142 protein-coding genes and 2 pseudogenes are annotated in these 181,694 nt (G+C 49.4%); 96 read left to right on the top strand and 48 right to left on the bottom strand.

Going from position 1 to position 181,694, the window contains the following annotated elements:
- The first annotated feature begins 107 nt into the window (after positions 1-107).
- From CSR04_RS11405 to CSR04_RS11290, 24 genes are all read left to right on the top strand, one after another.
- Positions 108-836 carry a transposase gene (locus CSR04_RS11405; RefSeq protein ID WP_102796422.1) on the top strand — a complete coding sequence of 243 codons (729 nt, stop codon included), beginning with the start codon at positions 108-110 and terminating at the stop codon, positions 834-836.
- A gap of 263 nt (positions 837-1,099) precedes the next feature.
- Positions 1,100-2,101 (top strand): type IV toxin-antitoxin system AbiEi family antitoxin, encoded by a 1,002-nt coding sequence (locus CSR04_RS11400; protein ID WP_102796546.1) that lies wholly within the window; start codon positions 1,100-1,102, stop codon positions 2,099-2,101.
- Positions 2,061-2,330 carry a hypothetical protein gene (locus tag CSR04_RS11395; protein WP_146027162.1) on the top strand — a complete coding sequence of 90 codons (270 nt, stop codon included), beginning with the start codon at positions 2,061-2,063 and terminating at the stop codon, positions 2,328-2,330. Before CSR04_RS11400 ends, CSR04_RS11395 begins: the two co-directional genes overlap by 41 nt.
- Before the next feature lie 304 nt (positions 2,331-2,634).
- Positions 2,635-2,955 (top strand): hypothetical protein, encoded by a 321-nt coding sequence (locus tag CSR04_RS11390; RefSeq protein WP_102796420.1) that lies wholly within the window; start codon positions 2,635-2,637, stop codon positions 2,953-2,955.
- 80 nt (positions 2,956-3,035) lie between these two features.
- On the top strand, positions 3,036-3,374 hold the full coding sequence (locus CSR04_RS11385) for a hypothetical protein (RefSeq protein WP_102796419.1): 339 nt from the start codon (positions 3,036-3,038) through the stop codon (positions 3,372-3,374).
- Positions 3,375-3,814: 440 nt separating this feature from the next.
- Positions 3,815-10,651, top strand: coding sequence for an RHS repeat-associated core domain-containing protein (locus CSR04_RS11380; RefSeq protein WP_172449331.1), 6,837 nt, complete (start codon positions 3,815-3,817; stop codon positions 10,649-10,651).
- A 10-nt stretch (positions 10,652-10,661) separates the two neighbouring features.
- Positions 10,662-11,048: a hypothetical protein gene (locus CSR04_RS11375; protein ID WP_102796417.1), complete on the top strand. Its 387-nt coding sequence runs from the start codon at positions 10,662-10,664 to the stop codon at positions 11,046-11,048.
- Positions 11,036-11,479: a riboflavin biosynthesis intermediates N-glycosidase gene (locus tag CSR04_RS11370; protein ID WP_245921557.1), complete on the top strand. Its 444-nt coding sequence runs from the start codon at positions 11,036-11,038 to the stop codon at positions 11,477-11,479. The genes CSR04_RS11375 and CSR04_RS11370 overlap by 13 nt, the downstream gene beginning before the upstream one ends.
- A 140-nt stretch (positions 11,480-11,619) precedes the next feature.
- Positions 11,620-11,862, top strand: coding sequence for a hypothetical protein (locus tag CSR04_RS24740; RefSeq protein ID WP_146027161.1), 243 nt, complete (start codon positions 11,620-11,622; stop codon positions 11,860-11,862).
- A complete protein-coding gene (locus CSR04_RS11360) occupies positions 11,852-12,226 on the top strand; it encodes a hypothetical protein (protein WP_146027160.1) in 375 nt (124 codons plus the stop codon). Before CSR04_RS24740 ends, CSR04_RS11360 begins: the two co-directional genes overlap by 11 nt.
- Before the next feature lie 92 nt (positions 12,227-12,318).
- On the top strand, positions 12,319-12,780 hold the full coding sequence (locus CSR04_RS11355; protein WP_245921555.1) for a hypothetical protein: 462 nt from the start codon (positions 12,319-12,321) through the stop codon (positions 12,778-12,780).
- Between the two features lie 499 nt (positions 12,781-13,279).
- Positions 13,280-13,666 carry a hypothetical protein gene (locus tag CSR04_RS24735; protein ID WP_146027159.1) on the top strand — a complete coding sequence of 129 codons (387 nt, stop codon included), beginning with the start codon at positions 13,280-13,282 and terminating at the stop codon, positions 13,664-13,666.
- A 97-nt stretch (positions 13,667-13,763) separates the two neighbouring features.
- A complete protein-coding gene (locus CSR04_RS11345; protein ID WP_102796413.1) occupies positions 13,764-14,102 on the top strand; it encodes a hypothetical protein in 339 nt (112 codons plus the stop codon).
- A 63-nt stretch (positions 14,103-14,165) separates the two neighbouring features.
- Positions 14,166-14,498 carry a hypothetical protein gene (locus CSR04_RS11340; protein ID WP_102796412.1) on the top strand — a complete coding sequence of 111 codons (333 nt, stop codon included), beginning with the start codon at positions 14,166-14,168 and terminating at the stop codon, positions 14,496-14,498.
- Positions 14,499-14,520: 22 nt separating this feature from the next.
- The gene (locus tag CSR04_RS11335; protein WP_102796411.1) at positions 14,521-14,760 is read left to right on the top strand and encodes a hypothetical protein; all 240 of its coding nucleotides are present in this window, start codon (positions 14,521-14,523) and stop codon (positions 14,758-14,760) included.
- Positions 14,757-15,125, top strand: coding sequence for a hypothetical protein (locus tag CSR04_RS11330; RefSeq protein ID WP_216362552.1), 369 nt, complete (start codon positions 14,757-14,759; stop codon positions 15,123-15,125). The genes CSR04_RS11335 and CSR04_RS11330 overlap by 4 nt, the downstream gene beginning before the upstream one ends.
- Positions 15,126-15,193: 68 nt before the next feature.
- Entirely contained in the window at positions 15,194-15,523 is a 330-nt protein-coding gene (locus CSR04_RS11325) for a hypothetical protein (protein WP_146027158.1), read from the top strand.
- A gap of 243 nt (positions 15,524-15,766) precedes the next feature.
- Positions 15,767-16,603, top strand: a complete 837-nt coding sequence (locus CSR04_RS11320; RefSeq protein ID WP_102796409.1) for a hypothetical protein — start codon at positions 15,767-15,769, stop codon at positions 16,601-16,603.
- Between the two features lie 50 nt (positions 16,604-16,653).
- Positions 16,654-17,388: a hypothetical protein gene (locus tag CSR04_RS11315; protein WP_102796408.1), complete on the top strand. Its 735-nt coding sequence runs from the start codon at positions 16,654-16,656 to the stop codon at positions 17,386-17,388.
- A 23-nt stretch (positions 17,389-17,411) separates the two neighbouring features.
- Complete coding sequence (locus CSR04_RS11310; protein ID WP_102796407.1) at positions 17,412-17,801, top strand: hypothetical protein; 390 nt, start codon at positions 17,412-17,414, stop codon at positions 17,799-17,801.
- A gap of 48 nt (positions 17,802-17,849) precedes the next feature.
- Complete coding sequence (locus CSR04_RS11305; protein ID WP_146027157.1) at positions 17,850-20,195, top strand: hypothetical protein; 2,346 nt, start codon at positions 17,850-17,852, stop codon at positions 20,193-20,195.
- A gap of 72 nt (positions 20,196-20,267) precedes the next feature.
- Entirely contained in the window at positions 20,268-24,671 is a 4,404-nt protein-coding gene (locus CSR04_RS11300) for an Ig-like domain-containing protein (RefSeq protein WP_102796405.1), read from the top strand.
- Positions 24,672-24,698: 27 nt separating this feature from the next.
- Entirely contained in the window at positions 24,699-25,028 is a 330-nt protein-coding gene (locus CSR04_RS11295; RefSeq protein ID WP_102796404.1) for a hypothetical protein, read from the top strand.
- A gap of 28 nt (positions 25,029-25,056) precedes the next feature.
- Positions 25,057-25,452, top strand: coding sequence for a hypothetical protein (locus CSR04_RS11290; RefSeq protein WP_102796403.1), 396 nt, complete (start codon positions 25,057-25,059; stop codon positions 25,450-25,452).
- 185 nt (positions 25,453-25,637) lie between these two features.
- Here the strand turns inward: CSR04_RS11290 and CSR04_RS11285 are convergent, their stop codons facing one another.
- From CSR04_RS11285 to CSR04_RS11260, 6 genes are all read right to left on the bottom strand, one after another.
- Complete coding sequence (locus CSR04_RS11285) at positions 25,638-25,994, bottom strand: hypothetical protein (RefSeq protein ID WP_102796402.1); 357 nt, start codon at positions 25,992-25,994, stop codon at positions 25,638-25,640.
- A 13-nt stretch (positions 25,995-26,007) separates the two neighbouring features.
- Positions 26,008-27,411, bottom strand: a complete 1,404-nt coding sequence (locus tag CSR04_RS11280; protein ID WP_102796401.1) for a hypothetical protein — start codon at positions 27,409-27,411, stop codon at positions 26,008-26,010.
- Positions 27,408-27,725: a hypothetical protein gene (locus CSR04_RS11275; RefSeq protein ID WP_102796400.1), complete on the bottom strand. Its 318-nt coding sequence runs from the start codon at positions 27,723-27,725 to the stop codon at positions 27,408-27,410. The genes CSR04_RS11280 and CSR04_RS11275 overlap by 4 nt, the downstream gene beginning before the upstream one ends.
- A gap of 46 nt (positions 27,726-27,771) precedes the next feature.
- Complete coding sequence (locus tag CSR04_RS11270) at positions 27,772-28,389, bottom strand: hypothetical protein (RefSeq protein ID WP_102796399.1); 618 nt, start codon at positions 28,387-28,389, stop codon at positions 27,772-27,774.
- A gap of 66 nt (positions 28,390-28,455) precedes the next feature.
- Positions 28,456-28,794 carry a hypothetical protein gene (locus CSR04_RS11265; RefSeq protein WP_102796398.1) on the bottom strand — a complete coding sequence of 113 codons (339 nt, stop codon included), beginning with the start codon at positions 28,792-28,794 and terminating at the stop codon, positions 28,456-28,458.
- 31 nt (positions 28,795-28,825) lie between these two features.
- Positions 28,826-30,262, bottom strand: a complete 1,437-nt coding sequence (locus tag CSR04_RS11260; RefSeq protein ID WP_102796397.1) for an Ig-like domain-containing protein — start codon at positions 30,260-30,262, stop codon at positions 28,826-28,828.
- Between the two features lie 181 nt (positions 30,263-30,443).
- Here CSR04_RS11260 and CSR04_RS11255 point away from each other — a divergent pair, with 181 nt between their 5' ends.
- Together CSR04_RS11255 and CSR04_RS11250 are read left to right on the top strand one after the other, a co-directional pair.
- Positions 30,444-30,761 carry a hypothetical protein gene (locus tag CSR04_RS11255; protein WP_102796396.1) on the top strand — a complete coding sequence of 106 codons (318 nt, stop codon included), beginning with the start codon at positions 30,444-30,446 and terminating at the stop codon, positions 30,759-30,761.
- Positions 30,762-31,216: 455 nt separating this feature from the next.
- Entirely contained in the window at positions 31,217-33,094 is a 1,878-nt protein-coding gene (locus tag CSR04_RS11250) for a hypothetical protein (RefSeq protein WP_146027156.1), read from the top strand.
- A gap of 191 nt (positions 33,095-33,285) precedes the next feature.
- On the opposite strand, the gene CSR04_RS11245 is transcribed toward CSR04_RS11250, so the two are convergent.
- Positions 33,286-34,488 (bottom strand): anhydro-N-acetylmuramic acid kinase, encoded by a 1,203-nt coding sequence (locus CSR04_RS11245; protein ID WP_102796394.1) that lies wholly within the window; start codon positions 34,486-34,488, stop codon positions 33,286-33,288.
- 229 nt (positions 34,489-34,717) lie between these two features.
- On the opposite strand from CSR04_RS11245, the gene CSR04_RS11240 reads away from it, so the two are divergent.
- The gene (locus CSR04_RS11240; protein WP_172449330.1) at positions 34,718-37,441 is read left to right on the top strand and encodes a TonB-dependent receptor domain-containing protein; all 2,724 of its coding nucleotides are present in this window, start codon (positions 34,718-34,720) and stop codon (positions 37,439-37,441) included.
- Between the two features lie 155 nt (positions 37,442-37,596).
- A complete protein-coding gene (locus tag CSR04_RS11235; RefSeq protein WP_102796393.1) occupies positions 37,597-38,340 on the top strand; it encodes a GntR family transcriptional regulator in 744 nt (247 codons plus the stop codon).
- A 3-nt stretch (positions 38,341-38,343) separates the two neighbouring features.
- Here the strand turns inward: CSR04_RS11235 and CSR04_RS11230 are convergent, their stop codons facing one another.
- From CSR04_RS11230 to CSR04_RS11200, 7 genes are all read right to left on the bottom strand, one after another.
- On the bottom strand, positions 38,344-39,174 hold the full coding sequence (locus CSR04_RS11230) for an endonuclease/exonuclease/phosphatase family protein (RefSeq protein WP_102796392.1): 831 nt from the start codon (positions 39,172-39,174) through the stop codon (positions 38,344-38,346).
- Positions 39,175-39,272: 98 nt separating this feature from the next.
- Positions 39,273-41,495: a GH92 family glycosyl hydrolase gene (locus CSR04_RS11225; RefSeq protein ID WP_102796391.1), complete on the bottom strand. Its 2,223-nt coding sequence runs from the start codon at positions 41,493-41,495 to the stop codon at positions 39,273-39,275.
- Positions 41,492-43,705, bottom strand: a complete 2,214-nt coding sequence (locus tag CSR04_RS11220) for a GH92 family glycosyl hydrolase (RefSeq protein ID WP_102796390.1) — start codon at positions 43,703-43,705, stop codon at positions 41,492-41,494. The genes CSR04_RS11225 and CSR04_RS11220 overlap by 4 nt, the downstream gene beginning before the upstream one ends.
- A 78-nt stretch (positions 43,706-43,783) precedes the next feature.
- Positions 43,784-44,971 carry an AGE family epimerase/isomerase gene (locus CSR04_RS11215; RefSeq protein ID WP_102796389.1) on the bottom strand — a complete coding sequence of 396 codons (1,188 nt, stop codon included), beginning with the start codon at positions 44,969-44,971 and terminating at the stop codon, positions 43,784-43,786.
- Positions 44,968-45,981 carry a carbohydrate kinase family protein gene (locus tag CSR04_RS11210; protein WP_102796388.1) on the bottom strand — a complete coding sequence of 338 codons (1,014 nt, stop codon included), beginning with the start codon at positions 45,979-45,981 and terminating at the stop codon, positions 44,968-44,970. Before CSR04_RS11210 ends, CSR04_RS11215 begins: the two co-directional genes overlap by 4 nt.
- Before the next feature lie 2 nt (positions 45,982-45,983).
- Entirely contained in the window at positions 45,984-47,228 is a 1,245-nt protein-coding gene (locus CSR04_RS11205) for a sugar MFS transporter (RefSeq protein ID WP_172449329.1), read from the bottom strand.
- Between the two features lie 39 nt (positions 47,229-47,267).
- Positions 47,268-49,601: a GH92 family glycosyl hydrolase gene (locus CSR04_RS11200; RefSeq protein ID WP_102796387.1), complete on the bottom strand. Its 2,334-nt coding sequence runs from the start codon at positions 49,599-49,601 to the stop codon at positions 47,268-47,270.
- A 324-nt stretch (positions 49,602-49,925) separates the two neighbouring features.
- Here CSR04_RS11200 and CSR04_RS11195 point away from each other — a divergent pair, with 324 nt between their 5' ends.
- The 10 genes from CSR04_RS11195 (at position 49,926) to CSR04_RS11150 (ending at position 68,146) form a co-directional block, all read left to right on the top strand.
- The gene (locus tag CSR04_RS11195; RefSeq protein WP_102796386.1) at positions 49,926-50,933 is read left to right on the top strand and encodes a LacI family DNA-binding transcriptional regulator; all 1,008 of its coding nucleotides are present in this window, start codon (positions 49,926-49,928) and stop codon (positions 50,931-50,933) included.
- A 341-nt stretch (positions 50,934-51,274) separates the two neighbouring features.
- Complete coding sequence (locus CSR04_RS11190) at positions 51,275-54,175, top strand: TonB-dependent receptor (protein WP_102796385.1); 2,901 nt, start codon at positions 51,275-51,277, stop codon at positions 54,173-54,175.
- 50 nt (positions 54,176-54,225) lie between these two features.
- A complete protein-coding gene (locus CSR04_RS11185) occupies positions 54,226-57,114 on the top strand; it encodes a discoidin domain-containing protein (RefSeq protein WP_102796384.1) in 2,889 nt (962 codons plus the stop codon).
- A gap of 133 nt (positions 57,115-57,247) precedes the next feature.
- The gene (locus CSR04_RS11180; protein WP_102796383.1) at positions 57,248-58,168 is read left to right on the top strand and encodes a glucosamine kinase nucleotide-binding domain-containing protein; all 921 of its coding nucleotides are present in this window, start codon (positions 57,248-57,250) and stop codon (positions 58,166-58,168) included.
- On the top strand, positions 58,165-59,133 hold the full coding sequence (locus tag CSR04_RS11175; RefSeq protein ID WP_102796382.1) for a glycosylasparaginase: 969 nt from the start codon (positions 58,165-58,167) through the stop codon (positions 59,131-59,133). The genes CSR04_RS11180 and CSR04_RS11175 overlap by 4 nt, the downstream gene beginning before the upstream one ends.
- Positions 59,130-60,857 carry an endo-beta-N-acetylglucosaminidase gene (locus tag CSR04_RS11170; RefSeq protein ID WP_245921553.1) on the top strand — a complete coding sequence of 576 codons (1,728 nt, stop codon included), beginning with the start codon at positions 59,130-59,132 and terminating at the stop codon, positions 60,855-60,857. Before CSR04_RS11175 ends, CSR04_RS11170 begins: the two co-directional genes overlap by 4 nt.
- Positions 60,854-61,585 (top strand): copper homeostasis protein CutC, encoded by a 732-nt coding sequence (locus CSR04_RS11165; RefSeq protein ID WP_102796381.1) that lies wholly within the window; start codon positions 60,854-60,856, stop codon positions 61,583-61,585. Before CSR04_RS11170 ends, CSR04_RS11165 begins: the two co-directional genes overlap by 4 nt.
- Before the next feature lie 44 nt (positions 61,586-61,629).
- The gene (locus CSR04_RS11160; RefSeq protein ID WP_102796380.1) at positions 61,630-64,149 is read left to right on the top strand and encodes a beta-mannosidase; all 2,520 of its coding nucleotides are present in this window, start codon (positions 61,630-61,632) and stop codon (positions 64,147-64,149) included.
- Positions 64,146-65,936, top strand: coding sequence for a sodium:solute symporter family protein (locus tag CSR04_RS11155; protein ID WP_102796379.1), 1,791 nt, complete (start codon positions 64,146-64,148; stop codon positions 65,934-65,936). The genes CSR04_RS11160 and CSR04_RS11155 overlap by 4 nt, the downstream gene beginning before the upstream one ends.
- A complete protein-coding gene (locus CSR04_RS11150) occupies positions 65,936-68,146 on the top strand; it encodes a GH92 family glycosyl hydrolase (protein WP_102796378.1) in 2,211 nt (736 codons plus the stop codon). Before CSR04_RS11155 ends, CSR04_RS11150 begins: the two co-directional genes overlap by 1 nt.
- 125 nt (positions 68,147-68,271) lie before the next feature.
- Here CSR04_RS11150 and CSR04_RS11145 read toward each other — a convergent pair whose 3' ends face one another.
- Positions 68,272-69,162, bottom strand: coding sequence for a hypothetical protein (locus tag CSR04_RS11145; protein WP_102796377.1), 891 nt, complete (start codon positions 69,160-69,162; stop codon positions 68,272-68,274).
- 197 nt (positions 69,163-69,359) lie between these two features.
- Here CSR04_RS11145 and CSR04_RS11140 point away from each other — a divergent pair, with 197 nt between their 5' ends.
- Positions 69,360-71,711: a DNA polymerase II gene (locus CSR04_RS11140; RefSeq protein WP_102796376.1), complete on the top strand. Its 2,352-nt coding sequence runs from the start codon at positions 69,360-69,362 to the stop codon at positions 71,709-71,711.
- A gap of 45 nt (positions 71,712-71,756) precedes the next feature.
- Here the strand turns inward: CSR04_RS11140 and CSR04_RS11135 are convergent, their stop codons facing one another.
- Complete coding sequence (locus CSR04_RS11135; RefSeq protein ID WP_102796375.1) at positions 71,757-72,059, bottom strand: DUF6482 family protein; 303 nt, start codon at positions 72,057-72,059, stop codon at positions 71,757-71,759.
- Positions 72,060-72,083: 24 nt separating this feature from the next.
- Complete coding sequence (locus CSR04_RS11130; protein WP_172449328.1) at positions 72,084-72,272, bottom strand: acetolactate decarboxylase; 189 nt, start codon at positions 72,270-72,272, stop codon at positions 72,084-72,086.
- A gap of 64 nt (positions 72,273-72,336) precedes the next feature.
- Between CSR04_RS11130 and CSR04_RS11125 the strand changes: the two genes are divergently transcribed.
- Positions 72,337-72,741: a VOC family protein gene (locus CSR04_RS11125; RefSeq protein ID WP_102796373.1), complete on the top strand. Its 405-nt coding sequence runs from the start codon at positions 72,337-72,339 to the stop codon at positions 72,739-72,741.
- Between the two features lie 12 nt (positions 72,742-72,753).
- On the opposite strand, the gene CSR04_RS11120 is transcribed toward CSR04_RS11125, so the two are convergent.
- On the bottom strand, positions 72,754-73,500 hold the full coding sequence (locus tag CSR04_RS11120) for a ParA family protein (RefSeq protein ID WP_102796372.1): 747 nt from the start codon (positions 73,498-73,500) through the stop codon (positions 72,754-72,756).
- Positions 73,497-75,089: a CHAD domain-containing protein gene (locus CSR04_RS11115; protein WP_146027155.1), complete on the bottom strand. Its 1,593-nt coding sequence runs from the start codon at positions 75,087-75,089 to the stop codon at positions 73,497-73,499. The genes CSR04_RS11120 and CSR04_RS11115 overlap by 4 nt, the downstream gene beginning before the upstream one ends.
- 235 nt (positions 75,090-75,324) lie before the next feature.
- Here CSR04_RS11115 and CSR04_RS11110 point away from each other — a divergent pair, with 235 nt between their 5' ends.
- From CSR04_RS11110 to CSR04_RS11080, 7 genes are read left to right on the top strand one after another with little or no spacing between them, the layout of a single operon-like run.
- Positions 75,325-76,581 (top strand): hypothetical protein, encoded by a 1,257-nt coding sequence (locus CSR04_RS11110; protein ID WP_146027154.1) that lies wholly within the window; start codon positions 75,325-75,327, stop codon positions 76,579-76,581.
- The gene (locus tag CSR04_RS11105) at positions 76,578-77,477 is read left to right on the top strand and encodes a glycosyltransferase family 2 protein (protein WP_102796369.1); all 900 of its coding nucleotides are present in this window, start codon (positions 76,578-76,580) and stop codon (positions 77,475-77,477) included. The genes CSR04_RS11110 and CSR04_RS11105 overlap by 4 nt, the downstream gene beginning before the upstream one ends.
- Positions 77,477-78,571, top strand: coding sequence for a glycosyltransferase family 4 protein (locus CSR04_RS11100; protein ID WP_172449327.1), 1,095 nt, complete (start codon positions 77,477-77,479; stop codon positions 78,569-78,571). Before CSR04_RS11105 ends, CSR04_RS11100 begins: the two co-directional genes overlap by 1 nt.
- Entirely contained in the window at positions 78,568-79,710 is a 1,143-nt protein-coding gene (locus CSR04_RS11095) for a glycosyltransferase family 4 protein (RefSeq protein WP_102796367.1), read from the top strand. Before CSR04_RS11100 ends, CSR04_RS11095 begins: the two co-directional genes overlap by 4 nt.
- A gap of 3 nt (positions 79,711-79,713) precedes the next feature.
- Complete coding sequence (locus CSR04_RS11090; RefSeq protein WP_102796366.1) at positions 79,714-80,493, top strand: WecB/TagA/CpsF family glycosyltransferase; 780 nt, start codon at positions 79,714-79,716, stop codon at positions 80,491-80,493.
- The gene (gene gmd, locus CSR04_RS11085) at positions 80,490-81,590 is read left to right on the top strand and encodes a GDP-mannose 4,6-dehydratase (RefSeq protein ID WP_102796365.1); all 1,101 of its coding nucleotides are present in this window, start codon (positions 80,490-80,492) and stop codon (positions 81,588-81,590) included. Before CSR04_RS11090 ends, gmd begins: the two co-directional genes overlap by 4 nt.
- 10 nt (positions 81,591-81,600) lie before the next feature.
- Positions 81,601-82,548: a GDP-L-fucose synthase family protein gene (locus CSR04_RS11080; RefSeq protein ID WP_102796539.1), complete on the top strand. Its 948-nt coding sequence runs from the start codon at positions 81,601-81,603 to the stop codon at positions 82,546-82,548.
- A gap of 584 nt (positions 82,549-83,132) precedes the next feature.
- On the opposite strand, the gene CSR04_RS11075 is transcribed toward CSR04_RS11080, so the two are convergent.
- Entirely contained in the window at positions 83,133-83,921 is a 789-nt protein-coding gene (locus CSR04_RS11075) for a PEP-CTERM sorting domain-containing protein (protein ID WP_102796364.1), read from the bottom strand.
- Positions 83,922-84,237: 316 nt separating this feature from the next.
- Here CSR04_RS11075 and CSR04_RS11070 point away from each other — a divergent pair, with 316 nt between their 5' ends.
- From CSR04_RS11070 to CSR04_RS11040, 7 genes are all read left to right on the top strand, one after another.
- Positions 84,238-84,654 carry a VanZ family protein gene (locus tag CSR04_RS11070; RefSeq protein ID WP_102796363.1) on the top strand — a complete coding sequence of 139 codons (417 nt, stop codon included), beginning with the start codon at positions 84,238-84,240 and terminating at the stop codon, positions 84,652-84,654.
- Between the two features lie 144 nt (positions 84,655-84,798).
- Entirely contained in the window at positions 84,799-86,196 is a 1,398-nt protein-coding gene (locus CSR04_RS11065; protein ID WP_102796362.1) for an undecaprenyl-phosphate glucose phosphotransferase, read from the top strand.
- 10 nt (positions 86,197-86,206) lie between these two features.
- A complete protein-coding gene (locus CSR04_RS11060) occupies positions 86,207-87,400 on the top strand; it encodes an outer membrane beta-barrel protein (RefSeq protein ID WP_172449325.1) in 1,194 nt (397 codons plus the stop codon).
- 8 nt (positions 87,401-87,408) lie between these two features.
- Entirely contained in the window at positions 87,409-87,924 is a 516-nt protein-coding gene (locus CSR04_RS11055) for a polysaccharide biosynthesis/export family protein (protein WP_102796360.1), read from the top strand.
- An 11-nt stretch (positions 87,925-87,935) separates the two neighbouring features.
- Complete coding sequence (locus tag CSR04_RS11050; RefSeq protein ID WP_172449324.1) at positions 87,936-90,134, top strand: GumC family protein; 2,199 nt, start codon at positions 87,936-87,938, stop codon at positions 90,132-90,134.
- A complete protein-coding gene (locus tag CSR04_RS11045) occupies positions 90,131-90,856 on the top strand; it encodes a tyrosine-protein phosphatase (protein ID WP_102796358.1) in 726 nt (241 codons plus the stop codon). The genes CSR04_RS11050 and CSR04_RS11045 overlap by 4 nt, the downstream gene beginning before the upstream one ends.
- 32 nt (positions 90,857-90,888) lie before the next feature.
- The gene (locus CSR04_RS11040) at positions 90,889-91,557 is read left to right on the top strand and encodes a hypothetical protein (protein WP_102796357.1); all 669 of its coding nucleotides are present in this window, start codon (positions 90,889-90,891) and stop codon (positions 91,555-91,557) included.
- Here the strand turns inward: CSR04_RS11040 and CSR04_RS11035 are convergent.
- The 4 genes from CSR04_RS11035 to CSR04_RS11020 all read right to left on the bottom strand — a co-directional run bounded on the left by CSR04_RS11035 (position 91,514) and on the right by CSR04_RS11020 (position 96,232).
- Complete coding sequence (locus tag CSR04_RS11035) at positions 91,514-92,857, bottom strand: O-antigen ligase family protein (protein WP_102796356.1); 1,344 nt, start codon at positions 92,855-92,857, stop codon at positions 91,514-91,516. The two genes, CSR04_RS11040 and CSR04_RS11035, sit on opposite strands and share 44 nt — an antisense overlap.
- Positions 92,858-92,919: 62 nt before the next feature.
- Positions 92,920-93,390, bottom strand: coding sequence for a hypothetical protein (locus CSR04_RS11030; RefSeq protein WP_102796355.1), 471 nt, complete (start codon positions 93,388-93,390; stop codon positions 92,920-92,922).
- A 16-nt stretch (positions 93,391-93,406) separates the two neighbouring features.
- Positions 93,407-95,491: an EAL domain-containing protein gene (locus CSR04_RS11025; RefSeq protein ID WP_102796354.1), complete on the bottom strand. Its 2,085-nt coding sequence runs from the start codon at positions 95,489-95,491 to the stop codon at positions 93,407-93,409.
- 54 nt (positions 95,492-95,545) lie between these two features.
- On the bottom strand, positions 95,546-96,232 hold the full coding sequence (locus CSR04_RS11020; RefSeq protein WP_102796353.1) for a transglutaminase-like cysteine peptidase: 687 nt from the start codon (positions 96,230-96,232) through the stop codon (positions 95,546-95,548).
- Positions 96,233-96,748: 516 nt separating this feature from the next.
- Here CSR04_RS11020 and galU point away from each other — a divergent pair.
- From galU to CSR04_RS25505, 12 genes and pseudogenes are all read left to right on the top strand, one after another.
- Positions 96,749-97,714, top strand: coding sequence for a UTP--glucose-1-phosphate uridylyltransferase GalU (gene galU, locus CSR04_RS11015; protein ID WP_102796352.1), 966 nt, complete (start codon positions 96,749-96,751; stop codon positions 97,712-97,714).
- Positions 97,715-97,752: 38 nt separating this feature from the next.
- Positions 97,753-99,093 carry a UDP-glucose dehydrogenase family protein gene (locus CSR04_RS11010; RefSeq protein ID WP_102796351.1) on the top strand — a complete coding sequence of 447 codons (1,341 nt, stop codon included), beginning with the start codon at positions 97,753-97,755 and terminating at the stop codon, positions 99,091-99,093.
- A gap of 59 nt (positions 99,094-99,152) precedes the next feature.
- Complete coding sequence (locus CSR04_RS11005) at positions 99,153-100,145, top strand: NAD-dependent epimerase (protein ID WP_102796350.1); 993 nt, start codon at positions 99,153-99,155, stop codon at positions 100,143-100,145.
- A gap of 53 nt (positions 100,146-100,198) precedes the next feature.
- On the top strand, positions 100,199-101,323 hold the full coding sequence (gene wecB, locus CSR04_RS11000; RefSeq protein ID WP_102796349.1) for a non-hydrolyzing UDP-N-acetylglucosamine 2-epimerase: 1,125 nt from the start codon (positions 100,199-100,201) through the stop codon (positions 101,321-101,323).
- A gap of 27 nt (positions 101,324-101,350) precedes the next feature.
- Positions 101,351-102,592, top strand: coding sequence for a UDP-N-acetyl-D-mannosamine dehydrogenase (gene wecC, locus CSR04_RS10995; protein ID WP_102796348.1), 1,242 nt, complete (start codon positions 101,351-101,353; stop codon positions 102,590-102,592).
- Position 102,593: 1 nt separating this feature from the next.
- Positions 102,594-103,739 carry a glycosyltransferase gene (locus tag CSR04_RS10990; RefSeq protein WP_172449323.1) on the top strand — a complete coding sequence of 382 codons (1,146 nt, stop codon included), beginning with the start codon at positions 102,594-102,596 and terminating at the stop codon, positions 103,737-103,739.
- A 2-nt stretch (positions 103,740-103,741) separates the two neighbouring features.
- Positions 103,742-104,893 carry a hypothetical protein gene (locus CSR04_RS10985; RefSeq protein ID WP_102796346.1) on the top strand — a complete coding sequence of 384 codons (1,152 nt, stop codon included), beginning with the start codon at positions 103,742-103,744 and terminating at the stop codon, positions 104,891-104,893.
- Positions 104,890-106,110: an O-antigen ligase family protein gene (locus CSR04_RS10980; protein WP_102796345.1), complete on the top strand. Its 1,221-nt coding sequence runs from the start codon at positions 104,890-104,892 to the stop codon at positions 106,108-106,110. The genes CSR04_RS10985 and CSR04_RS10980 overlap by 4 nt, the downstream gene beginning before the upstream one ends.
- Positions 106,107-106,862 carry a WecB/TagA/CpsF family glycosyltransferase gene (locus tag CSR04_RS10975; RefSeq protein WP_102796538.1) on the top strand — a complete coding sequence of 252 codons (756 nt, stop codon included), beginning with the start codon at positions 106,107-106,109 and terminating at the stop codon, positions 106,860-106,862. Before CSR04_RS10980 ends, CSR04_RS10975 begins: the two co-directional genes overlap by 4 nt.
- A 4-nt stretch (positions 106,863-106,866) precedes the next feature.
- Positions 106,867-108,126 (top strand): Vi polysaccharide biosynthesis UDP-N-acetylglucosamine C-6 dehydrogenase TviB, encoded by a 1,260-nt coding sequence (tviB, locus tag CSR04_RS10970; protein ID WP_102796344.1) that lies wholly within the window; start codon positions 106,867-106,869, stop codon positions 108,124-108,126.
- A gap of 6 nt (positions 108,127-108,132) precedes the next feature.
- On the top strand, positions 108,133-108,948 hold the full coding sequence (locus tag CSR04_RS10965) for a heparin lyase I family protein (RefSeq protein WP_102796343.1): 816 nt from the start codon (positions 108,133-108,135) through the stop codon (positions 108,946-108,948).
- 269 nt (positions 108,949-109,217) lie between these two features.
- Positions 109,218-109,361, top strand: a pseudogene (locus tag CSR04_RS25505) (hypothetical protein); the annotation flags it as partial.
- Between the two features lie 3 nt (positions 109,362-109,364).
- Here CSR04_RS25505 and CSR04_RS10960 read toward each other — a convergent pair.
- Complete coding sequence (locus CSR04_RS10960; protein WP_102796342.1) at positions 109,365-110,042, bottom strand: TorF family putative porin; 678 nt, start codon at positions 110,040-110,042, stop codon at positions 109,365-109,367.
- 435 nt (positions 110,043-110,477) lie between these two features.
- On the opposite strand from CSR04_RS10960, the gene CSR04_RS10955 reads away from it, so the two are divergent.
- Positions 110,478-112,097 carry a methyl-accepting chemotaxis protein gene (locus CSR04_RS10955; RefSeq protein WP_102796341.1) on the top strand — a complete coding sequence of 540 codons (1,620 nt, stop codon included), beginning with the start codon at positions 110,478-110,480 and terminating at the stop codon, positions 112,095-112,097.
- Between the two features lie 56 nt (positions 112,098-112,153).
- Here the strand turns inward: CSR04_RS10955 and CSR04_RS10950 are convergent, their stop codons facing one another.
- The 4 genes from CSR04_RS10950 to CSR04_RS10935 all read right to left on the bottom strand — a co-directional run bounded on the left by CSR04_RS10950 (position 112,154) and on the right by CSR04_RS10935 (position 116,458).
- Positions 112,154-112,948, bottom strand: a complete 795-nt coding sequence (locus CSR04_RS10950) for a delta-class carbonic anhydrase (protein ID WP_172449322.1) — start codon at positions 112,946-112,948, stop codon at positions 112,154-112,156.
- An 80-nt stretch (positions 112,949-113,028) separates the two neighbouring features.
- Positions 113,029-113,709: a response regulator transcription factor gene (locus CSR04_RS10945; protein ID WP_102796340.1), complete on the bottom strand. Its 681-nt coding sequence runs from the start codon at positions 113,707-113,709 to the stop codon at positions 113,029-113,031.
- Entirely contained in the window at positions 113,697-115,259 is a 1,563-nt protein-coding gene (locus tag CSR04_RS10940) for a sensor histidine kinase (protein WP_102796339.1), read from the bottom strand. Before CSR04_RS10940 ends, CSR04_RS10945 begins: the two co-directional genes overlap by 13 nt.
- Positions 115,260-115,423: 164 nt before the next feature.
- Positions 115,424-116,458 (bottom strand): acyltransferase, encoded by a 1,035-nt coding sequence (locus CSR04_RS10935; protein WP_102796338.1) that lies wholly within the window; start codon positions 116,456-116,458, stop codon positions 115,424-115,426.
- A gap of 591 nt (positions 116,459-117,049) precedes the next feature.
- Between CSR04_RS10935 and CSR04_RS25500 the strand changes: the two are divergent.
- Positions 117,050-117,187 (top strand): annotated as a pseudogene (locus CSR04_RS25500) (DapH/DapD/GlmU-related protein); the annotation flags it as partial.
- Positions 117,188-117,194: 7 nt separating this feature from the next.
- On the opposite strand, the gene CSR04_RS10925 reads toward CSR04_RS25500, so the two are convergent.
- The 10 genes from CSR04_RS10925 to CSR04_RS10880 all read right to left on the bottom strand — a co-directional run bounded on the left by CSR04_RS10925 (position 117,195) and on the right by CSR04_RS10880 (position 126,784).
- Entirely contained in the window at positions 117,195-118,103 is a 909-nt protein-coding gene (locus CSR04_RS10925; RefSeq protein ID WP_172449320.1) for a LysR family transcriptional regulator, read from the bottom strand.
- 180 nt (positions 118,104-118,283) lie between these two features.
- On the bottom strand, positions 118,284-119,126 hold the full coding sequence (locus tag CSR04_RS10920) for a glutamate cyclase domain-containing protein (RefSeq protein WP_102796335.1): 843 nt from the start codon (positions 119,124-119,126) through the stop codon (positions 118,284-118,286).
- Entirely contained in the window at positions 119,119-120,063 is a 945-nt protein-coding gene (locus CSR04_RS10915; protein WP_102796334.1) for a 5-oxoprolinase subunit C family protein, read from the bottom strand. Before CSR04_RS10915 ends, CSR04_RS10920 begins: the two co-directional genes overlap by 8 nt.
- Positions 120,063-120,776, bottom strand: coding sequence for a 5-oxoprolinase subunit PxpB (pxpB, locus tag CSR04_RS10910; RefSeq protein ID WP_102796333.1), 714 nt, complete (start codon positions 120,774-120,776; stop codon positions 120,063-120,065). The genes CSR04_RS10915 and pxpB overlap by 1 nt, the downstream gene beginning before the upstream one ends.
- Positions 120,773-121,492: a 5-oxoprolinase subunit PxpA gene (locus CSR04_RS10905; RefSeq protein WP_102796332.1), complete on the bottom strand. Its 720-nt coding sequence runs from the start codon at positions 121,490-121,492 to the stop codon at positions 120,773-120,775. Before CSR04_RS10905 ends, pxpB begins: the two co-directional genes overlap by 4 nt.
- An 8-nt stretch (positions 121,493-121,500) precedes the next feature.
- Complete coding sequence (locus CSR04_RS10900) at positions 121,501-122,301, bottom strand: putative hydro-lyase (RefSeq protein ID WP_102796331.1); 801 nt, start codon at positions 122,299-122,301, stop codon at positions 121,501-121,503.
- Between the two features lie 588 nt (positions 122,302-122,889).
- Positions 122,890-123,156: a DUF6980 family protein gene (locus CSR04_RS25495; RefSeq protein ID WP_425427688.1), complete on the bottom strand. Its 267-nt coding sequence runs from the start codon at positions 123,154-123,156 to the stop codon at positions 122,890-122,892.
- A 20-nt stretch (positions 123,157-123,176) separates the two neighbouring features.
- Positions 123,177-123,608 carry a hypothetical protein gene (locus CSR04_RS10890; protein ID WP_102796329.1) on the bottom strand — a complete coding sequence of 144 codons (432 nt, stop codon included), beginning with the start codon at positions 123,606-123,608 and terminating at the stop codon, positions 123,177-123,179.
- Positions 123,609-123,635: 27 nt separating this feature from the next.
- Entirely contained in the window at positions 123,636-124,829 is a 1,194-nt protein-coding gene (locus CSR04_RS10885) for an acyltransferase family protein (RefSeq protein ID WP_102796328.1), read from the bottom strand.
- A gap of 62 nt (positions 124,830-124,891) precedes the next feature.
- The gene (locus CSR04_RS10880; RefSeq protein WP_425427687.1) at positions 124,892-126,784 is read right to left on the bottom strand and encodes a glycoside hydrolase family 3 protein; all 1,893 of its coding nucleotides are present in this window, start codon (positions 126,782-126,784) and stop codon (positions 124,892-124,894) included.
- A gap of 244 nt (positions 126,785-127,028) precedes the next feature.
- On the opposite strand from CSR04_RS10880, the gene CSR04_RS10875 reads away from it, so the two are divergent.
- Genes CSR04_RS10875 through CSR04_RS10860 form a run of 4 tightly spaced genes read left to right on the top strand, consistent with a single transcriptional unit; the run spans position 127,029 to position 131,619 of the window.
- Positions 127,029-128,594: a sodium:solute symporter gene (locus CSR04_RS10875; protein WP_102796327.1), complete on the top strand. Its 1,566-nt coding sequence runs from the start codon at positions 127,029-127,031 to the stop codon at positions 128,592-128,594.
- A complete protein-coding gene (locus CSR04_RS10870; protein WP_102796326.1) occupies positions 128,594-129,490 on the top strand; it encodes a glucosamine kinase nucleotide-binding domain-containing protein in 897 nt (298 codons plus the stop codon). Before CSR04_RS10875 ends, CSR04_RS10870 begins: the two co-directional genes overlap by 1 nt.
- Positions 129,491-130,444, top strand: coding sequence for an N-acetylmuramic acid 6-phosphate etherase (murQ, locus tag CSR04_RS10865; RefSeq protein ID WP_102796325.1), 954 nt, complete (start codon positions 129,491-129,493; stop codon positions 130,442-130,444). It begins immediately after the preceding gene.
- Entirely contained in the window at positions 130,444-131,619 is a 1,176-nt protein-coding gene (locus tag CSR04_RS10860) for an exo-beta-N-acetylmuramidase NamZ family protein (protein WP_102796324.1), read from the top strand. The genes murQ and CSR04_RS10860 overlap by 1 nt, the downstream gene beginning before the upstream one ends.
- A gap of 5 nt (positions 131,620-131,624) precedes the next feature.
- Here the strand turns inward: CSR04_RS10860 and CSR04_RS10855 are convergent, their stop codons facing one another.
- A complete protein-coding gene (locus tag CSR04_RS10855; protein WP_102796323.1) occupies positions 131,625-132,482 on the bottom strand; it encodes a MurR/RpiR family transcriptional regulator in 858 nt (285 codons plus the stop codon).
- A gap of 48 nt (positions 132,483-132,530) precedes the next feature.
- On the opposite strand from CSR04_RS10855, the gene CSR04_RS10850 reads away from it, so the two are divergent.
- A complete protein-coding gene (locus CSR04_RS10850) occupies positions 132,531-135,410 on the top strand; it encodes an FAD-binding and (Fe-S)-binding domain-containing protein (RefSeq protein ID WP_245921551.1) in 2,880 nt (959 codons plus the stop codon).
- Positions 135,411-135,451: 41 nt separating this feature from the next.
- Positions 135,452-135,892, top strand: a complete 441-nt coding sequence (gene msrB / locus CSR04_RS10845) for a peptide-methionine (R)-S-oxide reductase MsrB (RefSeq protein WP_102796322.1) — start codon at positions 135,452-135,454, stop codon at positions 135,890-135,892.
- A 94-nt stretch (positions 135,893-135,986) separates the two neighbouring features.
- Here the strand turns inward: msrB and CSR04_RS10840 are convergent, their stop codons facing one another.
- Entirely contained in the window at positions 135,987-136,526 is a 540-nt protein-coding gene (locus CSR04_RS10840; RefSeq protein WP_102796321.1) for a PEP-CTERM sorting domain-containing protein, read from the bottom strand.
- A 694-nt stretch (positions 136,527-137,220) separates the two neighbouring features.
- On the opposite strand from CSR04_RS10840, the gene CSR04_RS10835 reads away from it, so the two are divergent.
- Together CSR04_RS10835 and CSR04_RS10830 are read left to right on the top strand one after the other, a co-directional pair.
- Complete coding sequence (locus CSR04_RS10835; RefSeq protein WP_172449318.1) at positions 137,221-140,370, top strand: S8 family serine peptidase; 3,150 nt, start codon at positions 137,221-137,223, stop codon at positions 140,368-140,370.
- Positions 140,371-140,624: 254 nt separating this feature from the next.
- Positions 140,625-141,395 (top strand): peptidylprolyl isomerase, encoded by a 771-nt coding sequence (locus tag CSR04_RS10830; protein ID WP_102796319.1) that lies wholly within the window; start codon positions 140,625-140,627, stop codon positions 141,393-141,395.
- Here CSR04_RS10830 and CSR04_RS10825 read toward each other — a convergent pair.
- Positions 141,348-142,091 (bottom strand): hypothetical protein, encoded by a 744-nt coding sequence (locus CSR04_RS10825; RefSeq protein ID WP_146027152.1) that lies wholly within the window; start codon positions 142,089-142,091, stop codon positions 141,348-141,350. The two genes, CSR04_RS10830 and CSR04_RS10825, sit on opposite strands and share 48 nt — an antisense overlap.
- A 400-nt stretch (positions 142,092-142,491) precedes the next feature.
- Here CSR04_RS10825 and CSR04_RS10820 point away from each other — a divergent pair, with 400 nt between their 5' ends.
- The 3 genes from CSR04_RS10820 to CSR04_RS10810 all read left to right on the top strand — a co-directional run bounded on the left by CSR04_RS10820 (position 142,492) and on the right by CSR04_RS10810 (position 146,349).
- The gene (locus tag CSR04_RS10820) at positions 142,492-144,939 is read left to right on the top strand and encodes a M1 family metallopeptidase (RefSeq protein WP_102796317.1); all 2,448 of its coding nucleotides are present in this window, start codon (positions 142,492-142,494) and stop codon (positions 144,937-144,939) included.
- A complete protein-coding gene (locus CSR04_RS10815) occupies positions 144,939-145,451 on the top strand; it encodes a DUF6702 family protein (protein ID WP_102796316.1) in 513 nt (170 codons plus the stop codon). Before CSR04_RS10820 ends, CSR04_RS10815 begins: the two co-directional genes overlap by 1 nt.
- Positions 145,452-145,677: 226 nt before the next feature.
- On the top strand, positions 145,678-146,349 hold the full coding sequence (locus tag CSR04_RS10810; protein WP_102796315.1) for a hypothetical protein: 672 nt from the start codon (positions 145,678-145,680) through the stop codon (positions 146,347-146,349).
- A 33-nt stretch (positions 146,350-146,382) separates the two neighbouring features.
- On the opposite strand, the gene CSR04_RS10805 is transcribed toward CSR04_RS10810, so the two are convergent.
- Positions 146,383-147,462, bottom strand: a complete 1,080-nt coding sequence (locus tag CSR04_RS10805; RefSeq protein WP_102796314.1) for a porin — start codon at positions 147,460-147,462, stop codon at positions 146,383-146,385.
- Positions 147,463-147,743: 281 nt separating this feature from the next.
- Here CSR04_RS10805 and lysC point away from each other — a divergent pair, with 281 nt between their 5' ends.
- The 6 genes from lysC to CSR04_RS10775 all read left to right on the top strand — a co-directional run bounded on the left by lysC (position 147,744) and on the right by CSR04_RS10775 (position 156,376).
- A complete protein-coding gene (gene lysC, locus CSR04_RS10800; RefSeq protein WP_102796313.1) occupies positions 147,744-149,090 on the top strand; it encodes a lysine-sensitive aspartokinase 3 in 1,347 nt (448 codons plus the stop codon).
- A gap of 245 nt (positions 149,091-149,335) precedes the next feature.
- Positions 149,336-150,328: a hypothetical protein gene (locus CSR04_RS10795; RefSeq protein ID WP_102796312.1), complete on the top strand. Its 993-nt coding sequence runs from the start codon at positions 149,336-149,338 to the stop codon at positions 150,326-150,328.
- 305 nt (positions 150,329-150,633) lie between these two features.
- Positions 150,634-153,627 carry a TonB-dependent receptor gene (locus CSR04_RS10790; RefSeq protein ID WP_102796311.1) on the top strand — a complete coding sequence of 998 codons (2,994 nt, stop codon included), beginning with the start codon at positions 150,634-150,636 and terminating at the stop codon, positions 153,625-153,627.
- Positions 153,628-153,787: 160 nt separating this feature from the next.
- Positions 153,788-154,501, top strand: coding sequence for a LytR/AlgR family response regulator transcription factor (locus tag CSR04_RS10785; protein WP_102796310.1), 714 nt, complete (start codon positions 153,788-153,790; stop codon positions 154,499-154,501).
- Positions 154,494-155,609, top strand: coding sequence for a sensor histidine kinase (locus tag CSR04_RS10780; protein ID WP_245921548.1), 1,116 nt, complete (start codon positions 154,494-154,496; stop codon positions 155,607-155,609). The genes CSR04_RS10785 and CSR04_RS10780 overlap by 8 nt, the downstream gene beginning before the upstream one ends.
- Positions 155,609-156,376 carry a LytR/AlgR family response regulator transcription factor gene (locus CSR04_RS10775; protein WP_102796309.1) on the top strand — a complete coding sequence of 256 codons (768 nt, stop codon included), beginning with the start codon at positions 155,609-155,611 and terminating at the stop codon, positions 156,374-156,376. Before CSR04_RS10780 ends, CSR04_RS10775 begins: the two co-directional genes overlap by 1 nt.
- 52 nt (positions 156,377-156,428) lie before the next feature.
- Here the strand turns inward: CSR04_RS10775 and CSR04_RS10770 are convergent, their stop codons facing one another.
- Entirely contained in the window at positions 156,429-157,091 is a 663-nt protein-coding gene (locus CSR04_RS10770) for a carbonic anhydrase (RefSeq protein WP_245921545.1), read from the bottom strand.
- Between the two features lie 119 nt (positions 157,092-157,210).
- On the opposite strand from CSR04_RS10770, the gene CSR04_RS10765 reads away from it, so the two are divergent.
- The 7 genes from CSR04_RS10765 to CSR04_RS10735 all read left to right on the top strand — a co-directional run bounded on the left by CSR04_RS10765 (position 157,211) and on the right by CSR04_RS10735 (position 166,865).
- Positions 157,211-157,840 (top strand): YiaD family glycine zipper/OmpA-like lipoprotein, encoded by a 630-nt coding sequence (locus CSR04_RS10765; RefSeq protein ID WP_102796308.1) that lies wholly within the window; start codon positions 157,211-157,213, stop codon positions 157,838-157,840.
- A 165-nt stretch (positions 157,841-158,005) separates the two neighbouring features.
- Positions 158,006-160,930: a TonB-dependent receptor gene (locus CSR04_RS10760; protein ID WP_102796307.1), complete on the top strand. Its 2,925-nt coding sequence runs from the start codon at positions 158,006-158,008 to the stop codon at positions 160,928-160,930.
- Positions 160,931-161,063: 133 nt separating this feature from the next.
- The gene (locus tag CSR04_RS10755; protein WP_102796306.1) at positions 161,064-161,957 is read left to right on the top strand and encodes an MBL fold metallo-hydrolase; all 894 of its coding nucleotides are present in this window, start codon (positions 161,064-161,066) and stop codon (positions 161,955-161,957) included.
- A 104-nt stretch (positions 161,958-162,061) separates the two neighbouring features.
- Positions 162,062-162,769 (top strand): LytR/AlgR family response regulator transcription factor, encoded by a 708-nt coding sequence (locus CSR04_RS10750; RefSeq protein ID WP_102796305.1) that lies wholly within the window; start codon positions 162,062-162,064, stop codon positions 162,767-162,769.
- Positions 162,762-163,877: a sensor histidine kinase gene (locus tag CSR04_RS10745; RefSeq protein WP_102796304.1), complete on the top strand. Its 1,116-nt coding sequence runs from the start codon at positions 162,762-162,764 to the stop codon at positions 163,875-163,877. Before CSR04_RS10750 ends, CSR04_RS10745 begins: the two co-directional genes overlap by 8 nt.
- Positions 163,853-164,674 (top strand): LytR/AlgR family response regulator transcription factor, encoded by an 822-nt coding sequence (locus tag CSR04_RS10740; protein WP_102796303.1) that lies wholly within the window; start codon positions 163,853-163,855, stop codon positions 164,672-164,674. Before CSR04_RS10745 ends, CSR04_RS10740 begins: the two co-directional genes overlap by 25 nt.
- A 133-nt stretch (positions 164,675-164,807) precedes the next feature.
- Complete coding sequence (locus tag CSR04_RS10735; RefSeq protein WP_102796302.1) at positions 164,808-166,865, top strand: tetratricopeptide repeat protein; 2,058 nt, start codon at positions 164,808-164,810, stop codon at positions 166,863-166,865.
- On the opposite strand, the gene CSR04_RS10730 is transcribed toward CSR04_RS10735, so the two are convergent.
- The 3 genes from CSR04_RS10730 to CSR04_RS10720 all read right to left on the bottom strand — a co-directional run bounded on the left by CSR04_RS10730 (position 166,862) and on the right by CSR04_RS10720 (position 171,353).
- The gene (locus tag CSR04_RS10730; protein ID WP_102796301.1) at positions 166,862-167,215 is read right to left on the bottom strand and encodes a hypothetical protein; all 354 of its coding nucleotides are present in this window, start codon (positions 167,213-167,215) and stop codon (positions 166,862-166,864) included. The two genes, CSR04_RS10735 and CSR04_RS10730, sit on opposite strands and share 4 nt — an antisense overlap.
- 68 nt (positions 167,216-167,283) lie before the next feature.
- Complete coding sequence (locus tag CSR04_RS10725; RefSeq protein WP_102796300.1) at positions 167,284-167,859, bottom strand: hypothetical protein; 576 nt, start codon at positions 167,857-167,859, stop codon at positions 167,284-167,286.
- Positions 167,860-167,906: 47 nt separating this feature from the next.
- Entirely contained in the window at positions 167,907-171,353 is a 3,447-nt protein-coding gene (locus tag CSR04_RS10720; protein WP_172449317.1) for a PKD domain-containing protein, read from the bottom strand.
- A 463-nt stretch (positions 171,354-171,816) separates the two neighbouring features.
- On the opposite strand from CSR04_RS10720, the gene CSR04_RS10715 reads away from it, so the two are divergent.
- From CSR04_RS10715 to CSR04_RS10700, 4 genes are all read left to right on the top strand, one after another.
- A complete protein-coding gene (locus CSR04_RS10715) occupies positions 171,817-172,893 on the top strand; it encodes a WD40/YVTN/BNR-like repeat-containing protein (protein WP_102796298.1) in 1,077 nt (358 codons plus the stop codon).
- Positions 172,894-172,983: 90 nt separating this feature from the next.
- Entirely contained in the window at positions 172,984-175,050 is a 2,067-nt protein-coding gene (locus CSR04_RS10710; RefSeq protein ID WP_102796297.1) for a TonB-dependent receptor, read from the top strand.
- A gap of 59 nt (positions 175,051-175,109) precedes the next feature.
- On the top strand, positions 175,110-176,150 hold the full coding sequence (locus CSR04_RS10705; protein ID WP_102796296.1) for a PepSY-associated TM helix domain-containing protein: 1,041 nt from the start codon (positions 175,110-175,112) through the stop codon (positions 176,148-176,150).
- Positions 176,151-176,425: 275 nt separating this feature from the next.
- Positions 176,426-178,870: a S9 family peptidase gene (locus CSR04_RS10700; RefSeq protein ID WP_102796295.1), complete on the top strand. Its 2,445-nt coding sequence runs from the start codon at positions 176,426-176,428 to the stop codon at positions 178,868-178,870.
- A gap of 147 nt (positions 178,871-179,017) precedes the next feature.
- On the opposite strand, the gene CSR04_RS10695 is transcribed toward CSR04_RS10700, so the two are convergent.
- Positions 179,018-181,642, bottom strand: coding sequence for a PKD domain-containing protein (locus CSR04_RS10695; protein WP_102796294.1), 2,625 nt, complete (start codon positions 181,640-181,642; stop codon positions 179,018-179,020).
- Between the last annotated feature and the right edge of the window lie 52 nt (positions 181,643-181,694).

Genomic DNA, 181,694 nt, shown 5'->3' with positions numbered 1-181,694 from the left:
TCGATTCCTCGATTCCTCGATTCCTCGATTCCTTAGTCATATGGTCATTTGCTGAAGAGTGTATAAGGGACTAAGGTCAGAAGACCGAAGGACTCGGATATAAAGCAATGGCTCGCCGCCCGCGTCTCAATCTGGCGGGTGTTCCTCAGCACTTGGTGCAGCGGGGCAACAACCGTCAAGTTTGTTTCTATATTGACCAGGATTATGCGGTTTATCTGGATAAGCTAAAAGAGTACAGCCGCCGTTATAAGGTGGCGGTGCATGCTTTTGTGCTGATGACAAATCATGTGCATTTGCTGGTGACACCCACAACGCCCTCGGGTGTGAGCCAGATGATGCAAGCGCTAGGGCGTTACTACGTACGTTATATCAATATTACCCATGGCCGCAGCGGTACATTATGGGAAGGGCGTTGTAAGTCGTCCCTGGTTGATAGTGAACATTATTTGTTGTTAGTCAGCCGCTATATAGAGCTTAATCCGGTGCGGGCCAACATGGTGGCTCATCCTGCCGAATATCCCTGGTCGAGCTATCAGCATAATGCATTGGATAAGCAGATTGAGTTACTGACTGCACATCCACTCTATCTGGCCTTAGGCGCTGACATTACTAGTCGAAAGGCCGCCTACCAAGCCTTGTTTAAAGCTCATATACCGGATTATTCCCTTAAGCAAATCCGGGAGGCACTGCAAAAGACTTGGGTGCTAGGCGACAGTCGCTTTAAGCAGCAAATAGAACAGCAATTGGGATATGCCTTGCCCAAACTACAGCACGGTGGTGACCGAAAGTCGCAGCGATTTCGGGCGGTTAAGGCTTCAACAACACTGATCCCTTGATCATCTTGTGTTGTCAATCCGCAGCAACCTGATACTCCACTTTGCGATGAAGTGGCGGAATATAGTCGGGTTATTGAGGTAGGGAATTGCCAGACCAAAATCCACTTTTAATAGCAGCTAATCCATAAGCACTTAGCAGTAAAGCATCTGTAATATGCCACATTGTCTCGACTGAGCCAATCTGGTTTTACTATGCTTTCTGCTTGCAAAACATTATGTTCACGAGTAATGTTTGTTCATGAATCATGAACGTGGTCAACACTTTGAACGAAGAAGCTACCTTACTTATGCTGGCTTTGGATAATCTGCCCCCCCATCTCCATGCTGAACACTTCGGTGAGCAAGGGAATGATCAAGCTCGTCCTTTCCATGACGTTGAAGTGGCCCTTCGTACTGCTGAGACGACCTTTCATTTTGATGCTGAAGTCAAACGTATTCACCGCAAAGAGAGCCTGCTGCCATTGCTCAATTATGCTCGCCCCAATACTTTACTAATCTGCAACACACTATCGCCATTCCTGGCTGATTTTTGCTCTAAGAACGGACTCAACTTTATTGACGAGGCGGGTAATGCCAGAGTGACCGTCCCCGGACTCAATCTTTGGATTGAAGGCAAACGACTTTCCGGGTCTATTTCAACAACAAGTAGTCACAGAGGTAAGCCTGGCGTGGGCTTTATGAAACTTCTGTTCATTCTGCTGGCACAGGAGAACGCAAAAGACCTGCCATTTCGGGAGCTGGCCAAACTGGCCAATGTTTCACTTGGGATGGTGAGTAAAGGCTTTCAGTATCTGGCCTCCGAAAAGGTGGTTGCAACTCAGCATAACACGAGGCGTATCCTCAACAAGGAAGCACTTTATCATCTGTGGATGGAATACTATCGCACCGCTCTGCGCCCCAAATTAGGCGGCATCAGGCTCGACGTTTCAGCAAATTGGCAGCAGATCCCGCTAAGTAATGGGGATTGCTGGGGAGGTGAAGTCGCCGCAGATGAACTCACTCACTATCTGCAACCTTATGATTTGCAATTATTTACCTTTGAACCCTTACAGAAAAAAATTGCCTTGATTAAAGCCAAACCCAGTCAAACAGGTAGACTCTGGCTTGTGCCAGCATTTTGGGGAAAAGAACTGGAAATCACCCCCAAAACAAAAGCCTTGCTGGCCGTTGCCGAATTACTGGCTAGTAATGATGGCCGAAATATAGAGGTGGCCGGACAGATAAATGAACACTATCTACACCTTGGAAGATTTTATCCCCGCTGAGGCATTGGAGTACGATATGGAAAGACAGGGCGCATTCCTGTTGGGTTATGATCTAAACAGCATCCTTGCAGCGCCCGGCACTTATGCCCATACAGTCAGGCAGCTTCAAACTCTGCACTATGATAAATTCCTCGATAGCTTGCTAAAACTACAGTCTGCGTATTCAGCAGACCGGATAGCTATCCTCCTGCAGGATTTCCAACGAGGAATTAATCTAAATTTCCTTTGATGGCTGAGCTGTGATTAATGGGGGACCCCTTGATCCCTAAAGCAAATCCGGGAGGCACTGCAAAAGACTTGGGTGCTAGGCGACAGTCGCTTTAAGCAGCAAATAGAACAGCAATTGGGATGTGCCTTGCCCAAACTACAGCAGGGTGGCGACCGAAAGTCACAACGATTCCGGGCGGTTAAGGCTTCAACAACACTGATTCCTTGATGTTGTGATGAGCTGGGCGTTACCATGCTCTGATAAATTTAACTCATGTCGATAATCTTAACCTCTTAGTCATTTTTTGTTTACAGGGAACTGCATTATGTTGCGTAAAGCTGTTATAGCATTGTTTTTCGTGCCTTTTATGACATGGGCTGGAAGCAATGATGAAGGGATAATATCCACCCTTTATGTGGATGAATGGCGTCAGGTCGGTATTAAACTGCAAGGTGGTTTCCCTAATGCTGAAGCTAATAAGGAATGTGAATCCTATAATGGCTATGCAGGAACCGATGCGGATGCGCCAGAACTAAAAGCGGCATTGTTAGCTGCAAAAGCCAGTCAATCCATAGTTAGAGTTAGCGTCAGTGGGTGTGCATCATCTGGAAGTTGGTTGAAAATTAGTGCGGTGTATATAGAGTAACAAGTCAAGGAAGAACTTGTTGCGACGATGTTATCTAATTTATTGTTTATAAATGGAAAGTATGCTTTGAGGAGTAAGTGGTGAAGTATTTTCTAATTGTCATATTATGTGCGTTCTCGACACGTTTCGCTATCGCCGCACCTGCATGGTATACCGGAGAAGTTTCGAGGATTGCGTTACTCAAGGGAGAAGGGTTTGTCCTGACTTTCGCCAATAATAGCCTGGATGATTGTGAAGAAAAGTATGCTTATTTTTCAAATGACCATATTGATGAAGTGGAAGTTCAACGAGCCTATTCGCTGGCGCTGACCAGCCTGACTACTGGCCTGCAAATGGGGGTGGTAGTGGATAAACAAGCACTTGGCTCCGACGGGCGGTGTTATGCCACTGGTATGGTGGCAGACTTACGCAAGGGATAAGGTGCTTAGGGAAGATAACTGAAGGTTGCTTCCCTTTTGCCTGTGTTAATGCAACAAGCTGCGTTGATTCCGCTAACTTGTAAGGTGCTACTTTCTGATAGGGCTGATTTTAGAATTTAATAAAGCATGCTAATGAGGTACCTGATATTTCTGTTCTGAGCAACATTAAAATTTTATGACCATTTTTGTTCAGGCTGTTCTTTTCCTCCCTCCGGTCATTGAAATGAATCTGTAAGTCAGTGTTAGGTCTTGGGCCGGTAATGTCGCTACACCTCCTATGATGTAACGCTTGAATATGATATAAACGCGCGAACTTATGGGGATGGGCGATATTTCCACTATAGGTGCGCTACCCAAAAAATAGTCGGCCTGGCAAAGGGCAAAGGAAACTAAGTAACTTGCCGGGGCAATGCAGTATTCGATGGTTAATGGAACAAGTAATGCAGTTTTCAAATCCAATGTCAGGCTTGGCTAATTGGCTGAGCACTCCTGGTAAAGTTAAAACAATGGTTGCTTTGATGGGCACTGTTGGCTTTCTAAGCCAAGCCAGTGAACATTCAGTCACCTTGTCGTGGAACCAGGTAGATGGTGCTGAGCATTACCGTTTGGAAGAACGCCAGAACGGTAGCAGTGGCAATTGGACGCATATATCTCCCGCTTCATTGCTTAGCCACACTCTAAGTAAGTCGACCGGCAAATTTGACTACCGGGTGATTGGTTGTTTAGTTGACCCCAGCAGGCCAACGCAACCGCTGTGCGATGAAGTGGCACAATATAGCCAAACATTAACCATTGATTACGATGATCCCGCTACTCTGAACTGGGCGGCATTTGGCGGTGAGGTGGCCGACCAGGTACTGCCCAATATCAGCCCTGGCAGCTCAAACTATTTCGGGCCGCTGCCGGGTAAGGCTGCGGTATCTGGTGGCAGTGCCAGTTATACTATTCCCATTGCTATTCCGCCGGGCCGTGCTGGTATGGCACCCAGTGTTGCCCTTTCATACAGTAGCCGAGCTGGGAATGGCCTGGCAGGCGTTGGCTGGGATCTATCTGCCGGTGGCAGTATTTCGCGGTGTCCGGCCACGCTGGCCCAGGACGGCTTTTCGGCAGGTGTCAGCTATAACGGTAACACCGACAGATTGTGCTTAAACGGGCAACGTTTAGTCCTTCGTAGCGGTGTTTATGGTGGCTCCGGTGCAACTTATGCCACTGAGCTGGACCAGTTTCTGACGGTCAAGCAACAAGGTGCTATTAACAGTAGTGGTACCTATTTTACTGTTACCTATGCCGATGGCCGAATGCAAAAATACGATGCTGCAGTGACGCCCCAGGGAGCACCGGCAGCCCTTAGCTGGCAAATTGGTAGCGAGCATGATGTCAGTGGGCAAAATGCCATTCACTACGTCTATTCCCAGGATCAGAGCGCTGGCGAAATCCTGCTGGAAAGCATTTTTTATACCGGGCAAGGTACAACTATAGGTAATCGTAAGGTTGAGTTTAATTACGAGAATCGTAGCAAATATTCCACCAGTTACCTGGCCGGGGGCAAAACCCGTCAAACTAAGCGTTTAGAATCGGTTAAAACTTACTACGCCAATGCATTGGTTCGTAGTTATACGTTAGGGTATGAGGTGTCCCGAGCCTCAGGTCGTTCACTATTGCAGAGCGTGTCTGAATGTGTAGAAACGCAGTGCCGCAGTACCACGTTTGATTGGCAGGACGATGCACCGAAGTTCGAGTTAGAGCTATTCACCAGCAGTGACGGCACAGAAATATATCCCAGCCATGTGGACCGTTTTGGTGATGAGGTGGTTGAGTCGATAAGTTCTATTGATGCCAGCGGTGATGTTAATGGTGATGGGGTGCGAGACTGGAAGACTTACTCTGTTGACAACAGCGGCCAATATATTGGGCAACACCAGTTTCTTAATGCCGAAGGGGACTTACTGGGTACTTCAAACTTTGCAATCAGTACCTGTATGCGCAGTAGCATTGACTACAGCGATTACTGTATAGAAGGTGATTTTAATCTGGATGGGCGTACAGATACATGGAAAATCGAAAACGATCAGCTCAAGATTGGCTATGTACTGGAAAATCAGAGTGGCATTTATGTCGACTGGTCGACCAATAACCAGCACATTACCATTGAACCCTATGTGTCGCTGGCTTCGCCTGGGGACACCTTGGTTGACGCCAACGACTATAATGGTGATGGTTGGCCAGATCTGATTGTTAAACGCAAAATCAGCCCTAACGCAGCCAGCCTGACTTTATATTTGCATAGTCAGAACTTAGCGCGGCCATACCAGTCAGGACAGCATTTAATTAACATTGGACTGACGCAAAACGCACAATTTGTCGGTGATATGAATGCCGATGGCTTACCCGATTTGGTTGAATATGGGCAAGGGCTTAACCAAGCCAGACCGGTCCCTCATCGTCTGTTGCTTACCCATGTCAGTACGCAAGGAACTGTATCTCTAGTTGCTCATAATATTAACTTCACGCACGGAGGCATTGAGGGCGACTACGCCATCTTAGTCGATGCAAACGGCGACGGTTTAAAAGATTGGCTGGGCTGGATGGGCGGTGCTGGCAACCTATTCTTGAAGCTCAACCAGGGGGATGGCAATTTTGCAGCGGCGATAGATTTAGGGGCAGCGTCTGTACTGGAAACACGTAACTATCCTATGCCCAGTAAACCAGGAGAAGCCAAATGGGGATTAGCAGCCAAATTTGAGCAGGCAATAAAAATAGCAGATATAGACGGCGATGGCCGTTCTGAATTGCTGATACCAGGAGACGTGTTGGTCGCAGGTTGCCACAAAATTTACGGCGTATTCGATCATCTTCAAGGTCGCAAAACTGATGTGATCAAGTGTGGTCACGAGCTTTACGGTAACTATCAAACCAGTCAAACAGGGCCCGAGCAGGCTATGTTCCCCGAATGGGATCGCAGCATATACCGCTACAACGTGATGAAGTTTGTGGAAAACACCAATGGCACCTTTAGCGCCACCATTGGGGATTCCGGCCTGGTTGGGGCAGCGAATTATACCAAGGTCGTCGATGCGTTCGGTAAAGGCCTGAGCGATATGGTGTTCAGCTATGGCTGTGTGCAATATGCTGGGGATGGTTGTTTCTTCAATGGCAGCAGCAATCTGCTTTCACAACAAAACAGTGTGTATATCAACCGTAACTACGGTGCCACCGATAAAGCCGAACCCGGTAAACAGGATTATCGTGCCATCGACTTAATGGTTGCGGCGAATGACAGTGCAGGCAATCAAGCCAGTTGGCACTACCGTCCACTGAGCAGCGGCAACGGTGAGTTTTATCAGCGGCAGGTCAGTGACGTTATTGACGAAGGGCATTTTAACTTTGCCTCCAGTATGTATGTGGTCGCGGAATTCCAACAAAGCAACGGTGTCGGCTCAAACAATAAACAAAGCTACCAATATGGCGGGGCGACATACAACCACCGGGGGCGCGGATTCAGGGGCTTTACCCAGATTACTCAGGTGGATGATGCCAATGGCACGCAAACCGAAACCAACTTTTTAATTAAATTCCCGTTCACCAGCCAGGTGGCCAGTCAGTCTGTGTATCAGGTCGGGGAGCAAAACCCGATTCAGACCCAAATCAATCATTGGCTACAAAACCCAAATTATGCTTTTACCAATAGCTGGCATATCTACAATCAGCAGGCCACTGTTACCAAATTTGATGTGCAAAGTACCCGGCCGGGTTCAGTCGCTACCACCACCAGTACGTCAGCGGTTACCATATCCACGATGTCGGTTAATAGTATTGACCAATACGGTAATGTGGCTGAACAAGTGACACTGGTCTCAGACAGTACCATGTCGCACACCACCAAGGTCGAGACCGATTATACTCAGGCCACCAGTAGCTGGCCGAATCGCTGGGAATCCCGCAAGGTGACCAAATCGGTCGAGCACCTGAATGGTCTGGCTGCCGCTAGCGGCACGAACGAAACACAAGTGATTGAAACCCAGGTCGAGACCTGGAACAGTACCTTCCGCCAGCCGCAAGTGCTTAAGGTGAGCGGTGACACTAGCACCTTAACCAGCACCTATGTGTACAACGATTACGGTTTACCCAAAACCATTACCCAAACCGGCAATGTGTTGATAGGGAGCAGCGCCACAGCGACCGAACAGAGCCGTATTACCGAGCTGTACTATAGCAACGATGGCCAGAGCGTGGCCGCAGACGGCTACTTTGTCAGCCAGCAAAATCAGAAGCTGAGCGGCAATAAAGTGCTGGCGACCAATATAGCGACTGACCCGACCAATGGCCTGCCCCTGACGCAGGTTGCGATAAACGGGGTGACCACTACGACTGGTTACGATGCCTTTAACCGGCCTAAAACTCTGGATGTAACAGGTCAGCCAACGCAATATCTGAGTTATCAGCAGGTTGAAAATCAAGGGCATGCAGTTATGAAAGTGGTGGTGCAGCAAGCGGGTAACCCCACTACCGAGCAGTACCAAGACAGCCTGGGCCGCACCGTGAAAACCCGTACACAGGGCTTTGATGGCAACTGGATAAGCCAGGATATCAGCTTTACGGCCAGGGGCTTCAAAGCAAGTGAAACCACTCCCTATACCGGCACAGATAAAGGCACTACCACTTATTCTGGTTACGATGTGTTAGGGCGTCTGGTTGGCAAACAAACTCCAGGCAGCCACGGCAACCTAATCACGCAATATAGTTACCAGGGGCTTACCACCAACATTAGTACGACCGCGGATATTGGCCATAACCTGAGCATGTCCAGACGTTACAACAGCCTGCAACAGTTGGTAAATACGGTGGATGCCAAGGCGGGCAGCACAGACTATTTATACGATGCCGGTGGCAATCCGATTTTAATTCAGGATGCTAACGCTGTGCAGATTACCGCCAAATACGATGCGCTGGGCCGTAAGCTATGGGTGGATGATCCCAACCAGGGCAAAACCAGTTTTGTCTATAATGACTTTGCCGAACTTGAAACTGAAACCGACGCCAACAGTAAAACCATTTATTATGATATGGACAAAGCGGGTCGGGTCACCACGCGTATCGCCGACGGTAAAACCGCTCTGTTTGGCTGGGATACTTGTAAGACCGGCATGCTGTGCAGTGAAAGCGAAAACGGCGTTAACAAAACCTATAAATATAATTATGCGGCCCTGCCTTATCAAAGCACATTGACTGTGGATGGTACTAGCTATACCACCGAAACTCAGTATGACCAAAACAGTGGCAAGCCCAAGGCACTGATTTACCCTAACGGCCTGATACTGGGGTATGAGTACAACAGCTATGGCTATCTGACACGTGAATATAATGCTGCAACTGACTACAGTTATCGTACTGTCACGGCGCAAGATGCCTTCGGCAACATTACCACTGCACAAATCGGTGACGAAAACGCAGCCCTGACCAGCAGCATTGGTTATAGCGCCATAAGCGGGCAAATGCTGTTCAATGTGGTTAAAAATGGCAACACCGCGTTGCATAGTCTGAATTATGCTGAGTACGACAGTTACGGCAATTTGCTGGAGCAGCAAAACTTACTGCCGACCTTTAATAGCACAGAAACCTTTGCTTACGACGAGTTGCAAAGACTGGTAACCGCCAGTACCAGCGGTAATGGCGTGAATTTCAGCGTGAGTTATGGTTATGATGCGGTTGGCAATATCCGCCATAAATCAGATTACTCTGCATCTGGCAACAGTGCCTATCAGTATGTGGAGAACAGCAATAAGCTGGAATCGGTGGACCTGAAAGTCGGCGGTAGCGAAACCTACGGCTACGACAATAAGGGTAACCTGACCCATAGGAATGGCATCAGGGAAGTCACCTACAATGTATTTAACAAGCCTACGCAAATCAGCCGCAATGGCAGTGTCAGCTTTGTGTATGGGGCAGATTTAGCCCGGGTCAAACAAGTCAGAAGTGCCGGTAGCGGCGAAGTCATCACTTACTATGTTGATAAACATTATGAGGTGGAAACCAGCAGCTCCGGCAGCCAGCAAAAAGCCTATATTGCCGATATTGCCATACTGACCTTTGGCAGCGATACCAGTATCGCCTTTACTCACCGCGACCGCCTTGGCAGCGCCACCACCTTTACCGATCACAATGGCCAGGTTACCGCCTACCGGCATTTTGATGCCTTTGGCACACCCAGAGGTGGCGACTGGAGCCAGCTAAGCCTGCCCCGACTGGCAGAAGGCCCAAGCCGCCGTGGCTTTACCGACCATGAACATGTGGATGAGGCTGAGCTGATTCATATGAACGGCCGGGTGTACGATTACAAGGTCGGACGCTTTTTGTCTGTGGACCCCATTATTCAAAGCCCCGGCAATAGCCAGAGTATTAACCCTTACTCGTATATTATGAATAATCCTTTGGCTGGGACTGATCCTACGGGTTATTTAGGATGCTCAGCATCGAAAATAGACTCTGTTTGTGAGAATACCTCATCCTTCTTCGGTGGTTATGCAGAAGCTCATGAATCGAATATGAGCGATATAACGACGAAGTTTAATAACGCCATTAGTGAAAAAAGCCAACCGCAATTGGGCAATGGGTCCGGGGGGATGAACGCTTCAGGCTCGCAAAGTAGTATGGACTTGGGCGATCAGCTTTCGGTTGCTCAGAAGGGTAGTACTAGTGAGAATCAAACGCCAGTCGCAAATGCAATGTCCGCAGGGGCAGGGGTTTTAAATGCCCAAGGAGGCCTTGCGATACCCAACCCGGAAGCAGGTACAAAATCTGGCACAGGGACAACAGCTAGTGATATTGCTAAAACGGCAGGTAAATGGCTTGTCAAAATAGGTAAAGGTGGGAACATTATTTTAATGGCCCTCTCTCCAACCAAGATGGGCGATGGTACATTAGACCTTACTAAACTCCGCACCGCAGATGAACAAAAGCAAGATTTGTGGTTCCACTACACCGACGAAAAAGGCTTTAATGCCATCGTGAATGATGGATATACCATACGCCCCAATAAGAAAGGGGTTGTGTATCTCACTAAATTTGAAATGGCACCAGCTAAAGCTGTCGAAAGGTTGTTTATTGGTGGATGGGGTGACTATGCAAACAAGGGTAATTACGTCATTGCATTTTCAACCAATCCGGGAGTTTCCATAAAACAAGTTCCCAACCACCCATACGAATGGGTTCATCAAGGAAAAATGAAGCTTGGCTCTGAGATAAAACAAATTAATTACTCGGGACAAAATCCGTTCTAGGTTGGATATTATGAATATTACTAAAGAATCAGAGTTAATAGCCCTTCACCGGGCCATCATCGAGGCCAAATTCAAAGAGTCACACGAAGACTCTGCAATTCCGTACAGTGGAATCCTTTCGGATTTATCAGAAAGGATTGTTGCCAATATCATTCAAACTCTTTCGGAAAATGGTGAGCACGATGAAGCCAAAAGCTGGGCATCGATAGTCAAATTAAATGAAGATTGGCATGGCTATGGATGTATTAAGAACTGGATACAAGAAACTGAAAGCTGGGTTGATATGAGCGTGGAAGATAAATCACAATTCATCAAAGTTTTGTGCTCACCATATCAACCGTCAAAGTGTCAGGAAAACGACCTAATTGAGTTTGGTAATAGGCATTGGAAGACATAATTTATTTTTACACTGTCACCGATAAATATGGTGAATTGTCAAACTTTGCAAAGCTGGGGTTCGAAGCTGACGGAAAGTATTGGTCGACAGTCGAACATTATTTCCAAGCAAAAAAGTTTGAAGGTCAACCGCACGAAGAAATGATTAGGTTAGCTTTTACCCCAAAAGATGCAAGGAATATGGGTAGAAGCCGAGAATTCCCCATAAGGCGTGATTGGGAAGATATTAAAGTAAATGTCATGAAGACAGCCCTGAGAAGCAAATTTACACACAACAAAATAGCTAAGGACCTTCTGTTGTCTACGAAAAACCACGAGCTTATAGAAAGTTCGCCGTTTGACTACTATTGGGGCTGTGGCGGTGATGGTAGTGGTAAGAATGTTCTTGGCAAACTACTCATGGAACTACGAGAAGAACTTAAGGATCAATGATCAAGGGGTCAGAGTCTGACCGGATCAAGGGGTCGATCAAGGGGTCAGAGTTGTCGAACTACAATCCTGTCCGATCAAGGGGTCAGAGTTGTCGAACTACAATCCTGTCCGATCAAGGGGTCAGAGTTGTCGATTCCCAGATGTTGTATCCAACCGAAGTGAAAACCTTTATCCAGTTGGAGGGACAGGGCTGGCAGGTATTGGAGTTTTCCGACGATGAGGATTTGCCTACAAAAATGGCCATCGCCATGACCACCAAGCGCAAAGGCCAGCCAGTTGAACTCACCTTCAACAACGGTCTCGACAAAGAATGCCTGTCACTGGACGAGTCCAGCCCGGTCATCAAAAAGCAGGTTCGTAAAGAGAAGAAGAATGGGAAGTAAAATGATGCTGTCACTGAACCAAAAAGTCGGGCGCTCAATTATCATGCCGGCACTGATTTTGATGTTTCCAACTGTCGCAAAAGCTGCGGATGGTGTAGTGAATGACGGTTTGATAACTTTGGTTAGAGCTTATGAAACTTCTGATGGCAGCACTTCTGTCTTTCTTGGCGTTAATGGTCGAAGGCGGGTTGGTCCTAACCCCGATGAACCTGCGGTAGATTGTGAACTATGGACCAACTCTGAACAGGTCTACTCCCTGGCGCTAACAGCAAAGACATCAGCGCAAAGAGTAAATGTAAGGTATGTGCCTAGAGGTGAAAATAAAGAGTTTTGTACAGTACGTTTTCTGGAACTGATTGAATAAAAAGTATTGTTCGATCAAGAGGGCAGGGGGTGCGAGCAAGGGGTCCGATCAAGGAGTCAGAGTTGTCGAACCAAGAAGACTAAGGGTATCAGATGGAGAAGGAAGTAATGTTCAGGGATAAATATAAGTACGCTGTTTATTCGGATTTCGGTTTTTCAGTTATTTTCGGGCACCTTAATCGGATTGTAACCTTATTGGCATTGTTATTGGCGTCAACAATAACCAATGCGGAGCAGCCAACCTGTAGCAGTGATCACGGTGGATATTGTGAGTATAAGGGGCTGGTCCAGAAAATATATGTAAACGATGGTAACTTGATACTTATTTACTTTGATACTCCAGTGCCCTTAGAAGTACCTGCCAGCATAGGATTGAATATCAGTAAAGGTCAGGCGGCAGCTTTTAAGATAGATAATAATCCGGAATTTGCCCGGCTATTTTACTCAACCGCGCTGTCTGCACAGGCGACTTCCAGACCTGTATATATTCAAATGATAGGCACTGAAGGTGGTTATCTTAAGTTTGACAGAATTTGGTTGGCGGCTCCAAATTAGGTCCAAAAAATTAAAAGGAATTTATATTATGAAAACGCTCAGCTTGATTCTTTTGATATTTATATTCCCTTCCAGTAGTTTCGCTTCGAGTATATGGTGCACCGGCACGGTAAGCAATATTTACATAGATTCCACCAAAAATGTCATGATTAGGGGCGGCTGGCGAAATGAATATACCCGTATTTGTCGCACTGACGGTGCGGGAGGTATTGATACAGTGACCTGTTCACTTTGGGTTTCGCTTGTCACTACGGCTATGACTAATAATAAGACGGTTACCTTGATGTATGACGACCAGAACAGTGCGTTAACTTGCGAGACGCTTCTTTCTTACACTCGCAGTCCACAACCTTATTATGTGATGCTGAATCAATAGCTTTTGTATTAAATCTGCAATGCTATCAGACAAGTCAGTGACTATTGGCGGGAGCGGCGAGTGTTACGGCGCTCATGAAAAAATACGTTATGTATATTTGTCGAAATAAGCTATGGACACTTATTGTGTGGGATTAAATCTCATTATTATTTAACTTTTTTAACTGTTGATTTAGAGGGGCGTTTGGATATGAGAGAACTAAAATATGGAATGTTTTTTGTGTTGCTTATTTTATCCTTGTCATTTAAAGCATACTCAGAGCCATCAAGAGGTTGGGTAGATGACGTTGAAGTACATAGACTGGTAATTGTTGTGACTGGTGGTGTTAACGTGAGGGTAAAACCAGAATTGCAAGGCTGTACATCACAGAGTGGATACGGTCAGATGTATGCCTCAATTCTTCCTGAACAACCAGGGTTGGACAAAATGTATTCTGGGCTTTTAGCAGCGAAAATGAGCGGAAAGAGAGTGTCTCTATGGCTCGCTGATGATAAATGTACGATAAGATAAGTTGTCATTGGAGGAAGATTCTAATTTGAATCCGAGGAAGATTTTAATTAATTAGATGTCTGCCTTGTCGCTACGAAAGCAAGGTTTGGAATGAGTTATGTATAGAGTAGCTGTTTTATTTTTTATGTTGTTTGCATTTTGTTCATATGCGGAAAATGCTTGGTATTGGGGAAAGGTTACAACTCTTATCACCAGCGGACCAGATGGAAGTTTTCAGGTTCATCTTGAAAATCAAGACATCAAGAGCAAGTGCACTAATGGTGTGGTCTATTTTAAGGTATCGCATATGGGGTTGGAAAGAACTAAATTGGCTTACGCCATGGGGTTAGCTGCTCTGACTTCTGGTCGCGAATGGGGAGTGGTCGTCGACCTTCCAAACAATGGTGCTATGTGTTTTGCGTCATCAACAGCTAGTCAGGGTGCTGGGCTTAGATAGGCAAATTCAAGTGAGATGTCAGTTAATGCTGCTTTCATGATTTAATTTTTTAGTGAGATATAGATGTTAAAGAAAGTATGGTTATTTTTCTTGTTTTTCTCAGCAACATTGCATGCAGATGAATGTAATACCTGGGGCTGTATGTCAACAATAGAAGAGCTCTTTACGACTACCACTGGCTATGTTTATGTCGGCACTCCATTTGATGAAACAAAGGCCAATTGCCAAGCTGATTCCGGTGTTTACTTTGTGCTTAATATGAAAAATCCGAATGCGCGGGAGGTTTACTCATCTCTTTTGGCTGCCTATATGTCGGATAAAAAGATTCAGTTGCGAATAATTGAAGGTAGTCCAATTTGTGAGATTTCCTACGTAAGACTAAGTAAGCAGTATTAAATGACTGAATGAGATTAACTTAATGATTAGAAATATTATTGGCTCTATTTTACTGCTGTTGACATCTTTATCTTGTTTAGCGGGCTGTGCGGTTAATACTCATTACTGGGTGATAAAGGACGAAAATTCAACCGCGGGTAAATCGCAGTTTTCTATGCTAATGGCAGCTTATGCGGCAGGGAAGACCGTTAGAATAATAGGGAATAACACTTGCACACGTTGGGCCGATGGCGAAGACATTTTGGAAGTGTATTTAAAATGAAAAGATTATCTAAATTACTGACAACCTGGATGTTGCTGATGAGTTCCCCGCTTTATGCAGGTACAGTCATATGTTCAGGAAAAGTGGAGCAGTTGGCCTATCATGCAGATAATTCTTTTATGATTAAATTAGATAGCATGAATGTGCCGGTGTTTTTCTGCAGTCCAGAAATAGAATGGGCTGTGGTCGGAACTGAGTATAAAACAGGGCCGGAAACTTGTAAGTTATTGTACGCTAGCTTTCTGTCAGCTAAATCTTCTGGGGCTATTCTGAAAACTATCTACTTTGACGGTGGCGATGTTCCGGAGCGTTGCGATGGCTGGGGAGATTGGAAGAGAGCAAATATTCGTTATTTTAATTTTTAATATAGGGTTTGCTGATAAGTCATGGCAAAATATGGGCCGGTAAACAGCCAGCAGGAATAGGTGGTGCAGTGAGCGTTAGTAAATTTATGTTGGTCTTAGGTATATACACCTTGGGTTTGGTTGGCCAGGTGCAGGCCGATGTGCTGTGCCCGGCTGGCAAAGTTAATATGCTTTATCGAACCGAAGAAAGAGCTTTTATTCAGATTGAGGGGCAGGGATGGCAGTTATTGGGTTTCGCCAATGATGAACAAACGCCAACCAAAATGATGATTGCGCAGAATGCCAAGCAAAGGGGCGAGTCGGTGCAATTAAGTTTTGCCGATGGTTATGATTGTCTGACCTATGATGACAACAATGCAGCCCTGCAGATTCAGGTTCTGGAACGTGAAACTTTCTGAACCAGGAAGATATATTCCAAATGGTAAGGAAGTTTTCATGGCAGGAAAGTAAGCCCTTTCGTTACAACCAATGAATAACCACTGGCCCTTGTGTGTGGTTGAAAAATTGTCTGTATTTGGCAGCTAATATTGGTTGAATGTGGCTCAATCCCAGCCAATTTATTGCCACAGCTTCTTTGTTTTATCTGAGGGAGGGGTTTTTCGATGGGAAGTTTCCCTCCTCGATACTTTTAAGGACAAATAGTGAATCAACGTTTTGTGGTGGCCATGATGGCTGCGTGTGGAGTTGTGACCTACCCAGTAGCTAACGCTGCGGGTACCCTGGATTACCTGAAAGTAGATGGCACAGTAGTGCAGTTTTCTACAACCGAGCCCAAGCCCGCAATCCCTTCCTTAGCCTGTGTAGCTGACAATATGGCGCAAAACTGGTCGGTGTCGTTAAGTAACGAGTCGGGCCGGGCAATTTACTCACTGATTGTTACCGCTATGTCCAAGGAATTGGCATTGGACATTGTGAGTGCGGGTGATTGTGGTGATAAAGACGGTTTGGAACGGGCTGGTGAAGTCAGCATTGCCTCTCTAGCTGTCGACAATAGCAAGACGGCTGTTGAGTGGGCTGGGTATACGGACGCTACTCCGGGTAATTTTGCTCGACGAGTTAATACTCAGCCCATAAAAGGTGCGGTATTGGCGGCCACGCAAGTCTGTCATGCTAAATACCCAGGTGCCAGAGTTATGCTTTGGGACGACTATGTTGCATTAGGGCCACAGTACCCAAGTACAGAATCCATTTGGTTTATTGATGCAGTGCAAAACGTTAATTTTGCTATGGCACAGGGTAGTCAAAGTGGTTCGATTTCTGCGCACTCCAATATTTTCTATAAGAATGGTCAGGTATCACAATTTAATAATGATCGTGGGCATGGAAGCATTTATAACAGAAAAGAGTTTACTCGATACGCTAGCTGCTCTGAGTGGGGGGACGGTACAAGCGTATCATCTGGCACTGTATTGACTAGTTTGGGCCGATTTGGCTCCGACTCTTGCCAGAACGCTCAGAAGATAGCGTGCGTAAAATAGCCGGTCAATTCAGCGAAGTGTTTGGTTCATCAATTTAAAGGAATAACAGGATGAGATTGCATGGATTTATAGTTGGCTTGTTGTTATTTAGCCCCGTTGCCTTGGCGGGCGGCAAATTAATTGATTTGCAGATCGATAAAGAGGTGGTGATATTTTCCACTACGCAGATCAAGCCGCTGCCCAACCTGGCTTGTGTCGCCAATGATGCTGCAGATAAATGGACAGCCTCACTTAAAACTGAATCAGGGCGCGCCATCTATTCTCTGTTGGTCACTGCGTTGTCTAAAAATCTGGCGCTGGAAGTTAGCGGCGCCGGAGACTGTGCTGATAAAGACGGAATTGAGCGATCTGAAGGGGTAAAGTTGGGAATATCGGAAGTGCCTGTCAGCAAAGGTAATAGTGTCGGAATCTATAAAAGTGATGGCATTACTCGAATAGGCACTGTCGTAGGCTTTGTTGAAACATCACGAAAGACCAAATGGTATTATGTGGATGGTCAGCTCGCGATGGATACTAAATCTTATGTCAGAGAGTCAGGCCCCAGCACTTTATATTATTCTGAGGCAAATTGTTCTGGTGAGATATTGCTGCGGTCCAGCGGTGTTCAATTCCTGAATGGTAGATATGTAAAGGGTGATACTAATCGCATCTTTGACGCTAATCGTTCAGAACGTAGGCCTAATGGGTGTTTTAACACTTCCAGTACTCTGCCTCACTACCCTGTCATTGATGGAGTACATCCGGTTTGCGGGGCTTCGCCGTGCTTAGTCAAAGAAGATCAATAGACTGAGTATAAGGATAAAACAATATGACTAAGCAGTTTCTATCGACAGTACTCGAGCGATATATCAGTAGAGATTATGAAATATCAAAGCTTCTGAAGTTGTTGGCAATATCAGCCTTAAGCTGCTTTTCACTAATATCATGGGCAGACGGAAGCAACCTGGCCAACCTCTCAATACAAGGCAATATCCTGACTGTCGAACAGCAGCATATCAGACAAACTCTGCCAACTTGTGTCGCAAATGGTAATGGTAAAAAGTGGGCAGTTGATTTAACCAATGATGCCGGGCAGGGCGCCTACGCCACCTTATTAGCCGCAGTAAACTTAAATAAACCTGTGCAAATTGAGGGTGATGGCCAATGCCATACGGTGCCAGGTATTGAGACCGCTGTCTCTGTTGTATTAACCAACTAAATTCAACTGAAGCCCCATTTGGCTGTTAGGACTACAAGGATGTTTATTGTGTTTAAAGTACTTGGGTATGTTCTTTTAATTGGTGTGCTTTTCTTTGCCGCCTTGCCTGCTCGGGCAGACAGCTGGTTGCCGAATATGGTGCATTATATAAACGGCCAGGTAATTGCGCCGACTAATCTGGCAGCGCCCAACTGGGATGCGATGCCTGCGGAAACTACCACTGAACTTGCCACCCATTTGCGTTGGTCCGCTGTACCAGGTGCAAGCGTTTATGAGCTTTGGAGCAATGGTAGCAAAACCTTATTTTCAAACGCCGCAGCGGTGCTGCACTACACACAAGCCGGATTAAAACAGATAAAGGTAAGGGCCTGCCGCCAGGATGGTTGTGGGGCGTTTTCTGAGCTGGCCCAGATTAATGTCGCTACCCTGATGACATCCAAAATCACTAATGCAAATGGGCAAGCCTTGTTGTTTGACGGCGATGAGGTCTTAATTGGTTTGAACCTGGCCGACATTCAAGGTGATAGCCTGGTGGAGTACAGCCTGGACGGCATTAGCTGGCACACCGCCATACAAGAAAATGGGCAATACCAAATCGGCTTGGGGAGCCTTGGCTCTAATGCTTACAGTTTGAAGTTAAAAGTGGCCGGGCAAGATGTCAGCCCTTTACAGTTTGTGGTAGCGGGGCAGCCCAGCCTGGAAGTGTATGAGCTGTCGGTATCCAATTGGGATGACCCCATTCAGCCTTTTAATCAAGCGGTTAGTACCCCGCTGGGCGGCAAGTTTGTGCTGCACTGGCAACCTTCGCCAGTGGTAGCAGAGGCACCGATAGGCTATTACCGTGTATATAGAAATGGCCAGCCCCGTGGCGTTCATTTCGGTGTGGCAGGTTATTTGAAACATAAGTATCAGGATAATGCCTTTCATGTGGATTACAGCCTGGACGAGGTCGGTAAGATGACCTTTAGCGTGCGTGCTTGTAATCGTATGGGGGAGCAATTTAATGATGAAGTGGATTGCGGACCAGCAGCACAGGTTTGGGTATACTCGGGCCTGGATATTGGTAGCCCGGTAGCCCCCTCTATGCCTGTGAGTATGTTTGCAGCAAGTAAATACGGGCAGCCCATTGACGACAGTTTGGATGAGATCACTGTAGAACCCGGCGAAACCTTCTACCTACACTGGGCCACTTCCAACGAAGTTGAGCCACCTACCAGAGGCTTTTATCGTATTGTAAAAAATGGCCGATCTGGTGGTTTTGTGTTCGGCACCGTCCCTTACTTAAAGCGCCGTTTTAATGATGATTTGTTTCATGTTGACAGAGCTCTGGATGAACCAGGCGACTATGTCTACGGTATTCGCCCTTGCAACCGAATTGATGAAATTGACGGCGTACCCGCTCAGGAAGAGTGCGGTCCGGTAAGCCGCACGGTGAAAGTAAAGGTGGCGTCTGCAGAGCCTGAGTTAGATATTCAACACACTGGCACCTTACAATCGCGCCAGGTATGGGATACAGACAATTTTACCGTACAGGTTCAGCATACCGGTGGCGCGGCCGTGCAAAGTCTGGCGGTTAGCCTGGACGGCACAACCTGGGTTAATCTCAATCAGGTAGGTGGAGAATACAGTCACAGCTTTCAGCGGTTAGTCCCAGGTAACTATCAACTGTATGTTCGGGCAAATAACAAAGTGCTCACACCGCTTGCCTTTGATGTTATTCGGTATCCCACTCAACGCCCCGCGCAAGCTGTTAGCGCACTGAGTATTTCTTTATGGGATGGACCCGTGGGTGCTGCTAAGTCGGTGCAGGCTAATCTCGGTGACAAAGTTGTATTGCACTGGCGTGGCTCAACCCAGGTTGCGCCGCAACCCTATGGTTATTACCAATTGATGGCAGACAATGGCACTGAGACAATTATCGTTGCCACTGCCCCGCAACTGCAGCAAAAGTATCAGGATGATCTGTTTCATTTTGACAAGTTGGTTGTCGGTAGTGGTCGCTTAAGCTATCAGATTGCCGCCTGTAACAGATTGGCGGAGGTTCGTAACCCGCTTGCTGATTGTGGGCCGGGTTCCGAGGCGATTGTCTTTGCAGATATGCATGACAGTATGGGGGTTCGGTGGGCGTCTGCGCACATAGTGGTTGGTGAAACGGTTGATTTGCATTGGAATGCTGAGCAAATTAGCCGCTGTGAACCCACCACGCCTAATGATGCCATCAAAATTGCCCCGAACGGCCAGGTGTCGGCGCGTTTCTTTCGCCCCTCGCCAAATATCACTACAGGTTGGCGTTGCTATAACCTGGCTGGTGAAGATATGGGGGAGTTCTCTGTAACCTTGAGCGTGGAAAAACTGCTCGCGCCACAAAGTCTGCGCAAGCAGAGAGTAAATTGAGCATTGCATTTGTAGCATGACAAGCAAGTTCGTTTGGTCGGCAGTATTTAATTGACTAATTGGAAACAACGAATGAAGTACAAGGTTAAGGAACGACGTATTGCGCGAAAAATTGCCTTTGCCGCGTTATATGCACTAGGTCTATTAAGCTCGGCGATGAGTGCCGCACAAACCCTGAATACCCTGGTTGTTGATACTTATCAGGGCAATGCTGCTGCCACCGACGCCAATAACATATTGAACCCTGTTAATGCCGGTATCAATCTGGCCGGCGACGGCGGGCTGGTGATGGTGAAGTCCCCGGTCAACGATTCGGGCTTCTATTGGCTGGATACTGAGCGTGGGGCCGGGGTGTCGCTGAATAGCACCGCTGCCATGGCCGAACAGGTGCAGAGTAGTTTTGCTGAATTTACTGAGCGGGGATTCGTCCTGCAGGGGACCAGCGCCCATTGGAATCGCCTGGGCAGTGAATACCCTTATATTGCTTTGGCTAAAAAGCCTGGGGTGCTGGATATTATTACCTATACCGGTGATGGTGCAGCGTCGCGCGAAATTCCCCACCAGTTGAATGCCGACGTCGGCATGATAATTGTTAAAGCGCTGGATATGAATAATGGTGGGGCGGTTTGGCATCGCTCATTATCCAGCACCAATGAATTTAAGTCGTTAAACCTGTTTGGTTTTGGTGACACTAACCCTGCCGCCGCTGGTGCATGGTGGGGCAATAAGCAACCTAGTGCGTCTGCACTATATGTAGGCAACAGTGTTGGTACCAATACGGCGGGCGCTCGCTATGTAGCCTATGTGTTCGCCGACAGTCCGGATGATGGCATTGTGGTAGGCCATTATGTGGGGAACAGCACCGATGGTGTGTTAGCACAACTGCCCTGGCAGCCTGATGCTTTTATTCTTAAGCCGCTTAATACCCAACTGGCAACAAATTGGACGTTGTGGAGCCCGCGTTTTGGTGACCGGCGATACGGCATGCTGGACCTCGCCTGGGCCGGGTTGCCCACCTCAGCAGGCAGCAGTATGTTGCTTAACGAGGCCGGTGAACTGGTTAAGACCAGTCTGGCCAGTGGCCACAATATCACCTGGAATGAAAGTGGTAAGCAATACTTGTATGTGGCGATCAAAAATATGCCGGAAGCATTGCCGCCGGACCCCAACACATTAGCCATTACTCCGGATGTATTTACCTTAACAAACAAAGCCGCCACGCTACTGGATGTCCTACACAATGATAGCGGAGCCACACAATCGGGCCTGTATTTTAAGGTGCCATCCTTGTCAGCCGCTGGCGCTGCGCTGAGTATAGAAAACAACCAGGTTCACTACACTCCACCGCAAGCGGATATTGCTACCGATTCTTTTGACTACCGCATAGAAGACAATCAGGGCAATGTACTGGCCAAGGCTACGGCGTTTATCAAACTGCCGGTCGCCAACCCCTCTAATTTTGCCATTGTGCCTTACATTGGTAACGGCGGGGTGAACAACATTAATGCAGGTCTTAATCTGGCTCAGGGTGGTTTGGTGATGATAAAGCACCTTAACCCCAATGTGTCTGATCAGTGGTATTGGTTTGATACGGCCAGGGGGCCAGGGCGATTTTTTACCAGTGATGGTATAAACGAAGGCACAAGTCTAAGCTTTTCAGCCTTTACCAGTAGTGGCTTTGAACTCAATGGCAGTGCTATTGACATCAATAAGCCCGGTGAGTTGTATGTGGCACTGGTATTTAAGGAAGAAGCCGGTTTTTTTGATATCACCACCTACCCAGGTAACAACATTAATTCTACAGCGATTTCGCATCGCCTGGATGCCGAGGTCGGCATGCTTATCTTAAAGCCCATTAATCATCCCAATTCTGCCTGGACCTGGCATAGTGCGGGCAGTATGTCGGGGGCCAGTTATGGCATACCAGGGGATATTCCGGGCACCATCTTTGGCTTGATGGGTATTGGTGGCATGGAAGTCAGGGAAACCAATGTTGATATCTTTAACTTCAAAAAACCTGCCACTAACCGCTTCTGGGTTGGTAACTCTGTATACAACAATGGGCAAGGGGTGAATTATATCGCCTATGCTTTTGCCCAAAATCCTGCTGCCGGGCTGTTTTTTGGTGACTATCAGGGGCAAGGAACGTCTGGGACGTTGGCGAATTTGCCCTGGCGCAGTGACTTACTGGTGCGTAAAGCCAAACATGGTGTGAAGCATTGGGGGGCTAATTTGTTTGCCCTGGGGGCAGATAAGGAAATTGGCTTTAGCTCCAATAGCCCTGGTTGGCAAAATACCCACAATAACGGAGAAGCGCAGCAATGGCAGACCGAGCTGACAGAAAACGGCCAAGTTATCAGCCACCTGCAGGGTAGCAATGCTGAGATTAACGGCTGGAACGGGCCGAATGTGACTTACTTTACGATGGCGTTTTCCGAGGTGAAACATGCCGATATTGCCCCGGTACTGCCAGTCAATCAGTATGCCATGCATGATAACTACAGTGTTGCTGGAGGAGAACTCTCGGGGTTGTCAGTAATGGATAATGACCTTGACAGCGCCGGTTTTCATATTATTTCTGTTCATTCATCAGATAATGCCAATGTACACGCCTATCTAAACCAAAATTTAATAGGTTACACACCCGCTGACGGTTTTTGCGGCCAAGATTACTTTACCTACACCCTAGCTAATGGTGAAAATGCCATTGAAACCGCTACGGTGACCGTGAATGTTGATTGCTCAGGAAGTAACAAACGCCCAGTAGCCAATAATGACGAAATTTATCTGCTGCAAGGGCAGGACGCCACTGTCAATGTGCTTGCTAATGACACGGATCCTGAGAATGCAGCACTTAGGGTAATGGCAATCAACGTACCGTCTAATAGCACAGTAAAAGGTAGTTTGCATATCAATGCTGATAATTCACTGAGTTATATCGCCGATAAAACGGATAGCAGCACAGATGCCTACACCGATGAATTTACTTACGTTGTCCAGGATGACCTAAAGCAAAACAGCTGGGCCTTCGTGCGTATTCATGTTGTTCCCAGGCAAGGGCCGCCATCTGCCAATGACGATCAATTTACCGTTGCCAGTGGCGACAGTTCGGCACTGGACCTGTTAACTAACGATGTTTCCCCCAGCGGCGCCTCCTGGCGGATAAGTTCGGTAACGCCCTCAGCTAATGCCAGCCTGGTGATTTATTTACCTGAGGCGCGCCTGCTGAGGTACGCACCGAATAGTGCGTTTTGTGGCCGGGATACCTTCTCTTACACCGTCGACGACGGCCTGGGCTTGCAAAAAACAGCCAATGTGGTGGTCTATGTGAATTGCGGGGCCGGTAACGCCAAGCCGACCGCTAATGACGACTATGTTGAGGTGAATGCTAAGCAAGACTTGCTGTTGGATCTGTTAGCCAACGACACCGACCCGGAAGAACAACCGCTTAAAATTCTGAGTGTTAAAGTCGAAGAAGGGCAGTCAGCCAAAGGTGCACTAAGGCTAAACCCGGACAATAGCGTAACGTACCTCGGGGCAAAAGATTACCGCTCCGCCAACCCCTATACCGATGTGTTTATTTATGTGATTGCCGATTCGGTTAACCAGACCAGTTGGGGTAAGGTCAATGTTTTGGTACTGCCGGTGAATGAAGCACCGGTTGCTCAACATGACCGCGCAGAAGGGCAGGAAGACTCGCCGCTGGTGATTAATGTACTGGCCAATGACAGCGACCCGGATGGAGATGCCTTAACACTGGTTGATGTTTCCACACCCGCCCATGGCCAGATTAGCATTGGCCCAGATAAACAGATTACCTATCAGCCCAAGCCCAATTTCTTTGGAGAGGACCACTTTACCTATCGGGTCAGTGACGGCGAGCTGCTTTCTGCCCCTGCCACCGTGACAATCAGTGTGGCACCGGTGAATGATGCACCTGTGGCGATGAACGATAGCTATACTACCGGGCAAAACCTGCCGGTTACCTTGCTGGTTTTGCAAAATGATACCGATGCAGACAATGATGCGCTGACGCTAACCTTATTGTCACAACCTCAACTTGGTACCTTACTGCAACAGCCTGATCAGCGTTTATTGTATACACCTAATCAGGATGTGTGCGGTGCTGACAGTTTTGAATACTCGGTGTCGGATCAGGTTGCTGAGTCGGCATCAGCCACAGTGAGTATCAATATTCATTGCAGTGGCAGCACACAATTAAATTGGCAGAGTGCTGGTGACGACGTGACTCAAATTAGAGTGGGACAGGCGATAACCTTGCAATGGCACTTCCCTGATGCGGCTGAGTGTCAGTCAGATTTTACCGACAGTACCAGTAATCAAGGCAGTGAGAGCCGGGTGTTTTATACACCGGGGCAGTATCAGTTCAACTTTTCCTGTGCTGGTATGGTGTATAGCACGCCACTGTTAGAAGTGAGTAAGTTGTCATCCCCACAAGGGCTTCGTAGAAATTAATAGATCTGATTAAAGAAGGAATAGACTGTGAAAAAGTTTGTATTGGTTTCGCTGTTGCTTGCCCCACTGGCGATGGCCAGCAGTGTTAACCCAACCAAGATCACTAAGGTGCTGGTGGGGCCGGATTATGGCACTAAGGTATTTATTACCGTCAGTACCAAACCCAGTGCTGTGCCAGCATGCCAAACTGGTAACATCTATGACTTTGTCTTCGACGGTGCCACCGACACCGGCAAGCTAACGCTGAGTGTGGTGCTGGCGGCGTATACCGCCAAGCAAGATGTCTGGATAGGGGGTAAAGACAGCTGCCAGCTATATAGTAACGTTGAGGATTTGGCGCATATTGTGGCGTTGTAATTGCTTTTAGAATTAGTTTGGAAGCTCAATGAAAACAATAATGGTGTTCTTATTTTTAGCTGGATTTGTTCGTTTTGCCGATGCTGGATGTTTGGATCAAATCACGGCAAGTAAAAATATCTATTCTAAAATTCATGGGTTTTATATTGCAAGGGCTCATTATGGCGCAGAGCAAGTGCATTTTGTTATTTTGGATAAAGACACTTGTATGGCTTCAGCGCAAGGTGATACAGCATTGGCTGAAACTACCAAAAACCACTATTACCTTAGTTTTAAAGAGTCTGATCGTGCGCTGTATTCATTGCTATTGTCTGCCCAAGCCCAGCAAATTGAGCTGGAGTTTAGGATTGCCCCACCATTTTCTGGTAGTAACGCTAATTCAATTTCTTATGTGATTTTTCCTAAGAATGCGCGAGCACAGTAGTTCACTTGGTTGAATTCTGACAATTTTGGCATTTTTACAAGTGTATTTAAACTTGGATTAATTATCTGATTACATTAATGGTACATTGAAGTTTACTATTCTCGTAACAGGGTTGGTGCAGTAAGGGCTCTCACAGTTAATGGCAAACAAATATCAGTTAGTGCCACGCCATTGTTATCTTTGCACTATCCTGCCAAATCAATATATGCCAGCTGGTTGGCTTTGACACCCGCTTCGCCACTTATCTGTGTAGAGGTATTTACGCCAATATTAACTTTGATGCCTGTTGTTTTGGCTGCAAGTGCTATATTCAGAAATTGACTCATTAATGGATGGCTGATTTCAGTATGGGTCCACTCGTAGCCACCACATTTAGCGCTTAGCATAATAACCATATTGTTTTGAAAACCGAAGTTGTCATCTCTGTTTCTTTCTACCGCCACCCGTTTTACTTCAACGCCATAGCATTGGTAAAACTCTGCTTGAGTTACGGAAGAATAAAGTAGAGAAAAGGCAATGGATAAATACGGTAATGCTTTCATAGAATACTCTCGCTTAATGATTGGTGCTGTATGTGTTTTTAAAGTTGTCCGGCGCCGCCAGGCTATTAATCGACAAGGTGTGGTGTATTTCATATACACTCAGACCTTGTGCATTTTGACAATGCCAGCTGATGCTCTGGTTGCCAGTTGTATAGGTGGGGTTCAATGTTTTGACGCCGATATTTTCAAGCGTTTCGTTTTTTTCCGGAGAGGTACAGTTAATGCCTTGCGGAATTTGCCAGTATATTTCCGGGCGAGTACCCACTAACACTGATTTACTTTGCCATTCAATCATGTCTTTACCCAGCTTGGCCTGATCACCGATAAGGACTTCCAAGGTACCATCGTTGTTGCTGTCCAGGTATTTCACGCCGGTTAACTGTTTCAACTGTGAGTTGGCAGCGAGAAACTCCTGAAGATTCAAGTAGGTCTTTTTCCAGCCGGATGGCTGCTTACTCAGCTTAATGATGTCACCCATTTGATAAACTGGGATGATCAGGCTGCCAATGGAGGCAAACTTGCTGGCTCTGGATTTAAAAAACAGCGTATTTTCGCCCAGGTATAGCTGATATTGGTTTGCCTTCTGGCTATCGCTGAAGGGGGTGTCAATCCATTCAGCGGCCAACTTGTTCGGGCAAAGTACGGTGATGTTAATACTGGCGGGTTGAGAGACCTCTCCCTCGCTGTTTTTTACCCGGTATGCGAGATTATCGACAAATGCTTTATTGTTCTCACACGCATCTATTGTGCTTTGGTATTCTATGGCGAGCCCATTATCCATCAGACGACTGTTGCCGTAAGATGGCTGCTTCTCCAGACCGTCAATCATAAACGGCAGACCCTGAGGGTCGAAGTCATTGATTAACGGATGAATAGTAATGCGTTGGTTGAGGCCAATAACAATATTATCGACGTTGGCAAACAAGCGTTGCTGAACGCTACCAATATTCGACAGACCGAATTCTCCGCAGCCTTGTAACGCGCAATACTTTGCCCGAACCTGATATTCACCATCAGCTAACTGGCTGACTGCTGCGTTGTTGCCCGTACCGGTGTAAATGGTTTGCCATTGCGTGGCGGTGCTTGATGATAACCTGCTACTTAGTGTGCGGCTGCTTGGTTGTGCGATGGCCGCTAGTTTGGTTATTTCGACTTCAATAAAATGCTGGGATGGATTGGCCCACCTCACCTCAAAGCTGCCGTCGGCATCATGAGTTGGGATAGGTTGAATCTGAGGCGCTGTTAATACCGCAGTTGGCGGCTTTTCGGCTGAGTTTGACAGGATAAAGCCATTCACACTTTGTAGCCAGGTGAGGTTTTCTGCCGCCTGGCAGGGCAGCCCCAGTAAACAGCCATAGACCAGCCCCTGTTTAAGCCGGTTAATCATCTGGTTAAAGAAAGCCGGTGCCACGCTCATGGCATAATCCGTACAGTGGCGACACGCTCATAACCCGGCAATACGCCGCAATCATTGGCTGACACTACTTCAACTGGGTAGGGGGCAAGTGCTGCGCTGGTCAATTGTACATATAAGGCTTGGCCGCTGGGGCCATCTAAAGATGCTGACCATATCTGGCGATTGTTATCCTCAACACAGTTGGGCAGCACATGGGTTTTATTGCCTTGTGTTTTAAATAATATGCTGTTGCCTTGAATTTGTAATTCAACAATATAATCGGCCAGGCAGGCACGACTGAACACAAAAAACGCGATAACCAATATCCATTTCACCGGGAGACTGTCCTTGCAAGGTTGAAATTAAATCAGTGGGTAATGGTTATATTTCCACTTCTATTACACATTGAGCGGTTTCTTTTCTATCTGCCATATTAACATTCACACTGTGTCCTTCGACTCGGAATGATGTGCCGGTAACTAATGTGGCTGGTGCGTCACAGTAGCAGTCCCTGTTTTGGACCGACATGTAATTTCGATTGTTCAAAGATGGATTAGTCAGTGTTTTCAGAATCTGACAACCTGAAATATACTTATAAGGGTAACTGGGGTTGTCGTCGAAATACCTGATGCCATAAGCCACAGTTTGCAGGACTTTCCTTTTCGGCGCGCTGATAGGCGCGCTGGGTAATATTTTGATATTGCCAGGAGACTCGTAACCTTCAACCGCGCAATGGTTGGCCGATACTACACTTAGGGATGACTTGGTGGCCATTGCCGTCATTAATAACGCGTACATGGCTTTGTCGGATTCATTGGTCAGCCGAATAGCCCACTTATCTTTTAAATTGTCGGCCACGCATGCTGGCACCTGGCTGGTCTTTGCTTCATTGAGTGAAAAAACCACCAAATCTTCACTGACATCAAGTGATTGAACTGTTGCTGCTGCCAAAACCGGTTGGCTGATAAGCAGACTAATGGCAAGCCAGGATGCCTTCATTGACTACCTCAAACTAATTTATAAGTTAAAAGAGCGCGCTATATATTTGCAACGAAAATTAGGTGATTACTTCACCCAAATATGTCGTAATATTTCAACATCCCCAGAACACTCATCATAGCCTTGAATATTAACGGTTCTGTCGGCCATAAACGCCGCCATTATCAGGCCAGCATAGAATTTGCCATTTTCCGTTGATGTATCAACAATATAATCATGGTTTGGATTGTCACAATTCTGCACTTCATTTTGGATAGTGCCGGTCGAACGATTTACCTTGATATACATTATAGCGCCATAGTTTGGTCCGGCTAATAGGGTTTCAATTTTTCCTTCAAAAACGGAAATAGCATTGGCACTGGTCGATAATAATAACGCAGCAGAGAATAGTAGAGCCTTGTTCATTTTCTAATTCCTTTATTTAGGGGTGAAAATATTACTCTTTACGCAATATTGGTTTGGTTAAAGGTTTAACTTTTAACGTGACTTCCCTTGGCGCAAGGGCTGCCCCCTGACTGTTTTTGCACTGCCATTTGCTGATAATATCGCCGACGGCGTATGGAGTGAATAATTGCGTGCCGCTTAAGGGCGCTGAGCCATTAATGGCAGGGCCAGAAGCAATACAAGAGCTGGCATTAGTAAAGTTCCATAATAACCTTGCTTGCTGGCCAACGTGGATTTCAGAAGTTGCCCATTTTAACTCCCCTGTCAGGGTAGTACCGCCATTAACCACGGTGCGTGTAGTTGTAATCCTTGAGCCATCAGCCGGGTAGGGGTTGCCATTTAAATCTGTACATGCCCATTGTGTGGTATGAACCTCTGGCCGTGAATAGGTATAGGGGCCAGAAGTGCCGGATGGAGCCCTTTGAGTGGGGCTGCCATTTCCCGCGGTGTAAGCGTGGCAACTCTGCACATTTTCAATATTCCAGCGGAAGGTGGTTTCTTGCCCAACCGATACAATCGCCGGATCCCATTCAAATTGTTTTACTACAGGTGAGGGATTAGTGTTACCCAAAGTAATTATAACGACCCCGGTACTTTCTTGCCCATAGGTATCTACAATGCTGTATTGAAATGTATCGTAGTGTGGTCCCCCGGCGTAATGTAAATTGTGATTCGGGTCGAAGAAGTTAGGCGCTGCGGTATAGATTAGCCTGCCATTTTGCTGAAGGTTTATCAGCCCTCGATACGTGCCGTTATCAAACTGTCGGCCGTTAATTTCCACCGGACCACTTAAATATGTTAGAGGCTTAAGTTTTACAAAGCGAATAATGTCGTTGTCTTCATCTCTGTCATTGGCCAGTAAATCCAAACTGACTTGGCAATTAAGGCTTTGCGAGCCTTGGAGGTTGCAGGCTTGCTGATTCAAAGGCACAACCGCTCTATCAGTATTCGCTAATGGAGCACGGTTGCCAGGTGGGATATAGGGCGGCTTAATATCTACTATGACTTCGCTTGCCGAAGTATAGCGATACTCGGTATCAGTTGAACGAAACTTATACTTTAAACGGTAGAAGACACTGAATTGACCAACGTATCCTCCCTGGATCTGGAAATAGATAGCGTTGCCATTTGTTAACGAAAAGGCATTTCTTAACCCAGGAATCGTTGGGCCGGGAACTATTTCTATTTTAAACTCGGCTAACCCTTCTATCCCCGAGTCATTGGCCAGTACGTTGTGGCTAAATTCAAAATCTGCTGGCGTAGTGGTAAACCAGGTTGAATCAAGCTTGGTTTCCGGCGGAGTATCCTGTGGAATAAACACCACGATGTCGCCGACCATAATCGGTACATAGTTTTTGGCGTACGTTAGTGTTGTACACAAAATAAGCAAAGGTGCAGCAAACAAAGCTAAGCGGGCAGGCAAACGCATACAACGTCCTTGTAGTGAAATCTATGTAGACACTCTTTATAGAAGCATTCTATCGGTACAATGCTGGGATGTCACGGTTGTTTACCGGTTGCTTGTATCCTCGGAACTGACTACTTTACCGTGTTTTATGATTTCTCTTTGAAGTTGAGTTTTTGTGATGATGAAATTGAAATATTCTCTAATGCTTAGTTTTCTTCTTAGCTTTTCGGTGGTGGCTAATAGTGGCTGGTATGAAGGTAGGGTTGGCGATCTGGCCTCCGGTTATGATGGTAGTGCCATTGCATTTCGATTGTTCGAACTAACCGCCGAGAATACACAAATAGATTACAGTAAGTGCACCTGCAATCCATCCTGGCAGATGCTGTGCTTAAACCCGGCCAGAGCCAATGTGAACCGGGAGTTTTCGATGCTGTTATCTGCTTATAGTGCGGGTACTAACGTGAAAGTGGCCCTGGATACCTCCTGTAATGTGGTGGCGGTAACATTGCCGGTTAAGTAGCCGATCTTTGCTACTTTCCGGCAGTGTTATCAATCCGCCAAGCTAACCTTACCCATAGTTACAGTAGGAATACCTTCAGGGGTGTTGACGCTGGCCACACATTCATTGGTCAGCAGGGCAAACAATGCCGCTTCCCGGTCATCCGGCGACTCTGGTTAAGTGGCAATGTAGCGGTAGCCAAGGTCATCACCTTTAACTCATCACTGGCAAAACTGAATAGGCACGTTGTGGACGGATCTTGTCAGCTTCAGTTGGTGCAGAAAGTTAGCTAGCTATTCTCTATGTCATATACCTGCTGTAGTATCAATCTGCCTGCAAATGTTGTTTTGGGCAAATATGGACTGCAGTGAGCAATGGGCTAAGTCTCCCCAACGGGTTTCTTCACCCACGGCTTTGCTGCAACTTAATTTTCATGATGAAAAAAGTAGGGACCTGCCATGAAGAACTTCGGCGCTATGAAAGCACAAGTTATCTTACCCGCACTTCTGTTGTTATCTGGAAACGCTATAGGTATAGGTGTTAATCCAAAAGATGACCCTGCCAACGTCTACAAGTACTTAAAAGACGAAAGTGGGAATTGCGTTACCTATGTCAACGGATGCGGTGGAAACCATTCACTAACACAGTACGAAACGAGGGACGGCTTTTCTGGCTTTCCATATGGTCTACCGGCTACCTATTCAGCCAGTCAGACCGGCTTGGATTTGGATGGTACCTCCCCTAACGTTTCCAAGTATTCTGGCAATTTAGCCACCTATACCGCTAAGCATGCTCCCGTTGCCATTAGACATGGCGACTATACCTATTTTGTGTATTCCGGTAGTGCAACGTTATCCAGCGCGCCGACTACAGTTGCGTCTACGCATGGTGCGGGAAATGTCGGCGAAGTGACTACTACAGACAGGTTTAAATGGACCCTTGATGGCACCAAAAAGTCCAGTGCCCTGTCTATTTTTGTCAGCCGTGCCAAACATCAGACAAATGGCAACATTGTGGTAGAAAAGCCGGTTCTGATACATAGCAAATACACAGACGACCCACATGATAATGCGGTTATCGGTATTGATGGCAACGGATATTTATATGTATTAATTGCGGGGCGGTCGGCTAAAAGAGGCTCTTTTTTATATAAGAGTGTGAATTTGGCAAGCTCAACTAATGCGCTAGACTCCTTTATCGATATTTCTCCCGACAATGTTGATTACAGCGGCTGTCTTAATTTGCCTGCTGGTGTGCAAAATACCTCCACATACGGCTGCGATGGAAGTGGATCTTCTCCACAATACAGGGGCATCGCTTATCCAAAAATGTTTTGGATGAATGATCACTTTAGATTGGTGTATTCCGTCTATGGCAAGAGTGGTCGCAGAAACCTGTATACAGCCGAATTGCAAGTTAACGGAGCGAGTGCAGCAACTAAGGCCAAGATGAAGAACATCAGGGTGCTTTCTCACCATGCGCATTATGCTGTGGCAAATAAGGTTGGTAATAAAATTGTGGTGGCGTTCAATTACCACCCAGATGGCAGCATTGACAACAGAACGAATCTTTATGCCTTGTTGTTGGAAGGTAGCGTGTGGAAAAGATGGGAAGTGGGTAACACTAACCCGGTAGCTGCCAGTTTACCGATTAGCTATACAACGTCTTCGCAGTCAAACCCCTGGTTAAGTAATCTGGCAGTCAAAGAGTACCCTTCGACGCTTGAACGAGGTGTTTATGTTAAGGACGTGACGATGGTGAATGGTAAGCCATTAATCCTGTATGTTGGGGTGCTGGCGAAAAACCTTGGCAATGATACTCATGTGCCACATAAAGATCATGACCATTATCTGGCCCAGGCATATTGGAATGGCTCTGCATGGCAGATGGCCAGAATTTCAGACTCTGTTGATCACAACTATTCATCCGGCTCTTTCTATGTTCGGTCTTCCAACGATATCCGCGTGATTTATCCGCATACGCCTGACACTAAGAACAACATTCTTGCCGGAGGGCAAATGGTGTCAGTTCAGATTGTGCCTGGCAGTCCAGGCTATACAAACTTGGTTGCATTAACACCTTCATCAAGTGCAGTACCCGGTGCCCCGGGGTATCTGAACGGATTGTGTGAATATAATTATGCGAGACCGGTTTACAACCCACATCCTGATGGACAATTTGTGGCACTGTTTTCCGGGGGGAATCCAGCACAGTATGAAGGAACGCCACAACTGGCCCATGCACCGCTGTTTGTTTCCGGCAGCCATGCTAAAGCCCTGGCTAAACGATTGCCTATGAGCGGAATGGGCAGCGGATGGAATGGGTTACAGACAAATCTAGGATGTACACCTTAAATCGGTGACTACCGTTCGATCTATGTAGTGAAGTCGCCAGCCTGCAACCTGATGTGATGAGCCATCGGCAGGCTCGGCGTCGCCCGATAGGGGGCTTAACATAGTGTTAATCGCAGTATGGCTATGCCCCTCTGTCTGGCAGGGGGAACAGTATGTTCCCCCAATTTACCTTATTGTGCTCAGCAAGTTACTCAATCAGCAAAGCTAACCTTACCCATGGTGACAGTAGGAATGCCTTCACGGGCATTTCCGAACTGGGCTTTGCCGCCGGCCACACATTCGTTGGCTAACAGGGCAAACAGCACCGCTTCTTTGGCGTCCGGGTTGATGCCCAGCTCACTAGTGGAATGCACCTGAACCTGGGGCAACTGGCTGCGGATATTGTCCATTAACAGCGGGTTGTGTACGCCACCACCACTGCCGTACAGGTGGTATTCCCCTAGTTGCCCGGCGCAGCGGTTCAGCGCATCCACTATCATATCGGCAGAAAAGCGATTCAGGGTGGCCATCACATCTTCATGGCTGAGGCTTTGGGTATTGCTTTGCTGCTGGGCGCGGGCCAGATAGGCCAGGTTAAACAGCTCTGGTCCGGTGGTTTTTGGGAAGCCCTGGGCAAAGAAGGCATGGTCTTTCAGGGCGCTGAGCAATGTGGGGTGAATCACACCGGCGCGGGCAATGGCCGCATCGGCGTCATAGGTTTGTGGCGCAAAATGTTTTTGCACATAAGCGTCCATTAGGGTGTTACCTGTGCCTACATCGGTACTGAATACGGCCTGGGCGTCGAGGCTGGCGGGCAGGAAGGTAAAATTGGCGATACCGCCCATATTCAGCATCACGCGATTCTGGGTGGCGCTGGCAAAGATCAGATAATCACCGTACACCGCCAGCGGTGCACCTTCGCCACCCGCAGCAATATGTTTCTGACGAAAATCGCTTAAGGTAATAATGCCGGTTTTCACCGCCAGGTGGTCGCCGTCACCAATTTGCAGGGTGGCGTTAGGCATGGCGTTGATGCCGTGCAGTGAACGTGGGGCGTGGAAGATGGTCTGGCCATGGCTGGCCACCAAATCAACGTCCTCTGGCCGGATATGCCACTTGGCCAGGCACTGCAGCACCATGTCACCATGCAGGGTACCAATCCAGGGATTGAGCAGGCAGACCTGCTGCAGGTCCACATCACGCCGGGAAAAGATATCCCGAATGCGACTACGGTATATGCCGTCATACTCAACGGTGCAGAATTGCAGCAATTCCACCTGGCTTTGCAAACCATCACCGCTGATTTTGCACAAGGCAACATCCAATCCATCCAGGGATGTACCACTCATCAGGCCGATAATCAGTCGCTCAGATTTGGCTGAAATGTCGTGAAGTTTCTCGATATGCCTGTGCATTGACGCTCTCCTGCTGGAAATTGGTATTATCTGCCCGCCAGCACAGCATAACGCAGTTTGTAAGCAAAGAGTTAACCCTTTGTAAACCTTGCTGTTGCTGCCTGGCGTTATTTTTGACCGAGATAAAAAGGGCGCTTTTTCCGACCACTCGGTTTGACTAATGGTATCTGATGTATCAGAATTTTTTAATACCAATTTAATACCATTGGCATAACGCAGAGGAAGTGAGATGAAAAAGAACAAGATAACCAGGTTGTTGGCCTGTAGTGCGACAACGGCCCTGATGGCGCAATTCGGTGTGGTGGGCAGTGCAATGGCCCAGGACAGTGCTGAAAAAGCCGCTGAAATTATTCAGATAACGGGTTCGCGTATCGCCCGCAGCGAACTGGCGGCCACCAGCCCGGTCACCACCATTGAAAAGACTCAGTTGCAACTGGATCGCGCCGTTAATGTGGAAGACATCACCGCCAAGCTGCCTCAGGCTGCGGCAGGGGCCAACAGCACCGGCGCCACTGTGGGTGATTCTTTGGGCTCGTCTACCCTGGATTTGCGCGGATTAGGCCAGAACCGTACGCTGGTGCTGATCAACGGTACCCGCGCTACGCCGTTCAGTTTCCGTAATTCGGTGGATCTCAACAGCATTCCGGCCGGTTTGATTAAAAGGGTTGATGTGCTGACCGGCGGTGCTGCGGCAATTTATGGTGCCGATGCGGTAGCCGGTGTGGTTAACTTTATTCTTGATGACCAATATGAAGGCCTGGAACTGTCCAGCAGCTATGAAATGCCTAAGGGCGGCGCTGAGCAATTTAATGTGGATGCCATATTCGGTGGCGATATTCACGATGGCCGTGGCCATGTTACCGGTTATATGGGGTATTCCGAGCGTCAGGAATTGCTGGCCGGTGAACGTGATTTCACCTCTGATACTAAAACCCTGGTGGCCGGTACAGGCGGTAATTTTACCGATGTGGCCAGTGGTAATTTCTTTGCCTTTGACGAAAGCGGTTCACTGGCGAACAGCCGCCAAACCCTGGATGTGACCTCACAACGCTATCTGATTCAGCCCATGAAGCGTTTAAGCGCCGGGGTATTCTTTGGCTATGATCTGGCCGACAGTGTGGAAGCATATGGTCGCGCCATGTTTACTCAGGTGCGGGTGACAGGTGCAGGCTCCACTGGCCAGACGCCGGTAGCGGTGAATGAACAGGTGCGTATCAGTGCCGATAATGCCTTTATTACCGATGAATTCCGTAACCTGCTGACCTTCGATGCCAATGGCGAAGCACTGGTTAACGTGGAGCGTAATCTGGGCCTGGGTTTGCAACATACCAAAACCACCCGCAATACCTTGCAGTTCCAACTGGGTCTGCGTGGTGACATTAATGACAATATTGCCTGGGATTTGTATGGCCAGTACGGTCGTACCGACGGTAAAGCCACAGTGTACAACAACGGTGTACGTCTGGATGCGGCCGGTAACAGCCGTTTCGCTGCGCTGGCCAACAGTGTCGATATTTTTGGCCCCGGCGCCGATTTCAGCAGCCTGAGCAATCCGGTATTGCATTCCGACCGTCAGCGTGAGCAAAGTATTGTCGCTCTGACCTTCTCCGGCGATACCCTTGGCCTGTTTGAAATGCCGGCTGGCCCGTTAAGCTACGCGGTGGGTTATGAATACCGTAAAGAGCATGGTATTCAAACCGCAGGCAGCGCGCTGCGCAGCGGCACCGCCTATGGCCTGGGTGGCATTTTCGATATGGATGCGGAATTTGACTCCAAAGAATTCTATGCCGAATTACTGGTGCCCTTGCTGGTGGATCTGCCCTTTATTCAGGAACTGAACCTGGAAGGTGCTTATCGCACATCGGACTATTCCAATACCGATTCGGCTAATACCAATAAGCTGGGACTAAGCTGGACGATTAATGACGATTTGCGTTTGCGCGCCACCCGCCAGACCGCCATTCGTGCTCCAAACCTGGGTGAATTTGCCGGACCTGAAACGGCGCTGTCACTGGCCTTGTTTGATGAAAACAGTGCACAGTTCGTACCACGCCTGGGTGGACGTTTCGACGGTGACCCTTGCCTGGATGGCCGCGGTAATGCCGAGCAATGCGCCCGCTTTGGTGCACCGGCCCCGGGCACGGCGTTTGATTCTTCCAAAGCCATTTACACCTTTGGTGGCAACCCGGATATTCGCCCTGAAGAAGCCATTACCTACACGGTGGGCCTGGTGTATACCCCGGACTATATCGACGGCTTTGATCTGACCCTGGATTATTACGATATCGAGATTAATGATGCGGTTAGTCAAATTCAGCCCATTGCTGCGCTGACCAACTGTTATATCGATAACCCGGTAGCCGACAACCCGCTCTGCGGTGCGGTGCTGCGCGATCCTAACACCGGTCTTATCAGTCAGACCCTGGTCAACGATCTGAACCTGGCGACCTTGCAGCAGTCAGGCGTTGATATCGGCATGCGTTATCGTTTTGACTCAGTATTGGGCTTTGGTGAAACGCTGCAACTGAGCTATCAGGGCAATGTGGTGACCAAACAGGAACGTCAGGACAATGCCACCGTGGCCGCCCGTGATTGTAAAGGCACCTTTGGCACCGCTTGTACCGGTGACTTTGCCAGTATCCTGCAAGCCGATTATCGCCATCGCGCTGCCGTTGACCTGTATCTTGATGATGTGAATGTGCAGCTAAGCTGGCGCCGTATTGGTGATGTGGTGAATGCATTGGATGCCACCGACAGCATCTCGGCACAGAATTACATTGACCTGGCCGCGTCCTGGCAGGTATCAGACGCACTGCAACTGACCTTCGGCGTCGACAACCTGTTCGACAAGGAGCCACCTAAGCCGGAGTCTGCCGCCAACCTGTTTGGCACGGTTAGCGATTACGACGTGATTGGTCGCTCCTTCGGTCTGTCGGTTCGCTATCGTCAGTAGTCTGACCCAAAAGGCAGTGACAGTCGTCACTGCCTTTTTTGTTTGTACGGTAGACTGATAAGGGAAATCCGATATTCTGTTATAAACTCATGCCTGAAATATCAATAGCTTCGGGCCCGTCCTAATGCTCAATTATCCTGACAAGGTCCGCAGTGATGCATACTTTTCCTAAACAACTGCCGCCTAATCTGGACGATGCCACACCGCTGTATCGCCAGTTGGCCGCACATATCCGCCAGTTGATTGCCGACGGCGTGGTGAAATCCGGTCAAGCCCTGCCTGCCGAGCGTGAGTTGATGGAAATTTCCGGTACGTCCCGTGTCACGGTGCGTAAAGCTCTTGAGCAGTTGATTGACGAAGGCTTGCTGGTGCGCCGCCAGGGCGCTGGTACTTTTATTGCGCCAAGTCGTGAGCAGTCCGGTCAGCGATTAACCGGTTTTAGTGCCGATGCGAAAAGCCGGGGCGAATCGCCAAGTTCAGTATGGCTGGTAAAAAGCCTGGCCAATGCTACCGAAGACGAAGCCAAGCATTTAGGTTTAAACGAGGGCGAACCCGTGATGCGCTTCAGCCGTTTGCGTTTGTCTGACGGCGAACCTCTGGCCATAGAGCACGCGGTTATTCCCGGCAATACCCTGCCATCGCCAGATGTGGTGTTGGATTCTTTGTATCAGGCGCTGCGCGAATATGGCAAACACCCCAGTAAGGGCACACAGAAACTGCGCGCCTCCCTGGCATCACCCATCGAAGCCGGCCTGCTTACTATCAAAGACGGTAGCGAGGTGTTGCGTATTGAGCGCCAGACTTATCTGAACGACGGCTCCGTGGTGGAATATACCCGTTCCGTTTATCGGGGGGATAAATACGTGTTTGTGTCTGAGTTGCAGGATGTTGGGGGTTAGTCTCTATTTTATATCTAGCGATACCGAGATGGGGAAATGGTCTGATATATACACCCCGTCTTTGACTATAAGGTGCGTCTGATATTTTGCGGCAGTGATGCGCTTATCAGCAAACATATAATCAATACGCGCGGCTTTTTCCGTTTTGCCAAAGCCATTGTAGGTCGGCTCTGCTGTCTGGCCTGAGGCAGTATCAAAAAGCGGCTTACTGTTACTTAGCTGCTGATAAGCCGCATCACCTGGCTGGGCGTTAAAATCACCGGTGACGATAACAGGTAGATCATCACAGCGCAGCGGGATTTGTGCCAATAACAGTTTGGCTGCCTGCTGGCGGGCCTCATCACTGACATGACTGAAGTGAGTATTGAAAAAGCAAAAATCCCGTTGGCTATGTTTATCGGTAAAAATGGCCCAACTGGTGATTCTGGGTAAATGCGCGCCCCAGCCGATGGAACCAGGTTGATTAGGGGTTTCTGATAACCAGAAATATCCATTCTTTATTAGTTGCAGGCGACTTTTGCGATACAAGATGGGGACAAACTCACCGGCTTGCTTGCCATCGTCACGACCGGCGCCCAGTTGGCCGTATTCCGGCAGTTGCGCCCCCAGCCATTGCCACTGATGGGCCAATACCTCCTGCATACCTATTACATCAGCGCTTAAATTCCGGATATGTTCAATCACCAGTGCCTGGCGATGGGACCAGGCATGAATGCCGTCGGCGGGATTGTCATAACGCAGGTTAAAGCTTTCTACTAATAACGGCTTGGCCTGAGCCAGGCTGCAATAAGCCGTACCCAATACCAATATCAGAATACTGATGCGTTTAAACATGTCCAGACTCCCTGTGGGTCGCACTTTAGTGCGACGCTATAATTATCCAAGCGGCAGTCGGGCGTTGGCCCGACCTGCCATCTTAGCCTGCTCAGGCGTTAATAGAATACCAAGCGGCCGCCACTGACCAGCGTCTGATGGGTTAAGAATGGTTGTTCTATATCTTGCTGCTGGAATTTAATCCTGACATCTTTATTAGAATTACTATTCTTTTGCTGGTTTTCTATTACCAGGGTTTTGCCAGAATAGTAGTCTGGGTTCAGGTGCAAGGTGACTTTATCGAAACTGGGCGTAAACAAGGCATAGTCCATCAGACCAGGACTGACCGGGTAAATACCCAGCATCGCAAAAGCCAGCCAGGCCGACATAGTGCCGGTGTCATCGTTGCCGGGCAGACCGGCTGGATGATTGCCATAATGCTCAGCGATTAACTGTTGTACCCGCGCCGAGGTGCGCCAGTTTTGCCCGTCCAGGTAGTTATACAAAAACGGGTAGGTGATATCCGGCTCGTTGGCCATATCAAAATTGCCGGTATCGAAGGTGGCGTCCAGGGCCTGCAAAAAGTTGTGCTGGCCACCCAGCAACTCGATTAGCCCGGGTGTGTCATGGGGTACGTAGAAGCGGTAATTCCAGGCATTGCCTTCAATATACCCCGGAGCCGGTTCAAAATTGCGGCCCAGTTCTGGATCATAAGGGGTCAGCCACTGGTCCTGACGATTTTTAGGCCGCAGCATACCGGTGCTGGGGTCAAACAACTTGCGGTAATGTTGTGCGCGGCGTTGATACTTTTGCTGGTCAGCGGTTTTACCCAAAGCGCCGGCCAGTTGTGCCAGGGTAAAGTCGGCCAGGTAATATTCTAAGCTGGTGGAAACACTGCCGTCATACGGCCCTTCATCATCCACCGGCACATATCCCAAATCCAGATAATCGGCATTTTCCGGGCGCAGCAGATTGTTGTCTCGCTGCTCGGCGGCGCGCACCATGGCCTGGTAGGCTGCGGCAACATCAAAATCCTGAATGCCGCGCAGGTAGCTGTCGGCAATCATCGGCGTGGCCGGGTCACCCACCATCACCTGAGTTTCCATACCGTAGAGCTCCCATTTGGGTAGCCAGCCGCTCTCACCGGCCATGGCCACAGCAGAGCGTAGCATATCGCTTTGTAATTCTGGATAAAGCAGGCTCAGCAGGGGGTGCAAATTGCGGTTGGTATCCCACAGGGAATACACCGTATAGCGGTTGTGCTTGCTGTTGCCGGTGCCTTGCTGGCCCATCAACGGGTAATCGCCGTTAACATCCTGCAGGATATTGGGGTGAATCAGGCTGTGGTACAAGGCGGTATAAAACAGGGTTTTCTGTTCCTGCTCACCTTGTACTTCCACCCGGTCCAGCAACTTGTCCCAGGCGGCGACGGCCTGACGGCGAACCTTGGCAAAGTCAAAGCCGGGTTGTTCTGCCTGCAGATTGGCACGGGCATTTTCGATGCTGACAAAGGAAATCCCCAGCTGCACTTCCACCGCTTCGTTATCCTGAGTGTCAAAGCTGAACCAGGCACCAATGTCATCGCCGCTTAGTTGCTGGCGATAGTTGGCATAGGGCTTAATGCTGTCGTTGTAGCTTATCCAGTCTGCTTCGACATTCTTGTAGGCAGGCATTTTCTTCCAGGCGCCCAGCTCAATGGCGGGTTTGCTGAAGCGGGCCACAAAGTAAACCGGCCGTACATCTTCGGCGTTGTAGCAAAAGGTGCCAAGCATGCGGCTGCCCTGTATTTCCTGGTCAGACACTATCTTGAGGCTGGCGCCGGTTTCATTGGTCAGGCCCAGACCCAGATTCAACAGTACATGCGACTTTCCTTTGGGGAAGGTAAAACGGCTCAGACCGGTACGTAAGGTGCTGGTCAGTTCGGCCTTAACCTGATATTTGTCCAGCAATGTACTGTAGTAGCCAGGGCTGGCCTGCTCCCTGGAATAGGTACTGCCGTATTCGCGCGCGTCCAGATTCAGCTTGCCGGTGGTGGGCATCAGCAGCATTACCCCGGCTTCCGGGCAGCCGACACCGCTTAAGTTCAGATGACTGAAGCCGGTTAGAAAGCGGTTTTCATGGATATACACCCGGGAATTCCAGGCGTCGTCCTTTTCAAACTTATTTAAGTCGCCACCATAGGCCACATTGAAGGGCGACACCGAGGCCAGCGCATTGGGATACTGCGCGCCCGGGTGGGTGGCGCCAAAATTGGACGTGCCGATAAAGGGATTTACATATTGGCTGTTGCCGGCCAGGAGGCCTGTGCTAACCAGCAGCAGGCTCAGGATCAGTTTTTTCATGGTGTGGCACTCAGGGTAAAGACCAGCTCACCGCCAGCCAGAATATCTTGATGACTCAGCAGATAACCTTCAAGGGGCTGACCGTTGAGGGTGACCTGTTTAACATACACCTGCTCCGGCCCCTGATTCAGGGTGCGAATCTTAAAGCTGTTACCGTTTTCCAGATAGATTTCAGCGCTGTCCACCTCGGGGCTGCCCAGCACATATTGGCCGGATACCGGGTCAACCGGGTAGAAACCCAATGCGCTGAACAGATACCAGGCTGACATTTGCCCGGCATCTTCATTACCGGCCAGGCCGTCTGGCTGGGTGGTGTACAGCGTGTGCATAATTTGTCTGACCAGCTTCTGGGTTTTATGCGCCTCGCCCAGATACTGATAGAGGTAAGGCACATGATGACTGGGCTCATTGCCGTGCACATACTGGCCGATGTAGCCGGAGATCCACTCCGGGAACTCTTCCAGGTTTTGCACTGTATTGAACATGGCATCCAGTTTGGCGCTGACCTGCGCCTTGCCGCCCATCATCTCCACCATACCGGCCACATCATGGGGCACAAAGAAGCTATATTGCCAGGCGTTGGCCTCGCAATAATCCTCGGGGTGATAGGCGTTGGGATCAAAAGGTTCGCGGAACTGTCCCTGCTCGTCCAGGGCGCGCATAAAGCCGCTTTGCGCATCAAAATGATGGCGGTAGTTCTGTGCCCGCCTGGCAAAACGCTGATAAATATCCTGCTTGCCAAGGGCTTTGGCCAGACGGGCAATGGCCCAATCGTCATAGGCATATTCCAGGGTCAGGGCTACATTCCATTTACGCTCTGGGTAGGGCACAAAGCCGAGTTTCTGATAACTGGCCAGGCCAAACGCCTGTTGTTCGGCGCTTTGCAGGGCAGCCTTAAGCAGCAGTTCGCCGTCGATATCGGTCAGGCCCTTTAAGTAGGCATCCACCAACACCGGTACCGAGTGGTAGCCCATCATCATATCGGTTTCATTGCCCTGGAAAATCCATACCGGTAAGCGTCCGGCCACCTGGTAGTGGTCCATCATGCTGTCCATCATTTCCCGGGTGCGGCTTTGGTCAATCAGGGTTTTCCAGGGGTGCAGGGCACGGAAGGTGTCCCATAAGGAGAAAAACTCATAACGTGGGTGGCCTTTTGCCTGATGAATATTGCCATCCGGCCCTTTGTAGCGGCCATCCACGTCGGAAAATAACCGCGGTGCCAAAGAGGCATGATACATGGCGGTATAAAACTGTGTCAGATTATCCTCCGACGCCTTGATTCTGACTTTACTCAGTTCCTTGCGCCAAGCCTGCTGAGCCACCGCCAGTGTTTGCGCAAAATCCAGCACATGCTTCTCTGCCTGCAGATTGGCTTTGGCATTGTCGATGCTGACTGAACTGATGGCGGTGTGCACCAACAGTTCCTTACCGTCAGCAAGGTCAAAATCCAGCTCCAGTGCCAGGTTTTCAGCAAAGGCCTCGGCTTGCGTCAGGATGCGGGCATCGGCCTCAATCACATGTTTGGCAATAGGCTGCGAAAAGCGAGTATAGAAATATACCCGCTGGTCTTTGGCCCAGCCGGTGGATTTGCGGTAGCCGCCAATGCTGTAGGCATCCAGTATTTGCACATGGGTGGCCAGGGTTTTGTCCCAGTTGCGGCTGTAACCTAAATCCAGACGCACCACACCTTGTTGTGCATTGGCTGGGAAGGTGTATCTTTGCAAACCGCTGCGTGCGCCAGCCGTCAATTCTACATTGATATCATAGTCTGTGAGTCTGACCTGATAATAGCCAGGGCTGGCCTGTTCCTGGTCATGACTGAAGTGCGAGACTATGGTGCCCTGCTTAGGTCCACCTTCGGTCGGCAGCAGGTTGAAGGGCCGGGTCAGGGGCATAAAAGAGATATCATACAAGTCGCCGGCGCCGGTGCCGGACAGATGCGTATGGCTAAAGCCAGCGATGATATTGTCCGGGTAAAAATAGCCGGCTATCCAGTCCCAGCCGGTACGGCCATTGTCCGGGCTAAGCTGCACCATACCATGCGGGACGGTAGCGCCAGGGAAGGTTTTGCCTTTACCGTCGGTACCGATAAACGGATCCACATAGGGCAGCGGATCAAACTGATTGGCAACCGGACTTTCGGGTGGACTGGATTGTTGGTTGCAGGCTGACAGCAATGTGGTCAGCATTAGCGCAAAGAACTTCTTCATCACATCCTCATACTATATGACAGGCAAAGGCCCGTCTTAGCGGGCCTGAATTTGTTCTGATGGTCAGAACGAACGGGATTAGTTAAGTGCCGGGTGGCCCATATCACGCAGCACCTCAAAACAGGCGCCCAGAGTGTGATAATCGCACTTGGCGCCCGCCGCACTTTTCTGATTGGAATACTTGGTATTGTCTTTTTTCAGTACTCTGAACCAGGCACCGTATTGGTGATCCACCATATGCTGCCAGCTGTATTGCCACAGCGCCGCATACTGCTCAAGGTATGCTTGCTGCCCAGTGGCTTTGTGCAGCATCGCGGCTGCGGCAAAGCTCTCGGCCTGCACCCAGAAGTATTTGTCGTCGTCACACCAGTTACCCTGCGGGTCGAAACCATACACCAGGCCGCCGTCCTGTGCATCCCAGGCCTGCTGATAGGCGCGATCAAACAGGGATTTGGCGCGTTCAAGTTGCCATTGCTGCGGCGCATGGCGATGCAGAATCAGAAGTAACTTGGTCCATTCGGTCTGATGGCCAGGCTGGAAGCCCCAGGGACGATACAGGTTCTTCGGATCGTCTTTGTTGTATTCCCAATCGGGGTGAAAACTAGGGGTGTAATGTTCCCATACCAGCCCATCCGTTAAATCTGCCTGACGTACGGCAATGTTCTGAGCCAGCAACTTAGCCCGCTGCAGAAACTGATTTAGACCTGTGGCTTCAAAAGCCGCCAGCATGGCTTCACACATATGCATATTGGCGTTCTGGCCGCGATAGGCACTTAATACCCCCGCCGGGCTGATCTCATCCGCGTATAAACCGTATTCTTCCTGCCAGAAACGTTGTTCAAGCAAGGTATACACTTTTAGCAGCGGCGCATCGTCGGTGATCAACCTGGCTTTGCGCGCTGCCGCATAGGCCAGCAGCACAAAAGCATAGCCATAGGCCTGCTGGGTCATATCCAGTGGCTGGTGGTTGTTGAGGGTCCAGGCCCAGGTCTGGCTGTCGGCCTGCCAGTGCACATTTTGCAGGTAATCCAGACCGTGTTTGGCAATATCCAGATAGTCCTGGCGGTCAAACACCAGTCCGGCCGTTGCGTAGTTAACAATAATACGGGTGCTGCTGACTAACTGTTTGAAGTGAGTGTCAAACAACTCACCATTATCGAGAAAGTTCTGGTGATAGCCACCGGTGCTATCCACCACTTTGTCGGTGTAAAAATCCAGAATGCTCTGGCAATGGGAAAGCAAAAAATCTTGCGAGTAGAAATTCATACCGGACTCCGGAATAACAGAGGATTAAAGGCACTGGCAGGATGACCATGTTCGGCGAGCCGGGCTTGTATACAAGCCAGATCCGGCAAGGCCGGAAAGGCGCCGGGCTGTGTTACGGCATAGGCGCCGCAGTGCGTGGCAAACAGCAATAAGGATTCAAGTTCTGAGGCATTGGCGAATACATCGGTGACCTGGTCAAAACACCCCAGTGCATATAAAAAACCACCGATAAACGCATCGCCACCGGCGGTGGTATCCACCGCTTTGACTTTAGGCGGTTGAATACTGCCCTGCTGGTTTGCCGTGAAATAATCAATGCGGTTGGCGCCATCTGTTACCAGCAGCAATTGGCACTGTTCGGTCAGGCAGTGGGCGATGTAGTCCTGACAGTTGCCGTTTGCAAGATATTCCAGTTCATCACGGGAAAACTTGACCAGATCAGACTTAGTTACCAGGTTGTTGACCAGCACGCGGTCCGCTTCGCCACTTGCCCACAAGTTATGGCGCAGGTTGACATCAAAACTCACCAGATTACCGGCACGACGGGCGCTGTCCACAATGTGGCTGGTGCATTCGGCAATATGCCGGGTGGTCAGGGTGTTGCTGCAAAAATGCAAAATGCTGTCACCACTAAACCAGTCGCTGTGCACCTGGTGTTTCTCCAGAATCACATCTGCTGTGTCATGGCGATGAAAGGAAAAGCTGCGGTCGCCACTTTCATCCAGCATCACAAAGGCCAGCGCGGTTTTAGCCTGGGGGTGCTTGAGCAAAAATCTGGTGTCGACACCGTACTGTATCAGTGCATCGGCCAGAAACTCGCCAAAGGGGTCCTGACCCACCTGGCCAGCAAAGAAAGCCTGCCCACCAAGGCGAGCCACCGCCACGGCGGCATTGGCTGGTGCGCCGCCCGGATACTGGCGGAATTCCGGCAGGGTAAGCGGCCCCTGACGCGTTGCGCCAATATGCAGAAAATCAATCAGGGCCTCACCAAAACAAAGAATCTTCTTCATGATTACGCCTTTGCCACTTGCAGTTGCTGGTTCTGTTTAGAGCCGCTAATGGCGTACCAGCCGATATACAGATAAGCACACATAGGTACGATAAAGCTGAGCTGTACCGAGCTTTGGTCCGCCACAATGCCTTGCAGCAAGGGCAGAATAGCGCCGCCGACGATGGCCATGCACAGCAAGCCTGAACCACGGGATGTCAGGCGGCCCAGGCCACCTATGGCCAGCGAGAAGATGGTGGGGAACATAATGGAATTAAAGAAGCCAACCGCCAGAATCGACCACATGGCCAGTTCCCCGGCACTATTGATGGACAGAACAATCAGGCCAATGGCCAGCATGGCGTTACCGGCTAATACATAAACCGGGGCGATAATGCGGGTTAAGATAGCGCCGATAAAACGGCCAATCATGGCCGCGCCCCAATAATAGGAGACCATGGCACCGGCTTGTTTGGCACTGAGGTTGCCAATATGGGCTTCGGCAAAATAATTCACCAGGAAGCTGCCTATCGCCACTTCGGCGCCCACATATAAGAAGATTGCTAAGACGCCGAACATCAACTGGCGATGGCCCAATACTTCAGACCAGCTTGGTTTGGCCTGTTCGTGCAAATCCGTGTGGATTTCCGGTAATTTGATGGCTTTGAATAATAACGCCACCAACACAGTGGCCCCGGCTAGAATCAGATAAGGCAGCTTAACCGCATCGGCACTGATGGCCTCGGCAGCAGCACCGAAAATCAAAACTGTGCCGAACAGTGGCCCCAGGGTGTGACCAAGGGAATTCACCGCCTGCGCCAGATTGAGGCGGCTGGCACTGGTTTTTTCCGGCCCCAGAATGGCCACATACGGGTTAGCCGAGACCTGCAAAACCGTAATACCTGCGGCCAGCACAAACAGCGCCAGCAGGAAGACGCCGTACACTTTGACTTCAGCAGCCGGATAAAATAACGCACAGCCCGCCGCAATAGTGCAAAGACCGCTGATAATACCGCGGCGATAACCGATTTTTTCGATCAACATGCCGGCAAAGGGCGAAACAATGAAGTACGCGCCAAAGAAGCAAAACTGCACCAGCATGGCCTGAGTGTAGTTAAGGGAAAACACTTCCTTGAGGTGCGGGATCAAAATATCGTTGAGGGCAGTGATAAAGCCCCAGATAAAAAACAGGGTGGTCATGGCGGCAAAGGCGAAGTGGCTGCTTTGCCCTTGCCCTGTTGCCTTCTGACCTGATTGGATAACAGCCATATTCAATTCTCGTTGAAGAGGGCGCTGCGCGCCCTGTGGTTAATGGGGTTGGGTTTCCAGCGACATGGAATAAGGCTGAGCCTCTTTGCTATTGGCCCAGGCTTTGTTCGGCTGACCACCCATATCAAACTGCAACTTGCCACCGGCCTGAATAACATGATGGTCAAGCCAGCTTTTTTGCAGGGCCTGGCCGTTTAAGCTGGCGGCCTGAATGTAGGGGTGCTGGTCCAGGTTGTTGCTGGACTCAATCACAAACTCCTTGCCGTCTTCCAGGGTCAGAGTGACCTTGTCAAACAATGGGCTGCCTATCACATATTCCGTGGTACCCGGCGTAACAGGATAAAAGCCCAAGGCGCTGAATACGTACCAGGCCGAGGTCTGACCGTTGTCTTCGTCACCGCAATAGCCGTCCGGGGTGGCGGAATACAGCTTGTTCATCACGTCACGCACTTTGTACTGGGCTTTCCAGGGCTGGCCGGCGTGGTTGTACAGATAAATCATATGCTGAATTGGCTGGTTACCATGGGCGTAGTTACCCATGTTGACGATCTGCATCTCGCGGATTTCGTGAATAGTGAAACCATAGTAAGAATCATCAAACAGCGGCGGCATATCAAATACCTGATCCAGCTTGCTGATAAAGGCCTGCTGGCCGCCCATCAGTTGTTTCAGGCCTTCGATATCGTGGAATACCGACCAGGTGTAGTGCAGAGCATTACCTTCGGTAAAGGCATCACCCCATTTGAGCGGATTAAACGGCGTCTGGAAGCTGCCATCCTGGTTTTTACCACGCATCCAGCCGCTTTGTGGGTCAAACAGGTTACGATAGTTCAGGGCGCGCTGCTTAAACACTGCTGCATCCTGTTCTTTACCCAGCGCTTTGGCCAGTTTGTACAGATTAAAATCGGCAAAGGCATATTCCAGGGTACGCGCAGCATTTTCATGAATGCCCACATCGTAGGGTACGTAGCCGAGTTTGTTGTAATAATCCACCCCTTCACGACCTACCGACGTCATCGGACGGCCCTCGTTCACTTCGGCGTTTTTCTTAACCGCTTGGTACAGAGTGTCCATATCGAAGCCACGAATACCTTTTAAGTAAGCGTCAGCAATATTGATGGCGGAATTCGAGCCTACCATCACATTGCGGTGACCGGGGCTGGCCCATTCTGGCAGCCAGCCTGATTCCTTATAGGTGTTGGCCAGCCCTTGCATGATTTGCGCGTCCATCTCGGGATACATCAGGGTAAAGAAGGGGAAAACCGCACGGAAGGTGTCCCAGAAGCCGTTATCGGTAAACATATAGCCGGGCAGCACATCGCCGTTGTAAGGGCTGTAATGGACCAACTGGTTGTCGGCGTCGTATTCATAGAACTTACGCGGGAACAGCAGGACCCGGTACAGGGCAGAGTAAAAGGTACGTACCTGATCCAGGTCCTGGTCTTCCACCCGGATACGCGACAACTCTTGCTGCCAGGTTTGTCTGGCCTTGGCTCGGGTCTGGGCAAAACTATCCTTGCCTACTTCACGACGCAGGTTCAGCTCAGCCTGTTCAAGGCTGATAAACGAAGAGGCCACTTTGGCATGCACCTGTTCGCCACGTTGGGTTTTAAAGCCAATAATGGCGCCCACATGCTCACCTTCGCTTTGCTGACTGTTTTTTTGCAGCGACCATTCGTCGTGCCAGGTGTGGGTTAGTTCAAAGTCCTTGTCGAACTCGATCACAAAGTAGTTATGGAAGTTGTCCGGCACACCGCCATGGTTGTTGCGTGCATAGCCGACAATTTTGCGCTGTTTGGGCAGAATTTTAACCATGGAGCCTTTGTTAAAGGCATCCAGCAAAATATAGGCACTGTCGGTTTGCGGGAAGGTGAAACGAAACTGTGCGGCCCGCTCAGTGGGAGTCACTTCCATCACCGTATCATAGTCGGCCAGGTATACCGAGTAATGGTCAGGCCCGGCTTGCTCGGCCTTATGGGAAAACCAGGAGGCGCGCTCATCTTCCTTAAATTTCAGCTCGCCGGTCACCGCCATTAATGAAAAGGCACCGTAGTCATTTAACCAGGGGCTGGGTTGATGGGTCTGCTTAATACCGCGCAGGGTGTCGTCATCATATTTGTAGGTCCAGCCGTCGCCCATTGGCGCTGTCATTGGGGTCCAGAAATGCATGGCCCAGGGCGTGGCGATAGCCGGATAAGTATTGCCATTGGACAGACTGAACTTGGAGTCGGTGCCCATCAAGGGGTTAACATATTGCACCAAATCGGTTTCTACCAGGTTAACCTGTTGTTGTTTGGGCGGTGATTGAGTCTGGTTGGCGCAGGCCAGTAGTGACAGACTGGCAACGGCGGCAAGGCAGGCAGTACGGGTCATGATGCATTCCATTTTTCTGCTGGGCCCGTTAGTAAAACTGAATCCGGGCCAGGTTAATAATTCGTAAAACTGTAATCGATTACATTTGTGGCGTCCAGAGTAAAATCCTCTTCTTGGTTGAAATGCCGGATTTTCACCTTATCCGGTAGTGTAGGAAGCAAAGAAAACCGGCATGTATGGCAATTTCGAAAATCTATGATATCGATTACATCTTTACTTGCTATTGCTCTGAGGTGGTGAAATCATATAAAGAGTAGGGAAGTTGTGACTTTGCCTCGCCCAACGGAAGGGGCTGAATCAGAAAATAGGAACTGTCATACCGTTATGACCAATATTAAGAAGGTAAGTGAGCTGGCTGGGGTTTCCACAGCCACTGTCTCGCGGGCGTTAAAAAATCCAGAACTGGTTACCGAACAGACCAGAGAAAAGGTCATGAAGGCGGTGCAGAAAGCCGGATACCGGCCGAACTGGCTGGCAACCAGTGTCAAAACCGGCAAGTCTAATTCTATTGTGGTGCTGGTTCCTAACCTGGTTAACCCGTTCTTTATGCGAATTATTGAAGGTATTGAGCAGGCCGCCCAGGAAAAGGGCTATTCAGTGTTGTTGGGGGATACCCAGGGTAAGGCCAGCCGCGAAAACGAATATGCCAGTATGGTTCTGACTAACAGGGCCGATGGTTTGATACAACTGGACCACTCTTTTCCGTTTTCACAGAATGACGCCGAACTGGCGGAGACTGTGCCTATGGTCAGTGTCTGTGAACGCATTGAAGGTGAGAAGCGCTATCCTTTTATTGAGTTAGATAACTATGCGGCCGGCAGGGCGTTGACTCACCATCTTATCAGTTATGGGCATCGCAGCTTCGGTATTATTGCCGGCCAGCTGACCAGTCAGATTCACCACGACAGGCTGGCTGGCATTCAAAGCGTGTTTAAAGAAGAAGGCATTGAATTTGATCAAAGCATGCTGGTGGGCGGCAGTTACCGTATCGAGACGGGGATTGAAGGTGTACAGGAACTGCTGCGCCGCGAGCAACGGCCTACCGCGATCTTTTGTTTTAACGATGATATTGCTATTGGTGCCCTGTATGAACTGAAGCGCCATGGCTTGCGCATCCCTGATGATATTTCTGTCACAGGTTTCGATAATGTAAAAGTCTCTGCTTATATGGACCCGCCACTGACTACCGTTGATCAACCCGCTTATGAAATGGGGCGCAGAGCGGTAGAGGTGTTGATCCAGCAAATTAACCGCCAGCCATTGCAACGCACCCGCGAAATTTTGCCTTTCCAATTGCTGGAGCGTGGCAGCACCGGGCCAGTGAAAAGCTGAGCCATGCTGGCGCTTGTAACATTTATAAACATCATTTACCTGCCTGTTTTTAAATTTGTTTAAAATTAAACTTCCTATTAAACAATAGGTTATCCTAAAGTCTGGTCTCCGCCCCCGTTGCTTTGGTTAAATAAATGTTATTCCCAACAATTTGGAACGTTGACAGTTTGTTGTCAGAAGTCTAGTATTTAAACCAATTTGTAATCGATTACATTTTGGTTTTGTGACCATTTGCAATCGAATCACCAGAAGTAAAAGTGTAAAGCACTGAAATTAAAGACTTATTAAGTCTTGTTGTTGATTTTGTGTTTACGATTACATTAACGCAAGTGGAGAAGCCAATGGCTACCTGGAACACAACAAAAAAATCCTCAGTATCAAGAGGGTTCGCCAAGTCCCTGCTATGTCTTTCGGTAATGAGTGCTATGGGAGCCTCGGCCCAGGCACAGGAAAATAACAATCAGCAACAGGCCGAGGAAACCGAAGTTATTGAAATACGCGGTATCCGCGCTTCTGCGTCTGAAAACCTGGCGGTAAAACGTTTATCTAATTCGGTGGTAGATGCCATTACCGCCGAAGACATCGGTAAGTTTCCGGATAAAAACGTAGCCGACTCGCTGCAACGCGTACCTGGCGTAGTGATTCAGCGCAGTGGTGGTGAGGGTGCAACCGTTAGTATTCGCGGTTTATCATCGGATTTGACCTTTACCCAGCTTAACGGCAACTTTATCGCCTCTTCTCCTGGCGAGCCTTCCCGCTCATTCTCCTACGCGCTGCTACCTTCCACTATGATTGAACGGGTGGAAGTATATAAATCCTCTGAAGCCCGTCTGGATGAAGGCGGTATTGGTGGTACTGTGCTGATGCACAGTCGCAAGCCGCTGAATATGGACAAGAATTCCGGTGTTCTGAATATCGAATACACCAACTCCGATATTACCGACAAATATGAACCGCAGTTTAGTGGTATTTATTCCTGGAAAAACGACGACGAAGACTTCGGTATGTTGTTTGGTTATACCCGCCAGGACCGCACTAACGGTTCACAAAGTTCCAGGGTAAATATCATCAATACAAACCTCCAATACCAAGAGCGTAAAGACAACCAAGTGGTTGAGGGGGGAGCCATAGGCTATGCGCCACAAAGTATGGTGCAGGAAATCTGGGACGAGAATCGAGAGCGTGAAGGCTATCAGTTTACTGCCCAGTGGCGCGTGTCCGACAGCCTTGAATTCGGTATGAACTACTTCCGTTTTACCCTCGGCCAGGATGCCATTTTAAATCAACTTGAATATCCTGAATGGCACAACGGCGATAAGTACTGGACAGATGTTCGGGTTGATGCTGATGCCCAGTATGTTACCGGGATTGATTACTCTGTAGGGGTCAGTGGTGCGCAGGAGGTAGCAGATATTCCGCGTATCAACGGCGAGTATATTGTTGAAGAGGCAACCTCTGATACGTTCGATTTTTATGCTACCTACGAGGGCGATAACTATAAGGCCAAGCTGACCTTTGGTAAAACCAAGGCTGAAGGCGGGCCATCTGAAAAATACCGCGCGGCCTACTACGCCAAAGAAGCTTCTCTATTCTACGGCTATGACCTGTCAGGCCATCGTATGACTACCTATATGGATCCTAATATGATCAATAATCTGGTGGCAGGTATCGGTGGTGATGCAGACGTAGGGGCAACCGACTCGAGCTTTGTGACCGGTACGCAGGAAGAAAAATACGCCAGCCTGGATGTGGATTACTACGTTGATTGGGGCATAGTCGATACCTTGCGTTTTGGCGGTAAATACCGCAATGGCAAAATTCACCGTGATACCCGTAATACCTTCTATCTGGCTCCAGATTTTGATATTGCGGCGGCTGAGGCCAATGGCGGCGTGAGTCTGGATGATGATTACTCTCGCCATGATGGTATCCCTGATATCACCACAGTGATTAAACCTGAGTCGTTGGGTAATTTATCTGATGTTATCAATACCAACCTGTTCCCAGCCGTTGACTGGCACAAGTACCAGCAGCATCTGGTGGATAACTTCGTTAAGTACACTCGTATCGAGCCAAACTATGTTTATGGGGTAGAAGAGGAAATCGCTGCTGCTTACATGCAGGCTGACTACCGATATAAGAGCTTGCGCGGTAACCTGGGCTTTCGCTTTGTACGCACTACAACTATCTCCGGCTCATCTGACAAAATAGTTTATCGTCTTGACTGGCAAGATGATGACGGAAATGATTTGCCTATCAATGAGCAGCGGGTAGAGAACTTTGTTTATATCGAAAAAGAAAACACCGAAAACAAGTTGCTCCCCAGTTTTAACCTGGTTTGGGACATCGATGAAAACTGGGTGTGGCGGGTTGCAGCAGCCAAAGTCATGTCCAGACCTGGATATGATGATCTAGGTAGATATCAGGAATTGATTTATACCTCGAACGAATACTCCAGTGACCGGGCCGGAGAACCTAACTTTGACTTGATTAAAGACACCGAAGGTTGGGTTGGCGGCGGCGGTAATACCAACCTGGCGCCGATGGAGTCCACCCAGTTTGACACTTCTTTGGAATATTACTACGGCGAAGGTTCTGGTTTTGGGATCGCTTTCTTCCGCAAGGAGATTGATAATTTCATTGTGCCGCTGAGAATCGATGTGAAGCGTAGCGCGCCAGAAATGGAATTTGTGTTGGAACATGCTGGCGGTGAAGTGGTTAGAGCCGGCGGAGATGATCTAACTATTCGCGACTTCAGCACTACAGCCAATGGTAGTGATTCAACATCGACCGGGACAGAAGTGTTCTGGCAGCATTTCTTCGACAATGGTTTTGGTCTTTACGCCAACTACACCAGCAATAAAACCAACGAGGCTGACCTTTCCGAAAATGGTGAGAAGGTTGGTACTTCGCCGTTAATTGGTAGTTCCAAATACCAAATGAACTTCTCTGTATTTTATGAAGATGACTTGTTCAGTGTGCGGGCCTCTTACAACAAACGAGGCCCTACCGTTGGTGGTTACAACAGTTCTTGGGATACCAACTACTACACGGCTAAATATGACCAGGTGGATATCAATGCCAGCTATAACCTGACTGACAACCTGGTGCTGTCTGCCTCAGTGATCAACCTGACCAAATCGGACACCTATCGATATTTAGGCAACGATACGGATAACCGTTTTATTCAGAATGCTTACAGCGGCCGTCGTTTCTATATGGGTGCCACTTACAGGTTTTAAGGGATTGCCCGCACTGGCGGGCAACCGGTAAAAGATTCAGAGGAATAACAATGAAAAAGTTTAACAACAATAAGTTATATGCAGTGGTAGCACTGGCCATGAGCGGATTGTATGGCTGTGGCGGCGCAGGTGATGCCGACCCGGCCGATATTCCGGTCGTACTTGACTATACCTCAGCAGATATCAGCGGTTCAGCGGTGAAAGGTACGCTTAGTAATGCTCTGGTTACCGTATCTCAAATGAACGGTACCGAAATTACTATGGGTTCTGAAAGTAAAACTGATGCCGATGGTAAGGTCAGTTTTAGTGTGGAAGCCAAACAAGGTTTTGGTATCAATGGTATGTTCAAAGTGGACGTTACCGCTGATGCTAGCTCCAGCATGGTCTGTGATGCTGTCAGCTGTGCCGGTGTAGCCATGGGCGAACTGCTTTCTGGCGCACCTTTAGCTGGCACAACCTTTACCACGCTGGCTTACGTGCAGGTACCTTATGCCAGCAGTTCTGACGGTGTTTCTGATGCTAGCTTCCAGGCCAACGCTCTGACCACCATAGCTTCGGCTTTGGTAGCCGAGCAGGTTGCGGGTGGTCGCAACGTGTCGGTACGTCCGTTATACGAGCTGGCATTGTCTGACAACTCTCAAACTTTGCTTAAAGCGTTGGGTGTTAGTGCCAAAGCCAATGTTTTCAGTACCGAGCTGGTGAGTGCTGAGTCGTATGACAACTTCGTTACCGGGGAAAGCTGTGAGGATGTGCCAAAAACCGACGCCGAGGGTAACCCGATAACCGATGCTGAAGGTAATCCTGTTACCGAGGAAATCTGCGTAGATAAGCTGGTCAGTGGCGATGTTATCAAGCTGTCACTGGCTAACGCAGCCTTCGCTAATATCTCAGAAGGTGAGAGTTTCAGTGGTTTGATGAGTGATGTGGCTAGCACTATAGCCATTGCTCAGACTGGAGACGTTACTGTACTGACGCCGCTGCGCGAGCGCATGCTGGCGTCTATCAGCGCGGTGCCTTATTTAGACAAGTTATCACTTACCGTTGATAGCGTGATTGATCTGTCACTGGCATTTTTAGACAGCGACACCAGTTCAGGCCCAGTGCGGGAAGTGACCACGGACGCCAATCTGGCCTCAGCTGTAATTACTGGCCGCAATCGTATCAGCGATGCCGAAGCCGAAGCCATGGTGTTTGACGGCAATGTTGAAACCAAGTGGCTGGATCATAATGAGTGGAAAGGCGCGCCAAGCGTTGAAGACCCGTCCTGGTTACAGGTGCAATTTGCCCAGCCACAAGCGGTAAGTAGTTTGTTTATTACCAGTGCCAATGATGCCCCGGCTCGTGACCCGGAAAATTTCCAGGTGCTGGCCTCCAACGATGGCACAAGCTGGATAACGCTGGCTGAGTTTATTGGCGAAACCTTTGACGAGCGCTATGAGCGTAAGGAATTCCGTTTTGTAAACGGTCTGGAATTTACCCATTACCGCCTGAATATCACCAAAAACAAAGGTGATGACACCCTGATGCAAATTGCCGAGGTGGAGTTTGTCGGGCCTATCTATACCAGCGCCGACCATACCGATCCGGTGGGCAGTACCACCATCACGGCCCGCAACCGCATTGGTGATGCAGAAGCCGAAACCATGGCGTTTGATAACAATATCGAAACCAAGTGGCTGGATCACAATGACTGGAAAGGTGCGCCTTCGGTGGAAGATCCTTCCTGGGTGCAGGTTGATCTGCCTGAGCCAAAGGCGGTAGATACCCTGGTTATCACCAGCGCCAATGACGCGGACGCTCGTGACCCGGAAAACTTTAACCTGCAAGGCTCTAATGACGGTGAAAACTGGATCACCCTGTCTGAATGGATCGGTGAAAGCTTTGATGAGCGTTACCAGCGTCGTCAGTTCAGTGTGGCCAACAGCCTGGCATTCAGCTCCTATAAGCTGAATATCACCAAAAACAAAGGTGACGACACCCTGATGCAGATTGCCGAAATTGGTCTGGTTGGGCCTAAACTGCCTGATCTGAACCATGCCCTGATGGACGGCAAAGTGGTGACCTTCCGTAATGCCATTAGTGATACCGAAGCCGGTCAAATGGCGATGGACGGTGATGTCGAAACTAAATGGCTGGACCACAATGAATGGAAGGGTGCGCCCAGTGAGGAAGCTCCTTCCTGGATAGCCGTACAGTTCCCAACGCCGGTGGCGGTTAACAAGCTGGCACTGGTCAGTGCCAATGATGCCGATGCCCGTGACCCGGAGAACTTTAACCTGCAAGCTTCTAACGATGGTGAAAACTGGGTGACTCTGGGTAGTTGGATTGGTGAAGGTTTCGACGAGCGTTTTGAACGTCGTCTGTTCCCCTTCAGTAACGACCTGGGCTTTAGCCATTACCGTCTGAACATCACTAAGAACAAGGGTGATGATACGCTGATGCAAGTGGCTGAGATTGAGTTGATTGGTCCGCAATATCAGTCTGTTGATCACTCCGCAGCAGATGGTGCGGTATTCAGTGCCAGAAATCGTATCGGTGATGCTGAAGCGGAAAGCATGGCCTTTGACGACGATATCAACACCAAATGGCTGGATCACAATGAATGGAAAGGCGCACCTTCCGAAGAGGACCCATCCTGGGTGCAGGTGGACCTGCCACAGGCCAAAATCGTCAGCAGTATCGCCATTACCAGTGCCAATGACGCCGACGCCCGCGACCCTGAGAACTTCAATATTGAAGGCTCAAACGACGGCGGTGTGACCTGGACCCGTCTGGGTAGCTGGATTGGTGAATCCTGGGACAATCGTTATGAGCGTAAGCTGTTTGAAATGGGCAATGGTTTTGCTTTCAACACCTATCGTATCAATATCACCAAAAACAAAGGTGATGACACCCTGATGCAGATAGCAGAGATCGAACTTATCGGTCCCGATCTGTAAAAGCCGATGGCGGCCGATAGGTATCGGCCAGCCTTGCATGATTGCCGCACGGGCCGACAACCCGCTGCGGCAAAATGTTTGGTAGGGTAGAAATACGGCCCGGACTTTGTTGTTACAAAAGGGGCCACCAAACATGAACGAGGTAAGTGTGAAAGACCCAAAACAACAGCATCAAAGCGCCCTTTATATGGGCATTGACGGTGGTGGCAGCCATTGCCGGGCGATGCTCCAGGATGCCCGTGGCAACCTGCTTGGACAAGGCCAGGGTGGACCTGCCAACCCGGTGTATGGATTACAACAAAGTATCGATTCCATTCTGACCGCGACCCACCAGGCATTGCATGAAGCCGGATTGGCAAGCAGTGATGTGAGCAACATTGTCGTGGGTGGGGGACTGGCCGGCTTGCATTTGCCCCGTATGCAGGATGCTATGCAGAAATGGCAACACCCCTTTGCAGCTTTGTATCTGACCACGGATTTGCACGCCGCCGCACTGGGGGCACATCAGGGTATGGATGGTGGCGTGATTATTCTGGGTACGGGGTTCAGCTCGCTAGCCTCATGCAAGGGTAAGCTCACTCAGGTTGGAGGCTATGGCTTTCCTATTAATGCCACCTGCAGCGGCTCATGGTTTGGTCTTGAAGCCGTTAAAGCCGTGCTGCTGGATGTGGACGGTGTGGGCTTATCTACCAGTTTGACCCAGGCGCTGCTAATGGGGCGCAGTGCTACTGAGCTGGCGGAAGACTTTATGCATGCCACTGCCACAGACTACGCCAAACTGGCGCCGCTGGTATTCGAGCAGGCTGATATCGGCGACAAAGTCAGTCTTGGCTTAATCCAGCAAGGAGCGGCTTTTATTAATCAGGTGATTCGACGTTTGCTGGCCACCGGTGTCACCCGCCTGGCCATGATTGGCGGTATTACCGAACGTATTAAGCCCTGGCTGGATCCGCAGTTACTTGCCACCATTAACACGGCCCTGGCCAGTCCTCAGCAGGGTGCTTTGTTATATGCCAGACAACAACATGCATTGGTCACAAAGGATAAGTCATGAGCTCAAGACGGGATTTTCTGAAGCTATCGGCCCTCACTGGTGCCTTGAGTTTTTTGCTGCCCAAGGCGGCCAGGGCCGCAGCTAAGATCAACAAGCCCATCGTAGTTTCCACCTGGGAACATGGTATGCCTGCCAATCAGGCGGCCTGGGACGTGTTAAAAACTGGTGGCCGTGCATTGGATGCAGTAGAAGCCGGAGTGCGGATACCAGAAGCAGACCCAAAAGTGCGTACAGTCGGACTGGGCGGTTATCCCGACCGGGAAGGCAAGGTGACCCTGGATGCCTGCATTATGGACGAGCATATGAACTGCGGTTCGGTGGCCTTTTTGCAGGATATCAAGCACCCCATTTCGGTGGCACGTAAGGTCATGGAAAACACCCCGCATGTGATGCTGGTAGGGGAAGGGGCCAAGCAATTTGCCTTGCAGCAGGGCTTTATTGAAGAAGACCTGCTGACCGCTGAATCCAGGGCCGACTGGCAACAGTGGCTGCAGGATCAGCAGGTGCAGATGATCAATATTGAAAACCACGACACCATCGGCATGCTGGCGCTGGACAGTGACGGCAACCTAAGCGGTGCCTGCACTACCAGTGGTGCGGCGTATAAGATGCACGGCCGGGTTGGCGATTCGCCACTGATCGGCGCCGGTTTGTATGTAGACAATGAGGTCGGTGCTGCTACCGCTACAGGTATGGGCGAACTGATGATTAAAACCGTGGGTTGCCATTTAGTGGTGGAACTGATGCGTCAGGGCGCCAGCCCGGAAGAAGCCTGTCGTCAGGCGGTACTGCGCATTGCTAAAAAACTTGGTGACTATGCCCAGTTTCAGGTGGGTTTTCTGGCTCTGAATAAACGCGGCGAATATGGCGCCTATTGTATTCAGAGTGGCTTTAACTATGCGGTACAGCAGCAAAGCGGCGCACAACTCATCGATGGTAAGAGCCTGCTGGGAGATAAGGCGTGAAGACAAAGGCTTTGTTGGGGTGGTTGTTAGCCCTGATGTACTGTGCTTATTTACCTGTGAGTGCCGAACCGCTGGCCAGCATTCAGTCCAGTCAGCCGCCCTTTGCCCTGACCATTGAGCAAACCCGCAACTGGTCACCCGAAGCGGCCACCGCCAATCGCGATAATGTCTCGAATGTGGCTCTGGCACGGCGTTTCAGCGCACCACTACCTGGTCAGCAGGGTTCCGCTGCAAAAGTCTTGTATGCCCCCGATGGCATGAATAATTTCGCTAATTACCTGCGCGCCCAGCCACAGTTTAATTTGTATAACTTTACCCATTGGTCACAGATAGATGTACTGAACTGGTTTGCCGGTACGGCTGATTTGACGGTGCAGATCCCGGCCCGGCCCTGGGTGGATACCGCGCATAAAAATGGTGTCAAGGTCATAGGTTCGGTATTTCTTGGCGTGGCCCAGTGGGGCGGTAACGCGGATACCGTGGCAGCGCTGCTTGAACAGGACAGCCAGGGGCGTTTTATCCTGGCCGATAAACTGATTGAAATTGCCTCATTCTATGGTTTTGACGGTTGGCTGATTAACCAGGAAACAGACCTGACTGCGGTAAAAGATGCCGATAATCAGTTAGTGAAAGACCAGCGAGACCCTCAGCGCGGCCGTGAGCTTGCCAGCCGCATGCTGGCGTTTATGCAGTACCTGACTGCCAATGCCCCGCAGGGCATGGAGATTCACTGGTACGACTCAATGCTGGCCAGCGGCGAGGTACGTTGGCAAAACCAGTTGAATGATAACAATCAGGCATTTCTGCAAGATCAGGTACGCTCCTCTGATGCCATCTTTCTGAATTACTGGTGGAATCAGCAGATGGTGCAATCCTCGGTCGCTAAGGCCAGAGAGATCGGCCGCAGCCCCTTTGATGTATACGTCGGTGCTGACCTGTGGCCAAGCCGCAATGCCCAGCGCGCGTTCAGCCGTTATCAATGGCTGGATTGGTTGTTTGAAGATGGCCAGGCTCTGGCGTCCATTGCCCTGTTTGCACCTAATGTAAATTACAACTTTGATGGTGAAGCGCACACCCCGGCGTTCAGTCAGTTTGATAATGATGCCCAGGATGAGGCAGCCTTCTATGCCAGCGAAGTACGTTTATTTGCCGGTGATGACCTGAATCTGGCCAGCCTCGATAAAGATGGCTGGAAAGGAATTGGCGCTTATTTGCCGGTGAAGTCGACGATCACGGCCTTACCCTTTGTGACCAGCTTCAATACCGGGCAAGGCAAGGTCTGGATGGAAAATGGCGACAAGCGCGGTGGTCCCTGGACAGATATGAGCCGCCAGGATCTGTTGCCTACCTGGCAGTTTGCCCATAGCGGGCCATTGTCCCTTCATTTCGATTTCGATCAGGTCTTTGCTGGCGGCAGCAGCATTGCTATTCAAGCTGACAAAGGTATGGCAGGGCAGGCGCAGTTGTTTGCCACCGAACTGATGATGACCGCCTCCACCCGCCTTAAGCTGGTGACTAAAGGCGATGCGCAGGGACTTGCCTTGAGTCTGCAAACGGCCGACGGCCAGAGCATGACGCTGGCGATTAAAAGCTCCACTAATTGGGCCACGCAGCGATTTGAGCTGGCTGAGCTGGCCGGTAAAAAGCTGACCGCCATAGGTTTGCAGACCAACGGCGGGCAACAGCTGCAGGCTTATCTTGGTCATCTGGAGTTATTGCCATGATAGGGCTGGAAGTCTGCGTAAACGCCGATGACCTGCAAAACCTGGGACGGGACGTTCAGGCTGCCCGACAAGGCGGCGCTGTGCGTATCGAACTGTGTGGGCAGATGCAGCAAGACGGCCTGACCCCCAGTGTTGAAGCGATGCACATTGCCCGCGACGCCTTTGCTGATGTGCCTGGCATGTTAGTGATGATCCGCCCCCGTGGTGGTGACTTTTGCTACGCCATGCAAGATCTACTGCAGATGCAGGAAAGCCTGTACCAGGCTGCTGAATGTGGTGCCGACGGTGTGGTGTTTGGCCTGCTCAACGCAGAGGCTGAGTTGGATCTGGGTCCCCTTAAACGCCTGGTGGACCTGGCCCATCAACTTTCCCTGCCAGTCACCTTTCATCGCGCCTTTGATGCCCTGCGCCGTCCTGAGGTTGCGTTGGAACAGCTGATTGACCTTGGGGTCAGGCGCATTCTGAGTGCAGGAACGCCCTGGGATAGCGGGCAGGGAGTGACGGCAGGACTGCAAAGATTGGGCGATTACATTGCCCAGGCCAAAGACCGTATTGAAGTGGTGGCCGGTGGCGGCATTCACCAACATAACCTTGCACAGGTATGCGAACACCTGGCGCCATTAGGCCAGTGCTGGTCGGTGCATAGCTATTCGGCCCTGCTGGAAGAAGGCAGGGTCAGTCAGGCCAGGGTGGCAGAGATGACGGCCCGCTGTGGGCCGGCTAAGTAGTTGTATCCCGGTTGGGAACCATTCATTTATTTTCAAAGAGCATTATGACTAGCAATTTATCCAAGCCCGGCAGCGTTTTTCTTGATTTATGTGGCGACTGGCAATTTCGTCAGGCCAGCAGTGAGCAATGGCTGCCAGCCACTGTGCCGGGCTGCAATTTTACTGATTTGCTGGCCAATGGCCTGATAGACGATCCGTTCTATCGTGACAATGAAAGTCACTTGCAATGGATTGAGCGACAAGACTGGCACTACCAGAAACGCTTCAATCTGGGCCGCGATTGGTGGCAAAACGCCGATATTCAGTTGGTGGCCGAGGGGTTGGACACGTTCTGCGAGTTGTACCTGAATGGTCACAAGCTGGCCGAAGGCCGCAATATGTTCGTCGGACAGCGCATATCGTGCAAATCTTTGCTCATTGAAGGTGAAAACTTACTGGAAGTGCGCTTTCGTTCGCCCATTAATGAAACCATGCCGGCTTTTCTGCAAGCGGGGTTTGCCTACCCGGCTGAAAATGACAAGTCAGAAGAGAAACTCAGTGTCTATTGCCGCAAGGCACCCTGCCATTTTGGCTGGGACTGGGGGCCGCGCTTTGTTACCAGCGGCATCTGGCGCAGTATTTCCCTGCAGGGTGTTCAGAGCGCCAGAATTGCCGATGCGCAGTTTATTCAGCATCAGCTTAGCAGTGAAAAAGCCGAATTCAGCTTTGCCTTGCAAGCAGAGGCGCAGCAGCAACAGCAATTGACACTACAGGTACGCTGCCGGCAAGCCCCGGAACTAAACCAGCAATGTTCAGTTTTGCTGGATAAAGGCCAATCTGTGCATCAAGTGGGCTTCAGTCTGGATAATCCCAGGTTGTGGTGGCCCAATGATCTGGGGGAGGCGTTTCTGTATGACTTTGAATTCAGCCTGCTGGATGGCGATGAGATGGTGGATACCCATCATCAACGGGTGGGATTGCGTACCCTGGAAGTGGTTAATCAGCCGGATGAAATGGGCCTGTCGTTTTACCTTAAGGTGAACGGCCAGCCGGTATTTATGAAAGGCGCAAACTATATTCCCGGTGACAGCTTTATTCATCAGATGACCGCCCAGCGGCATCAGGCGGATTTTGCCGCCGTGGTAGCGGCCAATATGAATATGCTGCGGGTGTGGGGCGGCGGCATCTATCAGGATGATGAGTTTTACCGCCTGGCCGATGAAAACGGCATTCTGATTTGGCAGGACTTTATGTTTGCCTGTTCACTGTACCCCGCCGATGACGCCTTTGTGGCCAATGTGCAGGAAGAAGCCGAATACAACATCAAACGCTTGCGCAATCACCCCTGTCTGGCGTTATGGTGCGGCAACAATGAAGTGGATATGGCCATCAAGCACTGGCAATGGCCGGATAAGTTTGGCTATAGCGATAGCCTCTACAGCCGCCTCAAAGATGACTATATCCGCCTGTTTGATCAATGTCTGCCCGACGCGGTAGCGCAATTTGATGCGGGACGTTTTTACCTACGTTCTTCCCCTATAGGTTTTTGGGAAGAAGATATGGACCATATGGGCAATCACCATTACTGGGGGGTTTGGCACGGTGAAGAGCCTTTTAGTGAATATCAGAAACGCATTCCGCGTTTTATGAGTGAGTTTGGTTTTCAGTCTTTCCCGCTGGCATCGTCCATGACCCGCTTCACCGAGCCGCAGGACTGGCAACTGGACTCAGAGGTATTGCGGGTGCACCAGAAACATCCGCGTGGTAATAGCCTGATCCGCAGTTATATGGAACAGGAATACTGCGCGCCGGAAAACTTCCCGCGTTTGCTGTTTTTAAGTCAGGTGCAACAGGCTGAAGGCCTGAAACTGGCCTTTGAAGCACACCGCGCCGCCCGGCCGTTTTGTATGGGGACCTTGTACTGGCAGTTAAATGACACTTGGCCGGCCGCCTCCTGGTCCGGCATTGATTATTACGGGCGGTGGAAAGCCCTGCATTATCAGGCCAGGCGCAGCTTCCGTACCGATTTACTGGTACTGGATGAGCATAAAGGTGACATCAGAGTACGTTTGGTTAGTGATCGCTTGCATTCTATCAAGGCTTCTTTGGAACTGACACTGATGGATTTTGACGGGCAAGTTATCTGGCAACAACAGCAAACACTGGAGACGCCAAAAAACACCAGCACACAACTGGCGCTGCTGGATAAAGCCACACTGTTAAATGGCCAGCGGGCTGAACAACTGGTGTTACAGGGCAGATTGCTGGACGCGCAGGGGCAATTGCTGACCGACAGCCTGTATTATTTTGTGCCCAGCAAGCTACAAGAGTTACAACGGCCCAATATGACTCTGACTACCCAGGTTGAAAGCGAAAGGCTGAATCTGACCCTGACGGCCGATACTTTGGTGCGTCAATGCCATATCGAGATTGCTGGTGCGCCAGGTAATCTGTCGGATAATTTCTTTGATTTACTGCCAGGCCAAAGCAAATGCCTTTATCTGGAACTACCCGATTGGCAGGTCTCTGATATTGAAAAACTAAGTGCTCACTATCAGTCTCTGTACAAGGAGGAAGAGCAATGAGTCTGTCCTGGCTGGATTTGCTGGTAATCGGTATCTACCTGGCCGGTACCCTGGCACTGGGTATCTATATTTCCAAACTGGCCAGCCGGGATATGAATGCCTATTTTCTGGCGGGTAAGGAGATTCCCTGGTGGGCATTGGGCGTGTCCAACGCTTCGGGGATGTTCGATATTGCCGGTACCATGTGGCTGGTGTCCATGTGTTTTGTGTATGGATTGAAAAGTGCCTGGCTGCCCTGGGTGTGGCCCATCTTTAATCAGGTTTTCCTGATGGTGTATTTGTCGGTTTGGCTGCGCCGCTCCAACGTGATGACCGGTGCCCAGTGGCTGCAAACCCGCTTTGGCACAGGTAAAGGCGCTGAGCTTTGCCAACTGGTGGTGGTGATTTTCGCTATTGTTAGTGCTATTGGCTTTATAGCCTATGCCTTTAAAGGCATAGGTAAATTTGCCGCGATTTTCTTTCCCTGGCAGCTCTCCCCCGATACCTATGCACTGATTATTTTTGCCGTGACCACCCTGTATGTGATCAAAGGCGGTATGTACTCGGTGGTGTTCACCGAAGTGATGCAGTTTGTGATTATGACGGTGGCCGCCGTGGCGGTGGGGATGATCGCCATTAATCTGGTTAGCCCTGAGCAAATTCAGGCCGCTACGCCGCCGGGTTGGGACAATATCTGGTTTGGCTGGCAACTGGAGCTTAACTGGCAGGGCCTGATAGACAGCGTTAACGACAAGATCCAGTCTGACAGCCTGGAATTGATTGGCCTGATGGTGATGATGATGTTGTTTAAGGGCGTGCTGTTCTCTATGGCTGGCCCGGTGCCCAACTACGATATGCAGCGGATCCTGGCGACCCGCTCGCCCAAGGAAGCGGCCAAGATGAGTGGCCTGGTGTCGTTGGTGATGTTCTTTCCTCGCTACATGATGGTGGCCGGGCTTACGGTGCTGGCGCTGGTATATATGGGCCCGGAGATTCAGGCGCAGGGTGGCGCGTTTGATTTTGAGCAAATACTGCCTTATGCCATCAACAATTTTGTACCGGTAGGGTTAACCGGTTTGCTGATTGCCGGGTTACTGGCGGCCTTTATGTCGACCCTGGCGGCGTCGTTAAATGCCGCACCTGTGTATTTTGTTAATGACATCTACAAGCGCTATTTCCGCCCGGATGCCGACAAAGGTACCTATGTGCGTGTCAGCTATCTGGTATCGCTGGTTTTGGTGGTGGTAGGCATAGGGTTTGGCCTGATGCTGTCCAGCATCAATGACATTATGCAGTGGATTTTCGGCGCCCTGTTTGGCGGCTATGCGGCGGCCAACTTACTGAAATGGCACTGGTGGCGTTTTAATGCCTACGGCTATTTCTGGGGAATGATCAGTGGCTTGCTGGCGTCTTTGTGTTTGCCGCTGTTGATGCCTGGCACTCATCCGTTATTTGCCTTCCCTGTGCTACTGGCCATCAGTCTGGCCGGCTCCATTATAGGTACCTTAATGACCCAACCTGAACAGGAGCAGGTGTTGTGTGACTTCTATCGTCAGGTGCGCCCCTGGGGTGTTTGGGGGCCGGTGCGCGATAAAGTGCTGGCCGCCGACGCGGATTTTGACCCCGACACCCATCCTGGGCGCGATATGGTCAATATTCTGGTGGGGATGGCCTGGCAAATCTGTTTAGTGGCGCTGCCCATTTACCTGGTAATCCAACAATGGACAGAAATGGCCGTGGCATTGCTGCTGGCCGTGCTGACCTCCTGGTTCCTGAAGAAAAACTGGTTAGATAAGTTGAAAGATTAATGAAAAAGAAAAACCTGATTTATGGCCTGGCGGCCTTACCCCTGATGTCGCTATTGGGATGTGCCTCCTCTACTTCGCAGGTAGCTGAAGCAAAGGTTGAACCTGTGAGGCAGGTGCTGGATTATGTCGACCCCTTTATTGGTACCGGTGGCCATGGTCATACATTCCCAGGCGCTTTGGTACCCTTTGGCATGGTGCAGCTTAGCCCGGATAATCCATCCAAGGGCTGGGACTGGACGTCGGGCTATCATTATTCCGATAACATTCTACTGGGTTTTAGTCACACCCATCTTTCCGGTACCGGCGTAGGAGATATGCTGGATGTGCTGGTGATGCCGTTTCGGGGTGACTACCAGGCAAGGGCCAGGGATGACAAAGGGCGGATTTTTACCACTTACGGGCATGAGCGTGAAACCGCCGAGCCAGGCTACTACAGCCTGTATTTGCCCGAGGAAAAAGTGCAAGCTGAACTGACCGCCACCACCAGAACGGGTGTACACCGCTATCAGTTTGAAGGCGAACAGGATGCCAAATTGCTGGTGGATCTGGGCTATGCACAGAACTATGACAAGCCAGTCGTGACCTTTCTGAAGGTGGAAGATAACTACACACTGAGCGGTTACCGCCTGTCCACCGGCTGGGCCAAGAATCAACCCATCTACTTTGTGGCCAGCTTTAATCAGCCTTTTGCCCATCAGTTATTTAATGACAACCAGGCGTTAAAAGGCGATCAGCTACAAGCTGAAAAAGGCCAGATTGTGCTGAACTTCGGCAAACCCAAACAGGCTCTGGAAGCCAAAATAGCGCTGTCTTATACCAGTATTGCTGGTGCCAAAGCCAATCTTGAGGCCGAAACGGCAGACAAGGATTTTGCGCAAGTTAAATGGCAAGCCAGCCAGGCCTGGGCACAGCAGTTAGGCAAATTTCAGATAAGGGATAACGACAACACTAATAAAACCAAGTTTTACACGGCCTTGTACCATGCCTTTGTGGCGCCACAGGTATTTCATGACGTGGATGGCGCCTTCTTTGGTGCTGATGGTGCCGTGCACAGAGACAAAAACTATCAGCGTTATTCGCTGTTTTCCCTGTGGGACACCTTCCGTGCTTTGCATCCGCTGTTGACCTTAAGTAATCCGGAGAAAGTCGATGATATGGTGCAGTCCATGCTGGGCTTTTATGACGAGACAGGTTTGCTGCCCACCTGGGACCTGATGTCCAATGAAACCGATGTAATGATTGGCTACCATGCGGTGCCGGTCATAGTGGACGCCTATCTGAAAGGCCTGACCAGCGCCGATCCTGAGCATATTATGGCGGCGATTAAAGCGTCGGCCATGCAGGACAGATTCGGCATCGATTTTTATCGTCAGTATGGTTACGTACCCTCTGACCTGGAAGTGGAAGCGGTGTCCAAAACCCTGGAATATGCTTTTGACGACTGGGCTATTGCGCAGATGGCCAAGGCCCTGAATAAGCAGGCAGACTACCAACTATTCAGCCAAAGAGCACAGAGCTATCGTACCCTGTTTGATGCCAGTACCGGCTTTATGCGCGGCAAAGACAAGCAAGGTCAATGGGTTACGCCCTTTAATCCGACCTATGTGGAACACCGCAATACCGACTACACCGAAGCTAACGCATGGCAATACAGCTTCTTTGTGCCCCATGATGTGCCCGGGCTGATTGAACTCTTTGGTGGTGAACAACCTTTTGTGGCCAAGCTGGACGAGTTGTTTGCCACCAGTTCTGAGATGCAGGGTGATGTATCACCAGATATTTCCGGCCTGATTGGTCAGTATGCCCATGGCAATGAGCCGGTTCATCATGTGGCTTACTTGTATGCGTTTACTCAGGATAAGCATAAAGGTGAAGCCAGGATTAAAGAAATCCGTGACACTATGTACTTGGCTCAGCCCGATGGCCTGGCCGGCAATGACGACCTGGGACAAATGTCGGCCTGGTACGTGTTCAGTGCACTGGGCTTCTATCCACTCAATCCGGTGGGTGGGGAATATGTGCTGGGGACGCCGCAGTTTAGCCAAGCGTCTTTGGCGTTACCCGCAGGCAACACTCTGCGCGTTGTTAAGCAGGGCGAAGGTTGGGTACAAGCTGTATGGTTAAACGGTGAACGTTTGGCCAGTCCGGTGTTAACTCATCAGCAGTTACTGGCGGGCGGCGAATTGCGCTTTGAACTGTCAGCAAATTAATCAGCTTTAAATTGCGTGCCGTACTGCTGGTTGTAGTATTCCAGCAGACGGCCTTTTTGGTGAGCTGGCAACCAGCGGCTCATGATCTGAAAGTAACGTTGCTGCTGGCTGGCCTGTTTAATGGCTCAGTTAGTGCTGTCTGATAACTGAAATGCCGTGCCGTACACCTGGTTATAGAATTCAATAAAGTGCTGTTTGTCCATGCTAGGCATCCAGTTTAAATGCGCATCCAGATAAGCTCGCTGCTTACTTACCCGGCTGATTAAGGTATCAAAAAAGGCTACCAGCGAACGGCCTTTGGCGCTGTTGGAACAAAAGATAAAACCTTGCGCCTGCTGCGGGGCTTCTGCCACTTTAAAGCTGATCAGATCCTGATCCAGATCCAACTGGCGGCTGTAATGAAAGGCGCTGTTAGGGTATTCCATCACTGCGGATACCCGCCCTTGCAGCAGCATATCCAGCATACCCGCTGCCATATCGGCGCTGGTACGGGTCCAGAACTTAGTTTGCCACTTAGGTTGTTTAAATTGGCTATCAAGCTGGTCGCCATAGCTTCTGCCGCCGACCAGCCCAAACTGTTTTTCACCAACCAGTTCCAGTACATCAGTGATATGAATGGTGCCTTTGTCTTGCTGTATCTGTGTGAGCTGATCGGCCAGCTTGTTACGCTTATTCACATACAGATGCAAGCCTGGAAACAGGGTCTGGGGCAGCCGGGTGACGGGAAACTTATCCACTCTGTCGCTGGAGCGCACTTTATTGCCTGCACAGGCATTGTCCATTTCCTCCAACATTTGTATGGCACGACTGGTATTGGCGATCAGTACAAAATAGCTTTTATCCGGTGCCGCATCTGCCAATAGGTGGAAAGTGGCGGTTTTAGTGCCCAGTTCGTTAATGTTTTTATGGGTTTTGCCCGGCGGGTCGGGTGTGATCCATATGTAATCCATATCGGTCTGGGTCATTTGTGCCGACAGAAAAGGCGAAAACAACAGCAGCAAAAGCAGAATGGGCATTGGCAGCAACCAGGATAAAGGCTCATCGGCAAGCCTACTCGCAGACAGATAAAGGTTCAATGCTCATCATGACCCTTTATCTTTTACATAGGATTTTGCAGATTATGAATAAATGACTTTGGCTGGTTACGGCTTCATTGGTATCGTTATCTTATCCGGGCTGCTAGCTGGCCGCCGATATTTCATGAGAGCATTTTTTGTCCAGTGCCACTTCCGGGTTTGTGCTGACCCGCAATCATTTTGATCATTCTAACGGTGTTGTCCTCGAGCTTTGGCTGGCCACAGATCAAGGTCCTGTACGATTACTGAGTGAACCTCAACAGCCGGTTTTCTTTGTCCAACAGCAGGATATAAACCAGGCCAGTGAGTTGTTGCAGCGCGCCGCAGTGAACTTCTCTTCTCGCGATTTATCAATGAAAACCTTTACTGGCAATGTGGTTACGGCGTTGTACTTTTCTTCCCAGCAAAGCTTGTATCAGGCCAGAGACATACTCAAAGACGCAAATGTACTTTGCCTGGAAGATGATATTCGTCTGGCTGATCGCTATCTGATGGAGCGCTTTGCTTATGGCAGCCTGGCCTTCGCTGGTGTGCAAACTCAGCGTTTGGGTTTTCAACAGGTTGAGCAGGCACGGATCAGGGCGGCAGACTATCAACCAGATTTCCGGCTGTTGTCGCTGGATATTGAATGCAGTGACAAGGGCGAGCTGTATTCAGTGGGGCTGGCGGCGGATGACTTTCACTGCGTGATTATGCGAGGCTGTGCTGAGCCTGGGCCAGATTGGATCCGCTGGGTAGAAGATGAAAAAGCCCTGTTGCTGGCACTGATTGACGAAGTGCTGCGCTACGACCCGGACTTATTTGTCGGCTGGGCGGTGGTGAATTTTGATTTTAAGTTGCTGATCCAAAGAGCCGAATTGATGGGGGTTAAATTGGCGATGGGGCGGGGTGGCAGTGTTGCCACCTGGCGGGATGGACGCGAAGCAAATCAGGGTTTTGTCGGTATGGCCGGGCGGGTTGTGATTGATGGTATCGATGCGCTGAAAACGGCTACTTATCAGTTTGACAGTTTTAGCCTGGAGTTTGTCGCGCAAAGCCTGTTGGGCAAAGGTAAAGATACCGAAAATGTGGAAGATCGTCTTGCTACCATCAAGCATGATTTTATTCACAACAAGGTTAAGCTGGCCAAATACAACCTGCAGGATTGCCAGTTGGTATTGGACATATTTGCCCATACCCGTTTGCTGGATTTTTTGCGACTTCGCAGTCAGTTAACTGGCCTGGAGCTGGACAGAAGCGGGGGTTCGGTGGCGGCCTTTACCAATGTCTATCTGCCTAAATTGCACCGGGCTGGCTATATCGCCCCCAACCTGCCGGACGGTGGCGGGCTGGCCAGCCCCGGCGGCTATGTGATGAACTCCAGACCGGGCCTGTATCGTCATGTATTAGTGCTGGATTTTAAAAGTCTGTACCCTTCGATTATCCGCACTTTTAAGATTGACCCCATGGGCCTGGTGGAAGGTTTGCAGGAACAGCAAAATGCCATTCCCGGTTTTCGTGGTGCGCTCTTTTCCCGTGATAAACACTTCCTGCCGGATATCATCGCTGCTTTATGGCGCCAACGGGATGAAGCTAAAAAACAGAAAGACGCAGCCCGCTCCCAGGCAATTAAAATCCTGATGAATTCATTTTACGGCGTGCTGGGCTCGGGAGGCTGCCGTTTTTACGATACCCGCCTGGCCAGTTCGATTACCCTGCGTGGCCATGAAATTATGCAAACCACCGCCAAATGGATTGAAGCCGAAGGTTATCAGGTTATCTATGGTGACACCGACTCCACCTTTGTGTGGTTGGGGGACAAGGTCACAGATTCACAGGCGACAGATATAGGGCAGCGGCTGGAGGCGATGATTAATCAGCGCTGGCAGGACCAACTTCGTGATGATTTGCAACTGGATTGCCACCTGGAAATCGAGTTTGAAACCCACTACAAACGTTTTCTAATGCCCACCATCCGCGGCTCGGAATTGGGTAGCAAGAAACGTTATGCCGGACTGAAGGCCACGGCTGACGGTGACAAACTTATCTTTAAAGGGCTGGAGTCGGTGCGCTCCGACTGGACGGCGCTGGCCCGGGAATTCCAGCACGAGCTATACCGGCGGGTGTTTGCTGGTGAAGATGTGGCCGGTTATATTCGTGGCATCATAGATGATACCCGCAGTGGCAAGCTGGATACGCAGCTCGTTTATCGTAAGCGCCTGCGCCGGCCATTGGCCCGTTATATTAAAAACGTGCCGCCCCATGCCAGAGCCGCTAGGTTAGCCGATGAGCAAAACCACGCCTTGGGCAAACCGCTGCAATATCAACATAAGGGCTGGGTGAGCTATGTCATCAGTACCGACGGCCCACAGCCAGTGGAATATCAGCGTAGCCCCATAGACTACGACCACTATGTGGAAAAGCAGCTCAGACCGGTGGCAGAAGGGATCCTGCCGTTTGTTGGCCTGAACTTTGACGATCTGGCCAGCAGTCAGATGGGGTTGTTCTGAGCGCTGGACTTAAATAAAAACACAAATCCAATAGGCCGTTAGCTTCTAGTACAACTTGTTATTGCCAAGCGGCACATCCAGCAAATTGCTGCTTCTGGTGGGCTGCCCAATCATCTCATCATAAGCACTTTGATGCTGAAGGCGCATTTGGCCGACCTGAATACCATCAAACAGCCTTTGCAAATCAAGTATATTGTGTGAGCAGACCGCTTGGCCTTGGGCATCAACCAACCAATGATTCTGCCCATTTACCACAATGGACAATTGATATAACGACCAACTAATCGAATGAACAATTACCAGCTCGATTTTACCCTGGTGCTGCAACTGCTCTACTGTTATGGCCATAAAAAGTGACCTCCTCGCTAGTCTTTACGCGGTTAACTGTAAAAAGTTCATTCCCAACGTGCCCTGGATATTTTGATGTGTATAGACAGATTGGGTTTTCACCACCTTATCGATGGCGGGATAGGGGGGATGTTGTCTGGGTACGGAACGAAGCGTGATGGTGTTAAAGTTGCCGTCGATACGAATGGCATAAGCTTGGTTACTGCCGATCAATCTGTTGCATTTTCGGCCGGCCAGCTGTGTTACAAAAGCCTAGCGTAAACTGTAAGGAGATTGTATGAAGTCCATAACTACCTGCCTGTTGTTTGTTGGGGAGCAAGCCGGTAAGGCGCAGCAGGCTATCGAATTCTATACGTCGTTGTTCGCTGACTCGGCTGTTGATGATATCCAATATCATAAAGCGGGTGGCCCTGAGCGTGAAGGCAGCGTTAAACTGGCTCGCTTTCACATCGGCTCCACCGAGGTGCTGGCAATGGACAGCGCATTGGATCATCAGTTTGGCTTTACCCCAGCTATGTCGCTGGCTGTGGAATGTGAATCTGAAGCGGAAATTACCCGTGTCTATGAGCGCTTGAGCGAACATGGCGCAACACTGATGCCGCTTGGTAACTATGGGTTTAGCCGCCGTTTTGCCTGGCTGAATGACCGCTTTGGCGTGTCCTGGCAGCTAAACCTTGCTTAGCATCCACGTGAATTAACTAAAGCGTTTAGCCAGTTCCCGCCATAAATCCAGATAATGCTGGGCGGCAGGGGTGCCTTTAGCAAAATCCGTGGCTGGTGCCCTGTGTACGCCCATGCGTTCAATATGGGACGAAAACGGAATAAAGGTGCTGAGCAGCAGGTCCCCATGTTGTTCGTTCAGGCGTTGCATGGTTTCCAGGTGTAGTTTCTTACTCACTTGCACCATGGAGAAAAATGCCAGGATTTTGTGCTTTTCCAGTTGGTGCTGGGTGAAGAAATCCAGCAATTGTTCCAGTGTGCGTTCCGATAAGGTGCTGGGGATTACCGGCACCAGCACCCAGTCGGCGCAACTGAATACCGACTCCGACAACATGGAAATGGTGGGTGGGCAGTCCAGTAGCAGAAAGTCGTACTCCTTTTTCACGCTTTTCAGGGCTTTTTTTAATGCACTATGACCTTTTGCCATACGCGATAAAAAGATATCGAAATCGCGAAAGTCCATATTGGCCGGTAACACATCCAGATTGTCATAATCACTGCCTTTTATTGCTTTAAGTAGCTTGTCCTGGTCGGTAAAAAAGCTGTCTTCGCTAAGCTTCTTGGCCGGTTTCAGGCGAAAGTAGAATGACGATGCGCCCTGGGGATCCAGATCACACAGCAGAACTTTATGTCCGGCCTGGGCCATCAGGTGGGCCAAATTGGCGGAACTGGCGGTTTTTCCTACCCCGCCTTTATTGCTGTAGCAGGCAATAATCTTCATATGGTCTTCCTTAATGCGTTTAGTAGCTGTTGTTGGCTGGCGGCTGTCAGCTGTTTTAGCAACTGCCTGATGATTTTGTTTCTGGCCTGTTGTTTTTTGTCTTCGCAGTGCTGGCATAACAACTGTAAATAGGCAATATAGCTATGGTCGGAGGGGACCTGCTGTTGCTCTTGCAACAGCCAGCTATTAAGTTCCTGTTGTTGCACGCACTGATCATTAAAATCACCCAGCAGGGTAGTGAGCTTTTTCAGGGTTTTGGCCAGGTGCAGGATGGTCTTGCCTGTCAGCCCCGGTAAAAAAAACTCGGCCAGGTAACGGGCCTTCTTACAGGCCAGGCGCAGGTTGTGAATTTGTTGGTCGCTCGGATCAAAGCTAAGTTGCTGAGCCAGTTGAATAATGCGCTGCACCTGCTTCAGTAATTTTTTACGGCCAAACTCCAGTGCGGCTTTGTGCGCTTTGGGTCCTGAGGGTAAATCAGCTATATCCTGCTGAATCTGTCGTGTTTGGCGTTGAAAGGCCTTAGATGCCAACATGCTGGACAAGTGGCGGTAAGCGCGCTGACGTTTGCTGCGCAATCTTTGCACTAATTTGTCGGCCTGAGGCTTTATATTGTCAGGTAAGTTTTCGCGGTATTGGTCTTCTGCCAGTAGATGCACGTCCAGATCCCTGAGCTCATTGGTGCGGTTCATCAGAGTGCGCAACTGCGCTGCCAGGGCCTTTTGCTGGGGCCCGGCGAATCCCCCTTTCAGTAGCGATAACACGCTGCGGCTTTTGCGCAGATTCACCCGGAATTGATGCAGATATTCGGTGTCCCGGTCCTGTTGTATACCCTGGATATTGGCAAACGCCATATTCACTGAGGCTGCCAGCCAGCTTTTCGCCAACGCGCCAAGATCCGTTTGATTGGTCGGGATCGCCAGCGCACTCCTGGCTGTCACCAGAGGATGTTCACTGCAATGACTTGCCAGGGAAAACGCCTTGCTGGCAGTTGTTTCACTAAACTGTCCAAGTACCCATTGCTCCAGTAAGGTTTCGCAGCGTGAAAAACCGCGGCAGGGCATGACTTGGACGAACATCAGCGGTTCAGGCAAGTCCAAGTGCAAAATCATCAGACTGCCGCAGGTTTTCTGCCAGTCGTCCTGCAGTAGCCATTGCTCGAGTTTACCGGTTACGCGGGCTAACGTCTGCAGGCTACGCAGCGGCGAAAGAGCTGCTGGCAGGGGGCTTGGTGTTAGTTGAGATTGTAGCTTGGCGGGATAAAAAATGGCCTGAGTAGGGGCCTGACATATTAATGGATGATGACCATCTGGCTGGCAACTTAGCAGCAGCAACTTACCTTGCGCTTTGACTAGCAACAGATCTTGTGCGGCCAGTTCCAGATCGGCATTGTCCAGCAGTTGCAACTCGCCGCTAAGCAACGAATGAGTGCTTAGCACCAGACCTAAACGGGCGGCTTTAGCTTGCAAGCGACTTTTGTCGAGATCATCAAAATGCGCGTTATACCAGCCGCCCAACATCGCGAGGTCATCCTGGTGGGTGTTTTTTATACTAAGTCTCAGTACTTTATCGCTGGTTATCGGTTGGGTCAAAGCCTTACGTTTTTAGCGCTGTTAACAACCCGATGAACAGGACCATATTTGGCAACCAGCAGGAGGCTGGTTGTCAGTGCAGGTACCTGCTGATTCATTTGCTAATTCATGCTATCTTGGCGGGTAAATTCTCGCCTGACGTGATGTGCAGTGATAGCGTTTCCATGCATGCGGTTTCGTGCTGATATCCTGTTCAAAACTGGCCTGGCTTATTACTCAAATGATGGATGTTAAGTTGTTGATAAACAGCCTGTGGCCAGGATGGCGTCGTCTACTGAATGTTTCTTCCAGTGCCGCGTTGGCGGTGGCTAATCTGGTTTTATCCTTACTGTTATTGAGCAATGGTCTGACATCAGAATTTGGCAGTTTTGCCATGTTGCAGGTGTCCGCTGGCCTCGCCTACGGCATAACCAACGCGCTGTTAGGTGCCCCCTTGCTGATTTTTTTAAATCAGCCTGTGATACCACCATTGGCATTGCGTGGTTTCTTTCTGGCTAATCTGCTGCTGGCATTACTGCTAATGCTGGGCCAGGTCGTACTTGTATACGCACTGGATTTGCCTGCAGAGATATTCTGGCACGCCGGAACCTTAGTCTTGTTGGGGGTGATTCGCTGGTTTGGCCGCAGTTACTGCCTGAGTGTCAGACCTCTTGTCAGTATGCGCAGCGACTGGGTAACTGCATTTTTTATGCTGCTCGGTGCGCTCTGGTTGTGGTTCAGCGACAACATTAGTCTGACCCAGGTGCTGATGGTCTGCTGGGTATCATTGTTAGCTGGCATCATCGCCTTAGGTTGGGAGCATATGCGCCAGTTGCTGTTATCGATGCAAGACCGCGAATTGCAGACGGTTAATCTTGGTATTCGTAATCAGGGCAAGGCCGCGCTGGTGGGGGCGTTGAGTCTGGAAGCAACCGCTAATGGCCATAGCTATATCATCAGTTTACTGGCTGGTCCGGCTGCCTTTGCCCCTATTGCGGCGGCAACGCTGCTCTATCGACCGGTATTGGTGGTTCAGGGGGCACTGGCAATGTATGAACGCCCCAGGCTGGCGAGTTTATTAAATACATCCCCGGCATCATTGTCTGGTCTGGCGGCCCGCCAATTGGCACGTTGGTCGTTACTAAGCTGGGCGGGGAACACCCTGTTGGTTGCGCTATTGCTGTATTTTCCGGAGCACGGTTTATGGTCTGCAGATGAGCAGCACACCATGTTGACGCTATGTTTACTGTGGGGCTGTATCATGTTCTTGCGTAGCATCCGACAAGCGCCGGCAACCGTTGCGCAGGCCAGTGATAACTTTGCACTGCTGGCCAAAGCTTGTGCAACCGCTGCACTGGTCACCTTGCCTGTCGCAGCATTACTGGTCTGGCAAGTGAGTGCGGTGGCCAGTTTATTTGCCCTGTTGGCCGGTGAGCTGGTTATTTTGCTTTACCTTTACCCCTTTTATCTGACCAGAATAAAGCCACAGCAAAGCACGGAGCCGCAGTTATGAAAACGCTGGCGATACTGATCTGTTGCTTTAACCGCAAGGCAAAAACCCTGGCCTGTCTGGCATCCCTGCAAGCCCAGCAGTTACCCGTTGGTCTGCAACTGGACATTTATTTACTGGATGATGGCAGTACTGATGGCACGTCGTCAGCGGTGCAGGAACAGTATCCCTGGGTGAAATTGCATCAGGGCAGCGGCAATCTGTATTGGAATGGCGCTATGCGGTATGTGTGGCAACAGGCCAGTCAGCAGGATTATGACGCATATCTGTGGCTGAACGATGATGTGCAATTATATCCGGATGCCCTGCAGAGGTTGTGGCAAGCCTTTGTTGAACTGCCCGAATGCCCGGGTGCATTGGTTGGCAGCATGCTGGAGCCGGATGCTGATAAGGTGAGTTACGGAGGTCGACGTTCGCTACGCGCCTGGCACCCCCTTGGTTTCGGCGCGCTTTTGCAACCGCAGGCACAAAGTCAGCAATGCGATTTCATCAATGGCAATTTGTGTCTGATTCCCCGCCAGGCATTTGCTGCTATCGGCTTGCTGGACAAGGCCTTCACCCATGCGCTGGGGGATTTTGACTATGGTCTCCGCTTAAAAAAGGCCGGTTTAGCATTGTATGTGGCACCAGGGTATTTTGGCCGTTGCGCGTCAAATTCCAAGCTTAATTCAGTGTTTGATGCATCCTTGCCTTTATCGACCCGGCTGACATTACTGAATCATCCGGGTAAGTTTGTGCCGGTGGATGAGTGGATGTTGTTTGTACGCCGACACGGTGGCGCCATTTGGCCGCTGTTGTGGCTTAAGGTGTTGGTGCGCAAGCTGTTTCCCCGCTTATGGCTGTGGTGGCGCGGCAAGAAGCCCGCCGATTTGCGCGGCGGCAAAGTGGGAAGCCGCTGATGTACCAGGTATTAATTATCCAGGATGTATTAAAACAATATCGTGTGCCGCTATTTACACGCTTGCACGATGAACTGGCGACGGCTGATATCCAACTCACGGTGGCCTTTGCCAGGCCAGATAAAAACGAGCAACTTAAACAAGACAATTGTCTTGAGCCGCCTGCCGATTTCTACCGGTTGATCCCCGTGTTGCGGTTTGGCCGCATGACGCTGCATCGGGTAAGCAATCTGCGTCAATACGACTTAGTAATAGTCGAACAGGCCAATCGTCATTTGCTAAATTACTGGCTGTTGCTGCGGCGTCGCTTTTCCAGCCGGACCAGGCTGGCCTGGTGGGGGCATGGTTTCCATCATCAGGGGCAACACTATGGTTGGCGCGATAAACTGAAGTCCTGGCTAATCAACAAAGCTGACTGGTTCTTTGCTTATACCGCAAAAGTCGCAGAGCATGTTGAGCAGGCTGGTATGCCAACCGGGCAGGTCAGTGCACTGAATAATAGTATTGATACGCATGAATTTGCCCGGCAGGTTGCTGCACTGCGGCAAACCGGGATACAACAATCCGGCACATTGCTGTACTGCGGCGCGCTATATGAGCAAAAACGCCTGGACTTGTTGCTGGACACTGCTGAGCGATTATTCGAACAAGGTATTTTGCAAAAACTGATTGTTTTAGGCCATGGCCCTTTGGCGCACTTGATGACTCCCAGAGCATGGCTGGATTACCGCGGGCCCTGTTTTGGCAAGGACAAAGCGCGTGCCTACTCCGAGGCAGCACTGGTACTGAATCCGGGCCTTACCGGGCTGGCCATTCTTGATGCTTTTGCCGCAGGTTTACCTTATATAACTTGCGATCTGCCATATCACAGTCCGGAAATCGCCTACCTTGAGCCAAATGTGAATGGCCAATTAGTTGAACCTGATGCGCAGGCGATCTGTGATGCGACAGCGGCATTACTAATGGATAAAGACCGCTATACACAACAGTGCCATAACGCTTATCTAAGCAGTGAAAAATACAGTATTGAAGCTATGGTCAGCAAATTTGCTGCCGGTATTCAGGCCTGTCTGCAAACTAGGATACGGCCATGAAAGTCTATCAGGCTCATTGCTTTTACAGCCGCCGTGGTGGGGAAGATGTGGTAGTGGAACGCGAAGCGCAGTTGCTGCGCGATGCCGGTATTGAGCTGGTCCCCTGGTATCAATATAACCCTGCAACCAGCAGCCTTTTGGAAAAAGCACGTCTGGGCTGGCAGGCCAGTTGGCGATGTGGCGGCAAGCAGCAGTTAATTGCCATGCAAGCGCAGAAGGGCGATATATTGCATGTGCATAACTTTTTTCCTCAGTTGTCACCGGCAGTTTTTTATCAGGCGAAAGCCTTGGGGATGAAAACGGTACTGACTCTGCACAATTTTCGCTGTCTGACACCATCAGCCATGTTGCCAGAGGGTGACGCCCGATATTCTGTCGCGCATACTTTGTCACAATGCTGGCAGGCCAGTTATCAGAATTCAATATTGGCGAGCCTGGCTGTCGGCACTATGATTGAAAGCCACCGCGTGCTGGGAACCTGGCACAAACAAGTCGATTGTTTTATCTGTCCCTCTGATTATGTGCGTAAACACTTTATTAAAGTGGGGTTTGCTGCCGATAAGCTGCGGGTGTTGCCGCATTTTTATCCTTCGACGTCAAAGGCCGATCACAATAAAGCCAATGGGGCACGGGATTATGCGTTGTTTGTAGGGCGTGAATCTGCCGAAAAAGGCTTGGACAATCTACTGCATGCCTGGCGACACGTTGAGTATCCACTGGTTGTCGCTGGAGCCAATCGGCCCACAGCAGACATACCTGAGCGTATTCGCTTTGTTGGTCAGGTTGAGCAACATTACCTCAGTGAATTATACCAAGGTGCAGCATTATTGATTGCGCCGTCTGGTGTAGCTGAAACCTTTGGCAATGTTGTTATGGAGGCCTTTGCCCATGGCACGCCGGCATTGGTGAGTAAAAAAGGGGCATTGATGGAACTGGTTCAACCGGGATATAACGGTGAATGGATAGAGAGTGCCGACTGGCAGATACTGGCGGGACAACTTAATAAGATGCTAGCACAACCACTGTTGCTTGAAGAGATGGGTAAAAAAGCCAGACAGACATTTTTGCAGCGCTACACACCACAGGTTCATTCCCAGGCGCTGCTTAGCCTTTACAATGAATTAAGTGCAGGGATGTAGTCGTTGAAATCAGTTATTCTTTCCACTCATGTTGCGGTTAGTGGCTTCCAACAGGCTCAGGACACTATTATCGAATTATGCCGGACCGGGCAACAAGGCTATGTATGTTTGGCTAATGTACATATGTGCATGGAAGCGTTGGACGACCCGGATTTTGCACTACTGCTTAGTCAGGCTCGCTTGGTTTTGGCCGATGGGCGTCCGCTTTGCTGGATGCAGCGTTTAATGGGGCATACAAGTGCGCGACAAATTCGAGGACAGGATTTGTTTCTCGCTTTATGTGAACAAGCTCAGCACCACAACATCAGGGTGGGAATATACGGCGGTAGCGACAGCGTACAGTTGCAGCAGTTAACGGATGTGTTGCTGAATCGCTTCCCAAGGTTACATTTGGCGTACCGCTTTGCTCCTCCTTTTCGTCCCCTAACAGCATGTGAAGAAGAAAAAGTACGCGAAGACATTCAAGCTCAAGGGGTACAATTGTTATTTGTTGGGCTTGGATGCCCCAAGCAGGAAAAATGGATGGCCAGCCATCAGCACCTAGGGCCATTAATGATTGGTATTGGTGCGGCCGTTGATTTTATAACAGGCACAAAGCTTTCTGCACCGAGATGGATGCAGAAAATAGGCTTAGAGTGGCTCTATCGCTTTAGTCAGGAACCAAGACGTCTGTTTTGGCGCTACATCAAACATAATCCAAGATTTTTGCTGTTAGGTTTGTGGCAGGTGATAGGGCATTGGTGGAACAGATTGGTGAGTCGTAAGCAATTAGGAAAACCATGAGCGAAAAAGTCGCATTGATTACCGGAATAACCGGTCAGGATGGATCTTACCTGGCAGAATTTTTATTGGCTGAAGGGTATCGGGTACATGGTATGAAGCGTCGGGCTTCGTCTCTGAATACCAGCCGTATTGATCACATCTATCAGGATCCGCATGATAAGGACACCAGACTGACCTTGCACTATGGCGATATGACCGATTCCAGTCAGCTTGCCAGACTAATGGCAGAGATCCGTCCCGATGAAATATATAATCTGGCAGCACAAAGCCATGTCGCCGTTTCTTTCGATACCCCAGAATACACGGCAAATGTAGACGCATTGGGCACATTGAGGCTGTTAGAAGCCATGCGTCAATGCGGACTTGATAAACATAGCCGCTTTTTTCAGTCTTCTACCTCTGAGTTATATGGTTTAGTCAAACAAACACCGCAAAACGAATTGACACCATTTCATCCCCGCTCACCCTATGGCGTGGCTAAGTTGTATGCCTATTGGATTGCGGTGAATTATCGTGAAGCCTATGGCATGTATACCTGCAATGGTATTTTGTTCAACCATGAATCCCCGCGTCGGGGTGAAACCTTCGTTACCCGCAAAATCACCCGTGGTCTTGCTGCCATGGCGTTGGGGCTGCAGGACTGCCTGTACCTGGGGAATCTTGAGGCTCGTCGTGACTGGGGGCATGCCAAGGATTATATGCGGGCGGTACACCAGATGCTTCAGCAAGAGAAAGCAGACGATTATGTGATCGCTATGCAGGAGCAACATTCGGTACGGGACTTTTTGCAGGAATGCGCTGCAGCGCTGGGTATCATGGTGGAGTTTGAAGGCGAAGGTCAGGATGAAATCGGTCGGGTGAAATCGATGGATGCCACGCTAACACCAGGGTTGCAGCAAGGTCAGATCATAGTGCGAATAGACCCAAGATATTTCCGTCCGGCAGAAGTGGATTCGTTGCTTGGTGATGCCAGCAAGGCCGGGCGTGAACTTGGTTGGAAACCTGACTATAACTTCACTGATTTATGCCACGAAATGGTTGAGTCCGATTTAAAGCAGGCCAAGCAGCTGGCACTGCTAAGACACCATGGTTATTAACGGGCAAACTATGAAATGCATCTATGTTGCAGGACATAATGGATTGGTCGGGCAGGCCCTGGTCAGAAAGTTATCAGCGCGACCTGACATTAAACTGCTGGTGGCAGAGCGAAGTGAGCTGGATCTTCTGGATCAGCAGGCCGTATACCATTTCTTTAAACAGCATAAGATTGATGAGGTCTATCTGGCTGCAGCTAAAGTCGGTGGTATTCTGGCTAACCGTGATTTGCCTGCTGATTTTATTTATCAGAACCTGCAGATTGCCTGCAATGTTATTCATGCGGCTTATCAAAGTGATGTAACCAAGTTACTGAACCTTGGCTCCAGCTGCATTTATCCCAGACTGGCGATTCAACCTATGTCTGAAGAGAGTTTGCTGGCTGGTCATCTTGAGCCAACAAACGAACCCTACGCTATTGCAAAAATCGCCGCGATCAAGCTTTGTGAAAGTTATTATCGCCAGCATGGATGCGATTTTCGCAGTGTTATGCCCACCAATCTGTATGGCCCTTTTGATAACTTTCATCCAATACACAGCCATGTTATTCCGGCCCTGATGCAACGCTTTCATTTGGCAAAGCGCAACAATGAACCCCAGTTGTCAGTGTGGGGGACGGGTAAGGTGCGCAGGGAGTTTTTGTATGTAGACGACTTGGCCCAAGCCTGTATGCACTTAATGGATATGGATACAGCAAGGTTTTGGGCGTTGGTTTCGCCCATGCAGTCACACATTAATATTGGTTGTGGCAGCGATATCAGCATTGCTGAACTGGCAAGAACAATGGCTGATATTACCGGCTACAGCGGTACCATTCATTTTGACACCAGCAAACCAGATGGCACGCCACGCAAATGGCTGGACTCGTCGCTTTTGTTCAGTACAGGCTGGCGACCACAAACCGATCTGCTCACCGGGCTGGATAAAACCTACCAGTGGTATTTGAGCGCACAGAACTGACCTTAATACGGGATTGCCTCTCGCCGAGACGCTGAGTTCGCTAAGCAACATCCTGTAAAAAATCAGATAAAACCACAGAGGCACAGAGGCACAGAGATAGACAGGAGACTGATCAATAGCTTTTTTAAAAACAGCCCCGTATCACCACGAAGAAAAGAAGAATCACGAAGACAAGACTTTCTGCCGAGTAAATAAACAAAGCCCTCTCGCAAAGCCGCCGAGTACGCAAAGAAAAACTCGCAGAGGGATAAAGACCAACCACGAAAGTCACGAAAAACACGAAACTATCTCTCGCAGTGCCGCTGAGTTCACAAAGAGCACAGAGTTGTTTAAGGGGATGATTACTTCGCGTGTTGTTCTCTGTGCACTCTGCGTCTTTGCGAGAAGCCAATATTATTCACCGCAGAGACGCAGAGAACGCCGAGCTTTTGAGCACATAGACCGAGAGATCTTATGCTTTTCTCCGCGACCTCAGCGGTGAAAATGAATGTGTTTTTAGCAAGAGGCTAAGATTGCCACATACAGGCATAAAAAAACGCCAGACAGTGTCTGGCGTTTTTTGTAAAAATTTCTGACAGTTAGCTTTATTTAGCCTTGCGACGGGCGGCGCCCAGACCCAATAAACCCAGTGCCAAAATACCCAGGCTGGCTGGCTCTGGTACATCAACAGCGTTCAAGCTGATAGCGTCCAGCATGCCACCTTTACCATTACTTTCAGGGTTGTAATAGCGATTGCCTTTGTACATCACATCATAGGCTTCAGTGCCAAAAGAGCCGAAACCCAGCAGCATATCTTCTGCTGTGGCAGTTAGTTTCAGGGAAATGATACGCCAGGCCAATGCAGTTCCATCTGTATCCACATCCATTACTGATGTATCGAACAGATCAGCGACATCGTCACCCCAGAAAATGCTTACGCCATTGTCATTTGCCAAGGTGGTACGTGAAGCATAAGCGAATGACAGCTCATACTGCTGACCCACTGTTAACCCGGTAACTTCCTGATAAATAGTGGTGTTGCTATTGGTCGGGTTTTGGTAGTCGAAATGGGTGTCCATCTCTACATAGTAGTTACCATCATAAGCGTTGAAACCGGCGATATTACCGCTGGCATTAGCTTCGATACCGGCACCACCTACCACATTCCAGCCTGATAACCCGGAGAATACTCCCCATCTTTTGCCTTCATCGGCACCAACCAAGTCCGCAAAAGGGATATTTGGATCAGGGGCAACCCAAGTGGAATCATTCATTACAATAGGGTTGGTACCTGGATCTTGCTCAAAACTGCCGTTAAGAATTGAGGCCTGCGCACCGGCCACGCTAAGTCCGGAAAATACAACAAATGTCTTTAATAGCTTAGATTTCAGCATCGAGAATCTCCTTATCTGAAAATAAATAACAACATATCCTGCTTTTTCCTAAAGCAATAATTGTGCCTTAATTCCATCTTTTTGATTATATTAAAGTTTTTGTATTTATTGAGATCTTGTGTGTAAAAAACTCTGACAAACGAGGGGTTTGGTGCCAAAGGGGTCCTACAGTCCAAAAAAATAATATTATGTTTTAGATGCGTTGTTATTTTCTACTTGTTATCCTAAAAAAGAGAAGCCACAAAGCCAGTAAATTCAAGTGTTAACGAGGTGTTAATGCTTGTTTGTGGAGCTTGCAAGGAAAGTGTGCGTGTTCATGAATCTGAAACAGAAATTAACTATTCCTTACAGTACCGCTCTGTTGGCTTGCTTTTTTTGTTTAATGTTGGTTGTTGCCAAATATATACCAGCCTGGAGCGCATTGCCGAAGTGGTTTGAGCGGCTTCTGGGCGCAGATTATTATCTGCATATTTGCGTAGGCTTTGGTCTTTCCCTGGCGCTGGCTAAGTTATCGGGTATCAGCGCAAAGACTTGGGCTCGCCAGCTTGTGTTTTTTCTGACTTTACTGCTGGTATATGGCATAGACGAGCTGATTCAGGCTTGGGTGCCGCATCGTCAGTTTAGTGTGGTTGACTTCGCCGCCTCTGCAACGGGCTGGATATTAGCGCTGTGTGCTTGGTTCACAGTAAGAGCCTGGCGCAGGCCGCAAGGTAAAGTTCAACTTAGTGAGTAGAACTTTTTTTAAGATTTCAGGCGCCTGGCAACATGTGCGTAATTTTTCGTCATTTAGTGGTTGGATTTGCAATGTCTTTACTTTAGCATTGCGCACCAATTTGCCTTAGGCGGTATGTAAGTACTTCTTTTCAAGGACCGGAAAATGAATACCTCGTCGTTATTCAAAGTAGATTCCTCAACACATTTTATCTATCGCCTGATTGACGTCTTCATTCTGGCTACCAGCCTGTTGGTTGCCAGCTACTTGTATGGTGTTGATTTTTCACGCGATTATTTGCTGGTGTTGCTGTCGCTGGTGCTGCTTTATGCCTATGTCGGCGAGTCTGTCGCCCTCTATCGCTCCTGGCGGGTAGGGCGTTTTTCCCGCATGTTGATGTTGGTCATACTGGTGCATAGCGCCTGCTTTTTGCTGATCTTTTCATTGCTGTTTGTATTGAAAGAGGGCGCAACCTTTTCCCGTGTTGTGCTCTTGGGGTGGTATTCATCAAGCTTACTGGCACTGGTGAGTTGGCGTATTTCCGCTAAGCATGTAAAAGCCTGGCGTCGTCGCCGGGGTCTGAGCATGCAAAAAGTCGCCATCGTAGGCATGACCCGGTCAGGCATGGAGCTGTATCAGGAAATGCAGCAGCATATTGAACTAGGGTTCGACTGTATCGGCTTTTTTGACGACCGGACGGCTGAGCGTCTTGGTCATGGGTACAAGGATTTACTCAAAGGCAGTATTGAAGAAGCGGTGCAGCTTGCCCAGCAAGGTGAAGTGTCAAAGTTGTATATTTGTTTGCCGATGCTGGCGGAAAGGCGTATTGCCGATATTATCCAGCGTTTAGGTGACACCACTGTTGATGTATTGATGGTGCCTGACTTCCTGCTGAAAAACCTGATGCATGCGCGTATCGGCAGTGTAGGCGAATTGGATACGCTCAGCGTATTTGAATCGCCAGCCTATGGTATTAAGGATTTCTACAAACGCACCTTTGACGTGTTATTCAGTGCTGCTGTGCTATTGCTGATTTCTCCTTTACTGCTGTTTATTGCGACTGCGATTAAAATCGATTCCACCGGGCCGGTATTTTTCCGTCAAAACCGTTACGGGCTTGATGGTAAGGCCATAAAAGTATTGAAGTTTCGCTCTATGCGGGTGCAGGAAAACGGTGCCAAGGTGGTCCAGGCGACTAAAAATGATCCACGTATTACCCGACTCGGCGGTTTTTTACGCCGTACCTCTTTGGATGAACTGCCGCAGTTTATCAATGTGCTGATGGGCGATATGTCAGTAGTCGGTCCGCGTCCTCATGCGGTGGCCCACAATGAAGAATATCGTAAGCAAGTGGCATATTACATGCTCAGACATAAAGTGCGGCCTGGCATTACCGGCTGGGCGCAAGTTAACGGATGGCGGGGGGAAACCGATACCCTCGAGAAAATGGAAATGCGTGTCAAATATGACCTTGAGTATATACGTCATTGGTCACTGTGGTTTGATATCAGAATTGTATTTATGACTTTATTTAAGGGATTTACCGGAAAAAATGCGTACTAGGGGACTTTTCATGAATAAACCTACTTATTTAAGCCTGTTAATCGCTACTGCGCTGAGCTCAGCGGCTATTGCACAGGACCAGGCTGGCTATGTGATTCAGACCGAAAGCGGCTTTGATATTATGCCGGGCTTCGATTTTAAACTGAAACATGATGACAACGTAAGTAATGATGGGGTAAACGAACAGGGTAGTACCATTGCGGTATTTTCACCCTTTGTTGCTGCCAGACTGTTGGACGGTGTGAATGAATATAATCTGCAAGCCGGGGTGAGCAAAGGCAACTATTTCTCCAGCAGCCAGGATAATTTCCTGGATGCCTATGCCAGCGGTGACGCAAAATGGGAATTTTCTGATTCTCACCGGGTTTTTGTTGAAGCTGAATTTGTAGATGGCCACGAGGAACGCGGCACTGGTGTATTTGATGCCGGTGGCTCTGCCCAGGCCGAACCAGCTGAATTCCGCACGCTGGATGTTAACGGCTACTTTGAGTTTGGTGCGCGTTCTACGCCTGCCCGTATCCGTCTTGGTGGTGGTTATACGCAGAAGGATTATCAGAACCTGGAAAACGTTACTCAGTTCCGTGAGTTTAACAAAACCAACGCACAGGCGGCCTTCTACTACGATACTGGTGCTTTCACCAGCCTGGTTGCCCAGGTAACTCGTGACGATATACGTTATGACCGAATCGACCCGGTGGGTGGGGATCGTGACAACATTGATACTCGCTACCTGGTGGGTATGGATTGGCAGGCTACGGCTTTGACCAGTGGTGAATTCCGTATCGGTTATCAGAAAAAGAGTTTCGACTCCGCTAGCCGTGAAGATTTCAGCGGTATTTCATGGCAGGCAGCAGTGAACTGGCAGCCTCTGTCCTATAGCACTGTTACTCTGGAAACAGGTCGTCGTGCCCGCGATCCGGACCTGCGTGGTGACGTTATTAAAGAAAGCCGTCACGGTTTGGGCTGGAGCCATGATTGGAGTCAGGACATGCAGACTAACCTGACTGTTGGACATGTTCGTTCAGACTATCAAGGGTACGACCAGGAAGATAAGTTCTGGCGCTACGAAGCCAAAGCCAGCTATCGTATCAGCTACTTGTGGAAGCTGGAGGGAGGCGTGCAAATCTCTGATCGTTCTTCCACTGATGCGCGTTTTGAATACGACAAGAGCGTGGTTTATCTTGGCGTAGGCATGAATCTGTAAGAGGCTATATGCGAGTTCTGTGTTTTCTGTTTTTTGTATTGTCTTGCCAGGTTTTCGCCCAGGAGGGCGAAAACTACCGGTTGGGGCCTGGTGACAGTATCGAAATCAAGGTTTACGGGGAAGAAGAGCTTGATCTCAGCACCCAGCTTACCGACAGCGGTATCATCAATTATCCGTTTCTCGGTGCGTTACGCCTTAGTGGCCTAACCCTAAAGGAAGTGGAAGTATTGATCCATGATGGGCTGAAGGGTGACTACCTGATCAATCCCAATGTGTATGTGGGGATTGTGGCGTACCGCCCATTCTATATACACGGTGAGGTGAAGAAGCCTGGAGCTTATCCCTATCAACCAGGTATGACGGTCAATCAGGCCGTTGCACTGGCAGGCGGTTTGACCGAAAGGGCGTCTAAAGAAGGCGTCAGTCTGTCCCGTGAAGGCAGTAAGTCACAGCAGGAAACCGGTACTCTGAATAGTCGGGTATTTGCCGGTGATACCATTACTATCCAACAGAGATTTTTCTAAGCATGGCGCCAATGGATTCCGTTAACCTGCAGGAGCAGGAAAGCCGAGAGCAGGTTATTGATCTGCGTAAAACCTTTATGGTCATTATGGCGGCCAAGTGGCGCATCCTGCTGATGGCCATTATGGTCACCGTATTAGTGGGCGTGGTGGTGTTCGGAATGCCGAAGGTTTACCGAGCCACCTCGACATTATTGATTGAGGCGCAGCAGGCTCAGGCCATAAAGATCGAAGAAGTGTACGGTTTTAACTCCATGCAGCAGGAGTATTACCTGACCCAATTTGAAATCATCAAATCCAGGGCTGTGGCTGAACGGGTGTTTCACCAGTTTAATATTCTTGAGCACCCTGAATTTCAGGGCAAATCCTCGCTGACAAATGATCTGGTCAAGCTGATTAAATCGGCGCTGCCTTTCCTGCCTTCAGAACCTTCGCTGGACCAGGAAGCGGCCGCGGCGCGTAAGATGACCAAGACGTTGAATCGCTTTATTGATCGCATCAGCGTCAGCCCAATTCGTCGTACGCAGTTAGTGCAAATCAGCTTCGAATCTGAAGACCCCAAGCTTGCGCGGGATATTGCTAATGCGCTGGGCCAGGCCTATATCGAAAGCCAGTTAGACGCCCGCGTGGGAATCACGCAAAAGGCCAATACCTGGCTGGGCGGACGCCTGGAAGAGTTACGCCAGCGTCTGGAAGACTCAGAGAAACGCCTGGAACGATTCCGCGAAGACAATAACCTGGTGGATGTGGCAGGTATTACCTCTTTGGATGCGCGCGAGTTGCAGCAACTAACCGACGACATTACCTCAGCACGGTCTCGCAAGGCACAAGCCGAAGGTTTATGGCAATTGCTGGAGCGTTACAAAAACAACTACCAGCGTCTGCAGAGTCTGCCGGAAGTCACGTCACATCCATCTATTCAGAATGTCAGGCGTGAACTGATCACGGTTGAGCGCAAAGTATCTGAGCTGGCTCAGGTTTACGGCCCGAAACATCCTAAGATGGTTGCTGCGCAGGCCGAGCTTAAAACTGTCCAGGAAAATCTGCGTCGCCAGATTCAGGAACTGGTGGCCGGTATCCAGAAAGAGCTGGAATCTGCCGACCAGAACCTGGTTGCCTTGGAGCAACAGCTTAAAGAAGCGCGTTCGGTGTTTTCCGGCTTAAGCTCAGTTGAAACAGAGTATCGTCGCTTACAACGTGAAGTGGAAACCAACCGCACCTTATTTGACAGTTTCCTGGGGCGTCAGAAGGAAACCGAAGTGGCTGGGGATTTTAATTCTCCCGTGGCACGCTTTACCGACTTTGCCACTATGCCAACTGATCCGGTCAAGCCAAAGCGTAAACTCATTATTTTATTGGCATTTGTGGCCAGTGTGGTTTTAGGTATGGTGGTATCGCTGGTATTCGACGCCCTGAACGATACCGTAAAGTCACCCAAAGATGTTGAGACTTTGCTGCGTCACCGGGCGCTGGGTTATATACCCAGACTGAAGAAACGTCTGGCGCAAAAAGACAAAACCTTTGCCTTCTTTGACGACCAGCAAAAAATGTATAGTGAGGCGGTTCGTAGTATCAGAACCAGCTTGTCGCTGATGGCGTTGGACAAACCCCTTAAAGTGATAGAGGTGACGTCTTCATTGCCTGAAGAAGGTAAATCCACGGCGTCTCTTAATCTGGCCTTTGCGTTCTCCAGCCTGGAAAAAGTGCTGCTGATTGATGCGGATATGCGTAAGCCCACTGTGGCCAGTCGTCTGGAATTACCGCCTTATCAGGCTGGCTTGGCTGACTGTATTGGGGGCACCGAAGAGTTGGACGATTGTATTATCCGTGATGTCAGGGGTATCGATGTGATGCCTGCTGGTGCTGTACCTCTGAATCCGCTGGAACTCTTGTCCGGCGACAAACTGAGTAAACTGCTGGCAGAATTGTCATCGCGCTACGATAAGATCATAATCGATACGCCGCCGGTGCAGGCCGTGAGTGATGCCCTGGTGATTGCACCCAAAGCCGACGCCGTGGTGTTAGTGGTGAAAGCCGACAGCACCCGCAGCCCTGTGGTGCAACATGTTCTGGCTAAGCTGCATCAGGCGCATGCCAGAGTGTATGGGGTGGTGGTTAACCAACTGGCCACCGATAAGCAGACCAGCTACTATGGTGGCAGTTCAGAATACGGTTACTATCAGGCTTATGAACAACCTGCTGACAAGGCATGATTGATCTTCATGCCCATCTAATTCCAGGTATTGATGACGGGGCCAGTGACGCACAAGAGTCACTGGCTTTGTTGCGTCTTGCCCATCAGCAAGGGGTAACACGTATAGTCTGCACACCACACTGGTATCCAGGGCGTTTTGACAATGACAGGTTGAAAATTCTGGCAGGCCTGGGCCATTTGCAGTCTTTGTGCGATGCAGAACAAATCAATATCGAATTACGTAGTGCCTGTGAAGCCAGGGTTTGTGCTGAGTTGTTGCCCGCGGTGGAAAAAGCACAGTTGCTGTTTTTAGGTGAACTGAACGGCAATAAGGTACTGCTGCTGGAATTTCCTCACAGCCATATTCCGCCCGGTGCCGATCGGCTGATCCGCTGGCTTATGAAACAATCCATAGTGCCGATGATAGCCCACCCTGAACGTAACCGGGATCTGCAAGCGAATCCAGAACTGATTCGCCCATTTAAACAGGCTGGCTGTTTATTTCAGCTCACCGCCGCTGCCTTGATCGGTGAGATGGGGGAAACCGCTCAGATACTCGGCGAGCGTTGGCTTAAGGACGGCTTGTTCGACATTATTGCCTCAGATACCCATTCGGTTAAGCGCAGACCGCCGCGAATGCAACAAGCCTTCAGTCATACAGCACAATTGCTTGGGGAAGAAACGGCTGAACGTTTGATGGTGACGACGCCAGGGGCTATATGCCGCTCTCTATTCAGTTAAATCCCGCGTTGAAATACAGCGTTGCAGTAATCATGCTATTACTGCTGGTCTGGCAATTGCCCGGGTTATATACCACGGCCCATGGCAATATTCAGTATTATGTGGCAGCTGACAAACTGGACAAGTGGCAGGCGGGCAAAGAGCAGGACCTGGCCACTTATCAACTGGCTAAGCAGGCTGCCAGTATCGCCCTTAGTAGCAAACCGGATTCTGCTCATTATATGCTGACCCTGGCGAAGGTAATGGAATGGGGGATATATCTTGGCTTTGAAGTAAAGCAGCTGGATAGCCTGATCCCCCTGTATGAAAAAGCCATTCAGCTCAGGCCTGATTGGCCCAATGCCTATTCTGATTATGGCTATGCGCTGGCATTTATAGGTAATGACCTGCCGGGTGCAATAACACAGCTTAAACGGGCTGAACAATATGGCCCCTTTATCCCGGAAGTTTTACGTCAGCAACTGACCGTTGGGCTGGCCAATTGGGGCAGCCTGCCTATTGCGGACAAAATATGGTTGCTGAGTATTGTTGGTCGGGCGTCAGAATCTCATTGGCCTACTTTTAAGGCCCTGAGGGAATTGACCGCCCAATACCAGCGCCAGGATATCGTTTGTCCGTATTTGCTGAACAAAACCCCAGCCTTAGAGCAAAGCCGGATTAAAAACCTGACCTGGCTTTGTGCTCAGCGGGCAGCGTCCTGACCAAGTAGATCAAGCTAAGCAGGCTGACAAACAATAAGGCATTGGCCGGCGCCTGCAGGCTGAAATCCACTGTACTGTGCATGGCCATATGCACCCAAGCCATGCTGCATCCGAAGGCAATGCCCTGGTACAACTTGGTTTTTCGCTTGTGCATTACATACAGGCCTTGCCACAGCACCCACACCAGCCACAAGCATAATATCAGGGTGATGGGCCAGCCCAGCTCTATGGCAAATTGCAGATAATCATTATGGGCATGGTCGTAAAAGCCACTATAAGAGCCCTGCTGATAAGCCGGAAATACGGTGTAAAAGGTGCCGCCACCAGTACCCCTGAGACCTTCTTTTTGCAGTAATGGCAGGCTGTGCAATACCACTTCGTCGCGGGCTTCGCTGACAAAACTGGTTTCCTGCATACGCTGTTTGACTTTTTCCACGCCAAACATGGAGCCGATAAGCAGCATATCCAGTATAAAAATGCTCAGTACCAACCATTTGAGCAGTGGTGGTGGGCGGCGATAGATAATTAACGCCAGTATTGAAACCAGCCCTAACGCGGTGAAGAAGCCAGCGTTACCCATTCTGGAACGGCTAAGCACTAAACCTATTACCATTAAAATAATGGCCAGACGCAGCAAAAGCTTTCTACTCAGCATAAGCTCAGACAGTGACCGCAGCCATTTTCCCCAGGACAGCCGTTGCTTGTTAGTGCTGAGTTCACTGAGCATCCAGCCGATGGCCAAACACAGACAAAGTGCCAGGTAGTTAGCAAACTGATTCTGATAAACAAAGCTGCCTCTGGCGCGTTCACCCTCTACAACTCCGAACACCGGCGACAATTCCACGCCACTAAGGTGCAGCAGACTGCCATATAAGGCCTGGAATCCGCCGGATATCAGAATGCAGGTTAAAATAACCTTTAACTGTGTCTGGCTGGTGCTGTGCTGGCAAAGCAGATACATAAACAACACTAAATACAGGGTTTTTTCCAGCATAATCCCGGTTTGAAAGGGATCAACACTACAAATGCCAGCTATCAGGCAGTGGCTTTGCAGCGTCAGATAGCCAGCAATCAGTACAGGCCCCAAAAGCAAGGTACCGAGACGAACCGATGGCCACAAGCTGGCTTTTTGCCGTAACACCAAAACAAAATGCCAAAGCCCACCAAGGGCTATCAGTGCGTGCAGAAGATCCCAGGCCCACGGGCGGTTACTGCCAAGCGGAATAGGAGCCCAAATCAGAATTAAGCCCAGCCACCATATAAGGGGCGTGCTACTTTGTGCTGATGATCTTGCTGACATACTAGTTATTGAGTCCACAAACAAAAAAGGGCCTGTCGGCCCTTTTTACAGATAACTTCAACTTAGTTGGTAGATGCGGTAGTTCCGCCACCACCGGTACCGGCACCCAGGCCAAGTACGCCTGGAGCAGGGGCAGGGCCAGTAGCTGCAGCGGGGGCTGCAGTCGCGGTATCGGCAACCAGATTACCCACCAGGGTAGGATCAATACCTGCACCTACAGCGCTGGCCAGAATTTGATCAGAGCTCAGTCCGGATGTGCTAACAGAGTTCAGCAGTTCAGACACCTGATCCTGATCGTTGCTCAGCAGTGCCAGTAACGAAGACAATGTGCCTTCTGCAGCAGCCGGATCGGCTGCAATCATTTCATCGGTCAGCACTTGCTGACGCAGATACTGCACAAAAGTCTGACCTTGGTTGGCAGCTTGAGTATAAGCTTGTTGAAGTTGGGCCAGATTCAATGCTGATTCTTGTGCTTGTACAGCAGAAACAGACAGAGCGGCGGCCATAAGAACGGACAAATGCTTGATTTTCATAATGGTCCCTCATTGACTAAGACAAAAATTGATTGCGCAATTCTAAACCAGCGAGTGTGTCGCTGTATATGAAATTTTTAAAACAATCATTAATTGATGCAGCATCAGCAATCCCTCGTCCCTGAATGCCATCCAGGTGCAATTGCAGGCACTGTCTGGCGGTAGTGGCATTTTCAACATGGCTTGCCAGCACTTTAATGCCTACGGCATGGCAGATCTGGGTCAGACTCTGCACAAAGAACAGATTATTGTTTTGGTTCAAACTACGAATAAAGCTACCGTCAATCTTAACATAATCGATGTCCAGATTGCCGATAGCCTGGAAGCTACCCAAATGTGCGCCAAAGTGTTCTATGGTCACTTCAGCGCCATTGCTGTGCAATGCCTGAATCAGGTCATTAATTCTGTTTCCCTGATGGTGCAGGGCACTTTCCTTGATTTCAAATACCAGCGACGGAAGCTGGCCCTTGAGGGTTTTTAGTAAGGTCAGCAGCCATTGCTGATGTTGTTTGTCGGTGACAAACACATTACTCAAATTAATGCCTACTTTATGCTCTTTATAATGGCGCAATGTTGACAAAATAAAGCATAGAACAGCGCGCTCCAGGGCTGGACCCAGATTCAAACGTTCTGCCATGGCAAAGGTGGCTGCAGTAGATAAGCTGTCCTGTTGCCAGTTAAAACGCACCAGTGATTCGGAATAAAGGATTTCGCCTGTGTTACTCAATATTGGTTGCAACATTAACTCAAAATGGCCCGCCAACTGGTCATTTATCTGATCAAACTGGCTTTGGTTTTCTATTGCCATGCCGGTTTGTGCCATGGCGGTATACTGCCTGATGATAGTCTGCCAATGCTGACGACTTTGCTGCGGCACGGCCATTTGTTGAACCGTTGAGGGTTCAATACTGTTGTGGGTCAGGTGCAAGGTATCCAGTCTGGCAATGGCATCCTGAAATGGTTCCTGCATGCCAACATCGGTAATGAAGACTTGTGCAAAGCCTTGGGGGTAAAGCTCTGGTGATTGCGATTGAAAGACATTGTGTAACTGTTCCACCAACTGTTGGTGTTGCTCGGTGTCAAGCCGGCTCAGTATCGCCAGTTCAGACCCTGATAATCTGTAAAGGCGGCTGTCTGGATATTGGCTAAGGATTTGTTCTACCAGGTTTTTACAGTGAAGCAGGTATTCGTCGCCTGCGGCATAACCCTGTTGTTGATTGAGCTCCGTTAAAGAGGGAAGGCGAATCAAACCCAGTTGCAGGTTATCGTGATGCAATAAGGCTTCTTCTTTTTGCGGTTCAAACTGCATTAGCAGGGCCTGACGGTTGGGCAAGCCGGATAGGCCGTCAATATACAGTTGCTCCGACAAACGTTTGGCATAGGCAGCCTGTTCAGAAAAACTGCGTTCGGTATTACTGACCATCTGATTAAAGGCATTTACCAGTGCTCGAAGCTCCATGGTAAAAGGGCGACGCTTTACCTGGCGAAACTCTTTACGCATTATCGCCAGCGCCTGGCTTTGTAATGCTGAAAGGGGACTTAACACGGCTTTTAGGATTAGATAGCCAATCAACATTGCTGCTACCAGTAACCAAAGAGTGTTCAGCGACAGGCTGACAGCGCTTTGCCAAAGTGTTTCATAGGCCTGGCCCACATGCGACTGCACAGTCAGCACGCCCCCCGCTACCCAGCCATTGGCGACTTCGCTTTGCATTATCGGCGCATCTAACACAAACCACTGCCGGAACCATTTGGGGGCAGCGATTTCGCCACCTTCATGGGTGCGTTTGAATCTGACATTGCCCTCGGCATCGGTGAATTGAATCTGCTCGTAATAACCCGAATCAAAAATGGCGCTGGCCATGGTTTCGGCCAAAATCAGATCGGGCTCATCAAGATGTGGTGAAATAGCCAGGCCAAGATTGTGGGCCGCATCCTGGGCATGCGAAGCCAACTGCTTTGCCTGATAAGCGCGGATTCCTTCCACGTTGGTATAAAGGGCGCTGGCAAAAGCCAGTGCCAGCAAAATAGCCAATAAGCCGTACAGCTGGGCTTTGAGTGACAGGCCGCCTGTCAGCTTTGCGCCACGTTGTTCATTCATTTGTTATTCTCCTGAAATACCGGCCTGCACTGGGCTCGGTTAACCTCTGCGCCACTATTCACCCTGTTCTATCCGTTCCAGCAACTTTGTCCAGTTTGCCACGCCAGGACTGTTCTTAACTGGTTTACCCATGCCTTTGGCACGCGCCAGCCATAGTCCCTGACCGTTGAATGCGTAAACAGGCCTCAGATCCTGGCGCTGATCGGCTGGAAGGATTTTATCTGTCAGATTATCCAGCACCAGTGGCATAGGTTGCTCGGCATCAATATAAATCAGCACCATATGCGGTTCATTAACTGTGGTGGCCCGCACATACATTAAACGGAGATTGTCCTCTTCCACCCCCATAGCGCGTAAAGAAGCATATTTAAGAATCGCATAGTCTTCACAGTCACCACGTTGGCTGACCAGGCTTTCTATCGGGGTGGCCCAATAGTCATTCTGGCCCCAATGTACCTTGTCGGTTGCATATCGGACTCTGCGGTTGGCAAAGTAGTTAGCCGCATTCAGTTTGACCTGAATGTCATCCTGCAGATGATCTTGTATCAGTTCCTGCCAATCCTGCACCGGACGCTTGGCTCGTTCGCCATACCTGGCGGTAATGCGTTGATAGAAGGCCTGGTCAAACTGAAAATATTCCTGCACCGCCTGGACCACAGAACTGACCAACAGGCACGCCAGAATGCCAGCAAAAAATGCCGTAAAAAAAGAGCCGTTTCGCGGGGACAAAAGCCAGTACATCAAATCCTGTCAGCCTTCCAGGCTAGAGTGCGCAAAGCATAACCTAAAGCGAACAAGGGGTTAAATGGGAAATTGGATTTCGCGTGTTACATTGCTGTCATACCTTTGTTGTCGCCATTTAGAGACGCTGCCTAGTCTCTCAATACAGTGTTATTCTGCATCTTTGGTGCGGCAGCCTGTAAGCTGTTAGTAGTAAAAGTTGACAGGATAGAGTATTGGAAAATTATATTTGCCCTTCGGCAAAGCTTTACTTTATGCCGCTTTAATTAAAAAAGTCTTGAAAATAGTGGGTTTACCCTATTTGTTGAAGGATTTCTAAAATTTCAGGTCAAAAAGTTGACGTCATAAAGGCGTCATCTCTGGCGGATATCGTACAAAAAGTGTTATTATCCGCGGCTCGAAAATTCGGACACAGCCCTTGCTGTTGTTACAAATAAGTTAAATCGGACTTAACTGAATTTGGGTAATTCCTGCCTTTTTCAAGCTGTCCGTGTTTAATTGATAAGGATGGCTCAAATGTCGAAAACTTCTTTCAAAGAAACTACTAAATCGCCGGTAACTAAGGCGGTGATTCCTGTGGCTGGTTTAGGGACCCGTATGTTGCCAGCCACCAAAGCCATTCCCAAGGAAATGCTGACGGTGGTCGACAAGCCGATGATTCAGTATGTTGTGCAGGAAGCCGTGGCAGCGGGGATTACCGAAATTGTACTGGTAACACACTCCTCCAAGAACAGTATTGAAAACCATTTTGACACCAGCTTCGAACTGGAAGCCACTCTGGAAAAACGGGTAAAACGCCAGTTGCTGGAGGAAGTACGCAACATCGTACCCAAAAATGTAACCATTATTTCGGTACGCCAGCCCCAGGCGTTAGGCCTTGGTCACGCCATACTTTGCGCGCGTTCGGTGATTGGTGAGCAACCCTTTGCGGTGATTCTGCCTGATGTCATGGTGGATAAGCACCGCAGTAATCTTAAAAAGGACAACCTGGCAGCCATGGTGCAGCGTTTTGGGCAAACCCAGCACAGTCAGATTATGGTGGAGCCGGTGGCACAGGAGCTGGTCAATCAGTACGGTATAGTCGATATCAACGGCGCAACGCTAAATGCTGGTGACAATGCCCTGGTTAAGGACATGGTGGAAAAACCTGACCTGGATGATGCCCCAAGCAATTTAGCGATTACCGGCCGTTATGTGTTGTCGGCGGCCATTTGGGATCTGCTGGAATTTACTCCCCCCGGTGCTGGTGACGAAATACAATTGACCGATGCATTGCATCAGTTGTTGCTGCTGGAAAAAATTGAAGCTTATCAGATTGTGGGTAAGAGTCATGATTGCGGTAACAAAATGGGTTTGCTGCAAGCCAATCTTGAGTATGCCTTGCATAGTGAGCGTTTTGGCCCTCAAATCCGCACGGTAATGGAAGACTTGCTAAAAGAGCTGGAGACCGGGGCTTTCCCTCATTTAACACCTAAGCAATAATCGACGGGGTGAATGAGTTAAAACATTAGGGCGGAAGAATGCGCGTAACAGTATTTGGTATTGGCTATGTTGGTTTGGTGCAAGCCGCAGTATTGGCTGAAGTTGGCCATGATGTGGTGTGTGTGGATGTGGATGAAACCAAGGTCGAGAACCTGAAAAAAGGTGTTATCCCCATTTATGAACCAGGCCTGACCCCTTTGGTTGAAAGCCATTTCAAGGCGGGGCGACTGAACTTTACCACTGATGCGGCTCATGGTGTGAAGCATGGTGAGGTACAGTTTATCGCTGTGGGTACGCCCCCCGACGAGGATGGCTCTGCCGATCTGAAATATGTCCTGGCCGTGGCTTCCACCATCGCCGAGCATATGGATTGCCCCAAAGTGATTATTGATAAATCCACGGTGCCAGTGGGCACCGCCGATAAAGTCAAACAACGAGTAACGGATATTCTGGCCAAACGCGGCGCGGATATTGAGTTTGATGTGGTGTCTAATCCTGAGTTTCTGAAAGAAGGGGCAGCCGTTAACGATTGTATGCGCCCTGACCGCATAATTATCGGCACCTATAATGAACGCCCTCAGGATTTAATGCGCGAGCTGTATGGGCCATTTAACCGTAATCACGACAAAGTGGTGTTTATGGATGTGCGCTCGGCTGAACTAACCAAATATGCCGCCAACTGTATGCTGGCCACCAAGATTAGTTTTATGAATGAAATGGCTAATTTGGCCGAGATCCTTGGTGCCGATATCGAAGCGGTGCGCCGCGGCATTGGTTCTGATCCGCGGATTGGCTATCACTTTATTTATCCTGGCTGTGGTTATGGCGGCAGTTGTTTTCCTAAAGATGTGCAAGCCTTGATTCGTACCGCAGAGCAGCACGACTACCAACCAGCTATTTTGCAAGCGGTGGAAAGCGTGAATACCAGGCAAAAGAGTAAATTGCCTGCATTGGTTAAGCAGCATTTTGGTCAGCAACTGGCGGGTAAAACCTTTGCTTTGTGGGGACTTAGCTTTAAACCTAACACCGATGATATGCGTGAAGCTCCCAGTCGTGTGTTGTTAGAAGCCTTGTGGGAACAAGGTGCCAAAGTGCAAGCCTTTGATCCTGAAGCCATGGAAGAAACTCAGCGTATCTATGGTGTGCGTGAAGACTTAACGTTGGTGGGCACCAAAGAAGCGGCACTGCGCGGTGCCGATGCTTTAATCATCTGTACCGAATGGCAGCAATTCCGAGCCCCGGATTTCGACCAGATTAAGCAACAGCTTAGCGAGGCGGTTATCTTCGATGGGCGTAATTTGTTTGAGCCAAATCGTATGAAACGAAAAGGCTTTACTTACTACGCCATAGGGCGCGGACAGAGTGTTACCCAGTACTAAAGTGGGACTGGGTAATCCAGCCCCTTTGTTTATAAATATGCAGAGTTAAAGGAAGCAAGATGAAATTCCTGGTAACCGGTGCAGCGGGCTTTATTGGTATGTTTACTGCCAAAGCTTTGTTGGAACAAGGCCATGAAGTGGTAGGTATTGACAATTTAAATGACTACTACGATCCGGCACTCAAGCAGGCCAGACTTGAGCAGCTTACTGGTTACGCCAAATTTCATTTTATCAAACTGGATTTGGCCAATCGCGAGGCGATGGCGGCACTGTTTTCCAAACAAAAGTTTCAACGGGTTATTCATCTGGCTGCTCAGGCTGGCGTGCGCTATTCGCTGGAAAACCCCATGGCTTATGCCGACAGCAATCTGACCGGTACGCTGACGATTCTGGAAGGCTGTCGCCATCACCAGGTAGAACATCTGGTGTATGCCTCCAGCAGCTCAGTGTATGGCAACCAGCAAAAAGTGCCCTTTAGTGAAAGTGACCGCGTTGATACGCCGATTTCACTCTATGCAGCTACTAAGAAAGCCAATGAGCTAATGGCGCATACCTACAGCCACCTTTATCAGTTACCTACCACCGGGCTGCGTTTTTTTACTGTCTATGGCCCTTGGGGGCGACCAGATATGGCACCGTTTAAGTTTACTAAGGCCATACTCGAAGACAAAACCATTGATGTATATAACCACGGTAAGCTGCAGCGCGATTTCACTTATGTCGACGATATTGTTGAAGGGATTGTGCGGGTGCAGGATCGCATTCCCGGCAGCGAAAACTATCCTACTCAGCAACCTGATAACCCTTTCTATGCACTGTATAACATTGGTAATAATCAGCCTGTGGAACTGGAAAGCTTTATCAGTGCCATAGAGCAAGCCTGTGGCAAGCAAGCCAATAAAAATTACCTGCCTATGCAACCAGGTGATGTGTATCAGACCTATGCAGATGTGGATGCATTGAATCGTTGTACCGGCTTTGCCCCTAAGACGACCCTAATCAAGGGCATGACTAAGTTTGTCGACTGGTACAAAACCTTTTATCAACTGTAAAAAAATTCTGGATTTTTGACTGGCTGCCAACAGGCGGCCCAGGGAGACTCGTGATGAAAAAAGTACTGATTGTGTTCGGTACAAGGCCGGAAGCCATAAAAATGGCGCCGTTAGTACACAGCCTCAAGGCAGACCCGCGATTTGACTCGCGCACCTGTGTAACAGGGCAACACCGGGAAATGCTTGACCAGGTTCTGGCGCTGTTTGAAATTGAACCTGAGTATGACCTGAATATCATGCAACCTGGCCAGCCCCTGGGACAGGTCACTTCCAGAATTTTGACCGGACTAGACGAAGTGTTGGCAGAATTTAGCCCAGATGTGGTTCTGGTGCATGGTGACACAGCCACCACTTTTGCTGCATCGTTGGCTGCATATTATCGTCAGATACCGGTTGGGCATGTTGAAGCCGGTTTGCGTACCGGCAATATCTATTCGCCATGGCCTGAAGAAGCAAATCGCAAGTTAACCGGCTGTCTGACCCAGTTTCATTTTGCCCCTACCGAGACATCTAAGCAGAATCTGCTTAAAGAAGGTTATGGTGCAGAGCATATCAGCGTTACCGGCAATACGGTTATTGACGCATTGTTGCTGATAAGACAAAAAATCAGCGGAAACAGTGCTCTGCAGAGTGAGCTGGCTGCCAGTTTCCCAATGCTGGATTCGAGTAAGCGACTGGTACTGGTAACCGGACACAGGCGTGAAAGTTTTGGCGGCGGTTTTGAGCGTATTTGCCAGGCTTTACTGGATACGGCAAAAGCTCACCCCGATTGTCAGATAATCTATCCGGTGCATTTAAACCCCAATGTTCAGGAGCCTGTGAATCGGCTACTGAAAGGGGTAGACAATATTCACTTAATTGAGCCTCTGGAATACCTGCCCTTTGTTTATCTGATGGATAAGGCCTATCTGATCCTTACCGATTCTGGTGGTATTCAGGAAGAGGCCCCGTCTTTAGGTAAGCCCGTTCTGGTTATGCGTGATACCACCGAGCGCCCAGAGGCTGTGGAAGCGGGGACAGTCAGGCTGGTAGGTACAGACAGCCAGGTAATCAAGCTGGCGCTTAGTGAGCTGCTTAACGATAACCAGGCTTACCAGCAAATGAGCCGCGCCCATAACCCTTATGGCGACGGCAAAGCATGCGAACGTATTCTCAGCGTTTTAGCTGATTCTCTTTAATCATTTTTGATGGAACAGGTTTTTTGTATGGCATTTGAGCGCATTTCTGTAATTGGTCTGGGTTATATCGGTCTGCCTACCGCTGCTGTTATTGCTTCTCGCGGGATCGAAGTGATAGGGGTGGATGTAAATCAAAAGGCAGTGGACATTATTAACGCTGGCAATATTCATATCGTCGAACCCGATCTGGATATGGTAGTTCGCAGTACGGTAATGACAGGAAAACTTCGCGCCACCACTCAACCAGAGCCTGCGCAAGCCTTTGTCGTGGCGGTTCCGACACCATTTAAAGGTGACAACCACGAACCAGATTTAAGCTATATTGAAGCAGCCAGTAAGGCCATTGCCCCGGTGCTGGAAAAAGGTAATCTGGTGATTTTGGAAAGCACCTCACCAGTTGGCGCCACCGAAAAGATGGCTGCCTGGTTGGCACAAGCACGCCCTGATCTGAGCTTTCCGCAGCAAAAAGGGGAAGAGGCCGATATCAAGGTGGCACATTGCCCTGAGCGTGTACTGCCAGGTTACGTTCTGCAGGAGCTGGTTAGCAATGACCGTGTAGTAGGTGGAATGACGCCTGCCTGTAGCGCTAAAGCCATTGAGTTGTATCAAACCTTTGTACGTGGTGAATGTATTGTCACTAATGCCCGTACCGCCGAATTGGCAAAATTAACCGAAAACAGCTTCCGTGATGTGAACATTGCTTTTGCTAATGAGTTGTCGCTGATTTGCGACAAATTGAAAATCAATGTATGGGAACTCATTAAGCTTGCTAACCGCCACCCCAGAGTCAATATCCTTAATCCAGGCCCTGGGGTCGGAGGCCATTGTATTGCCGTTGACCCCTGGTTTATCGTCAACAGCTGCCCGCAGGAAGCACGAATTATCCGTACTGCCAGGGAAGTAAATGACCATAAACCGCATTATGTGCTGGAACAAATCACCAAAGCCGCTGACCAGTTTAAGCACCCGGTGATAGCTTGCTTAGGACTGTCGTTTAAAGCTGACATCGACGATCTGCGTGAAAGTCCGGCTCTGGATATTGTTAAGGCTTTGGCAACCAAAAATGTAGGGCAGGTACTGGCGGTAGAGCCAAATATTCACGAACTTCCTGCATCACTGCAAAATCAGAACGTAGAATTGGTCTCCCTAAGCACCGCGTTGGAAAAAGCCAATGTGGTGGTGGTGTTGGTGGATCATAAGCAATTCAAAACTGCTGATAAAAATGACCTTGCCCGCAAGGTGGTTATTGATACGCGCGGGATTGTTTGATATGGCATATCGGAAGCCAAAAGTATTGCATGTTGCAACAGATTTTCCTGACGGCATTGAAAGGAATAATACGCTAGCAGTAAAGAACTTACTCGATGAGACAGACGATAGGTTTGAGCATAGAGTTTTATCAGTCGTTAGAAAAAAGGGCCTGGAATTTAAGATTGTTAAATCGGGTACTCTGTATTCAATTGTGGTGCCAAGGCTTCCGTTAGGCATTCTCTGTTCTACAATTATGCTATTTTCGGCTTTATTTTTTTACTTTAAGAAAGGAAAAGAATTTAGTGAAGTAAACGTTATACATGCACACAAACTAACAATTGATGGCATTTTTGCATTTGTTCTCTCTAAAATATTAAAAAAACCTCTTTTGATAAGTGTTAGAGGGAGTACAGATGCCAAATTTATCAAAAGAAAATTTTACGTACGTTGGCTATACAAGAAAATTATAAATAGTGCTGAGCACGTTTTCTTTGTTAGCGCCTGGGCGAGAAGCTCCGTTAATAAATTATTTAGTGAAAAATATGTTCCTGATTCAAAATTTACCAACTTAGCGAATATAAGTAGAGTTAATATGGTTGAGTCCAATAAGGAGGGGGCGGATTTCCTTTTTGTGGGACGATTAGATTTAGCTAAGAGCAAGGGACTATATAGGGTTTTTGAAGCTATCTCTAAGGAAAAAAAATACAGGTTAGATATTTTTGGAGGTGCAACTAATGAAGCCGCAGAAAACATTAAGAATGAAATGCAGAGATTGGAAATATCACATCTCTGTAACTTAAGGGGCAAGGCTGATAAGTCTGTAATATTTTCTGGGGACTATGCTGCACTTGTTATGCCAAGTTATCCAGAAACATTTGGGATGGTTTATGTTGAGTCTCTTCTTTCCGGAATTCCAGTGATTTCAAGTAATAGATCAGGTATAGCAGGGTATATAGAACCAAGTAATTATTATCTGGAAGTAAATGAATTTGACACTGAGCAAATAGCCAGGGCAATGAAGAGAATTCATGATGATAAACAGAGAGTTAAAGCAAATTTACTTCAAGACATAAGTTCTGGGAAGTTAAACTTGTTTAATACTTGCTATATAAAAGAGCATTACGGAAATGTAGCGGAGAGAGCTGCGTTGAACTCTGGGCAATAACTATGTATTTAAAAATAAGGAGAGCAATTAATTTAGAGCGATTTTTTATCGTGATGGAGCAGTCCCTTTCATCTCTATTTAATTTCTTTGTTGTTATTTTGTTATCGCATGGAAGCCCAGAACTAGTAGCATCTTATGGTGTGGCCTTTTCATTTTCTTTGGTTATATCTGGAATCTTCAGAAACTCAGTCTTTACACCTTTTATAACTTCTAATACTACTAGCTCCCTTGCTCTTATAAAAGGGTGCATCGCCTCATCTTTTTCTCTGTATGTTTCCGCCCCTATTTTATTGATACTTATGTATTTATCTTATTCTGGGGCTTTGGTTTTCAGTCTTCCCATCATTTTTTATTTTTTCATTCTTGAGTTGGTTAAAGTAACTGCTCTGGCGAAAGACAACATGAGGAAAATTGCATTTTTTACAACTTTCTCATATTTGTTAATTCTTTTACTATTCTATTCTGGTTATTCTTCTTTCTCATTTCTGGTAGGTTCCGCTTTCGTAGCGCTGGTTTTTCTTTTCTTTTTGGTCTTAGATAAAGGAACATCAGAAGAGGTGGTGTGCGTTGGTGGAAGAGATGCCTTTATACTATCTATGTCATTTTCTATATATAGTCATGCACCATTGTGGTTTTTAAACTTGGTCGTTCCTGGTGCAGCATCCCTTTATGTGCAAATCAGAAGCCTATTCCAGCCGATCCAAATTATATCTAGAGCAGTAGATCTGATAGAAAAGAAAAATGCTTCAGTATCAGAGGATTATGGCATTTTACGGCTGAATAATGTGCTGACCTATCACCTTGTTTTTGGAGGACTAGGTGTGGCATTCCTCTGCGCATTTTCACTCTTTTTCTTCAAAGATCTATATGCTGTAGATTTGAACTTTTACTCAGCAATTTCAGTTGGTATATACGCAATATTGGGGTTGGCTATGTTTGTTTCAAAGCCTATTGAGACAGTCTTCTTTAAAATGAGTTTCCTTAGTCAGCTTACTCTTTCTCGTATTATTGGTAGTATAGCCATGTTAGCAATATTTTTTATTGGCTTCTATATTAGCGTCGAGTATGTTTTAATTTATATTTTGTTCTTTCAAGCAATTACATGGATGACAATGTTAGGGCTTAATTATTCTCAAGCGAAAAAGTTATTATGAGTACTGGCACAAGAAATTTGGCGCTTTATAGAATTGCTGTCTTCGCACTTTTTTGTATGTTCTTTGTGGTAGACGCGTCTTTTCGGTTGAGAGACTTCGATGATAAATCTATAGATTTTCAAGTTGTTATAAAATTTTTGGTGTTGTTCTTTACTATAGGAATTGGGGCTATCGCTCTAAGATATTTTCGATTCTATTCCAGATTTTTGTTTGTCTTACCGTTTTTCGCTCTTATGCTTATTTCTTCTATTTGGTCTGAAAGTCTGTTTTTCACTCTTTCTATATTTTTTACGTTTTTTTCATATTTTATATTTATGGTCTTTTTCATTGATGAGTATGGGCTGGGTAAGTTTTCTAGAATTGTGACATTGTCTATGTTCTGGTTTTTAGTTGTGTCTTTGCTCTTATATGTTTTTTTTCCAGAAATGGGACGTTTTTCATTTTGGTTTAACGATGTTTTTGCTCCTAGTTGGCGTATGAGTGGCTTAACAACTAGCGCTAATAACTTTGCCAGGGTCTGTGGTTTTTTTGTACTTTTTCTGGTTGGGTTTAACTCGATTATAAAAGTTCAAGTTGGTGCTAGATTTTATAATTTTTGCTTGATTTTGGCTGCAGTATGTCTGTTGCTTAGTGGCAGTAGGACAACAATTGTTGTTCTTCTTGTCTCTCTGTCTCTTTACGTTTTTCTGCAGTCTAATAAGCAAAATAAAGCGCTATGGATTTCTTCTGTATTTTGTTTTGGATTGATTTTGGCCCTCTTCTCAGAAGAGTTGTTGCAACTTGTATCAAGGGACGGCGGAGATGATATAACTTCATTTACCGGGCGTACATTTATTTGGGATGCCGTACTTTACTTTATAGATAAGAAGCCAGTTTTGGGCTATGGGTTCGGCTCTTCTATTTTCTTGCTTCCCGAATACGCAGATGCATTAGGCTTTACAGCGGCCCATGCGCATAATATGTATCTTCAGGTGATGCTGTCTGGTGGATACGTTACTTTAAGTGTTTTTTTGTTTCTTATGTTATTTTGTCTTTATAAAAGTCTTAAGCTGAATATTGCCTTTGTTACATCTAGCTTGGTTTTTATTTTACTTATTGGATTTTTTGAGTCAGGAGCTATTTCTCTAACGGCAAATATGTTGACACTTTTATTGTTTTTTAACTTTTACCTAATTGCTACGCCAGGGATATGTTCAAGTTTCAGGGGGGAGAAGTGAGCAAAATATTTTTTCTAGGGACTAATTTAGACTCCATATCCATGGATGATACTGTCACTTATATACAAAATTGTTTGACTGAACGAAAGTTTACTCAGCATGTTGTTGTAAATGTTGCCAAGCTTGTACATATGCAGCAAGACAAGATACTGGCAGATTCAGTTAATGCTTGTGACATCATTAATATAGACGGAATGGGAGTTGTGTGGGGCGCCAGATTTTGTGGCCATGCAGTGCCCGAGCGAGTTGCAGGGGTTGATCTGTTTCACAATTTACTGGCCATGAGCACAATCAATCATTTTCCAGTTTTTTTACTGGGAGCGACATCAGAAGTAGTAGAAGCGACAGTTTCCAAAGTCGAGGCCCTTTATCCAGGTCTGAAAGTAGCCGGTTACCATCACGGCTACTTTTGGGATAATGAACAAGACGTGGTGGACAAAATCGCGGCTTCGGGTGCCCGCTTATTGTTTGTCGCTATAACCTCCCCCAAGAAAGAGAACTTTATTAATAAGTGGAAAGATCGCTTGGGCGTTGACTTTGTAATGGGCGTCGGAGGCACTTTTGATGTGGTTGCGGGTAAAGTTAAACGTGCTCCGAAATGGATGCAAAATGCAGGTCTGGAGTGGTTATATAGAGTTATTCAGGAACCGGGGCGTATGTGGAAACGCTATCTTGTGACTAATAGTAAGTTCGCACTATTACTCTTAAAAGAAAAGTTTAAAGCAAAGAAGAATATTCAAGGGACGTTATAAAGTTATGAAATTAGCTGTGATTGGTTTGGGATATGTTGGCCTGCCTCTTGCCGTAGAATTTGGCAAAGTCAGAGAGGTAATTGGTTTTGATATAAATAAGAGCAGAATTCAGCAGCTCCGCGACGGTGTCGACCATACCTTAGAGGTCAGTTCGGAGGAACTGGCGGAGGCGCAATACTTGGCCTTTGAACATGATCTAGAGCCTTTGCGTGAGGCCAATATATTTATTGTAACAGTGCCGACACCGATTGATGAGCATCGTCAGCCCGATCTGACCCCATTAATTAAAGCTAGCGAAACGATTGGCAGAGTGCTTAAGAAAGGGGATATCGTTATCTATGAATCTACCGTATACCCTGGCGCAACAGAAGAAGACTGTGTTCCTGTTCTAGAACGTGTTTCCGGCCTTATCTTTAACCAGGATTTCTTTGCTGGCTATAGCCCAGAACGAATCAATCCAGGCGACAAGGAGCATCGGGTAACCACTATTAAAAAGGTCACATCAGGGTCTACGCCGGAAGTGGCGAAGCAGGTCGATGACTTGTACAGCAGCATTATTACCGCTGGTACCTATAAAGCCAGCAGCATCAAAGTTGCTGAAGCAGCTAAGGTAATTGAAAACACACAGCGTGATTTGAATATTGCACTAATTAATGAGCTGGCAGTTATTTTCAATAAGTTAGGAATTGATACGGAAGAGGTCTTATTGGCCGCTGGGACTAAATGGAACTTCTTACCGTTTCGCCCGGGTTTAGTGGGGGGGCACTGTATTGGTGTAGATCCCTATTACCTAACTCATAAGGCTCAATCAATAGGTTATCACCCTGAAGTAATACTGGCTGGTCGGCGCATCAATGATGGTATGGGCCGCTATGTGGTTAGCGAGTTAGTTAAAGCAATGCTTAAGAAACGGATTCAGGTCAGTGGCGCTAAGGTTTTGGTGATGGGATTAACCTTTAAGGAAAATTGTCCGGATCTCAGAAACACCAAAGTGATCGACATTGTCAGCGAGTTGCAGGAATACGATGTTCAAGCTGATGTTTATGATCCTTGGGTGGACCCTCAGGAAGCAAAACATGAGTATGATATTCAGCCAGTTTCTCAGCTAGAGCCCGGAAAATATGATGCGGTTATTCTGGCAGTGGCACATCAGGAATTTAAAGCCATGACTCCAGAAGCTTTTAGAAAGCTATTGAAGGCTGAAGGTGTTATTTACGACTTAAAATACGTGTTGCCATCCGATCAAGTAGATATTCGGTTATAAACTTTCATGCAAGTTATCAAGCGAAAAGTGAGTTGGTTATTGGTGGTGTCACTTGTAACACATGCTTCTACTATATTTGCTGCAGATATACCTAAAGAAGCGTGTGACGATGGGAAGGAGTCGATCGTTTACGAGCTTCCAGAAACAGAGACTATTTATGATGGTTTGAGAGGCAAGGATCTATCCGGTCCTCACTCTCTTAACTCGGTAAAGGATCCTGTTAACTCGCAAGATGATGCTATTAAATTTACTCTTGCTCCTGACGATATTGTCAAAAACGGAAATAGAGCCGAACTTATAGTGAATGATTTCCGAGGTACTCAGTACAGGTACCGCTATAAATTGAAGCTCCTGATTCCTAGTAGTTATGTCTCGGATAGCAAATGGCAGGTGTTTTTTCAATGGCATGACCAACCTGATTTCTCAGTTGGTGAAACTTGGCAATCGTTACCATCTAGAGCACCACCGTTAGCGCTTTTCTACCTCAAAGAACATTTGTACATCATCCACAGAACAGATGAGGATACTTTTGTTAGAAGTGAAAAAGTGAAAGTGGAACGTGATTCTTGGAATGAGATTGCGTTTGATGTGAATTGGGCTTTAGATGAATCTGGCAGAGTGCAGGCAACAATAAATGGAAGTGATTTTGTTCAGGAAAAAACAGGTGAGGTGATTTTTTCTGGACCCAATATGTACAACAAGGCAGGCAACTATATGAAGTTTGGCATTTACCGGAGCGATGATTCGACCTCCACGAACAGCATCTTGTTTAAAGATATTCAGGTTCATGCTATCTGTAAAGGAATGATCAATCCCGAATGAAATGTCTCTTCAACTGAGAAGACATTTTTATAAAGGTGTAGATCCGCATCAGCTGCGTTGAAGGCCTGCAGTTGTGGCCTTTCGCATCTCCGGGACGTGGTAATACTTGATTTGGCACACCTATTCTTATTCCGCTATTCCGCGATTTGGGTGGTTCCAAAGGGGGGAACTTCAATTTTCAACGAACAAGCTGGCCTGCTCTAACAATATGAGAGCCAGTATGTTTCCGTTTTCCAGTCAGCTTAAGATTACTCTGGTTATGTGGTGCCACTGATATGCGTAAAGCCATTGATGGGCTGAGTAATATTGTCGCCTATGAACTGGAGCAGGAGCTCTGCTCCGAGCAACTCTTTGTAGGCTGTAGGATATGCTATTTGAGCGAAGCTTCGTATAGTCTGGCTTGGTACCTTTAACTGTCAGAAACTAAAAGTTCGCCCCACAGTAAACAGCAACTTGGTATCACCGGTATCATCCAAATCAGTGCCCTGTACGCCCAGTGACATATCCCAGCCCCACTGGCTGAACTGGGCGGTGGCCTGCCAATGGATATAGGATTTATCGTCTTCCCACTGATATTTGTCTTCGTCCATACTGGTGGAGCGGTCAACGCCCAGCAGCACCGAAAAATTATCGTTAATCGGCAGGGTATGGTTGAGCATCAGAATATAATGCCCTGCACCTGTGCCGAAGTAGTCCCATGAGTACCAAACATTGAAGGCGGTATTACCCAGCCCCCATTTCATATACACCTCTGGGTAGTTGCCATCACTGCTATAGCCGGCACCGTGATAGGTGTATTGAGCGATACCGACATCCAGATTCAGCGAATCGCTCAGATCCTGGTAGTAGCCCAGATAAGCGTCTATTTCGAGGTTGGTATCGTCACCAAAATCCACATTGGAGCCCCAAGCCCCCGCGTAAAAGCCATTGTCTGCGGCCCAATCGATGCTGCCCTGCAGTGCCGGATTTTCATCTGTTTGACTCACGCCGTTAAACAGATAATCACTGACACCGGTTAGGGTAACAGACCATTCTGCTTTTGCCATTCCGCACAGACTCAAGGGCAGTAGGGCGAACGCGAGTTTCTTTAACATCTTTTTCTCTCCTGTCAGTGCAGGTGTCTCTGAGCCAGTACCTGAACAACCATTGGCAACGTGCGGGCGACCAGATTTGTTGTTTACCCACATTAATAGGTTATAGGCACTATGCCGGTGCTTTACCAGAAAAATGTGCTTATATGTGCAAAAACTGTTTTGAATTCAATTGGCTGTATGCAATATCCGGATTGAGCGTATGGTATGTGGTGACACGCTGTTGGGGGCGTGGTCAGAAAATCGATTCGTAAAATGGTCTGAATATGCATTCATCCTAAATTAGCGGAAAAAACTGCTACCTCTGCTAAGTTATTGTCTACAATGCCTTTACTCAACGGTTAACTCTCGTTGCGTTGAGCTCAGCCGAAATGGAACGCCTGTTGTTTTTGCTAAATAGTCCCGCGTGATGGCACGGCCATCTGTTTGGAGCCATGTATGATAAGAACCTTTGCTATTGGAACCCGCTCTGGCGCAGCGTTTGGATTAATGGGATTACTGGTGTTGCTGGTTGGGGGGCTGGGTACGCTCAAGCTGCATTTTCTCAACGACGAGATCACTGATTTAGCCAAGGTGCGTATTCCGGCTCTGGAATCTTCTACCCGTATGTTGTCTGACTTTATTGAAGTGCAGTTGCAGGATGTCAATCAACTTTATGCTCAGGGTGCCCGTCGCAAAGAGTATCGGGACGCCATGAATAAGGCTAAGCAGGCATTGGAGCGGCGGCTGGATGCCAGCAGAGAGTTGGCTTCGCATCCTCAAATCCGACAGGCGCTGGGCAGTATTGCTGCGCAGTTAAATAACTATCTGCAATTACAAAACCAGCAAATGCGAATGCTGGATGGCGGAGATCAAAACGCTGCCATCGAATTGCACGCGCAGCAGATGCGCCCGCTCCGTATGGCGCTGACCGAGCAGATTCGAGCCCTGGAAAGCCTGGAGTTGGAGCTCATCGAAAAAGGCGCTGACCAGGCTCACGACGTATATCAGCAGTCTGTGACCTGGATGTGGGCAATTATGGCTATTGCCGCTATTTTAGTTGTGCTGCTGGCCGTGCTGTTCACCCGTGCCCTGGTGTTGCCAATGAATACGGCATTGCATGCTGCTGAACGTATCGCCTCGGGGGACCTTACCGTGGCTATTTCTGATGCAGGCAGCGATGAACCGGCCAGAATGATCGAGGCCCTGATAAAAATGCGAAACAGCTTGCGTGATACACTGGAGTTGATTCAGAGCTCATCTGCGCAATTGGCCTCGACTTCTGAAGAACTCAGTATTGTCACTGAGCAATCCACCCGCGGTATTCATACCCAAAATGACCATCTGGAACAGGCCGTATCGGCCATCACCCAGTTAACCAGCTCTATTGAGGAGGTGGCCAGAAATGCGGTGGCGGCCTCTCAGGAATCACAGGCGATGGATGGTCAGGCCAAAGCGGGGCACAAGCAAGTGCAACAGACTGTCGCCTCGGTGCAGTATTTATTGCAGGAATTAACCGAAACGACAGCAGGGCTGGACAAACTTTCCGGTGAAATTAATCGGGTCAGCTCGGTGCTGGACGTTATCAGGGCGATTGCTGAGCAAACTAATTTGCTGGCGCTTAATGCCGCCATTGAGGCGGCCAGGGCCGGCGAGTCAGGACGGGGCTTTGCAGTGGTGGCTGATGAAGTGCGGGCGCTTGCCCATCGCACCCAGGAATCCACTAAGGAAATCGAGGGCATGGTCAATGCGGTACAAGCCGGAACCAATGAAACCGTGAGCCTGATGGGCAAGAGTCACGAGCGGGCCAAACAAAGCCTGGATGTGGCCGGTTCGGCCGGTAATGCACTGATAGAAATTACCGCGTCTGTAGCTCGCTCGGCAGAGCAAAACCATGCCATTGCCAGCGCAGCAGAGCAGCAGGCCACGGTGTCTAAACAGATAGATGAAAACCTGGTTCAGATCCGGGATGTGGCGAATGAAGTGGCATCTGGTGCCAGCGAAACCAGTGCATCCAGCCAGGAATTAGCCCGATTGGCTGAGGATCTGGACAGCCTGACCCGCAAGTTTCACATCTAACAAATTAGCAAAGAGCAATGCTGTCAAACGCATTGCTCCTGCCAGGTGCGACCTGTTTAGTTGATGGGGGATAGTAACTTGGGGTGCACAACCAGTTTTCGGACGCCATGAGCGTGGTCTTCGGCAAATTCGTTGTTGGCACACCATTGGCTCAGGCTGTTGATGTCCAGCTTGGCGCACTGAGGTCTGACACTCCAACTCACCTGTAAGCTTGAGCACTGTTGCTGATTATATTTAGGGCCGGTGGTGGAACCCAGGTATTCAACGGGGGTACCTGTATCTGTTGGCAATGCTTTGGGCTGGTGATAACCATCAGCCTGGTAACCATCATAGTCAAAGTCGTTGAAGTTGAGTGCGCCAGCATCATTCACCAGCGTAAACACTTGTGTTTCAACCCGCAGGTTGGGGTTGGCGCATTGCTCGGTCAGACAAGCGCCCAAGCCAGGCCCTGGCTTGGCGTTGCAGGAGCTGTGTACCCAATGTATTTCCACTGTATCGCCGGGTTTCAGACCTTTACAGTGATTGACTTTGGGCGGCGCCAGTTCTGCTGCGGTCAGATTGGTGGCGATATCGCACTGATATCCGGCATGCTCACCTTCACCAATCAGTTTAGAAAAGGCGGCGGCTTTATGTTCTGCCTGAGCATGAAAATGAATGTTACACAGGTTCATTTGAGTAGACTGTGGTGCCAAAGAGAAGACCCGCTGATTTTCCCCTGCTAGCTGGTCAATATCACGTGGTGCCTGTGGGCCAAAGCCCTGGCAATACTCGCCCTGATTGGCTTGCACCGGCAATGCCAGCATGGGGCTGCAAACTAACAGGGATTTCAGTAGTTTTAATTGGAACGTCATATACTTGCTCAGCAATTGGAATTGCCGCAATTGTAAAATGCAGTTTATGAACGCTTTTTTTGCCCAAGATTAACAGAAGATTAAAATGGGTTGCTTAGACGGTAACCAACCCCACGTACCGTTTCAATTCTCGGTGCACCAGGTTGTGCTTCCAGTTTAACCCGCAGGCGGCGGATATACACATCCACAATATTGGTCAGCGGATCGGTGGTGCTGCTCCATACTCTGTTCAGAATACGCTCGCGGGAATACACTTTACCAGGGGACTTCATAAACAGACGTAACAGGTCAAACTCGAGTTGGGTCAGTTCCAATTCCTGGTCACTTAAAAAAGCGCGGCGACTGTCACTGCAAAGGCATAATTGACCCACAGTTAACTGATTCGTAACTGGTTGATGCATTGGACCGCGTCTAGACAGGGCCTCGACTCTGGCCAGCAGTTCATCAAAATCGAAAGGTTTACCAAGATAATCGTCGGCCCCCATGCGAAGGCCCATGACTTTATCTTCTGTGTCGTTCAGTGCGGTTAACATCAGCACTGCGGTATTGGGGGATATGCGGCGTACTTCCCGCAGTACTGCCAGTCCGTCCATTTGCGGCAGCATTCTGTCCAAAATGACCAGATCAATCTGCTGCGTCGTCAGTGGCTGTATGGCTTGTTCTCCGTCACTCACCCACTGGCATTGATAGCCCTCGGCTTGTAAGCCCTTCAGCAGAAAACTGGCAACCCGCTGTTCATCTTCCACTATCAGGATACGCATAAGGGGTCCCTCGGCAGCCAAACGCTCATGGTTGTACCTTTACCAACCAGACTGCTTGCGGTTATTTGTCCGCCATGTGCGGTGACGATTGCTTTAGCCACGGCCAACCCTAAACCCATACCCTGTACCGCACGGCCACTGCCCCGGTAAAAACGCTCAAATATATAAGGTAGTTCCTGCTCATCGATGCCAAATCCTTGATCTTGTACACTGATGTGCACTTTATCAGCATCGGGTTTAGCATTAACTAATACCGTTGTATTCGACGGAGAATAGCGCAGCGCATTTTCAAGCAGAATCAAGAGTAACTGGCGAAGACGCTCTGCATCCGCGACTAACAGCATGTCTGGTAAATCGGCCTGTAGCTGCACGTCTATGTGTTGAGACAGTGCAAGTTTGTGTACATCCCGGCAGCCTTCTTCAAGCAGCTCAGCCAGGTCAACCCGCTGGCGCTCTATACGTAGATTATTGGCATCAGCCCTGGCGATAAACAACATATCCTCTACCAGCCTGCCCAGCGAAATTGACTGTTCCAGAATACACTGCAGCGCATCGCGGTACTCTTCCACATCCCGATCGGTTTTGCGCAGCGTTACCTGGGCTTCGCCACGGATAATGGTTAAAGGTGTGCGCAGTTCATGACTGACATCGGCTAAAAAATTGCGCCTGGTATGGGCGCTTTTTTCCAGCGCCTGATTGGCAGCCGTTAATTCAGCGGTGCGCTGGGATACCTTAAACTCCAACTGCTGTCTGGCTTGTTCCTTAGCGCTATATTGTTCCTTAAGCTGGTCGGCCATAAAGTTAAAGGCTTTGGCAATTTCATCAAACTCAGTATCGAAACCGCGCTGAACTCGGTGGTCCAGCTCACCTTTGGCGATGCGTTCAGCCCCCTGCGTTAGCGACTTTACCGGCTGGGTAACGGCTCTGATAAGCGACGTACAGCCAATGACCGTCAGCAAAATAGCGATGGTGGCCAGCAGCAATGATAACCAGAATATGGCGGTATGGGTGGTGTCGATACGGTTGTTCATGGCTTGCACCACACCTGCCTGACGCTCTACCGCAGAGTTGATGGCTTCACGAAAGGCAATATCAATGCGTTCTTCCAGGACAAAACGCATCTGTTCGGTGTCATCAGAGTGCGCACCGCTGGCGGCAATGGCTTCAAAATCGGTAATGACCTTGTCTATCAGCTCTTCAAGATCATCCGTATCTTCTACTGTGCCACGGGTGTATTCCGCACCTAATGCCTGGCGCTGCTGTTCTTCCAGCAAACGTATTTTGCCCAGTGATTCGGAAATGGCTGCGCGCTTGTTGCGCACCTGAGCCTGGTTGGCTGACTTGCCCAGCAGGATTTCATCGGTAAGTTGTTTGAAGAGCCGATAGGAAGTGCTGGATAGCTGAAGGTGTTCGCTTAGCAGAGTATCGGCGATATTCATTTGCAGGATATGGTTTTGCGTCAGGCGTGAAGACCAGAGCACAGATACTGCCGCGGCAATCACCATCCCCAGAGAGATTAGGGCAAAGCTGATTAACTTGCGTCTGTACATCTTGGTTCCTCATACGCTGAGCAGGGTGCTCTCACCCTTAACAGAACCGGATCATGCCACAACCCCTGTGGGTTGCAATTTATTGCAACAATAGTCGGGTTAAAAACCCGACCCACAGACGCTGTCAGTTGTGGCTATGAAACTGCGTGTTGGGTGGGAAACGTTTAGCTGGAAAACGCGGGTTTAAACAGTTTGCTGCTGGCCGTGCGGTACACCATACAGGTCAGCACTGAACAGGCAAAGACCAGCGGTATCTGAACCAGCATTTTTGCACTGTTGCCAACGGGTAGTCCGGCCATCAACATCTGGCTGATATCCAGAAACAGTGGATGTACCAGGTAAATGCCAAAACAATAAGGCGCGATAAATCGGGTGAAAGGGGCCAGTTTCTGGTGTGGGCGTTTAAGTAGATACCAGGCACAAACACAGGCAGCCAGCACCGGCAGACTCAGGTACTGATAACTGTAGATAGGCTGTAGCTGCGAAAATTCACTTAGTTGAATATGACAAAGGCGGGCAATTATTACCACCATCAATAAAAATGCTGCCAATAAGGCTACCCGCCCCTGATTGCTGGGTTTGCCCCACATGGCAGCTCCGAGCATAAACAATGGAATATAACCTATAAACCACAGTGGCCAGGGCCAGTTGCCACCAAACCACTGAAAACCAAGGGTGTACAGCGTGGACGTCAGCACCGCGCTAGCCAGATAAAAACTGGGGGAGGGCGCATAACTGACCTTAAGCGCCAGCATCAGCCAACGGATTAATGGGGTGGCGGCATATAATCCAACCAGCATAAACAAATACCACAAGTGAAAATAAGGTGTGCCGCCCAGTAGATTTTCGCTTAGCTGATTCAGTGAAACCGGCTGCTGTTTTACCTCGCCTTTGAGCCAGGTCCAGCCAGTGTAGAAAAGCGACCATAGCAGCAGCGGCAGGGCAATACGTGCCACACGTTTCTGATAGAAACCGGCAATGGATGGCATTGGCGGTATAAGTAGTAGTGCCCCAGAGAGCATCACAAATAAGGGAATAGATACCCGGCTTGCAGAGTCGAGCAGATTGGCCAGCCACCAGGCGCTGCTATCCAGTGGCAGGCGACTGACGCCGTTGGCGCTGATATGCAGAACAATGACGCTCATGGTAGCGAAAACACGGATTTGGTCGGCGCTAAGGGAATACGGACTATTGTGCATGCGAAAGAGGTACTGATTCCAAAATGGTGACCGGCTTCATGCCAGGCGTGCTATTTTGCCAGCTAGCAATATACAAAGGGAAGTCGTAGAAGTAATTTTACGGTACATTGCCTAGTTCAATTTATTTACCACGCTTTTTCAGGGGAATCACCATTGGTCAAGCTCAGTTACGCCATTTACTTGCTGGGATTAAAGTGTTTAGCCGTATTGAGTGGACTTTGCATGCAATGGCGGCTGTTGCGCTGGGGAGTTAAAGGCGCTAAGCAGGCGCGTTTTTATGGGATGCTGTCTATTGTTAAGCATCCTTCGGCCAAGCTTTCAATTGGTCGTGCTGCGACTTTTCGTAGCCATAGATACAGCAACCGCGTCGGCTTAAAACAGCCTTGTATGTTGTCGGTATTTGCCGGAGCACAGCTGCAGATTGGCGAACACTGTGGTTTCAGCGGCACGGTAATCAGTTGTCACCAAGATATCCGATTGGGGGACAGGGTATTATGCGGTGCCAATGTGACTATCTGCGACTCGGACCATCACCCAGTGGATGCAATGAAGCGGGCGAATGGTGAAAAAGGCCTGAGCCGGCCGGTGACTATCGGCAATGATGTGTGGCTGGGCATGAACGTGGTGGTGCTTAAAGGTGTGACAATTGGCGACAATGCGGTGATTGCCGCCAATTCCGTCGTCACCCGGGACATTCCGCCCAATGTTGTGGCGGGCGGTTGTCCGGCAATCGTGCTTACTGAATCGAAACCGATGGTTCAGATTGACGATGTTGCAGGGTGAGCCGCTCCAGCAACCATTGCTGACACTTGCCCGCTTCCCCTTCTTTACGCCAGACTAAATCCAGTGACTGCGGGAAAGACAACGCCTGCTGATTGCAATTCAGCCTGACAATGCGGCCATTTTGCAATTCAGACGCCACCGATTGCAAAGGAATATCCGCCCAGCCCAATCCCATCTTCAGCATAGCCAGCAGATTGTCTGGTGAATTGCAGTACCAGGCATTGCCGGTGCGGTCTTCGCCTTGACGAGTGCCCGACTGATTATCGGTAATTCTTAACTGGCGGTGTTGCACTAAATCCGATTCAGTTGGATTGCTTAACTTGGTCAGCGGGTGGCTGATGCTGGCCACCTTGGCAAACTGTACCTGGCCAATACTGGTGAAACCATATTGTTCGGTATAACTGTGTTGGCGCAAACCAATGGCGATGTCGACTTTATGCTCTTCCAGCAATTGATACGCACCATGGTGCGTAGCATGCAGCAGCATTAAAGAGGTGCTGGGGAAGGCTCGTTCAAAATCGCGTATCAGGCTGTTGATGTTGTCTTCATGCACCAGCAGATTGTCGTAGGCAATACCAATGGCAGGCTCGACTTTGTCGGTAAGATGGCTGACCCGGTAACGCAGGTGATTATGACTTTTCAGCACCGCTTTCACGTCTTCCATTAAGGCTTGACCCTGGCGGGTTAGTCGCGGTTCACGGGTGCTGCGGTCAAATAGTGGCAGGCCGGTATCCGATTCCAGATTGCTGATCAGGCCACTGATCGACGACTGGGCTTTACCCAGCTTTCTTGCTGCAGCTGAAAAGCTGCCGGTTTCGACTGCGGCCAGAAAGGCTTCCAGTTGTTCCAACGAAAGTGCCATAAGTCCCCACTCCTTAGTTGACTTTACCTCATGCAGGCAAAGAATATTCATTCGTTATTCGTCGCGGAATGCGGAATATTTTATTGTGTCGATGTGAAAACTGGAAGGCTATTCGCGACAGTCTGAATAAAAAAGGCCGCGAATAACCTGCAATCCATTGCAATGGCAGCGGAGCGGCAGTCAGCCCTGGCACTGAATCTGGCGGATTTGTTGGATCAGTTCTACGCCAGCACTAAAACACAGGCTATCTTCGGTCAGGGTATTCTGGCGGGTTACACCGTCAACACTGCCCCGGCTGGACAGAAAGCTGAGTATTTGCTGTGGGTCAATGGATGCTAATAAATCCAAACCCCGCAAGGTTCCCAGCATAGCCAGAATGCCGTAGGCGGCCCAATTAGACACATCGGCAACGATTAACTCGTCGCAGTCAGTGACACTGGGGATGATATTCAACGGGTCCATGGCGTGTAACACTTTACCCATGCCAATTTCATTGCCGCCGTCGCCAATGGCAATGCTTGGGCAGGCCGCATCGGTGAGGAAGTAATCAAAACAGGCGCAACGCTCGCTGATGTCTTCTTTACGCATATTGTAGTAACGGCCATCAGCACTGAGTCCCGGCCGCTCTATGCAGAGCACCAGACTGGGGCGATAGCTGTCCAAGACCTGCCGGGTTTCCAGTCTGGCCTGGGCTAGGTCGTTGTCACGAATGCGAATACAACGAAAATCTGTATTCAGGGCACTGTACAACGGCTCACCACAGACCAACACAGGTTGATAAGACAACTCGGATAACGCGTTATACAAAGCAATCGCACCCACCGGGCCATCTGTCTCAAAGGTATGAGTAACCGGAAAACCGGTACCAATCAGAATAGTACCAGGGTGTTTGTCCAGCAGCATGGCGGCGCGCAGTAAATAGCCTGGTCGCAGTGCTGCCTGCAGATGTTGCATGCCACGGATGTTGCGGCTAACCAGCAGATCTTCAATGCGGCGGCTAAGGGGGAGCAATGCATCAACCATGGATACTGTCCAGCCTGGCCAGTAAATTTTGCTTGCGGCTTCTGCTCAGCAGCATCAGATTATGTGCTTGCTCCATACTGATAGGCTCGAAACTGATTTTGCCGCCGGGCCTGCACTGCGCTAATTTGGCGCAGTCCAGTGACAAAACCGAGCCGATTTTAGGGTAGCCGCCGATGGTTTGCCGGTCATTCAGCAGTACAATGGGTTGGCCATCTGCGGGTATCTGAACGGCGCCCAAAGCAATACCTTCAGACAACATGTTGGTGGTCTGGCTTGGCACTTTCTGTCCCTGCAATCGATAGCCCATACGATCGGCCTGATGGCTGACTTCATAGGTACTGGTAAAAAACAAGGCGCGACTGGCGGCGGAAAATTCCTGATATTGATAGGCCGGAATCAAACGCAATACCAGTTCCTGTTGATACTGTGGAATCGCTGTTTCGGGTAGCGCCTGTTTGCGTAGGGTAGCATGCATAGGCCCGACACAAAGTTGATCATCCACTTTGAGCTTGTTACCATCCAGCCCGCCGATACCTTCTCTTAGCACCGTGGTGGTGCTGCCAAAGCTGGGCGCAATGGCAAAGCCACCGGCAACCGCCAGATAGCTGCGCAGTCCGGTTTCTGGCACGTCCAGTTCAATCGTTTGTCCGGCCCTGACCTGCACGCTTTGCCACATGGGCTGTTGAACGTCATCAATGCGCCAATTTAAGGGCGCGCCACTCACGCAAACCCAGGTGGTCAGGTCGGTTTTCAGATGCAAACCGCCTAAGGTCATCTCCAGTGCGGTGCTATCACTTTGATTACCCACCAGATAATTGGCCAATTCAAACGCGAAAGGGTCCATCGGACCGCCTTGAGTGAGTCCCAGCTTAGCCTGACCAAAACGACCGGCATCGGTCAGTAACGTCATCAGACCCGCTTTCAGTACGGTGAACATCAGTTGCACTCTCCTGTCAGCAGAGCGATATCACCACCCAGGGCAATATACTCATGTTTATCCACCGCCCGAAAGCGCACCCTGTCTCCCACCTCAACTGGCATAAAAGGAGGTTGGGTTGGATTAAACATGGGGGTGGGGCAAAGGCCTATCAGATTCCATCCACCGGGAGAAGCTGCCGGATATACTGCTGTCTGACGATCCGCTATGGCGACTGCACCTTTGGGTACGCGTTTGCGCGGGGTGGCCAGGCGTGGTGCGGCAATGCGTTTGTCCACCTCGCCCAGGTAGGCAAAGCCGGGGGCAAAGCCAATGGCATACACCCGGTATTCGGCATCCTGGTGCAGCCTTATCACATCCTGTACCGACAACCCGGCCTGCTTAGCCAGCTTGGCTAGATCTGGTCCACTTTGCTCGCTGTAGTAAACCGGCAGCTCCACAGCTTTACCAGCCTGTTTAGTTGCTGATTCTGGCATGGCCAGCACGGCGTTCAATATGGCCATGGCCTGGAAATGATCCAACGCATAACAATCATACTGAATTAAAATGGAGTGATAGGACGGAGTCAGATCAATCAGATGCTCTGCAAAGCCGTTTTGCAACAGTGGTAACAGGGAAGCAATCCGCTGTGCTGTTTGGGGCCCTGTTTGCGCGCCCAGATACAGAATCAGACTATTTTCACTGGCTGCTTCGATGCGGGGATATTGACTCATTGTGGCAAGATGTCCCGGATCTGTCTGACCATCGCTACGGCATGGGCATTGTCACCATGCACGCAGAGTGTATCAGCGTGCAGGGCCAGTTTCTTACCGCTTTGGGTGATCACCACACCTTCTTCTACCAGTAGCTTCACTTGTTGCAGGGTTTGCTCGCCGTCCAGCACGGCGTCGGGGTGACTGCGCGGGGTGAGCTGGCCGTTATCCTGATAACGCCGGTCGGCAAAGGCTTCAAACAACAGTTCAACCTTCGCTGCCGCCTGAAATTTCTGCGCATCCTGAGTGGCCAGCAGCATCAGTTTCAGTGGTTGTGAAAAGGTGGCCATGGCTTCGTTAACGGCGTCAAATACCTCGGTCTTTGCCATCATATCGTTATACAAAGCGCCATGCGGCTTGACATAGCTGAGGCGCATACCCTGTACCTCGGCCATGGCGGCCAGTGCACCTACCTGATAATGCAGTAGATTGATTATTTCCTGACGATGCAATGACATAGAGCGGCGACCGAAGCCTTGCAGATCGCGATAGGCTGGATGCGCACCGATCTGTACGCCATGTTTTTTAGCCTGTAGCAAGGTGCGCTGCATCACGTCTGGATCGCCAGCGTGGAATCCGCAGGCAATATTAGCCTGGTCGATATAGGGCATGACCTCATCGTCCAGGCCCATTTTCCAGTTACCGAAACTTTCGCCTAAATCACAATTGAGCAGCATAAACTGGCCTACAGAATAGACAGCCGGCTGTTGAGCAGGTCAGTGACCAGCATGCAACCGGGGCTGTGAGTAATACAAAAAGGGGGCTTAGCATGTTGTATGGCCAATTGTGGTGTCACACCACAAGCCCAGAATACCGGCAATTCGTCTGCACTAAGACTAACTGCATCGCCAAAATCCGGCTGATGAATATCAGTTATGCCAATCTGACTGGGATCGCCAAGATGCACCGGCGCCCCGTGTACGGAGGGGAAACGACTGCAAATCTGGATGGCTCGAATAGCATCTGCGGCTTTCATCGGGCGCATGCTGACCACCATATTGCCGCCAAAACGGCCGGCTCGTTGGCAGGCAATGTTAGTGCGATACATCGGCACATTGACCTTTTCTGAGATATTACGTACTTCCAGTCCGTCTGCCAGCAGGGCTTCTTCAAAGGAAAAAGAGCAGCCCAGCATAAAAGTCACCAGATCGTCGCGCCACACTGAGATTAAGTCATGCACCCGCTGTGTATGTTGACCATGCTCAAAGATTTCATAAGCCGGTACGTCGGTGCGAATATCCACATCTGTGCCCACCTGGGGCAGTAAATACGCACCGGGTTGATCCGCCATGGCGATTATCGGGCAGGGTTTAGGATTTAACTGACAAAAGCGCAAAAACTCATCGGCATAGTCAGCGGGCAATATCGCCAGGTTACATTGCACATAACCCGGAGCCAGTCCAGACGTATTCCCCCGGTGTCCGCCGTTTCGAATTAATTGCCGCAACTGCAATGGGTTCAGTTTCGTATTGTGCTCTGTGGTCAAGATAACTCCTGGCAAAGACGTCTAAACGTATTGTGGACTAACGGCGGCAATATAACGTAATTCTGCGGTATTACTGCCAACAGACTATTGCATGTTTTTGCTCAGCATATAGCCATGGGCTATGTGATTTAGGATATCTAGGTTGTGAGGTTATGTGAAATTTAAAACATCTGTCTGACACGTAAGGCTTTTTGCCAAGCCTGTGACGAACTGCCCGGGTTCAGTCACAAAGAATTAATTTGGAATAAAATATTTCATAAACTTGCAATATTTTTATGATTAATTATTCTTTCACTTGTTGTTGTTTGTTGAATTGTGTGAACTGGCGGCAGGATGTCGCTAGATTCTGCAAAACTTGCCCTCTCGGGGCGGAATGGACGAATACTCGGACTTCCGCCCTTTTTTTGTTTAACGCCTTTCTGCGGTTATTGCATATAAGCGAAGGAAACGGGCTGTTATCGGTGCATTCAGAAAGGCTGCATAGCGCAAATCAATAAAGACCATAGACTTATGCCTGAATCGATGGGCTGTTTCTAAACACAAGGCCGGACATAACCGGCCTTGTATAGCTGCGTTAATCCAGTGGGATCAGAGATTTTTGTCTTTCCACCATCTATCGCTGCGAAGGGCTTCGGGCAGGTCATCGCCAGGCTCCAATCCCAGTTTTTCCAGCTCTTCAAACCATTGCTCAGCTAATTGTTCAGGCAATGGCGTGGCGCAAAACGGGCAGTACTTAATTGATTGAACCGCCTGCATACCTTTCAAGTCAAAATAATAGTCCCGAAATACCTCGTTATAGTTTAACGGCGACCTTGAATCATCCAAGTTATACTTTAGTAACTGACAACATTCCATCTAATGTAAGCTCTCAATTTTTAGTGAAGATACTGAATTTGGATATGGCGGTTGCTGGACCATTGCTGCTCTGCTTTGTATTCTTTGCCATTGAGTCTGTGATGAATTTTTACCTGATGATTGTTTAGCCAGGATAGCGTCGGTGCGACCTCATCAGGATGGCCCTTTAGGATTAGAATATTGCCGCTGTCATTGGCTAAGTTGTCTTCACTTTTAATTAAGGAAAGGTGGGTGGAAAAGCCTGTACTAGCACCGCAGCTTCGCTCAAAAACCACCACTTTATGACGACCATCTGGTGATATTGTCTGACTAAAAAGGTGATTGCCACACATACCCTGGCCGAGCAGCCAGAAGAAGCCCAGCAGCAGGCCAACCAATAGCACCGAAATGACAGTGACACTCAGAAAAAATAACTTCAATGCTCTGGGCAGGCTGATACCATTCGCTTCCATATTGTTCCTTGTCGAAACTGGTCACGACTACACCTTCCAGAACCAGCCCTTTTTGTACATCCAATGCATCATTGCATAGGAAACCGCCAGAAAGGTCAGGGCAAAGGCCAGTGAGCCGTTGTAATTGCCAAATAGCGGCTGGAACAGTGTGGTGTACAACCAGCCCTTGAGACTGGCTTCCCCCACACTGAACATCAGCAGCAGTCTGGCCACGATGGCAGCGAACATATAAAAGGCAATGGCATTTGCGCCGAATACCACAAAAGGTGCGGTCCAGGCTTTAATTCCTTTGTGGTCGATAAGCCAAAGACACAGGCCAAGCACCAGGCAGGCATAACCGCTGGACAGCAGCACAAAACTTGGTGTCCATAAGGCTTTGTTGATGGGCAGAATACTGTGCCAGGCTTCACTAACAATTACGGCGGTAAGACCGACCAAAAGCAAAACAGTGATACGGCGAAGCAATGGCAGCTGGTTATTCATCAGAAACTGACCGGCCAGTACCCCGCTCAGACAACCCGCAATGGCCGGCAAAGTGCTCAGGATACCTTCAGGGTCCATTACAAACGGTGTGGCTTTTTTGTCATACACATGAGCGGCCCCCAACACCATATGATCGACCCAGGAGGCCAGGTTATTGCCGTATGCATACAACCCCTGATACTGATGGCCCTGGCCGTCGCTGTAGGGCACCCAGGCCAGCATGGCCCAGTATCCCAGCGCCAGCAACAAGGCCCAGATAATACGCCCGGTGGTGCGCCAGTACAGCACGATCAGCACGGTAAAAAAATACACCAGACCAAGCCGTTGCAGTACGCCGGGAATGCGCATGGACAACAGTTTGTCGTCTATCCAGCTAAAGGAAGGATCCCGGAAGTTGTAGAAAAACAGTGCCAGAAACCAGCCCAATAATACCAGCTTCAGCATTCTGGCCATGGCGTGGCGAATGATCGGCAAGCGAGCTTGACCAGCATCCAGTTGCCGGTCAATGGCAATTTTTATCGACAAGCCGACGATAAATACAAAGAACGGAAAGATCAGATCCGTGGGTGTCCAGCCATGCCACTTGGCATGTAACAAGGGAGCGTACACATGGCTCCAACTGCCTGGATTGTTTACCAGGATCATGGCCACTATGGTTAAACCGCGAAACGCGTCAATGGCAAGCAGTCGGTTAGCTGGCAGCCCGTTTAGGATGTTGTTTGCGTAGCGGCTTAGCATATTGGCTTTCCCTTGTTACTGTTATGTGTTGGGCTGACCTTTATTCTGTTAGCAGGTCGGGATTAATCCCGACCCACTGTGACAGGCAAGTGGCCTTTGGCCTGGATTTTTCCGGCCAGGAAACGCGCCAGCGACTCAAAAGCCGGGCCATATACCTGCGGATTATCCTCTGTACCTGGCAGTATGTGGCTGTTGTATGCGTAGGTTGCCAGAACCAGATCGGCATCCTGTGCCAGCCATTCAACTTCATAGGGCGCACGCAAACTAACAAAAGTCACGGCCTTACCCGCTTGTTTAGCTTGTTGAATCAATTGCGGAATCAGCGCTTGCTGGCTTTGATGGTCCAGTGCATCGGCCCTGACCAGGCTCATGTCTTCCATACCGCCGCGTTCCACCGCACTTTGTGCCGGGGTGATGCTGGCCACCAGTAACATATCGGCCTTGCTCATGGCCTGTTGGTTTATCTCTGTGTCAAAGCCCTGCAGGCTGGCACAACTGCTGATAAGGTCTGGCAGGTTGCGGCTAAGTGCCTGCTGCATTGCCAGGCATTTACCTCTGTCGGGCATCACTAAGTGCACGGACCGAATTGTCTGGCCCAAGGGGAGCAAGTTATTGTTACCACGCACTTTTGTTAAAGAAGCGTCGGACAAGGCTTGCTCAAGCTGCTTATGGGCCGGGGCACCGACAATGGACTCGGCATTGGCAATAGCGGTACTTTCATCCCGGTTGTCGGCTTGTACGTACTTGGCTTTACTGGCTCTGATACGTTCGGCAGAAAGATGAATTTCATCGGCCGACAATTCACCGGATTTCACTGCTGCCAGCAAATCATCAATCAGCTTAGGCAGTTGTTTGATTTCTTCCGGGGTATGCAGGCGAATGGGCATCAACACCATATCGGTACCGGCCTTAAAGGTTTCGATCACTGCCTGGGTGGGTTCAAAGAAATGGGAGATACCGGCCATATCCATGGCATCGGTAACAATCAGGCCTTTAAAGCCAAGCTCGTTGCGCAGTAAGTCTGTGAGTATGGTGCGTGACAGAGTGGCCGGGCGTAGGATCATCTCACCGGTTTTGCTTGCCAACTTCGAGTCATCCAGCGCCGGGTATTGAATGTGGGCGGTCATAATGGTTTCTACCAGACCCTGTTCGATGGCACGGCGAAATGGCAGCAAATCTACATGGTCGATGGTTTCCCTGTCGTGTTCTACCAAAGGCAGACCGGTATGACTGTCAACTGCGGTGTCGCCATGACCAGGGAAGTGTTTCAGGGTGCCAATGACTCCCTGTTCTTGCATGGCCTGCATTTGGGCAATACCCAGCTCGGCGACCATCTCGGCGTCTTCGCCGAATGAACGGACATTAATCACCGGGTTGTTCGGGTTAACGTTAACATCCACGGTAGGGGCATGATTAACATTGAAACCCAGGGTTTTAAGCTCTTTGCCTAATACCGTGCCAGTGGCTCTGGCGTATTCAACACCCTGTTCAAGGTAGGTTGCCCCTATAGCCATGTTGCCGGAAAAAGCCGTGCCCAAATGACGCGGCACCCTGGCTACGCGGCCACCTTCCTGGTCAAGGCTGATAAACAGCGGCTGGCCGCTCTGGGACTGGCTGGCCGCGTGTTGCATAGCGCGGTTAAGCCTGACCATCTGCGGGATATCCACTAGGTTATCGGCAAACAGAATCACCCCGCCAATGCCGGTATCGCGAATAAGCGCGGCCAGGTCGTCTGGCAGTGCGGTCATGGGGGTACGGCATTTGCCGGATTCGGTGTTATCCCCGCAGTAGTAGCGCAGATCGATCATGATTTTTTGCGCTAAGTCATCGCGCAGTTGCGTATCACTGAGTTTGCCGTCAGGCTGTGAAGCGGGTGAACAGGATGTCATGGTAATAATAGTTGCCAAAATACTGATGAGTTTGCCGCGTTTCAGGCGACGTCCAATTGGATTCATAACTTCTCCTGTAGGAACATTATCACTTAGTGCGCCGAATGGATAAGTAATGTGGCAAATTGCCTATTCATTGGGCGCTCTGAGTTCGGTGCCGACAGCAGACTGTACGGCAACAGCAGATAAAAGGTAAATTTTACTGGCATTTGGAATTAATTATTCATTAGAATGGAATCATATCAGTATAAAAAATTTCATCAATGGGAAATGCCATCATCGGCAACCAGTGTGAATAAGCGAGGTACCAATGCATAGCCAATTTGCCTGGCAGGACTGGCTGGTGTTTACCGCCTATTTTGTCGTGATGGCCGTTACCGGCTGGTACTACAGCAGGCAAAAAGCCACCACTACCGCAGATTATTTTCTTGGCGGCAATAAAATGCCCATCTGGATGGTAGCGATTTCTGTGCTGGCCACCTCACAGTCTGCCGCTACCTTTCTGGGCGGACCAGACCAGGGCTATCGCAATGATTTCAGCTATCTGGCCACCAATATCGGTGCCTTTGTTGCTGCGTTTGGGGTGGCGGTTTTTTTAATTCCACGCTTCTATGCCATGCGTGTCACCACGGTATATGAGCTGCTTGAGCAGCGCTTTGGTGCGTCGGCCAAACGTCAGGCCGGTATTATGTACCTGTTTGGCAGAGTGTTTGCCAGCGGGGCCAGATTGTATATGGCCGCCATTGCGGTGGCTATGATCCTGTTTGGTGATATTCAGGCCACCAGTGTTATCAGTGCGGTGTTGATTCTGACCATAGTCGGACTGGCTTACTCTTTTGTGGGGGGCTTGAAGTCAGTGATTGTCAGTGACGTGATTCAGTGCGCCGTGTATGTGGGAGCCGCACTGTTTGTGATTTATTTTCTGGCGGTGAGCATTCCGGCCGACTGGCCGACGATTCTGGATGCGCTGGCGAATCCTGCAGATCGTGAAATGTCCAAGCTAACTCTGTTTGACTGGCGGCTGGATTTCAGCCCCGGCGGGGTATTTACGGTGTGGTCAGCTATTACCGGATTTGTGCTGCTGAATATTGCCGCTTTCGGTCTGGACCAGGACATGACCCAACGGATGCTAAGCTGTAAAGATGCCAAACAAGGTGCCAAAGCCCTAATCTGGTCGGTCGTGATGGTGATCCCGGTGATGGCGCTGTTTATTATTATTGGTCTGTTGCTGTATGTGTTTTACCAACGCCCCGATCTAATGCTGAGCGAGGCTGGTCAGCCCATAGTGCAAAGTTTTGAAGGTGAGCAAATCACCATCTTTATGTATTACGTGTTGAATGAAATTCCCGTGGGAGTAAGAGGCCTGGTTACGGTCGGTGTGATTGCGGCGGCGTTATCCACCCTCAATTCTGGTCTTAATGCGATGTCGTCTGTGCTGGTTCAGGACTTATACCGCCCCATGATGGAAAAACGCGGTAATAGAGAAGAAGCCCATTACGTCTGGGCGGGGCAAATGGGTATGGTGGTCGCTGCCGTGGCGTTATCCGCGATGGCGATTCTTTGTTACTACTGGCAGCAGTATTCCGATATGCCGCTACTGGCCTTTGCTTTGTCGGTGATGGTGTTTTCCTACAGTGGTTTGCTGGGGGTGTATTTTACCACCTTGTTCACCCAAGGCGGCAGCTCTGCGTCGGTACTGGCGGCGCTTATCACCGGCTTTGTGGTCACACTGGCCATGCAGCCCTATATCCAGAGTTTGCTGCTGCCCGAGGACTGGCAATTTAACCTGGGCTTCACCTGGCAGCTGTGTATCGGCACCACGATCGCTTTTGTGGTGTGCTGGTCGGGTAGAAACAACAAGGTGCTGGCAAGCTGATGAAGCAGGTTCAATACATTCTGGGCGTGGATGGCGGCGGCAGTAAGACCCTGGCCAGACTCGAACATTTGCCCAGCGGACAACAATGGGAAGCCAGGGGCGATGCCTCGTCCTTGTCTCTGGGCGTAGAATCGGCCGTTGCGCAGATTTTGCAGTTAGCCAGGCAACTGGCTGGCCAGGCTGGTTGTGACATGCAGCAAATGTGGGCTCTGGCCGGACTGGCAGGGGCCGGTAACCGACATTTGCGTTATCAGGCGCTGGAACTACTGGAACGGGCGTTTGGCAAAGCCGACATTGTGAGTGACGCCAAAACCTCTGCCTATGGTGCTAACCTTGGGCAGCCTGCGGCAGTGGTGGCACTGGGGACAGGCTCGGTAGCCATGGTGCTGGATAACACAGGCCGGGAAACCATGGTGGGGGGATGGGGCTTGCTGGTCGGCGATGAAGGCAGTGGTGCCCGGCTCGGCGTTAATGCCGTCAGTCAGTTGCTGTGGGAACTGGATCTGCAGCAAAGCCCAAGTCAACTTGGCTTGTATTTAATGTCTGTGCTGGGCACACAAAGAGCAGAGATTCTTACCTGGCTGGCCGCGGCTAATCCCACCCGTTTTGCCGCCTTAGTACCTCAAATACTGGCCCTTAAGGATTGCTGCCCGCTGGCTGGCAGATTATATGCAGGCCACCTGCAGGAAGTACGTAAGCTGATAATGGCGTGCAGACAGTATGGCCCCGATATCCCCCTGATTGTCATTGGTGGTTTGGCTCAGCCGACCCTGACTGACCTTGCAAATGAAACTGAATTGAATTTGATGGCCGCTCGCGGTAGCGCTTTGGATGGCGCCTGCCTGTTAGCGCGCCAGTTGGCAAAAGATTTTCTGAACGATGAGGAAGCCAAATAAATGGCATCGAACCAAGACAAGCTGAAAAGCGAATCCGTATTGCTGAAGCAACTGGACCAGATGGTGTCTGAAGGACGCAATCCGCACACCTATGATATCGACCTGCTGAGCACCCAGCAGATTCTGGACAGAATCAATCTGGAAGATCAAAAAGTTGCATTGGCGGTCAGGCAAGCCATTCCGCTAATTGCTCAGGCGGTGGACAAAATTGTTGCTGCATTCGCCAGGGGCGGGCGTCTGGTGTATATCGGTGCCGGTACCAGTGGCCGTCTTGGGGTATTGGATGCAGTAGAATGTCCACCTACCTTTAGTGTGACCGATCAGCAGGTTATCGGCATTATTGCTGGTGGCGCAGGTGCTATGTATAAAGCGGTGGAAGGGGCGGAAGATGATCCTGAACTGGCCATCACTGACTTGAAAAAGATCAACCTCAGCGCCGACGATGTATTGGTTGGTATCGCCGCCAGCGGCCGCACACCTTATGTGATATCTGCACTGCAGTATGCTAAATCGCTGGGCACGCCCGCCGTCAGCGTGACCTGTAATCCTGACTCCCCCGTGACACTGGAAGCCGATATCGGTATCTGCGCCGTGGTCGGCCCTGAGGCCCTGACCGGCTCCACCCGCATGAAATCCGGCTCGGCGCAAAAAATGGTGCTGAATATGCTGACCACCGCGGCCATGATCCGTAGCGGCAAGAGTTACGAAAATCTGATGGTGGACGTGAATGCCAGCAACCAGAAACTGTATGCCCGGGCTATCCGTATTGTGATGCAGGCTACCGACTGTGACCATCAAACCGCCCGCGATGCATTGGCCAAAACCGGTTTTAAAGCCAAGCTGGCCATTTTGCACGTACTCACCGGATTGGATATGCAGGCCGGCCAAGCGCTGCTTGAACAGCAACAGGGGTTCTTGCGTAAAGCCGTAGAACAGGCCCGGGAGGCGCAATAATGTGGCGTCTGTTGCTTGGCTTAGTGATGGCGCTGAACCTACTGGCCTGCTCCACGCATTTGCCAACCGCTGATGAAATCAGGGTAGGCGCTGAACGTGAAGCTTTGTATCTGCCACAACTGGCAGGAAAGCGGGTTGGCCTGGTGGTTAACCAAACCTCCATTGCCGGTCAGCAGCATTTGGTGGATTTTCTGCTGGCCAGAGGGGTGAAAGTACAACGCATTTTTGCCCCCGAGCACGGCTTTCGCGGTGACCATGATGCCGGTGCCAAGGTGGATTCAACGGAGGATGCAAAAACCGGTATAGAGCTGTATTCCATTTACGGTAAAACCCGTAAACCCGAGCCAGAAGCCATGGCCGATCTGGACATTATTCTGTTTGATATTCAGGATGTGGGAGTACGCTACTACACCTATATCAGTTCCATGCATTATATGATGGAAGCGGCCGCCGAGGCGGGTATTGCTTTTATGGTGCTGGACAGACCTAACCCCAATGGTGACTATGTGGACGGCCCGGTATTGGAGCCGGCTTTTCGCTCTTTTGTGGGTATGCATGAGATCCCCCTGGTGCATGGTATGACCGTGGGAGAGCTGGCAAAGATGATTGTCGGGGAAGGCTGGCTGGAAACCGATAAACCCCTCAATCTGAGCGTGATCCCGGTGCAAAACTATCGTCATGACATGCCTTATCACTTGCCGGTGAAACCCAGTCCTAACCTGCCCAATCATGTGGCTATCCGACATTATCCGTCACTTGGTTTTTTCGAGCCGACGCCGGTGAGTATCGGCCGGGGTACCGACTTTCCTTTCCAGGTAATAGGGCACGATCAGCATTTTGTTGAGGATGCCAAGCCTTTTAGCTTTCAGCCCCGTTCCATTCCTGGTGCGTCGACGCACCCCAAATTTGAAGGGGTAACCGTCAAGGGACAGGACTTGCGCGGTGTAGAGGCCAAAGGGCTGGAGCTGGGCTATCTGGTGGTCTGGCATCAGCAGTTTGCCAGCGCCGGTGAAGCGTTTTTCACCAACCCAGGATTTATGGACAAGCTGGCGGGAACCGACAAACTGCGTCTGGCACTGGCGGACGGTAAAACCGAAGCAGAGATCAGAGCTAGCTGGCAGGCCGATTTGCAGGCCTTTAAGCGCAAGCGTCAGGGGTATTTGCTGTACCCCTGAGCAGGTTATTTGGACTTAGAGCGAAACTCGCGGATTGCCTGGTTAGACGCTTCCAGTAACTTGCGGCCCTTAGATGAGGCTTGTGTCAGCAGAATAAACAAGGTGTCGATAACAAACTCCTGCGCGGTGCGGGCCAGAATGGATGACAAGCGCGCGGAGTTTTCGTCGGACACTGTGTAGAGTTTAACGTCTGCCAGCTTGGCAATGCTGTTATTGCCATAGCCGGTCAGGCTGATGATCATCACCCCATTGGTTTTGGCCAGTTCGGTGACGGCCACTTCTTCACGGGTTTCGCCGGATTCGCTGATCACAAACAGCAGATCCTTGCTGGTATAGTTGGCTACGTTGGCCATTTGTACATGGTTGTCGCTCTCGGCCATGGCCGACATACCAAGTTTTTGCAGCTTAAAAGAAAAATCCCGGCCAACCAGCGCCGAACCGCCAACCCCGCAGATCAGGATGCGATTGGCTTTTTGCAACATGGCTTCTGCCTGCTCATAGGTGGGGAGCTCGTTAACGCCTTTGGTGTTGGTTAGCACGGCGATTTTGCTGGAAAGTAGTTTTTCCGTTACGGCGACGAAGGAGTCGTCCAGGGAAATTTGTCCGTGTAACCTGGGCTTTTCCTGCTGCTGTGCCGTACGCAGACTGTCGTTAATGGCAAATTTAAAATCCGGATAACCGCGGTAACCCAGTTTCTGGGTGAACTTCACCACGCTGGACTGGCTGACCCCGGCTTGCTGGGCCAGTTTTTGCGAAGACAGGTCGCGGATGGTTTCAGGCTGGGACAGAATATAGTCCGCCAGCGCTAATTCGCTGGTGGACAGGTTGTCGCGCATGGCTTTAATTTTTATAAATGTTGACATGTAGCGGCCATCAAAGGTGACGAAAATAAGCTATTCAGCACATAGTAAATGAATAAGAATAATTTTCACAACTGGGAGAATAAACAATTGGCTCAGGCAGGTGTAATGCAACCGTCAGATTTTCAGGGCTTTGTGCAGCAGGTCGGGGCGTTTTTGCCGCCAGACAGCATTTATGCGGATTTGCCCAGACGCTTAGCTTATGCCGGTGATGCCAGTTTTTACCGCCTGATACCCAAATTGGTGGTGCGTCTGGACAGTGTTGAGCAGATGCAAAAGCTGATTGAATGTGCCGACCGTCATCTTGTGCCCCTGACATTTCGCGCTGCCGGTACCAGTTTATCCGGCCAGGCGGTAACTGACTCGGTTCTGGTGCTTTTGTCTGACCAGTGGCGTAATGCCAGGGTGCTGGATAACGGCCAGCGAATCTGGTTGCAACCCGGCGTGATTGGCGCCAGCGCCAATCAATTGCTGAAGCCCTTTGCGCGTAAAATTGGCCCGGACCCGGCCTCTATCGACAGTTGCAAGATTGGTGGTATTGCCGCCAACAATGCCTCGGGCATGTGCTGTGGTGTCAAGCACAACAGCTATCATACGGTGGCGGATATTCATCTGTTACTGGCGGACGGCAGCCGGGTGGATACTGCTGATGCCGACAGTGTGGCATTGTTCAGTCAACAGCGCAGGGATTTACTCGATGGCTTGCAGCGCTTAGCCGGGCAGGTCAAGGCCAGTAGTGCCTTAAGTGAAAAAATACGCCATAAATACCGCCTGAAAAACACCACAGGATACGGCATCAATGCTCTGCTGGATTTTGATAAGCCGCTGGATATGCTCAAGCATCTGATGATTGGCTCCGAGGGTACCCTGGGCTTTATCGCGGATATTACCTACCACACTGTGCCGGATGAGCCGTATCGGGCCTCAGGTCTGTTTGTTTTCTCTGATATTCGTGATTGCTGTAACGCAGTGCAACAGCTGGCTCATGCCCCTGTGAGTGCAGTGGAATTGATGGACGCCAGAGCACTTAAAAGTGTGGCGGATAAACCCGCCATGCCCGCCAATATGCACAACCTGGATAACAATGCTGCGGCATTGTTGATTGAGGTTACCGGGCCGGACGCTGACGAGCTGCAAGCACATCTGCAGGCAGTAGAGCTGCTACTCGGTCATTTTTCGGCCCAGCTGCTTGCCCAGGTTCCTTTTAGTCAGGAGCCAGGGCGTAATCAGGCGCTTTGGGCAATTCGCAAAGGCACGTTTCCGGCGGTTGGTGCGGTGCGCCCGGCCGGTACTACCGTAATCATTGAGGATGTGGCCTTTCCTGTTGACAAACTGGCCGAGGGCGTGGAAAAACTGCAGGCCTTGTTTGCCCGTTTTGATTATCACGAGGCGATTATTTTCGGCCATGCCCTGGAAGGCAACCTGCACTTTGTGTTCACCCAGTCCTTTAACCAGCCCCAGGAAATCCAACGTTACGATGACTTTATGCAGGCGGTGGGTGAGTTGGTGGCAGTGGAATACGGCGGTTCTTTAAAAGCCGAGCATGGCACCGGCCGCAATATGGCACCTTTTGTTCGCCTGGAGTGGGGGGACGAAGCGTATCAATTGATGGTGAAGATTAAGCAACTGTTTGATCCCCTCGGCATACTCAACCCTGGTGTGATTATTAATGCGGATGCCAAGGCGCATGTGAAGGATCTTAAACCCATTCCGGCAGTGGACCCACAACTGGATAAATGTATTGAATGTGGCTTTTGTGAAGCGGTTTGCCCGTCTAGGGACCTTAGCCTGACACCGCGTCAGCGCATTGCGTTGCATCGGCTACGTGAGGATGAAGATAATGGTTTTTCAGACTCTGAGCTGGCACAGATCAATCAGGCATACCAATATCTTGGGGTGGACACCTGCGCAGCGACCGGACTTTGTGCCGAGCGCTGCCCGGTAGGCATTAACACTGGCGAATTTATCAAACAACTGCGCGGCCAGTCCGCGCAGGGCAGTTGGCTGGCCGGTATGGCGGCAAAACACTTTGCGGCTACCGGCCTGATAGCACGCTTCGCCCTGAATTCGGTTAAAGTCACCAGCAATCTGTTGGGAGACGGCACCACACAAACGCTGTTTAAAGGCCTGAATAAAGTGAGCCAGGGGGCCATACCGAATTGGTTTCCGGCCTGGCCGGGCGGAGCTAAAAAAGTCGCGCTAGCGGATAATTTCGATGGGCAAAGCGTGGTGTATTTTCCAACCTGTGCCAACCGTATGTTTGATGCAGACGCTAAGGCCCTGGACCGCCGTCCACTGCCCCAAGTGATGGCCAGTGTACTCACTAAGGCCGGCTTTCGTTTGCTGGTGCCGGATAATGTAGACGAGCTGTGCTGCGGTATGCCCTGGGACAGTAAAGGGCTGAAACAACTGGCCGGGCAAAAACGCCAGCAAAGTAAAGAGGCCCTGTTGAAGCTGGCCCGGGAGCAGCAACTGCCTATTCTGGTGGATGCCTCTCCTTGTGCGCTGCAATTTAGTCAGGAAGGATTGCAGGTGCAGGAGACCGCGCAGTTTGTGTATCAGTATGTACTGCCAAAGTTAAAAGTATCAAAAATACCAGGCCCTGTGATGTTACATGTCACCTGTTCCAGTAAGCGATTGCAGGCCGAACAGCAATTGGTGGCGTTAGCCAGGGCCTGCGCCGAACAAGTGGTGATCCCCAACGATATTCAGTGCTGTGGCTTTGCCGGTGACAAGGGCTTTTACACCCCGGAATTAAATGCCAGTGCCCTGAAAAACCTGCAACAGCAAGTACCGCAAGGCTGTCATATGGGGGTCTCTAACAGTCGCAGTTGTGAAATAGGTCTCAGCCAGCATGCGGGCATTCCCTATCAGTCTATTCTTTATCTATTGGACCAAGTTAGTGAAACAATGCCTGAACATTGTGCTTGAGTGGGATACCATGAATCCATCTGATCGCTTGGAGAATCGTTATGTTGAACTGGGCCGATGTTATCAATTTTGCAAACCAGGGCAACCCAAAGCCACCGCGTAAAGTCGTAAAAACCGAGCAAGAGTGGCAGGAATGCCTGGACGAAGAGGTTTACCGGGTGACCCGTCAGCATGGTACCGAGCGCCCTTTCAGCTCCGAAATGTGCGCCAGATTTGAGCCGGGCTGTTATACCTGCGCCTGCTGCGACACCTTGCTGTTTGATGCCGAGCATAAGTTTGACAGCCACAGCGGCTGGCCGTCTTTTACCCAACCCGCCAATATCGATTCCATTGCTTATGTGATGGATGAGTCCCACGGTATGCGCCGTATTGAAACCTTATGTAATGTCTGTGATGCCCATTTGGGCCATGTGTTCCCTGACGGCCCCCCGCCGAGTGGTTTGCGTTATTGTATTAATGCGGTGGCACTGAAGAAGTTGTAGTGCTTAGCATGTAAAAAGCGGTACAAGATAAGGGGCTGTTCTGAATATCAACGGTGTTCAAGCACAACCCCAGTGTCATCTGGCCTGGGTAAGGTTAAGCGCGCTGGCGGCGACGTAAGGCAAGTCCAGCTAACATCAGACTGAAGATAGCCAGCGAGCCTGGTTCTGATACCACATTGGCAGTACCTATTGACAGGTTGTCAATAAAATCAACAAACTGATTATTTTCATCGTAAATGGTGAGTTCTGCATAGCCGCCCAACAAATCAAACACACCCTGTACGGCAAATAAGGCGCCACCTACCATAAAGTTGGCGTCAAAATCGAAAAAGTCCAGGCCAGCGTACAGATTGGTGCTGTCAGCCGAACCAATAAAGAAGAAATCACTGAAGCCGGGTGCCGCCTGTGCCTGTGCGCCCATATAAGTCAGGCTCAGCAGGTCAGCCAGTTGCAAGTCATAAAAACCATTTGCTAGTAAATCGGCGCCATTAGTATCGACAGAGATTTGCACGAGATTTGAACCATCGGTAGCAGTACCAAACCCTTGGGTAATGATGGCTGCGTTTGCACTCAAGATACCGGATACAAGCAGGCTTATGGCGATACCGAAGTTTCTGAGTAGGGACTTTTTCATCTATTAGCTCTCATTGTTGTTGGTGAAAGGGTTAATAGCCAATTTGGCTACTAAAAGTCGGCTTAGAAGCAATGGCAAAAATCAGGCCAGTAAGAAAAAGCACAAAATTATCAATAGATTGCTTAGTAATTCTGGCGAGATGCTGAGACTCTTTGTGGGTTTGTAAATAAAACTGACGGGAGGTATTTCTCTTGGAACGATACAATCATCAATGCGAGTTATGTTCGATTCCTTGCACTTATTTTGTTGTGGAACGGTCCAATGGCTTCATAAATTGAATCTGTTGGTGGTTTTTTGTACTTGTTGTTTTGGGCTAAAGGGAAAAAAAGTTTGCATACATTTTCATTGTTACCTCATTGACGGATTTGTTTACAGTTTGATTACAAATAAAAACAAAATGAAACCTTTGTTAACTAATTGTTGGTTAAAGGGAAAAGTATAGATGGTGAGGAATGTGGTGCTTGATATCAGCATTTCTCGCAGATAGTCGGCTGCCGTTGTCGTAAAAAACTTTACAGTCTGCTGGTTTGGATTGTTTGTTGTTGTGTAACGTTTTGAATGTTAAGTTATTTTTTTAAGGGGTATGAAGCTTGCTGTATCGGATTTCCTGGCCATCAAAGGGAAGTAGTCCTTCAGGAACTGAAGCTGAGCCAGGCATAAAAATAAACAGCAAGCATCCAGAATGGAGAAACTGATGATCTTCAAAAAGTCACTGTTATGTACCCTAATTTCTTTGTCTATGTCCGGTGTTGCGATAAATGGCTTCGCCACCGAGTCCCAGGTTTCTGATGAGCATTTTCCTCAGGAGCAAGCCCAGTTCAACGGTAATCAACCCTTACCCGCCACCAGTGGTGTATATATTGTTCAGCTAAAAGGCCAAAGTGGTATCGAAAAAGCTATCGCTGCACAGGAGTTGATTCCCAGCAATCAGTTAGCTGGACAGGTGGGTAATCAGTATAACCCCCGCACGCCGTTACTGGCTGATTATACCGCCAGGCTGGCAAGCAGACAGCAGGCCGTAGCCCAACAAGTGAGTATTAATGTTGGTGAAATAGCGATACTGCACAGCTTCACCCATACCTTTAACGGTTTTTCCGCCAAGCTGAGCAAAGCACAGGTTGATGCACTGTTGCGCCACCCGGACGTATTGTCCATAGAAGAAGATGTGGCGGATCAGCCAACCACCATTAATTCTCCGGCCTTTTTGGGCCTGAGCGGCGCCAATGGCCAGCATAGTTTGGGTATCAAAGGTGAAGACGTCATTATTGGTATTGTGGATAGTGGAATCTGGCCGGAGCACCCCAGTTTTGCTGATGACGGCAGCTATCAGCCTCTTGCAACGGAGCGCTGGCAAGGCAGTTGTGATTTTGCAAACGATCCAATTGGCTTTACCTGTAACAACAAACTAATTGGTGCGCGTTACTTTAACCAGTCCTATAACGCCAGCTCGGGTGGGCATGTACTGACGGAACTTGGTGAGTTTTTGTCTCCACGTGATGCGGATGGTCATGGTACGCATGTGGCCTCTACTGCCGGTGGCAATGAGGTGAGTGTGGACTTTGCTGGTGAGAATCTGGGAATGGCGTCAGGCATTGCGCCAAGGGCCAGAGTTGCCATGTACAAAGTATGCTGGAATTCTGATTTTGATAATGGCGACTTCAGTGGAGGCTGTTATCGGGGTGACAGTATGGCTGCCATTGACGCAGCGGTCGCCGATGGGGTGGATGTAATTAACTATTCTATCAGCGGTAGCACCACATCACTGACGCCTTCGCCCACCCTGGCGAAACTCAGAGCCTCGGCTGCCGGAGTATTTGTGTCGGTGTCTGCTGGCAATAGTGGCCCGACAGCCAGCACTGTGGGTTCACCCGCACCCTGGCTGACCAGTGTGGGGATGTCCAGCGTGGACGGGGATGGGTTTCAGATTGGTAACTTTGTTGATGTAAATAGTGGTGCTTTGGCTGGTACACGCTATAACGGCATTTGGGCCAGCGCAGCTCCTGCGCCAGTTGGTGGCGGACTAACCGGCACCATCACTGCCAGTGATCCTGTGCAAGGCTGCGATACATTTGCCAATGCGGCCGATATGGTGGGTAAGATTGCGGTTATTTCCCGCGGTGGCTGCACCTTCCAGATTAAAATGAATAATGCCAAGGCCGCTGGTGCCGTTGGGATGCTGGTTTACGCCCTGGAAGGTCAAACGCCTATCAGTATGGGATTGGATGCAGATGGTGAAGGTATTCCGGCCGTGATGGTAAGGCGTGAGGATGGCCTGGCTTTGGTGGATCAGGCCACCTTTGAGGCGACAGAGATCACTTTGTCTGACGAGCAATACGCAGTTGCTACTGGTCCAACAATTGGCAGCATTCTGGATGAAGGCTCGTCACGCGGTCCGAATGGATCCACATTTGGTATGTTAAAACCTGATGTTGCAGCCCCAGGGGTGAATATTCTGGCAGGCAACACCATGGCACCTATGTTTGGTCCGCAAAATCAATTATTTACCTACAAGACTGGTACGTCGATGGCGGCTCCGCACGTGGCCGGTCTGGCTGCATTGTTTAAACAACAGCACCCCAGCTGGTCACCGGCTGCCATTAAATCAGCGCTGATGACCACCGCCAGACAGGATGTGATTGATGAGCAGGACGGTGAACTGGCAGATGTGTTTGGCATTGGTGCTGGTCATGTAGTGCCGGTGTTGGCACAGGACCCTGGCTTAGTATACAACGCAGGATTCAATGATTATCTGGCGTTTTTGTGTGGATTGGGTGAGCGCAGTACTGTTGCCAGCCAAAGCGAAACCAACTGTAATGAATTGGTGGCGGCTGGTTTTAATACCGATGCCTCGCAGCTCAATCACGCATCTATTTCTGTGGGCGAGTTAAAGGAACAGCAGACCATCTATCGTACCGTGACTAATGTCAATAATGTTGCATCGGTCTATTTTGCTGAGATTGATATGCCAGATGGAGTCGATGTACAGCTGACTACTTTTGATGCACAAGGCAATCCCACTGAAGACGGAGCGTTGGCGGTAGATGCCGCAGGTACGGCTAATTACGCTTTGACCTTCAGACAGACGGCAGCCAGCCAGTTTGGTGAGTGGGTGGATGGCAGCATTACCTGGCGTGATAGCCAGGGGCATGCGGTTCGTAGTCCACTGGTTGTTAAGGCCGAGCCCAGGGATAAATTTAGTCTGCCGACCTTTATGAGCCTGGAAATGAACCGTGGCAGAGCGTCCTTCCCGGTTAAGGCTAATTACTCAGGCGCTGCGGGCGTCGATTTGATTGGCATGGTGACACCTTTCCACTTTACCACCACGGTAAGACAGGATGCAGATGGCATATTTACTTTCAATGAGTCATCCCTGGCCAGAGTGAATGTCACTGTGCCTGAGGGAACCAGGGCGTTCAGAACCAGTATCAGGGCAGAAGATTTGAGCACTGGGCTGAATGTTGATTTGGATATGATCGTGCATCGCTGTACCAGTTTCTCCTGTTCACTCATCCAAACCAGCTCCAATCCTGGTCCCAATGAGCAGGTGGTACTGATTGACCCGCTGCCACGGGCCAGCTTTAGCGATGGTGACTATTACAAGGTCTCCATTCTGGGTGTCGATTTGCAGGGGCTAGGGGAAATTGAGCTAACCTACTCATTCTGGAATGTCAGGGATACAGACAATGCTCAGGTACGCATGAGTCCAAGAGTAATTGATGGCCGTTTTAATAACGCTACCATCACTGGCAGTTTGGAAACCGGTATCAGGCATACCGGCCTGGTAGAGATGTTGGATGAGCAAGGCAATGTCAGTACGGTCTCTGTGGTTGAGGTTAAGCCGTAATGTGATTTAATTTTATACAGGCGCAGCTTACTGCGCCTTTTTTTGTTTTTATGCCCACTAAACCTCACGCATTTGCAGTTTTCAGCCACGATTTGGGCCGACTGCATAAGCAATGAACAAAGTTAAACACTCCCTAGAACCCTGGAAATACACTGGCTACAGCCGAAAACAAATGAACACAAACTGATAAGGTTTTTTCTTTGCCCTGTCTCTAAGCTTTCCTGATTGATGTACCTATTGGAATAGTTGGGAATATGAAGTTAACGCGTCGTTGGAATTCAATTCTTGGAGCAGGTCTGTTATCTGTTGTGTCTTTGCCGACATTGGCGACTGTTGTGGAAGTACAAACCGTTATGGGCAATTTCCAGATCAACCTGTTTGACAACAAAACTCCCAAGACAGTGGAAAATTTTCTTGGCTATGTAAAATCCGGCGCTTACTTTAATAACGTGGTGCACCGTTCCATTGATGATTTTGTGGTGCAGGCCGGAGGTTATCAGTTTGATGGTCAACTGCCGCTCAATGAACTGAGTAAAGGGCCTAAAGTGATCAATGAGCCCAAGCTGTCTAATGTGCGCGGCACTATTGCTATGGCCAAACCCTCGACTGATGCTAATGGTGCAACGTCTGAATGGTTTATCAATCTCAAAGATAACAGTGCTAACCTGGATGTTCAGAATGGTGGCTTCACCGCCTTTGGGCAGGTGCTGGGTAATGGTATGGATGTAGTGGACGCTATTGCTGCACTATCTACCTTTAATAAAGGCGGGGCCTTTCTCAATATCCCGTTGCGGAATTATCAGGGAGGCAGCGCGGATATCTCAGAAGAGAATCTTGTATTGATCACCGATGTGGTGGTGGTTGATGCAGCCGTTAGTACCCATCCTGAACTGAATCCCAAAGCTAACACCTTGATTAATCAGTTACCGGAATCCGGCCAGAGCGGCTCTGGCGGCGGCAGTATGGGCTGGCTGACATTATTGGCGGGCATTTGGGCGGTGCGCTGGAGATATGCCAGACACTAATGCCTTGTCATCCGACTCACCCAGAACCTGGCGCCGGTAGCGGTGCCAGAAATCCTGGTTGTCAGCGGCAAACCAAAAGTCCAGATTGCGTAGGTATGCCTCGGAGCGCAATACTAAGGGTAAAGCTTGGTTAATGCGCGCAATACTTTCCTTACCCCATTCACTATTGCTGCATCCCACAGCACCAATAATGGGATTATTTTGATTCTCTTGAATATCCAGATAAGTCAGCTCGCCATGTTCGGTTAACTCAAAATGCCGGCCTATCACCCGGTAGTCCAGGCTGTAGTCCAGTTTGCCGTTTGCCACCAGACGTAAAGCTGTCATGGTTGGTTGTGGGCCGGAAAGCTGGGTATGTACTTTGCTTTGATCTGCATACTGGTCAATCACAGGCTGTAACTGTGCACCATATTGCCGACCTAAGGGGCGGCCAAACGAAAAACGCTGATCCTGCAATAATTGAGTTAATGGTACTGGCAAGCCGAATTCGGTTTGCATACTGGCCGCTATGCTTGGATTGGTAATGATCTTATGTGGCTGGTAGTACAGGGTGGCGTCACTGTATCTGGTACTGCTGGTGTCCTGGCGCTTGATCATGCAGGGAAAACACAGCGGCGCACCCTGTTCGCGTAACTTGGCGATTCTGGCTGGTGGCAGATTAAGTAATTCATGCTGACCAGGTATGTATTTCTGCATTTGATTGACCAGCACATCACAAAAACCTTGTCCCTGGTACTTTCCACTATGGATATGAAACGGTGGGGCATCGTTAATGGCTCAGGTAAATTGATGAGGCGCAGGCGTTTCCTGGCTAACACTAGATAAACAGAACAACAGGGACGTCAGAACAATCAGGACGGTACGCATGAGGATCCCTCCAATACAGCATCTATGCTCTATCACCAGCGTAGTTCATAATCTAATAGTTCACCCAGTTTTATCCGTTTTCCTCTGCCGTTGACCGATTTTGCTTCGCCCGGATGGTTATTTTTTTATCTGTTGTAAGGTAACCTGACCGATTAGGACCCGGATTCCAGGCGCCAAAAGAGCGGCCAGTTCCGGCTTGTGGTTCCACCTTAGTGTTTTTGGACATGTCATGATTAAACCATTGCTCGTTTCAGCGGCCCTGCTTTGCAGCCTACAGGCTGGCGCTGATGCTATTCGCCAGACTAAAGGCGATTTTGAGGATAAATTTCGTCAACTGGATGAAGTGCTGCCTACCCCCAATGTTTATCGCAATGCTGCAGGCGAGCCTGGTCATCAATACTGGCAACAGCAGGTGGATTATAAAATCCAGGCCAGGTTGCTTGAAGAAAAGCGTCGCCTGGAAGCCAGCCAGACAGTTCACTATCGAAATAACTCGCCGGATACCCTGCGCTACTTATGGTTGCAACTGGACCAGAATATTTTCAAATCTGATTCTATGGCGGAACTCACCACTGCCTTTGCTGGCATTGGCCGACGCGGTCCGGCCACCGAAGCTGGTGATGGCAAAAAACCAGCAAAACTGAGTATGGATGAGCTGCGTCGCCAACAGTTTATGGCTGACCATCAATTAGGCTATGACATTAAGGATGTCAGGGATGGTACCGGCAAGCCGCTTAAGGTCACCATTGTCGGCACTAACATGCGTATTGATTTGAATCAGCCGCTGAAACCGGGCCAAAGTACAGAATTTTCCCTGAATTATGCTTACAACATCGTTGAAGAAAACGCTGTTTCTGCACGCGGTGGCTACGAACATTTTCCCAAAGATGCCCGCGCAGGCGGCAACGATATCTTCCAATTGGCCCAATGGTTTCCGCGTTTGCATGCCTATACCGACTACGAAGCCTGGACCAACAAAGAGTTTCTTGGCCGCGGCGAGTTTACCCTGGAATTTGGTAACTATGACGTTGAGCTGACCGTTCCGGCTGACCACATTGTGGCAGCGACCGGCAGTTTGCAAAATGCTGAGAAGGTACTGACCCGCGAACAGCGTAAGCGTCTTAAAGAGGCTGAAAAAGCCAAGCGCCCGGTATTTGTTGTAACCGAAGCAGAAGCGCTGGAAAACGAGAAAGAAGGCACCAACGCCGTTAAAACCTGGCGATTTAAAGCCGATAATGTCAGAGACTTTGCCTGGGCGTCTTCACGCAAATTTATGTGGGATGCCAAAGGCTATCAGCAAGGCGGTGATACACAGCCTCTGGTGATGGCCATGTCGTTTTATCCTAAGGAAGGCGGCGATCTTTGGAAGAAGTATTCCACCGAAGCTGTGGTACATACCATGCAGGTCTATTCGCGTTTCTCCTTTGACTACCCTTATCCTGTCGCACAGTCAGTCAATGGCCCGGTGGGGGGCATGGAGTATCCCATGATCACCTTTAACGGCCCGCGCACCACGTTGCAGGATGATGGCAGCCGCACTTATTCGCAGGCCGAAAAACGTTTTCTGATTGGCGTGGTGATCCATGAAGTCGGGCATATTTATTTCCCGATGCTGGTGAATTCCGACGAACGCCAATGGACCTGGATGGATGAAGGCCTGAACAGTTTCCTGGATGGTGTGGCTGGACGGGAGTGGGATTCGGATATGCCCTGGGGTATCGAACCTTCTGAGATTGTGGATTACATGGTGTCCAGTACGCAGGTGCCCATTATGACGCAGTCTGATTCGGTATTGCGCTTAGGCCCCAATGCTTACACCAAACCTGCTGCTGCCCTGACAATATTGCGTGAGACTATCTTAGGCCGCGAGCTGTTTGACTTTGCCTTTAAGGAATACGCCCGTCGCTGGCAGTATAAACGCCCCACACCGGCGGATTTCTTCCGTACCATGGAAGAGGCCAGTGGCGTGGATTTGGACTGGTTCTGGCGCGGCTGGTTCTACAGCACGGATCACGTCGATATTTCCTTAGACAAGGTATACAAGCTACGTCTGGATACTGAAAATCCGGATATCGATTTTGCCCGCGATAAGGCTCAGGATCTGGATAAGCCTATGTCGATGAGCCTGGAAAATAACCGCAAGCAGGGCATTCGCGAATGGCGTGAACTCAATCAAGATCTGAGAGACTTTTATGATGAAAATGACCGCTGGACGGTCACTAACAAGGAACGTAACAAGTACAATAAGTTCATCAAGGGACTGGAAGATTGGGAACGTGCGGCATTGGAACGCGCGGTACAAGAAGACAAGAATTACTATGTTCTGGAGTTTTCTAACCTCGGTGGTCTGGTGATGCCGATTATCCTGAAATTGGATTACGCCGACGGCAGCAGTGAAACCATGCGCATCCCTGCTGAAATCTGGCGCCGCAGCCCTAAAGAAGTGAAGAAACTGATTGTTACCGACAAGGGCAAGGAATTAACGCAGGTAGAGCTGGATCCGCGCTGGGAAACTGCCGATGCGGATATTGAAAACAACTTTTATCCGCGTCGTATCGTTCCATCCAGAGTGGAGGCCTATAAATCTGAAAAGTCCAAAGCCAAGATCCATCGCGATATTATGCAGGACATCAAAACCGAGCTTAAAAACGATGATGACAAGGACAACAAGCAATAATGATTAAGCGGCATTTAAAACTGCTGTTCGCCGTCAGCCTGGTGTTGGCGGCGTTTGTCACTGTTGCTCATCAGCAAAAGGCGGCGGTAACCAAGGTGTTGTTTAATGCTCGTACCCAGCATATTGAGGTGATGCATCGCTTTTATTTGCACGATGCCGAGCATGCTGTGCGGGAAATCTTTGGTAAAGATGCGGATATCATTAGCTCAGAGCAAACCCAGCGCCAGTTTGCTGAATATGTGGCCGAGCGTTTTGCCCTGTTGCGGGACGGACAGCCATTGCCATTAGATGCAGTAGGGTTTGAAACCGAAGGAAAGTTCTTTTGGGTTTATCAGGAAACGCCGGTGCCTGTCAGCCTGGAAGCATTGTCGGTGAAGCATAACGCGCTGCGGGATATCTGGCCGGAACAGGAAAATCTGGTTAATGTCGAAAAGGATGATGAGGTGAAAAGCCTGAACTTCAATGGCAATACAGAGTTGTTAGAAGTGCACTTAGGTGGTCACCACCATTGATTTATTCGCGGGGCCATTCTGCCCCGTTTATTTCTCTGCTTCCTTGCGTATATTCGCGATTCGCCCGTGCAACCAAGGATGATGCATCTAAGTGTTGGTTGTCAGTGAACTTTATTAACACTTTGGCATCTACACTGCATGTTTTGTTGTCACTCGTATTGTTTTGCAAACGGAAGTCAAAAATAGCTTGAAGTCACCGTCAGTATTGCCATGGATAGGCGTATCTGTGGCTGTCCATTTACTGGTGGTGCTGGCCTTATTGCAACAGAAAACGGTGCCAAAGCTGGCGACATCAGACAACACCATCAAGGCCCGGCTCTGGACTATGCCCAAGGTTGCAGCCCCTTTACCTCCTGAGCCTGCTGAACCAGAAGTGGAGAATACCCAGGCTCCGCAAATGCAAGCTCCTCCAGATGTGCCTGATATTGTGCAGGAAACAGCAGTTCAGAGCCTGACAGCCGCTGAGACACCGACATTGGCTGAGGAACCTGAGCCAGCACAGATCGTTTCCCCTCCGCCAGAGCCGGTTGTTGCCGAAGCGCCAAGTCAAAAAAGTGAAGGAAAGGTTTTAGGCGGTGCCAGCGAGCATATGTCAATGGCGCAGCGTCATCTGCGCAACTGGCAGGCTGGACAACAGCAGCAAGTGGCAGAACAGGCAACCAGAGAATATCTTGAGAAGCGAGCCAATCCAATTGGTGAAATTTCTGATTATTCTCACCGATTGAGTGAGGATGAGCAGCGAATTCAAGACCTGGTGGTGGAAGCAAACTGTGATTCGACAGGCAACCAAATAGCTACCGCTTTACTAGGGTTTGCCGGGGGCATGGTGAAATGCAGCAAGCCCCCGCCTGTTCAGAACTTTATTGATGAGCGTCTTAAGCGTAATAATGCGAAATAGCGCCACTCAGTATTTCCTGCCTGGCGCTTGTCATCAGAACACTAAATCCACCCCAAAAGTCAGGGAGCGGCTGTCACCCGCCACCGCCAGGTTAAACGACTTATCATCCACTTTGTCGTACTGTACTTTAAAGGCCGCAGAGGTATGGAAATCCCAGCGCAGGCCCACAAATGTGGTGTTGTGCTCTTCGCCATCCTCACCGTCTTTTTGCTCGTAGGTTGAATAGCCGACATATGGGGTTACGCCATCCAGCCGGTAGCCGAGTGTTAGCATGGCGCTGTCAAAGTTGCCGTCCAAATCCAGTCGGTTGAGCTCGGACAATGCAAAGAACTGACCGAAATCCAGGTTCACCGCGATACCGTAAAATCTGCCATCCCGCTCGGTAGAGCCATCCCAGGTTACCTGCTCGCCAGCCTGGAAGCGTTCGTTGGTGTAACGCATATGGGTAAAGCGCGCCTCAAACCAATCTTTATTCAGGGTCAGCACCCCACCGATTATGTTTTTCCATATCTCCCGTACAGGTTCGCGGAAGAAAAACTGGCTAAGCAGCCTGTTGTTGTCACTGTCTTCCCTACCACCATAGATGTTACCCGAGACAGACCAGTCGCCCCATTCGCCGGTGTATAGTGCATTAATGCCGGTATAGTTAAAAATCTGCCAGGTATAGGTATCTGCTGGTGGCCGCATCCATACATAAGCGAAGCCGACATCATAGAAGTCTGAGTAGTAAAAAAGCGGCAGGCGCTTCTTACCGGCTTGCAGGGTCCAGTTGTCGTTCAGCTCATAAGACAGGTAAGCCCATTCGAACTGCGCATCAAAGTCATCTGCACCTCGGGCTACTACTTGTGCGGTGGCGCTCAAACCGCCCCCCATATCAGCCCGCACCTGCAAACCAAATAAGGTTTCAGGTTTAAACGACCATTCTTCTTCATAAGCCGATACGATGGGGTAGTCAGCCAGAAAAGTGGGCGGGATGTCATACTGAGGAGCACCGTCGCCACTCAGTACCTTACCAGCATTGATACTGGCAAAGCCGCTCAGATTAACATCGGCCATAGCCTGGGTGGCCGACAACCCTAGGGAAACCATCGAAGCCAGGAGGATCTTCTTCATTTGTGTCTCCAGTATTGAGGTGTTCATTGTTAAAAGTAGGCTGGCTAACCTAAAACTGGCAACTTTTGCTATGGCATATAGCAAATATTTTCGTTGCAAGCGGGGCAATTACGCTATGATGCGGGCCCAGGCGGTCGCTACAAGGCGATGCCGAATGGATTTTTTAGTTGCATATATTTTCATTTTTCATGAATTAAAATGCTGGTAACTTATGCGGCCCTGAAGCTGACAGACTAAGTCAGAATGCAGGACATCGGAGCATGTGTTTTTGGGGGGGAACTATGTCGCTCAATATTGCCAAATTTGGTGGAACCAGCGTCGCCAATATAGACGCCATGCGCAATTGCGCAAAAATTGTGATTGATAATCCGTCCACACGTGTGGTGGTTGTCAGTGCTGCGGCCGGTGTGACCAACTATCTGGTACAGCTGGCCAATGAAGAGCTCACGTCAGAGCAAATCAATGATCTTATTACCAAAGTGGAAGAAATTGAGTTTGCCATTCTGGCCGGTTTGGAATCACCACCACATGTAATGGTGAAACTTAACGAATTACTGAGCTTGCTTCGTGAATTGGCTTTTCATGAAGAAATTCTGCATCGTCCTGATTTAAAAGACGCCATTTTATCTTTGGGCGAACGCATGTCCTCACTGCTGTTTGCCGAGTTACTGTGCCAGATGGGGCAACAGGCCGAAAACTTTGATGCCCGTAAAGTGATCAAAACCGATAACGAGTTTGGTCAGGCTGAACCTGATATTCAGGTTATTGCTGTACAGGCTGAGAAGTTGATGAAACCGGAGCTGGAACGCACTGTATTGGTTACTCAGGGTTTTATTGGCTCTGATGAGCAGGACAATACCACGACCTTAGGTCGCGGCGGTTCAGATTACACGGCTGCGCTGTTGGCAGAAGCCTTGGATGCGGATACCTGTGAAATCTGGACGGATGTAATAGGTGTGTATACAACTGACCCTCGTATTACCGACAAAGCCCGTCCGCTGCCGGAACTGAGTTTTGAAGAAGCAGCGGAAATGGCCACTTTCGGTGCCAAAGTGCTGCATCCTGCCACTATGGTGCCAGCGGTTAGAAAGAATATCCGCGTGTTTGTTGGATCCAGTCGCGAGCCGGAAAAAGGTGGTACCTGGATTGCCAAAAATTGTCAGCAGGAGCCCCATTACCGTGCCCTGACCCGACGCAAGGATCAGGTGCTGGTTACGGTTAAAACTCCCAGCATGCTCTATGCGTCAGGCTTTTTACAGCAGGTATTTGAGATCCTGGCCAACCATCACTTAAGTGTGGATTTGGTCACTACCTCTGAGATTGCGGTATCCCTGACCATTGACAATCCACCTAATTCAGTGCGAGCCAGACTGAACAAGGCGACCATCGAAGATCTGAAGCAGATCAGTGAGGTCACCGTTGAGGAAGGCTATGATTTAGTGACGGTAGTGGGTAACAATATGCACAGTGCAGCCGGGGTTTCCAGCCGTATTTTCAATGCGGTCAGGGACTTTAATCTGCGTCTGATTTGTTACGGTGCCAACCCGCATAATATTTCTATTCTGGTCAAAGACGATGACAGTACCGATGTAGTCAAAGTGCTGCACCGGGATTTGTTTGAAGGGTAAGTAAACTAAGTTACCCCGGTATAAACTTTTATGCCGGGGATTTATACTTTTCCTTTAATATTAACCTTCCGTAATTCCGACAAAGCCCTTTACATCCCGCAATGTGGTTATTCTACAGTGCTTTCTGCTTACTTTGTCACTTATATTGGCTGTCAAAATAGTCAGCTAGTAAGGTCTCGATGTCTGCTAATCCTTATTTTTCAGACAGTCATTAATTTTATTCGCATTGAATTAAGGAGAATTCTATGAAAATTAAAACCTTATCTTTTGCCATTGGCCTTTCGTTAAGCTGCTTCACTTTATACGCAAGTGATACGACAGATGTTTCGTCTGAAAATACATTGATACAAAGCCAATTAATGTCGAAAGATGTCGGAGTTCAAAGCGTCCCGTTTCCGATAGGGCAACTGGTGACTACAATAATGAGCAAAGCAAAGTCAGCCATTGGTGGGCAGCTTTGGTCACTATTAGAAGACGCGATTTTTGGGCCTGGAGGTCCTCAGTTTGTGATGCTACATGAGCAAGCTCTACAGCAAATTGAAGACAGAGTTAACAAGGTTGTCGTTACTGGGTATGTCGAAGAAGCTATCAGCGACATGATGTCTTTTCGAGACCTTCTGTCGTATTACCATGCTTCTGTTTCCAACAATAACCCAGATTATGGAATATTGGATAATCTGGTTATTTACGCCACCAGCATGAAAAATCACCAAGCCTATAGGGAATCATATAATCCGGAAGCCTATTTATTGACAGTAAGCTACTCATTAGTTGCATCCCTAACAATGGCTACTATTACTGAAAAAGAGCTACAAGGGCAGGTCAGCCATAGTTTTACTCAAAGTATGGCAAATTCGTTATACAGTAAGCTAAGTCAACTTGGAGCTCAGGCTGATAGCTACATACGTCAGAATGTTTACGTAAGACTTAATGGTGACGATTGTGATCTGTATTTGTCTCATGGTCAGTTACAACTGCAGTCTACTCTGCTTGAAGATGAACTGATGTCTCAGCCGAAACCAACGATAGAGAGCGAAGCGTCCTTCGCAGGAATGTGCAGATATACGACTTTTGATCTAATCGATGGTAAAAGTCGCTCTTGGAAACTGGGTATATATGGTGCTGAGGAAGCAGCAGATTTTGCCTATGGATTGGAGGCCTCTCTGACTAAAGAGTACAAAGATGTAATAAAGGGGTCTGATTATAACGCCTTTATGGCAGAGTTGAGTAGCTTCTGACCAGACACATTGTATAACAAGAAGTTGGTGTTCTTTGTTGGGGGATGTTTGTCCCCCTTTTTATGCTAAGGGATGGACGGTATGCCGATGCGGCAGGGAGCACTCATTGGCGATAAATTGCTCGTTTGTTGTTTTTTTGTTGAAAGGTGTTGTCGGTTTTACATTGAAAAACGTGTGATTCACATCTGCTTTTATCTGTTTTATCACTGATTCTGCATCTTCGTTTTGACGATTGTTAGCGTTTTTCACAATCGGCGTAATTGTGCGCCGATGGAAAGCAATAATAACTTCAAAAGGAAAACCATATGAGAGCTAGATTCAACAGGCATCTCACTGCCCTGGCGGTAGCCGCTTCTCTTGGCCTTTCTGCCCCTGCATTGGCAAATACGACTTCCAACATAGTTGGCTCTGTAAAGGCAGATAATTTGACTTCAATTAAGGTAGTTGTATCGGATCCAAGTATAGGATTCTCTCGAGAAATTAGTGTCAATGAATCTGGGAGCTTCCGATTTTCTCAGCTTGCGCCTGGTAGATATGTGGTCACCATAGAACAAAATGGTGCGCAAGTTGCGAAGCAGGAGATTAACCTGACATTGGGTTCAAATGCTACGCCAATATTTGACTTGATGGCAGCCGACGCTGAAGTCATTCAGGTAACCGGCGCGAGGATCTCTGCAATAGATGTGTCTACTACCGATTCTGGATTAGTGGTAGATGAGTTTGAGTTAGACAGAATGCCGGTGGCCAGAAACCTGACATCAGTTGCACTGCTAGCACCGGGTACAGTATTGGGTGATTCTTCCTTTAGCTCGCCAAACTCAGGTGGCTTAGCATCATTTGGTGGTTCATCTGTGGCAGAAAATTCGTGTTTTATCAATGGACTTGAGGTTACAAGTACCAGCCAGGGGTTAGGTTGTGGTTCTGTTCCCTTCGAGTTTTATGAGCAATTCCAGGTCAAAACTGGAGGCTTTTCAGCCCAATATGGTCGGACAACCGGGGGAGTTATTAATGCCGTAACCAAAAGTGGTAGCAACGAATGGGAATTTGCCGCTACTGCAAAGATAACCCCAAAATCTCTAAGAGAAGATGGGCAAATTTCGTACAGTTCGGGCGGCGCGAATGGAGTCAGTATATTTCGTAACCAAACACAAGATGAATTTGGCGAAAGCGAATATACATTGTCGGCATCGGGTCCATTAATTGAAGATACATTATTTTTGTATGCCATAGTTAATCCCAAAGATGTCGATAACAACTTCGCAACCCAGTCTGGGAGGGCGAGGTATACCGCAGACGATCAATTTATTAAACGTAGCTCCAGTGGCTCAGACAATCTGTTTTGGGGAGCAAAACTTGACTGGTATATTACAGATGATCACAAACTCAGCTTGTTCGGTTACTCCAATCGTTCAGACACAGAGTCAAAGACTTACTCTTTTGATGGGCAAACCGGACGTATTGGAGAACTCATAGGCACAACCCTGCGTAAGCGCGGTGGGGATGTGAAAAGTGTCAGTTACGTTGGTAATTTCACTGATGACCTGACCATATCTGCAATGTGGGGCGAAGTTGAAACTGAGTATACTAACACTCCAGACAACCTGGACTGTCCTACGGTTGATGACACTCGAGATATACCCAATAAGATAAAAAGTTGTGGTCCCGGCGGTAGCTTTGGAGTGAACTTTGATACAAATACCCAGTTCCGTTTCGACATTGAATACTATTGGGGTTCCCATCTGATCCGTGCCGGTTGGGATAGCCAGAAGCGTGAAACAATGCACACGTCTGAACCCATAGCTGGTCACAGCTGGACATATTCTACATTGGCGCCCAATGCCAGTATTCAGGGAAATAACGGAGCTTTGTATACCAATACCACAGGGGCAGACCTTGACTATGTTGCTGATAGGATCTTTGTTGGTGGGGGCGGTTTTGAAACAACCGTTGATGCCTGGTATATAGAAGATGAATGGCAAGCGCTGGACAACTTGAAACTCTATATTGGGTTGCGTCAGGATAAGTTTGAGAATACAGGTGTAACTGGCTTACCTTTTGTTGAGTTTAAGAATGACCTGGTGCCCAGACTGGGATTTAGTTGGGATGTCGCTGGTGACGGTGAACACAAGATTTACGGTACTTGGGGGCGTTACTTTCAACCTGTGCCCAACAACACTAATTACCGGGCAGCCTCAGGTGTTAGTGATAGCACAACCTACTACACTTTTACCGGTTCAGATAGCACCGGTGCTGCAACCGGCTTGACTCCGATTAATGGGGGAAATAGCACTGTTGTAAACTCTACGCCAAATCCTGCTGTAACTGATACTTTTCAAGCGCAGGAAGCTGAACCTTTCAGCAAGGACGAATACATCATTGGTTACGAAACGCAGATTTCCGATAATTTGTCTGCGTCTGTGCGTGGTATCTATAGGGAGGTAACCAACGCCCTTGATGACTATTGTGGTCCACTAGCACCTAACTGTGTGTTGCTTACTCCCGGTAAGGCGCAATCCTGGTATCAGGATGAAAACCATGACAGCATCCCCGATCCAGGTAGCTTGAAAACATACTCGGCTGAGGAGATTGGTCTTCCAGAAGGAATTAACGAGTACACTGCTTTACAAACGGAAATTAGTTATCGCGCTGAAAACTTCAGGTTACATTTGGGGTATACATGGAGTCGCAGTGTCGGCAATTTCGAAGGTGCAGTGAAGTCTGATATCGGTCAGGCAGATGCTGGCATCACCCAAGACTTTGATTTTCCTGCGTTGATGGACGGAGCGTACGGATATCAAGCGAATGATAGACGGCATGCGTTCAAGTTCTTCGGCTCTTATGATATCAATGATGACTTAACAGTAGGATTCAACTCTACGTTGATGAGTGGACGCCCTTTGTCTGCCTTTGGCCAAGGCTATCCTGATCACTCTGAAAATATCTACGGAAGCTATGGAGACACCTTTTATCTATACACCAATGAATGCCCGGATACCAATGGTGACGGAGCATGCAATCAAAATGAAAAAGTCTACACAAGGGTGCCAAGAGGCACGGTTGGTCGAACCCCCTGGACCTTTATGTTGGATGTCTCAGCCAGTTATAGTTTTGAGATAAGCGGAGTTGATATGCGCGCAAATTTGAATATCTATAATTTGCTGAATAGCTCAGGTGTATTGTCGCAGAATGAACACTATGAGAATTTCCGGGCAGAAGGTAAATACAACCCCTACTATGGTGCAGCCTATACATGGCAGACCCCTCGCTATGTTGAGATTGGCCTAGAAGCTCGTTTCTAAGCTGAAGTTGGCCGGAGACGAATGATAACCGTCTCCGGTCATTATTGGGCTTTAGCTAAGGTTAGTGATAATTTCCTTTTCACTTTCATTTCATTGCTTTTAAATTACTGCAAAAACAACGTGATCGTAATGTAAGTGAAAATAATTAAAGGAAGTGGCATTGTATACTTGCATTGTAGTGGATGACGAAGAGTTGGCCAGAGAACGGCTTACCCGTTTGATAGATCAGCGCAGCGAATGGAAGCTGGTTGCAGAGGCTGACAGCTATGCAGATGCCAAGCAGTTACTGCAGGATCTACGTCCCCAGGTTTGTTTTATGGATGTGGAAATCATTGGTGGTAGTGGTATCAAACTGGCCACCGAATTAAGCCCCGTGTTAAATACCCGTTGGGTGTTTACTACAGCCTATTCTCAGCATGCGCATAAAGCTTTTGAGATTGAGGCCGATGATTATTTGCTTAAACCATTTGATGATGAACGGTTTAATGCCATTCTGGAGAAACTGCGTAAAAGGTTGGTTTTAAGCGGCCCGCACCGCGACATTCTGGCCGTACGTTCTGCAGGAAATGTGCAGTTTATCAAAACCAGCGACCTGGTCTGGATTAAGGGCGCGGGCAATTACCTTGAGCTGCATTGTCAGAATCGCACCTACCTGCATCGAGAATCTCTCACCAACATCGAACAATATCTGGACCCAACCAGCTTTGTACGTATTCACCGCTCAGCCATCATCAATATTCATTTTCTCAGTGCAATAAGTAGTGAGCTTGGGCGCTACAGTACTCTGGAAATGGCTAACAAAGATGAAGTACGCATAGGTCATACCTATCGCAAACCTTTGTTTCAGATGCTGGGATTGGATATCGGTGAGTGAACATGATGCGGTTTCAGAGCACCAGGCCCTGAATGAATCCTTATTTAAAAAGCCGAATTTTTGGGTTCTACATATTGGCGGCTGGCTTTTTTATTACCTGGTATTGCTGTTTGATAACCTATTTTTGTTTGGCAGTTACAACTATTTTGGCATCAGGATTGCCTATATTCTGATTCCTGTCACCCTGATGGGCATGACACTCACCATTCCGTTGCGCTATTTGTTCAGGCACTGCTGGGGCTTAAAACCGGCATTGTTGGGGATGCTTATTCTGGGTGTCAGTGTGTTTCTCTCCGTGCTATGGACCGTACCGAAAAACCTACTATTGCTGTATGCCAAAGGCGATGACCTGTTTGCATTGGGGCAAAGCCCGGGTTTTGAGTGGGTACATTTGTTTATGATGGTGAGCACTTCATTCTTTATTATCATGGTGTGGTGCAGTCTGTATTTTGGGATTAACTACCATTTTCGCCTGGTGGATGCGCAGGTGCAGCGTTATCAGGCTGCGCGCCTTAGCCACCTGGCGCAAATTCGTATGTTGCGCTATCAGATTAACCCACATTTTTTATTTAACAGCCTTAATGCAGTTTCTACCTTAGTCATGCGTGACGATAAGCAACGCTGCAACAGAATGCTCAGTCAGCTTTCTACCTTTCTGCGTTTTTCCCTGGACAGTGATCCGGAGAAGAAAATCCGCTTATATGAAGAAGTTCAGGCCTTGATGTTGTACCTGGATATTGAGAAAACCCGCTTTGGTGAGCGCCTGGAAGTAAAGATTCATATACAACCTGAAGCAGAAAATGCACTGGTCCCCAGTTTGCTGCTGCAGCCGCTTGTGGAAAACTCTATTAAACATGCCATTGCCAAGATGTCTCGTGGCGGAAAAATTACCGTCAAGTCCTGGCTTGAAGAGGATTATCTGCGAATTCAGGTACAGGATAATGGTCCCATGATCGACCTGGCATTGATTCGACGTGAAGGGGTTGGGTTACAAAATATTACGGAAAGGTTAAAAGTGTTGTATCAGGATAAACAGCAAATCAGGTTGTATCTGGTCGAGCCCAGTGGTTTAGGCGTAGATATTATTATTCCATACGAAGAAAGTTGATGAACAGGATTTCAGTCATTATCGCTGATGATGAGCAACTGGCCAGGGAGGGCTTGCAACGACAGTTGTCTATGATCCCCGGCCTGACTTTGATCGGTGTTTTCGCCGAAGGAGAAAAGGCCTTATCGGCTATTTTGACCCTCAATCCCGACCTGGTGATATTAGATGTTGAGATGCCTGGCATGGGCGGTGATGAAGTGATGAAGGCCATGCAGAGCCTACGTCTGCAGACCAAAGTTATTCTGGTTAGCGCCGATGACAAACGTGAACAATATGCGCAGTGCTGTGACGGATACTTACTAAAACCACTGTACCATGAAGCATTACGGGAGTGTGTCGGTAACTTGTTCAGCCCCTGCAGTGCTAAGCAGCCGGCATTATCTGTGTGTCGGGATGCGCAAGGCTACTCTGTTACTGAAACGAGCGTCCATGAAGAAGCCGAGCTGTTTGTCAGGCTGAAGGCTGGTAACGAATGGCGAAAAATTCCCTATCAGCAAATTAACTGGATAGAAGAAGCTGGGGACTATGTGTGCATACACACCCAATGTGCTTCAGTGATGGGCAGACAAAGTCTGGCAGGTCTGGAAAAACAGCTTAATCCGGATACTTTTTGCCGCATCAGCTCCTCTGTTACCATCAACTTACAGCAGATGGAGGGGACATCGGCACTGTGCCAAAACGAATTGCAGGTGTACTTAAAATCTGGTGATAGATTTCGTGTGGGTAACGAATATCGCTATCTGTTTCAGAAACTGGCGGTTGAGTAATCTGGCAGAGAAGCTGAGCATATCAGACTCCTCTACCCACCAGTTGGCGTTATCAACTGTCAAAGAAATGGACCTGGCCTGTTTCCAAAGAATATTCCGCTCCCACCACCAATAATCCGTCATTTTTTATCAGATTTTCCAGAATCGCAGAACCATTACTCAAGGTGTTGACCGACATCCGCACGTTTGCACGTATGGCTTGCTCAGCAAGGGCTTTCTGATCGCTGCGCAGGTCGGTGTAAACCAAGGCTTCAACCGCAGGACGGATACGCTTGACGATTGAGCCAAGGTTCTTGGAAGGCTGGTCGGTGGGGCGCTGTAACTGCTCTAAGGTGGCATGCACCGCACCACATTTACTGTGTCCCATCACCACTACCAGGCGGGTACCAAATTGCTCAGCGGCGAATTCTACGCTGCCGATTTGCGAGGGCGCGACAATATTACCTGCTACGCGAATCACAAACAGGTCACCCAGGCCCTGATCAAAAACAATTTCAACCGGTACCCGGGAATCTGAGCAACCGATAATGACAGCAAAGGGAGCCTGGCTGCTGATCAACTTGTCCCGGCGATTTTCGTTGACCAGTCTCTCCAGTTGGCTTTCGCCGTCAACGAAACGTTTGTTGCCTTCCTTGAGTCTTTCCAGTGCTTGTTGTGCCGTTAGCATACTAATGTTCCCCATCTGTGTTTTTACCCGCAGGGATATTAACGACATAATGCCGCCTTGGAAATCCGATAAGATATATCGCGGTCATTTATTTTCATTCAGGCCAGATTAAGTCTGACCCAATAGGCTAGTCTTTAAAGTTGTTTTGTTCTGTTCAAGGAGTTGTTATGCAAAAAGCCCTGATCGTTTTTACCCTGTCAGCACTGGCGTTAACAGGTTGCCAGACTACCGCCACTAATACCCAAAAAGGTGCGGCCATTGGCGCCGTGGCGGGGGCATTATTGGGCAAAGCGACCGGCGATAATGCCAAAAGTCGCTATGTGTGGGGGGCGGCTGTCGGTGCACTGGCAGGTGCTGCCATCGGTAACTATATGGATAAGCAAGAACAGGAATTTCGCGATGAGTTAGCAGGCAGTGGCGTACAGGTTTACCGTGAGGGTGACAATCTGCGTTTGCAATTACCCGGCAGTATTACCTTTGCTACCGGCAGTGCCGCCATTTCTCAGGGCTTTCACCCCGTATTGCAAGATGTTGCCAAAGTGCTGAATAAGTACGAGAAGACGACCTTGATGGTGGAAGGGCATACCGATGATGTGGGCAGTGCCGAAAGCAATCAGAAGCTGTCGGAATCCCGTGCCAATGCAGTGAAGAACTTTTTGCTAGGCCAGCAGGTGGATTACCGTCGTGTCACTACTGTTGGCATGGGGGAGTATCAGCCTTTGGTGGACAATAATTCGGATGCCAATCGTCAGCAAAACCGCCGGGTGGAACTACGTATTTTGCCTGTTCAGGCCTGATTGAATTTTTTACCGCTATCGCAGGGACGCGATCTACCACGAACTGACGGAAATATCCCTCGCCCTGACTGACTTATCACTTCTCGTCTCCGACATCTGGCCACGCTGCTAGTGTCCCGTTAATCGGCCTTTTCAGGCCGGGATAACAATAAACGGAGACACGAGATGAAAAAGACATTCAACAGGCACCTGACAGCGCTGGCTATTACTGCGGCACTGGGCATTTCTTCATCGGTACTGGCAGCTGGCAGTTCAACTGGCAGCATCACAGGTTCGGTATCCGGCCAACTCAGCAGTGATATTGCTGTATTGGTCAAAAACCCGGCTACTGGATTTGAACGCACTATTAGTTTGGACAGCGATGGATCCTTTCGTTTTCCACAACTGGCTATCGGCGATTATGAAATTTCTGTGGTTCAGGCTGGTGCCGTACTGGATACCCGCAACATACGCGTTACCGTAGGTAGCACCGCGGACGCTCGCTTCGAGTTGGCCAGAAATGACATGGAAGTGATCTCTGTGGTGGCAGCACGGGTATCGGCAGTGGATCTGAATGCATCGGACTCCGGACTGACTATCGGGGAAGCTGAGTTTGATCGGTTGCCTGTAGGGCGCACCGTCACCGCAATAACCCTTCTGGCACCTGGCACGGTGCAAGGTGAGAGTCGCTTTGGTAACTTAGCTTCCTTCTCTGGCTCATCGGTAGCGGAGAACGTTTGTTACATCAACGGTATGAACGTAACTGATCCTGAAAAGGGCCTGGGCTGTGGCACCGTACCTTTTGAGTTCTATAAAGAATTTCAAGTAAAAACCGGTGGTTATTCGGCCCAGTATGGTCGTTCAACCGGCGGGGTCATCAACGCCGTGACCAAATCCGGTACCAATGAGTTTGAATTTGGCGCTACAGCCTATTACACCCCGGATTATCTGGGAGATGGGCGAGTGGTAAAAAATATTAACGGCACTGTCTATAAGGACACCACGTCCAACGAATATACGGAGCTGAATGTGACCTTATCCGCTGGTGGCCCGATTATTGAAGATAACTTGTTCTTCTATGCCATGTACAACCCACGTAAATCTGAACGTAATTATGCTTATCCTTCCAGTGTAGGGGGCTTAAGAACCCGGGCTGATACGTACTTTCATGATGACGAGCGTTCGGACGCATTCTGGGGTTTAAAACTGGATTGGGAAATCAATGACAGAAACCGCCTATCCTACTTCGGTTTTTCCGACGATAGCACCAATGAAAGGACTCGAACCGCATATAGCACTGTAACGCATGCAAAAGATCCCACCGCCAATTCCAGTCTGGTTGAATTGAAAGAGGGAGGTGCCACCCATACTCTGACATTTAACAGCGATATTACGGATGACTTTTCAATGTCCGTTTTGGCCGGGCGGTTTAAAACCGACCTGAGCATCATTCCATCTGACTCAGATTGCCCGCTGGTGGCGGATAACCGACCTGTGCCCACTGCGACAGGCTGCGGCTCAGGGGCGGCGGTAGACAACAACGAGCTGCAAAGAGATGCGCTGCGTATCGATTTTGAATGGGCACTGGACAATCACCTGATTCGTTTTGGCTATGACAAGGAAACCATTGAAGCTGAGCACACCACCGTGCCGGCTGGTGGCGCATCCTACACTTATGGACAAGTTGGCGCCGGTGCCATTATCCAGGGAACAGACTACACCAATAATACCGGCGGCCCGCTGGATTACGTGGCAAAACGAGTGTTTACCGGCGGTGGTAAATTCAAAACCGAAAACTATGCCTATTACATTGAAGATGTCTGGAGCGTGACCGATCAGCTTAACCTGACACTGGGCATTCGCAGTGATGTGGCGACCAACTACGGCAAGACTGGTGTCGCTTTCGTTAAACTGGATGATCAGATTGCCCCTCGTTTAGGTCTGACCTATGACCCGAGCGGGGATGGTTCATCAAAGATTTTTGCTAACTACGGCGAGTACTTCTTTCCGGTTCCTATCAATACCAATTATCGTACCGCATCCGGCATTGCTGATATGACGGAGTACCTGACCTTCAGCAGTATTAATGGTGCGGATGGTACACCTTCAGGCACTTCCTTGCTGGACACTAACGTCAATGGTACCGGTTCTATCCCTGATCCTGGTCTGTCTGCGGCCCCAGAATATTCCGCACAATCCCTGAAGGAATACATTGTTGGCTATCAGACCGAATTTAACGATGAGTATTCAGGTACCGTAAGGGCTACCTATCGTACCACCGACAATATGGGTGACGACTATTGCGGTGAAGAAATTGATCCCAGTAATCAGGGGGCCATCTGTACTTTGTTCAATCCTGGCAAAGGCCACACTTTTGCTCAGGATGTGGATGGTGACGGTAAGATCGATCCTGGCAGTCAACGCTACTACACCGCCGAAGAATTGGGCATACCTGAAGGTAAGCGAGACTACAGTTCCGTGCAGTTTGAACTGGTACATCGCTCTGAGAATCTGATGTGGACCGCACAGTATGTCTGGTCCCACAGCTATGGTAACAATGAAGGCGGCGTCAACTCAGACAACCTGCAAACCGACACCGGCGTCAGTTCGTTCCTGGATTTTAAAGCCAGTGCCATTGGTGCCAATGGTAACTTGCCCAATGACCGACGCCATGCCTTTAAGTTCTACGGTTCGTATAGCATCAATGATGATCTGTCGGTGGGCTGGAATGCCTCATTAATTGATGGCCGTCCACTGAGCATTCGCGGGCGTAGCTTCCCTACCGATCTTGGCTATCTGCAGCCACCCTATGGTGACACCTACTTTGTGTTCAATGCGGCGACTCAGCAATATGTGTTCAACTCTCGTGGCAGCGCTGGCAGAAGCCCTTGGGTATTCAGCCTGGATGCGTCTATGACCTATCAGTTCAACATAGGTGAAATGGATGGCAGGGTGTCTTTGGACGTGTTCAATCTGCTGGATACGTCGCAGACGCTGGCGGTGAACGAACTGGCCGAGACCCAATCCGGCACGCCTAATCCATTTTATGGTCTGCCGATGAACATGCAGACGCCAAGACAATTACGACTTGGTTTAAATCTGGCATTCTAAGCGGCCAAGGCAGCGGTGAATCGATGTTCACCGCTGCCACTTATCTGCTTAGTGAACATTGCATCGCTATTGGCTCTATGTGCTAAAACGAACTATTTTGTTGTGGTTGCTGAATCGTTGTGGGAAACACCTGATGCGGACGCTGTTGTTATGTTATTGCCTGATGGTGGGCCCGGCCCTGGCTGATGTTCAGGTTAAACGTTTTTCCACCACAGAGGTTGATTGGTCTGCCAATGCATACTGGCTGGCCAATGAGCGGCAGATCCTGTTAGTGGACAGTTTGCTTAGGCGTTCTGATGCACTGAATTTTGCTGCAGTTATTAAGACCCAGAATAAGCCGGTGGTTGGCTTATTGCTCACGCATCCCCACCCTGACCACTATATGGGAATATTAGCCCTGAAATCGGTGCTGGGGGATTTTCCGGTTTACGCCACTGCGGCCACAGCCGCAGGTATCAGCAAGGACTTTGAGCAGTTTAAACGCCAGGGCGCCAGGCAGTTTGGTAACGACCTATGGCTGAATAATGCGCCTCAGGTCCAGGTGATTTTGCCCAGTCCGGGGCAAGTCCTTATCGGCGACTTTTCCATACTGGTTGAGGACTTTAGCGGCGGTGAGTCGGTTAATGCGTCGGTCTTCTACCATGCTGACAGCCGCAGTTTGTTTGTGGGTGACCTGCTGATGGCACATCATCATTATTACGTTGGTGATGGTGACTTACCCAGAATTCTGGCCCAATTTGAGCGTTTGCAAGCCAGTTATACTGGCAAGGCAGATCACTTATATGGTGGTCATGGCGACAGCGGTGGTTTTCAATTAATTGAAGAGCAGCGTCGCTACTTGCTGGACCTCAGTCAGTTAGTCGATGAACAACTCTCTGATGCGAATATCAGTCAGCCTCAGATGCGGGTTCAACAGATTATTCAATCCATGCTGATTAAATACGCTCACCTCGGTGACTACGGCTATCCACCTGGCACCATACTGCAATGGAATTTACAGGCTATTCAAAAGCATCGTCATCCTTGATGTTGACCTTTCGCCTTTTACCACCGCATTCCAGCTTGCCATTGTCGTATGCAGATTAATGACACCGCTATAGTGTCAGCTAAGTGGTAAGTCCCGGAGGTTGTATGTTTGATTGTGTGATTGTGGATGACGAGGTGCTCGCCAGGGAGCGGGTTGCCCATTTACTTAAGCAGCGTCCGGGCTGGCATGTGGCTGCCGAGGCCCGTGAGTACAACGAGGCCAGAGCCTTGTTGCTGCAGCTCAAGCCGGCCGTATGCTTTATGGACATTGATATTATTGGTGGCAGCGGCTTTCAACTTGCCGATGAGCTTCGAAGTTACCTGGATACCCGCTGGGTCTTTACCACGGCATATGCCCAGTATGCGGTGCGGGCCTTTGAGCTCAATGCTTTTGACTATCTGCTCAAACCATTTGAACCTGAGCGTTTCGAAGCCGTCCTGGAAAAACTGGAAGGACAATGCAAGGGGAGGCCCCTGGATACCCTGGCCATTCGTTCACTGGGCAATGTCCAGTTTATCCGCACCAGCGATATTTTATGGGTTAAGGGGGCCGGGAATTATATGGAGCTGCACTGTAAGGATAAAACCTATTTGTATCGAGAATCCATGGCGGGTATGGAGGCCTGCCTGGACCCCAGCCAGTTCGTTCGGGTGCATCGCTCCGCCATGGTGAATTTAAAATTCTTGCGGGCCATCAACAGTGTGACAGGGCGTTACAACAGCCTGGAGATGAGTAATGGTGATGAACTCAGGATCGGGCAGGGCTATCGTAAATCCCTATTTCAGCAGTTGGGACTGAATCTACATGAGTGAAGTTGCGCAGGCGGTTTCAGCGCGAAAGCCGTCGTTTTGGTTACTGCAGACTGCCGGTTGGTTGTTCTACTACTTATTGATGCTGACCGACAATCTGTTGTTATTCGGCAATTATAATTCATTGGGATGCAGCATATTTTATGTGCTGATGCCGATTACTTTGATGGGCTTTGTTTTAACCTTGCCAGTTCGCCATTTGTACCGGCGCTGCTGGGAGCTGTCTTTCCTGTGGCAGGCGGTAATGATCCTGCTGGTTAGTTGCCTGCTGGCTGTGTTGTGGATAGTGCCGAAAAATTTGCTGCTTTACTGGGCGATGGGGGATGACATTTTTAATCTTGCCGCCGATCCCAAATTTGAGTGGCAGCACTTGTTTATGACCGTTAGTAACTCGTTTTTTATCATGATGGTTTGGAGCAGTCTGTATTTCGGCATTAACTATCATTTTCGTTTGGTACAGGCTCAGGCACTGCAGTTACGTTCCGCCAGACTTAATCACTTGGCGCAGATCCGTATGTTGCGCTACCAGATTAACCCACATTTTCTGTTTAACACCTTAAACGCACTGTCTACGCTGGTGATGAAAGGAGATAAAGCACGCAGCGGTAAAATGATTGGTCATCTAGCCACGTTTTTGCGTTTTTCACTGGACAGTGAACCGGATAAGAAGATTCGTCTGCATGAAGAAATCAAGGCACTGATGATGTATCTGGAAATTGAAAAGGTACGTTTCTCCGACCGCCTGGAGGTGTCTGTATTGGTGGACGAGGATGCGCAGATGGCTTTGGTGCCTAGCTTATTAATACAGCCTTTGGTGGAAAATTGCATAAAACACGCCATTGCTAAAATGTCAGACGATGGCCAGATTACTATCAAAGGTTGGCGGGATAACAAGCTGTTACATTTGCAAGTTGCAGATAACGGCCCTTTGACCGATGTTAATCAGGTAAATCTCAGTGGTGTGGGCCTGCAAAATATCATAGAACGACTGGAAGTTCTGTATGGAGAACGGCAGTCGTTGACCATGGCGGTGGCTAATTCACACGGGCTGAGCGTCACTATCGCTATTCCGTTTGAAGAAGACCCATGGACCGAATCTCTGTCATCATAGCCGACGATGAATTACTAGCCCGCGAAGGTCTGGCTTTATGCCTGGCAGAAATTGACAATGTTGAGCTACTGGCCAGTTGCCGTAACGGCAGGGAAGTACTGGAAGCTATAGAGACCTATCAACCGGATTTATTGTTACTGGATATTGAGATGCCCTTTTTAAGCGGTGTCGAGGTGGTGGATGCCATCAATCGCAGCCAAAGCTGCTGTGCTGAAGTGGTCTATGTCACCGCCTATGCTGACTTTGCCGCTGGTGCCTACACGCAGGGCGTGAAAGATTATATTCTCAAACCTGTCAGTTTGGAGCGTGTACGCGAATGCATCGCGGCTTATGTCAGACGTCGTCAACTCAGATCAGCAGCGCAGGCGGTGCAGGAATTTGACCAGTTAGTGCGCCAGCGCACCGGCAAAACCTTTAATGGTGTGCTGCAGCAGCTACAACAGGACGATGATCGCAGCCTGGCTACCCTCAACCCCTATATCTCGCTGAAAAACGGCAACGAATGGTTACGGGTCAAGGTGGCAGAAATCAACTGGGTCGAGGCGGCAGGAGACTATATCTGCGTACATACCGACAAGGCATCGTTTATTGCCAGGCATACATTGGGTGGGCTGGAAAGCAGTCTGGATCCCCAGCGTTTTTGCCGGGTCAGCCGTTCGGCCATTATCAATCTTGAACAACTGCAGCGTCTGACCCCTAATTCCAATGGCGAATACTTTGCCTTATTGCAAAGCGGGGAGCAGGTTAAAGTCAGCCGTAATTATAAAGCTCGTTTGCAGGAATTCAGCGGTTGCTAAGTTATATATTCATCTGCCCGTAATAAAGCAACCTTTGAAACTACCCTCGCCATCAGGTTAATCTATAGGCCTTTTTTGGCCCATGTTGTTCCGGTGCCAACGTCAATGACAGCTATTGGAAAAAGGAACAGGTGTGGCGTCCGAACAAGGGGCAGGTAGCAACAGCAAGCGGGAAAGAGGAGTACAAGCCTCTCCAGCCAAACTCCGGGCTGCCATGTTGGCCGCCGGGATCAAATCGCAAATTGAAGTGGCCAAACGTATTCAGGATGCTGAAGGCCTGGATAAATTGCCCCGTACTCTGGTTAATCGTGTATTCCGTGGTGAAGCGGTAGACCCTGTAAGCATTGAGCGGGTGGCCAGGGCGCTGGATACCAATGCCTGGACCTTGTATCTAAGTACCCAGGACGACCAGTCGGCAGACACTTTGCCTCAACCCGTTTTAGATAATGTTACTAATACACTGCCGGTGAGTTCTGCTGCTATGCAGGTTGGGTCAGCACAAACCAGCCGCAGATTCTGGTTATGGGTCATGTTGCTGACGCTGGTCATCGTACTGTTGTTAATTAACCTGATATGGCAAGGTGGCAATCCAAGAAAGCTATTGCCTACCTTTACCGCCCATTCCTTTGTCACACCCAGTGTGCTGATTCGGTTCGAAAACCCTGAATTGGACCGGCTGGTTGCGGAACTCGAAGAACAATTGAAAGCCGATTTTAACGTTGCCGTGTTGGCACCCAAACCAGACGACTTATCTGCTCTGGCTCTGGACTTGGCCAGGGAATACCAGTCGGATGCGGTGATCAGTGTTGATGGCAAGCAGTACGGGCGTTATATCCGGTTGCGGGTTATGACCTATTACCAGGGAAATGACAGCATTAGTTTATACAAAGTGCTTAGCCGCCCTGACGTTAATCAGCAGGCCGACAGCCTGGCAACCGAACTGGAGCAGAAGATCAGTGAGTATATTTTTGTCGGTTCAACTGCCTTGATGCCATCGGATAGCCAGATTCGTGCCTGGGACCATTATCTACAGGCCAGGCAATTAATGGATGAAAATAAAATTGAGAATTGGTCTGGCTCAGAGAAAATTATTAACCTGCTTTTTTCCGCTTTGCAGCTGTATCCGCAGTTTGCTGTGGCTGAAGCGGCCTTATGTGAAACCTATATGTGGTATAGCCTCGAAGGTCATGAAAAACAACGTTTGGAGCATGCCGCCGCACATTGCCAAAAGGCGCTGCAATTGGATGCCGGAAACAGCTATGTTATGAGCAGTGCGGCACTGTTGCAGCGTCGTTTGTATGGTGCTGCCAAAGGGGTTGAAGAGTTCAACAAAGTGCTCGATGTCTGGCCGGATAATCTGGATGCATTACAGGGGTTGGGGGCCAGCTATCTGTTGGCATTCAATGACACCAGCTCCGATATGGTTGGCGTGGCAAAGCGTGCAGAACAAGTGTTGAATAAGGTTCGGGAGATTGAGCCAGACTATTGGTATAACCATTATCAACTTGGCGCGCACTATTTTTATCAAGGTCAGATGGAACAGAGTTTGGAGTTGTTCCAATATGCTGCAGATTTAGGTGGGCAGGCCATTGCCTATAATGGACTGGGTGCTGTGGCCTATTGTCTTAATCATCTGCAACAGGCTAAGACGGCTTTTGAAAAGCTGTTGGTGTTGCATCCAGATTCGCACCTGGCAGAAGAGCAGCTAGGTATGATTGCATTTTTTCGTCAGGACTATCAGCAGTCATTGGCATTACGTCTTTCTGCACTGCAAAAAATGGGGGATCCTGACCAGATAGGTTATCACCAGGTGTGGGCCAGCATTGCTGCATCCTACGCTGCTTTAGGCAGTAACACTGAGGCTATTGACGCTTACGAGAATGCGTTACGGATTATTAAAAGGGACCGGCTACGCAATAATCTGACGGTATGGGCTGAAATCGGCGAAATCCTTTACCAGCAAAAAATTAACCGTTTACAGGGCCTGCCGGTTGATGTTTCTGATGCACAACGAACACGTTTGCTGGATCTGGCAACACAAAAGCTAGAACCTGGGGCCATTGTTGCGTTGGCCAGTTTGTTGCAGGAACTGAACCAATTTGAGCCGTCGGAGCAGTTGTGGCAGCAAGCCATAACCATTTGCCCCATTTACCAAAATTTAAAAGATATAACTGCGGCTCAACAAGGCTAGCCCTTGTCAGTACCTGAAAGTTTCTGATAGATGCTGACGGCGAAGTTTATCAGCAGATAACCCAGGGTGAGCACCATGCCAAACAGGAAAAACATGGCTGCGGCCGAGCGCATGGCATCAACGAAGGTTTTACTCTGCTGATATTGGATAAAAAAGATAAGTATCCCCAGCATCAGGGAAATTTCCCAAATTCCTTCAACTATCGCTTTGTATTTATTTTTCTTTGCCTTGCTGTGTTGCTGCTCTATACCAACAGCACTTAACTCAGTCTGTCCGGTACCTGAGCATTGCGGACAGGATTCCACGTCTGCTAACCGACCGCTGCCTAAGCAGCGACTGCAAATTGCCATACTCAAATTTCCCTCTGAGCTGCACTATTTGGCAGCCCCTTTTTACCGAGGCTGCAATTATCTCTGGTCTATCGATAGGTTCGGCTGCGCTGCAGCCTTATAAGAGCAATTGCTAACAACATCAACAGCCAGGTCTGTGGTTCAGGGATGCCTGTGCTATTTGCCTGTACTTCGATGGTGGCGGCCGCCCAATCCGTACTAAAAGGCTGGGCCAGCTCATCAGACAACAAGATATTGCCGAAATTAACCAGGCTGGTGCCGACCGCACCGGCGCTAAATTGCAAGGTGGCCAGGAGCAGGCTGTCTGGCTGTGTGCTTAGGTCAAATAAACTGGAAACACTGGCCAGGCTAAGGCGATTCCCTGCAACAATCAGATCACTGAAATCCAGCCATTCGGCGCTAAACAAGGCAGATTGAAACAGGCTGACGCTTGGATCAAAGAAAAGCTCAATATCAAAGCCGCCTAAATTCACGTTTTCAAGCCCCGACACCCATAACTCCAGGCTGACATTATCGCCCTGTGTAATGGTTTGACTGACTGCTGAACCATCGTTGCTAAAGGCTAATATAGGCGCGGCCTGAGCGGAAAGGCTTAAATAAAAAGCAAGTAAAGTCGTACTGACTAGTGCAGTAAGTTTTTTCATCTTAATTCTCCTTAAAGACCCCGGCACAGCTGCCGGGGCAAAAACGCTTAGTTATTGCTGGCTGAGGCGCAGCTGGGCAGTGAACACTGCAATACACAGCCCCTGGCATCCAGAATGTTAATCTGGCCATCCGCATTCCAGTCGGCGCGGTCGTCTTCGCCACTGGCCGGCGTGTTGCGTCTGGCCATAATGGCGCGGATATCGCGGCTATCGATAAACAGGTCACCATCGATGTCACACAGCAGCGGTTGTTGTATGGGCTCCTGCACCTCAATGGTGAGGGCGTCAGTGGCACTGTCCTGACCGTCAGAAACGCTCAGTTGCAAGCGATAGATACCGGCTAAATCCGCACTGAACTCACTGGTCGCTGTGTTAGGGGAGTCAATGGTTGCACTGCTGTCCGTTGGTGCAGACAGCACTGTCCATTGGAAACTCAACGCAGCGGGGCTGTTGTCCGGGTCATAACTCAGGCTGCCATCCAGCATCACCGTCTGGCCCAGCTCAATTTGCTGGTCGCTACCTGCATCTGCCACCGGAATGGCATTGGCGGTCACAGTGACCATCAGGGTATCGGTAGCAGAAACAGCGCCATCGGTTAAGCTTAGCGACACCACATATACCCCGGCATTATCCGGCATAAAGCTGGCCTGAGATTGCCCGCCGATAATAATGTCGTTGTTGCTTAGTTGGCTGCCCTGCGGTACGGATACAAACTGCCAGGCAATTTCGGTATTGATGCAAGCGCTACTGATCAGCGATGCAGAGCCATCCAGTTGTACCTGATTGCCTAATTCTACTGCCTGATCCTGTCCGGCATTGGCATTTAGCTGGCAAACAGGTACGTCGGCCACTGTAATGGTCAGCAGGGCTGTGTCTGTTAGCTCACCGTCAAATACGCTAAGTTGCACCTGATAGTTGCCTGCCAAATCCGGGCTGAAGCTGGCCAAGGGGCTTTGAGCTGATTGAATATCACCCTGCTCCAATCCACTGCCAGCCGGCAGGGCAATAAACTGCCACTGAAAGCTGAGTGCGGCCGGGCCATTATCAGCATCACTGGATGCACTGCCATCCAGCGTAACGGCGGTTGCCACCAATAATTCGCCGCTGTAGCTGGCTCTGGCCACCGGCGCAATATTGTCAGCCAATACTTCTATACTCAGTTGATCTTCCAGGCTGCTGTCTTCACCATCGTTGACAATCAATCCCAGGATATAGATGCCGGGGATATCGGCAGTAAGATTGGGGGTGACACTTTGCGCGTCGCTGAGCATGGCCTGACTATTTTCCGGCAGGCTGATAATGCGCCATTGATAACTCAACAGGTCGCCATCGGCATCGCTTGAGGCTGAACCATCCAGTGCGACATGAGTATTTTCGCCTACTTGACGGTTCTCACCTGCGTCAGCCACCGGAGCGCGGTTGACCACCAACACCAGCGCGTCTGCACTGTCGCTTAGCAGGCCGTCATCCACCGTCAAACGGAAGCGATATTCACCACTGATATCGGATACAACATCAGCCAAGGCCGGGTTATTGCTGTCAACATTGACCTGGCTAACATTACTGCCAGTTGGTGCAGAAAGTAATTGCCATTGATAATGCAGTGGTTCGGGGCTCTCATCAGGATCAAATGAGCCACTGCCATCCAAATTGATCGTCTGAATTTTATGCACTCGCGTGGGAGCTGAGGCGATAGCAATAGGTTTTTCGGGATCAGGCGCGACCTGAGGGAAGTTATAGTTAATCACATAGGGTGCAATTTGGTTTGAATTGCCAGTGCCATCTTCAACAATAAACAGATAGTTGCCGGACTCCGGAATGGTCAGGGCGGTCCAGCCTGCGACATCATAGCCTCCAGAGTGAGTAAAAAAGCGACCATCCGGGTAATAAAGGGTGATATAGGGATACAGCCCGGTAGCATTGATGTCGGTGACGGTCAGATAGATTTCGTCGCCTTGATTGGCGGCAAACCTGTAGCTGTCCAGATCTCCCCAGGTGGTGTCTTGCGCATAACTACCTGATAGATCCAGAAAGCCAAATTCGCTTTGCGTTAATGAGGTGACCAGATGGATCTGATAGTTGCCTGTGGCATTGGAATTACCGGTGCCGTCTTCCACAACCAGGGTATAAGTGCCGGATTGCTTGGCTTCAAGATTATAGAATTGGGCGGTGTAGTAGCTGCCGGCATTGGCAACAAAGGTGCCGTCCGGGGCATACAAGGTCATATAGGGATAGAGTCCGGTATTTTCATAGTCGGCCAGGGTGATATTGATGCGCTCGCCGGCACTGGCGTCGAAGGTCCAGGAATCGAGGTCCCCCCAGGTGATTTGCTCTTCCACATAGCCGCCGTTGAGCAGTTGACCGTGCTCATCAGCGCCGAGACTCTTAACGAAGTGGATCTGATAGTTGCCTGTGGCATTGGAATTACCAGTGCCGTCTTCCACTACCAGGGTATAAGTGCCGGATTGCTTGGCTTCAAGATTATAGAACTGGGCGGTGTAGTAGCTGCCGGCATTGGCAACAAAGGTGCCGTCCGGGGCATATAAGGTCATATAGGGGTAGAGTCCGGTATTTTCATAGTCGGCCAGGGTGATATTGATGCGCTCCCCGGCACTGGCGTCGAAGGTCCAGGAATCCAGATCTCCCCAGGTGATGTGCTCTTCCACATAGCTGCCGTTGAGTAGCAGGCCATGTTCATTGGCGGCGAGACTTTTAACAAAGTGAAGTTGATAATTGCCCGTGGCATTGGAGCGACCCCCTCCGTCTTCGACCAGCAGGGTATAGGTACCGGATTGAGTAGCTGCAAGGTTATAGAACTGGGCGGTGTAGTAGCTACCGGCATTGGCGACAAAGGTGCCATCCGGGGCATACAAGGTCATATAGGGATAGAGTCCGGTATTTTCATAGTCGGCCAGGGTGATATTGATGCGCTCCCCGGCACTGGCGTCGAAGGTCCAGGAATCCAGATCTCCCCAGGTGATGTGCTCTTCCACATAGCTGCCGTTGAGTAACTGGCCATGTTCATTGGCGCCCAGACTCTTAGCAAAATGGATCCGATAATTTGCTACCACTTGCGAATTAGACGTACCGTCTTTGACGAGCAAGGTATAAACGCCAGTTTGGCTGGCTTCCAGATTGTAAAACTGGGCTGTATCGTAATTACCGGCATTGGCGACAAAGGTGCCATCCGGCGCATACAAAGTCATATAGGGGTAGAGCCCGGTATTGTTTATGTCTGCGAAAGTAATATTAAGGCGTTCCCCTGCATTAGCCTGGAACGTCCAACTGTCCTCATCACCGGCAAACTCGATGGCACCGCTAACCGAACCACCATTAACCAGACTGGCGGCATTAGCATTTACATGAAAAACCGAGAGTAGTGTTAACAGCAAAGCACTTAACCAGTGCCTTAGCACTATGGCTATGGGCTTAGATATGGGGGGATTGTTATTGCCAGGGTCGGGATCGGCCCTGTTTAAAATATGGGATCGCATGGCAAGTCCTCTTCCTGATTGGGTTTGCAAATTGCGACCAGTGGGCGTAGCGATACTGCTGGATTCCTTACGTCCCTGAATTCTGGCCAGCCGGAGGGTCCAATAACGAACCCGAAACTTAAACACAAAGAGCCTGTATTCAGAGGGGCACAAGCCCTTATTAGTCGGCTCAGACATTATGTTTAAGGACCTTAGTGTTGTACTGAGACAAGGTAATGTGAAGAAGGGAAAAAGCTTAACTGAAGTCCTGTTAGCTTAACTGCGGTTAAGTTGTGCTAGATGGTTCAGACTTTTGTTGGTTGCACTACTGCCCATTTACCGGAATTCAAGGTGACGGGTTTGCCATATTGCCGATGGCAGACCAGACTTGGCTGCATAAAATTTTAACAAATATTCACAAATGGGCAGGGATAAGCGCAGCTGTAGCACTTAAGCTGGGTTTATGTCGGTAAAGGGAGGTTCTATGAATTTGTCATATTTTGTCAAAACTGTTTTTTCTGTTTTTCTGTCGTTGCAATTGCTCGCCTGCGGTTCGGGCGGTGGTTCTCTAGGAGGACCGACGCCGAATCCTCAGCCTGCTGTGCCGCAACCAAAATTTGCCCAAAGTGGACTGGAAAGTCGAACGGTCAACCGCTTGCTGGTAACGGAGTCCGTTATCTATGCGGCTACAGATGCGGGACTATACGCGCAGATAGATGGCCAGTGGCAACTGCGTAGCCAGGCCGACTGGCATGTGCTGGATATGGTCCGTTTTGGTGAACGCCACTTGCTGGTCAGCGCCAGCCAAAAAGATAAGAGCCTGCTGGCAGAAACTAAGGACGACGGTCTTAACTGGCAAATAATCGAGCATGACTTTGGCGGTATGGAAGGTGAACCGGCGCGTCGGCTGGTGCTGCATCAGGGCAATTTGTACGGTGTCGGTTATGATGTGCTGGCAGTGTCTGAAGATCGTGGCCGTCACTGGCGAATATTAGCGGGGGGCTGGAACGGCTTTGCCAGGGGTATGTCGGCATTGGCGGCTCATCCCACCAAACCCGACGTCTGGTATGGCGGGCAGGGGGCCATAGAAAACATTGTGCTGCGTAAGCTGGATACTGAGACTCTGGCAGAAGAAAGTTACCCCGATATTGTCGACCTGCTACCCATGCCCAGTACGGTCAAGTCCATCGTGTTTCATCCTGCCAATCCCGAGCAACTTTATGTTTCCGGAGAGGGCGGGATTATTCTGAGCCAGGATTACGGGCAGAGCTGGCAGGCACTGCGGACCAACGAAAACTACCGCTTTTATTTCGGTTTACTGCTGGATAGCCGTGATCCGGATGTGATGTACACCGCCGGCTGGAAAAAAGACTATGACAATCCGCAAAGTCTGATTCTGGAAATCAGCCGTGATGGCGGGGATACCTGGCAGAATTACCAGCACCCCGACAGCAATCTGTTTGGCGGTGTATACAGCATGGACAGCCGCAATGAACAGGGTAAGGAAGTGCTCTACCTGGGTCTTTTCCGCGGTGGCGTCATGCGGGTGGTGTTTGAATAAGCAAGGGCGTTGAGCTTTTACCCTATTAGGATTTGATCGCGCCGGACAAAAGATTAAAATGCAAACCTTTCTCATTGATGGTTGCTTTTTATGTCCGGCAAATATCTTCTGCCACTGCTTGGTTTATCATTCAGTGCTTTTTCCCAAACCGCTACGGATATTGAGCGGGTTTCAGTCACCGCGACCCGTGGCGCTTATCCGGTTAGCACGGTCCCCGCCGCTATCAGCATTATCAGTCAGGAAGACATTCAGGCCCAACTCGCCCACACTCAGGATATTTCGCAACTGCTGGGTAACCTGCTACCGGGCTTTTCCCCCAGTCGCCAGAAGCTGACCGCCGCCGGTGAAACCCTGCGTGGCCGCGAGCCTTTATATATGATTGACGGAGTGCCACAGTCCAATCCGCTAAGAAACGGCTCACGTGACGGTAAAACCATTGACCCGGCCATGATTGAACGTATTGAGGTGATCCGCGGTGCCAATGCCATTCAGGGCATGGGGGCCAGTGGTGGCATTATCAACATTATTACCAAGTCAGCGGCTGATAAATCCCATCAATTATCAGCCGGGTTTTCCACCCCTACAGGGAGTGATAGTCAGAGCTATAAGGCCAGTTATCTGTTTAACCATGCCAATGAAAATACGGAGTTGGTGACGGGGCTGTCACTGACCAGCACCGGCATGTATCGCGATGGCAATGGCAATTTAATCGGTGTTGACGGAACTCAGGGTGATACCCAGGACTCGAAAAGCCAGGATCTGTTCCTCAAACTAAAGCAGCAGATCAGCGCTGAACAGAGTTTGCAACTGATGGTTAACCATTTCGATATTCAGGGCAATGGTGACTATTTATCGGTGCCAGGTGATCCTGCCACTGGTCTGCCGAGCACCGCCATGAAGGGCAATGCAGAGGGTGAAGCACCGCAAAACAAGGTGACCACTGCGTCAGTGGATTATCAGCATCAGGCGTTATGGGGCGGGCAGTTAACCTGGCAGGTGTTTGTACAGGACTTTGCGGCTTTGTACGGCGGTGGTCGTTTCGCCGCCTTCCAGGACCCTGCCTATGGTGACAATCTGTACGACCAGTCCCAGAATAAATCAAAAAAACTGGGCAGCCGCCTGACCTGGTTTAAGCAAAACCTGGCGGGCACCGATCTGGACCTAGTCACCGGTTTTGACTGGTTATCTGACGAAACCTTTCAGGAGCTGGCCCTGACTGGGCGTAAGTGGGTACCACAGGCTGAATTTAATAATCTGGCCCCCTTTATACAGCTTCGCTACGATGGGATTCAGGACTGGGTGTTCAGCCTGGGCGGCCGGTATGAATACGGCAAGCTGAAGGTGGATGATTTCACTACCCTGGCCAGTTATAACAGTACTTTTGTTCAAGGTGGTGAACCGAGCTTTAACGAACTGCTGCATAACCTGGGGGTTGTATATCAGCTCAGCCCTGAATGGAGATTGTTTGCCAGCTACAGTGAAGGTTTCAGTATGCCGGATGTCGGTAGGGTACTGCGCGGCATTAATCAACCGGGACTGTCGGTTAGCTCGTTCCTGAGCCTGCAGCCAGTGGTGTCAGATAATCGCGAAATTGGTCTGGAATACAATAACCGCTGGTTGAGTCTGCAAAGCAGCTACTTCCAGTCAGACTCCGATTTGGGTTCACGCTTGCAACCGGATGCGGACGGCATTTTCTCGGTGCAGCGCGAAAGAACCGAAATTTCCGGTTTTGAACTGCAGGCTCAGGCATATATCAGCAACAACAGTCTGATTGGCGCCAGCTATGCCCGCACTCAGGGGCAGTATGATGGCGATGGTGATGGCAAGGTGGAGTCGGATCTGGGCGGCGTGAATGTGGCCCCCGAACGCCTGAACCTTTACTGGCAACACAACTGGGGCAACGGCCTGAGCACCAGAATACAGGCTAACCAATTGTTTGATATGGACTTTAATGCCAGCAGTGATTTCGATGGCTATTTAACGATGGATGCATCAGTACGCTATGAACATAGCCAATTCGGAGTCTTTACCCTGGGCCTCGACAATCTGGGCGATAAGCAGTACATCACCTATCACTCTCAAACTAACCCTGCCGCCGCCAGTCATTTTGCCGGAATGGGCAGAACCTTAAGTCTGAGCTGGCAACAGGCGTTTTAAGTGCATCGACCATATCACATGGGCATCTTGGATGCCCACTTAACAAGGCTCGTTGACTAATGACAGCCAAGCTCTGGCATCGATGGTTAGGACTGGTTCTGGGCATCTGGTTGGTACTGATTGGCCTGAGCGGCGCTGTCTTGTTATACAAGAACCCGCTGCTCAGGTGGCAGTATCCCCAATTGCAGGGTATTGAGCCGGTCGCGGATATCAGCGCCTGGGGGGCACTGATGGATCAACTGCAGCAGGACCCGGCGTATCGCTACGCCAAATTACCTGCTGAAGATGCTTTGTGGCTGGAGGCAGTAACCCACACAGACAGCCACTATTATTACGATCATCAGGGCCAATTGCGTCTGGTACGTGCGGCGCACAGTGATGTACTAAGCTGGCTGTACGATTTTCATCTGCATCTGCTGGCTGGCAAGGATGGCCGTCAGGTGATGGGCTATCTTGGCTTGGCAATCCTGGTGATGCTGATTACCGGGTTGATGCAATGGTGGCCCAGACAGGTTCGCCGCCAGCTATGGCGTTTACCTTGGCGTAAACCTGACTTACGTACTTTACGGCAATGGCATACCAGTCTGGCCAGTTTGTTTTCACCTTTACAATTGCTGATATTGTTGACGGCGCTGGCAGTGATTTTCTCCGCTCAGGTTCGACCAGCGTTAAACTGGCTGTTCAACGACCCGGTTGTGGTAAAAAGCGATGCGCAGCCAATGGTTCAGCCTTTATCTCAATCTGACTGGACCGAAGTGTTGGTGCGGGCCCGCTCTTATTGGCCGCAAATGGAATTGCGCTTATTGAGTTTTCGGGGGGATGCCGAACAGGCTTATCGTCTGCGCGCCAAAAGCCCCAATGAGTGGCATCCCAATGGCCGTTCCACATTGCTGATCGATGCCGTGAGCTATCAGATACTGGATAGTCAGAATGCCGATGAATTGGGCCGTGGACAGCGCTTGTACAATTTAATGTATCCATTGCATATGGCGGCAGTGGGTGGGCAGGGTTATAAATTGTTGCTGCTGTTCGGTGGTGTGCTGCCGCTTATTCTGTTTATCAGCGGCCTTTGGTATTACCTGCTAAGACGGCGTAAATAAACCACAACTTGCTACCTTTTTAACAAAAGCATAAATAACCACAGAGGCACAGAGAACACAGAGTTGTCTAGGAGGTGATTACTCCAGGGGCATTTCTCCGTGCTCTTCGTGCCTCTGTGGTGAAACTCTTCGTTTCTTGGTTCGTGGTGAGTATTATTAATGCTTTAGTGTTGGTTGTTCATTGCTTGTAACAGTCTGCCTGGCGCAGGGGGTTAGCCCTGTATCCCTGCCTTTGATATGCTTTTTGCCGCATATGCCTACAGTCAAGGAAAACAATGAAAACAACAATGCTGGCGCTATTGGCTGCGCTATCCACTCCACTACTTGCCGGGCCTTTAAATAGTGAGGCAATTCAGGCGCTTGGTCCTGTGAAACTGGGCCAATTACATGACGGCCCCCATCAGGAAGCCATCTTACATAATCTGCAATCCCAAGTAAGTCAGACTCAAAGCAGCAAGATCACCTTGCTGGATAAGTCCTATTCCTGGCAACGCTTAAGTGAATTCAGGATGGCGGCAGACAGTCTGGGACTGTTTCGCACTACCTTAAGCGTTGATCGCTACACCCAGGGCGAATTACTGGTGGAAGGCTTCGAGAAGTTACATCTGTATGTAAATGGTCACAAGCTCAGCAAGGGAGATAAGGGCTTTAAATTGGCTTTGACCACGGGGGAACATCAGTTATTTGTGATTGCACAGGACAACAAGGCTGAGCAAAGCCCCAAGTTTGAGTTTATTGGTAAAACGGATGAAGACCAGCTCATTCTGACAGATAAGGGGAAACAGCGTTTATCTGCCAGCCAGCTGTTTGATACAGAAGTGGTGTCGGGACTGACCATCGCTGATAACGGCCAGTATGCCCTAATCAGCTATAAGAGTTTTAACGGCGATAAAGGCGATAGCCCCGAGACTCGTACCGAGTTGCTCAACCTGAAAAACATGCAGGTAATGCAGAGCTGGGACAGCAGTCCATCCGGTGCAGTATTCAGCCCGGACAGCCAGCATTTGCTGTACAGCAAAGACGATAAATTACAGTTGCTTGACCTGAAAAGCCTGAAGGTCAGTACCTTAACTGCAGAGCTAAAAGACGCCAGCGGCTTTACTTTTATGGGTAAGGATAAAGTGCTGTTTTCCTGGAATAAACCAGGCAAAGATGACGGCAAGCTGGTCAAACATTATCAGGCGCTGGAAGATCGCTGGAGCGGCTGGCGTGACAACAGCCAGCTGTATTTGCTGGATTTACCCAGCGGGCTGATACGTCAGCTCACTAAGGCCAGTGCCAGCAGCTATTTGCTCGATAGCGACGAGAAGCGTGGCACGTTGCTGCTGTCTCGTGCTGTGCTGGATTACTCCGAGCCGCCCCATGGCAAAACTGCTCTGTTTGAATTGGATCTGGCCAGCGGCACCGAGCGCCAAATCGGTGAGTACCTGGCCTTTAATTCGGCAAGCTATGGTAAAGACGGTATCTACGTAATCGGTGGCCCCAGCTTTGCCGGTGGTACTGGCGTGAACGTCAGCGCCGGTTTAACCCCCAATGACTACGACGGCCAGTTGTATTTTATGGATTTGCAGGGGCAGCAGGTGAAAGCCTTATCCAAAGACTTTGATCCGGCCATCAGCAGTATTCAGGTGCTGGACAATGACGACCTGCTATTGTCCGTGTCCAAAGCAGACAGAACTCCGCTGTATTGGTATGACGCCAGCAAAGGCCAGTATCAGGAGCTCAGCAGCCAATTGGATGTGGTAAAACACTGGGCGGCCACCAGCGACAGCAAGGCGCAAATTCTGTATGCCGGCACTGGTGCTTCCAGCCCGCAGGCCTTGTATAGCCAAAAGCTCGGGCGCAAAGCCGATAAAATTTGGGATTCAGCTGGTGAATATGCTGATACCTTAATTCCAAGCCTGGAAGAGTTTAACTTTGTCAACGCTGATGGGGTGACCATTGAAGGGCGGGTTTACCTGCCTAATGACCTGAATAAAGACAAAAAGTATCCGGCACTGGTGTATTACTATGGTGGCACAGCGCCGGTTAGTCGCGCCTTTACCGGCCGTTATCCTTTTAACCTTTGGGCAGCTAATGGTTACGTTGTGTATGTGCTGCAGCCCACCGGCACTTATGGTTTTGGACAGGATTTTTCGGCCCGGCATGTGAATGCCTGGGGAGATTATACCGCCAAGGATATTATTGACGGCACCAAGGCCTTTTTGGCTGCACACCCTTATGTGGATGCTGACAAAGTCGGCCACCTGGGTGCCTCTTACGGTGGTTTTATGACCATGTATCTGGCGACCCAAACCGATATTTTTGCCGCGTCTATTTCCCATGCCGGAATTTCCAACCTGACCAGTTACTGGGGCCAGGGTTGGTGGGGCGCCATGTACTCAGGCGTTGCCTCCCGTGGTAGCTTCCCCTGGAACAATGCCGGGTTGTATAGTCAGCACAGCCCGGTATTCCATGCAGATAAGGTGACTAACCCTATACTGCTGATCCATGGGGATGCGGATACCAATGTGCCACCAGGGGAAAGCCAGAATATGTACACGGCGCTGAAGCTGTTGGGTAAAGAAGTGGATCTGGTGGAATACAAAGGTGACAACCATCATATCCTGACCCGCGAGAAGACCTTCCACTGGTGGGCAACTATGCTGGCGTATTTTGACAAGCACCTGAAAGGCCAGCCACAGTGGTGGGAGAGTCTGTATCCATCGCAATATGAGTAAGACTAATCTTACTCACAGTCGGTTGGCTTGCCACACCGACGGTGCCGATTGATACAGGTGCAATGCCTACAGATCAATAGCGCAAAGACAAAGCCCGGACCTATGTCCGGGCTTTGCTTTTACTTTGGACAGCAACAGCAGGCTGACTTATGGATGGCCTGTCAACGACAGAGGCGGTTGCTTTACTTTGAGCAACCCTTTGGAATAGAAGGTGAAGTCGAATATCTTGTCTTCATTGACCTCAGCATCCCCTCCGGTCAGGTTGTGATTATTAAAAAACTTGTGCTGATGTGAGATATACAGCTGTGGTTGACCCAGGGCGTCACTTTCTTCGCTGAGAATATCCAATACCCGCTCATGATACAGGATACATGTGTCATGGACCGAAGGGGCAAAACTGGCAGGTTGGCAGTAGCGGTTATTTCTGGTTTGCTGGCGATTGTAGCGATAACGGCGAACCACAATATTTCCTGACTCATCAATCAACCACGCCCCCGGCATTTCGGTTGTCTCGCCATCTTCCAATACACCATTTTCATCAAAGTCAAAAGTCTGGTAGGTGGTGGCACTGCCGTCGGCCGCTAGTTCAAACCAGAAATGATCCAATGGCCGATCATCGGTGGTCGGCCACTGGTAAATACCGGCGAAGCGTTCAAGATCCAGTGCCGACTTGTCAAATATTCGTTCAACCATTCGACCGGACGCTACGATGTTATAGGTACCTGGAATTATAACGTTGGCCTGCAGTTTGCCATGTGGGTCGGTAAGTAAGGCGATATTCAGTGCTTTAAAAAAAGAGTCAGTCTCGAATGCTAATTCCAGCGTGCCATCAGCCTGTATCAGCCAGCGTCCGCTAGCCTCTTGTGTATGACTTACACCCTGACTATCTGGCAGCGGGTAGGACACCATTATTGTTCCACCAGATTGCCAGTCGCCGTTAAGACGAATATGCAGACTCTGTATCACGGCGGCGTACGAGTCATTCCCTTGCGTCGTTTCATAAAACATCCATTGGATCGGCAGACTGTACTCAACATCCAACTTCAGCGCCTCTGATGGCGGGGTAAGGTCCTTGTGCGCCCTGGTGTTGGCACTGAAAGAGAGCGGGCGTAACTGCTGTGTGGGAGGGAGATCAGGCGATTGCTGAAACGTTTCTCTCGTTGCTACATGTACCAGCAAAACGGGCTGGCCACCAGGTAAGGCTAGCTGAATCAGACTGAGATGTTCGACCTGGACACCACAAAGCTGCAGAGTCCTATCCTGATAGGATTTGCAGTATCTTTCGCTACTCAGCATCTGTTCTGGTAGAACAGAGGTTAGCAGGCTTTGTGCATTTTTCTCCCAGTGGAAGCTGACTTCGCCTTTATTGAATAGGAATGTGCCGCTACCGTCTTGGTTAAAGCTCAGGCGGCCACCAGATCCTGCAAGCGACTCTGGGGTATCAAACAAATAATACACTGAGTTAATGTCTGCTTCAGGCAAGATCTGTTTAACCTGCGGAGCAGCAAAAAGATCGGACAGCGCCTGGATGTATAATGATGAATCATACTCCAGTGTGTGGGCCAAAAAGGTGGCCGTGATGGCTCTGTTGCCCGCCATTACTGACAAATCTTCACTGTGTGGAGACAGCATTTCAAAATATTCCTGCGTGACATCCCCTAAAAGTAACTGCATAAACAATGCACTGGGTAAAATGTCTGCTGCTGGTATTAATGCTGCAATCTCGGTTGGCTGCGCACCTGCAGGCAATAACCCTCTTGCCTGGTTATAGAGCTGGTAAATTGCCGTGCTGACAGCGTTGAGGCTGGCCGTATAACTGCTCGGGGCACCCGGTTGCCTGGTGGCCTGAACATGAAGATCTGACACCAATCCCAGCACGGCAGCCTGATCAAACTTTTGGTAGGGGGACTGTGCTTTGGCGTGCAACGTGACCAACTCATGCTTATTGCTGTCGGTTTGAGTCAGGATGAACTGGTAACTACCATCGGCAGAGGCATCACTATAGTAGCTTTGCTCGCCTACCGTCAGTGTCATGGCGGCCAAAGCAAAGATTTCTTCTGACATTTTGCCGTGAATGCTTACCAGATTATCGACGCTCTTCACCAGGACGGTAAATTCATCACTGGCAGTTTTGCCCTGATTGTCTGTCACAGTGACCTTAAAGGTCAGCAGGCTGTCTTCATTGACGCTCGGGGTGATAAAACTCAGTTGGCTGTTTTCAGCCAATAAATTGCTGACCGAAGGGCCGTCAAGTTGTTCCCAAACATAGCTGACCACACTGCCATTCGCATCACTGGCAAGAGCACTGACAGTCAATGACGTTTCTTCATAGATGTCGGTATTTGCAACATCTACCGAAGGGGCAGGGTTAAGGTTGAGTTTGATGGTCATGGTTCCTTTGCTGGTGGCGCCCTGATTATCTGTCACGGCCAGTTCAAATAAGATTTCCACCGGGGTATCAATCGCAGGAGCGGTAAAGCGCAACGTGGCCTTATCATTGGCATCAGCCTCGACTTGTGGGCCTGCTACCTGGGTCCAGGCATAAGAGACGATGTGTCCGTCCTGGTCACTGACATTGGGGGCGAGGGTCACTTGCTCACCTTCAATAACCGAAAGATTGATGGCAGAAATCAGCGGACTCTGATTCACCGTTGGAGGTGTAGGCTCAGACGTGCTGTCCGCTGAGCCACCACCGCAGCCAGACAACAGGAGCAGCAAACAAGAAAGAATCAAATTACAGCGCATTATCAGGGCAAGAGCATGAATGCTCATTTTTCGAGCACTTCGCCCATACCGGCCACTAACACCCTCTCTAAATAGTCTG

The sequence above is a fragment of the Bowmanella denitrificans genome (assembly GCF_002887595.1).
In the GTDB taxonomy this organism is placed as follows: Bacteria; Pseudomonadota; Gammaproteobacteria; order Enterobacterales; family Alteromonadaceae; genus Bowmanella; species Bowmanella denitrificans.
Note: the sequence above shows the minus strand (reverse complement) of the source record. Positions and strands in the feature narration are given on the sequence as shown.

Coding starts and splice junctions, on each gene's coding strand:
- CSR04_RS11405 (WP_102796422.1), top strand. CDS start 108: ATGGCTCGCCGCCCGCGTCTCAATCTGGCGGGTGTTCCTCAGCACTTG.
- CSR04_RS11395 (WP_146027162.1), top strand. CDS start 2,061: ATGAACACTATCTACACCTTGGAAGATTTTATCCCCGCTGAGGCATTG.
- CSR04_RS11390 (WP_102796420.1), top strand. CDS start 2,635: ATGTTGCGTAAAGCTGTTATAGCATTGTTTTTCGTGCCTTTTATGACA.
- CSR04_RS11380 (WP_172449331.1), top strand. CDS start 3,815: ATGCAGTTTTCAAATCCAATGTCAGGCTTGGCTAATTGGCTGAGCACT.
- CSR04_RS11375 (WP_102796417.1), top strand. CDS start 10,662: ATGAATATTACTAAAGAATCAGAGTTAATAGCCCTTCACCGGGCCATC.
- CSR04_RS24740 (WP_146027161.1), top strand. CDS start 11,620: ATGTTGTATCCAACCGAAGTGAAAACCTTTATCCAGTTGGAGGGACAG.
- CSR04_RS11360 (WP_146027160.1), top strand. CDS start 11,852: ATGGGAAGTAAAATGATGCTGTCACTGAACCAAAAAGTCGGGCGCTCA.
- CSR04_RS11355 (WP_245921555.1), top strand. CDS start 12,319: ATGGAGAAGGAAGTAATGTTCAGGGATAAATATAAGTACGCTGTTTAT.
- CSR04_RS11345 (WP_102796413.1), top strand. CDS start 13,764: ATGTATAGAGTAGCTGTTTTATTTTTTATGTTGTTTGCATTTTGTTCA.
- CSR04_RS11340 (WP_102796412.1), top strand. CDS start 14,166: ATGTTAAAGAAAGTATGGTTATTTTTCTTGTTTTTCTCAGCAACATTG.
- CSR04_RS11335 (WP_102796411.1), top strand. CDS start 14,521: ATGATTAGAAATATTATTGGCTCTATTTTACTGCTGTTGACATCTTTA.
- CSR04_RS11330 (WP_216362552.1), top strand. CDS start 14,757: ATGAAAAGATTATCTAAATTACTGACAACCTGGATGTTGCTGATGAGT.
- CSR04_RS11315 (WP_102796408.1), top strand. CDS start 16,654: ATGAGATTGCATGGATTTATAGTTGGCTTGTTGTTATTTAGCCCCGTT.
- CSR04_RS11310 (WP_102796407.1), top strand. CDS start 17,412: ATGACTAAGCAGTTTCTATCGACAGTACTCGAGCGATATATCAGTAGA.
- CSR04_RS11300 (WP_102796405.1), top strand. CDS start 20,268: ATGAAGTACAAGGTTAAGGAACGACGTATTGCGCGAAAAATTGCCTTT.
- CSR04_RS11290 (WP_102796403.1), top strand. CDS start 25,057: ATGAAAACAATAATGGTGTTCTTATTTTTAGCTGGATTTGTTCGTTTT.
- CSR04_RS11285 (WP_102796402.1), bottom strand. CDS start 25,994: ATGAAAGCATTACCGTATTTATCCATTGCCTTTTCTCTACTTTATTCT.
- CSR04_RS11280 (WP_102796401.1), bottom strand. CDS start 27,411: ATGAGCGTGGCACCGGCTTTCTTTAACCAGATGATTAACCGGCTTAAA.
- CSR04_RS11270 (WP_102796399.1), bottom strand. CDS start 28,389: ATGAAGGCATCCTGGCTTGCCATTAGTCTGCTTATCAGCCAACCGGTT.
- CSR04_RS11265 (WP_102796398.1), bottom strand. CDS start 28,794: ATGAACAAGGCTCTACTATTCTCTGCTGCGTTATTATTATCGACCAGT.
- CSR04_RS11260 (WP_102796397.1), bottom strand. CDS start 30,262: ATGCGTTTGCCTGCCCGCTTAGCTTTGTTTGCTGCACCTTTGCTTATT.
- CSR04_RS11255 (WP_102796396.1), top strand. CDS start 30,444: ATGCTTAGTTTTCTTCTTAGCTTTTCGGTGGTGGCTAATAGTGGCTGG.
- CSR04_RS11250 (WP_146027156.1), top strand. CDS start 31,217: ATGAAAGCACAAGTTATCTTACCCGCACTTCTGTTGTTATCTGGAAAC.
- CSR04_RS11245 (WP_102796394.1), bottom strand. CDS start 34,488: ATGCACAGGCATATCGAGAAACTTCACGACATTTCAGCCAAATCTGAG.
- CSR04_RS11240 (WP_172449330.1), top strand. CDS start 34,718: ATGAAAAAGAACAAGATAACCAGGTTGTTGGCCTGTAGTGCGACAACG.
- CSR04_RS11235 (WP_102796393.1), top strand. CDS start 37,597: ATGCATACTTTTCCTAAACAACTGCCGCCTAATCTGGACGATGCCACA.
- CSR04_RS11230 (WP_102796392.1), bottom strand. CDS start 39,174: ATGTTTAAACGCATCAGTATTCTGATATTGGTATTGGGTACGGCTTAT.
- CSR04_RS11225 (WP_102796391.1), bottom strand. CDS start 41,495: ATGAAAAAACTGATCCTGAGCCTGCTGCTGGTTAGCACAGGCCTCCTG.
- CSR04_RS11220 (WP_102796390.1), bottom strand. CDS start 43,705: ATGAAGAAGTTCTTTGCGCTAATGCTGACCACATTGCTGTCAGCCTGC.
- CSR04_RS11215 (WP_102796389.1), bottom strand. CDS start 44,971: ATGAATTTCTACTCGCAAGATTTTTTGCTTTCCCATTGCCAGAGCATT.
- CSR04_RS11210 (WP_102796388.1), bottom strand. CDS start 45,981: ATGAAGAAGATTCTTTGTTTTGGTGAGGCCCTGATTGATTTTCTGCAT.
- CSR04_RS11205 (WP_172449329.1), bottom strand. CDS start 47,228: ATGGCTGTTATCCAATCAGGTCAGAAGGCAACAGGGCAAGGGCAAAGC.
- CSR04_RS11200 (WP_102796387.1), bottom strand. CDS start 49,601: ATGACCCGTACTGCCTGCCTTGCCGCCGTTGCCAGTCTGTCACTACTG.
- CSR04_RS11195 (WP_102796386.1), top strand. CDS start 49,926: ATGACCAATATTAAGAAGGTAAGTGAGCTGGCTGGGGTTTCCACAGCC.
- CSR04_RS11190 (WP_102796385.1), top strand. CDS start 51,275: ATGGCTACCTGGAACACAACAAAAAAATCCTCAGTATCAAGAGGGTTC.
- CSR04_RS11185 (WP_102796384.1), top strand. CDS start 54,226: ATGAAAAAGTTTAACAACAATAAGTTATATGCAGTGGTAGCACTGGCC.
- CSR04_RS11180 (WP_102796383.1), top strand. CDS start 57,248: ATGAACGAGGTAAGTGTGAAAGACCCAAAACAACAGCATCAAAGCGCC.
- CSR04_RS11175 (WP_102796382.1), top strand. CDS start 58,165: ATGAGCTCAAGACGGGATTTTCTGAAGCTATCGGCCCTCACTGGTGCC.
- CSR04_RS11165 (WP_102796381.1), top strand. CDS start 60,854: ATGATAGGGCTGGAAGTCTGCGTAAACGCCGATGACCTGCAAAACCTG.
- CSR04_RS11160 (WP_102796380.1), top strand. CDS start 61,630: ATGACTAGCAATTTATCCAAGCCCGGCAGCGTTTTTCTTGATTTATGT.
- CSR04_RS11155 (WP_102796379.1), top strand. CDS start 64,146: ATGAGTCTGTCCTGGCTGGATTTGCTGGTAATCGGTATCTACCTGGCC.
- CSR04_RS11150 (WP_102796378.1), top strand. CDS start 65,936: ATGAAAAAGAAAAACCTGATTTATGGCCTGGCGGCCTTACCCCTGATG.
- CSR04_RS11145 (WP_102796377.1), bottom strand. CDS start 69,162: ATGCCCATTCTGCTTTTGCTGCTGTTGTTTTCGCCTTTTCTGTCGGCA.
- CSR04_RS11135 (WP_102796375.1), bottom strand. CDS start 72,059: ATGGCCATAACAGTAGAGCAGTTGCAGCACCAGGGTAAAATCGAGCTG.
- CSR04_RS11125 (WP_102796373.1), top strand. CDS start 72,337: ATGAAGTCCATAACTACCTGCCTGTTGTTTGTTGGGGAGCAAGCCGGT.
- CSR04_RS11120 (WP_102796372.1), bottom strand. CDS start 73,500: ATGAAGATTATTGCCTGCTACAGCAATAAAGGCGGGGTAGGAAAAACC.
- CSR04_RS11105 (WP_102796369.1), top strand. CDS start 76,578: ATGAAAACGCTGGCGATACTGATCTGTTGCTTTAACCGCAAGGCAAAA.
- CSR04_RS11100 (WP_172449327.1), top strand. CDS start 77,477: ATGTACCAGGTATTAATTATCCAGGATGTATTAAAACAATATCGTGTG.
- CSR04_RS11095 (WP_102796367.1), top strand. CDS start 78,568: ATGAAAGTCTATCAGGCTCATTGCTTTTACAGCCGCCGTGGTGGGGAA.
- gmd (WP_102796365.1), top strand. CDS start 80,490: ATGAGCGAAAAAGTCGCATTGATTACCGGAATAACCGGTCAGGATGGA.
- CSR04_RS11080 (WP_102796539.1), top strand. CDS start 81,601: ATGAAATGCATCTATGTTGCAGGACATAATGGATTGGTCGGGCAGGCC.
- CSR04_RS11075 (WP_102796364.1), bottom strand. CDS start 83,921: ATGCTGAAATCTAAGCTATTAAAGACATTTGTTGTATTTTCCGGACTT.
- CSR04_RS11070 (WP_102796363.1), top strand. CDS start 84,238: ATGAATCTGAAACAGAAATTAACTATTCCTTACAGTACCGCTCTGTTG.
- CSR04_RS11065 (WP_102796362.1), top strand. CDS start 84,799: ATGAATACCTCGTCGTTATTCAAAGTAGATTCCTCAACACATTTTATC.
- CSR04_RS11060 (WP_172449325.1), top strand. CDS start 86,207: ATGAATAAACCTACTTATTTAAGCCTGTTAATCGCTACTGCGCTGAGC.
- CSR04_RS11055 (WP_102796360.1), top strand. CDS start 87,409: ATGCGAGTTCTGTGTTTTCTGTTTTTTGTATTGTCTTGCCAGGTTTTC.
- CSR04_RS11050 (WP_172449324.1), top strand. CDS start 87,936: ATGGATTCCGTTAACCTGCAGGAGCAGGAAAGCCGAGAGCAGGTTATT.
- CSR04_RS11045 (WP_102796358.1), top strand. CDS start 90,131: ATGATTGATCTTCATGCCCATCTAATTCCAGGTATTGATGACGGGGCC.
- CSR04_RS11040 (WP_102796357.1), top strand. CDS start 90,889: ATGCTATTACTGCTGGTCTGGCAATTGCCCGGGTTATATACCACGGCC.
- CSR04_RS11035 (WP_102796356.1), bottom strand. CDS start 92,857: ATGTCAGCAAGATCATCAGCACAAAGTAGCACGCCCCTTATATGGTGG.
- CSR04_RS11030 (WP_102796355.1), bottom strand. CDS start 93,390: ATGAAAATCAAGCATTTGTCCGTTCTTATGGCCGCCGCTCTGTCTGTT.
- CSR04_RS11025 (WP_102796354.1), bottom strand. CDS start 95,491: ATGAATGAACAACGTGGCGCAAAGCTGACAGGCGGCCTGTCACTCAAA.
- CSR04_RS11020 (WP_102796353.1), bottom strand. CDS start 96,232: ATGTACTGGCTTTTGTCCCCGCGAAACGGCTCTTTTTTTACGGCATTT.
- galU (WP_102796352.1), top strand. CDS start 96,749: ATGTCGAAAACTTCTTTCAAAGAAACTACTAAATCGCCGGTAACTAAG.
- CSR04_RS11010 (WP_102796351.1), top strand. CDS start 97,753: ATGCGCGTAACAGTATTTGGTATTGGCTATGTTGGTTTGGTGCAAGCC.
- CSR04_RS11005 (WP_102796350.1), top strand. CDS start 99,153: ATGAAATTCCTGGTAACCGGTGCAGCGGGCTTTATTGGTATGTTTACT.
- wecB (WP_102796349.1), top strand. CDS start 100,199: ATGAAAAAAGTACTGATTGTGTTCGGTACAAGGCCGGAAGCCATAAAA.
- wecC (WP_102796348.1), top strand. CDS start 101,351: ATGGCATTTGAGCGCATTTCTGTAATTGGTCTGGGTTATATCGGTCTG.
- CSR04_RS10990 (WP_172449323.1), top strand. CDS start 102,594: ATGGCATATCGGAAGCCAAAAGTATTGCATGTTGCAACAGATTTTCCT.
- CSR04_RS10985 (WP_102796346.1), top strand. CDS start 103,742: ATGTATTTAAAAATAAGGAGAGCAATTAATTTAGAGCGATTTTTTATC.
- CSR04_RS10980 (WP_102796345.1), top strand. CDS start 104,890: ATGAGTACTGGCACAAGAAATTTGGCGCTTTATAGAATTGCTGTCTTC.
- tviB (WP_102796344.1), top strand. CDS start 106,867: ATGAAATTAGCTGTGATTGGTTTGGGATATGTTGGCCTGCCTCTTGCC.
- CSR04_RS10965 (WP_102796343.1), top strand. CDS start 108,133: ATGCAAGTTATCAAGCGAAAAGTGAGTTGGTTATTGGTGGTGTCACTT.
- CSR04_RS10960 (WP_102796342.1), bottom strand. CDS start 110,042: ATGTTAAAGAAACTCGCGTTCGCCCTACTGCCCTTGAGTCTGTGCGGA.
- CSR04_RS10955 (WP_102796341.1), top strand. CDS start 110,478: ATGATAAGAACCTTTGCTATTGGAACCCGCTCTGGCGCAGCGTTTGGA.
- CSR04_RS10950 (WP_172449322.1), bottom strand. CDS start 112,948: ATGACGTTCCAATTAAAACTACTGAAATCCCTGTTAGTTTGCAGCCCC.
- CSR04_RS10945 (WP_102796340.1), bottom strand. CDS start 113,709: ATGCGTATCCTGATAGTGGAAGATGAACAGCGGGTTGCCAGTTTTCTG.
- CSR04_RS10940 (WP_102796339.1), bottom strand. CDS start 115,259: ATGTACAGACGCAAGTTAATCAGCTTTGCCCTAATCTCTCTGGGGATG.
- CSR04_RS10935 (WP_102796338.1), bottom strand. CDS start 116,458: ATGCACAATAGTCCGTATTCCCTTAGCGCCGACCAAATCCGTGTTTTC.
- CSR04_RS10925 (WP_172449320.1), bottom strand. CDS start 118,103: ATGGCACTTTCGTTGGAACAACTGGAAGCCTTTCTGGCCGCAGTCGAA.
- CSR04_RS10920 (WP_102796335.1), bottom strand. CDS start 119,126: ATGGTTGATGCATTGCTCCCCCTTAGCCGCCGCATTGAAGATCTGCTG.
- CSR04_RS10915 (WP_102796334.1), bottom strand. CDS start 120,063: ATGTTCACCGTACTGAAAGCGGGTCTGATGACGTTACTGACCGATGCC.
- pxpB (WP_102796333.1), bottom strand. CDS start 120,776: ATGAGTCAATATCCCCGCATCGAAGCAGCCAGTGAAAATAGTCTGATT.
- CSR04_RS10905 (WP_102796332.1), bottom strand. CDS start 121,492: ATGCTGCTCAATTGTGATTTAGGCGAAAGTTTCGGTAACTGGAAAATG.
- CSR04_RS25495 (WP_425427688.1), bottom strand. CDS start 123,156: ATGGAATGTTGTCAGTTACTAAAGTATAACTTGGATGATTCAAGGTCG.
- CSR04_RS10890 (WP_102796329.1), bottom strand. CDS start 123,608: ATGGAAGCGAATGGTATCAGCCTGCCCAGAGCATTGAAGTTATTTTTT.
- CSR04_RS10885 (WP_102796328.1), bottom strand. CDS start 124,829: ATGCTAAGCCGCTACGCAAACAACATCCTAAACGGGCTGCCAGCTAAC.
- CSR04_RS10880 (WP_425427687.1), bottom strand. CDS start 126,784: ATGAATCCAATTGGACGTCGCCTGAAACGCGGCAAACTCATCAGTATT.
- CSR04_RS10875 (WP_102796327.1), top strand. CDS start 127,029: ATGCATAGCCAATTTGCCTGGCAGGACTGGCTGGTGTTTACCGCCTAT.
- CSR04_RS10870 (WP_102796326.1), top strand. CDS start 128,594: ATGAAGCAGGTTCAATACATTCTGGGCGTGGATGGCGGCGGCAGTAAG.
- murQ (WP_102796325.1), top strand. CDS start 129,491: ATGGCATCGAACCAAGACAAGCTGAAAAGCGAATCCGTATTGCTGAAG.
- CSR04_RS10860 (WP_102796324.1), top strand. CDS start 130,444: ATGTGGCGTCTGTTGCTTGGCTTAGTGATGGCGCTGAACCTACTGGCC.
- CSR04_RS10855 (WP_102796323.1), bottom strand. CDS start 132,482: ATGTCAACATTTATAAAAATTAAAGCCATGCGCGACAACCTGTCCACC.
- CSR04_RS10850 (WP_245921551.1), top strand. CDS start 132,531: ATGAATAAGAATAATTTTCACAACTGGGAGAATAAACAATTGGCTCAG.
- msrB (WP_102796322.1), top strand. CDS start 135,452: ATGTTGAACTGGGCCGATGTTATCAATTTTGCAAACCAGGGCAACCCA.
- CSR04_RS10840 (WP_102796321.1), bottom strand. CDS start 136,526: ATGAAAAAGTCCCTACTCAGAAACTTCGGTATCGCCATAAGCCTGCTT.
- CSR04_RS10835 (WP_172449318.1), top strand. CDS start 137,221: ATGATCTTCAAAAAGTCACTGTTATGTACCCTAATTTCTTTGTCTATG.
- CSR04_RS10830 (WP_102796319.1), top strand. CDS start 140,625: ATGAAGTTAACGCGTCGTTGGAATTCAATTCTTGGAGCAGGTCTGTTA.
- CSR04_RS10825 (WP_146027152.1), bottom strand. CDS start 142,091: ATGCAGAAATACATACCTGGTCAGCATGAATTACTTAATCTGCCACCA.
- CSR04_RS10820 (WP_102796317.1), top strand. CDS start 142,492: ATGATTAAACCATTGCTCGTTTCAGCGGCCCTGCTTTGCAGCCTACAG.
- CSR04_RS10815 (WP_102796316.1), top strand. CDS start 144,939: ATGATTAAGCGGCATTTAAAACTGCTGTTCGCCGTCAGCCTGGTGTTG.
- CSR04_RS10805 (WP_102796314.1), bottom strand. CDS start 147,462: ATGAAGAAGATCCTCCTGGCTTCGATGGTTTCCCTAGGGTTGTCGGCC.
- lysC (WP_102796313.1), top strand. CDS start 147,744: ATGTCGCTCAATATTGCCAAATTTGGTGGAACCAGCGTCGCCAATATA.
- CSR04_RS10795 (WP_102796312.1), top strand. CDS start 149,336: ATGAAAATTAAAACCTTATCTTTTGCCATTGGCCTTTCGTTAAGCTGC.
- CSR04_RS10790 (WP_102796311.1), top strand. CDS start 150,634: ATGAGAGCTAGATTCAACAGGCATCTCACTGCCCTGGCGGTAGCCGCT.
- CSR04_RS10775 (WP_102796309.1), top strand. CDS start 155,609: ATGAACAGGATTTCAGTCATTATCGCTGATGATGAGCAACTGGCCAGG.
- CSR04_RS10770 (WP_245921545.1), bottom strand. CDS start 157,091: ATGTCGTTAATATCCCTGCGGGTAAAAACACAGATGGGGAACATTAGT.
- CSR04_RS10765 (WP_102796308.1), top strand. CDS start 157,211: ATGCAAAAAGCCCTGATCGTTTTTACCCTGTCAGCACTGGCGTTAACA.
- CSR04_RS10760 (WP_102796307.1), top strand. CDS start 158,006: ATGAAAAAGACATTCAACAGGCACCTGACAGCGCTGGCTATTACTGCG.
- CSR04_RS10755 (WP_102796306.1), top strand. CDS start 161,064: ATGCGGACGCTGTTGTTATGTTATTGCCTGATGGTGGGCCCGGCCCTG.
- CSR04_RS10750 (WP_102796305.1), top strand. CDS start 162,062: ATGTTTGATTGTGTGATTGTGGATGACGAGGTGCTCGCCAGGGAGCGG.
- CSR04_RS10745 (WP_102796304.1), top strand. CDS start 162,762: ATGAGTGAAGTTGCGCAGGCGGTTTCAGCGCGAAAGCCGTCGTTTTGG.
- CSR04_RS10740 (WP_102796303.1), top strand. CDS start 163,853: ATGGACCGAATCTCTGTCATCATAGCCGACGATGAATTACTAGCCCGC.
- CSR04_RS10730 (WP_102796301.1), bottom strand. CDS start 167,215: ATGGCAATTTGCAGTCGCTGCTTAGGCAGCGGTCGGTTAGCAGACGTG.
- CSR04_RS10725 (WP_102796300.1), bottom strand. CDS start 167,859: ATGAAAAAACTTACTGCACTAGTCAGTACGACTTTACTTGCTTTTTAT.
- CSR04_RS10720 (WP_172449317.1), bottom strand. CDS start 171,353: ATGCGATCCCATATTTTAAACAGGGCCGATCCCGACCCTGGCAATAAC.
- CSR04_RS10715 (WP_102796298.1), top strand. CDS start 171,817: ATGAATTTGTCATATTTTGTCAAAACTGTTTTTTCTGTTTTTCTGTCG.
- CSR04_RS10710 (WP_102796297.1), top strand. CDS start 172,984: ATGTCCGGCAAATATCTTCTGCCACTGCTTGGTTTATCATTCAGTGCT.
- CSR04_RS10705 (WP_102796296.1), top strand. CDS start 175,110: ATGACAGCCAAGCTCTGGCATCGATGGTTAGGACTGGTTCTGGGCATC.
- CSR04_RS10700 (WP_102796295.1), top strand. CDS start 176,426: ATGAAAACAACAATGCTGGCGCTATTGGCTGCGCTATCCACTCCACTA.
- CSR04_RS10695 (WP_102796294.1), bottom strand. CDS start 181,642: ATGAGCATTCATGCTCTTGCCCTGATAATGCGCTGTAATTTGATTCTT.